We start from the raw sequence: 227063 nt of genomic DNA on the forward strand, positions 1-227063 counted from the left end.
GGCGGCGAAGTAGTTCGGCAGGTGCGGGTGCAGCAGGGACACGCCGCAGTCGTACAAGGAGATGTCCAGTGATTGCCCGAGGCCGCTGCGCTGGCGCTCGTTGAGGGCCAGGAGAATCCCCGCCAGGGCATTCAGGCCGGAGACCATATCGACAATCGGCAGGCCGATGCGCAACGGCCCGCCGTCGCCTTCGCCGTTGACGCTCATCAGCCCGGCCATGGCCTGGATCACCGCGTCGTAACCCGGTAGCCCGCCCAACGGGCCATCGGCGCCAAAGCCGGAAATCGCGCAGTGGATCAACGCCGGAAAACGCTGGCTCAGCACCTCCTGGTAACCGATGCCCCAACGCTGCAGGGTGCCCGGCTTGAAGTTCTCGATCAGTACGTCGGCGCCTTCCAGCAACCGCATCAGCAGTTCCAGGCCTTCGGGGCGCGACAGGTCGACGGCGATCCCCTGCTTGTTACGGTTGATGCCGCGAAAATACGCCGCGTCGTCACCTTCGAAAGGCGGCCCCCAGCCCCGGGTCTCATCACCGCTCAAAGGTTCCAGCTTGATCACCTCGGCGCCATGGTCGGCCAGGGCCTGGGAGCAGTAGGGGCCGCCCAGCACACGGCTGAGATCGATGATTTTCACGCCCGCCAGGGCGCCTTGGGCAAACGTCATGGATGTACTCCGGCAGATCGGACAAGGACGGCCATTCAGGCCGGCAGCAATTGCATGGCCTGGGCCTGGGACAGCGGGCTTTCATTGGCCAGGCGAGCCAGCAGCTCGGCATCGATCACCGGTTCCAGGCTCAACGGATCGCGCGGCAACACCTTGTGCGCCAGCACCAGATGAGCCAGGGCCAGGCGTCGATAATCCGCAGCCTGGCGCGTGGCCTCCCAGGCCATGAAGATGGCGCTGGCCAGGTGATAGAGCACACTGCCGGCCTGGCGCACCTGCTCATCCCGGCGCTGCTGCGCCACCGTGTGAAAGCTGGTCACGGTGCGCAGCAGCGCCGAGTCGAACAGCTTGCGGCTGGCTTCCGGCAAATCGGCCTCGGCCAGCAGCCCGGCCAGATAACCCTGCAACGGCTCCAGCGCCTGCTCCCGAGTCACCGCCCGGGCAATGTCCAGGGCAACGATGTTGCTGGTGCCCTCCCAGATCGACCCCAGGTGCGCATCGCGCACCAGCCGGGCATCGCTCCACTCCTCGATATAGCCAACCCCGCCGCGCACTTCCATGGCATCGCCGGTCACCCGGCGGGCATCACGGCAGGCGCGGAACTTGATCAGCGGCGTGAGGATCCGCACGCACTTACGCGCTGTCTCATCGCCGCCATCAGCCCGGGGCAGCAAGCTGGCGATCTGCATGAACATCGAGCGCGCCTGTTCGGTGGGCAGCATCATCTTCAGCAACTGGCGCTGCATCAGCGGCATTTCGATCAGGTGCTTGCCGAAGGCCCGGCGCTGGCGGGCGATGTACAACGCCTCGCTCAGCCCCCGGCGCATCAGCCCCGCCGCGCGCACGCCATTGGACAGGCGCGACATGTTGATCATGTCAGCCATCTGCTGAAAACCGCGGCCGACCTCACCGATCAGGTAGGCCGTGGCGCCTTCCAGGGTGATCTCGCCACTGGCCATGGAGCGGCTGCCCAGCTTGTCCTTCAGGCGCTGGATCCGGTAGTGGTTGCGCGAGCCGTCGGGCAGCACCTTGGGCAACAGGAACAGGGTCACCCCGGCCATGCCGGGCGGTGCGTCTTCCGGGCGCGCCAGGACCATGGCCAGGTCGGCATCCGGGTTGGAGCAGAACCACTTCTCACCGAACAGGCGCCATTGGCCATCTTCCAGCCGGGCCCGGGTTTCGGTACGCGAAACGTCGGAACCGGCGGCCTGTTCGGTCATGAACATCGCCCCCTGGAACAACGTCTCGAACTCCTGGGACTGCAACTGCGGCAGGTAGCGCGCCACCAGTTCCGGCGTACCGAACTTGCACAGGGTGCGGGTCAGGGAGTCGGTCATGCTCACCGGGCAGCACAGGCCGAACTCGGCCTGGACGAACAGGTAGGTCAGGGCGTACTTGATCAGCGGCGGCGGGCCACCGGGCTGGTGGCTCATGGCAGCCAGCCCCAGTTCGGCAAAGGCCACCCGTTCCAGGGTGACGTAGTCCGGATGCTTGGCAATGCTTTGCAGGTTCTCGCCGCGGCGGGTACGCGGTTGCAGCACCGGGGGATTCTTGTCGGCGCTCAGGGCCAGCACATCCAGCTCACCACCGGCCCGGGCGCCCAGGCGCTGCAAGGTGGGCAACCACTGCTGGTAGACCGCCGAGGGCAGGTAGACCTGGAGCAGCGCGGCCAGGCCGGCGTCGCACTCGAACAGGTTGATGCCGCGGCTGTCGGGGATGTTGAGGCTGTCTTCAATGGGGCGGGGCTCGGCGGTCATGGCGCGTCTCCTGTTTTTTGTAGGCCGAGACTAGAGCCGCCATCGATAAGTATCTAATACAAAATCAATCAACTACGATAAGAAATCCATATCGTAGAACCGGAGTCGCCATGGACCTCAAACAGTTGCGCTACTTCGTCGCGGTAGCCGAAGAACTGCATTTCGGGCGGGCCGCAAACCGTCTGTGCATTTCCCAGCCGGCCCTGAGTTTCGACATCAAGAAGCTTGAGGGGCAACTGGAAGTCCAACTGCTCAATCGCAACAACAAGTCGGTGAGCCTGACCAACGCCGGCCAGGTGCTGCTGGACGAGGCCCGCTACCTGTTGCTGCGTGCCGACCAGGCGCGGCACCTGACCCAGCGCTCGGCCGAGGGCTTTGCCGGGCGCCTGAGCCTGGGTTTCGTCAACTCGATCCTGCACCGCGGGCTGCCCGAGGCGGTCAAGGCCTTCGAACAGCAATACCCGGAAACCGAAGTGGTGCTGATGGAAATGAACAGCGCCGACCAGACCCAGGCCCTGCAACGCGGCCAGATCGACATCGGTTTCGTCCATGGCAACACCTTCGCCGCCGGCATCCACAGCGAACCGCTGCTGGCCGAGCCGTTCCTCTGCTGCCTGCCCCAGAGCCACTCGCTGGCCACCCAGGCGCGGATCGACCTGGCGCAACTGGCCCATGACGATTTCATCCTGTTTCCGCGGGCGGTCTCGCCGCACTACCACGACCTGATTATTTCCCGCTGCGTGGCGGCCGGGTTCAGCCCGCGCATACGCCACGAGACGCGGCTATGGCAAACGGTGGTGGCAATGGTGGCCCACGAGATGGGCGTGGCGCTGGTGCCCCAGACACTGGCCATGCTCGGCCAGCCGGGCGTGCATTACGGCGAGCTCGAAGGCACCGGCGCGCCTTCGCAGATCCAGGCGATCCGCCTGGAGGACAAGCCTTCGGCGGCGGCCGAAAGCTTTCTCGGGCTGCTCAAGTCCCTGATCAAACCGGCCGCTGGAGGGCGCTGAGCGTTGGGGCGCGATACGCATTCACGTATCAAACCATAAGATTTAATCATTATATTTTTCGATTCCTGCCTGTATAGGCTCCCAGCGGTCGGACCTTGCCAGAGGCCCATGCACCCGATCAGGGGCGCACATAACAATAAAAACGCAGGAATTGAACATGAACGCTGCCCAGGATGCCGCTGCCCACAAGAAAGCCCGCAAGGCGGGTATCGCCTCATTCATCGGCACCACCATCGAGTGGTATGACTTCTACGCCTACGGCATCGCCGCCGCCCTGGTGTTCGGCAAGGTGTTCTTTCCCGCCGACCTGCCCCCCGGCACGGCCACCCTGCTGTCCTTCCTGACCCTGTGGGCCGGGTTCATCGCCCGCCCCGTCGGCGGCATCATCTTCGGCCACATGGGCGACAAGATCGGCCGCAAGACCACCCTGGTGATCACCCTGATCATGATGGGCCTGGCCACCACCTGCATCGGCCTGCTGCCCAGCTACCTGCAGATCGGCGTCTGGGCCCCCATTGCCCTGGTGACCCTGCGCATCATCCAGGGCATCGCAGTGGGCGGCGAATGGGGCGGGGCGATCCTCATCGCCAGCGAAAGCGCGCCCAAGGGCAAGGGCATTCTCTATGCCGCCTTCGCCCAGCAGGGTTCGCCGGCCGGCAACCTGCTGGCAACCCTGGTGTTCTTCGGCCTCAGCGCCCTGCCGACTCCGGACTTTCTGCTCTGGGGCTGGCGCATTCCGTTCCTGCTGTCGGCGGTGCTGGTGATCATCGGCATGGTCATCCGCCTCAAGCTGGAAGAATCCGATGACATGAAGCGCCTGATGGAACAGAAAAAGACCGTCAAGCTGCCGATTCTCGAAGTCCTGCGCGACCACTGGCGCCTGGTGCTGCTGGGGGCCGGGGTGCTGCCGATCATCCACGTCACCTATTTCAAGAGCACCTTCGCCCTGTCCTGGGCCACCAAGGAGCTGGGCTACAGCCAGAGCAGCTTCCTCAGCGTGATCGTCATCGCCCTGGTGGTGCAGTTCATCACCCAGCCCCTGGGTGCGGTGCTGGTTTCACGCATGGACATGCGCAAGGCCATGGTGCTGATGGTGGTGCCCGAGTTGCTGCTGATGCCGGCGATGTTCTTCGCCGTGGAGACGGGGCACTACTGGATCGCGGTGCTGGGCATGTGCCTGGCCACGGTGCCGCACTCGATGTTCTATGGCGCGGTGGGCGGCATCCTGGCGCGGGCGTTTCCGACCCGGGTGCGCTACAGCGGGCTGTCGATCTCCTATCAGCTGTGTTCACTGCTGGTGGGCGGCGCCACGCCGGTGCTGGCCCAGAGCATCCTCAATGGCACCGGCAGCATCATCGGCGTGGCCATCGCCTCGGCCTGCTACGCCCTGGTCTCGCTGGCATGCATGCTGGCCCTGCTCAAGCGCATCGGCCATAACGCCGCCGAGCTGTCCACGGCAGAACAGGCGGATGCCGACGAATTGGCGCGCCAGACTGGCGCCCAGCCACCTGTGGATAAGGTTTCCCGGCCCGACCCGGCGCCCGGCAGCGAGCTACAGCCCGCTCGCTGATGCCCCCTGCAAGTGGTGCAGGCGCCGCTCATGCTCCAGCAACCAGCGCTTGCGCCACAGACCACCGCCATAGCCGGTCAGGGAGCCATCGGCGCCAATCACCCGGTGGCAGGCAATGACAATGGAAATCTGGTTGGCGGCATTGGCCCGGGCCACCGCGCGCACCGCTGAGGGCGAGCCGACCTGCCGCGCCACCTCGGCGTAGCTGCAGGTGGTACCCAGGGGAATGGCCCGCAGCGCCTGCCAGACGGTACGGGTAAAGGGCGAGGCGCTCATCGCCAGCGGTGTGGCGAAGTGCACCGCCTCGCCGGCGAAGTAACGCTGCAGTTCGGCCTCGATCTGGTCGATGGGGGCAAAACGCCCGAAACCTATGCTCGAACCGCTGCTCTTTTGCAGGTTCTGCAACTCATTGGCCAATGCCGGGCGGTCGAAGAATTCCAGCAAATGCAGGACCTGGGCGTCGGCCACCGCCAGCATCACGCCGATCGGGGTCTGCAACCAATCGACCTTGAGCAGTTCCCGCCCCCGCAGGTTGGACGGCGGCTGGCCCGCCAAGCGGCTGAAGGCGTGGCGAAAGCCGCTGTCGGAGTCGAAGCCGGCGCTGATCTGCGCCTCGATCACCGGCTCTCCCGAGGCCAGTTGCTGCATGCCCTGGCCCATGCGGCGCAGGCGCGCCATTTCCAGGAAGGTGACGCCGAAATAGCGCTTGAACGCACGGCGCACGGTGGATGGGTCCAGCCCCTGGGCGACCAGGTCGTCCTCGTACCACCGGCGTTCCGGGTCGCGGCCCAACTGCTCGAGCAAGGTCTGCACCCAGGGCTCCTGGACCCCGGCCCGCTCCAGCGGACGACAGCGCAGGCAGGCGCGGAACCCTGCTTCGACACACCCCTTGATGGAGCCGAAGAACACCGTGTTCTCGCGCTTGGGCTTGCGTGCAGCGCAGGTCAGGCGGCAGAACACGCCGGTACTCTTCACCCCGACAAAGGCAAAGCCTTCGTAGGCCGGGTCCCGGGCCAGCAGCGCCTGGTACAGGGTGTCGTCATCGGGAAGCTGGAACAGCAGAGGGGCATTTTCCATGGCCGCATCCTAAACCTTGAAGCATCGGGTTCGAGCACTCTAAACCCGCCCCTTGCCCCGCGCCGCTGAAAAACGGGCGTTGATTCTTCTATCAAGGCGCGCCCATCAAGCGCTGTTCAGATTCATGCACTATATTGGTGCAACGCCTTGCACTCAGGTGCCAATACCGGCCCATTTTGGTTCGAAAATACCCGCCAGAGCTGGCAAAACGCCACAGAACCAGGCTTCAAACGCCTGCTTCAGGGCATGCGCGCTTCTTTTCGGAGCCTTGGTTTGGTTTTTGCATTTTCTCCACCACCGCGCCTTAGCCGCGCGCGCACTTCGGGACCGGCCCCGGATTGTCTTGCTTCAAAAGAGGTCACCATCTACCCATGACCATCAGCGACCCACTGCACCGCCTGCTTCTGGACAACCTGACCACCGCCACCATCCTGCTCAATGCCGACCTGCGCCTTGAGTACATGAACCCGGCGGCGGAAATGCTCCTGGCCATCAGCGGCCAGCGCAGCCATGGGCAATTCATCAGCGAGCTGTTCACCGAATCCGCCGAGGCCCTGAGCTCCCTGCGCCAGGCAGTGGAGCAGGCGCACCCCTTCACCAAGCGCGAAGCCATGCTCACCGCACTGACCGGCCAGACCCTGACCGTCGACTACGCGGTAACGCCGATCCTCAGCAACGGCGACACCTTGCTGCTGCTGGAAGTCCACCCCCGGGACCGGCTGCTGCGGATCACCAAGGAAGAGGCCCAGTTGTCCAAGCAGGAAACCAGCAAGATGCTGGTGCGCGGCCTGGCCCATGAAATCAAGAACCCTTTGGGGGGCATTCGCGGCGCCGCACAGTTGCTGGCCCGGGAGCTGCCCGAGGAAAGCCTCAAGGACTACACCAACGTCATCATCGAAGAAGCCGACCGCCTGCGGAACCTGGTGGACCGCATGCTCGGCTCGAACAAGCTGCCATCCCTGGCCCTGACCAACATCCATGAAGTGCTGGAGCGGGTCAGCAGCCTGGTGGAAGCCGAAAGCCAGGGCTGCATCACCCTGGTGCGCGATTACGACCCGAGCATTCCCGACGTGCTGATCGACCGCGAACAGATGATCCAGGCGGTGCTCAACATCGTGCGCAACGCCATGCAGGCCATCAGCAGCCAGAATGAAATGCGCCTGGGGCGCATCACCCTGCGCAGCCGCACCATGCGCCAGTTCACCATCGGCCACGTGCGCCATCGCCTGGTGAGCAAGATCGAGATCATCGACAACGGGCCGGGCATCCCCGCGGAACTGCAGGACACCCTCTTCTTCCCCATGGTCAGCGGCCGCCCGGACGGTACCGGGCTGGGCCTGGCCATCACCCAGAACATCATTAGCCAGCACCAGGGTCTGATCGAATGTGACAGCCATCCTGGCCACACCACGTTCTCGATCTTTCTGCCACTGGAACAAGGAGCCCCATCGACATGAGCCGTAGTGAAACCGTGTGGATCGTCGATGACGACCGTTCTATCCGTTGGGTCCTGGAAAAAGCCTTGCAGCAGGAAGGGATGACCACCCAGAGCTTCGACAGCGCCGATGGGGTGATGAGCCGCCTGGCCCGCCAGGCCCCGGACGTGATCATTTCCGACATTCGCATGCCCGGCGCCAGTGGCCTGGACCTGCTGGCACGGATTCGCGAGCAGCACCCGCGCCTGCCGGTGATCATCATGACCGCCCACTCCGACCTGGACAGCGCTGTCGCCTCCTACCAGGGCGGTGCCTTCGAGTACCTGCCCAAGCCGTTCGATGTCGATGAAGCGGTGTCGCTGGTCAAGCGCGCCAATCAGCACGCCCAGGAACAGCAAGGCCTGGAAGTGCCGCCGACCCTGACTCGCACCCCGGAAATCATCGGTGAGGCGCCGGCCATGCAGGAGGTGTTCCGAGCCATCGGGCGCCTGAGCCATTCCAACATCACAGTGCTGATCAACGGCGAATCCGGTACCGGCAAGGAACTGGTAGCCCATGCCCTGCATCGCCACAGCCCGCGGGCGGCTTCGCCGTTCATCGCCCTGAACATGGCGGCGATCCCCAAGGACCTGATGGAGTCCGAGCTGTTCGGCCATGAAAAGGGCGCCTTCACCGGCGCGGCCAACCTGCGGCGCGGGCGCTTCGAGCAGGCCGACGGCGGCACCCTGTTCCTCGACGAGATCGGCGACATGCCAGCCGACACCCAGACCCGCCTGCTGAGGGTCCTGGCCGATGGCGAGTTCTATCGGGTCGGTGGCCATACCCCGGTCAAGGTCGATGTACGCATCATCGCCGCGACCCACCAGAACCTGGAAACCCTGGTGCACGCCGGCAAGTTCCGTGAGGACCTGTTCCACCGCCTCAACGTGATCCGCATCCATATCCCGCGCCTGTCGGACCGTCGCGAAGACATCCCGACCCTGGCCAGGCATTTCCTCAGCCGCGCCGCCCAGGAGCTGGCGGTGGAACCCAAGCTGCTGAAAAACGAAACCGAGGAATACCTGAAGAACCTGCCGTGGCCAGGCAACGTGCGCCAGCTGGAGAACACCTGCCGCTGGATCACGGTCATGGCCTCGGGCCGCGAGGTGCATATCAGCGACCTGCCACCGGAGTTGCTGAGCCTGCCCCAGGATTCGGCGCCGGTCACCAACTGGGAACAGGCCCTGCGCCAATGGGCCGACCAGGCCCTGGCCCGCGGGCAATCGAACCTGCTGGACAGCGCAGTACCGAGTTTCGAGCGGATCATGATCGAGACCGCCCTCAAGCACACCGCCGGCCGCCGCCGCGATGCCGCGGTCCTGTTGGGCTGGGGGCGCAATACCCTGACCCGCAAGATCAAGGAGCTGGGGATGAAGGTCGACGGTGGCGACGAGGATGAAGGCGAGGAAGGCTAAAGCCCCAGCCGCGGCATGTAGGAGCTGGCTTGCCAGCGAAGAGGCCCTTGAACCTTGCAGTGCGCCCACAGGCGCTTTCGCCGGCAAGCCGGCTCCTACGATGAGGATGAGCGTGCACCAGGATGGGGTGCATGCACTGCCCGAAGGCGCGCTGCAGCGCCATCCAGCCCGGGTACAACCCGGGCCTCAGCTCTGAAAAGCCCTCCGTCGAAAACGCAAAAGCCCCGGATTACGGGGCTTTCGGCTTTTTATCCCAGCAATCAACGCCTCTGCAGCCAAAACTGGCACGCCACCTGCAATAACCCAGTCACTACCCAGTTTCGGGGACCTTGGTACAGGCAGGCCGGGGATTCCCCTCTTTAACACCAGGCTCGGCACGCACATCGCGACAGCCAAAGGTTTCGGGAACCCCAGTACAGGCAGGCTGGGACTTCCCTCTTTAACACCAGGCCCACCCCGCTCACAGCGACGGGCCAGGCTTTCGGGAACCCCGGTACAGGCAGGCCGGGACTTCCCTCTTTAACACCAGGCCCACCCCGCTCACAGCGACGGGCCACGCTTTTGGGGACTCTGGTACAGGCAGGCCGGGACTTCCCTCTTTAATACCCGGCCCACCCCGCTCACAGCGACGGGCCACGCTTTTGGGGACCCTGGTACAGGCAGGCCGGGAATCCCCTTCTTTACACCGGGACTCATCGCCCTCGTGGCGCTCAGCCCCTCCCGCTTTTGGGGGCCTTGGTACAGGCAGGCCGGGGTTTCCCTCTTTTATTCCTCCCGCAGGTGGATCGCCAGGCGCCAGCGCCCCTGCACCTCGCTCCCGTCCCACTGCCCCCGCAGCGGCCGCGCGGCCACCAGGTTCAGCAGCAGGCCCTGGTCCGCCCGGCGCACCCGCCAGTTCACATTGCGCTGATTGACCTGCAACTGGCCCTTCTGTGCCTGCCCCTGGGCATCGAACAGCAGCGCCACGGTGCCATCGATGTGTTCCCCATGGAGCTTGGGCTCATGGTTGAACCACAGCACCAGCCCATCGGGCGCCACCTCGACCTGCTGCAACGCCACCGGATCAGGCTGGGTCAGGCGGCCGATCATCAGCCCTACCATCACCCCGACAATCGCCAGGGAGCCGAACACCCGCAGCATTAGCTTCGGTCGCGAGTACGCTTCAGGCGTAGAATGCAGCCTGTCTTTCTCTTCGGAGCCGTGCATGTTTCACGTCATCCTCTTTCAACCAGAAATTCCGCCGAATACCGGCAACGTTATCAGGCTGTGCGCCAACAGCGGCTGCCACCTGCATTTGATCGAGCCGCTGGGTTTCGAAATGGACGACAAGCGCCTGCGCCGTGCCGGCCTCGACTACCACGAATACGCCACCCTGCAACGCCATGCCGACCTTGCCAGTTGCCTGGAAAGCCTCGGCCAGCCGCGCCTGTTCGCCTTCACCACCAAGGGCTCGCGCCCCTTCCATGACGCCAGCTTCCAGGAGGGCGACGCCTTCCTGTTCGGCCCCGAGAGCCGAGGCCTGCCGGCGGACGTGCTGGATGCCCTGCCCGGCGAACAGCGCCTGCGCCTGCCCATGCGCGAAGGCTGCCGCAGCCTGAACCTGTCCAACACCGTGGCCGTGGCGGTCTATGAAGGCTGGAGACAGTTGGGGTTCAAGTAGGGCCTGGGGCTCGCGGGCAAGCCCGCTCCTACAGGTTTTGCCCGAGCATGAAAAAAGCGCCGTTACAGGCGCTTTTTTCGTACCGCAACCCGCACTTACTGAACGGTGTTTTCACCAGCGGACTGCAGGCGTTGCAGCTCTTGGGCGTACAGCGCATCGAAGTTCACCGGGGCCAGCATCAGCGCCGGGAACGAACCGCGGGTCACCAGGCTGTCCAGCGCTTCACGAGCGTAAGGGAACAGGATGTTCGGGCAGAAAGCACCCAGGGTGTGGCTCATGGAAGCCTCGTCCAGGTTCTTGATCAGGAAGATACCGGCCTGCTGGACTTCAGCGATGAAGGCCACTTCGTCGCCGTTCTTCACGGTCACGGACAGGGTCAGCACCACTTCGTGGAAGTCGGCTTCCAACGCTGTCTGACGGGTATTGAGGTCCAGGCCGACGCTAGGTTCCCACTGCTGACGGAAGATCGCCGGGCTTTTCGGCGCTTCGAAGGACAGGTCACGCACGTAGATACGCTGCAGGGAGAATTGCGGTGCGCTTTCGTCGTCGGCAACGGTGTTCTGTTGGTCAGTCATCTCAGAGTCCTTCTTGATCTTGGGTCTATAGGGTTGGGAATTTCAGGCCGCTAGCAGCGCGTCGAGCTTGCCGGCACGCTCCAGGGCGAACAAATCATCACAGCCACCTACGTGGGTGGCGCCGATCCAGATCTGCGGCACGGACGTACGCCCGGCCTTCTGGGCCATCTCGGCGCGTACCTGAGGCTTGCCATCGACCTTGATCTCTTCGAAGGCTACGCCTTTGCTCGCCAGCAGATGCTTGGCGCGTGAGCAGTAAGGGCAGTAATCACTGGAGTAGACGATGACCTTGGACATTACTTCACCAATGGCAGGTTATCGGCCTTCCAGCTGGCCACGCCGCCGGACAGCTTGGCCGCGGTGAAACCGGCCTTGAGCAGCTCGCGGGCGTGGGTGCCGGCGTGCTGGCCCTGGGCGTCCACCAGGATGATGGTCTTGGCCTTGTGCTTCTCCAGCTCGCCGACACGGGCGGCCAGCTTGTCCTGGGGAATGTTCAGTGCACCGACGATATGGCCGGCGGCATAGTCCTTGGATGGACGGATATCGATCACGACGCCCTGCTCGCTGTTGACCAGCGCGGTCAGTTCACGGGTGCTGAGGCTGCGGCCACCGCGGCTCAATTCATGAGCGATCAACAGAGCCAGCAGGATGGCGAAGGCGCCGACGAGCAAGTAGTGTTCAGTGGCGAATTGAATCAGGTGAGCAACCATCTAAGGAGGTTCCAGGGCGTTAAAATGTCGGCCAGTATACACAGCCCTCCGGGTCGACCAAACCCCGCCCGGCGGTGACTCCACCGGAACTTCGCTTTAAACTGCCACTCCCTTTTTCAACACCTCCCTTTCATCTCTATCCTATCCAGCCACGAGTGGACGCCATGACTACCACGCCTAAACCTTTGGTCCTGATGATTCTGGATGGCTTCGGTCACAGCGAAAGCCACGAATCCAACGCCGTCTATGCGGCCAAGAAGCCGGTCCTGGACCGCTTGTGCGCCAGCATGCCCAACGGCCTGATCTCGGGTTCGGGCATGGATGTCGGCCTGCCGGACGGGCAGATGGGCAACTCTGAAGTCGGCCACATGAACCTCGGCGCCGGCCGCGTGGTGTACCAGGACTTCACCCGGGTGACCAAGGCCATCCGTGACGGTGAGTTCTTCGAGAACCCGACCATTTGCGCGGCCGTGGACAAGGCCGTGGATGCCGGCAAGGCCGTGCACATCCTCGGCCTGCTGTCCGACGGCGGCGTGCACAGCCACCAGGACCACCTGGTCGCCATGGCCGAACTGGCCTTCAAGCGCGGCGCCGAGAAGATCTACCTGCATGCCTTCCTCGATGGCCGCGATACGCCGCCCAAAAGCGCCCAGTCGTCCATCGAACTGCTGGACGAAACCTTCAAGACCCTGGGCAAGGGCCGCATCGCCAGCCTGATCGGCCGTTACTTCGCCATGGACCGCGACAATCGCTGGGACCGCGTGGCCCAGGCCTACAACCTGATCGTCGACGGCCAGGGCCAGTTCAACGCCGCCACCGCCCAGGAAGGCCTGCAAGCCGCCTACGCCCGTGAAGAGAGCGACGAATTCGTCAAGGCCACCACCATCGGCGAACCGGTCAAGGTCGAGGACGGCGATGCCGTGGTGTTCATGAACTTCCGCGCCGACCGCGCACGGGAGCTGACCCGGGTCTTCGTCGAAGACGGCTTCAAGGACTTCGAACGCCCACGCCAGCCCAAGCTGGCCGGCTTCGTCATGCTCACCCAGTACGCCGCCAGCATCCCGGCGCCGGCGGCCTTTGCCCCGGGCAGCCTGGAGAACGTGCTGGGCGACTACCTGGCGAAAAACGGCAAGACCCAGCTGCGCATCGCCGAAACCGAGAAGTACGCCCACGTCACCTTCTTCTTCTCCGGTGGCCGCGAAGAGCCGTTCCCGGGCGAGGAGCGCATCCTGATCCCGTCGCCGAAAGTCGCCACCTACGACCTGCAGCCGGAAATGAGTGCCCCGGAAGTCACCGACAAGATCGTCGACGCCATCGAGCACCAGCGTTATGACGTGATCATCGTCAACTACGCCAACGGCGACATGGTCGGCCACAGCGGCGTGTTCGAGGCGGCGGTCAAAGCCGTGGAATGCCTGGACCTGTGCGTCGGACGTATCGTCGACGCCCTGGAAAAGGTCGGCGGCGAAGCCCTGATCACCGCCGACCACGGCAACGTCGAGCAGATGTCCGACGAATCCACCGGCCAGGCCCACACCGCCCACACTACCGAGCCGGTGCCATTCATCTATGTTGGCAAACGTGCGTTGAAAGTCCGTGAAGGCGGGGTTCTGGCGGACGTGGCGCCCACCATGCTCAAGCTGCTGGGCCTGCCCAAGCCCGCGGAAATGACCGGCACGTCGATCCTGGTGGACCCGGCGCACTGATCCCTCCAGCTCGCCATTGCAGTCAAAAACGCCCGATGCAACCATCGGGCGTTTTTCATGATGGCCTTGCACCGGGCGAGTCAGGGCCCTGGCAGTACAAGCAGACAAGCGCCGGGCACTTATTGAATAATGATTATCGTTATCAATAGCAGCAGAGAAAATCTCCATGAACAAGACGGCTACGCTGCTTCTGGCCTCCCTCCTGTCAGGCTGCGCAAGCCAGGTTCCGGCTCAACAGCCGGTAGATGCCAGTGCCCTCGCACAGCAACACAGCCCGGTGGAAATGGATGCGCAGACCTCCGATAAATTGAAAGCGCTGCTGAAGATCCAGCCACCCCGGGGCTCTACCGACATAGGCCAGATGAACGACCTGATTTCCCGGGAGTTCCTGCACACGCCTTACGCGGCGAACCGGCTGCAAGGCTCTGCAACCCTGGCCGAGAAGCTGGTGGTCGACTTCAGGGGCCTGGACTGCTTCACCTACCTGGATTACGTCGAGGCCTTGCGCCAGTCCAGCGACGAGGCCGGCTTCATCAACAACCTGGTGCAGATTCGCTACGTGAACGGCGATATCAACTTCCTCAACCGCCGCCACTTCTTCACCGACTGGGCTCACGCCGGGCACCCCATGGCCGATGATGTGACCGCCCAGCTGAGTGCGAACGCGGTGACCGTGGCCAAGCGCCTCAATCAAAAGGCCGATGGCGGCCGCTACCTGCCCGGCCTGCCCGTGGCCGCACGCGACATCACCTACATTCCCAGCGCATTGATTGACCAGCATCTGCTCAGCCACCTGCGAACCGGCGACTACATCGGCATCTACACCCCCCTCTCGGGCCTGGACGTCACCCATACCGGGTTGTTCATCCAGACGCCCCAGGGCCCGGTCCTGCGCAACGCCTCCTCGAAAAAAGACCAGGGCGCGGTGATCGACTCGCCGTTCATGGAGTACGTCCACAACGTCCCGGGAATCGTGGTCCTGCGGGCCCGCCAAGACAGCCAGGCCGGCCAGGATGCCTCGGCCGCGAAGGCCGGCACCCAAGCGCTGCAGCATCAGGCTCGCTCGCCCGCACAAGGTTGATCGGCGCCGCCGCCCCAGGCCACGGCGGCGGCACGCTGATAGCAAATGGCCCAATAACCGCCCGGAAACGGCTTTTTATGACGAACGCCTCAAAGCAGTTGGCTTTGAGGCGTTTTTTTTGCGGCGATGGGCGGGCATACTAGGCCGTCCCTTTCCCTGGTGTCGCCCGCCTCTATGCTTCGCGCCCTGATTGCCCTTGCTCTGATCTGCCTGCTCCAACCGGCTTTCGCCGACGAGCGCGCGCAAACCCAACAACAGTTGGACGCCACGCGTCAGGACATTGCCGAGCTGAAAAAGCTGCTGGGCAAGCTGCAGGAAGAGAAGTCCGGGGTGCAGAAAGAACTGCGCGGCACCGAAACCGAGATGGGCAAGCTGGAAAAGCAGGTCGAGGCCCTGCAGAAAGAGCTGAAGAAAAGCGAATCCGAGCTGCAGCGACTCGATGAGGAGAAAAAAAAACTCCAGAGCGCGCGCACTGAACAGCAGCGACTGATCGCCATCCAGGCCCGCGCGGCCTACCAGAACGGGCGTCAGGAGTACCTCAAGCTGCTGCTCAACCAGCAGAACCCGGAAAAATTCGCCCGCACCCTGACCTATTACGACTACCTGAGCCAGGCCCGCCTGGAGCAGTTGAAGAATTTCAACGAGACCCTGCGCCAGCTGGCCAATGTGGAAAAGGACATTTCCCTGCAGCAGGCCCAGTTGCTGGTACAGAAAAGCAGCCTCGACACCCAGCGCGAAGAACTCGACAAGGTGCGCAAGGAGCGCCAGCAGGCCCTGGCCAAGCTGAACAACGATGTGAAGGCCCGTGACGACAAGCTCAAGGCCCGCGAACAGGACCAGGCCGACCTGGCCAAGGTTCTGAAAACCATCGAGGAAACCCTGGCCCGCCAGGCTCGCGAGGCAGAGGAAGCGCGGCAGAAAGCGCTGATCGCCCAGCAGGAAGCCGAAAAAAAGCGCTTGCGTGAGGCTCAGGCCGACGCCAGCGATGCGCCGCGCAAACCCGCAAGATCAAGCCCTGGGGCCCTGGTTTCCAGCGCGGGCCCTTCCTATGGCGGGGCATTTGCTTCAGCCCGGGGAAAACTTCCATGGCCCGTTGATGGTCGACTACTGGCACGCTTTGGCGAAACCCGTGGCGACGACTCCCGCTCCAAGTGGGACGGCGTGATGATCAGCGCCGCCGCCGGCAGCCAGGTGCACGCCGTGCACGGTGGCCGGGTGGTGTTCGCCGACTGGCTGCGCGGCGCCGGCCTGCTGGTGATCCTCGATCACGGTAACGGTTACCTGAGCCTCTACGGGCACAACCAGACGCTGCTCAAAGAAGCCGGCGACGTGGTCAAGGCCGGAGAGTCCATCTCCACCGTCGGTAATAGTGGCGGACAGGACACTCCTGCGCTGTACTTTGCAATTCGTCAGCAGGGCCGCCCCAGCGACCCGGCACAGTGGTGCCACGCGCAAGGATAAGCGCTGCATCTAAATTAGGAGTTCGTTCGACATGCTGCATTTGTCCCGCCTTACCTCGCTGGCCCTGACGATCGCCCTGGTGATCGGAGCGCCTCAGGCGTTTGCCGCCGAAACCGCTCAAGCAGCAACCGCCGCGACCACCAAGGCGCCCTTGCCGCTGGAAGAGCTGCGCACCTTCGCCGAGGTCATGGACCGCATCAAGGCCGCTTATGTCGAACCCGTAGACGACAAGACCCTGCTGGAGAATGCCATCAAGGGCATGCTCAGCAACCTTGACCCGCACTCTGCCTACCTGGGCCCGGAAGACTTCGCCGAACTGCAGGAAAGCACCAGCGGTGAATTCGGCGGCCTGGGCATCGAAGTCGGCGCCGAAGACGGCTTCATCAAGGTGGTCTCGCCCATCGACGATACCCCGGCATCCAAGGCCGGGATCCAGGCCGGCGACCTGATCGTCAAGATCAACGGCCAGCCGACCCGTGGCCAGACCATGACCGAAGCCGTGGACAAGATGCGCGGCAAGATCGGCCAGAAGATCACCCTGACCCTGGTGCGCGACGGCGGCACGCCGTTCGACGTGACCCTGGCCCGCGCCACCATCCAGGTGAAAAGCGTGAAGAGCCAGCTGCTGGAGTCGGGCTACGGCTACATCCGCATCACCCAGTTCCAGGTCAAGACCGGCGAGGAAGTCTCCAAGGCCCTGGCCAAGCTGCGCAAGGACAACGGCAAGAAGCTCAACGGCATCATCCTCGACCTGCGCAACAACCCGGGCGGCGTGCTGCAAGCCGCGGTGGAAGTGGTCGACCACTTCATCACCAAGGGCCTGATCGTCTACACCAAGGGCCGCATCGCCAACTCCGAGCTGCGCTTCTCCGCCACCGGCAAGGACGAAAGCGAAGCCGTGCCGATGGTGGTGCTGATCAACGGCGGCAGCGCCTCGGCGTCGGAGATCGTCGCCGGTGCCCTGCAGGATCAGAAGCGCGCAGTACTGATGGGCACTACCAGCTTCGGCAAGGGCTCGGTGCAGACTGTGCTGCCGCTGAACAACGACCGGGCGCTGAAGATCACCACCGCGCTGTACTTCACCCCCAACGGGCGCTCGATCCAGGCCCAGGGCATCGTTCCGGACATCGAAGTGCGCCGCGCCAAGATCACCAGCGAGTCCCAGGACGGCGAATACTTCAAGGAAGCCGACCTGCAGGGTCACCTGGGCAATGGCAACGGCGGCGCCGACAAGCCGAGCGGCTCGGCCAGCAAGGCCAAGCCGATGCCACAGGACGACGACTACCAGTTGGCCCAGGCCCTGAGCCTGCTCAAGGGCCTGAGCATCACCCGCGGCAAATGATTGAACCCTTCGCCGGCAAGCCGGCTCCTACAGGAGCCGGCTTGCGTAGGAGCTGGCTCGCCAGCGAAGCGCCCGCCAGGGCGCCCATTCCCCTAAAGGCCTGATCCCGACCCCCATGATTTCCCGCTGCTCACTGCTGTTGCGCTCGCTCCAGGCCCCGCTGTTCACCCTGCTGTGCCTCTTGCCCCTCGCGACCCCAGCCGCCGAACCTACAGCCGTTGCGCCCAAGGCCTACCTGAGCCTGATCATCGACGACCTGGGCCAGAACCTGCCCCGTGACCGCCGCGTACTGGCCCTGCCCGGCCCGGTGACCACGGCGATCATGCCCGACACGCCCCATGCCGCCGAGTTCGCTCGTGAAGCTCATCGCGCCGGCAAGATCGTCATCCTGCACATGCCCATGGACCCGGCCACCGGCCCCTTCGCCTGGCACCCCGAGCTGCCCGTCGAAGAGCTGCAAAAACGCCTGGACGCCGCTTTCCAGGCGGTGCCCTACACCAGCGGCATCAACAACCACATGGGCAGCCGCATGACCGCCCAGCCCCAGGCCATGGCCTGGCTGATGGCCGACCTGCAGCGACGCCACAAATTCTTTGTCGACAGCCGCACCAGCGCCCAGACGGTGGCCGCCGCCGAAGCGCAAAAGATCGGGCTGGCCAGTGTTTCCCGGGATGTGTTCCTGGATGACGAACGTACGGAAGCGGCGATCAGCCAACAGTTGCAGACCGCGATCAAACTGGCGCGCAAACAGGGTTCGGCGGTGATGATCGGCCACCCTTATCCACAGACCCTGGCAGTGCTCGAACGTGAACTGCCCAGGCTCAAGGCCCAGGGCATCGAGTGGATCGATATCAAGTCGATGATCAGCCTGCGCAGCAACCAGGCGATGGCGGGGCATGGCAAGAACGGGGTTTATCGCTAGAGGCCTTCGCCACAGGAACTGGCTTGCCAGCGAAGCCCCTACAGGTAACGCCCCATGATCTCCTCCACCAGCCCCTCTTGGCGCATCGCGTCCAGGGCCGCCTGGAGCTTGGCCACCACCTCATCGGAGACGTCCTTGTTCAGGGCCAGGTACAGCTCGGCGCTGTTGAAGCGCAGCACGGTCTTGAGGCCGCTGATGCCCTCCTGCTTGGCCAGGTAGCGCCCGGCCGGGTCGCCCGTGGCCCAGAGGTCGATCTGCCCCGCCACCAGCTTCCTGGCGTTGTCCTGGTCGCGCAGTACCACTTGCGGCGCCAGGCCCTGCTTGGTCAGGGTCTCGGCAATGGCATCGCCCTTGTAGGCGCCGATCTTGTACTTGCGCGCCTGCTCCAGGGATTCGAGGCTGATGGTGCTGCCGGCCTTGGCCAGCATGATCCAGTCATCCGGGCCGATGGGGCCGACCCACTTGAACAGCGGCTCGCGGTCCGGCAGGCGCGCCATGACGAACACACCATAGCCCGGCTGCTCCAGCGCCATCTTGTAGATACGTTCCCAGGGGAAGCGCAGGGTCAGGCTGTAATTGATTCCGGCACGCTTGAACATTTCGCGGACGATATCCACGGCGATGCCGTCGATATTCTCGCCCTGGGCGAAGTTCTTGCCGTTCTTGGCCATGTTGTAGGGGGGGAAGTTTTCCGTCAGCAACACCAGGGAGGTGTCGGCGGGTTCATCAGCGCGGGCGAGGCCGCAAAGCACAAGCGAAGCGCTGGCGACAACCACTAGAAGACGTTTGAACATGACGGGTTACCGGAATCCATGGCGTGCTCAAGAGTGCCGTGAGCCCGCCATGCTGTCCAGTGGCTATCGCACAACAATCCCGCGCTGGGCCATGTAGGCCTTGGCCTCGGGAACCGTGTACTCGCCGAAGTGGAAAATGCTCGCCGCCAGTACCGCGCTGGCGTGGCCTTCGATGATGCCGTCGGCCAGATGCTGGAGGTTGCCGACACCGCCGGAGGCGATCACCGGAATCCCCAGGGCATCGCTGATGGCCCGGGTCACGCCCAGGTCGAAGCCGTTTTTCATGCCGTCCTGATCCATGCTGGTGAGCAGGATCTCGCCGGCACCCAGGCCTTCCATCTTCTTCGCCCACTCCACCGCGTCCAGCCCGGTGGGCTTGCGCCCGCCATGGGTGAAGATTTCCCAGCGCGGGGTTTCACCCGGGCCGGAGACCTTCTTGGCGTCGATGGCGACCACGATGCACTGGGAGCCGAAGTGCTGCGCGGCCTCGCCGACGAACTCCGGGTTGAACACCGCGGCGGTGTTGATCGAGACCTTGTCCGCGCCGGCATTGAGCAGGTTGCGGATGTCCTGCACGGTGCGTACGCCACCGCCCACGGTCAGCGGGATGAACACCTGGCTGGCCATGCGCTCGACGGTATGGAGGGTGGTATCACGCCCATCGACGCTGGCGGTGATGTCGAGGAACGTGATTTCGTCGGCACCCTGCTCATCGTAGCGACGGGCAATTTCCACCGGGTCACCGGCGTCGCGGATATTCTCGAACTTGACGCCCTTGACCACCCGGCCGTTGTCCACGTCCAGGCAAGGGATGATGCGTTTGGCCAGTGCCATGGCGAATCCTCAGCCTTGGTACGAATCGCAGAAAGCCTGGGCTTCTGCGACATCGAGGGTGCCTTCATAGATCGCGCGGCCAGTGATGGCGCCGATGATTCCTGGTGCCTTGGCGTCCAGCAGGGCCTTGATGTCGCCCAGGTTGTGGATGCCGCCGGAAGCGATCACCGGGATCCGGGTAGCGGCCGCCAGGGCTGCGGTGAAGGGAACGTTGCAGCCCTGCATCATGCCGTCTTTGGCGATGTCGGTATAAACGATGGCGGACACGCCGTCGGCCTCGAAGCGCTTGGCCAGGTCGATGACCTGCACGCTGCTGACTTCAGCCCAGCCGTCGGTGGCGACGAAACCGTCCTTGGCGTCCAGGCCGACAATCACCTTGCCGGGGAACGCACGACAGGCCTCGGCGACGAACTCCGGCTCCTTGACCGCCTTGGTGCCGATGATCACGTAGCTCACGCCAGCCTTGACGTAGTGCTCGATGGTTTCCAGGGAACGGATGCCGCCGCCGATCTGGATCGGCAGGTTCGGATAGCGCTTGGCGATTGCGGTGACCACCTCGCCGTTGACCGGCTGGCCTTCGAAGGCACCGTTGAGGTCCACCAGATGCAGGCGCCGGCAACCCCCTTCAACCCATTTGGCGGCCATGCTCACCGGGTCATCGGAGAACACCGTGGAGTCTTCCATGCGGCCTTGGCGCAGACGCACACAGGCGCCGTCCTTGAGATCGATAGCGGGAATAATCAGCATCTGGCAAACCTTCAAGTTCGATTGTTCAGCTTCACTCGGAAATCAGTTTTTCTCGAGCGCCCACAGGTCGCTTTCGATGCTTTCGAACCTCTCCTTGAGGTGCGCCTGCACATCGAAAATCGCCCGGTTGTAATAGTGCGGAGCAATTTCGCGGGTAAACAGTTCAAGAACCTCCGCCGCCTCGAACGAGCCCAGCTCGAGCTCGAACCGATCCTCCAGGAAACGCTTGATCTTGTGCGTCGCCTCGCTCTCCTGCTCGGCAGTGAGCCTCAGGATCGGCGGCTTGGGTTTCTTGATCGCCATTTACCAGCGACCGTCCCAGGCGGCGAAGTTCTGCAGCAGTTGCAGGCCGTGGGTGTGGCTTTTCTCCGGGTGGAACTGCACGGCGAAACGCGAGCCGTCGGCCAGCGCCGCGGCGAAGTCCACGCCATAGTGACCGCTGCCCACCACCTGCCGCGCGTTACCGGCATTGATGTAGTAGCTGTGCACGAAGTAGAAGCGCGCCAGGTCCGCAATGTTGTGCCACAGCGGGTGATCCACTGTCTGCCTCACTTCGTTCCAACCCATGTGCGGCACCTTCAGGTGCTCGCCATCCTCGACCAGGCCCTTGCCGAAGAACTTCACCTGGCCGGGAAACAGGCCGATGCAGTCCACGCCTTCGTTCTCTTCACTGTGGTCGAGCAGCGCCTGCATGCCCACGCAGATCCCGAGGAACGGACGGTCCTGGCTGACTTCGCGCACCAGGGCATCGAAGCCCAGGCGGCGGATCTCGGCCATGCAGTCACGGATTGCACCCACGCCGGGAAACACCACCCGGTCGGCTTCGCGAATCACGTTGGCATCGCTGGTGATCAGCACCTTGCCGGCGCCCACGTGCTCCAGGGCCTTGGCCACCGAGTGCAGGTTGCCCATGCCGTAGTCGATGACGGCGACGGTCTGCATTACAGCACGCCCTTGGTCGACGGCATCTGGCCGGCCATGCGCTCGTCCAGCTCCACCGCCATGCGCAGCGCGCGGCCGAAGGCCTTGAACACGGTCTCGATCTGGTGGTGAGTGTTGGTGCCGCGCAGGGTGTCGATGTGCAGGGTCACGTTGGCGTGGTTGACGAAGCCCTGGAAGAATTCCTGGAACAGGTCGACATCGAAACCACCGACGGTGGCGCGGGTGAACGGCACATGCATCTGCAGGCCGGGGCGGCCGGAGAAGTCGATCACCACGCGGGACAGGGCTTCATCCAGCGGCACATAGGCATGGCCGTAGCGACGGATGCCTTTCTTGTCGCCGATGGCCTTGCTGAAAGCCTGGCCGAGGGTGATACCGACATCCTCCACGGTGTGGTGGTCGTCGATATGCAGGTCGCCCTTGCTTTCGATATCCAGGTCGATCAGCCCGTGCCGGGCGATCTGGTCCAGCATGTGCTCAAGGAAGGGCACGCCGATATCGAATCGGGCCTTTCCGGTGCCATCCAGGTTGATCGAGGCTTTGATCTGGGTTTCCAGAGTGTCGCGCTCGACAGATGCCTTACGTTCGGCCATCACCAGCTCCGCAAAATCATTGGGCGAAAAAGGCGAATAGTATAGGCCCCACGGCGGCTAAACAGAAACATGAAGGACAATATCCTGACGGGCGCCAGCCAATGAATGCGGGGCTGTACCTGTCATGACAAGCAGCGAAGTGTTCGCCGGCAAGCCACCCCTACGCAGGGGCTGGCTGGCCGGCGAAGCCCTTAATGGAACAGCACCGCGGTCTTCTGCAGGGTGACCCACACGCCCCACGCCAGGGGAATGCCCACGGCCAGCCAGGCAGCGATCACCAGCGGCAGGCTGGCGGATGAGGCCTTCCATTCCAGCACGACGCTGTTGTCGGCGCCCTTGTCATGGCCCAGGGCCTGCTCGGCCGCCAGTTGCTCGTCGGTCATGAAGTACTTGTCGGCCACCGGGCGCACCAGCAGGTTGCACAAAAAGCCCAGCACCAGCAGGCCGGCGAGGATGTACAGGGTGATGTCGTAAGCCGCAGCGCGCTCGACGCCGATGCTCAGCTGGTACTCGCGCAGGTAGTTCACCAGCACCGGGCCCAGTACGCCCGCCGCGGCCCAGGCGGTCAGCAGGCGACCGTGGATAGCGCCCACCATCTGGGTGCCGAACAGGTCCGCCAGGTAGGCCGGCACCGTGGCGAAACCGCCGCCGTACATCGACAGGATGATGCAGAACGCCGCCACGAACAGGGCGATATTGCCCAGGTGACCGAGGTTCGGGATCAGCGCATACAGGGCAAAGCCCAGGGCGAAGAACACGAAATAGGTGTTCTTGCGGCCCAGATAGTCGGAGAACGACGCCCAGAAGAACCGCCCGCCGATGTTGAACAGGCTCAGCAAACCGGTAAAGCCGGCGGCAATCGCGGCAATCTGCGCCAGTTGCCCGGCATCCAGCTGGCTGAAGGTCAGGTCATTGCCCAGCAGCTTGCCGGCGAACACTTCCTGCAGCAGCGGCGACGCCATGCCGAGGATGCCGATCCCGGCCGAAACGTTGAGGCACAGCACCAGCCACACCAGGCGGAACTGCGGGGTCTTCCAGGCCACGTTCACGTGCACATGGCGGTGGGTGATCATCGCGTTGGCGGCTTTCTTCGCCGGTGCGGTCCAGCCCTCAGGCTTCCAGCCGGTAGGCGGAACCCGGTAGGCCAGGGCGCCACCGATCATGAACACGAAGTAGATGGCCGCCATCACCAGGAAGCTCTGCCACACGCCAACGCTGGTCGGCGTTGCAAAGTGGCCCATCAGGGCCGCCGCCAGGGGCGCACCGACCATGGCGCCGCCGCCAAAGCCCATGATCGCCATGCCGGTGGCCATGCCGCGCTTGTCCGGGAACCACTTGATCAGGGTCGACACCGGGGAGATATAGCCCAGGCCCAGGCCGATACCGCCGATGACCCCGGAGCCTATCCACATCAGCCAGATCTGGTGGGTGTAGATCCCCAGCGCAGAGATCAGCAGGCCGCCGCACCAGCACAGTGCCGAAACCACACCGGCCTTGCGCGGGCCGGCATGTTCCAGCCAGCCGCCCCAGATCGCCGCCGAGCAGCCCAGGAAGATGAAGAACAGGGTGTAGATCCAGCCGAGCATGGAGATCGGCCAGTCACACTGGGACGAAAAGATCTGCGCGATAAAACCCATGCCGGGCTCGCAAGCCACGGGCGCACTGACGCCCAGGGCCTTGGACAGCGGCAGCCAGAACACCGAAAAGCCATAGGCCATGCCAATGCACAGGTGGATGGCCAGAGCGGCCGGTGGAACCAGCCAGCGGTTGAAACCGGGCCTGGCGATGATGCGTTCTTTGGACAAGAACGCTGGCTGAGCGGACGGACTGGCCGCCGCGTTGCTAGTGCTCATGGATGTTTCCCCCAATTATTAGAATTGTTCATCGGCCACTCTTCTGCGACGACCTTGGCACATCGGCGTGGTCGTTTTATTGAGTAAAGCTCCATTTTTGCAGGCGCGACATTAAGTCGCACAAGGACGGACGAACCGCGAGAGGTTACCATTTGCGACAAACTAAAAAACCAAACTGACATCACCTTTTTTTCCTGCGGCTGCGTTGCCCCCAGGCCAGGCCGCTGGCAAAAAATGGTCGCTACTTAAGAAAAAACCTCTAACTGCAATGGAGGACCAGTCGTCAGGTTCAGAGCGCTATACTGCCCCGCTAAATTTTGAATTCGACATACAAGGACTCGCCCATGAAAGCGTTCGGCAAAATCCTGGGTCTGGTAATTCTCGGGCTGTTGCTGATCATCGTGGCTCTGGGCTTCGCCCTGACCCACCTGTTTGATCCCAACGACTACAAAGACGAGATTCGCCAGATTGCCCGCGACAAGGCCCACATCGAGCTGACGCTCAATGGCGACATCGGCTGGAGCCTGTTCCCCTGGCTGGGCCTGGAACTGCACGATGCCGGCGTCGCCACCCTGGCCAACCCGACCCAACCTTTCGCCGACCTGCAGATGCTTGGCCTGTCGGTCCGGGTGTTGCCGCTGCTGCGCCGCGAAGTACAGATGAGCGATGTGCGGGTCGAAGGCCTGAACCTGCGCCTGACCCGCAACAAGGACGGCCACGGCAACTGGCAGGACATTGGCAAGGCCGCACCGACCGACAAGCAGGCCGAGACTCCGGCCACCAGCACCGGCGAAGCCAGCCAACCAGCAGCCGGCGCGGACAAACCCGCGCAGCCGATCCGCCTGGACATCGACAGCCTGACCGTGAACAACGCCCGGGTTGAGTACAACGATGAACAGACCGACAAGCAGTTCACTGCCGAAAGCATCCAGCTGAGTACCGGGCCGATTCACGAAGCCACCAACACCCCGGTCAAGCTCACGGCCTTTCTCGCCAGCAGCCAACCCGCAGTGCGCGTACGCACCGAGCTCAATGGCGAACTGCGCTTCGACCGCGCCCTGCGGCGCTATCAGTTCGAAGACATGCGCCTGTCCGGCGAGGCCGCCGGCGACCCGTTGCAAGGCAAGACCCTGACCTTCGCAGCCCAGGGCCAGCTGCTGCTGGACCAGGCCGCCAATGTTGCCCAGTGGACCGGCCTGAAGGTCTCCCTCAATCAGTTGCGCGCCCTGGGTGAGCTCAAGGTCAACGACCTGGACAAGACCCCGCAGATCAGCGGCGGCATCTCCATTGCCCAGTTCGACCTGGCAAGATTCGTCGACAGCATCGGCCAGACCCTGCCCGCCATGGCCGAAGGCAGCCTGAGCAAGGTCGAGCTGGTCAGCCGCCTGCAAGGCACGCCCACCAGCCTGGCCCTGGAAGACCTGAACCTGAAGCTCGACGACAGCGCCTTCAGCGGCCGCCTGGCCATCGAGGACTTCGACAAGCAATCCCTGCGCGCCCAGCTCAAGGCCGACACCTTCAATGTCGACCGCTACCTGCCGCCCAAGTCCGCCGAAGCCAACAGCGCGGCATCGGCACGCAAGGCCGAAGTGCAGAGCAGCGAAGCCGATGCCATGGCCGGAGCCGGCAGCACCCCGTTGCCCAACGCACCGACCAAGGGCGCCTGGAGCACCGACCGCCTGCTGCCGGTGGAACGCCTGAGCAAACTCGACGTCGATGCCGACCTGAGCTTCGGCCAACTGACCCTGGACAAGCTGCCGATCCAGAATGCCGCACTCAAGGCCAGCGGCCAGGGCGGCCTGCTCAAGCTTTCCAGCCTGCGCGGCGAGCTGTACAACGGCAGCTTCGACGCCAGCGGCAACCTCGACGTGCGCCAGAGCACACCGCAGTTGAACCTGCAGACCAGGATCAACCGGGTGCCGGTGGAACGCATCCTCGAAAGCCAGGGCCAGAATCCTCCGGTCAAGGGCCTGGTGACCCTGAACAGTAACCTCAGCGGCAGCGGCAACAGCCAGAAGGCACTGGTCGACAGCCTCAACGGCACCGCCAGCTTCGTCATCAACAACGGCGTGCTGCTCAACGCCAACATCGAACAGCAGCTGTGCCAGGGCATCGCCGTGCTCAATCGCAAGAACCTCAGCAGCACGCCACGGGGCAAGGACACACCCTTCCAGGAGCTCAAGGGCAACCTGACGCTGCGCAATGGCGTGGCCAGCAACCCGGACCTGAAAGTGCGCATCCCCGGCATGACGCTGAACGGCAACGGCGACATCGACCTGCGAGTGCTGGGCATGGACTACCGGGTCGGCATCATTGTCGAAGGCGACCTGCGGGATAACCCGGACCCGGCCTGCCAGGTGGGCGAGCGCTTTACCGGCATCGAGCTGCCGCTGCGCTGCCGCGGCCCGCTGGAGCTGGGGGCCAAGGCCTGCCGCCTGGACAAGGACGGCCTGGGCCAGGTAGCGGCCAAGCTGGCCGGTGACCGCCTGCAGCAAAAGATCGACGAGAAACTGGGGGACAAGGTCAGCCCGGAACTGAAGAACGCACTCAAGGGGCTGTTCAAGCGATGAGAGCCGAGGCGTTTTCAACGGCGGTGCTGGACTGGTACGACCGCCATGGCCGCCATGACCTGCCCTGGCAGCAGGACATCAACCCGTATCGGGTGTGGGTCTCGGAGATCATGCTGCAACAGACCCAGGTCAGCACCGTGCTCAACTACTTCGACCGCTTCATGGCCTCGCTGCCCACGGTGCAGGCCCTGGCCGAAGCCCCGGAGGACGAAGTGCTGCACCTGTGGACCGGCCTGGGCTACTACACCCGGGCGCGCAACCTGCAGAAGACCGCGAAGATCGTCATGGCCGAGTACGGCGGAGAGTTCCCCCGGGACGTGGAAAAGCTCACCGAGCTGCCGGGCATCGGCCTGTCCACCGCCGGCGCCATCGCCAGCATCAGCATGGGCCTGCGGGCGCCGATCCTCGATGGCAACGTCAAGCGGGTGCTGGCACGCTTCACGGCCCAGGAGGGCTACCCCGGGGAACCCAAGGTGGCCAAGCAGTTGTGGGCCGCCGCCGAGCGCTTCACCCCCCACAGCCGGGTCAACCACTACACCCAGGCAATGATGGACCTGGGGGCGACCCTCTGTACCCGCAGCAAGCCCAGCTGCCTGCTGTGCCCCCTGGAGCGCGGCTGCGAAGCCCACATGCTCGGCCTGGAAACCCGCTACCCGATTCCCAAGCCGCGCAAGGAAGTGCCTCAGAAGCGCACCCTGATGCCGATGCTGGCCAATCGCGAAGGCGCCATCCTGCTTTACCGGCGGCCCTCCAGCGGCCTCTGGGGCGGCTTATGGAGCCTGCCGGAGCTGGAGGGCCTGGACGATATCCAGCACCTGGCCCTGCAGCACTCCCTGGAACTGGGCCAGCAACAGCAGATGCCCGGGCTGGTGCACACCTTCAGCCACTTCCAACTGGCCATCGAACCCTGGCTGATCCGGGTCGAAGAGTCGGCCCTGCACGTCGCCGAGGCCGATTGGCTCTGGTATAACCTCGCCACCCCGCCGCGCCTGGGCCTTGCCGCCCCGGTGAAAACACTGCTCAAACGCGCGGCCGAAGTCTTGAATGCAGGAGAGTCGTCATGACCCGCACCGTAATGTGCCGCAAGTACCAGGAAGAACTGCCGGGCCTGGAGCGCCCTCCCTACCCGGGGGCCAAGGGCCAGGATATTTTCGATCACGTCTCGGCCAAGGCCTGGGCCGACTGGCAGAAACACCAGACCCTGCTGATCAACGAAAAGCGCCTGAACATGATGAATGCCGAAGACCGCAAATATCTGCAGGGCGAGATGGACAAGTTTTTCTCCGGCGAGGAATACGCCAAGGCCGAAGGCTACGTGCCGCCGGCGGAGTAAACCCACGGAAAATCGGGGGCGGAACGTAAGCGGCGGTAATAATTAAACTTTTTTTCAAAACTTGCTTGACGCCCCCCTGAAAAACCCGTTTAATGCGCCCCGTTGCCCAGATAGCTCAGTCGGTAGAGCAGGGGATTGAAAATCCCCGTGTCGGCGGTTCGATTCCGTCTCTGGGCACCACCTTCAGCTTTCAGGTGGTGTATGCATCACGTGAAAGCAACCAAGAAACCCGCCTAGTGCGGGTTTTTTGTTGCCTGAAATTCAGCCACTCCCTCAGTTTGCCAATCCGTCAGGCTGCCCCCCCCCGTGGAGACTTAAGGGCTGTGTTAGGCCAGTTTGAAGGCAGGCGGAATCCTATCGATCCTGGCCGCCTTTACGCATTACCTGCATTCGCCAATCACAAGCCCTTATCCGTCCGCTCCCTCACCTGGTGACTGAAAGTAACCGGCCCACTCAGTGCCTGTGCCGATGATGCACATCGGGGAAGTGCGCATGGCTATGCCGGATCGGTGCGTGCTCGTGGGGGTGGCTGTGGGGCTCTGAACCGTCCCACTCAAAGCCGTGTTCATGCTGGTGGTGCTCGTCATGCCGGTGGCGATGGTTGTGCGCGAGGGGCTCATGCTGATGTTCGTGAGCGTGGTTTTCCATCAGGTGAATCCAGACGCCGATGGCCATCAGTGCCGCCGCCACCAGGAACCAAAGCGAAACAGACTCGCCCAGGATCAGAATCGAAATCAGCGCCCCCAGGAACGGGGCCGTGGAGAAGTACGCACCGGTTCGAGCGCTGCCCAACCCACGCAAGGCCAGGACGAACAGCACCAGGCTGACGCCGTAGCCTAGAAACCCCACCAGCAGTATCGGGCCCAGCGTGGTCGCCGCAGGCAGTTGTGCACCGATGGCCAAGGCCAGGCCGGTATTGACCACCCCCGCCGCCAAGCCTTTGCTGCCAGCAATGAACAAGGCATCGGAGGCGGAGACTTTCCGGGTCAGGTTGTTATCGATGGCCCAGCAAAGGCAGGCGAAAGCCACCGCCAGCGGCCCCACCCAGTCATGCGCGGCGGCGCTGTGTTGCGGCCACGACAGAACGATCCCGCCCAAAACGATGGCAATCATGCCGATCACTATCGGGCGATCAGCGTTCTCCTTGAACACCAGCCATGCCAGCAACGCCGTGAGCACCGACTCCAGGTTGAGCAGCAATGAAGCGGTGGCGCCCGCAGTTCGTGTCAGGCCGAACATCAGGGCGACCGGCGCCAGCACGCCACCAAACAAGATGGCTCCCATCAGCCACGGCCACTCGTGCGCCGCCAGCCCCGAACGTCGCCAACCTCGATCCCGCGCACAACGGACAATGGCCAGGCCGACGCCACTGCCCAGGTACAAAACCCCGGCCAGGAGCATCGGTGCAACATCCACCCCCAACAGCTTGGCCAGCGGCGTACTGGCGCCGAACAGGGCGGCGGCGGCCAATGCATAGAGAACACTCGTATTCATATTCGGATCGCCTTTGCAGCCCATTGCCCGCGGTTGTGCATGATGGCTCTGCCGGTGTGGAAATGATGTGAATCCCCCCGCAACAGACGGCCTTGGGCCCGCTCTGGCAGCAACCAGCAAAAACCCTGAATCTTCCGATTCAGGGTTTTTCATGCCTGCAATTGGCCGTTGCCCAGGCTCAGCACCGGGCAACATTCCAGCCATCACTCAGTAGCCGTTATTCCAGTGGATATTGAGATCCCGCATGGTCGCCACGCCCATGTCGACCATGCTGCGCTGCTCAAGCCCTTTGCGGGTGGTGATGACCTGGAATTTTCCGGCCGGCAACTGCACAAAGACGATCGGGCCCACTCCAGTCAAGCTCAACACCTGATGCCCTTGCGGGTTCTGGATCAGCACATCGACATCCGAAGTGTATTCATTGCCTGAGCCGACGGAAAAGGTCATGTGCAGGTTATAACCCTTGGCCTGCTGAATGGCCCGCGACTCGTCCAGGCCGATGCCGCCGGCAACATAGGAAATACCGTTCTGTTGCAGCGGCTCCAATTGCACGCCAGCCGGGTCGATCGGCTCATTGCTGGTGGAGGCGGAGCGCACGCTCACTGGTGCGGCCAACAGCAGCGCCGCGATAACACCTGACAGGACACTCATAGAAAAGGACTTCATGATGACCACTCCCGGGTTCGTCTCGAACCACTGAATGGGACGCCACCGTCAGGCCTCTGGCCCCGGGACGGCAGCGCCCGGGTCTCCCCTGCTTCATCTTGAACGGCCAGGCCATGTCTCAGGCCAAAAGCTCGAATGAAAACCCTCGCTCGCCTTATGCAGCCAGGCTCGCCCATAGCTCCTGCTATTGAGTGTAAAACCTGACACAGGGCGGTTTAGATCGATTCGGCGTGAGGCCTTTAACCAAAGGTACCTAGGCTAGGGGGCCAGCCCCTAGGCTCGGAGCCTGCGCCGCCTGCCAATGCTTCATCTCCTCGGCGATGAAGTGCTGCACCAGATCGCTGTACAGCTTCTCGATGGCATCCGGGTTCAGGCCTTCGGCCGCGGCCCAGTCGCGACGGGTGGCCAGCATGGCTTTGAAACGCTCCTCGGCGCGCACGGTAGCCGCCGAGGTCTTGAATTTCGATGCCGCCAGTACGTACTTGAAGCGCGCGCCGAGCAGGGCGATGACCGCTCGATCCAGGGCATCGATTTCCCGGCGGATATCATCCATGCCCTGGCATTGTTCCGGGCTCATCTGGTTCTTCACTTCCATGCTCAAGGCTCCATCGACGAATAGGGGTACCCGGGCTCGACCGGGCCCGGATTATTCCCATGGGCCCGCCTGGGAGTAAAGTTGCAGGCATCCGCCCATCCGGGCGCAAAGGAACTGCTCTCGTGAACCAGAAGCGAACCCGAGTCCGCCTGCCCCATCCCCAGCCCGGCAAGACCCGCAGCGGGGCCTGGTTTTTTTTGCTGATCGGCAGCGTGCTGCTGGCACTGACTGCGCTGCTGGGCTGGACCCTGGTAAGCGCGCTGCTGGACGGACAGATCGTCACCAGCAACCGTGCCGGGCCCAAGCTCGCCTACAGCCAGGCGTTGCAGCCCACCCAGTTCTATATCGAGCTGCTCTGGCAGGGCACCAGCACCCTGTTGCTGGGTGCCCTGGCAGTTGCCGCGCTGTGGATCGCCCGGGTATTAATGAGCGCACACAAAAATCGTCGCTGAACGCCTGGGGTCGCTCCGGCCCGTTACAGACGCCAAGGAACAACTGCCCATGTCCCTGCTGTCCTCGCCCGATCTGCCTGCCGCCCGCCCCGCCACTGCCGAGCCGGCGCCAGGCCCCAGTGAACGCTTCAGCGAAGTGGCGGCGGACGGTTTCCGCCTTGGCGGCTTCAGCTGGCGCCACACGCAAGCCGATCCGGCGCGCGCAGTGGTGATCATCAACGCCGCGACCTCGGTGCGCTGCCGCTATTACTTTCGCTTCGCCGACTACCTGTTCGCCAACGGCTTCGACGTGATGACCTACGACTACCGCGGCATCGGCGAGTCGCGCCCGGCCTCGCTCAAGGGGCTCAAGGCATCCTGGTCGGATTGGGGCGCGCTGGATTTCGAAGCCATGCTGCAACGCGCCCGGCGCGAGTTTCCCGGGCAACCGATCGACGTGGTGGGCCACAGCTTCGGCGGCTGCGCCCTGGGCCTGGCGGCCTCCGCCGGGGTGATCCGCCGCGTAGCCACCATGGGCGCGCAGTTCGCCTACTGGCGCGACTACGTGCCCGCCCAGCGCTGGCGCATGCTGGGCAAGTGGCATGTGCTGATGCCCCTGCTGACCCGCCTGTACGGCTACTTCCCCGGCAAGCGCCTGGGCTGGATGGAAGACACCCCCGCCGGGGTGGTCCGCGACTGGGCCACCCCGCACCCACGCTACGAAGGCCGCCCCAGCGGCCGCAGGCTGGCCGCAGAGCGCCGTGGGCAGCCCTTCGCCCAGGTCAGCGCCCCGATCCTCGCCATCAGCGTCAGCGACGACCCCTTTGGCACCGTGGCAGCCATCGAGCGGCTACTGGGCTACTTCGGCAACAGCACGCGCACCCATTGGCGCATTCGCCCCGAGGACATCGGTGAGATCGAGATCGGCCACTTCGCCTTCTTCCACAGCCGCTTCGAAAGCCGGCTCTGGCCGCTGCTGCTGCACTGGCTGCAGCACGCGAGCCCGGCCCCGAACAGCCCGGGGCAACAACTGACGCCGGGGTGCTGATCAGGCAAAGGCGTTGATGAACCAGGTGATCAGCGGGATCGCCACGATGTCGATCAATACCGCACCGCACAGCGGCACGATGATGAAGGCCTTGTAGGAAAAGACCTTGTAGTGATCACAGATCGCGCCCATGTTGGCCACCGCATTGGGCGTGGCCCCCAGGCCGTGGCCCATGAAGCCGGCACACAACACCGCCGCGTCATAGTTGCCGCCAAACAGGCGGAACAGCAGGAACACGCACAGCAGCAGCATCACCAGCACCTGCACCACCAGGATCACCAGCAGCGGCAGGCCGAGCTGTTCCAGTTCCCAGAACTTCAGGCTCATCATGGCCATGGTCAGGAACACCCCCAGGCATACGTCGCCCAGGGTGCTCACGGCGCTGTCGGGGATGTCGATGATCCGCGCCCGGTCATTGAGATTGCGCAGGATGATCGCCACGAACATCGCCCCCACGTAGCTTGGCAGGACGATGCCCAGATGCTCGTTCAGCGCGCTGCCAATCCAGAAACCCAGCACCATGATCAGCAGAATGCAGGTCAGCAGGCGCAACAGGGTCGGCGCATCCAAAGGCGCCACCGAACCCTGGGCAGCGCTTTCCAGGTGCTGCAGGGTACTGACCTGATCGGCCTGGATCTGCAGGCGGTTGCGCTCGATCAGCCAGCGCGCCAGCGGGCTGCCCAGCAAGCCGCCGGCAACCATGCCGAAGGTGGCCGAGGCCAGGGCCGCCGTGGTGGCCCCCACCGCCCCGAGGTTTTCCGCGATCGGGCCAAAGGCCGCCGCCGCACCAAAGCCCCCCTCCAGGGACACCGCACCGGCCATGATGCCCAGCAGCGGGTCGATGCCCAGCGCCTTGGCGGCACCGACCCCCACCAGGTTCTGCAGCAGCGCCAGGGACCAGCAGGCCCCCAGGTAGACGAACAGGATCTTGCCGCCACGACGCAGCAGGCCGAGGCTGCCACCCAGGCCCACGGTGGTGAAGAACGCCACCATCAAGGGCGTCTGGATCGCGGTGTCGAGCTTGATCGCCAGCAGTTGCTGATCGCGCAGCAGCCAGACGATCAGGGCAAAGCCGAAACCGCCGATCACCGGCGCCGGGACACAGAGCTGGGTCAGCCAGCGGCTGCGTTTCTTCAGCTGGGCCCCCACCCCCAGCAGGATCAGGGCCAGCGCCAGGGTGGTCAGCGCGTCCAATTCAAAAGTCGGCATGGCAAACATCTCTTCTTGTCATTGTGGTGTTGCGCGACGAGGGGCATGCCCCTCAGTGAATCAGGCTGGCCAGCAGACGCGCGGCCACGCGGGCGGTGCGCTGGTCCTGGTCGAGCCCGGGATTGAGTTCGGCAATGTCGGCCACACGCAATTTGCCGCTGGCCCGAGCACGGCGCACCAGGTGCTCGACCACCTGCACATCCACCCCGTGGGCCGAGGGCGCGCTGACGCCGGGAGCCTGGCTGGCCGGCAGCACATCCAGGCACAGGGTCAGGTAGAGCACGTCGATACCGTCGAGAAAAGCGTCGAGGCAGGCCTCGACTGCCGGCAGGTTCCAGCCCTGCATCTGCCGGTCCAGCAGGTAGCGCACATTGAGCTCCCGGGCTTGCTCGAACAGCGCCTGGGTGTTGCTCAACTCGCTGACCCCCAGACAGCAATACTCGAAAGGCATGCCGGCCTGCCGGCAGTACTCGGCGATCTGTCGGAACGGCGTACCGGAGCTGCTTTGCGGCGCATGGCGCAGATCGAAGTGGGCATCGAAATTGAGAATGCCGATGCGCGGGCAGGGCTGTTGGCGGCGCAGGTGATCGGCCAGGCCACTGAAACTGGCAAAGGCGATTTCATGACCACCGCCCAGCCCCAGGGCCAGGTGCCCCTGTTCGAGCAACAGGCCCAGGCGCTCGGCATAGCGCTGCTGGGCGCCTTCCAGGTGGTGGTCGGTGCAGGTCACGTCCCCTGCGTCATACAGCGGGCCGGTGCCGTGCCAGGCCAGGTTGGCCAGGGCCGCGCGCAAGGCTGCCGGGCCCTGGCTGGCACCGGTGCGCCCCTGGTTGCGCTTGACCCCTTCGTCACAGGCCAGCCCGAGCAAGGCGATACCCGCCGGCTGCTGTTCGGCCCAGGGTTGTACCCACTGATGCCAGCGCCGGGCGGCAAGGCCTTCGGCCAGGTCGATACGACCGTGCCACAGGTGCATGGGGGCGGTGCTGATCATGGTCTTGCTCCAGTCAATTCAATCCAGTCGGGCGCTCAGGCGCTGGGCCGCTTCGCGAGTCCAGCGGATCAGCCGCTCACTGCGCTGTTCGGCGCGGAACGCCGGGGCCATGAGGCTGATGGCGCCCTGCAAGCGGTCACGGCTGTCCAGCAAGGGCGCGCTGACGCCCCAGATGCCCAGATCGATCTCGCTCAGGCTCACCGCATGCCCGGCGGCGCGAATGGCCCCGTAGCTGTCCAGGTGCGCGGCGACATCCGCCTCCTCGACGCCCTGCTGGCGCAGGATCGACAAGCACAGCTCAGGCTCCATGTAGGCCAGCAACACCTTGGCCGAGGCGCCCAGCAGCAGCGGCTGCGCCAGGCCCTTCTGGTAGCAGCAGCGCAAGGGCTGCGGGCTGTCCACCAGCTCGATGCAGATCGCCTGCCCGTTGCTTGGCACCATCAGCGCGACGCTTTCCTGGCTGAGTTCGGCCAGACGGTTGAGCTCCGGCTTGGCCAGGGTCACCAGCAGGCCTTCGCGGTCGAACTTCTTCGCCAGTTGCAGGCAGGCAGGCCCGGGCAGGTAACGGCCCTGGCCATTGTCCTGGGCCAGCCCCCAGCGCAGCAGGGTCTTGAGGTGGCGATAGGTGCTGCTCAGGGGCTGCTGCAGGTTCAGCGACAGCTCCTTGGCAGACATGGCCTCCGGGGATTGCCCCAGGGCCACGAGTATTTGCAGCAGACGGTCAGTGGGCGTGTGGTAGTGCATAGCGGCCTCTTGCAGCCATGGTGCATGGAGTTTCCCGGCAAATGAAATCAGATTCCCAGGCAGTGGGAAAAGGCTGCAAAAAACCTTTGGCACAGGTACTGCGCCGCACTGGACCTCGGCCCATCCAGGATCGTCGGTACTCGCCTTGAGGCCATGGCGGGTGCCAGCGCAGCGATTTGCTGGCATCCTTTCCCGCCTGAACGGCCGTTCGCCCCGAATCCGCGAGCGCCGCCCCTTTGCGCAACAAGGTAAGACGCCCATGGCATCGATCGACAAACAACACAAACGTGCCGCCCGGGCAAAGGCCAAGGCCAAGCAGAACCGCGCCAAGCGCACTGCACCGACCTCGGAGCTGGAACTGGACCCCAACGACAGCCGCATCGACTTCGAATCGGTGGACCTGACCGAGCTGTTCGTGAAGATGCGCGACGCCGAGAAAACCAGCCAGCAGGCGCTGTGCACGGTCTTCCTCTCGGACCCGCTGCTGGAACTGGTCTATGAGCAGGAGGGCGAACAGGGCGCCACGGACTTCATCCTTGCGGCGCTGATCGAATACCGTAACTGGTCCACCGAGGCCGACGAGGCCACGGCCCTGGCCTGGATCGAATCCGAGGCCTTCCAGGCCGACTACATGGCCGCATCCCAGGCACTGTTCAGCGCCGAAGGCTGAGTTTCTTCCGGGCATGAAAAAGGGCGCATTCAGCAATGAATGCGCCCTTTTCCGTTTCAGCTAAACAGCCTGGCGTGATGCTCAGGCAGCTTCCAGCCGAGGGATTTCCATGCCGATGCGCGAGCTGGCGAAGTTCAGGTCGCCGCTGGCGATGGACTGGGCCTTGAAGCCTGCGCCGATCAGGTCGCGTACATACAGCTTGTTGTAGATGAACATGAACACCAGGTTGCTCAGGCCGAAGGTGAACATGGCCAGCAGGAACATGATGGCGGCCCATTTCCAGTCGGCGCGAAACAGTGCCGGGATGAAGCCGAAGAAGAACACGGTCCAGGAGAAACCAACTGGCGCTTCCTTGATGGCTCCGGTGTTCGGGTTTTTGAAGATGATTTTAGTGAACGCCATGCGCGTCTCCTTGCCGCCCTTTCTTTAAGGGACCAATGGCCGGGCGATCACCATTGAACCCTGAATGCTCGTTCTTCGAGCAGGGACTGTCAGGCAGGCGCTGACACTCAGGAGCCATGGCGGCTACGCAGGGAACAAGGGACAGAAGCAGAAGGCGGATTCAGGGCCCCGACAAGCATTCAATCCCTTGCAATACAGCGCTATTCCATAGCTCCTCTCACGCTGGCACGCAAGAGCTCTTATCGAAGAGCGCGCAGGCTACTATTTCGCCAGCGGGCTGTCCATGAAACGCCATGTAACAAGTCACAAATCCAGTAAAAAGGCCACCGTCAATGCTGACGGCAGCCTTTTTGCCTTTCAGAACGCCAAACTCTCAGAACCGGCATCCCCTGCCGGGGCCTTGGTCAGTGCCTGGTGGTACTGCTCGGCGCTGATTTCGCTGAGCGTCGCGTAACCGTCGTACTGGTAGAAACGCTGTTTGTCCCGGGCATAGTGCTGGGCAACAAACTCCAGGCTGGCCAGGTCGATGCGCTTGGCACTCACCGGCCGCCGGCCGCAGAACAGCTTGCGCGTGCCCAATTGCAGAAAGTCCGGATGTGGAACCATCACTTCCTCCGGGCTGAATTCCACCTCCAGCGGCTTGCCGGCAGCAAACATCAATGTCGCGGTGAAGGCGTAGCTGCCCATGAAGCGAGTGTGCGCCGGGTCCAGGGGCTTCTTTCTTGCGCCGTAGTAATACACCGCCCCCTTGTCCCGGGCCCAGCCATGCCCGCATGACTCGAAGCTGGCCAGATCCGCTTTGGCCATAGGCTCGGGCACCTGATAAAAGACACTGTGACAAAAAACCCTCTGGCCATCTGTCAGGTACGGGCCGCCCAGGGCACGGTAATGATCGGCGCAAGCCGAAGAGAATCGCTCCGGCACCCGGGTCTCGGCGCGATGAAAGGGGATCAGATACAAGCCGTTGGCATCGCCACACAGGTGTGTGTCCAGCAGCTTGAAACTGCCGGCATCCAGACCATTGATGGGGCGGCCATGGAAGTACACCTGGCTCCCCAGCTCGAACCCGGAGCCGATGGAACGCAAGGCCTGGGCTGTTGACGCCGATGGTGCCTGCAAGCGATGCCACCAATAACCTTGCAACTGCGGATGCGCCTCGAAGTACGCCGACCACTCTTGCAGCATGGTGTCATCGATCACCCCATCCGAACCGAGCGGGCCGTGCCTGTCACCCACCAGCAACGGCGAATAGTTGCCTTCGCCACGCTCCAGCTGGGCCACCACAAAACTCTCTACCTCCACGTCCAGCGGCTTGCTGCGCCGGTAGACGCGATGCCGGTCGGCGTAGTAGTCGAATCCCAGGTGGCGAAAGCTCGGGCCATCGGCACCACACAGGCGGACGCCATTGCAGTAGACGAACTGATCGTCCACGGCAAAGTACGGGTCCGCCGTTTCGCTCTGGCTCAATATCCGGCCACCGGCATCGAATACCGACTGCACACGGTTCAGCAGGCGCAAGTCACCGACATAGCGCAGGGTTTTTCCGGTCAGGTAATAAGCCCGCCGCGCGTCCTTGGCGTAGCGCTCGTTGAGCACGCTGAAAGTCGCCAGATCGACGTTGTCGATGCGGTAGAAATACTCGTAGGCAATGCTCGAACCCTGCTGCGCCTGGACGATCACCGAATGCCCATCCGTACCCCAACGCCGGGCCAGCATCTGGAAGCCATCCGGATTGGCAATGGGCAACGGCGAGCCGTCCTTTTGATGCAGCACAACGCCGCCCCGGCAGACCTGGCCGCTGATCACTTGATAAGCCGGATGGTTAGTAGCGCGTACCTGCTGCTCCGCGCTGGCGATCGCCCGGGCGCCGAGGAAGACCTTGTCCCCGTCACTGAACAGCACCGAGCCCGCGGGCCAGTTTTCCGGCACCGGGTGCACAAGCGCCAGGCGCTCAGGCTGCGCGCCCTCGATCACCTCCTGCCCGTAGTCGTGACAGAAGTAGGCACGGCACTGATCACGCCAATGGTCATGGCCCAGGCTCTGCAAGCCCCGACACACGCGCACCGGCAAGGCTTGCAACGGGTGGTAGCCATGACGCGCGAAGTAGCGGGGCAACGCATAATAATCGGCTCGCGCATCACGCAGCAGGTGCCGATGAACACGATGTCGCCAGAGCGGCTCGCCCTCTACCAGGGGGGAAGCCGGGAATTGCTCGGTCGCGGCCTGGCAAGCCAGCTCAGCTGGGGTCCTCCCTTCACGCTGCAGCATGAGGTATACGTCCCGGGCTCGCTCCTCCACCAACAGCGCGCCCTCCACGAAGGCGAACCCTTGATGCCATTCGAGGTCGAGCAGTTCCCATTCGGCATCATCCATATCCAGGTCTTTCATCGCTGCATCCCAAGCTAACCGAGTGGCGGATTATCAGCAGACGCCCCGGGTGGGTAAAGCGCTCCGTCGCCAGGCCGCGAGCGAGCCTCTGCCCGCCGCCAGCAGACACCCCAAGTTGCATTCGGGCATGAAAAAGGCCGCGGTCATTTCTGAGCGCGGCCTTTTCATAAAGAGCGGAGCAAACCGTCAGTTCAGTGCCAGGGCACCATTGCGCTCGGCCTTGCGCCGACGGGCCACCAACAGGCCGGCAGCGATGACGATGACACTCAGCAGGCCAGTGGCGAGGATCTCCACCCGGTGCTCTTCCTGGAACAGCATGATGCCCAGCACCGCGACGATGAACACGATCACAGCGTAAGTCAGGCCCGGGAACAGCCACATGCGGAAGGCGATCTTCTCGCCGGCAGCCATGCGCTTGTGGCGCATGCGCAGTTGCGAGACGGCAATCACCAGGTACACCAGCAAGGCAATGGCGCCGGAGCTGGCCAGGAGGAATTCGAACACCGCCGCCGGAGCGACATAGTTGGCGAACACCGCGAGGAAGGCCGCAGCGGTGGACAGGATCACCGCCCAGTAAGGCGTGCCGCTGGCGTTGGTGCGCTTGGCGGCGGCCGGGGCATCGCCACGCTTGCCCAGGGAGAACAGCATGCGCGAGGCCGTGTAGAGCGCCGAGTTCAGGCAACTGGTCACGGCCACCAGCACCACCAGGTCAACGATCAGCTTGGCATTGGGGATGCCCATGCGGTCGAGCACGGTCTGGTAGGAGCCGACCTGGGCCAGGCTCGGGTCGTTCCACGGCACCAGGGCCACAACGATAAAGATCGATACCAGGTAGAACAGGCCGATCCGCCAGATCACCGAATTGGTGGCCTTGGAGATCTGCTTGCCCGGGTTATGGGATTCCGCCGCGGCGATGGTGACGATCTCGGTGCCCATAAAGGAGAACATGGTGGTCAGCATGGCGGCCAGCACCGCGCCCATGCCGTTGGGCATGAAGCCCTGGGTGTCCACCAGATGCGATACGCCGCTGACCTGGCTATTGGGCAGCAGGCCACAGATGGCGGCGAGGCCGAGGATCACGAAGCCGATGATGGCCACCACCTTGATCAGGGCGAACCAGAACTCGAACTCACCGTAGTTCTTCACGCTGAACAGGTTGGTGGCGGTCAGCAGCAGGGTGATCACCAGAGTGAAGACCCAGATCGCCACATTGGGGAACCAGGCATGCAGGATGGTCGCGGCCGCGTTGGCTTCCAGAGGAATCACCAGCACCCAGAACCACCAGTACAGCCAACCGATGGTGAAACCGGCCCAGTGGCCGATGGCGCGGTCCGCATAGGTTGAGAACGATCCGGTGTCCGGCGAAGCCACGGCCATTTCCGCCAGCATGCGCATCACCAGCACCACCAGGGTGCCGGCGGCAGCATAGGCCAGCAGCACGGCGGGCCCGGCTTCGGCGATGGCGTGGCCGGAGCCGACGAAGAGACCTGCGCCGATCACGCCGGCAATCGACAGCATGGTCACATGCCGCGGTTTGAGCCCCTGTTCGAGGTCATTGGAGAGTTGCGTACCGCTCATGAAAAGCACCTTTGCAACGAAAAAAGAGTCACTCCACCCGGTCTGCATTCCTTCTCGTAAAAAGAATCCAACAGGGCGTTCTTTATATCGCACGCAAGAATTGCGCCAAAATGTTACAGAACCCCGGCCAACAAGGGTTGGCGAGCCGACCGATGGAAATCCCAAGTCATTGAGAACAATGGCATTTCGCCATTTCGTTACCGGCCGACTCACTTGCAGGACGAAATGGCGCACCAAAAACACACCCGAAAAGCAGGCGATGAGCGATTAGAGTGCAGATCCATGACCTTTGGCCCGTTAACCCTTCCAACACCCGGCCAAAGCTGGCACCATCGCGCCTTTTTTTACGCGACACCTACCGGATTTCAGGCGGATCCAGGGTTCAAACAGGCGTTCGGTTGTTGATGGGGCGACAGTCTTCTGTGCTGATGCGACAACCTGCCACACACCGTCTGTTTACCTCCGGTAGCGCTGTTGGCTGCGCTTGGAACCCTATGCTAGCTTGGCGCCTCGCCAGGAAGGCCGCCCAACAGCAGGAGCACAATGAACTCAATGAGGACCGCACATGGCTGAGGCCACGCCCGCGCTTGAAATCCGCAACTTGCACAAACGCTACGGCACTCAGGAGGTACTCAAGGGTATCTCGCTGACCGCACGCGACGGTGACGTGATATCGATCCTGGGTTCCTCCGGCTCCGGCAAGTCCACTTTCCTGCGCTGCATCAACCTGCTGGAAAACCCGCACCAGGGCCAGATCCTGGTAGCCGGCGAAGAACTCAAGCTCAAGGCCGCGAAAAACGGCGAGCTGGTAGCCGCCGACGGCAAGCAGATCAACCGCCTGCGCAGCGAAATCGGGTTCGTCTTCCAGAATTTCAATCTCTGGCCGCACATGAGCGTGCTCGACAACATCATCGAGGCACCCCGCCGGGTGCTGGGCCAGAGCAAGGCCGAGGCCATCGAAGTGGCCGAGGCGCTGCTGGCCAAGGTCGGCATCGCCGACAAGCGCCACGCCTACCCGGCCCAGCTGTCCGGCGGCCAGCAGCAGCGCGCCGCTATCGCCCGCACCCTGGCGATGCAACCCAAAGTCATCCTGTTCGACGAGCCGACCTCGGCCCTGGACCCGGAAATGGTCCAGGAAGTCCTCAATGTGATCCGCGCCCTGGCCGAAGAAGGCCGCACCATGCTGCTGGTCACCCACGAAATGAGCTTTGCCCGTCAGGTCTCCAGCGAAGTGGTGTTTCTGCACCAGGGTCTGGTAGAAGAGCAAGGATCGCCACAGCAGGTCTTCGAGAACCCGCTTTCGGCACGCTGCAAACAATTCATGTCCAGCAACCGCTAACGGAGCTACACGCATGCAGAGCTATAAGAAAATCCTCCTGGCCGCTGCCGTCACCCTGGCCTTCAGCGCCAGCGCTGCCGCCGAGACCCTGAAGATGGGCATCGAGGCAGCCTACCCACCGTTCAACAACAAGGACGCCAGCGGCCAGGTCGTGGGCTTCGACAAGGACATCGGCGACGCTCTGTGCGCCAAGATGAAAGTCGAGTGCACCGTGGTCACCTCCGACTGGGACGGCATCATCCCGGCCCTGAACGCGAAGAAGTTCGACTTCCTGATCTCCTCGCTGTCGATCACCGATGAGCGCAAGCAGGCGGTGGACTTCACCGACCCGTACTACTCCAACAAGCTGCAGTTCATCGCGCCCAAGGCCAACACCGACTTCAAGACCGACAAGGCCTCGCTCAAGGGCAAGATCATCGGTGCGCAACGGGCGACCCTGGCCGGTACCTGGCTGGAAGACAACCTGGGCGACGACATCACCATCAAGCTCTACGACACCCAGGAAAACGCCTACCTGGACCTGACCTCCGGCCGCCTGGACGCGATCCTGGCCGACAAGTACGTCAACTACGAGTGGCTCAAGAGCGACGCGGGCAAGCCTTATGAATTCAAGGGCGAGCCAATGGTGGAAAGCGACAAGATCGGGATTGCCGTGCGCAAGAAAGATCCACTGCGCGAGAGGCTGAACGCCGCCCTGAAGGAAATCGTGGCCGACGGCACCTACAAGAAGATCAACGACAAGTACTTCCCGTTCAGCATCTATTGATACTGACTTGCCTGACCGGCGCTCACCCCCTGGGCGCCGGTCCTTAGCAAAGCCATCCAGACCCCATGAATATCGATCTCTTCGGATTCGGCCCGGCGCTCGCCGCCGGCGCGCTGATGACCGTCAAGCTGGCCCTCTCGGCGTTATGCCTGGGGCTGGTGCTCGGTCTGCTCGGCGCCTTGGCCAAGACTTCCCCGTACAAGCCGCTGCGCTGGCTTGGCGAAACCTATTCGACCATCGTGCGCGGCGTCCCGGAACTGCTGTGGGTGCTGCTGATCTACCTGGGCACGGTGAATACGATGAACGCGCTGGGGGAGCATTTCGGCAACCCCGACCTGGCCCTCAGCCCGTTCCTTGCCGGGGTGATCGCCCTCGGGCTGTGCTTCGGCGCCTATGCCACGGAAGTGTTTCGCGGCGCGATCCTGGCCATCCCCAAGGGCCACCGCGAGGCCGGCACCGCGCTGGGCCTTTCCAAGTGGCGGATTTTCAGCCGCCTGATCCTGCCGCAGATGTGGCGCATCGCCCTGCCGGGCCTGGGCAACCTGTTCATGATCCTGATGAAGGACACCGCACTGGTGTCGGTGATCGGCCTTGAAGAAATCATGCGCAACGCGCAGAACGCCGTGACCTTCGCCAAGCACCCGTTCACCTTCTACATGGTCGCGGCTGTCATGTACCTGGGCCTGACCGTGCTGGCCATGATCGGCATGCACTTCCTGGAAAAACGCGCCGCCCGCGGCTTTGTGAGGACGACGTAATGGAATGGGAAGTCATCTACAAATGGCTGCCGAAGTTCATCCAGGGCGCGACACTGACCCTGGAACTGGTGGGCATCGCGGTGATTCTCGGCCTGCTGCTGGCCATCCCGCTGGGCATCGCCCGCTCGTCCAAGCTCTGGTACGTGCGCGCCCTGCCCTACGCCTACATCTTCTTCTTTCGCGGCACGCCGCTGCTGGTGCAGCTATTTCTGGTGTATTACGGCCTGGCGCAGTTCGATGCGGTGCGCGAGAGCTTCATGTGGCCCTACCTGCGCGACCCGTTCTGGTGTGCCACCGCCACCATGACCCTGCACACCGCGGCCTATATCGCCGAGATCCTGCGTGGCGCGATCCAGGCCATTCCGCCCGGTGAAATCGAAGCGGCGCGGGCCCTGGGCATGTCCAGGCCCAAGGCGCTGTTCTACATCGTCCTGCCACGGGCGGCGCGCATCGGCCTGCCGGCCTACAGCAACGAAGTGATCCTGATGCTCAAGGCCAGTTCCCTGGCCAGTACCGTGACCCTGCTGGAGCTAACCGGCATGGCGCGCACCATCATCGCCCGCAACTACCTGACGGTGGACATGTTCTTCACCGCCGGGGTGTTCTACCTGTTGATGTCGTTCATCCTGGTCCAGGCCTTCCGCCAACTGGAACGCTGGCTGCGGGTCGACGCCTGCCAGGGACGCTGACCTTCCCCCGCTCCCGCCAGGGAGCGGGCCTGCCCCGGACTCGACACCATGCCCGCCATCCTCCAAGGCCCCGCGCTGCTTGATCGCTTCCAGGCCCTGGACGGCTTCCTGCTTGAACACCAGGATCTCTGGCGGCCTCGTCCGTTCCAGTATCTGCACCTGCCCTGGGAAACCTCCTACCCGGACCTCGCCCAGTGGCTGCGCCAGCGCACCCTGGAAGATGCCGAAGCCGCCCACAACCACCCGGAACACCTCCAGGCACCCGCCCCCTTCGGCGAATTGGCCGCGCGCTCCCGGGCCCTGTGTGCAGTGGCCGAATGGCCCGGCCAGGAATTGCCGCCCCTGCGCCAGCGCCTCAACGTCGACGTCCCCGGGCGCAAATGGCAGCAGATCGAAGCCTTCGCCGGCCGCCTGCACTTCACCCGGGCAACCGAGCACTGGCTCGACTGGTGTTCGGGCAAGGGCCACCTGGGGCGGCGCCTGCTGCAGCCCGGGCAACAACTGACCTGCCTGGAATATGATCCGGCGCTGGTGACCAGCGGCGCACAGCTGAGCCAGCACCACGGCCTGCCTGCCCGGCACCTGCACCAGGATGTACTGGCCGCCGACGCCGCCCGCCACCTCGATGCCCGACACACCCCAGTGGCCCTGCACGCCTGCGGCGACCTGCATGTGCGCCTGATCCAACTGGCCAGCCAGAACGGCTGCCAGCAGCTGGCCATTGCCCCTTGCTGCTACAACCGCACCCGCGCCAACCACTATCAGGGGTTATCCACAGCGGCCCAGGCATCACACCTGCAACTGTCCCTGGAGGACCTGGCGCTGCCCATGAGCGAAACCGTCACCGCCGGCGCCCGGGTGCGGCGCCAGCGCGACAGCTCCATGGCCCGGCGCCTGGCTTTCGACCTGCTGCAGCGGCAAGTGCGCGGGGTCGATGAATACCTGCCCACCCCGTCGCTGCCCAGCCACTGGCTGGACAAGCCCTTCGCCGACTACTGCCTCGACCTTGCCGCGCTCAAGGAGTTATCCACAGTGGGCCAGCCAGACTGGCCGGCACTGGAAGCCGCCGGCTGGCAGCGCCTGGCCCAGGTGCGCAACCTGGAGCTGCTGCGCGGCCTGTTCCGCCGGCCATTGGAACTGTGGCTGGTGCTGGACCGGGCATTGTTTCTGCAACAGCAGGGCTACCAGGTACGCCTGGGCACCTTCTGCCCTGCACACCTGACCCCGCGCAATCTGCTGCTTCTGGCGGAGCGTTGAGAGCCTGCGACGGCCTGTCGCGACCTGTGGATAAGTCTGTTGATGGAATTCAATGAAAGCCCATGAAAGCCTGGCCTGGAGCCAAAAACATAGGCTGGTCATTTTTTGTTCACAAAATAAACCGTCGAAAAAACAGCCAGTTGCGCAGAAAATGAGAACAGGTCCACAAAACCGGCCCGTCCAGGCCCTGGCAACCCATCCGTTGTGCATAAAGCCTTGGGCAAAGGGCATAAACAATGCGCTGCTCAGCCTATGTCGCGCAGCTTATGCCCTCCCCCGCAGCCCTCAACTGTCCTTGATCAAGCCCTTGAACAACCCTCTGAGCAACTGGTTTCCGGAGTCGACCAAATGGTTGTCATCGAAGTACAGCGGCACACCATCCTGGGAGCCCATGCAACGGCCATGGGGACACAGATAAGGCGTGGGATCGAGGACCTGGGCGTTGCACGCTTGAGCGGCCACTTCAATGGCCTGGATCGCCAGGTGATTGCGGCGCTGATAGTCCTCAAGAGAGGTGCTGATGTCGGAGGTCCGCCCAAAGATACGCGTATGCAGATTCAGGCCTTTGTAGACGCTGAAAGGCATCTCGGGAATAGGCTTGACGATGTAGACAGGGTGATCCTTGGCAATCGAACACACGGTTCGTGAGTACTCGGCCATGTAATCGCGAGCAAAGGCTGCCTGGTCCTGACGCTCATTACCGTTGAAGAACGCTCGGTAGCTATTGTCCCGATTGGTATCGGAATACATCGCGGCGCGGCTGAAGAGAATGACCGGCACACCGTGATACTCCTCTTTCAGGCGTGTCAGGAACTCATTGTTAAACCCCAGGCACTGGCTCTGCTGCTTCTTGTCCCGCATCTCAAAGTGCTGAAGGGTCGGACAGCCGCCACGCGCCCAGGATATCGCCGCCTGCTTGTTCTCCAACTGCACCGCAGCACCGGTGGACTGAGCATGACTATCGCCAAAGAGAATGACCGAGACCCTGCCCGAGCCAAACTTGCAGGTGGCGGCACTGTAGTCATTGGGACTGCACTCTTGGGTATAAAGCTTGCTCGTATATTGCGGCTGGCCCAGATCGACAAATGCAAATCGGACTTGAGGATAATCTTTGACCACGGACGCGGTAATTGCCGAAACAGCAACTAACGCGACAGTAACACCGGCATATTTTAACAGTGTGCTTCGCGTTGAAGTGCTCTTTCTGATTTTCGACTCCACCAGATAATAAGAGAGCGCACCCAACACAAAAGAAAGAACAATGGCGAACACGACCGCTTCCCGCTGAATCAACAACCCGCAGGTGTAGAGGAATACCACAATCGGCCAGTGCCACAAGTAAGTTGAATAAGAAGTACTGCCAAAAAACTGCAAGAACTTATTATTACTGAATAGCGACTGGGTATTGCCGTAGATCACCAACACTGTCCCGAGCACAGGTACCAAGGCCAAGTAGCCTGGCCACAGATCGCCCTCGGAGAAACCCAGGACGCTGCCCAGTATCAACCCAAGACCCAGTAGCTCGAACACTTGCCCATGGCGTTTGCTCAGATGCAGCGGGAACAGGAATACCAGGCCGCCAGCGATCATTTCCCAGGCCCGGGTGGGCAGCATATAGAAGGCAAAGACTGGATGGGTCTGGGTAACGATGGCAGAGGCCACCAGCGAAGCTGCAGCGGTGAGCAGCAGCACCCACTTGGCTTTCTGCAAACTTAGGTACTTGCCGATAGCCATCAACAGCAACGGATAGATCAGATAGAACTGCCACTCCACAGACAACGACCAGGTATGCAGCAACCAGTTTTCGTGCAAGGGGGCATCAAAGTAGTTACCGCTCTTGGCGAAGTCGAAGTTGGAACTGAACAGCAAACTGCTCTTGATGGTTCTGATGGTGTCGCGATAGTCATCCAGAGGCAGAAATATAAAACCGAAGACCAACAGCGCCAGACACAGTATCGCCAGAGCAGGAATGATCCGACGCGCCCTGGCTGCATAGAATCCGATCAAAGAGAAACGCTGTTCCCGTAGCCCGGAAAAGATAATTCCAGTCATCAAGTAGCCGGAAATTACAAAAAAGATGTCGACCCCGGCAAAGCCTCCAGAAAACCCTGAAACTTTAAAGTGGAACAACACAACTGAAATAACGGCTATTGCCCGTAAGGCATTTATATTTTTTCTGAACTGCATCTGCCAATCCGTGATCAGGTCCTTCGTTCGCGGTCGGCATAGTATCCGAGAAGACACAATAGAACTACGAAAGATAAATAAATCGGCAGCTCATGTATGAGCTGCCTCGACCTTCATCCCGACGCAAACTGAAGCGCCTACTCATCCGCTCGCGCCGGGATCCACCATTCCTCGCCCCGGGGGGTACTGATGTACTCCGGCCAACGGAAATCGTGGGGCACCTTGAAGTCCTCGGGCAAAAGGGGCGCCTGCCAGCGAGTGCCGCCGATACCGCCACCGGTGCGCTCGACAAACTCGGCCTTGGCCGCACTCAACAGGGCTTCGTCGGTCAGCAGGTCCACCAAGGTCGCGGCAATGGTCTTGGCCGCCACTTCGATCATCGGGTCGATGGTCTGGCGGATGCCCCCCAGGGCGTTGGACACCCAGTCCGGGTAGACCGTGCCAGCTGGCGCGCTGAGCATCGGTCGGGCCACCAGCAGGCGCACGGTGGGGCAGTGCCAGGTGTATTCCGGGTAGTCATCGGAGGTCAGGTAGTTCTGCCAGGCGGGCATTTGCAGGCGCATCTGGCGCTCGCATTCCTGGGGTTCGATCAAGGCTTCGGTGGCCGGCAGAAATGGCCGCTCCATGGCTTCCAGGCCAAGGTTGCGCTGGATTTCCCGGGCAATTTCCCGGGCTTCTTCACCCCACTGTGGAGCGCCCACTGCCGCCAGGTTGTCGTAGGTGGCCTGGGCCATGACGTGGTTGGGCAGGCCGCCCCGGGACTTGCACACCCAGGTCTTTTTCCAGCGGCAGCCGGTGGCCATGGCCGCCGCTGCGGCGTTGTTGTCCATGACCTGGGAGATGGTCTCGGCCTGCTCGATGGAATCGCAGCGCAGCAGGTACTGGATCTGCGACAGGTGCGGCGGCAGGTTGTCCGCGGTGGCCTGGCCGGCGGTGAGGATCGCTTCGTTGTAGCTCCACAGGCCGGTGAACGGCAGGGTCGAACGGCGCAGGCTTTCGTTCAGGGTGTAGAAATGCACCAGGGCGTCGTTGGCTCCCGGCGCCCGGGCCGCCAGATGGTTCTGCGGGATCGGGCTGTAGCGATCGGCGGCGATCCAGTTCTGTGGATCCTCGCAGGTGAAGCTGTAGATGTAGGCGTAGGCGATGCCGCAGTGGGTGTCCCAGGTGGTGGTGTTGTTCAGCGGCAGCATGTAGGTGGGGTGAAAGCTGATGGCGGCGTCGAGGTCGTCGTAGTAGCCCTTGGCGGCGTGGACCGGCTTGGAGGCGCGGAGCTTTTCCGCCGGCTCGCCGAAGAACCTGATGCTGCCCTGCAGGCCGAATTCCACCATGGTCGCCTTGGCCGCCAGGGCCCCGCCGAGGGCGCTGATGCCGAGGGCCGAGTGCGGGTCGGTGTGCCCCGGAGCGAAGCGCGACAGGCCATCGCGCGGCTGCTTGCGGGTGGTGGCCGCCTGGCAGTTGCCGGGCACCGCATCGTATTCGCCGTAGGTGGCCAGCAGCGGTCCTTGGCCCTGGGTGAAGGTGGCGCAGAAGGCCGTGGGCATGCCGCCGCTGGCGCGCTCGACGGTGAAGCCCTCGGCTTCCAGCAGTTGCACGTACCAGGCGCTGGACTTGTATTCACGAAAGGCCGGCTCGGCGTAATGCCAGATGATCTGGTGCCAGTCCGACAGTTGCTGGCGGTGGCGTTCAACCCAATCCATGGCGAATTCTTTGTAACGGGACATCCGCGGCACTCCTGGTTATCCAGGTTCCGGCCGGCCGTGGCCAGGACGCCACAGCGCCCCCACTCGGCCTGCGGGACCTCTTGTTGTTATTAGGCTTGTCCGGTCGGCTAAAGGCCGGATCGAGGCTCAGTATTGGTGAAGCGCCGATTACATCAATCGAATTTTTTAGGCGGCAATGTCAAAGTAAATTGACCAGTTTGCCGAGAGGGCGGCCCATACTGCGCCGCACTATGTGCGAAATACGAACGCCGTCGAACACAGGTTCCCTTGACCCGGAGGTTGTATGCGCTACCCCTCGATCACCGCCCTGCGTGCCCTCGACGCGGTCGCCCGGCTGGGCAGCGTCACTGCCGCCGCCCAGCAACTGAGCCTGACCCGCAGCGCCATCAGCCACCAGATCATCAGCCTGGAACAGAGCCTGGGTTTTGCCCTCACCGAACGGGTCGGGCGCGGCATCGGCCTGACCTACCAGGGCCAGTGCTATGCCCGGGAAGTGCGGCGCATCCTGGCCGACATCCAGGATGCCGGACGGCGTTTCGACGGCCTGGCGGTGTCCGGAAAACTGCGCATCAGCTGCAACCCGGGGTTCGCCAGCTTCTGGCTGTGCAATCACATCAACGGTTTTCTGCGCCAGTACCCCCAGGTGCAGTTGCAAGTGGTCAGCCCGCGCTCCCAGGACGACACCAGCGACGCCGAAGCCGACCTGTTCATCGCCTATGGCATCGGCGACTGGCCGGGGCTGCTGGTGGAGCAGATCGTTACCCTGCGCTTCTCGCCGGTGTGCAGCCCGCGCCTGATCAATACCATCGGCGGCCTGAAGACCCCGCTGGACCTCAAGGACTTCCCGCTGATCCACATGAGCGACACCAGCGACTGGCGGGTCTGGCTGGCGGCCGCCGGTGCCAGCCAGGTCAACCCCGACCGTGGCATCACCTTCTCCGACGCCCATTGCGCCCAGTCCGCCTGCATTGCCGCCCAGGGCGTGGCCATTGGCGACAACCTGCTCAGCGGCGACGCCCTGGCCCGGGGGCTGCTGGTGCGCCCGTTCGACATCAGTATCAGCGCCTTGCGCGGCTACTTCCTGGTGATCGACCCGGCCAAGGCCGAGCGCTCGGCGGTCCAGGCCTTCAGCGACTGGTTGAAGAACCAGTTGCAGACCAGCGCCCAGCACATCTCGGACGCCCCCTGCGGCGAACCCTGAGGCGCTCGCGACTGGGAAATTTCACTCACCAATGAGACAAAAATTATTCCATTGATGTGGCGTTGCTTTTCACAATAATGAGCCGACCGCCTGCTGTTCCGACAATAAAAATTCCATAGCGCAGGCCGGCTTTGCGGGAGATCTCCGTAGTGTCCAGCAGTCCCTCGACTCAACTCAGCGCCCAAGGAATCAGCCAGTTCTACGGCAACTTCACTGCCCTGGACGGCATCGACCTCGACGTTCGCCAAGGCGAATTCCTCACCCTGCTCGGCCCTTCGGGCTCAGGCAAGACCACCCTGTTGATGATCCTCGCGGGCTTCCTCACCCCCAGCGCCGGCAAGCTGCTGGAGCGCGGTGTGGACATCAGCCGGCGGCCGGCGGAAAAACGCAACTACGGCATGGTGTTCCAGGGCTACGCGCTGTTTCCCCACATGAGCGTGGCCGACAACGTCGCCTACCCGCTGCGCATCCGAGGCGTAAAGGCCGAGGAGCGCCAGCGCCGGGTCAAGCACATCCTCGAAGTGGTGGGCCTGGGCGCCCACCTGAACAAGAAGCCGTCCGAACTTTCCGGAGGCCAGCAACAGCGCGTGGCCATTGCCCGGGCCCTGGTATTCGAGCCGGACATGCTGCTGCTCGACGAGCCGCTCTCGGCCCTGGACAAGAACCTGCGCGAGCAACTGCAGACCGAGTTGCAACGCATTCATCGCCAGGTCGGCACCAGCTTCGTCTTCGTCACCCATGACCAGGGTGAAGCCCTGGCGCTGTCGACCCGCATCGCCATCTTCAACCAGGGGCGGCTGGCACAGATCGACACCCCGGAAACCATCTACGACCGCCCGCGCAACCGCTTCGTCGCCGAGTTCCTGGGCAAGATGAACCTGTTCCCGCTGCAGGGCCTTTCCCGCAACGGCAGCCAGGCCAGCGGACGCTTCGGCGACAACCCGCTGCAGGCCACCACGTCCGGGGAAATCAGCAGCCAGCCGCAATTGCTGGCGGTACGCCCGGAACACATGACCCTGCACACCGAGCGCCCGCAAGCCGGCGAGCACAACGTGCTGCCCGCCTGCCTCGGCGAGCGGGTGTACCAGGGCTCCAGCACCCACCTGGCGCTGAACATCAGCCCGGAAGTGGCACCGGTGAACCTCTCGGTGCCCGGCGACCACCCCGGCGCCCGATTGCCCAGCGGCACCCCGGTGTGGCTGAGCTGGCCGGTACGCCACAGCTTCCTGCTGGAAGCCTGAGCCGGCCGCTCCCCATCGCGCACAGCTCTCCCATAACAATAATCGGCCGGCGCGCCCTGCACCGGCCTCGCGAGGACTTGCCCCATGAGCCAGCACCATCAACGCGACTGCATTGAAATCCTCATCGAAAAAGCCCGCGGCGGGCAGGTCAGCCGCCGCACCTTCCTCCAGGCCATGGGCCTGCTGGCGGCGGTGCCCCTGGCATTGCGCAGCGGTATCAGCTGGGCCGCCGACAAGCCCCTGGTGGTGGTCAACTGGGGCGGCGACGCACTCAATGCCTTTCGCAGCGCCTGGACCGACAGCTTCACCAAGAGCACCGGCATCCCGGTGCGCATCGACGGCGCAGGCCCCACCGAAGGGGCCATCCGTTCGCAGTTGGCCAGCGGCCGGCCGAGCTGGGACGTGGTGGACGTGGACAGCTACAGCGCCATGACCCTGGGCCGCGACAAGGTCCTGCAACCCCTGGACTACAGCGTGGTGCAGCGGGACCTGGTGGCGCCGTCGCTGTCCCACGAACACGGCATCGCCGGCTACCTGTTCAGCTACGTGATCGCCTGGGACAGCCAGAAGTTCGGCGACAACGGCCCCAAGGACTGGGCGGATTTCTGGAACGTGGAGAAATTCCCCGGCAAACGCACCCTCTACAAGTGGATGAACGGCATGCTCGAAGCCGCGCTGCTGGCCGATGGCGTGGCCGCCGAGCAGTTGTACCCGCTGGACGTGCCCCGGGCCTTGCGCAAGATCGATGAGCTCAAGCCCCATGTCCTGTCGTTCTGGGGTTCGGGTGCGGAAAGCCAGCAGTTGATGATCGAAGGCGAAGCCTCCATGGGCGCCATCTGGCACACCCGCGCCACCCTGCTCCACGAAGACAGCGGCGGCCGCATCAAGTGGGGCTTCGACCATGCCTTCCTCAACGCCAGCAGCTGGGGCGTGCTCAAGGACAACCCCGCAGGCACCGCACCGGCCATGCAGTTCATCCAGCACGCCTTGCAGCCGGCCGGGCAACTGAAGCTGTTCGAAGCCCTGGGCAACGGCCCGTCCAACGCCGCCACCCAGCAACTGATGAGCGCCGAACAGCGGGAGATCAACTGCGCCTCCGAAGCCAACATGAAGAAGCAGATCTTCCTCGACACCCAGTGGTACGCCGACCACTACTCCAGCACCCTGGAGCAGTACCTGACCCACCTGTCCAAATGAGCCGCCGACCATGAGTGCAACCCGAACCGCACGCCTGGAACGCAGCCTGCTGCTGTTCCCGCTGCCGCTGCTGCTGGTGGTGTTCTATCTGTTGCCGTTCTTCGGCGTGGTGAGCTGGAGCTTCACCCTGCCGGAGACGGGCTTGGGGCAGTACCAGCGCATCGCAACCGATCCGGCGATCCACGACATGCTCCTGCGCACCCTGCGCCTGTGCCTGACCGTGAGCCTCTTGGCCCTGGTGATCGGCTACCTGCTGGCCTACTGCTGGGTGTTCAGCCCGCCGTTCTGGCAACGCATGGTGGAGATCTGCGTGTTCATCCCGTTCTGGATCTCGGTGCTGGTGCGCGCCTTCGGCTGGCTGATCGCCCTGCGCAGCAACGGCGTGGTCAACGACAGCCTGCTGTCCCTGGGCTGGATCGATCACCCCTTGCAACTGACCCGCAACGAACTGGGGGTGGTGATCGGCATGCTGCACTTCATGATCCCCTATGCCCTGTTCCCGCTGCTGTCGAGCATGCGCCAGCTGGATCAACGGGTGCTGCTGGCTTCCCGCGGCCTGGGGGCCGGTACCCTGCGCACCTTCTGGCAGGTGCTGCTGCCGCAGACCCTGCCGGGGCTGCTGGGGGCCTTCATCATGGTCTTCGTGTTCTGCCTGGGCTTCTTCATCACCCCGGTGCTGCTGGGCGGCGGGCAGACGGTGATGATTGCCGAATACGTGTTCCTGCAGATGTTCCAGACCAGCAACTGGGGCCTGGGCGCGGCCCTGAGCCTGGTGCTGCTGACCCTGGTCAGCGCGCTGATCTGGCTGCTGATGCGCATCACCCGTGTCAACCGACTGGTGGGTTGAGGTCACTATGAATACACATCGCACTGCCCTGAGTACCCGCCTGATCGCCGTGGTCGCCATGGCCTTCATGCTGTTCCCGCTGCTGACGGTGATCCCGGTTTCCTTCACCGCCAAACGCTACCTGTCGATGCCCGACGGCAATTGGTCGCTGCGCCACTACGAGGCGCTGCTGAGCAACCCCGACTGGCTGTCGAGCATCGGCCAGAGCCTGGCCATCGCCAGCGCCACCAGCCTGATCGCCACCCTGCTGGCGGTGAGCTTCAGCCTCGGCATCTGGTACCTGCGCTCGCGCCTGGCGACCCTGCTGATCGGGCTGGTGCTGCTGCCCATGGCCATTCCGCCGGTGATCTCGGCGCTGGTGCTGTACTTCATGGAAACCAACCTCGGGCGCATCGCCCCGGGCTGGGGCTACGACACCCTGCCCGGGGTGGTGATCGCCCATGTGGTGATGGTGGTGCCCTACGGCGTGGTGACCATGCTGGTGGCGCTGAGCCAGGTGGACCGGCGCATCGAGCTGGCCTCGCGCAACCTGGGGGCGAGCCTGATGCAGACCACCTTCCTGGTGATGTTGCCGAACCTCAAGCTGGGGATCTTCTCCACCGCGCTGCTGAGCTTTGCCCTGTCCTGGGAAGAGGTGGCGGTGACCCTGTTCATCACCAGCGTCGACGTCAACACCCTGCCGCGGCGGATCTGGAGCGGCCTGCGCGATAACGTCGACCCCAGCGTGGCGGCGATCTCGGTGCTGCTGATCGGCCTGACCCTGCTGGTGCTCATGGGCCGCCTGGCCTTGCAGTACGCCGCCCAGCGCCGCGCCCGCCCCTAACTCCCTGTGGCGAGGGAGCTTGCTCCCGCTGGCTGGCGAAGCCGGCCCAAGGCCAGAGCCCCGGATCTTGCAGGCAGATCACGGACAAAGGCGTTGCGGCCGCTGCGCGCCCGCCCCTCGCCACAGCGCCCAGCCTCCTCCCTGGCTATTCGCTTGCGAGCTGACCGAAGTCATCTCCTTTCCCCCACGTTTTATCCGATAGTGCTGCGCTCACCCACCCGGTTGCCCGGGCTCTTCTAGACTCAAGGAGTGGTCGTATTCGGAACCGAACGGGTCGCTTTCATGCGGTTCAATCAGAGGCAGCGTGTCAAGCTGCCCTTTATGCCCTGAACAGGTGCGGCAACGACCGCGCCGGGTACAACAAGATGCCCATTCAGGGTGCATGGCCAACGGCCTGAAACGCCGCGCTACCGTGACGTGGCAACCAGCGCCGCAGCCGACACTTTCGGACAGCCGACAACCACCAGGTGTGTCCGTGACCGTGAGGAATTGCTGTATGCCTGATGAAACGCTGCATCTGCCGTTGATCCACACCCTGCTGGAACGCCACAGAGGCGTCCCGGGTGCACTGTTGCCCATTCTCCACCAGATCCAGGAAGAGCTCGGCTACATCCCCGATCTGGCCATCCCCGAGATCGCCCACGCGCTCAATCAGAGCCAGGCGGAAGTGCGCGGGGTGATCAGCTTCTACCATGACTTTCGTACCTCGCCGCCGGCGCGGCACATCCTGCGCCTATGTCGCGCCGAGTCCTGCCAGAGCCGCGGCGCCGAGCAACTGGCAGCGCAACTGCGCGAGCGTCTGCAGCTGGATGACCACGGCAGCAGCACCGACGGTTCCATCAGCCTGCGGCCGGTGTACTGCCTGGGGGCCTGTGCTTGTTCGCCGGCCCTGGAGCTGGATGGCCAGCTGCATGCACGCCTGAGCGCCGAGCGCCTGGACGCGCTGCTGGACAGTTGCCGGGAGGACGTGTGATGCCCAGCCTCTACCTGCCCTGTGATTCCCTGGCCCGGGCCGTGGGCGCCGACGCGGTGGCCGAGGCCATCGCCACCCAGGCCGAGCAGCGCCAGCTGCCACTGCAACTGCAACGCACCAGCTCCCGTGGCCTGTATTGGCTGGAGCCGCTTTTGGAAGTCGACACCCCGGACGGACGCCTGGGCTTCGGCCCGCTGAGCGTCGCCGAAGTGCCTTCGCTGCTGGACGCCCTGCAAGGCGACCCCGCCAGCCATCCCCTGGCCCTGGGCCGGGTCGAAGAATTGCCCTACCTGAAGAGCCAGCAACGCCTGCTGTTCGCCCGCGCCGGCATTACCCGGCCGTTGTCCCTGGCCGACTATCGGGCTCACGGCGGCTTCGAGGGCCTGAGCCTCGCCATCGCCCTGGGTGGTGAGCAGACCGTGGCCGCGGTGCTCGACTCCGGCCTGCGTGGCCGTGGCGGCGCGGCCTTCCCCGCCGGGATCAAATGGCGCACCGTGCGTGACACCCCGCCGCAGCAGAAGTACGTGGTGTGCAACGCCGACGAAGGCGACTCCGGCACCTTCGCCGACCGCATGCTGATGGAAGGCGATCCGTTCCTGCTGATCGAAGGCATGGCCATTGCCGGCCTCGCGGTCGGCGCCAGCCATGGCTACATCTATGTGCGCTCGGAATACCCCCAAGCGGTGGCCACCTTGCGCGAGGCCCTGGACATCGCCCGGGATGCCGGTTACCTGGGGGCCAATGTCGGCGGCAGTGGCCAGGCCTTCGACCTGGAAGTACGGGTCGGCGCCGGGGCCTATATCTGCGGCGAGGAAACCGCCCTGCTGGACTCCCTGGAAGGCAAGCGCGGCATCGTCCGCGCCAAGCCGCCGATCCCGGCGCTGCAAGGCCTGTTCGGCCAGCCGACCCTGGTGCACAACGTGCTGACCCTGGCCTCGGTACCGCTGATCCTGGAAAAGGGCGCGGCGTTCTATCGCGACTACGGCATGGGCCGTTCCCTGGGCACCATGCCCTTCCAGCTGGCGGGCAACGTGCGCCATGGCGGCCTGGTGGAGCGGGCCTTCGGCCTGACCCTGCGCGAGCTGGTGGAAGGCTATGGCGGCGGCACCGCCAGTGGCCGGCCGCTGAAGGCCGCGCAAGTGGGCGGCCCCCTGGGCGCCTGGGTGCCGCCGGCGCAGTTCGATACGCCCCTGGATTACGAAGCCTTCGCCGCCATGGGCGCGATGCTCGGCCACGGTGGCGTGGTGGTGGCCGATGACAGCCTGGACATGGCCCGCATGGCGCGCTTCGCCCTGCAGTTCTGCGCCGAGGAATCCTGCGGCAAATGCACCCCGTGCCGCATCGGCTCGACCCGCGGCGTGGAGGTCATCGACCGCCTGCTGGCCGCGCCACAGGCCGAGGAGCGCCAGACCCAGGCGATCATCCTCAAGGACCTGTGCGACACCCTGCAATACGGCTCGCTGTGCGCCCTGGGCGGGATGACCTCCTACCCGGTGGCCAGCGCCCTGAAGCACTTTCCCGCCGACTTCGGTCTGGCGTCCTCGGAGGCCGAGCAATGATCAGTATTTTCGACCCAGCCACAGATATCGACCTCAATGCCGTGGACTTCGGCACCCCGGCCCGCGACAGCCAGGTGCAGGTCAGCCTGAACATCGACGGGCGCAGCATCAGCGTGCCCCAGGGCACCTCGGTGATGCGCGCCGCGGCCCTGCTGGGCACCACCATTCCCAAACTCTGCGCCACCGACAGCCTGGAAGCCTTCGGCTCGTGCCGCATGTGCCTGGTGGAGATCGACGGCATGCGCGGCTACCCGGCTTCCTGCACCACCCCGGTCAGCGAAGGCATGGTGGTGCATACGCAAACGCCGAAACTGGCAACCCTGCGCCGCAACGTGATGGAGCTGTACATCTCCGACCACCCCCTGGACTGCCTGACCTGCTCGGCCAATGGCAACTGCGAACTGCAGACCGTGGCCGGCCAGGTGGGCCTGCGGGAAGTGCGCTACGGCTATGACGGCGCCAACCACCTGGACGATCAGAAAGACACCTCCAACCCCTACTTCGACTACGACCCGAGCAAGTGCATCGTCTGCAACCGCTGCGTGCGCGCCTGCGAGGAAACCCAGGGCACCTTCGCCCTGACCATCAGCGGCCGCGGCTTCGAATCCCGGGTCGCGGCGGCCGGTGGCGACAACTTCCTGGACTCCGAATGCGTGTCCTGCGGCGCCTGCGTGCAGGCCTGCCCCACCGCCACCCTGATGGAAAAGAGCGTGGTGCAAATGGGCCAGCCGGAGCGGGCGGTGATCACCACCTGCGCCTACTGCGGGGTGGGTTGCTCGTTCCGCGCCGAGATGAAGGGCGACCAGCTGGTGCGCATGGTTCCGGACAAGAACGGCCAGGCCAACCATGGCCACTCCTGCGTCAAGGGCCGCTTCGCCTGGGGCTACGCCACCCACCCGGACCGCATCACCAAGCCGATGATCCGCAAGCACATCAGCGACCCGTGGCAGGAAGTCAGCTGGGACGAAGCGGTGACCTACGCCGCCAGCGAACTGCGGCGCATCCAGCTCAAGTACGGCCGCGATTCCATCGGCGGCATCACCTCCAGCCGGTGCACCAACGAGGAAACCTACCTGGTGCAGAAGCTGGTGCGGGCGGCCTTCGGCAACAACAACGTCGACACCTGCGCCCGTGTCTGCCACTCGCCCACCGGCTACGGCCTCAAGCAGACCCTGGGGGAATCCGCCGGTACCCAGAGCTTCGACTCGGTGATGCAGGCCGACGTGATCCTGGTGATGGGCGCCAACCCCAGCGACGCCCACCCGGTGTTCGGCTCCCAGCTCAAGCGCCGCCTGCGTGAAGGGGCCAAGCTGATCGTCATCGATCCGCGGCGCATCGACCTGGTGGACTCGGTGCACGCCCGTGCCGAGCTGCACCTGGCCCTGCGCCCCGGCACCAACGTGGCCATGCTCAATGCCCTGGCGCATGTGATCGTCACTGAAGGGCTGGTCGACCAGGAGTTCGTCAGCGCCCGCTGCGAGCCCGAGGCCTTCGCCCTGTGGAGCGACTTCGTCAGCCGCGCGGACAACTCGCCGGAAGTGCTCGGCGCCATCTGCGGCGTGCCCGCCGTCGATATCCGTGCCGCCGCCCGCCTCTACGCCACCGGCGGCAACGCGGCGATCTACTACGGCCTGGGGGTCACCGAGCACAGCCAGGGCAGCACCTCGGTCATGGGCATCGCCAACCTGGCCATGGCCACCGGCAACATCGGCCGCGAAGGGGTGGGCGTGAACCCGCTGCGGGGGCAGAACAACGTCCAGGGTTCCTGCGACATGGGCTCCTTCCCCCACGAGCTGCCGGGCTATCGGCACATCTCCAACCAGGCGGTGCGCCAGCAGTTCGAGCAGGCCTGGAACGTCACCCTGCAGGCAGATCCCGGGCTGCGCATTCCCAACATGTTCGAAGCGGCCCTGGGCGGCAGCTTCAAGGGCCTGTACTGCCAGGGCGAGGACATCGCCCAGAGCGACCCCAACACCCAGCACGTGACCGCCGCCCTGTCGGCCATGGAATGCGTGGTGGTGCAGGATATCTTCCTCAACGAAACCGCCAAGTTCGCCCACGTGTTCCTGCCGGGCTCCTCGTTCCTGGAAAAGGACGGCACCTTCACCAACGCCGAGCGGCGCATCTCCCGGGTGCGCAAGGTCATGGAGCCCCTGGGCGGCAAGGCCGACTGGGAAGGCACCCTGGCCCTGGCCGCGGCCCTGGGCTACCCGATGCACTACAGCCATCCTTCGGAAATCATGGATGAGATCGCCCGCCTGACCCCGACCTTCACCGGCGTCAGCTACGCCAGCCTGGACCGCCACGGCAGCCTGCAATGGCCGTGCAACGACGCCGCGCCGGACGGCACGCCAACCATGCATATCGACGAGTTCGTGCGTGGCAAGGGGCGTTTCATGCTCACCGGCTACGTGCCCACCGACGAGAAGGTCAATGGCCGCTACCCGCTGCTGCTGACCACCGGCCGGATCCTCAGCCAGTACAACGTCGGCGCCCAGACCCGGCGCACCGACAACGTCGCCTGGCACGCCGAGGACCGCCTGGAAATCCACCCCACCGACGCCGAGAGCCGGGGCATCAACGAAGGCGATTGGGTGGGCATCGGCAGCCGCGCCGGGCAGACCGTGCTGCGGGCCCGGGTTACTGAGCGGGTGGCGCCGGGGGTGGTCTACACCACCTTCCACTTCCCCGAGTCGGGGGCCAACGTGATCACCACCGACAACTCCGACTGGGCCACCAACTGTCCGGAGTACAAGGTCACCGCGGTGGAGGTCAGCCGCGTCTACCACCCTTCCGAATGGCAGAAGCGCTACCAGGCATTCAGCGAAGAACAGCATCGCCTGCTGGACAAGCGTGGCCGCTCCCGGGGCGGCAAGGCGGAGGTGCGCCGATGAGCACCGCCAACCTGATCAAGATGGCCAACCAGATCGCCTCGTACTTCGCCAATGAGCCGGACCAGGTACAGGCCGTGCTCAGCGTGCGCAACCACATGCAGATGTTCTGGACCCCAGGCATGCGCAAGGAACTGCTGGCCTGGCAGACCGAGCAGCAAGGGGCCGAACTGCATCCACTCGTGCAGCAGGCGGTGCGCGACGCGGGTTGGGAGGCCTAGACCCACCCTCACCCCCGGCCTGCTACCCCAGGCCGGGGCTACCCTCCAACGGTTCAGCTACCCGGGCACTTGCTGTCCACCGGCGGCTTGGCCTGGACCGCCATCGGCATGACCGCTCCCGGCTTGCCCAGGGGCAACAACTGGTACACCGCAAAGGCACAGATGGCTGCGGTTTCGCCGTTCGCCTGGGGGATGTAGTTCAGGCCGACATAGGCCTCGTAGCTCTTGCCCGGCTCGAACAGCACCACCTTCTTCACCTCGGGGCAGGTGCTGTAGGTGCTGCCATAGCCACCTGCCGCCACGCCCCCGCCTTCCAGCAGGAAAGGCCGGCCCGCCGGTACCCGGTACTCGGTGGCGATCTCGTTGTAGGCACCCTCGCCCCGGCGGATAGCCCCTACGTAGGCCGGCAGTTTCGGCGCGAACCTGGGCAGCATGTCGATCTGTCGGGGCTGCACCGGGAACTGCGGGTAGTTGATGTTGGCCTTTTGATCGCTACCGAAACGCCCGGCCTTGGCCAGGCGCTTGCTGTCCCCCAGGCACCCGGCATAGGCATCCCCGCGCACCTCGCCGTTGGTGATCACCCGCAACTGTGCGGTCGGCACGCTCAGGGGCGGTTCCGAATAGGGCTGTACCGGTTTGACACTGCAAGCGCCGAGCAACGCCAACGCGGCCAGCAGGGTGGGAGTTGCGAGATTCATCACTGAAGTTTCCTTTGACTGAGGCGGCCACCGGGCCCGCACAGGCTATCGGCCGAGTGCCCGCAGCCTTCACTGCCACCCTGGCACTTTCCAAAAAACACAAGCCAGCTTGTGCCCGCCGGGATGTACCCGGCAACCCCTGCCACCTACGCTGCTCCGACCTGCCTTCAACAACAAAAACAAAAGGAAGCGACGGCTATGGCACTCGATTATCTGGTAATGGCGATCTACGTCCTGCTGATGGCTGGCCTCGGCTGGTGGGGCATGCGCAAAGTGAAAAGCCAGGATGACTTTCTGGTGGCCGGGCGCCGCCTGGGCCCGGCCCTGTACCTGGGCACGCTGTCGGCGGTGATGCTCGGCGGCGCTTCCACCATAGGCTCGGTGCGCCTGGGCTACAGCTACGGCATTTCCGGGCTGTGGCTGGTGTTCATGCTGGGCCTGGGGATCATCGTGCTGAGCCTGGTGTTCTCCCGGCAGATCGCCCAGTTGCGGGTCTTTACCGTGACCCAGATCCTGGAGCAGCGCTATCAGGCGTCCTCGCGGCTGATCGGTGGCTGCGTGATGGTGGCCTACGACCTGATGGTGGCGGTGACCGCCACCATCGCCATCGGCTCGATCACCGAAGTGGTGTTCGAGATCCCGCGGATCACCGCGATCCTCTGCGGAGGCGGCCTGGTGATCTTCTACTCGGTGATCGGCGGCATGTGGTCGCTGACCCTCACCGACATCATCCAGTTCGTGATCATGACCCTGGGGATCTTCGGCGTCCTGCTGCCCATGAGCCTGGGCCAGGCCGGCGGCCTGGAAGCCTTGCAGGCCAACCTGCCGGCGGGCTTCTTCGAGATGGGCAATATCGGCCTGGACACCATCCTCACCTACTTCCTGCTGTACTTCTTCGGCGCCCTGATCGGCCAGGACATCTGGCAGCGGCTGTTCACCGCCCGCAGTGAAAACGTGGTGCGCTACGCCGGGCTCGGCGCCGGGATCTACTGCATGTTCTATGGCGCCGCCTGCGCCCTGGTGGGGGCCGCCGCCAAGATGCTGTTGCCGGACCTGGCGGTGGCGGAAAACGCCTTCGCCGAAGTCACCCGCAGTGTGTTGCCCGCCGGCCTGCGCGGCTTGGTGGTGGCCGCGGCCCTGGCCGCCATCATGTCCACCGCCAGCGCCTGCCTGCTGGCTTCGGCCACGGTGCTCAAGGAAGACATCTACAGCCGCTTCCTTACCCGGGGCGGGGAAAACCACCTGGCCAGCAGCCGCTGGATCACCCTCGGGCTGGGTGCGGCGATGCTGTTGATGGCGTGCCTGGTGAATGACGTGATCGCCGGGCTGAGCATCGCCTACAACCTGCTGGTGGGCGGCCTGCTGGTGCCGATCATGGGCGCACTGCTGTGGCGCCGCGCCTCGGCCAGGGGCGCCATCGCCTGCATGCTCACCGGCAGCCTGACGGTGATCGCGTTCATGGTCCGCGACGGCATTCTCGCCAACACCCCGATCTACTACGGGCTCGGGGTCAGCCTGCTGACCTTTGTCGGCGTCAGCCTGACAAGCCGGGCAGCACCGGCACTGCGCAGCGCCGCCGAATAAACCCTTCACAGCGAACAAGGAACCCCGCCATGTCCAAGCCCTTTCCCCAGCCCGTGGATGCCGCCCTGGTACCACGCTTCGCCGGCATTCCAAGCTTCATGCGCCTGCCGCTGTTCGACGACCCGACCCAGGTGCAGATCGCCCTGGTGGGCGTGCCCTGGGACGGCGGCACCACCAACCGTGCCGGTGCCCGCCACGGCCCGCGGGAGGTGCGCAACCAGTCGAGCCTGATGCGCAAGGTGCACCATGTCAGCCGCATCGCCCCCTATGACCTGGTCCGGGTCGGTGACCTGGGTGATGCACCGGTGAACCCCATCGACCTGCTGGATTCGCTGAAACAGATCGAAGGTTTCTTCAGTCAATTGCACCAGGCCGGCGCCGTGCCCCTGGCGGTGGGTGGCGACCACCTGGTGACCCTGCCGATCTTCCGCGCCCTGGCCCGCCACCGGCCCATCGGCATGGTGCACTTCGATGCCCACTCCGACACCAACGACCGCTACTTCGGCGACAACCTCTACACCCATGGCACGCCCTTTCGCCGCGCCATCGAAGAAGGCCTGCTGGACCCCAAGCGCACGGTGCAGATCGGCATTCGCGGTTCGATCTACAGCGCCGACGACGAGGCTTTCGCCCGGGACTGCGGGATTCGCGTGATCCACATGGAAGAGTTCGCCGACATCGGCGTCGAAGCCACCCTGGCCGAAGCCCGGCGCGTGGTGGGCGACGGCCCGACCTACATCAGCTTCGATGTCGACGTGCTCGACCCGGCCTTCGCCCCCGGCACCGGCACCCCGGAGATCGGCGGCATGACCACCCTCCAGGCCCAGCAGATGATCCGTGGCTTGCGCGGCCTGAACCTGGTCGGCGCCGACGTGGTGGAAGTCTCGCCGCCCTTCGACGTCGGCGGCGCCACCGCCCTGGTGGGCGCGACCCTGATGTTCGAGTTGCTGTGCATCCTCGCCGAATCGATAGCGCAAGGCTCCTGAGGAGGGCCAGCCAATCGTTTGCCAGCGGACGCGGCCCTGAGCGCTTCGCAAAAATAGTCAGATTTCAGGGGTTTACAGAAGCCCGCCAATCGCTATAATCGTCGCCCTGACACGCCGGTATAGCTCAGTTGGTAGAGCAACTGACTTGTAATCAGTAGGTCCCGGGTTCGACTCCTGGTGCCGGCACCATACAAAACAAAGCCCTCGCAGCGATGCGAGGGCTTTGTTGTTTCCAGGGTCAAACAATCCTCTCCCGATGCCTTCAGCACCTTGCTGGACCCGGTATCGCCGCGCTTCAGCCCCCTTACCCTTCTTCGCAAGTCCCACAAGCACAATGTCCTTCGTGTTTAATGCACATCGCCAGCACGACTCCGGCAGGTGTTTTGCGCTAGTGTTTCCTGCGGACTCGGACGTTCTTCACGTGCACGGCCTTTGAATCAGGTGCAACCGCTCATGACCCATGCAACGCCCTCCATCAAACTCAGCACGCTTCAGCAAATAGCGCCCTACCTGAGCATGCGCGGGGTGTCGCCGCTGGAGTTCTTCCGGCGTTACGGGATTTCCCCGCAGGTTTTTCAATACCCGGATGCCTGGGTGCCACGAGCGACCTGTTTTCACATCGCCAATGAAATGGCCGCAGTCGCACAGGACCCCTTCGCGGGTGCAACGGTGGGGCATCTGATCGAAGTACGCTCACTCGGCGCCTGGGGCGGGTTGATCCTGGGTTCGACCAACCTTGCCCAGGCGTGCGCAGTGGCAGCGATCCATACGGACTTACTGCATCAAGGAAGTGACGTAAGAATCGTTACCGAAGGCCGTACGACGAAGCTGATCCAGCACTTCACCGGGCAGCACGGGGCTGATCCGAAACAGGTCATTCTCGGCACTCTGGCGCTGCTGAGGAAAGTGCCGCTCATGTCCGGCGAGCCTTGCGCCATACGGGTGCATCTGCAAAACCCGCGGGAGCGAGGAGATGAGGCGCTGGAGGAGTACCTGGGGCCGAATCTGCACATGAACGCGAAGCACAACATGATCGAATTCGATCGTGAGCTGCTCGACACCCCTTTGCAGCCTGTTCGGGATGACGCCTGGAAAGTCACCGAGGCCCTGAAGTCGACCACGCAAGCTGCCGGTGTGCTGATCGAACGGATCGCGGATCAGGATCAATCCAAACTTACCGCTATTTCAAGAAACATCGGCTTGTCTTCCCGAACGCTACAGCGTCGCCTCAAGTACTGCGGCATCGACTTCGAAGACCTGCGTGACGAGACCCGTCGCAGCGAAGCACTGCAATTGATTGCCAGCGGCAAATACACCGCGACCGAAATTGCCTACATGGTGGGCTACAGTGACCAGGCGCACTTTACCCGAGCCTTCAAGCGCTGGACCGGAAGTTCGCCGTCGCGCTACCGCTCGCTCTTGAAAGATGATCGTTAACCTCTTCGCCTGACCCTCCCGCCCCACTATCGGACGCCTTCAAATAACCCACTTCGCGGTACTTGCCTGGTGTGCTTTTGGCACCAAATGGCAAGTTTCCAGCGGGGTGTTCTTTTACAGTCTGAAAAGGTAATGCCCACTTAAAAGCGCTAGAGGTTTACATGCCCGATTCATCCACGGCCTGCATCGTCGCCCTGACGCTGGCCACTTTTGCCAGTGCACACGCTCAGTCATCCGCTGACGCGACGGTGCCGGTAAATGTCGATAACTTTGCTCGTGCCGAGTCCGACCTCTACATGGGCAAGAGTGTGAAGAGTGGAGGCTTGGGGCGGTTTGTTCACAGCCGCGAAGCAGTTGCCATCGACGCTCAGGATGTCATCCGCATGAACAGGGACACGCTTTACTCGTCAGCGGTGTTCGATCTCGATGCCGGCCCGGTGACTGTCACCTTGCCTGAAGCCGGTGAGAGGTTCATGTCGATGCAAGTGGTCAACGAAGATCACTATGTGCCGGCAGTCATTTATGGGCCCGGTCCCCATACGCTGGCGAAAGAGGACATCGGCACACGCTACGTATTTGTCGCTATCCGCCTGTTCTTCAACCCCACGGATCGCAAAGACCTCGAGCAGGTGCATGCGCTGCAGGACGCCATCCAGGTCAGCCAGGCCAGGCACGGGGAGTTCGTGGTTCCGAAATGGGATCAGGCGAGCCAGAAAAAAGTGCGTGATGCCCTGGCTGTTCTGGGTTCGACCCTTCCCGACTACAACCAGTCCTTTGGCCCGAAAGGCAGGGTCGATCCGGTGCGCCACCTGATCGGAACCGCTACGGGCTGGGGCGGCAACCCGAGCAGGGACGCCATCTACCTCGGAGCAGTATTGCCGCACAACGATGGAAAAACCGTCTACCGCCTCAAGGTCGAACAGGTACCGGTCAAGAGTTTCTGGTCGGTGAGTGTTTACAACGCCGACGGGTACTTTCAGAAAAACCCCTATGACGCCTATTCGCTGAACAACCTCACTGCCAAGAAAAGTGCCGATGGTTCAATTGTCATCCAGTTCGGGGGTTGCGAGGCCAAGGTCGTCAATTGCCTGGTTACGACACCCGGCTGGAACTACACCGTCAGGCTCTATCGACCGAGTAACGAAATACTCAGTGGCCAATGGCGTTTTCCAACGCCCGAGCCCGTCGATTTGTAAATTCGATTATTCGAGCAAGTGCAAGTTTGTCGAAACGACGGACTCCTGCCATCGGTACTTGTAAACGCACTGGGTCGATCCATGAGGCCAGCGCTTGCGCCGGGGGTTTACCGGCCTGCACGCGCCTCGGATACCAGCACCTGCACGTTGAATATTGGTGACCAACTCAGCAATGGCTCTGCACTACAGAGTTCACACCCAAGGAAATGAACAATGACACTCAAGGATCATTCACATTCTTTCAGGTCTCCCGTGGTGTTCTCCCTAAGTGCAGCCCTTGCATTGATGCTGGTGCCGCCTGCCCAGGCTGCCCAGGCTGCCCCGGCCGATTCAGCCGGCACGCCATCGGTGACGGTAGGCGGCGGCTTGGCTGTTGGCCCGTTGTACCAGGGCTCTTCCCACTACGCGGCCTTCCCGTCACTGAAGCTCAAGGCGGTCATGCCAACCCAGGACTGGGGCACCTTTACCGCGGCCTTTCCCGAAGGGCTGCGATGGGATCTGCCGGGGCTGGCGCCTTTTGGCGTGGCCCTGCTGGTGGGCTATGACCCGGGGCGCAAGGAACGCATTCACACCCTGGACGGCCGTGATGACTACCTGCGGGGCATGGGCAACCTGGACAGCACCGCCCTGGTGGGGGCGGAGGCGTACTGGGTCCTGCCCGCCGGCCGCTTGTTCGTACGCGGCCTGCAATCGAGCCAGAGGCGCAATTACGGTGGCGAAAGCCTGGGCCGTACGGCGTACCTGGAAGCCGGGGTCGCCACCACCTACCCACTGTCTTCGACCTTGACCCTGGACTCGACGCTGTACGGCACCTGGAGCAACGAGAACGACATGATGGCCCGCTTCGGCGTCACCGCCCAGCAAGCCGCACGCACCCGGTTCGATGAATACCACCCCGGTGGCGGGATGCGCGACGTGACCTTGAAGCTGGGCCTGACCTGGCAATGGCAGCCACAGCTGGCGCTGGAAGGTGGCGTCAAGACCTACGCCCTGGTCTCCGACGCCCGTGACAGCCCGCTGACGGGGGAAAAGGTCGGTGCCGGAGCCTATCTGGACGCCTTGTACCGGTTCTGATCAGCCGTGGTCATGGATAGAAAAGAGAACGCACGATGAAAAAAACACCTGAACCCTTCGCGGTGACGCTGTCCCTGGCCGGCCTTCTATGGTCGGCATGGGCGCTGGCCGAGGACGCCGCCACGAAGGTCACCGACCCGCACTTCAAGCTGGCACCAGGCTACCTTGAACCGGCTGACTTGCCTGTACGCCTGGCATTGCTCGGGGCGCCGCCAAAACCGGGCTCCGCAGCCCTCGCGCGGGATGAAGAAGCACGGCGTGCGGCGCTGGCGCTGCGTGGCTCGAGCCGGGAGAAACTCGCGGCAACCGATGCAGAACTGTCATTCCCCGGCCCGGCGAAAACCTTCTCTTGCGCGCTGGGCACGCAGATCAGCGAAAAGACCACCCCCCATCTCTATACCTTGATGCAGCGCACCCTGACGGATGCGGGGGGCTCCACCTACGCCGGAAAGAATGCCTACAACCGTACCCGCCCCTTCGTGGTGCACGACGAAGGCACGTGCCGCAAGGACATGGAGCCACTGCTGCGCACGGATGGCTCCTGGCCCTCCGGCCACTCCGCCGCGGGCTGGGCCTGGGGCCTGGTCCTGGCCGAGATCAACCCGGCCCGCGCCACCGAACTGATGACCCGTGGCCTGGCATACGGCCAGAGCCGGGTCATCTGCGACGCCCACTGGCAAAGCGACGTGGACGCTGGACGCATCATGGGGGCCGCGACGGTGGCCAGCCTGCATGGCAATAAGGCGTTCCTCGCCGATCTGGCGGCCGCGAAGGAGGAGGTCAAGGCGGCGCAGCAGGCCGGCCTGAAACCTGCGCAGGACTGCGCAGCCGAAGGCGTGGCTCTTGGGCTGACCCAGCACTGATCGGAGAAACAGCATGATCCACCGTGACCATCCGCACTCACCGGTGCTGCTTCGGCACACCCGCCTGGCGCTGCTGCTGGGCGCCTTGACGACCGCTGGAACCAGCCTGCCGCTGGTGGCCATGGCGGCAGACGACGATGGCTGGCGGTTCAACGGCGGCCCGTACGTCTGGGGCGCCGGGATCCGCGGGCACGTAGGCCACCGCAGCACAGGGACCCAGTTCATCAAGTCCGACTTCTCGGACATCGCGCGCAGTGTCGACATGTCGGTAATGCTGATGGGCGAAGCGCGGCGCGGCCCCTACAGCGTGCTCGCCGACCTGATGTACATCGACACCGACACCCGCAACCGGCTGCCAACCGGAGCGCTGGCGTCCAAACTTGAAGTGCAGAGCAAGACCGCCTCGGGTTTCCTGGGGGGCGGCTACCAGGTGCTGGGGGATGACGACCATCGCCTGGACATCGCCGGCGGCGTGCGCGTCTGGTACAGCAGCACCAGCATCACCCTGCACGGTGGGCCGGCCGGGGGCCTGTCGGGCTCGGACAAGGCCACCTGGGCCGACGCGATGGCGGGGGTGCGCGGGCACTACGCCGTGAATGAGCGGTTCTGGCTCTCCGCCTGGGGCATGGCGGGCGCCGGGCAGTCCCGGGAAGACTGGGACCTGGCCGCACTGGCGGGCTGGGAGTTCCTGCCGGGCTTTTCGGCGGTGGCCGGCTACCGGGCCATGGGGGTCGATTATCGCCATGACGGGTTTGTCTACGACATTGTCCAGAAGGGCCCGTTGCTGGGTATCAGTGGGCGCTTCTGAGCCTTGCATGGCAAGGCTCCCCCCAGGCATGCGCTTCATGCTCCAATAGCCGCCGATTCCAGCTGCACGCAGGCCGCCCATGAAGCCCATCGCCGTATCAATCCTGACCCTCTTGCTCCACTCCCTGCTATTCAGCGCCCCGGCCCTGGCCGGTGATGCCGAAGCCGGCGCCAAGCTGTTCAAGCGCCTGTGCAGCGGCTGCCATAACATCGGGCCTTCGGTGCGCAGCTCCTTCGGGCCGCAGCTCAATGGCATCATCGACCGCCCCGCCGGCAGCGCCGCGGACTACCAGTACTCGACGGCCATGAAGTCCTCGGGCATTGTCTGGAGCCGAGACAAGCTCATCCAGTACCTGGAAGATCCCAAGGCCGTGGTACCCGGCACCCGAATGATTTTCTGGGGGCTGAGCGATGAGGAAAAAATCGATAATCTGCTGGCCTATCTGCAGACGTTCCAGACCCCCTGACCCGTTTTCGACAAGGATGTGTTGATGAAGCTCCCTTTGCTCTCGCTGGCGGCCATGAGCCTCGCCCTGGGCGCGCTGGCGCCCGATCTGCAGGCCGCCGGCTTCGACTGCGCCAAGGCCTCGACCCAAGTGGAAAAGACCGTCTGCGCCACGCCGACGCTGTCCGCCAAGGACGAGGATATGACCCGCCGCTACCAGGCGCTGAAACACTTGCAGGTGTTCCGCCTGCTGCAAGGCCACTGGTTGAAGAACACCCGCAATACCTGTCCCGACACCGATTGCCTGGAGTCGGTCTACCGGGCCCAGGTGAAAATGCTCACGTCGCTGCCGATTCCTCCCGCGCCCGCCCCGGACGCACTGCGCCCACTGGCTCCCGGCGAGGCGTACCTGGTCTATGACCCGGACGACTGGCAGAACTTCACCCTGGCCACCTTCAACAGCACCCTGCCCCAGGGCGACCAGCAGATCGTCGATGCCCAGGTGATCGCCGGGGTGCTGCATGTGGTGCTGTTTGTCGGGCGCTATCAGCAGGGCAAGCCGGTGTATATCGGCACCCTGTATGAGTACGCCGATGACCAGCCGGGGCTGCATCCCATCGCCCAGGACATCGCCTTCGCCGGCTGGGCCAATCCCGGGGCCAACGACCAGGGGCCGCGCTACGCCGGGATAGTCGATGGCCAGTTCTACTACCGCGAGCAGCTGGCGGGCCAGTTGCAGCAAAGCATGGTCTACCGCCTGGGTTCGCGCAGCGCACCCTCCAGCACCCAGCAGGTGTTCCAGGTTGGCTCCAACACCTTCATGCACGCCCGGGCGCGGGTGGAGCAGGACCTCAACCGCGACAGCAGCCAGCTGTCCCTGAACTATGACCGCGCCAACGCTGGCAGCCATTCGGAGAACATCACCGAGCAGAAACAGCCCGATGCCGGATGGGCCATCGTCAACCCGACCTGGAGCACCACGCGCCCGGTGCTGTACTTCGATAACCAAGGGCCCCGGGCCTGTATCTGGCGGGTCGATATGCGGGGCAAGGAGTTGTCGAAGATAGTCACCGATCACGACGCAATGTCGGCCCGGCCGGTGGATATCCATGGCCGTGAAGCGGTGGTCTACCTGCAGGGCAACCAGCTGAAGTTCGCCATCAATCCGGACGACTGACGGGCAGCTCCCGCGGATAAAAAAGGCTCGCGATCAGGCGAGCCTTTTTTATTGCATCAACCACGCTGCATTCAAGGCAGCGTGATCTTGTACTCGGCCAGCTTGGCCTGGTGCTGCGGCTCGACGTACTTCTGGTTCACCAGCTTGGCGAACTGGGCAAAGTCAGCGCGGGCGTCGTCGGTCTGGCCCAGTTTGTCGTAGGCCAGGCCGCGGTGGTAGAAGGCCCAGGCATAGTCGGGCTGCTTCAACAGGCCGGTGCTGTAGGCTTCCGCGGCCTCGCGATAGCGGCCCAGGTCGTACAGCGTCTGGCCCAGGTGGTAGTAGGTCGGCATGTTGAAACCAGTGCCCTTGCCCGCCTCGCCCAGGTTGTTGTCAAGGTTGGACTGCACCAGCTCCAGGGCCTTTTGCGGGTTGCCCGCTTCGCGATAAAGACGGCTCAGGTCCAGCACCGCCCGAGCATCGGACTTGGGGCCCAGCTCGATGGATTTTTCCTTGGCGGCGATGGCTTCCGGGTAACGCTTGAAGCTGGCGTAGGCATCGGATTTGAGCCAGTACACCAGGCTCTGCATGGGCTGGCTCAGCTGGTTCTTCTCAAGGCACAGGTCGGCCTCTTGCAGCACCACGTCGAATTTTTCGGCCTTGGAAGCCTGGCCCACCATGCGGCAATGGGCGTAGTTGATCTGGTCTTGGCTCTGCAGGCTGGCGCAGCCAGTCACAGCAAGGGCACACACAAGCAGGAGCGACCCGCGTACAGACAATGAAGGCATGTTTTTCAATCCAGCAGATGGGCATTGAGGTCAGGACGATACACCTGCAGCAACGGCGCGGTGACCGTGCCCTGCAAGCTGCAGAAGATCGTGGTGCGGCCGGCAATCGGTGCGTTGGTGGTACCGATGTCGATGCTCAGGATGCGTTCGACATAACCGAATGGCGTAGCCACGCCACCGCCCGCCAGGCCTTCGGTGCGCCACTGGTCGATGGGGTCGCCGACCCGGCGGATCTCCACCCGACTCATGGCGCTGCGGTCTGCCTTCAGGCGGCTGTTGTCCACCAGCAGCGGCTTGAGCGCCGCGGCCACGTCCTTGGGCTGGCCCTCGGCGACAAAGCCCCAGAACAGCAGGTTGCCCACCGACTTCAGCGACTGGGCTTCGTTGTAGTAGCCCACCAGGCGCACGCCATTGACCAGCAGCGGCTGTTCGAAGGCCTGGTAGCGCCCGCCTTCCTGCAAAGGGTTCATGACCTTGGGCGCGCTTACCGCACCGTACCGGGCCAGGCTCAAGGTGCCGGTCGGCAGTCGGGCGGTATTCAGGTTCTGGAAGAACTGCGCATCGCAGCGGGAGAAGTCGCTCAGCAACTGCTCGGGCGCAGTCGCTTGCTGGCCGTGGGCGATGCTGGCGACGCTCAGCAGGCACAGGCCGGATAGCAGGGTACGGAACATCGAAATCATCCGTGACAAGACAGGGGGGTGGACTGTAACAAGATTGATATGCGCCAACCACTCGCCGAAAAAGGCACCCGGGCAAGAACAGTCACCCGCCATCCCGGGCATGTGCGCAACCCGGATGCCCAGGCACAAAAAAGCCCCGAACCAGTCGGGGCTTTCGTGTTGCCCCCCCTGATATCAGGGGGGTGATCAGGCGTTCATCAGAACACGTTGATCGGGTAGTCGACGAACACACGCAGTTCGTTGCCGCCCACGTTGTACTCGGAAGACTTCTGCGAAACCCGCAGTACCGAGCTGCGTACTTTCACGCTCAGGTCTTTGGCCGGACCGCTCTGTACTACGTACTTGAGCTGGTTGAAGATTTCCCGCTCGCTGCCGCCGGTGGAGGTCGAGGTGGTGATGTTGTCACCACGCACGTAGGCGACGTTGTAGGTCAGGCCCGGTACGCCGAAGGCGCCGAAGTCCAGACCGTAGCCCAGCTGCCAGCTGCGCTCGTCTTCGGCGTTGAAGTCGGACCAGTAGGAGTTGGCCAGGTAGATGGTGTTGCCGCCATCGCCCACGCGGTTCTGACCACGCTGGTAGCCGCCGTAGGCATAGCCCAGGTTGCTGTCACCGGTGCTGCGCTGGTGCGCCAGGGTGAAGGAGTGCGGGCCCATGGCGTAGGTGGCTGCCAGGCTCCAGATCTTGTTGTCTTCGCCGCCGGCTTTAGCCTTCTCGGCGTAGGACTTGTCCAGCTCGGTACGGTAGCCGTTGAAGTCCAGGGTCAGGGACTGATCAGTGGCCAGCGGGAATACGTAGTTCAGGTTGATGTACTGCTTCTTCAGCACGTCTTCGACGTCGGAAGCGTACAGCGCGCCCTTGAACTGCTCGGTGAACTGGTAGCTACCGCCTAATACGTTGATCGACTTCAGGCCACCACTGTCACGGCCTTCGGCGCTCTTGCGCGATTCGGCGGTGAAGTGACCTGCGTTCAGCTCCAGGCCCTTGATCTCCTTGGAGGTGATCAGGGTACCGGTGTAGCTTTCCGGCAGCAGGCGCGAGTTGTCGTAGTTCAGCACCGGCAGGGCCGGCATCTGGTCACCGTAGGTCAGCACGGTGTTGGAGAAACGGAACTTGACTGCAGCACCGGCCTTGGCCAGGTCGTCTGCAGCGCTACCGCTGTCACCCTGCTTGAAGAAGTCGATGCCACCGGCACCGCTGCGGCCCTTGCCGCCATCCAGGCGCAGTGCGTACAGGCCGAAGGCGTCAACGCCCACGCCCACGGTGCCTTGGGTGAAGCCCGAGGAGAAGGTACCGATGAAACCCTGGCCCCATTCAGCCTTGTCCGGGTTGCCATCTTTGTAGTCACGGTTGATGTAGGCGTTGCGCAACAGCACTTTCAGGCTGCTGTCTTCAACAAAACCCTTGGCGTCGGCCTGGCCGTCGGCCATGGCCTGTGTTGCGCTCAAAATCCCCAGTGCAACCAAGCAGATCCGCTGTTTAAACATTTTATTTTCCTTATTACGGTTTGGTGACGCGCTGTGAGCTCCGCGGCTATGGCGATTGAACGCTCTTCTACCGTTGAAACAAAAAAGCCCGACCGCGGGTGAGCGCGGCGGGCCTTTTATTATTCTGAAATATGGCTCCTGGCCACAGGCGTTGGGGCGAATCCTATCTGCGCCCTTAACAACGTGTCAATTTCGTGAATCGTCTTTGAATAGCTGAAAATATTCTAAGAACTGCGGGCTAGAGCATTGCCAGCTGCACAGTGTGACTGTCCACGAATTGCTCGAAGTGAGTGACCTTGCCATCTTTAAGGGTCCACAAGTGAGCCACCCGTACATCGATCGGCTTGCCCGAGGCCTTGTAGACGCCCTGGTAATTGCCATAGGCGAACACCTTGTCGCCCTGGGCCACATAGTTCTCGACCTTGAAGGTGAAGTCCTGCCACTCCGAGCCCAGGCGCTTGAAGACATGCTCCAGCACCGCCTCGAACCCTACATAGGTGCCGGCATAGGGAAAGCCCGCCGCCTCGGTCCAGCGCGCATCGGGGGCCAGGGCCGCTGCGGTGTTGCGCGCATTTTCCTGGGAGTTGGCACCTTCGTAGGTGCTCTTGATCAACGCTAGGTTATCCATGGGTGACTCCACGCAGGTCAGGTGAATTCAGGGTGTGCAACCGTCCAGGCCACAGGCCTGGACCGCGCCATCGTGAGGGCGGCTATCGGCGCCCAGGGAGGTCTTCAGCCAGTCGGCGAAGGCCTCGGGTTTGCCCAGCCATGGGCTGATATCGAGCAACTGGTAACGACCATCGCGCTCCAGCACCAGGGTCGGGAAGCCTTGCCCGCCGACCTTGGCCAACAGGGCCCGGCTGGCCTTTATATGGTTGTCCAGTTCATGGGCCACCACCTGGTCGAAGGCCGCCTCGAAGGCGGCCGGGGCAAACCCCTGGGCCTGCGCCAGCTCCAGCAGCACCTGCCGGTCGGCGATCCTGCGCCCTTCCAGATAATGCGCTGTCTGCAACCGGCCCAGAAACTCCAGGCCCCGCCCTTCCAAAGCCTGGGCCGCCAGTACGGCGGCAATCGGCGGCGCCGAATCGAAGGTGGCCGTCTCATCGCGCAGCAGGCCCTCGAAATAGGCCTGGCCGAAAGGCTGCCCGGTGTACTCGGCAATCCGCCGGTCATGGGGCATGACGTAATCGCGCAGTTGCGGCGAGACCGGCTGGCGGTTGCGCCCGGTCATCATGCCGCCGGCATGGGCCACTACCGGCACCACCGCCTGGGCGGCCTGCACCAGCGGCTTGGCCCCGTAGCACCAGCCGCACAGGGGGTCATAAATATAGTGAAGGGTGGCCAAGGGCATATCCGGGCTCCAGCAAGGTCTTGAAAATTCGATGTCACGCAGACTAGGCCGCGCGCGCCAAGGGAAAAACCTCGAATTGGCTTTTAGTCTGTTGCAGTAACCGGTCGAATCCGTCTGTTTGGCCTCAGTATGCGAACCGATGCCCGAAAGATACATTCAGAAACAAATAGCCAATAGAACTTATTAGGGAATATTTAACATACGCTAATGACAAGCATTACCATTCGCGCCCTCGAATTTCCCCTTCTCGGATGCGTTTCCGATGCCTGCCCATTTCCGCCTCATGCCCCTGTCCCTGGGTCTTTGCACCCTGCTGGCCAGCGGTTTTGCCTGCGCTGCCAGCACTACCCTGCCGTTGACCTCCATCAGCGCCGAGGCCGAAGCCGACCCCGATGACCCACGGGTCAAGGAAGTCAGCACTGCAACCCGTACCTCGACCCCGGCGCGCTACGTGCCCCAGGCCATCGACACAATCAAGACCGCCAATGTGCTGGACTACGGCGTCAACGACCTGGGCAGCGCCCTGAGTGGCATTCCCAACGTCAGCAGCGGCTCGGACACGCGCTTCGACAGCCTGCGGATCCGCGGCTTCGATGCCAGTAACGACTTCTACCTGGACGGCATCCGCGACGACAGCCAATACGTGCGCGACCTGCACAACATCGAACGCATCGAAGTGCTCAAGGGCCCGGCGGCGGTGCTCTACGGCCGTGGCAGCCAGGGCGGGATCATCAACCGGGTGAGCAAGCTGCCGGAATTCGGCCGCCGCTCCAGCGTCGAAGTCCAGGGCGGCAGCCAGGACCTGCGCAGCCTGTATGCCGACCTCAGCGCCGACCCGACAGAGAACATCAGCCTGCGCCTGAACCTGGGCAACGAGGACCGGAACAGTTTCCGCAAAGGCGTCAGCGGCAACCGCCAATTGTTCGCCCCCTCCTTGAGCTGGCAACTGACCCCGGACCTGAACTGGCTGGTGCAGTACGAATACAGCCGCTACAACCGCACCCCGGACCGCGGCATCCCCGGGGTCAACGGACGCCCGGCGGACGTCAGCCGCGACACCACCTACGGCGATCACCGCGACTACATCGACGACAAGTCCCAGTCCCTGCGCTCCAAGCTGAGCTACGAGCTCAGCGAGAACTGGCAACTGCGCCACACCCTGGGGGTATTCAAGCTCGACAGCGACTTCGACAACACCTACCAGACCGGCTACAACGCCACGACCGGCAAGGTCCAACGCCAACGCTGGCAGCAGGACCTGAAGACCCGCAACGTCCATAACAACACCGAACTGGAGGGCCGTTTCGACACCTTCGGCCTGGAACATCGCCTGCTCACCGGCTTGGAGCTCGGCAGCCAGCGCCGCGACCCGATCCTCTACAACGCCGCCACTTCCGGGCCGGGCAGCCAGGCGGTACCCGCCGTCGACCTGTACAACCCCAACCCGTACCAGAGCCACACCGGCCGCATGCAGGTCTGGAGCAACAACCACACCGAGGTCGAAAGCCGGGCCCTCTATGTGCAGGACCAGTTGCGCCTGAACGATCAATGGCAATGGCTCGCCGGCCTGCGCTACGACAACTTCGATGTGCAGACCAGCAACCGCAGGAACGGGCTCTCCGAAAGCCGCGAGAGCCACAGCGTCAGCCCGCGCCTGGGGGTGGTCTGGACGCCGCTGGAGCACCACTCGTTCTATGCCTCGTGGAGCAAGTCGTTCTCACCGGTGGGCGGCGGCCTGATCGGCATCACCCCGAACGCCGCCGGGAACGGCAACGACCTGAGCCCTGAGCTCACCCGGCAGAAGGAAGTCGGGGTCAAGAGCGACTGGCTGGGCGAACGCCTGAGCACCACCCTGGCGGTGTATGAGCTGGAGCTCTACAACCGTCGCACCTCCGATCCGCAGGACCGCAGCATCACCCTACTCACCGGGCTGCAACGCTCCCGCGGCATCGAGCTGACGGGCACCGGCAAGATCGTCGGCAACTGGTACCTGCGCGGCGGCATCGGCCTGCAGGACGCCGTGGTGGTCAAGGACAACAACGGCTTCGAAGACAAGCGCGTGAACAACGTCGCCAAGCGCAATGGCAGCCTGTTCATCACCTGGAAACCGGAACTGGGCTGGTACGCCGAGACCGGCCTGACCCTGGTCGGCGACCGCTTCGCCGATAGCAGCAACACCGTGGCGCTGCCCGGTTATGGCCGCTGGGACGCCCTGGCCGGATACCGGCACAAGGACTGGGACGTACGCGCTGCGCTGAACAATATCGCCGACCGCGAGTACTACAGTTCCGCCACCAGCGCCTTCCAGATCCAGCCGGGCGACCCTCGCAGCCTGGTGGTCACCGGCAACTATCGCTTCTGAAGCCCGGATGCCCGGCCTCTGAATGCCAGGCAAAAAAAAGCGCTGCCATCCCGGCAGCGCTTCGTACCATCCCTTGTCTGTCTATCCTTTCACCACATCCCACAACGCCTGCAGTTCCGCCTCGCTGAGCAATCCAGCGGGGTAACGCTCAATGATGATCCGGCGCGGATCAGGTTCCCTGATCTGACGCGTTCCATTGGACTTCAACCATTGGGCCAGCACCTGCAGCGACTCGTTATTCATTGCCAAGGGATGGGACGCCCGCTCGCTGACCATGTTCATTCCAGCGCTCTCCTGGTATCTGAGCGGCCTAACTTATCCAAGCTTTATGACAGAACAACACTGTTCTCCATGTCTCAGAATCACACCAGGGGAGATACAAGAGCTATGCCAATGTGCCATTTGTGCCGATATGCGGCCATGAAAAAGCCCGCGGCCTGTCTAGGCTGCGGGCTGGCTGGTGAAGCTCAGGCCACGGGCCGGGCCGGCACCGGCAAACAACCGACATCGGCTGTTACAACGGCACTCAAATCCGCTGTGGCGCGGGCTGTTGCTGGGTAAGGCAGTGGATATTGCCGCCCCCCAGTAACAGTTCACGGCCCGGCACCATCACCACTTCGTGCTCGGGAAACAGCTGCTGCAGGATGGCCTTGGCCTGGGCGTCCATCGGATCGTCAAAGCTGGGCGCGATGATCCCGCCGTTGACGATCAGGAAGTTCACGTAGGAACCCGCCAGGCGCACCGAAGGGTTGCGCTCCTGGCTGCCCTCCACCGCGTCGACCCCGGCGCATTCCTCTTCAGTGGCGTACAAGGGGCCGGGAATCGGCATCTTGTGCACCTTGAAGGTGCGGCCCTTGGCGTCACGGGTGTTTTCCAGCACCTGCAGGGCAGCCTGGCAACGCGGGTAGTTCGGATCCTGGGGATCGTCGGTCCAGGCCAGCAGCACTTCGCCCGGGCGCACATAGCAGCAGAAGTTATCCACATGGCCGTCGGTTTCGTCGTTGTACAGGCCGTCCGGCAGCCAGACGATCTGCTCCACCGCTAGATGCTCGCGCAGTACCGCCTCGATCTCTTCGCGGGACAGGTGCGGATTGCGGTTGTGGTTGAGCAGGCATTCCTCGGTGGTGATCAGGGTGCCTTCGCCATCGACGTGGATCGAGCCACCTTCAAGCACGAAGCCCTCGGTGCGGTACTCCTGGCAACGTTCGATTTCCAGGACCTTGCTGGCGACCTGCTCGTCACGGTTCCAGGGCGAATACAGGCCGCCCTCGAAACCACCCCAGGCGTTGAAGCCCCAGTGCACGCCGCGCACTTCGCCACTGGCGTTGATGACGAAAGTCGGGCCGGTGTCGCGGACCCAGGCGTCGTCGCTGGACATTTCCACCACACGGATATTGGGCACGTCCAGGCGCGCCCGGGCGTTTTCATACTGGGCCGCGGACACCGCCACGGTCACCGGCTCAAAGCGCGCGATGGCCTTGGCCACCGCGGCATGGGCGGCCTGCGCCGGCTTGCCGCCCAGGCGCCAGTTGTCCGGGCGTTCGGGCCAGATCATCCAGGCCTGGGTCTGGGTCGCCCATTCGGCGGGCATGTAGAAACCGTCGGCGCGCGGCGTGCTGTGCAAAGTGCTCATAGTGTTCAGGACTCCAGGGAACCGTCGAGGGTTTTCAGCGCGCCATAGAGGTTCGGACGACGGTCACGGAAACTGCCCCAGGCGCTGCGGATGTGCTCGAGCTCGTCGAGGTCGAAGCTGTGCACAAGGATACCTTCTTCAGTTTGGTTGAGCTCCTGAACCTTCTCGCCGAACTGATTGGCAATGAAGGACGAGCCGTAGAAGGTGATGTCGTAGCCGTCCTGCTCTTCGTTGCCGATGCGGTTGCTGGCGATCAGCGGCATCAGGTTGGCCCCGGCATGCCCCTGCTGCACCCGCTGCCAGTGGTCGCGGGAGGAAATTGTCTGGTCGTGGGGCTCGCTGCCGATGGCGGTGGGGTAGAAGAGAATTTCCGCGCCTTGCAGCGCCATGCTGCGGGCACACTCGGGAAACCACTGGTCCCAGCAGATGCCTACGCCGATCTTGGCGTAACGGGTGTTCCATACCTTGAAGCCGGTATCACCCGGGTTGAAGTAGTACTTCTCGTGGTAGCCAGGGCCATCCGGGATGTGGCTTTTCCGATAAATCCCGAGGTTGCTGCCGTCGGCATCGATGATCGCGATGCTGTTGAAACGCGCGCGCCCGGCCAGCTCGTAGAAGCTGATGGGCAGCACCACTTGCAACTCCCGGGCGACTTTCTGGAAGTGCGCGATGGCCACGTTGCTGTCCACCGTGGTGGCCAGTTGCAGGTAATCCGGGTTGGGCTTCTGGCAGAAGTAGGGCGCCTCGAACAGTTCCTGGATCAGGATGATCTGCGCGCCCTTGGAGGCGGCTTCACGGACCAGTTTTTCGGCGGTTTCCAGATTGGCCTCAAGGTCCCAGGAACAGGCCATCTGGGTAGCGGCGACGGTAACGGTACGGCTCATGGATCAACTCCTGGGCAAGGCGAAGCGGTCGATGACAACGGACACAAGGCACCAGGCACGGCGAGGCCGGGCCTGGATACGGCCACTTTATATCCGATAAATATCGACTTTAAAAGCTGAAAAACCATTAACGACGATAAATCATCGACAAAAAGCCGATAACAATCGAATTATCAAGAAGCGCATTCGCCAGCAAGCCGGCTCCTGCGAAGCGTGCAGGAGCCGGCTTGCCGGCGAATGGCGGTCAATGCAAAGCAGAGCCCTGCGCCTAGAGCTCTTCGCTCAACACCTTGGCCAGCATGTCGACGAAGAAATCCACGCTCTGGCGAGTCGTGACCATCGGCGGCTTGATCTTGAGGATGTTCAGGTGATCGCCGGTAGGTTGCATGAAAATCCCCAGCTCGCGCAGGCGTTCGCACAGCAGGGTGGTTTCTTCGGTGGCCGGTTCCAGGGTGGCGTGATCGCGGATCAAGTCCAGCCCCAGGTAGAAACCGGAACCATGCACCGCTCCCACCAGCGGGTGGTTTTCCTTGAGCGCCTCCAGGCGCTGCCGGAAGTGTTCACCGACCACCTGGGCGTTTTCCCAGAGCTTCTCCTCCTGCATCACGTCCAGCACCGCAATGCCGATGCGGCAACTGACCGGGCTGCCGCCGGACGAGGAGAAGAAATAGCCTTCGGCCTCCAGCGCCTCGGCGATTTCCCGACGGGTGATCACCGCGCCCAGGGGCTGGCCGTTGCCCATGCCCTTGGCCATGGTGATGATATCCGGGATCACGCCCTGCTCCTCGAAGCCCCAGAAGAACTGGCCCATGCGCCCGTAGCCCACCTGGATCTCGTCGGCGATACACACCCCGCCCCGGGCCCGCACCCGCTCGTAGACCTGCTGCAGGTAGCCCGGCGGTAGCGAAATCCCCCCGGCGTTGCCATACACGGGTTCGCAGATGAAACCGGCCAGTTGGCGCTGCTGCTCATCCAGCTTGTGCAGTTGCTGGTCGACGCTGCGCAGGTAGTACGGGGTGCTGTCCTGGCCGCGGAACTCGCCGCGATAGGTGTTGGGCGCGGTCACCGGGTGCACCCACTCCGGGCGGCTGGTGAGGGCCTGGGGATTGTCGGCGATGGAGGTGGACACTGCGTCAGCCGCCACCGACCAGCCGTGGTAGGCCTCCAGCACACTGAGCATGTCGCGGCCGCCGCTGTAGGCCCAGGCCAGGCGGATCGCCAGGTCATTGGCCTCGGTGCCGCTGTTGACTAGGAACACCCGGTCCATGGAGTCCGGTGCCAGGGCCAGCAGGCGCTCGGAGAACTCGGCGATCGCCGCATAGTGGAACCGCGAGTTGGTGTTGAGCAGCGACCATTGCCGCGCCGCTTCAGCGGCCATGCGCGGGTGACCGTGGCCCAGCACCGCGACGTTGTTGAGCATGTCCAGGTAGGAACGCCCCTGCATGTCGATCAAGTGGTTGCGCCAGCCGCGCTCGATCCGCGGCGGATCGACGTAATAGTGCTTCTGCGAGCGAGCAAAGCTGGCGTCACGCCGCTCCAGCAGGGTCTGCGGGTCCAGCTCCGGCTCGGCATCGCAGGCCAGCCCCAGCAGCGCCGCCGGCGAGGGGCACAGGGCTTGCCAGGCCGGGGCTCGGGACGGTGTACAGAACAGCGGTGGATCCAGTTCGGCAGCGCGACACAGCTGCACCTTGAGCCGACCATCCGCCGCCACGGCGCCCAGCACCTGGCCCTTGACCAGCGCCGCTCCCGGATGCAACGAAGGCTCGACGCCCCACAGGTGCACACTCAGGGTCGGACCATCGAGGCGCAACAGGCCTTGCTCGCCACGGTGCAGGAGCCCGGCGAACGGCGCTTCCACAGCGGTGCCGGGCGGCACTTGCAGTTGTACATGCAAGGGGCAGGTCGAGGGTTCCTCGGCGCTATCGGGACGGGTCTGCGACAGGCGGTACTGTCCATAGCGGCTGGCTGCCAGGCCATGGGCAGCGCCGGCTTCGGCCAACAGACGATCGTCGATCCCCGGCTGCTCCCAATTGCCCGCCTCGAAGTGCGGGCTGAGCACACCCAGGTCGATCAGGGCGAATTCGCGCCCCACCAGGCTCGGCAAGAGCGGGGCAAACCCCTCACCGCCGATGGCAGGCAGCGCGTGCCCGACAGCGGTGAGAATCGCCGCCTCCATGAACTCGAACGACACCGAGTTGGCGACCCGGAAAATCTCCCACTCATGGCTCAGGTTGGCACGGCTGTAGGCATTGCCCGGGTCGATGCTGACCTGCTGTTCGCCACTGAGCACCAGCACCGCCGCCCGGGCCACGATCAGGGGCCAGAGCGCCAGCAGCTCCGCACGTTGCAATGGATTGACCTGATGGTAGGCCTGGATCGCCGGGAGAATGCGCAGCGGGTCGCCCTCGGCGTGGTGCAGCAGCGCCGCGCAGGTCACCGACAGGTCGGTGATGCGCCAGGTGCGGATCAGGTCGCCGAAATCGATCACCCCCTGCACCTGCCAATGCCGTGCTTCATCCCGCTGCCAGACCACGTTGTCATCGGTGATGTCCATGTGGATGGCCTGCACCGGCAGTTGCTCCAGCAGCGGATGCAGGCGTTGCTCGGCGCGTTGCGCGGCGCTGGCGATCACCGCTCGTTGCTGCGGGTCGGCAATGATCGGCAGCAGATGCCCGATCAATGCCTGGGCATGCCGGGCGTCCCATTGCAGGGTGCGTTCCAGGCCCGGATGATCGAAATCCGCCAGGGCCAGGTCCATCTGCCCGCACAACCGGCCCAGGCCCGCCACCAACTCGGCGCCCAGGTGCGGCAGGTGGGTCAGGGAGCGGCCTTCTATATAGTCCAGCAGGCGCACGTGCAGCGCCTGCCCGGCGATCTCCAGGGACAGCAGGTCCGCGCCGTTTGTCGCCGGGATGACCCTGGGCACTCGCAGCTCCGGGTGCTGTTGCAGATGCTTGAGGCCGGCGTGCTGCGCCTGCAACTCCAGGACCGAGTAGTCACCACGGCAGATCTTCAGGACAAACCGCCCCTGGGGGCTGTCGACGCGGTAGTTGAGGTCTTGCTGGCTGCCCAGCGAGTGCAGGGTGCCGTGCAGGCCGTAGTGGCTTTCCAGCAACTCCAGCGCTTGCTGCGCTAAGACTTGCGGGCTGGGCAGACTGGCACGGTGGATCAAGGTGGCGAGCAACATACAACGATCCCTGGAATTGTTATTGGGCGCTTATCTCGCCACTGCGCAAGTTAATGTGCAACCCCAAAACGTACAGGCAAGACAAGAGCCTTGCCTGCTGTAAACTTCGGCCCGTGAAATTTCCAACGGTTCGCAGAGCAATCAAGCGGTTGTTGCTATTGCACCCTAGGCGTCCTATCGACAAGCTATGCTGCATTCGTCGCAGCAAATGACCGTTTTCAAGGATACAGGCCCCAAATATGCGCATTCTCGTTACCGGCGGAGCCGGTTTTATCGGCTCGGCTCTTGTCCGCCACCTGATTCAGCACACGGAACACGAAGTGCTGAACCTGGACAAACTGACCTACGCAGGCAACCTGGAATCGCTGCACAGCGTCGCCAGCAATAGCCGCTATGAGTTCGTCAAGGCCGATATCGTCGACCAGGCTACCGTCAGCGCCGTGCTGTCGCGCTTCCAGCCCCAGGCGATCATGCACCTGGCTGCCGAGTCCCATGTCGACCGCTCCATCGACGGGCCGTCCGACTTCATCCAGACCAATATCGTCGGCACCTACAGCCTGCTGGAAGCGACCCGCGCCTACTGGCACACATTGCCCGAGGCGGAAAAAGCCGCGTTCCGTTTCCACCATATTTCCACCGATGAGGTCTATGGCGACCTGCATGGCGTCGATGACCTGTTCACCGAAACCACGCCCTATGCCCCCAGCTCGCCCTACTCCGCCAGCAAAGCCGCATCCGACCACCTGGTCCGCGCCTGGCAGCGTACCTATGGGCTGCCGGTGCTGATCACCAACTGCTCCAACAACTACGGCCCGTTCCACTTCCCCGAAAAGCTGATTCCGCTGGTGATCCTCAATGCCCTGGCAGGCAAGCCGCTGCCGGTGTACGGCAACGGCCTGCAGGTGCGCGACTGGCTGTATGTCGAGGATCACGCCCGGGCCCTGTTCAAGGTGATGACCGAAGGCGCGGTCGGCGAGACCTACAACATCGGCGGCCACAATGAGCAGAAAAACATCGACGTGGTACGCGGCATCTGCAGCCTGCTGGAAGAGCTGGCCCCGCAGAAACCCCAGGGCGTGGTTCACTACGCCGACCTCATCACCTTCGTCCAGGACCGTCCCGGCCACGACCTGCGCTACGCCATCGACGCTGGCAAGATCGAGCGCGAGCTGGGCTGGGTTCCGGAAGAAACCTTCACCAGTGGCCTGCGCAAGACCGTGCAGTGGTATCTGGAAAACCTCGAGTGGTGCCGCCGGGTACAGGACGGCAGCTACCAGGGCCAACGCCTGGGTTCCACCAACATCAAGGATCTGATTGCATGATCAAAGGCATTGTTCTGGCGGGCGGCTCCGGCACCCGTCTGCACCCCATCACCCTAGGCGTGTCCAAGCAGCTGTTGCCGATCTACGACAAGCCGATGATCTACTACCCGATCTCGGTACTGATGCTGGCCGGCATCCAGGACATCCTGATCATCTCCACCCCTCAGGACCTGCCGCAATACCGCAACCTGCTGGGTGACGGCAGCCAGTTCGGCGTACGTTTCAGCTACGCCGAACAGCCTTCGCCGGATGGCCTGGCCCAGGCCTTCCTGATTGGCGAGGAATTCATCGGCAATGACCCGGTGTGCCTGATCCTGGGCGACAACATCTTCCACGGCCAATACTTCGGCGAACAGCTGCGCGACGCCGCCAAGCGCACCAGCGGCGCCACGGTGTTCGGCTACTGGGTCAAGGACCCGGAGCGTTTCGGCGTCATCGACTTCGACAGCGAAGGCCGCGCCCTATCCATCGAAGAGAAACCCAAGAAGCCGAAGTCCAGCTACGCGGTCACCGGCCTGTATTTCTACGACAACGAGGTGGTGCAGATCGCCAGGGACGTCAAGCCTTCGCCACGGGGCGAACTGGAGATCACCGACGTCAACAACGCCTACCTCCAGCGAGGCGACCTGCACGTGGAGCGTTTCGGCCGGGGCTTCGCCTGGCTCGACACCGGCACCCACGATAGCCTGCTGGAGGCCTCGCAGTACGTGCAGACCATCGAGCATCGCCAAGGCCTGAAAGTCGCCTGCCTCGAAGAAATTGCCTACGAGAACCACTGGATCAGCCGCGAGCACCTGCTGGAGCGCGCCGCTTACTTCGGCAAGACCGGCTATGGTCAGTACCTGTTCACTCTGGCGGGGGAGACCCAATGAACATCATTCAGACAGAGCTCACCGGTGTACTGATTATCGAGCCCAAGGTCTTTGGCGACGAGCGTGGCTTCTTCTACGAGAGCTTCAATGCCAAGGCCTTTGAAGAGGCCACTGGCCTGAAGAAGAGCTTTGTGCAGGACAATCACTCGCGATCCGTCAAGAACGTCCTGCGTGGTCTGCACTACCAGATTGAGCACCCGCAGGGAAAACTGGTCCGGGTGATTGCCGGCGAAGTTCTGGACGTAGCCGTCGACATCCGGCGCAGCTCCCCGAACTTCGGCCGTTGGGCAAGTGTTCGCCTGTCGGCACAAAACAATCGCCAACTATGGATTCCCGAAGGGTTCGCCCATGGTTTCGTGGTACTCAGCGACTCTGCCGAGTTTCTCTACAAGACCACCGATTACTACACGCCTTCTGCTGAGCGTTGCATCAGTTGGGACGACCCGACCCTGGCGATCAACTGGCAGTTGCAGGGTATGCCAACGCTCTCGGCCAAGGACCAGAAAGGTAAAAGCCTTGAAGAGGCCGATCTGTTCCCATGAACGCTCCTCTGAAAATCCTTATCAGCGGCCAGCACGGCCAGGTCTCCCGGGAGCTGCAGCAGCGCCTCGGCGACCTGGGCGAGCTGGTGGTCCTGGGTCGTGAGCAACTGGACCTGAGCCACCCGGAACAGATCCGCCAGCAGGTGCGCGCCATTCGCCCGGACCTGATCATCAATGCCGCCGCCCACACCGCCGTCGACCAGGCCCAGAGCGAGCCGGACCTGGCTTTTGCGATCAACGCCACGGCCCCCGGGATCTTCGCCCAGGAAGCCTTCGAACTGGGTGTACCGCTGATCCACTACTCCACCGACTACGTGTTCGATGGCAGTAAGGAAACGCCCTATGTGGAGGACGACGAGCCCAACCCGCTGAGTGTCTACGGCCAGAGCAAGCTGGCTGGCGAACGGGCGATCCGGCTGGTCCAGGGCCAGCATTTGATCCTGCGCACCAGCTGGGTCTACTCCAGCCATGGCAAGAACTTCCTGCTGACCATGCAGCGTCTGCTGCAGGAAAAACCCGAGCTGCGGGTGGTGGCCGACCAGATCGGCGCGCCCACCTGGGCCGGCACCATCGCCACCAGCACCCGGGCGCTGATCGAGCGCTGGCGGGCCGGGCAGCCCGGCGCCTGGGGCACCTACCACCTCACCGCCCACGGCGAGACTTCCTGGTTCGGCTTTGCCCAGGCCATCGGCGAGCAGTTGCTGGCCATGGACAAACCCTGCGCCGTCCTTGAAGCCATCCCTTCCAGCGCCTACCCGACACCGGCGCCGCGGCCGTTGAACTCGCGTCTGGACTGCAGCCGCCTGGCACGGGAGTGGGGCGTGGTCCAGCCGGACTGGCACACCGCATTGCGCGAGTGTCTTGCCGAGCAGGGCTAGGCATAATGCGCCTGTATCCACAGGCGCCTTTTCCATGACCCCACCCCTTCCCCGTCGCCCTCGCTGGCGCAGCCTGGCCTTGCTGGCACTGTGCCTGGCGCCGTTGCTGTGGCCGCTGGAGCATCTGGCGGAGCGCTACTACCGCAACGAGCTGACCAGCCAGAACCGCCAGACCCTCGACCTGTACGTGGCCAACCTGCTGGGCACCCTGCACCGCTACGAAGTGCTGCCGCAGATCCTCGGCGACCTGCCGGCACTGCGCGCGGTGCTCGGCGCCCCGGATGATGGCGTGACCCAGGGCAACGCCAACCGCCTGCTGAAGAACATCAGCGCCCAGACCGGTGCCGAAGTGATGTACCTGATGGACACCAGCGGCAAGACCCTGGCGGCCTCCAACTGGGACAAGCACGACAGCTTCGTGGGTCGCAATTTCGCCTTCCGCCCCTATTTCAGCGAGGCCATGGCCGGGCGCCTGGGGCGCTTCTTCGGCCTGGGCACCACCTCGGCCAAACGCGGCTACTTCTTCGCCGCTGCGGTACGCGACGGCGAGCGGATTCTGGGCGTGCTGGTGGTCAAGGTCGACCTGGACCACACCGAAAGCCTGTGGGGCAAGACCCCGGAACAATTGCTGCTGACCGACCACAATGGCGTGGTGATCATCACTTCGCGCCCCGAATGGCGCTTTCGCGCGACCCGGCCGCTGAGCGAGGAGGAACGCCAGGCCATCGTCGCCATCCAGCCCTATCCGACTCGCGACCCAAGGCCGCTGAACCTCAACCCCAATGCCTGGCTGACCCAGACCCAGCAGATCGACGAAACCCGCTGGGCCGTGAGCATCCTCGCGCCGCGCACTCTGATCGACCGGCCGGTGCGCACGGTAGTGGCCGTGGGCGCCGCCGCGCTGCTGGTGCTGATGCTGTTGCTCGGCCTGATGATGCAGCGCCGCCGCCACTACCTGGAGCGGATCGCCTTCGAAGCCAAGGCGCGGCGCGAGCTGGAGATGCGTGTGGCCGAGCGCACCAGCGACCTGGAAAGCCTCAACCGGCGCCTGAAGCAGGAAGTGCTGGAGCGCGAGACCGCCCAGCAGGAACTGGTGCGGGCCCAGGACAACCTGGTCCAGGCCGGCAAGCTCTCGGCTCTGGGCACCATGTCGGCCAGCATCAGCCATGAGCTCAACCAGCCCCTGGCGGCGATCCGCAGCTATGCCGAGAACGCCGAAGTGCTGCTGGACCACCAGCGCACCGACGACGCCCGAGGCAACCTCAAACTGATCAGCGAACTGACCGGGCGCATGGCCTCGATCATCGCCCACCTGCGGGCCTTCGCCCGGCGCGATCACCACGCCCCGGAAAGCGTGGCCCTGCAACCGGCCCTGGACGACGCCCTGGCGCTGCTGGCCAAGCGCCGCCGGGCCATGGAAGTGGAACTGATCCGCGACCTGCCGGCCGCCACCCTGTGGGTCGAAGCCGGGGAAACCCGCCTGCGCCAGGTACTGGGCAACCTGCTGGCCAATGCCCTGGATGCCCTGACCGAAAAGGGCCCGCCGCGCAAACTCTGGCTGAGTGCCGAATCCACCGCCACCGGCGTCAACCTGTACATTCGCGACAACGGTCCGGGCTTCTGCATGGAAGCGCTGGGGCGCGCCGGAGAACCGTTCTACACCACCAAGACCCGTACTCAGGGCCTGGGCCTGGGGCTGGCCATCTGCGACACCCTGATGCGCGCCTTCGGCGGTGAACTGTCATTCGCCAACCACCGCGAAGGCGGGGCCCTGATCACCCTGCGCCTGCGGGCCGGGGCTCCCGGAGTCAGCCTGCAACCCTCCGAGGACCGCGGGGTATGAAGCAGAGCGGCAACCCGATATCAACCCTGTCCGGCCCGGCGCTCCCGGCCCCGACACGATCTGGAAAGTGAGCGATGAGCCATCCCGAGAGCCTCGATCCTCAGTTGCAAGTGGTGCTGATCGACGACGACCCCCATCTGCGCCAGGCCCTGAGCCAGACCCTGGACCTGGCGGGGCTCAAGGTGCTGTCCCTGGCCGAAGCCCAGGGGCTGGCGCCGCGCCTGGAGCGGGATTGGCCGGGGGTGGTGGTCAGCGACATCCGCATGCCCGGCATGGACGGCCTGGAGCTGCTCAACCAGTTGCATGCCCAGGACCCGGAACTGCCGGTGCTGCTGATCACCGGCCACGGCGACGTGCCCCTGGCCGTGCAGGCCATGCGGGCCGGCGCCTATGACTTTCTGGAAAAGCCCTTCGCCAGCGATGCCCTGCTGGACAGCGTGCGCCGCGCCCTGGACTGGCGGCGCCTGGTGCTGGACAACCGCAGCCTGCGCCTGGCCCTCAGCGACCGTCAGGAGCTCAGTGCGCGGCTGGTGGGCCAATCGCCGCCGATGCTGCGCCTGCGTCAGCAGATCGGCGCCCTGGCGGCGACCCGGGCCGACGTGCTGATCCTCGGCGAGACCGGCGCCGGCAAGGAAGTGGTGGCCCGCGCCCTGCACGATCTCTCCGGACGGCGCAACGGGCCGTTCGTGGCGATCAACGCCGGGGCCCTGGCGGAATCGGTGGTGGAAAGCGAGCTGTTCGGCCACGAGCCGGGGGCCTTCACCGGCGCGCAGAAACGCCGCATCGGCAAGTTCGAATTTGCCAACGGCGGCACCCTGTTCCTCGATGAGATCGAAAGCATGAGCCTGGATGTCCAGGTCAAGCTGCTGCGCCTGCTGCAGGAGCGGGTGGTGGAACGCCTGGGGGGCAATCAATTGATCCCGCTGGATATCCGCATCATCGCCGCCACCAAGGAAGACCTGCGCCAGGCCGCGGACCAGGGACGCTTTCGCGCTGACCTCTACTACCGCCTGAACGTCGCGCCGCTACGCATTCCGCCGCTACGCGAGCGTGGCGAAGACGTGCTGATGCTGTTCCAGCACTTCGCCGACGAAGCCAGCACCCGCCACGGCCTGCCGCCCCAGGAACTGCAACCCGGACACCGTGCCTTGCTGCTGCGCCACAGCTGGCCGGGCAACGTGCGCGAGCTGCAGAACGCCGCCGAACGCTTCGCCCTGGGCCTGGAACTGGCCCTGGACAACAACGAGCCGGGTACGCCCGCGGCTGCGGCCCCGAGCCTGATCGAAGGAGGCTTGAGCGAGCAGGTGGAGCACTTCGAAAAGACCCTGATCGCCGCTGAAATGGCCCAGCCCCACAGCTCCATGCGCAGCCTCGCCGAAGCCCTGGGGATTCCGCGCAAGACCCTGCACGACAAGCTGCGCAAGCACGGTTTGAACTTCGCCGACGGCGGCGCCAACCAGCCCGGCGACGAATCAGAATGAAGCCTTCCGTTATTCCCTTGACCCCTGAGGCCCCGGCATGAATCGCGACAGTCGATACCTGGAATCCATCCTCCACCACGACATCCCCCTGACACGGGACATGGGTCTGCAGGTGCTCGACTGGCAGGGGCAAGAGTTGCGCCTGCACTTGCCCCTGGAGGCCAACGTCAACCACAAGAGCACCATGTTCGGCGGCAGCCTGTACTGCGGTGCGGTGCTCGCCGGCTGGGGCTGGCTGCACTTGCGGCTCAAGGAACAGGGTATCGATGACGGGCACATCGTCATCCAGGAAGGCCAGATCAGCTACCCGCTGCCGGTGACCGGCGATGCCGTGGCGATCTGCGCTGCGCCGGATGACAAGATCTGGAACAAATTCCTCGCCATGTATCAGCGCTACGGCCGTGCCCGGCTGACCTTGCACACCCGGGTCGTCAATGCCGGCAGCGCAGAAGACGCCGTGCGTTTTACCGGCCAGTACGTCCTGCACCGCTGACCCGTTTGCGACCCGGCTCAAATCGGTAGGAGCTGGCTTGCCAGCGAAGAGGCCGGAAATGCTTGCCCAGGGCCCAAGGGCCCCTTCGCCGGCAAGCCGGCGCCTGCACAAGGGTGGCAGAGGCAAGTCGCCGCGAGGTGATCAGGAGCGGGCCAGTTCCAGCAACTTGGCGCGCCAGGGCGCCTTGGCCGGCAGGGCCAGGAAGAAGCCGTTGAGCAACGACTCCCGAGGTGGATAGCAGAACGGCGCACCGCTGAGATCCAGCACCTCGCCGCCCGCGCCTTCGAGCACGCCCTGGGCCGCCGCGGTGTCCCACTGCGAGGTGGGTGCCAGGCGCGGATAGCAGTGCGCCGCGCCTTCGGCCAGCAGGCAGAACTTCAGCGAACTGCCGATATTGGCCAGTTGCAACTCACCCACGGCGGCGCTCAAACCACTGAGCAGACGTTCCTGCTCCGGGCTCGAATGCCGGCGGCTGGCCACCACGGTAAACGCCTCGCCGGCCTCCGGTTGCTCACGCACCTGGATCGCCTGCGGTGCCTGCCCGCGATCCACGCGCCAGGCACCAAGGCCGGCACCGCCCAGGTAGCAGCGGCCACTGGTGGGCATCGACACCACGCCGAACACCACCCGCCCCTGCTCGATCAGGGCGATATTGACGGTGAATTCTTCACTGCCGGAAATGAATTCCTTGGTGCCGTCCAGCGGGTCCACCAGCCACCAGCGCTGCCAGCTGGCGCGGGTGGCCTGGGGAATACCCGCATCCTCTTCGGACAGCACCGGGATGCTCGGGTCCAGGGCCGTGAGGCCGGCCACGATCAGGTGATGGGCGGCCAGGTCGGCAGCGGTCACCGGCGACTCGTCGGCCTTGTGATTGACCGCCACATCGGCGCGCCAGAACGGCAGGATCGCTTCACCGGCACGCAGGGCCAGCTCGGCAACCGGCGCCAGCAAGGGGTGGGGAAAATTCATTGACGTCTCGCTCATGCTTGAAAGACCCCGCGCTGGCTCAGCAGGTCGCGGGTCAGGTACAGCGCAGCCAGGGCCCGGCCTTCGCTGAACTGAGGGTTCTGCGCCAGGCTCGCCAGTTCGCGCAGGTTGACCTTGTCGACCCGCATCGGCTCCGGCTCGTCGCCTTCCAGGCGCTCTTCATACAGATCGGTGGCCAGCACTACCTGGATCTTCTGGCTCATGTAGCCCGGGGACAGCGACAGCTCGGTCAGGTGCTCCAGTTGCCGCGCGCCAAACCCGGCCTCTTCCTTGAGCTCGCGCTCGGCTGCTGCCAGCACATCTTCCCCCGGCTCGATCAGGCCCTTGGGCAACGACAGCTCATAGGCGTCGGTGCCGCCGCAGTACTCCTCCACCAGCACTGCATGCTCGGCGTCGAGCATTGCCACGATCATCACCGCGCCATAGCCGGCGCCCTTGCCCACCAGGCGCTCATAGGTGCGTTCGACACCATTGGAAAACCGCAACTGCACCTCTTCGACACAGAACAGACGACTGGTGGCGACGATCTCGCGGGCGAGTACGGTGGGTTTCTGGCGCATAGCGGGCTCCTTGGCGATAGCGGGTTACTATACAGCCTGTTTTAAAGTGACTGGGTTGCAGATTGCCGGTGCGCAGCACCACGGCGGAACCTATTGTTTACTGCGTGTGACCGTCCTCTTCGAGGCGGCTCTTTTCTATCCGTTCTAGTGACCGGGCCTCCCTGCCCCACTGGCCTTGTCGACCCCGCCGGTCGGCTGTTTTCTTACCACTGGAGAAGTGTTCGATGGCCCTACTGCCCTGGCACCAGATCGATACCGTGCTGCTGGACATGGACGGCACCTTGCTGGACCTGCACTACGACAACCATTTCTGGATGGAACACCTGCCCCAGCGCTACGCCGAGCTGCACGGGGTCAGCCGGGCCATGGCCGAGCTGGAGCTGCAGCCCCTGTTCGAACGCAACGCCGGCCAGTTGCAGTGGTATTGCCTGGACTTCTGGAGCGCCGAACTGCAACTGCCGGTGCGCGAGTTGAAGCTGGAAACCGCGCACCTGATCGCCCTGCGTCCGGACGCCGACACCTTTCTTGCAGCCATCAAGCAAGCCGGCAAGCGGGTGATCCTGATCACCAACGCCCATCGCGACTCCCTGTCATTGAAGCTGGAACGGATCGAACTGGCGCCATACTTCGAACGCCTGATCAGTTCCCACGACTACGGTTTCCCCAAGGAAAGCCCAGAGTTCTGGGACGCCTTGCAGGCCGATATCCGGTTCGACCCGGCCCGCAGCCTGTTCATCGACGACACCCTGCCCATCCTGCGCAGTGCGCGGGCCTTTGGGGTGGCGCAGTTGCTGGCGGTGAGCCAGCCGGACAGCCGCAGAGGGCCGAAAGACACCGCGGAGTTCGCGGCGGTGGGGGATTACCGGGCGCTGATCGAAGGCTTGTGAAGCCCTTCGCGGGCAAGCTCGCTCCTACCGAACCCTGTGGGAGCAGACTTGCCCGCGAAGAGAACCGATCATTCAGGAATACGCAGCACCTGGCCCGGGTAGATCTTGTCCGGGTGGGACAGCAGCGGCTTGTTGGCCTCGAAGATCTTGTTGTACTTGTTGGCATCGCCGTACTGCACCTTGGCGATGGCGCTCAGGGTGTCGCCTTTCTTCACGGTGACGAATACCGCAGAAACCACCGCCGGACCGGTCACGGTGATCTGGTCCTCGACACTGCCGACGCCGGAAATGTTGCCCAGGGCCAGCAGGATCTTTTCCTTCTCTTCCTGGCTCGCCACTTCACCGCTGACAATCACCTTGTCACCTTCCACCGTGGCATGAACATTGGGATTGCCCAGGCCAACCTTTTCGATGTGCTCCTTGAGTTGCTCACTGGCATTGGCGTTACCCGGGGTCAACAGGTCGATCAGTTTCTCACCGGCTTCCTTCACAAAGCTGAAAATGCTCATGTCGCACACTCCTTGGTTGATAGATCCAGACGCGAAAGACTAGACCAGCCTGACCGGATGAGGTTCCCGGGCGACCAGTGACCCAAGGTCACAGGCCCGCGGTAGAATCCCGGCCTTTTGCCGCTGCGGAGCGAAGATGGACCTCAAGCAACTGAAATTCCTCATCGCCCTCGACGAAACCCGCCATTTCGGCCAAGCCGCCGCGCGCTGCCACATCACCCAGCCGACCCTGTCCATGCGCCTGCGCAGCCTGGAAGAAGAGCTCGACTTGCCGCTGGTCAAGCGCGGCCAGCGTTTCGAAGGCTTCACCGCCCCTGGCGAGCGGGTGCTGGCGTGGGCCCGCACCGTGCTCACCGCCCATGACGGGCTGCTGGCCGAGGCCGCCGCCTGCCGCGGCAACCTGGTGGGCACCCTGCGCGTAGGGGTGGTGCCGCTGTCGAGTTTCAATCCCCAGCCACTGCTGCAGCGCCTGCATGCCGAGCACCCGAACCTGCGCTTCGAACTCTCGTCCCTGAGCTCGGAACAGATCCTCGAACAATTGGCCAGCAATCGCCTGGACCTCGGGGTTTCCTACCTGGAGCGCCTGGACAGCGAGAATTTCGACTCCCTGCCCCTGGAACCAACCCACATGGGCCTGCTCTACGACCACCGGCACTTCAGCTTCGGCGAGCAGCCCCTGAGCTGGGAGGCGCTGATCGAGCTGCCCCTAGGCCTGCTCACCAGCGGCATGCACTTTCGCCAGTCCATCGACCACAACTTCCACATCCGCGGCCTACAACCGCAGCCAGTGCTGCAGACCGACGCCGTCCATCAGCTGGTGCAGATGGTCCATGGCGGCCTGTGCTGCGCCGTGATGCCTCTGGACAGCGGCCTGGAAACCCTCACTGAGCACCTGCGCCTGCAACCCATCGCCGATGCCCAGACCCTGGCCCGCCTGGGCCTGATCATGCGCCGCAGCGCGCCGCGCTCGGCCCTGGCGCAAGCCTGCTTCGCCCTCTACCAGCAATCCTTCGGCGATTCTTGATCGACGCCATCTATCAATAGATCAGTACTAGCAATTAGACGCGACAGATTGCCGCGCTTAGTCTTGGGAGCCGTTACGCCGCTGGTCACCCCGGCGCGGCGCCAGCCCCGGCGAAACGGGCACCCGCACTCGCTGCCAGCCAGCCCCACAGCATCCCTCGAACGCTAGTACGCGAAGGCATTTGCCCGGCCAGACGCTGGCCGCGCGAGCAGCGTCTCAACCTTGTCCACCTGCCGCCGAGCGTGCGCTGCGGGTCAGCAGCCTGCGATGGAGAGTCGCCCGTGAGTACACATAACCAAGCCGATCAGAAACCCGTAGCCCGCTACAAGCCCTACAAGGGACCCGCCGGTGGCTGGGGCGCCCTGATCAGCGTGGCCCAGGCCTGGCTGACCAGCGACAACGCGCTGAAGAACATCCGCATGATGCTCAAGACCAACCAGAACGGCGGCTTCGACTGCCCGGGCTGCGCCTGGGGCGACTCGCCGGAAAGCGGCATGGTCAAGTTCTGCGAGAACGGCGCCAAGGCGGTGAACTGGGAAGCCACCAAGCGCCGGGTGGACGCGGCGTTCTTCGCCAAGCACAGCGTCACTTCGCTGCTGGAGCAGAGCGACTACTGGCTGGAGTACCAGGGCCGGCTGACCGAGCCGATGAGCTACAACGCCGAGACCGACCGCTACCAGCCCATCAGTTGGGAAAATGCCTTCAGCCTGATCGCCAGGCACCTGCACAACCTGCCCAGCCCGGACATGGCCGAGTTCTACACCTCGGGCCGGGCCAGCAACGAAGCAGCCTACCTGTACCAGCTGTTCGTGCGCGCCTACGGCACCAACAACTTCCCCGACTGCTCGAACATGTGCCACGAGGCCAGCGGCGTAGCCCTGGCGCAGAGTGTCGGGGTCGGCAAAGGCACCGTGACCTTCGACGACTTCGAACACGCGGACGCGATTTTCGTCTGGGGCCAGAACCCCGGCACCAACCACCCGCGCATGCTCGAACCGCTGCGTGAAGCAGTGAAGCGCGGCGCCCAGGTGGTGTGCATCAACCCGCTCAAGGAGCGCGGCCTGGAACGTTTCCAGCACCCGCAAAACCCGATCGAGATGCTCACCAACGGCAACCGCCCGACCAACACCGCCTACTTGCGCCCGGCCCTGGGCGGCGACATGGCGCTGCTGCGGGGCATGGCCAAGTTCCTCCTGCAGTGGGAGCGCGATGCGCAGAAAGCCGGCGCGGCATCGGTGTTCGACCACGACTTCCTCAACGCCCACACCGCCAACGTGCTCGACTACCTGGGCACCATCGACGACACCCCGTGGGAGCAGATCATCGAGCAGTCCGGCCTGGCCCTGGTGGAGATCGAGCAAGCGGCGCGCATGTACGCCAAGGGCAAGAACGTGATCATGTGCTGGGCCATGGGCATCACCCAGCACCGCCACTCGGTGCCGACCATCCAGGAAATCGCCAACCTGATGCTGCTTCGCGGCAACATCGGCAAGCCAGGCGCCGGGCTGTGCCCGGTGCGTGGCCACAGCAACGTGCAGGGCGACCGCACCATGGGCATCAACGAACGCCCGCCAGTGGCCTTCCTCGATTCCCTGGAGCGGCGCTTCCAGTTCAAGGTCCCCCGGGACAACGGCCACAACGTGGTCGAGGCGATCCACGCCATGCTCGAAGGCCGCTCCAAGGTATTCATCGGCCTGGGGGGCAACTTCGCCCAGGCAACCCCGGACAGCCCGCGCACCTTCCAGGCCCTGAGCAACTGCGACCTCACCGTGCAGATCAGCACCAAGCTCAACCGCAGCCACCTGGCCCACGGCAAGGACGCACTGATCCTGCCGTGCCTGGGGCGTACCGATATCGACCAGCAGGCGGGCGGCCCGCAAGCGGTGACCGTGGAAGACTCCTTCAGCATGGTCCACGCCTCCAACGGCCAGTTGCAGCCGCTGTCGTCGCAGATGCGTTCCGAGCCGTGGATCCTCGCCGGTATCGCCGCGGCAACCCTGGGTAGCCAGCCGGTGGACTGGAACTGGCTGGTGGCCGATTACGGACGCATCCGCGACCTGATCGCCGACACCATTCCCGGCTTCAAGGACTTCAACGAACGGCTCAAGCATCCTGGCGGTTTCTACCTGGGCAACAGCGCCGGCGCCCGCCAGTGGAACACCCCGTCGGGGCGCGCCAACTTCCGCGCCAACTCGCTGCCCAAGGACCTGATCCACGAGCGCACCCGGGCCACCGGCCAACTGCCGGACCTGATCCTGCAATCGATGCGTTCCCACGACCAGTACAACACCACCATCTATGGCCTGGACGACCGCTACCGCGGGGTCAAGGGCCAGCGTGACGTGCTGTTCGCCAACGAGGCGGACATCATCCGCCTGGGCTTCAAGCCGGGGCAAAAGGCCGATATCGTCTCGCTCTGGGACGACGGCCGCGAGCGCCGGGTCAAGGGCTTCACCCTGCTGGCCTTCGACATTCCGGCCGGCCAGGCCGCGGCCTACTACCCGGAGGTGAACCCCCTGGTGCCGCTGGAAAGCACCGGCGACGGCAGCCACACCCCGACTTCCAAGTTCATCGCCATTCGCCTGGAAGCGGCCAGCGACAGCGGCCTGATCATGGCTCGCTCGGCCTGATTCCTGGCTTGAGGGCCTCTTCGCTGGCAAGCCAGCGCCTACGGTGAGCGCGTGAATCCTGGGAGCCGGCTTGCCGGCGACAGCCGCTGCGCAGCCTTGAAACGCGGGCACAAAAAAGGCCGCTTTTGTATCAAAGCGGCCGTTCCGAAGTAGCTAAAGACCCGCAAAAATCACTTAAGTTCCGCATTAAAAACAATAAGTTACGAGATTGTGTACAATTCGTGCTATTCGTCGGATTTCGTTTGTAAGCGCCTCGATACAGCCTCAGGATCGCGCCGTCATCCCTTTGAGGCTCCTCTATGAAGTTCTCCTCGATTCTCTTGTTGTCCCTTGGCCTGGTCAGCGGCGTCGCCTCTGCCGGAGGCACCACTGAAGCAGGTGTGGGCGGCGCATTGGGCGGGGTTCTAGGCTCTGTGGTCGGTCAGCAGATCGGCGGCAATACCGGTTCCGCCATCGGTGCGGCCCTGGGCGGCGCCGGCGGTAGCGCAGTGGGTGCGGACAAACGCAGCCGTGGCCAGGCAGCCATTGGCGGCGCCCTGGGCGCAGCCGGCGGCAACGTGGTGGGCCGCAGCATGGGCGGCAACACCGGCAGCCTGATCGGCGCAGCGGCAGGCGGTGGCGCCGGTGGCGCGCTGGGCAACTACATGGGCAATGAAAGTGCCCGGGAAGATCGCGACTACCGCGGCCGCGACGACCGCCGCTACTACCGCGACGGCCACCGTGGCCGTGGCCATGCCTACGGTCATCGCAAGCACCGCCACTACCGCGACTGATCCCCTGTAGCCGCTGCCGCAGGACTCTCCAGAGCAGGCGCTGCGGTGTGTCAGGCGGCTCGTGGAGACAGGTTAGCGTCTCCTGCGGAGCCGATCGCAGCCTACGGCAGCGGCTACAGACTCCAGATCGATTATCGACGTTCACACCACCAGCAGTTGTTCCAACGCCGCCCGCAATGCGGGCGGAATCGGCACCGGCTGGTTCGATGCCCGATCCACGAACACATGGACAAAACGCCCCGCCGCGCAGGCATCCGCCTCTCCCGCCTTGAACACCCCCAATTCGTACTGCACTGAACTGTTGCCCAGCTTGCCTACCCGCAAACCGATCTCGATGCATTCAGGAAAGGCGATGGACGCAAAGTAATCGCAGGCCGAGCTGACCACGAATCCCACCACCTCGCCGTCATGGATATCCAGCCCGCCCCGTTCGATCAGGTAGGTGTTCACCGCCGTGTCGAAGAAGCTGTAGTAGGTGACATTGTTCACGTGGCCGTAGACATCGTTGTCATGCCAGCGGGTGATGATCGGCTGGAAATGGCGATAGTCACCGCGTTGCGGCATAGGCTCGGACATCAGGGCTCTCTCCCATCGATTGAAGGCCGGGCGATCGGTTGATCGCCCGGCATTTCACCCCAGGCAGCTAAGCCTGGGCAAACCCTTTTCCGGCCGCGGCCAGTTCCTCGATCAACTGCGCCGGGCGCCAATGCGCCCCGTGCCCGGCTTGCAGGTGCAGCAGACGCTGGCGAACCTGCTCCAGCCCCTGGGCATCCGCCCAGCTCATAGGCCCACCCTGCTCCTTGGGAAAACCGTAGCCATTGAGATAGACCCGGTCGATGTCGGCGGCCGACTGGGCGATGCCCTCCTGGAGAATCTTCGCCCCTTCGTTGACCAGCGCCAGCAGGCAGCGCTCGAGGATCTCCTCGGGGCCGATGTCCCGGCGCTGGTAACCCAGCTCCTCGCCGACCTGCAGCACCAGCGCATCCACCTGCAGGTCATGCTCGGCCTGGCGGCTGCCGGGTTCGTAGTGGTAGTAGCCGTCGCCACTCTTCTGGCCGAAACGACCCGACTCACACAGCCGGTTGTCGATCTGCACCTCGGGCGCATCCTGGCCCACACCGTCCAGTTGCCGGGCACGCCAGCCCAGGTCGATGCCCACCACGTCATACATGCGGAACGGGCCCATGGCGAAACCGAACCCCTGCAAGGCGCCATCCACCTGATAGGGAAACGCCCCTTCCAGCAGCATCTTGCGCGCCTCGAGCACATAGGTGTTGAGCATGCGATTGCCGATGAAGCCGAAACAGTTGCCCGCCACCACACTGACCTTGCCCATGCGCTGCCCCAGGGCCAGGGCAGCGTCGAGCACCGCAGGAGCGGTCTTGGCCGCGCGCACCACCTCCAGCAGTTTCATGATGTGGGCCGGGCTGAAGAAGTGCAGGCCCAGCACCTGTGGCGCCCGCTGGGTGACTGCGGCAATCGCGTCGATATCCAGGGCCGAGGTGTTGCTGGCAAGGATCGCCTCGGGCTTGAGGGTCGCGTCCAGCTGGCGAAAGATCTGCTGCTTGAGTTCGAGGTTTTCGTAGACCGCCTCGATCACCAGGTCCACGTCGGCGAGCTGTGGATAATCCGCCGCCGGCTTGATCCGCGCCACCCGAGCATCGGCCTCGGCCTGATCGATGCGCCCCTGGCGCACGTTGTGGGCGTAGGTGTCCGCCACCGCCGCCAGGGCCTGCTGGAGCATCTGCGGGTTGTTGTCCAGCCACAGTACCGGCAGGCCGGCATTGGCCAGGCACATGACAATGCCACGGCCCATGGTGCCGGCACCGATCACGGCGGCGCGCTGAATATCGAAAGCTGTCTGGCTCATGTTGGCTCTCTTGTGGGCGATCCAAAGACAGCCCCCACCATAGTCAGGCCCTCATCATTTTTGAAATTTATTCCTGTGATGAGCAGCATTCAGCAGATGGATTTTCAGCCTGGCAAATGGGCCTCGCACCACGCCCGCACCGCGGCATAAGGGTAATCTTCCAGTGCCGCGAACCCGGGGATGCTCCGGGCCTTGAGCCGGGTGAACAACGGCACGCTGATACCACAGAGAAAACGGGTCAGGCGTTCCGCCCCGGGTACATCACCAGTGTGCTGCTGGTGCCTGTGGATAAAGTGGCCACACAGCCCGTCGAAACTTTTATCCACAAGCGCGGGCAGAGCCGGCGGCTCCGGTAGCCGCGCCACCTGGCCATGGCACACCGAACAATGCCCGCAACGCTGGGGTGCCTGCCGGTCGCCGAAATACCCCGCCAGGCGGTAACCCAGGCACTGCTCAGTGGCGAACAGGTCGAGCATGGCGTGGATCCGCGCAATCTCACTGCCCTCGTGGCGGGTGAAATAACCATGCAGGTCGGCACTCAGTGCCGCCAGGTCAAAGTCCGTCTGCAACAGGCTGTAGACCTCGGTCATCTGCTTGCTTTCCAGCTCCACCCAGCCTTTTTCCTGGAAGTAATCCAGGGCCTTGACCACCCGGTTGCGCGGCGCCTGGTACTGCTCGTAGAGCGCGTCGAAATTCACCGTGGCCCAGGTCCTGGCGCGGCTTGAAGTATTGATCACGGCCTCGACGAAGTCCCTACGCTCGCCTTCGAAACGCGCCAGCAGGGCCTCGGTTTCCAGCAGCAGCTTGAAGCGGTATTCCGCGAAATAGGCATAGCGCGGCGCGATCAGGCCCCGCAGTTCCAACTGCACCAGCAAGGTCTTGAGTGGCAGCTGGCGAATGTTGCTCTGGTCCGCCAGGGGGCCGAGCAGGAACTCCCATTGCCCGTCCGCCGCCGATGCCTGCAACTCCTCCAGCACACAACGGATGCCGCTCAATTCCGGGGTGTCGCCGTAGACGAAGTTTTCCAGCACGTTGAGGCTGTCGCGGTTGGCCAGCACCAGGCAATCCGAAGGCTGGCCATCGCGCCCGGCACGGCCGATTTCCTGGCTGTAGTTCTCGATGGACTTGGGCAGATCGAAGTGCACCACGTTACGGATGTCGCTCTTGTCGATGCCCATGCCGAAGGCGATGGTGGCGACGATGCAGTGGCTGCGGCCCTCCATGAAGCGACGCTGGATCGACTCGCGCTGCTCGTGGGGCAGGCCGGCGTGGTAGGCCTCGGCGGCGATGCCCTGCTGGCTCAGGTGCTCGGCGATCTGCTCGGCGGTTTTCTGCAGGGTCACGTAGACAATGCTCGGCTGCCCGGCCCGGGCGCCCATCCACTGCACCAGCCGCCGACGCTTGTCGGCGCCGCGTACCGGCTCCACCAGCAGGTTGAGGTTGGGCCGGTAGAAACCGGTGGTCACCACGTCCTGCTGGGCGATGGCGAACTTGGCCTGCATGTCGGCGATCACTTTGGGGGTCGCCGTGGCCGTCAGTAGCAGGGCCTGGGGGATGTTGAACTGGCGCTGGTAGTCCGGCAGCTTCAGGTAGTCGGGGCGGAAGTTGTGGCCCCATTCCGAGATGCAGTGCGCCTCGTCCACCACCAGCAGGGAGATGGGCACCTGCTGCAGAAAATTGCGAAAGCGTTCGTTCTTCAGCCGCTCCACCGAGATCATCAAGATCTTCAGCTCCCCGGAACGAGCCCGGGCCATGACCTCATTGGCTTCATCCCGGCCCTGGGCCGAGTCGATGCTGGCAGCGGCAATGCCGTGGCGCTGGAGGAAGGCCAACTGGTCCTGCATCAACGCCAGCAGTGGCGAGACCACCAGGGTCAGGTGCGGCAGCAGCAGGGCCGGCAACTGATAGCACAGGGACTTGCCCGAGCCGGTGGGAAAGATCGCTGCCGCCGAGCGCCCGGCGAGCACCGCGCTGACCGCAGCCTCCTGGCCCGGACGAAACTGTGGATAACCGAAGACCTGTTCCAGGGTGCTGTGCATAAGGGTCACTCCTTGGACCGCTGACCTGTCTTGAAGACTAGCGGGACAGGTCGGCGGGGCCAGAAAAGGTCGAAGGAAAAGCGCTACCGGATGATACCGGGCACAAGAAGCTTCATCGGCAAGCCAGCCCCAGCGCAGGAGCCGGCTTGCCGGCAAAGGATGCCACCGCTAGCGCAAGGTCCGGCAATCGAGCCACTGCACGCCGTTGTGCTGATTGGCCTTGAGCAAGGCCGGCACCGCTTGAGCGGCCTTGGCATGAGTGTCATGGAACAGAATGATGCCCCGGCGCCAGAGCAGCATCAGTGTCTGCACCCGCTGCGCGGCCGCCTCGGCACCGACCTTCTTGCTCCAGTCCTGGGAGTCGATGTTCCACAGCACCACTTGCACCCCCTGGGCCTTGAAGAACCCGGCGCTGTCACTGCGACGCTGCCCGTAGGGCGGCCGGAACAGCGGCAGGTACTCGTTGGTCAACGTGCGGTTGGCCAAGTTGGCGCTGCGAATCACCGAGCTTTGCCATTCGTTCCAGGAGGAGTGGGACTTGTGCTCCCAACCATGTACGCCCACACACTGACCGTCGTACAACTCGCGCATTTTCCCTGCCGAAGACTGGCTCAGGCGCGCCTGAAACGAGTCCCCCAGGACAAAGAAAAGGCTATGCAGATCGTAGGCCCGCAGCACCTCGATCAACTGATCCGTAGGCCCGTCTCTCAGGCTCGGCCCGTCGTCGAAGGTCAGCAGAAACTGCCGGTCCGCCAGTTCGTCGCCCAGGCGCTCTGCCGGGTCCATGCGCTGGATCTCACTGCTGACGGTGGGAAACAAGGCGGCCAGGCGCAGCTGTTCATTGAGGTACTGCTGATGAAACGGCCCACTGGCCTCACCCCAGGCGCCGTAGGCCGCCTTGCTGGCGCCGGTGAAACTGGCCGCCAGTTGCCGCAGCTCCCCAAGGTTGCGGACCTGCAAACAGAAAGGCTCGCCATCACAGTCCTGGCTGGCCTGCCGGTAGTTGACCAGCAATTGCTCCCAAAAACGCTGACGCAGTTGATCCACCGACTTGCGATCAAGCTGCCGTACTCCAAGCCGCTGCTTGAGGGCCTTGTCATCCAGGGCCTCGGTGGCCAGCAGGGCTTTGCTGAACATCAGAATCTCGGCCCGCGAGGCGGTATCGAAATCTGCGGCGCTGGTCAGCGGATTCGGCCAGCCACTGCGGTCGATGGTGGCGAACACCAGCGGCCCGGCCGCCTGAGCCACCCCTATGGTCAGACACAGCGCCAGCAACCAGGGGAAAACACGAACTCGCATACCAACCTCCATAAATGCACAACGCGCCACTGCCGGCGCGTTGTGGAGATAACTTCTGCCTGTGTGATCAGCGGTTCTGCAACCGCTCTATAGCTTTGTCGTACACCGGGTTGGCCTTCTGCTCCCGGGCCTTGCGATAGTGCTCCAGCGCCGTGGCCAACTGCCCGGCATCCTCGTAGATGCGCCCCATGTCGTAGTAGGCGCTGGCGCGTATGGTGGGCGCCGATGGGCCGCTGGCCAGGGCGATTGCCTGGAGATCGGCGGCCACGGCCTCGTCGGGGCGACTGTTCTTGCGGTTGGACAGGGCCAGGTTGCTGTAGGCCTGGGCAAAGCCTGGGTCCAGCTCGATGGCTTCGCGGTAGTAGATACCCGCACTGCCGAAGTCGCCCTTGCGGTAGGAAGCCTCGCCTTTCTGGTTGAGGCTCTTGGCATCCACCGGCCCCTCGTCCTTGGCCAGCACTTCATCGATGGGCTTGCCATTGGCCAGTAGCAGCGGGTCGAGGTTGCTCATCCGCAACTCCACTTCCTCGTTGCCTTGCAGCACCCGATCGATGTCCTGCAGTTGGCCATTGGCCGTCAGGCGAAACACTACCCAGAGGTTGCCCTGGCGGTTCTGTGGCACCCGGTAGCTGCGCATCAGCGTCGGGCCCTTATAGACAAAGACCTGGGCCTGGCTGCGGCCCAGGCGCAAGGATTCGGGATTATTGCCGTTGGTAAAATCGTGCACGGCATACACGTAGGCATCGCCCGGCACAGGCTGTTCGATGGTGAGGGTCTCCGGCCCGCGGCTGTCGGTGCTGTCCACATTCATCCGCGCCCCCGGCCCGGTGCCGGTGGCGTAATACAGCAACCGGTGGGGATAGCTCAAATGCGCATCCAGGTCTTCCCCCGGCGCACTCCAGCTCAGCACCACGCGCAGGCTTTGCGGATCCTTGAGCACCGGGCTCATGGCGTAGCTCAGCCCCTGGCACGGGCACTTGGCTCGCAGGTCGGCATAACCGAGCTTGCGGATCAGCAGCTCACTGCCCGGTGAATCGGCGACCTGCAGCGTCACTCGCCCTTGGGCGTCGGTCCGCCCGGAGGCCTGCCCCAACTGCACTTCGGCGTCGGTCAGCACGGCGTCCTTGACCACCGCGTCCAGCACCTGGAGCGACAATGACTGAGCCTGCACCGAGCTCATCAGCATCCCTAGCCACAACAACGCCGCCAGGCGGAAAAAAGCCATAACAAAATCCCTGTAGACAAAGAGCGCAGGACCTCTGCCCCACCCCAACAATCAGCGGCGAACCATACACAGTTTTAACCGCCAATGCTCGACCCGAGTCCGTGAATGCAGCCCCCGGTGACCGCCTCAACACCTTGCCACGACGCTCCCGCGCGTCCCCGCGGGTACTTGCAAGCCGAGCCTCGAATCGGCTTACACTGCCCCCCCTAGAAACGCCAAGTGAACCCCCGACCATGCAACTGGCCCCCGGCTTTCCCGACGACGCCATCATGCGCCAGCTGATGCAACTGCTGCATGAGGAAATCGGCTTGCCCGAACGCAAGACTCTTCGCCTGAACACCGCGATCAATCTCGACCTGGGTTGCGATGGCGCCGACGCTCGGCATCTATTCAGCACGCTGGAAGAGCAGTTCGGTATCGATTTTGTCGATTTCGACAGCTATCGCTACTTCCAGCCCGAAGGCTACGATGTGTCCCTCAAGCGTCGCGCCAAGGGTCGGGGAGACAAGCTCCCGCTGACCATCGGCATGCTGTACCGGGCGCTCAAGGAGCAACGCTGGGACACTCAGGAGCTGGAGAACCTCTAAGGTTCACGGCCGTAAATAAGGAAATGCCGTGGACGTACTGATGGGCTTGCTCGCGGCCCTGCTCTGGGGTGGCACCGATTTTCTCGTGGGGCTCAACGTGCGCGCCGTGGGCGTGAAACGTGCGGTGTTCTTCAGCCAGAGTCTAGGGTTCACCCTGATGAGCCTGCTGCTGGTGATCTTTCCCGCTTTGCTGCTCAAGGCCATGGCCGCGCCCCTGGAGGTCTGGCTGATGGGCGTGGTCGCCGCGGCCTTCACCGTCTCCGGCGCCCTGGCCCTGGGCAAGGCCTTCGCCTTGGGCAAAGCCTCCATCGTCGCGCCATTGGTGACCTCCTATGGTGTGGTCACCACCTTGCTGGCCTGGGCCAGCGGCGAGCAGATCAGCCTGCTGCAGCTCATGTGCATCCTCGTGTGCGTGATCGGCGTCATCCTCTCCAGCCTGCACTCGGACTCCAAGCTGCCCCACAGCACCGCCGCCGGCCGCTCGATCTTCTTCGCCCTGCTCTCGGCCGTTCTGTACGGCACCAGCTTCTGGCTGCAGGGCCGCTACACCCTGCCGCAACTGGGGCCGATCAGCATGCTCTGGCTGGGTTATGCGGTGGGCAGCGGTGTGATGCTGCTGATGGTGCTCAAAGTCGTGGACGGGCTGAAAATTCCGCCACTGAAAAACTGCGGCCTGCTGGCCTCCACCAGCCTGATGAACCTGGGTGCGTTCTTCGCCTTTTCCTGGGGCGCCATGAGCGGCTCGGTGTCGGTGGTGACGGTGATCAGCACCCTGTCCGGCGGTATTGCCGCGGTGCTGGGCTACGTGTTCTTCAAGGAGCGGCTGACGGCGGTGCAAGTGACGGGCGTGGTGCTGGTGTTGCTGGGGGCGCTGGTGTTGCACTTGAAGACTTGAGGGTGTCTGGCTGGGCCAGGGGATGCCGCGCCTGCGGCTACAGCGGCGCACAAAAAAGCCGCCCCGAAGGGCGGCTTTTTCATGGCAGGTCGAGGCTTACAGCTTTGGACCGGCTGCCTTGATCGCGTCGCTCACGTCGAACTTCTTGAAGTTCTCGATGAACAGGCCGGCCAGGGCCTTGGCGGCTTCGTCGTAGGCGGCTTTGTCAGCCCAGGTGTTGCGTGGGTTGAGCAGGCCGGTTTCAACGCCCGGTACGGCTTTTGGCACGTCCAGGTTGACGATGTCCAGGTGCTCGGTCTCGGCACCGATCAGCGCGCCGCTCTGGATCGCTGCAATCACGCCACGGGTGGTGGGGATGTTGAAGCGTTTGCCCACGCCGTAGCCACCGCCGGTCCAGCCGGTGTTGACCAGGTAGACCTTGGAGCCGAAGCCACGGATGCGCTTGATCAGCAGCTCGGCGTATTCGCCGGCCGGACGCGGGAAGAACGGTGCGCCGAAGCAGGTGGAGAAGGTCGACTTGATGCCCGAGCCCGAACCCATTTCAGTCGAGCCCACCAGCGCGGTGTAGCCGGACAGGAAGTGGTAGGCGGCTTGTTCTTCGCTGAGGATCGACACGGGCGGCAGTACGCCGGTCAGGTCGCAGGTCAGGAAGATCACGGCGTTAGGCTCGCCACCGAGGTTCTTCGGTGCGCGTTTTTCGATCAGCTCGCGCGGGTAAGCGGCGCGGCTGTTCTGGGTCAGGCTGTCGTCGGAGTAGTCGGCCTTCTTGGTAATCGGGTCGATCACCACGTTTTCCAGAACGGCACCGTGCTGGATGGCTTTCCAGATCACCGGCTCGTTCTTTTCCGACAGGTCGATGCACTTGGCATAGCAACCGCCTTCGATGTTGAACACCACGCCCACGCCCCAGCCGTGTTCGTCGTCACCGATCAGGTAACGGCTTTCGTCGGCGGACAGGGTGGTCTTGCCGGTGCCCGACAGGCCGAAGAACAGGGTCACGTCGCCGTCTTCGCCCATGTTGGCGGCGCAGTGCATCGGCAGTACGTCGGCAGCCGGCAGCAGGAAGTTCTGCACGGAGAACAGGGCTTTCTTCATCTCACCGGCGTAGCGCATGCCGGCGATCAGCACTTTCTTGGCTGCGAAGTTGAGGATCACGGTGCCATCGGAGTTGGTGCCGTCGCGCTCTGGCTCGCAGACGAAGTTCGGCGCGTTGAGGATCTGCCACTCATCCTTGCCACCGGCGTTGTACTGCTCGGGGTTGATGAACAGGCAGCGGCCGAACAGGTTGTGCCAGGCGGTCTCGGTGGTCATTTTCACCGGCAGGTAGTGCGCCGGATCGGAACCTACATGCACATGGGAAACAAAACGCTCGCGCTCGCCCAGGTAGGCTTCAACGCGGTCCCACAGGGCGTCGAACTTGGCCGCCGGGAACTTGCGGTTGATCGGGCCCCAGGCGATAGCGTCCTGGGTGCTGGGCTCTTCTACGATGAAACGATCCACTGGCGAACGGCCGGTACGATGACCGGTGCGAACCACCAGAGCGCCGGTATCGGCAAGCTCGCCCTCACCGCGGTTCAGGGCTTCTTTGACCAGATCATCCACACTCAGATCGGTGTACACGGCGTTATTGGCTTGCGTCATGAGGTTCCCCGTCGGCCATTGGCCGAGTGCTCCAAACGTTTTGTAGTAGAAACTCGCGCACTACTACCGCGAAAAAAGTGCGCCGGATTATGCCAGAAAAGCCCCAAAATAGTAGGGCCCTCCCGTCAGCACGGCGTAATTCCGGCGTTTGCCAGGTGATTTACCTGCGCTGAATCGTTTTAGTGACGAGTATCTGACGGCGTGTCCACGCCCGCCCCCGCGAACAATTGCGCGATATCAGCGGCATCGAACAGGTAGCGTTCGTTGCAGAACTGGCAATCGATCTCGATGCTGCCGCCATGTTCGACCACCAGTTGCTGGGCATCTTCCAGACCCAGGCTGACCAGCGCATTGCCCGAGCGTTCCCGCGAGCAACTGCAGCGAAAACGCAGCGGCTGCACGTCGAACAGGCGCACGGCTTCTTCGTGGTACAGGCGGTGGAGCACGGTTTCGTTGTCCAGGCTCAGCAGTTCATCGGCGGTCAGGGTGCTGGCCAGTGCGGTGAGGTGCTGCCAGCTGGCGTCGCGCTCTTCCTGATCGCGCAGGCGGTCGGCGGGCAGTTGTTGCAGGAGCAGGCCTCGGGCGCTGCGGCCGTCGGCATAGAGCCAGAAACGGGTACCAGTCTGTTGCGACATGACGAAGTAGTTGGTGAAGCATTCCGCCAGGTTGGTGCCGTCCAGGTCGACGATGCCCTGGTAGCGCTGGCCATTGGTCGGGTCCACGGTCAAGGCCAGGACGCCATTGGGCATCAGGTCGGCGAGGGTGGCATCAGGGGCGATCTGCTCCGCGTCGTAACGGGCCAGGCCACGGATCTCGCGCTCGCTGGAGCACTCGATCATCAGCAGCGGCACCGGGCCTTCGGAGCGGGCCTGGAGAATCAGCAAGCCATCGAATTTCAGGGTGCCGACCAGCAACGATGCCGCCGCCATCAGTTCGCCGAGCAGCTGCGCCACCGGCTCGGGATAGGGGTGTTTGGCGAGGACTTCCGCGTAACTGCGCTCCAGCGCCACCAGCTCGCCGCGGGTGTCGCTCTCATCGAAGATGAAGCGTTGAGTGAAGTCGGTATCCGGCAAATCAGTCATAGGTCTGGGTATCTGAATGATGACAAAAAGGTGACAAGCACCGAAAATTACGGCCTTGCACCATAAGGGTGCAGTTTTTGCGGTGATTGGAGATATTTTATGAACAATCCGGGTTTGTTCCAAGCAAGGTGGAACCTCGGCAAGCTGGTTCTGTGCAATTTACTCCCTTTGGCCCTGCTGGGTTTCTGGTTGTGGCCGACCGGCCAGGCGCTCTGCACGGTCTTCGACGAATGGCTGTTCCGCCACCTCAATACCCCCCTGGCGAGCAACTCCACCTGGCTGCACATCTGGGCCGTGGCCAGCCTGCGGCCGTTCGATATCGTGGTGGGGCTGATCATGCTCGGCCTGCTGATTCGCGGTGACTGGGTGTTCAAGGCGGTGGATGTACGCCGCGCCTTCTTCGGCTTTCTGTCGATCCTGATTCTGATGGTGGTGATTCGCGCGCTGTTTTCCAAGCTGGTGGCCGTCATGAACTGGCAGCACAACAGCCCGTCCATGGTGCTGGAGGGCGCCGTGCACATGAGCGACTACTTCCCGGGCCTGGAAAAGACCTGGGAACTCAAGGACCGCTCCAGCCAGAGCTTCCCGGGCGACCATGCTTCGGTGCTACTGATCTGGGGCCTATTCATGGGGATCTTCAGCCGCAGCGTCGGCCAGTTCCTGATCGTCTGGGGCCTGACCCTGCTGTTCATGATGCCGCGTCTGGTGGCGGGCGCCCACTGGGGCCAGGACGACTACATCGGCGGGGTGCTGCTGGCGGTGCTGGCCCTGGGCTGGGGCTACTACACCCCGTACGCGGCGCGGATGTCGAACTTCCTGCTGCGCCTGACCCATCCGCTGTTCAACCTGATGAGCCGGATGCCCGTGCTCTCGCGCATGAGCGTAGTGCGCGCCAGCAGCCTGCTGCGCTAAGCAGCCCTGTAGGAGCCGGCTTGCCGGCGAAGGCGTCCTCAAGGGCCCATTCGCCGGCAAGCCGGCTCCTACGCTTTCACTCGTGATTGCTGCCGTGGAACTTGAACAGGTCCCGGCGCTGTTTCTTGCTCGGCTTACCGTCGGTGCTCACCCCAAGGGCACCAGCCTTGCGCTGGGCTGCGGCGGCTTCGCGCTTGGCGATGCTGGCCTCGGTTTCCGCGTACAGCGCCTGCGCTTCGGGCGCACCACGGCGGACGATGGACAGGGCCTGGACCACCACGGTGCGTTCGTCGAAACCGGTACGGATCTGGTACTCGTCCCCGACCCGTGGCTCCTTGCCCGGTTTACAACGCTCGCCCCGGTGATGCACCTTGCCGCTTTCAATCGCTGTCTTGGCCAGGGCCCGGGTCTTGTAGAAGCGCGCCGCCCACAGCCATTTATCCAGACGGACCTTGTCCTCTTCTTCCTGCTTGTGCGCCACTGGAATTCCCCTAACTGAAAAATGTCGCAACCTTACCGCCTGCAAGCGGGCTCTCATAAACCCTGCCGCTCACCTAAAATAACCCAGGTTGCGCCCTGATACGCGAGGAGTCCCTGTGACTGACTTCCCTACTTCCCTGACCTCGCCCGGCAACCGTTGCGAAGGTTGCCAACAAAGCCAACCACTGGGCTTCGATTTTTCCTTCGCCTACCAGCCCATCGTCGATCTGCGAAACCGCTCGATCTTTGCCCATGAAGCGCTAGTGCGCGGGGTCAATGGCGAAGGGGCGGGCACGGTGCTGGACCAGGTCAACGACAGCAATCGCTACCGCTTCGACCAGCGCTGCCGGACCCAGGCGATCACCCTCGCCGCGCAACTGGGAATGCAAAGCCACCTGTCGATAAACTTCATGCCCAACGCCGTGTACCGGCCGGAACTGTGCATCCGCAGCACTCTGGAAGCGGCCCGTACCCAGCGTTTTCCCCTGGACCGTCTGATTTTCGAAACACTGGAAAGCCAGCACGTAGATAACAGTCGCCATTTGACCAATATTCTGCGTGAATACCGCGAATTCGGCTTCAAGACCGCCATCGATGACTTCGGCTCGGGGTACTCGGGGCTGAACCTGCTGGCGGATTTCCAACCCGACCTGATCAAGCTCGACATGGCGCTGGTGCGCAATGTCGACCAGGATCGCGTACGCCAGGCCATCATCCGCGCGACTGTCACAATGTGTGCGGAGTTGGGGGTTACAGTCATCGCCGAAGGTATTGAAAGCGCCGGTGAACGGGACTTTCTCAGCGACTGTGGAATTTATCTGATGCAGGGCTACTGGTTCGCCAAACCTGCATTCAAAGCCCTGGCCGAGGTTCAGGCCGCGGCCTGGAACAGCTAATTGCGGATTGTCCTTATTGAAGACTTTTGACCATTTGACCGTTGTCGGTCTGCGCGAGTGGGTGGCGCTCCCGGATCTGGGGGTGGCTGGCCTGCGCGCCAAGATCGACACCGGGGCCAGCACCTCAAGCCTGCATGCCACCGAGATCGAGCCCTTCGAGCGCGACGGTGAGCAGTGGGTGCGCTTCAATGCCCACCTGGGCAGTGTGGTGCAGTTGCGTCACCGGCGCTGCGAAGCACCGCTGGTGGCGATGAAAACCATTAAAAGCTCCAACGGCCAGGCCCAGGTGCGCTACGTGATCAGCACCACCCTGGCCCTGGGCGATCGGGTGTGGCGGGTGGAGTTCACCCTCGCCTGCCGCAAGGCCATGCGCTATCGCCTGCTGCTGGGTTCCAAGGCTCTGATCGACGGCCAACTGGTGGTCAATCCGGGCATCAAGTACGTACAAGACAAACCGGTGTTCCCGGTATCCACTACCTCTGCCACAGGTGTTGCATGAAGATCGCTGTGCTGTCGCGTAACCCGCGTCTGTATTCCACTCGTCGTCTGGTCGAGGCCGGCACCGAGCGTGGCCATGAAATGGTAGTGGTCGATACCCTGCGGGCCTACATGAACATCGCCAGTCACAAGCCGCAGATCCACTACCGCGGCAAGCCCCTGGAAGGCTTCGATGCGGTGATCCCGCGGATCGGTGCCTCGGTGACCTTCTATGGCTGCGCGGTGCTGCGCCAGTTCGAGATGATGGGGGTGTTCCCCCTCAATGAGTCGGTGGCCATCGCCCGCTCCCGGGACAAGCTGCGCTCGCTGCAGTTGCTGTCGCGGCGTGGCATCGGCCTGCCGGTGACCGGCTTCGCCCATTCCCCGGACGACATTCCCGACCTGATCGAGATGGTCAACGGCGCGCCATTGGTGATCAAGGTGCTGGAAGGCACCCAGGGCATCGGCGTGGTGCTGTGCGAAACCGCCACGGCAGCGGAATCGGTGATCGAGGCCTTCATGGGCCTGAAGCAGAACATCATGGTCCAGGAGTACATCAAGGAAGCCGGGGGCGCCGACATCCGTTGCTTCGTGGTGGGGGACAAGGTGATCGCGGCGATGAAACGCCAGGCCAAGCCGGGGGAGTTTCGCTCCAACCTGCATCGCGGCGGCAGCGCCAGCCTGATCAAGATCACTCCGGAAGAACGCATGACTGCGCTGCGGGCGGCCAAGGTCATGGGCCTGAGCGTGGCGGGGGTGGATATCCTGCGGTCCAATCACGGGCCGCTGGTGATGGAAGTCAATTCCTCGCCGGGCCTGGAGGGCATCGAGACCACCACCGGCAAGAACGTGGCGGGAATCATCATCGAGCACATCGAGAAAAATGGCGGGCCGAACATGACCCGGACCAAGGGCAAGGGCTAGGGATCGCGTGGCCGGCCTTTCGCTGGCAAGCCAGCTCCTACGGGCTATGTGCTACCTGTAGGAGCGAAGCCCTGATCAATCCGCATCACGAGGCAGCAGCAAGCCCAGCGGCAGGCGTACCCGCGCTTCCAGGCCACCATCAGGGCGGTTGCGCAGTTCGACGTTGCCACCGTGCATGGCGGCAATCCGCTTGACGATGGCCAGCCCCAGCCCGGTGCCCTTGCCGCCCCGGGCACGGTCGCCCCGGGTGAAGGGGTTGAAGATCGCTTCCAGTTCCGAGGGATCGATCCCCGCGCCACGGTCCATCACGCTGAGCACCACATAGGGCGCATTGGTGTCACCGGACACATAGGCCGCCACTTCCACTTCCGTGCCCGCATGATTCAGGGCGTTACCGATCAGGTTGTTGAGCAGGCGTTTCATCGATACCCGGCGCAGCGGGAACGGCTGGATCGGCTCCAGGCGCATGTGCACCCGTTCTTCGTTCTGGTTGTAGGGCGCCACCACTTCCTGAACCAGATCGCCCAGGTCCACCTCTTCCACCGACTCGTCGCGCCCATCGCGAATGAAGGCCAGGAACTGGTCGAGAATGGCGTCCATGTCCTCGATATCCCGCACCATGTCATCGGTCAGGTCAGTGTGATCGCCCATCAACTCCAGGGACAGGCGCAGCCGGGTCAGCGGCGTGCGCAGGTCGTGGGACACCCCCGCCAGCATCAACTCCCGTTCTCGCCCCGCCTGTTCCACGTCCTCGGCCATCTGGTTGAACGCGCGGTAGACCTCGGTCATCTCGCTGGGCGTATCGCTGATGGGCAGGCGCACGCTGCGCCCCTGGCCCAGTTGCCGGGCGGCATACACCAGGCGCTTGAGGGGCTGGTTGAGCTGGCTGACGAAGATCCACGCCGAGGCGGTGGACAAGAGGCCAATGGCCAGGAACCAGCCCAGCACGCTCCAGATCTTCTGCCCCCGCAGCGGATGCGGATACAGCGGCACCTTGAGCCAGCCATCCCCCAGGCTCGGCGCCCGCACCCACAGCGCCGGCGGCGCATGCATGCGCAGGCGCACTTCGGTGTCGGCGCCCAGTTCGGCCTGCATCTGCCGCTGGTAGATCTCGCTGTAGGGCCAATGCTGCTCGCCGGCCGGTACGCCGCTGCCCACCACCTTGATCAGGCCTGCGGCCTCGGCGATCTGGTCGCGGTTGGATTCATCGGCGGCCCAGTAGGCGCGCAGGGTCAGGGCCACACCGTGGCTGTACTGCCGGTCCACCAGCACGTCCTCGTTCATCAACAGATAAACCAGGGTCAATGCCTTGGAAAACAGCACCACGATCAGCACCAGCCACAGGGTGCGGGAGAAGAAACTCTGGGGGAACCACAGCGGGGTTTTCATAACAGCCACTACACATTTTGCAGGAGCGACTCGCGCTCGCACTGTTGCGGAATGCGAACGCCCGGGTCGTTACCGGCCCGGGCGTTGGCTCCTACAAATCACTGATCACTTGGTCGCAGTGCCATCCGGCACGAAGACATAACCTACGCCCCAGACGGTCTGGATGTAGCGCGGCTTGGAAGGATCGGGCTCGATCATCCGACGCAGGCGGGAGATCTGTACGTCAATGGAGCGCTCCAGGGCGTCCCATTCGCGACCACGGGCCAGGTTCATCAACTTGTCTCGGGTCAGCGGCTGGCGGGCATTCATCACCAGCGCCTTGAGCACCGCGAATTCACCGGTGGTGAGCATGTGCACTTCATTGCCGCGCTTGAGCTCGCGGGTGGCCAGGGACAACTCGTAGTCACCGAAGGTCACGCTTTCGTCTTCGCTGCCCGGCGCACCCGGCACCGGGGCGGACTGGCGACGCAATACGGCCTTGACCCGCGCCATCAGCTCGTCGGGGTTGAACGGCTTGGCCAGGTAATCGTCGGCGCCCAGTTCCAGGCCCTTGATGCGGCTCAGCTCGTCGCCCTTGGCGGTGAGCATGATGATCGGAATCTGGTTGTTCGCGCTGCGCAGGCGGCGGCATGCGGTCAAGCCGTCTTCGCCGGGCAGCATCAGGTCGAGTACCACCAGGTTGAACACTTCGCGACCCAGCAGGCGGTCCATTTGCTCGGTGTTCGGAACTGCGCGGGCACGGTAGCCCTTGCTGACGAAGAAACGCTCCAGCAGGCTGCTCAGCCCCGGGTCGTCGTCAACAATAAGAATTTTTTCGCCTTCAGCAGTTTGTGCAGTGCTGCTCATTGGATGCTCCTCTAATCTCGGTGCGCATTATGGCGTAGCTGCCGTTATACGCACCGTGTGCATTGTTAGCAGATTTTTCCTCTATCGCCAGCAAACCCGCTGTCGGCCTGAGGCTGGCGATCACCCCGCAACGGCTAACGCTGGGTATAATGCGCCGCCTTTTGTGTTGGGCAATATCTGATCAGTACGCCTGCGGCCGGTTTATTTTTTTTACCGGGCCGGCAGTATTTTTTCGATTTCACGGGTCAACAGGCAGCCTTTTGATCCAGGTGGCGGCGCGTGCCAGGCCGCTCAACCAGACTCGCAGGGCCTTATTTTCGTGCCCGCGGGCCTGCTTTCACAATTTGTCAGGTGGTTTTATGGACAGCATCAACAGCCGCATTGCCGAGGAACTCGGTGTACGCCCACAACAGGTCGAAGCGGCCGTCGCTCTATTGGATGAAGGCTCCACCGTGCCCTTCATCGCCCGTTACCGGAAAGAGGTCACCGGCAGCCTCGATGACACCCAGCTGCGTCATCTGGAAGAGCGCCTGCGCTACCTGCGAGAACTCGACGAACGGCGGATCAGCATCCTGGCCAGCATCGAAGAGCAAGGCAAGCTGACCCCGGAGCTGGCCCGTGACATCAAGCTGGCCGACACCAAGACCCGCCTCGAAGACCTGTACCTGCCTTATAAGCAGAAGCGCCGCACCAAGGGCCAGATCGCCCTGGAAGCCGGCCTCGGCGAACTGGCCGACGGCCTGTTCAACGACCCAAGCCTGGCTCCGGAAACCGAAGCCGCTCGCTTCGTCGACGCCGACAAAGGCGTGGCCGACGTCAAGGCCGCCCTGGAAGGCGCCAAGTACATCCTCATGGAGCGCTTCGCCGAAGACGCCAGCCTGCTGGAAAAGCTGCGCAACTTCCTCAAGCAGGAAGCCACCCTCAGCGCCCGCGTGGTGGCGGGCAAGGAAGAGGAAGGCGCCAAGTTCCGCGACTACTTCGAACACGATGAACCCCTCAAAAGCATGCCGTCGCACCGCGCCCTGGCTATTTTCCGTGGCCGCAACGAAGGCATTCTCAGCTCCGCGCTGAAAGTCGGTGACGAGCTGCCGGGCACCATGCACCCCTGCGAAGGCATGATCGGCCAGCATGTGGGCATCCAGAACCAGAACCGTGCCGCCGACAAATGGCTAGGCGAAGTGGTGCGCTGGACCTGGAAGGTCAAGCTCTACACCCACCTGGAAACCGACCTGCTGGGCGAGTTGCGCGACAACGCGGAAACCGAGGCGATCAACGTCTTCGCCCACAACCTGCACGACCTGCTGCTGGCCGCTCCGGCCGGCCCGCGCGCCACCCTGGGCCTGGACCCGGGCCTGCGCACCGGCTGCAAGGTGGCGGTGGTGGATGCCACCGGCAAGCTGCTGGATCACGCCACCGTCTACCCCCATGTGCCGCACAACAAGTGGGACCAGACCCTGGGCATCCTGGCGGCCCTGTGCGCCAAGCACTCGGTGGACCTGATCGCCATCGGCAACGGCACCGCCAGCCGCGAGACCGACAAGCTGGCGGCCGAGCTGATCAAGAAATACCCGGCCATGAAGATGACCAAGGTCATGGTCTCCGAAGCCGGCGCATCGGTGTACTCGGCCTCGGAACTGGCGGCCAAGGAATTCCCGGACCTGGACGTATCGATCCGTGGCGCGGTGTCCATCGCCCGCCGCCTGCAGGATCCACTGGCCGAGCTGGTGAAGATCGACCCGAAATCCATCGGTGTCGGCCAGTACCAGCACGATGTCTCGCAACTGAAACTGGCCCGTGGCCTGGACGCGGTGGTGGAAGACTGCGTGAACGCCGTGGGCGTCGACGTCAACACCGCCTCCGTGGCCCTGCTGGCGCGAATCTCCGGCCTCAACGCGACCCTGGCGCAGAACATCGTCAGCCACCGCGACGAACACGGTGCCTTCAAGACCCGCGCCGCACTGAAAAAAGTCGCCCGCCTGGGTGAAAAGACCTTCGAACAGGCCGCCGGCTTCCTGCGTGTGATGAACGGCGACAACCCGCTGGACGCTTCCGCAGTGCACCCGGAAGCCTACCCGCTGGTACAACGCATCGCCGCCGATACCGGCCGCGACATTCGCTCGCTGATCGGCGACAGCGGCTTCCTCAAGCGCCTGGACCCGAAGAAATTCACCGATGAAACCTTCGGCCTGCCCACCGTCACCGACATCCTCCAGGAACTGGACAAACCCGGCCGCGACCCGCGCCCGGAGTTCAAGACCGCCGAGTTCCAGGACGGCGTGGAAGACCTCAAGGACCTGCAGCTGGGGATGATCCTCGAAGGCGTGGTGACCAACGTCACCAATTTCGGGGCCTTCGTCGACATCGGCGTGCACCAGGATGGCCTGGTGCACATTTCCGCGCTGTCGGAGAAGTTCATCAAGGACCCACGCGAAGCGGTGAAGGCCGGTGACGTGGTGAAAGTGAAGGTCATGGAAGTCGACATTCCGCGCAAGCGCGTGGGCCTGTCGATGCGCATGGGCGACACCCCGGGCGAGAAGATCGACGGCGCCCGCGGCTCCCGCCCCGGCTCGGCGCCACGCTCGTCCCAGGGCAGCGCACCGCGCAAGGAAACCGCCGCGCCCGCCCCGAGCAACAACGCCATGGCCTCGCTGTTCGCCAACGCCAAGCAGTTGAAGAAACGCTGATGCAAATCCCTGCAGGCCTGACCGAAAGCGCCTTCAGCCAATTGCTCGGCTGCCGTCTGCAACGCCTGGAAACGGGCGAAGCGGACGTCGCCCTGGAGCTGACCCCACAACTGCGCAATCGCGGGCAGAAGCTGCACGGCGGGGCGATCTTCAGCCTGGTGGACATTGCCATGGGGCTGGCCTGTTCCAGCACCCACGGCTTCGACCAGCAGAGCGCCACCATCGAGTGCAAGATCAACTACATCCGCGCCGTGGCCGAGGGCCAGGTGCTGTGCCGGGCCAAGGTAATCCACCCCGGCCGCCGCACCCTGGTGGTGGAAGCGGACGTGATCCAGGGCGACAAACTGGTCGCAAAAGCACAAGGCACCTTCGCGGTCCTATAGCTCCCCGTCATGAATTTGGGTTAATTTCGGCGCTGCGAAAGCGGCGTCGGAGTTTTTTGCCCGCGCTAAAGCCAGATTCAGGGATGAAGGATTGGCGTTTTCAAGCGAGTCGGCTTGACTCAAAAACCAGGCGAAAACGCCAGTTTTAACTTCACCCTTGTAGACCGTCCTGCCCACCCCCATATTGGGGCGACTGACGCGTGAAGGAATCCAACTTGAGCGAACTTCTCAACCGCCGCCTGGCCCTGCTCGGCGAGCGCGCTAACCTCTCTCTGCTCGAGCAGTGCCTGCACGGTATCGAACGTGAATGCCTGCGTGTCACCGGCGAAGGCCGCCTGGCACAGACCCCGCACCCGGAAGAACTGGGTTCCGCGCTGACCAACGAACAGATCACCACCGACTACTCCGAGTCGCTGCTGGAGTTCATCACCCCGGCCCTCAAGGACCCGGCGGACACCCTGGCCAGCCTCGACAAGATTCATCGCTTCGCCTACAGCAAGCTCGGCAACGAGTACCTGTGGAGTCCATCGATGCCGTGCCCGTTGCCGGCCGAGGAAGATATCCCCATCGCCTACTACGGCACCTCCAACATCGGTCAGCTCAAGTATGTGTACCGCAAGGGCCTGGCCCTGCGCTACGGCAAGACCATGCAGTGCATTGCCGGGATCCACTACAACTTTTCCCTGCCGGAACAGCTATGGCCGCTGCTCAAGCAGGCCGAGGGCTTTGTCGGTACCGACCGTGACTACCAGTCCTCGGCCTATATCGCGCTGATCCGCAATTTCCGTCGCTACAGCTGGCTGCTGATGTACCTGTTCGGTGCCTCGCCGGCCCTGGACGCGGGCTTCCTGCGCGGCCGCTCGCACCAGCTGGAGCAGTTGGACGCCGAGACCCTGTACCTGCCCTACGCCACCAGCCTGCGCATGAGCGACCTGGGCTACCAGAGCAAGGCCCAGGCCGGCCTGACCCCTTGCTACAACGACCTGAACAGCTACACCGACAGCCTGCGCAAGGCCGTGGCCACGCCCTACGCGCCCTATGTGGAAGTCGGCACCCACAAGGATGGCGAATGGGTGCAACTGAACACCAACATCCTGCAGATCGAAAACGAGTACTACTCCAACATCCGCCCCAAGCGCGTGACCTACACCGGCGAGCGGCCGATCCAGGCGCTGATGGCCCGGGGTATCCAGTACGTCGAAGTACGCTGCCTGGACATCAACCCGTTCCTGCCACTGGGCATCGACATCCAGGAAGCCCGCTTCCTCGACGCCTTCCTGCTGTATTGCGCACTCAACGACAGCCCGCTGTTCGAGAACAACGAGTGCGGCAATGCCACCTCGAACTTCCTCGCCGTGGTCAAGGAAGGCCGGCGCCCGGGCCTGCAGCTGCAACGCCAGGGCCAGCCGGTGGAAATGAAGGAGTGGGCCGCCCAACTGCTGGAGCAGATCGCCCCTCTGGCCGCCCTGCTCGACCAGAGCCATGGCAGCGACGTGCACAGCAAGGCCCTGGACGCCCAATTGGCCAAGGTCAAGGATTCGTCCCTGACCCCTTCGGCCCAGGTGCTGGCGGCCATGAGCGAGCACAAGGAGAGCTTCACCCAGTTCTCCCTGCGCCAGAGCCAGGCCCATGCCGAGTACTTCCGCAGCCAGGCCCTGAGCAAGGAAGAGCAAGCCGCGTTCGAAGAAGCGGCGCGCAAATCCCTGGAACAGCAGACCGAGCTTGAACAGAACGAGGTGGGTGATTTCGACGTGTTCGTGGGTGCCTACCAGGCCAGCATCCTGGCCATCAGCAACTGACGCTTCGCCGGCCAGCCGGCTCCTACACCCCTCCCGTAGGAGCCGGCTTGCCGGCGAACAGCACGCTGCATATTCCCCTCATAAGCTAATGCAAATAAGTTATTTATTTCTGCATTCTTAGATCATTTAGTCTCCTCCCACGCCGATCACCGGCCGCCTATGAGGAGCCTCCCATGAAATTGCATTTCCCCCTTCGCCTCCTGGCGGCCGCGTCCCTGGCCGCAGCGAGTTTCTTCGCCCAGGCGGCCGACGTCACCGTCGCCTACCAGACCACCGTCGACCCGGCCAAGGTGGCCCAAGCCGATGGCAGCTACGAAAAAGCCACCCAGGCCAAGATCAACTGGCGCAAATTCGATAACGGCGCCGACGTCATCGCCGCCATTGCTTCCGGCGATGTACAGATCGGCTACCTGGGCTCCAGCCCACTGACCGCCGCCATCACCCGCAAGGTGCCGGTGCAGACCTTCCTCATCGCCACCCAGATCGGCGCCGCCGAAGCCCTGGTGGCCCGGGACGGTTCCGGGATCACCTCGCCACAGGACCTGGTAGGCAAGAAAGTCGCCGTGCCCTTCGTTTCCACCGGCCACTACAGCCTGCTGGCAGCCCTGAAGCACTGGAATATCGACCCCTCGAAAGTGCAGATCCTCAACCTGGCGCCGCCGGCAATCATTGCAGCCTGGAAGCGCGGCGATATCGACGCCACCTACGTCTGGGACCCGGCCCTGGGCGTGGCCAAGGAAAACGGCAAGGTGCTGATCACCTCCGGTGAACTGGCCAAGTTCGGCGCACCGACTTTCGACGCCTGGATCGTGCGCAAGGATTTCGCCGAGAAGCACCCAGAGATCGTCAGCGCCTTCGCCAAGGTGACCCTGGATGCCTACGCCCAATACCGCAAGGACCCACAAGCCTGGCTGGCCAACCAGGGCAACGTCGACAAGCTGGTGAAGCTCTCCGGGGCCAAGGCCAGCGATATCCCGTTGCTGCTGCAAGGCAACGTCTACCCGCTGGCCGCCGACCAGGTGGTCAGCCTCGGCGCCCCGACCACCAAGGCCATCACCGACACCGCCGTGTTCCTCAAGGAACAAGGCAAAGTCGAAGCGGTGCTGCCGGACTACGCCCCCTACGTCAGCGCCAAGTTCATCCCTGAATAACCCGCGTCAGGACAGGAGATAGCCGTCATGGCCTTGCTACAACTGGAGCGCATCAGCGCACAGTACCCCGGCGCCGCCGAACCGGTGCTGGCGGATATTTCCCTGACCCTGGGGCCACAGCAACTGCTGGTCGCCCTGGGCCCTTCCGGCAGCGGCAAGACCTCGCTGCTGAACCTGATTGCCGGCTTCGTCGACCCCAGCGCCGGGCGCATCAGCCTCGACGGCGTGCCGGTCAAGGGCCCCAGCGCCGAGCGTGGCGTGGTGTTCCAGGACGATGCCCTGCTGCCCTGGCAGGACGTGCTGGGCAACGTCGCCTTCGGCCTGGAACTGGCCGGCGTGGCCCGCGACAAGCGCGAAGCCCGGGCTCGGGAAATGCTTGCCCTGGTGGACCTGGCCGGCTTCGACAAGCGCCGCATCTGGCAGCTCTCCGGTGGCCAGAAGCAGCGCGTGGGCCTGGCCCGCGCCCTGGCGGCCGACCCGCGGGTGCTGCTGATGGACGAACCCTTCGGTGCCCTGGATGCCTTTACCCGTGAGCAGATGCAGGAGCTATTGCTGCAAGTCTGGCGGCGCACCGCCAAGCCGGTGTTCCTGATTACCCACGACATCGAAGAAGCGGTATTCCTGGCCACCGACCTGATTCTCCTGGCGCCCAACCCGGGGCAGATCGTCGAGCGCCTGAACCTGGACTTCGGCCAGCGCTACGCCGCCGGCGAATCGGCGCGGGCGATCAAGTCCGACCCGCGGTTCATCGAAACCCGCGAACACGTGCTGGCCCGGGTGTTCTCCCAGCGCAGCGCCACCCCGCAACAGGAGCGCCCATGAGCAGCTACGAGATTCCCGCCACCGCCACCGGCGATACCAACCCCAAAGCACCACACATCGCGCGCCGCAGCCTGAGCACCCGCTGGATCAGTGTGCTGACTCTGATCACCCTGCTGGCCCTGTGGTGGGCCGTCACCGCCAGTGGCCTGATCGAACCACTGTTCCTGCCGCCACCTGCCGCCGTGCTGCAAAAAGGCTGGTTGCTGGCCACCAGCGGCTACATGGATTCCACCCTCTGGCAGCACCTGGCGGCGAGCCTGCAACGCATCGGCCTGGCCCTGGGCTGTGCCGTGCTGACGGCGATTCCGGTGGGCATCGCCATTGGCGCCAACCGCATCGCCCGTGGTGTGCTCGACCCTTTGATCGAGTTCTACCGGCCGATTCCGCCCCTGGCCTACCTGCCGCTGATCGTCATCTGGTGCGGCATTGGCGAGCTGTCCAAGGTGCTGCTGATCTACCTGGCCATCTTCGCCCCGATTGCCATCGCCACCGCCACCGGCGTGCGCACCGTGGACCCGGCGAAGCTGCGGGCCGCCCAGTCCCTGGGGGCTACCCGGGCCCAGCTGATTCGCCATGTGATCCTGCCCAGCGCCCTGCCGGACATCCTCACCGGCGTGCGCATCGGCCTGGGCGTAGGCTGGTCGACCCTGGTGGCGGCGGAGCTGATTGCCGCCACCAGCGGCCTGGGTTTCATGGTGCAGTCCGCCGCGCAATTTCTGGTCACCGATGTGGTGGTGCTGGGGATCCTGGTGATTGCCCTGATCGCCTTTGCCATGGAGATGGGCCTGCGCGCCCTGCAGCGCAAGCTGGTGCCCTGGCATGGCCAGAGCCACTGACCTGTTTGCGTCGCCTGCCCCGCGCGCGGTTCACCTGTAGCCGCTGCCGAGCCCCAGCGAGGCTGCGACCGAGCGCGCAGCGCTCGCAGCGATCGACCCGGACGACCGCGCTGCAAGGATTTGCGTCTGCTGCGCAGACGTTCGCAGCCTCGCCAAGGCTCGGCAGCGGCTACAAGAGCCGTGCATGACAGCGATTTCAAGATTGACGCAGATAAACCGAATCCGACCACGCCGACGTCCGGCGCCGTACAAGAGAACGACCATGAGCCTGACCATCACTCCTCTAAGCTTCGCCCTCGGCGCCCAGATCACTGGCATCGATATCAGCCAGCCCTTGAGCATCGAACATCGTGACGCCATCGAGCAGGCGCTGCTCAAGCACCAGGTGCTGTTCTTTCGCAACCAGCCGGTCACCCCGCAGCAGCAGGCGCGTTTCGCCGCCTGCTTCGGCGACCTGCACATCCACCCGATCTACCCCAATGTGCCGGAACAGCCAGAGATCCTGATCCTCGACACCGCCGAAACCGACGTGCGCGACAACGCCATCTGGCACACCGACGTAACCTTCCTGCCGACCCCGGCCCTGGGCGCGGTGCTCAGCGCCAAGCTGTTGCCGGAGTTCGGCGGCGATACCCTGTGGGCCAGCGGCATCGCCGCCTACGAGGCGCTGTCAGAGCCCATGAAGAATCTGCTGCAGGGCCTGACCGCGACCCACGACTTCACCAAGTCCTTCCCTCTGGAGCGCTTCGGCAACACCCCCGAGGACCTGGCGCGCTGGGAAGAAACCCGGCGCAAGAACCCGCCGCTGTCGCACCCGGTGATCCGCACGCACCCGGTGAGCGGGCGCAAGTCGCTGTTCGTCAACGACGGCTTCACCACCCGGATCAACGAGCTGTCGGAAAGCGAAAGCGCAGCCATCCTGCAACTGCTGTTCGCCCACGCCACCCGCCCGGAATTCACCATTCGCTGGCGCTGGCAGGAGAACGACATTGCCTTCTGGGACAACCGCGTGACCCAGCACTATGCGGTGGACGACTACCGTCCACAGCGCCGGGTGATGCAGCGCGCGACCATTCTTGGGGATGTGCCGTTCTTGCGCTGAAACGCGGGGATGCAGCAAACCCCGGCCGCGCTGCATGAGCGGGGCCGGGGCCACTGGCTATTTGACGCCGGCGGGGGCTTTCTTCTTGCGATTGCCGATATGGATCGCCTGGCCATTCACGGCCAGCGCGGCTTCATGCAGGGCTTCGGACAGGGTCGGATGGGAGAACACCATCATCCCCAGGTCCTCGGCACTGGTGCCGAACTCCATGCCGATGGCCCCTTCCTGAACCAGCTCCGCCGCGCCCGGCCCGATCACATGCACGCCCAGCACGCGGTCGGTGCCTGCATCGGCAATCACCTTGACCAGCCCGGCGGTGTCGTTGGCCGCCATGGCCCGGCTGCTGGCAGCGAACGGGAAGGTACCGATGTTCAACTCGACGCCCTCGGCCTTGAGGGCCTGCTCGGTCTGGCCGACCCAGGCGATTTCCGGGTGGGTGTAGATTACCGAGGGGATCAGGTCGTAGTTCAACGGGTGCCGATGCCCGGCAATCCCCTCGGCCACCATCACCCCCTCTTCAGAAGCCTTGTGCGCCAGCATCGGGCCGCGTACCACGTCGCCAATGGCGAACACCCCGGGGACGCTGGTGCAGCACTGGCCATCGACGTGGATAAAACCGCGTTCGTCCAGGTGCACGCCGCTGTCGGCGGCCAGCAGATCGGTGGTCAGGGGGCGGCGACCGACGGCGACGATCAGCCGGTCGAACACCTGCTGCTTGTCCTCGCCGGCCTCACTGAGGCTGACCTTGACGCTGTCGCCCTGCACTTCGCAGGCCGTCACCCGGGCGCCCAGGCGGATATCCAGGCCCTGCTTGCCGAGGATCTTCTGCGCCTCCTTGGCGATCTGCGCATCCACCGCCGGGAGGAAGCTGTCAAGGGCTTCCAGCACTGTGACTTCAGCCCCCAGGCGTGCCCAGACCGACCCCAGTTCCAGGCCGATGACGCCAGCACCGATCACCCCGAGGCGCTTGGGCACCTGGGTGAATTCCAGGGCGCCGGTGGAGTCCACTATCACCTCGCCGGCCAGGGGCGCCGCGGGAATGTCGATCGGCCGCGAGCCGGGAGCCAGGATGATATTGCCGGCGCTGATGCGTTGCGTGCTGCCATCGGCGGCGGTGACTTCCACTTCCTTGTTGGCCAGCAGCTTGCCGTGACCTTCCAGCAGGGCCACGCCATTGGCCTTGAACAGCGAGGCAATGCCGCCGTTGAAATTGCGCACCACGTTGTCCTTGCGCGCCAGCATGGCTGGCACATCCATCTGCGGATTGCTGATGCCGATGCCGTGCACTTCGAATCCGTTGCGCGCTTCGTAGTAGTGGTGGGAACTGTCCAGCAGTGCCTTGGAGGGAATGCAGCCAACGTTCAGGCACGTCCCGCCCAGGGCGGTCTTGCCATCCTTGCCCTTGTAGCGCTCGATGCAGACTGTCTTGAGCCCCAGTTGCGCAGCCCGGATGGCGGCGACATAGCCGCCGGGACCCGCACCAATAACGATCACATCGTAACTTTCACTCATAGGTTGCCGTCCTTTGCACAGACAAACTCGACCACGGCCTCCATGGTCGCGCTGTCCTTGAGAATTTTCAGATGGCCCAACCCGCGAGTCTGCAAGACCCGCCGGTGTCGCAAGCCTTCGGCGAAGGATTGCAGGTCATCTGCCGGGACTTCCTGATCCTGCTGGTCATGCACCAGCAGCACCGGGACCTCCACCTGGCGCCCATAACGGCTGACCGCCAGGCTGGCCATGTCCTTCTGATAGCGTTGCTCAACCAGAAGTTGCATGCGTTGCCTGACGTCATCGTTGATCCACAAAAATGCGGCAAAGCGCCGGACCACGTTTTCGATATCGGCCGGCGCGGCCACCAGGACCGCCCGCTGGAAACCCTTGCCGACCGGAGTGCTCAAGGCATACCCAGCGGCAGCGCCGCCCAGGGAGTGACCAATCACGGTGTCGAAGGGCCCCAGTTGCTTTTGCACCTGGTCGAGCATGCTGACGAAGGTCGGCAGCGAGGCCTGCCGACCGCCGCTGCCACCATGGCCGATGCAGTCGAAGGAGAGGACCTCGCAGCCCTCCTCCAGCAACAGCGGGATCAGGTATTGCCACTGGGTGCTGGCGCCACTCCAACCGTGCACCAGTACCACCCGGCGCCGGACCTGCGGTGGAGTCCAGCGAAAGCAGCGCAGGCGCCCCTGGTCGGTTTCCAGGTCCTGCACCGTGGCGCTGGGCAAGGTCTGCGGAAAATGCTGGCGCAGCCGTTGTGGCGTCGTGAACATCTTCAGCGCCCGTGCTGCAGCGCGCTGGGGAAAAAGCCGCGACTCGATCCAGAAGCTGCAGCGAAGCAGCCCCAGAATCGCGTTGTAAATGCCCTTGAAGAGCATCTTCCTGAAGCTGTTGCGCCGGCCCCTGGCAGGTGCCGGCCTTGGCTCTTGGGTCGCCATCTTCCTTCCTCATCGACTACAGAATTCAAGCGCTGGGCTACAGCTTCACCATGTTGAAGTCCAGCTTGCTCACGCCGCATTCCGGGCAGGTCCAATCCTCGGCAATGTCGTCCCAGGCGGTGCCCGGAGGCACCCCCGAATCCGGATCGCCAAGGCGTTGATCGTAGATCCAGCCACAGATCAGGCACATCCACAGGCCGGACTCGGCCACAGCGTTTTCAGCGTAGGTGCTCATGGGTGGTCAACCATCATCAAAGGGTTATGCGTTGTTCTCATGCGCTGGCCTGGGCCACTTCGGCCACCTTGACGTTCTCCACGAGGAACTGCGCCACCTGCTCCAGTACCGCGGCATCGGAGAGGATCCGCACATGCCCGAGCCCGGACACCGGCTCCAGCTTGGCCCATGGCATCAGCGTGGTGATCTGCTGCGCTTCGCAGAACGGCACGATCGGGTCGTTGAGGTCATGCAGCACCAGGGTTGGCAGTTGCAGGGCGTTGCCCAGCGCCGGGATATCCCAGTGCTCCACCGGCACGCCGTTGCGCTTCCACAGTTCCCGGTGCATGGCCTGGACCACCGCCGGCTTGAGCTTCAGGTAGCCGTTGGCCCAGCGCTGGATCACCACCGGCAGGTTGGCCGGCGAGCCCAGCAGGCACAGGGCCTTGATCCGATGAGTCTCGGCCAGTTCGGCCAGGGCTCCGGTGGCAGCGATCCCGCCCAGGGAATGGGCAACGATACCCACCACGTCGCCGAGGGCGACAATCGCCGCTTTCACCGCGTCCTTGAACTCGGTCATGGTGCTCAGCGAGCCCGGCGAGATGCCGTGGGCCGGCGCATCGAAGGTCGCGACCTTGAAGCCCTGGCGCTGCAGAACCCGGGTGAAGGAATACAGGCTGCGGCTGTCCGCACCCCAGCCATGAACCAGCAGGATGGTCTGGTTGCCCGTGCCCCACTGATAGCCATGGGGAACGCCGGGGATACCCTTGATATGGAAACGCTGGGCGCCCAGGGGGCTCATTTCCTTGTCCGGTTGCTTGATGTATTCCCGGGTGTAGCCGAACAGGTCGGTGGCCTTGGCCCCGGCGGTCTCCAGCGACACCGATCCCAGCACGCCCATGTAGCTGCGCAGCATCTGCTGCTTCATGGTCAACGGGCCGGTGGCCGCCCTGGCTCCGGGGGTGCTCGGGTCACCGGCCGCCTGGGCCGGCTGGTCGAAGGACTCATAGAAGCCGTTCACCGGGTCGTACAGGTGGCAGCTACGCGCCACGTGCCATACGTCCTGCACGGTCATGGGCTTTTCCCGGACCATGCCGGGGAAGGCCGTCTTCAAGGCGGCCTGGGCTTCGGGCAGGTTGTAGTGGGGAATGATCGGCGCCACATGGTGCGCGGTGTGCACCGAAATGTAGTGGGTCAGGAACAGCAGCCACTTGGGGTACATGTAGTCGGTGGTCAGCAGCAGGCGGCTGCTGTTGAAGCTCCAGTGTTCCTTGGTGAGGAACGGGGTCTCGTCGCTGATGTGGTGCATCATGGTGGTCAGGCTGAACCAGGCATGGGTCGCCAGCCACGGGGCGATGAAGTACAGGAACAGACCGGTGAAGCCGGTGAAGTAGACTAGGGTCGGCAGGTAGATCAGTGCAGCCACCACCATGAACAGGATCGAGCGACGCACTTCGTTGCGCGCTTCGAGCTTGTGGAACATCGACGGACGGAAGCCCGAGTGACGCTGGTAGTTGACCGTGCCCAGCCAGAACAGCCAGGTGCGGGTGCTGCTGTAGACCAGCTTGTCCCACCAGGGCATGGCGTCATATTGCACGCGCAGCACCGGGCGCCAGTCGACGTCCATTTCCAGGTTGTTGGTGTTGGCGTGGTGCATGTTGTGCATGTGGCGCCAGCCGTGGAACGGGTACAGCAACGGCAGCAGCGCGATGTGCCCGAGGATGTGGTTGAAGCTGCGGTTGCGCGAGAACGAGTTGTGCCCGCAATCGTGAGCGACACAGAACAGGCCCCAGCCGCCCAGGCCCGCCACCAGCCACAGCGGCAGGTAGAACATCCAGTGCACGTGGGCGACCGCCACGATGGCACCGATGTAGAGCATGTAGCTGACGACGAAGCTGAGCATCCCGCGCCATACCCGCGGCTGATACAGGTGCTTGGGGATTGCGTCGGTCAGACGCAGCCCCTCGATCTCCTGAGAGCGTCGGAGCAGGTCATTGAATTTATCGTTTTTTTGCGAGGGCATCTGTGCAATGGCCATGGCCAAACTCCTGCGAAGTCAAACTTCGGATGTGGTCAGTTCATTGGCCAGGTATTTGGACAGGTCATCGATGCTGGAGTATTCGAACAGCAGGGCCGGCGACAGGCGCTGCTCCATGAACTTCTCCAGGTCACCGGCCACCTTCACCGCTACCAGCGAATCGAGGCCATAGGACTCGAAGCTGCGGGCGGTATCGACCTGGGAAGGGTCGATCTTCAAGAGCGCGCCCATCTTCTGCACCAGCCAATGCTTGATGCTGTCCTCGTTGAGTTCGACCGCCGCCTGTTTTTTCTCTGAGAAGCTCAGAGTGCTCAGCAAATTGGAGATGAAATTGGACATAGGATCTTCCTTGATGAGTGAGGTGGTTAATACGATCAGCCGATTGGGCGTTTCAGGACGAGGCCTGGCGCTTGCGGACTTTGTCGATCATTGCCTGGGACGGGGAACGCAGGTCTGAGACCAGTCTCAGCTTGCCCATTAACGCCAGTGTCCAGCCCGACAGGTCGGGCTCCCACCAGTGCACGCCATGCCGATACCAGGCAGGGAATGCGTGGTGATTGTTTTGCAGCCCCTCGCCAAAGGTGAGGAAGGCCACGATCCAGTTGTTGGTGCTCTGGTCGTGGGTCACGAACGGGCGAGCGCCGTAGCGGTGGCAGATGGAGCCCACACACCAGGCCGCCTGGTTGGCGACGAAGATCCGCGCCAGGCCGCCGAAGATCAGGCCGCTCCAGGCACCGGACCAGCTCTGGCTGACCAGCCCGCCGATCACCCCTGGCAGGATTACCCCCAGGGCCACCCAGAACAGGTAGGTCTGGTTGTAGAAGAACAGCCGGCGGTCGCGCAGGATGTCCGGGGCGAAGAAGTTCCAGCTCGACATGTCCGGGGCCAGCATCCACGGCATGTGTGCATGCCACAGCCCCTTGGCCCGTTGCCAGCGGCTCTGGCCCATGAGGTTGGGGGAATGCGGGTCACCGTGCTGGTCGCTGTAGGTGTGGTGCCGGCGATGGGTGGTGACCCAGAACAGGATCGGCCCCTGGGCCGCCATGCAACCGGCGATCAGCATCAGGCTGCTCATCAGCCGCGAGGTCTTGAACGCACGATGGGCCAGGTAACGGTGGTAGCCCATGGAAACCCCGAACATCTGCACTGCGTAGAACACCGCGAAGAGGATGAAATCCAGGGCATGGACCTGGCCGGTGAACCAAAGCCGGATGGCCTCGAAGGTCCCGAACAGGGGCACCAGCATGACTGCCAGCGCGATCCGCGCCTTGGTCCTGGCCGCACCCGGGCTCAGCTGAGCAACCCCGCCGACCTCTGGTGTCGCTGTGTTGGTGAGTATCTCGTCCATGAATAGCTTCCTGTGAGGTAAGGACCGGCAATCAGCTTTCTGAAGGTTCTGCAGCCACGGCCGGGCCGGGCCGTTTGACATCCCAGGCCAGGCCGCAGAGGGCGAGCAGTTCGATGAACAGACCGCCTATATCCAACTGCCAGGGTTTCAGGCCGGCATGGGCCAGCGCCGGGAAGGCGTGGTGGTTGTTGTGCCAACCGCCCCCTACCGTCGGAATCGCCAGCCAGAACACGTTGCGGCTGGTGTCCCGGGTCTTGTGGTCGCGGCCGCCCACCCGGTGGGCAAAGGAGTTGATGCACCAGGTGGCGTGGTCCACCAGGAAGATCCGCACGAAGCCGCCCCACAGCAGGCCGCTGAGCGCGCCCTCCCAGCTGCGGGTTATCAGCCCGCATGCCAGGCTGGGCAGCAGCAGGCCGAGGATGATCCACAGGTAGTAGCGCTGGTTGATCTGCATGATCAGTCGATCGCGCAGCAGGTCCGGCACGAACTGGCTCCAGTTCTGCTTGCGCAGGCTGAACAGCCAGCCCAGGTGAGCGTGCCACCAGCCCTGGATATTGCCGATAAAACCCGCCTTGAGCGGGCGCGGCGAATGCGGGTCGCCTTCCTTGTCGGTGAAGGCGTGGTGCTGGCGATGGGTCGCCGCCCAGAACAGGATCGGGCCCTGGGCCGCCATCGAACCGGCGATGCCGAAGAATGCGGTGATCACCGGGCCGGCCTTGAACGCATGGTGGGAAAAGAACCGGTGCATGCCCACTTCCACTCCCAGGGCGGTCAGCAGGTACATGCTGGCCAGCGCGCCGATTTCCAGCCAGCCGATGCCCTGATGCCAGGCCAGCACCAGGGCCACCACAGTGCCCACTGCCGGAGTTGCGACCGTCAGCCAGGCCAATTGCCGCTCGCGCTGGCCGGTGCGGTCGATATGAGGATTCATGGCCGTCATGACAGGGCATCCGTAGCAGTTTTAAGGGTAGGTGCCGCAGCCGCGCGACTGGCGCCATAGCGCGCCAGCGTGTCGTTGAGCAGGGCCTTGCGGGTGGCCTGGCGCTGGACCTTGCCACTGGTGGTCAGTGGAATGCCGCCCATGGGCGCCAGGTGGATGCGCGCCGGGGCCACGCCGAACTGGCTGACCAGCGCACTGGTGATCACCTGGCGCAGCTGTTCCTGCTGGGCTTCATCGAGTTTCTCGCTGCGCTTGACCTCGGCCACGATCGCCAGTTGTTCCTGCTGGCCGTTATCGATGCCCACCGCCACGCAGCCGTTGCTGCGGATGCGCGGGTCGGCGCTTTCCACCGCCAGCTCCAGGTCCTGGGGATACAGGTTGCGCCCGGCAATGATGATCAGGTCCTTGAGGCGCCCGGTGACGAAAAGTTCATCGCGGTGCAGCGCACCAAGATCGCCGGTGCGCATGAAACGTCCATGGATGCCCGGCAGGCTGGCGCGAAACACCTGCTGGCTCAGCGCTTCCTTGCCCCAGTAGCCGGCGCCCACGTTGTCGCCCTGGACCCAGATCTCGCCGATCTGGCCGTCGGCCACCGGTTGCAGGCTGACAGGGTCGACAATCGTCACACGCAGCCCCGGGGCGACCCTGCCGCTACTGACCAGCGGCAGGGCCCGGGCATCCTCGGCATCGACGATGGCCAGGGTGCCACTGGCCAGTTGCTCCCGATCCACCTGGGTAGCGAACGCCGGCTCATCGTGGCGCTTGCCCGAGACCAGTACGGTGGCCTCGGCCAACCCGTAGCAGGGGCCCAGGGCCGCCGGGTTGAAGCCGGCGGCGGCAAAACGTTCGGAGAAGCGCGCCAGGGTGCTCTGGCGCACCGGCTCGGCCCCGCAATAGATAGCCTTGAGCTTGCTCAGGTCGAGTTCTGCCAGTTCCTCGTCGGTGATGTTTTCAACGCACAGATCGAAGGCGAAGTTGGGGGCGATGGTGACGTCGGCGCCGTACCTGGACACCGCATCCAGCCAGCGCAGCGGCCGCTGGACAAAGTGCCCGGGGCTGATGAGCACGGTAGGGAAGGCATCGAAGATCGGCTGCAGTATTGCGCCCATCAGGCCCATGTCGTGATAGGGCGGCAGCCAGCTGCAACCCACGCGATTCCTGGCCGGGCCCATCCACTGGCTGGCACTGCGGCAATTACTGTAGAGGTTGTCGTGGGTCAGCATCACGCCCTTGGGCGCCGAGGTGGAGCCCGAGGTGTATTGCAGCAGGGCCAGTTGGCCGTGGGCGAGCGCCTGCCCGCGCCAGGCTGAATCCGCCTCGGCCAGCTGCTGCGGGTCAACCCACTGGGGCGCGGGCACGTCACCCTGGAGCAGGGCGTTGACCCGCTCCTGGGACCGCATGAAGCGCGAGCTGGTGAGCACCAGTTGCGGATGAGCATCAGCGCAGATCAGTGCCAGCCGCTCCAGCCCCCGGGTCCCCACTGGGGGAAAGGCCGGGATCGCCACGGCACCCGCCAGCAGCAGGCCGAACAGTGAAACGATGTAGTCGATACCGGTCTCGAACAGCATCAGCACCCGCTTTTCACGGGGCTCGAAGATCTGCAGCGCGGCGGCCAATCGTTGACTACGCTTCCACAGTTCGGCGTAGCTGATCGCCTCCTCCTCCCGCTCGCCATCGAGCAGATGGATGAAGGCAATGGCATCAGGTTGCCGCCATGCGCGATAGGCCAGCACTTCGGTAACCGAACTTAAACATTCGATGCCCGGTACTTCGGCCAACGGCAGATCATCAACTGCTACATGCGCTGAGATGGCTGGATTGACATCATTAAGATAATCACGAGGCACGGCGTAGTTCATTCAAAATCCTTTTTAAATGGAGAGCCATATATAGACCTAAAGGTCGTTTATTATTTTCAGCGCTAAGGAACCGAACAAACGCCCCTAAGGAAGGGGAGCTCTTACTAGGCAGTAGACAAAGATGTCATTTTATTGACAGAACAACGCATTCACTTGATGAATGCATATTTTTTTATGTCCCACAGGGAATAGCGTGGGCAAGAAAGTGAAATCTGGATGCGTTGAGAAGTCTGCCACCAGCTTGTATATTTTGCTAATGCACAAATGGACACTTACAGGGAGAAAATGGACATGGATGTGCTCACGCTTATTGCGCTGGAAGGTGCCATGGGATCGAGTGTCGCGATCACCCTGGATGTGCTGCGAACAGCGAACCAGGTCGCCGAAGTCATGGGCCGGCCAACCATCACCTGGAAGATCATCGGCAGCAGCGAATCGGTTCGCATGCGCAACGGCATGCGCCTGGATGCCCAGCCACTGGACAAGGTCCAGGCCATCGAAGGCAGCATGCTGGTGATCCCGGGACTGGGGCTGGAAAACACCCAGGAGCTGGATTTCTTTGGCTGCCGCCGGGAAAAAAGGCAGCCGGGGCTCAGCCTGTCCAGCGAACTGATCACCCGGCTCGGGCATGCCGATATCCGCAAGCTCAGCCAGCTGGTGCATGACCATCACCGCCGCGGGCAGCAGACGGCGGCGTCCTGTTCAGCGGTTTTCGTCCTGGGTGAGGCGGGGGTTCTGGAGGGGCATACGGTCACCACTCACTGGCAACTGTATGAAACTTTCAAAGCGCGTTATCCCGAAGCGATACTCGACACAAAACGCATGCTTATTCATGACGGAAATATGATTACAGCAGGCGCCGGCATGTCGCAAATGGATCTAATGCTCTACATATTGCGTAATAAGATGGGCAATCAGATTGCTGAATTGACCATGCGTTATCTATTGATAGATGGTCGACCGGCGCAATATCACTACATGGCCCTTTCCAACTTGCAAACGGAAAACCGTGAAGTTTTGTTAATGGAAAAGTTCATCGAGGATTGCCTGCCCAACGTCCCGCCACTGAGCAGCATTGCCGAACATTTGCGTATAACCGAGAAGACCTTATCCCGCAGAATTCGTAGCGCCACGGGAAAACCGCCCATGGCCTTCATCCAGAAAGTTCGCCTGCAACATGTGCAAAGCTTATTGGAGACCACCAATATGAGCATTGAAGAAGTTGCCTTCAAAGTGGGCTATGCCGATTCCACCGCTCTACGCCGCCTGATGTGGAAAAACATGGGCTGCACCCCCAGCCAGTTGCGCAAGACCCGCTCCGGGCCGCCGATCATGTAGGCACCGGCTGCTTATCACTTCTCCTCCTCGGCTGCGCCTGGCGCGGCCGGGGGTACCTTGCACAACGGCACCAGCAACAACGCCACCACGAACATCATCGCCATCAGGCGGAACACATCGCCAAAAGCCAGGGTCAGCGCTTCACGCCCCACCAGGCGGCCGAGAATGCCCTGAGCCATCAGGAAAGCGTGGCTGGCATCCGGTGTATCGGCGGCAATCCTCAACGCCAGTTGGCCCATGAGTTCCTGGGCGGCGACCGCCTTGCTCCCCAGCGACTCGGACAGGCGCAGGACCTGAGTCCGGGCATCGTCCTGCAGCCAGGTGTTGACCGTAGCAATACCAATGGCGCCACCCAGGTTGCGCATCAGGTTGAACAACCCGGAGGCCTGGCGCAGTTCAACCCCCTGGAACGAGCTCAAGGCCATGTTCACGCTCGGCACGATGCACAGCATCAGGAACAGCCCACGCGCTACCTGCGGCACCAGCAACTCATCGAACCCCCAGTTGGAGGTGACCCGGGAAGTCAGCCACAGGCTCAGCGCCAGGCCGAGGAAACCCACTGAGATGATCAGGCGCCGATCAACTTTTTCCGAGGCCCGGGCAGCAATAATCGTACTGACCAACTGCCCGATGCCCACGACAAAAACCGTGGTGCCGATTTCCAGGCTATCGAAGCCACGCACCCGGCCAAGAAACACCGGCACCAGGTAGGTCGACGAATAAAGGCCAAAACCGATCACCAGGTTCAACAGGCAGGCAATGGAAAAGGTGCGGTCGCGAAACGGCACCAGGGACACGATCGGGTTGTTCGAATACAACGAGCGCTCGATGAACAAACCAAAGGACACAAGGGACACCCAGGCCGCAATGACGATCCCGGTATCGCTGAACCAGTCCTTGCGCGGCCCCTCCTCCAGCACGTATTCAAAACACCCCAGGGCCAGGGCCATGGCGACGAAATGCAGCCAGTCGATACGCCGCAGCATGGACAGGTCCGGGCGATCCACATCGATCAGCAACGCCGCGCCGATGCAGATCACCAGCCCCGGCAGCACGTTGATGAAGAAGATCCAGCGCCAGTCCAGGTAGAAGGTCACCAGGCCGCCCACCGTGGGGCCCAGGGTCGGCGCCAGCACCGCGGTCATGCCAAGGATTGCCGGGACCATCGCCCGCTGCTTGCCTTCGAACAACACGAACCCCACGGCGAATACCGTGGGCACCATCGCCCCGCCGGCAAAGCCTTGCAGGGCCCGCAGCACGATCATCGACTCGATGTTCCAGGCCATGCCGCAACCCACGCTGAACAGGGTGAAGAACGCCGCGCTGGCAGCGAACAGCCAGCGGGTCGAAATCGCCTGGGCGAGAAACGCCGAGAAGGGAATCATGATCAGTTCGGCAATCAGATAGGCGGTCTGCACCCAGCTCACTTCATCAGGGCCGGCGCTGAGACCGGCCTGCACGTCGTTGAGCGAGGCCGCCACGATCTGGATGTCGATCAGCGCCATGAACATGCCGAACGCCATGATCGTGAAGACCAAAAACTTGCGCTTGGTGGACTGTTGGCCGGGCTGAGCACCCGCTTCGGAGAGGTCAGTTGCGCTTGTCGTCACGGTAGGTACTTCCCTGTAGTATTGCGACCGACATGTGAATATTATGATCGTAATTCAAAACAGCATGGAGCTTCAACATGGAGCAGAGCACCCAGACTCAGAACGCCATCCTGCAAGCCGCCCAAGAGTCCGAGAAGCCGCGCAAGCGTTCCAAGCGCCCACTGATCGCCGGCGCTATCGCCCTGACATTGGTGGCGGTCGGGGTTGGCTGGGTGCTGATGGCGCCGTCGACGCAGGCCACGGATGATGCCTACATCGCCGCCGATGCGACCTCCGTCGCGCCGCGGGTCCATGGCCTGGTGACCGAGGTGCTGGTCAAGGATCACCAGAACGTCACCGCCGGGCAGCCCCTGGTGCGCATCAACAGCGAAGAGTTCGACAGCCGGGTATCCCTGGCCGAAGGCGATCTGGCGGACAACCAGGCCCAGGTCGCCCTGGCCGAGGCCGCGCTGACCATCCAGGACGCCGAGCAGCGCCTGGCCAGTGCCCGCGTGCAGGCGGCGCGCACCTCGATCCGCACCAACCAGGCCGAATCCAAGCGTGCCGGTGCGGAGCGCAATCGCTTCGATACCCTGGTCACCACCGGCGCCGTGGCACGCAATGAGGTGGAGAAATACAGCACCCAGGCCATCTCCGCCGAACAAGGCCTGGCCTATGCCCAGGCCATGTTGCAAGTGGCGGAGAACGACCTTGCGGTCACCACCGCGCAACGGGAACGCCTGCAGGCGCAATTGCAGATGGCCAAGGCCAAGGTGGTAACCGCCAAGGCGCGGCTGGAACTGGCCCAGCAGGACCTGCGCCACACCACCATCTATGCACCGATGGACGGCACCGTCGGCAATCGGCAGATCCAGGTCGGCGATTACGTGCAACCGGGTTCGCGCCTGCTGACCCTGGTACCGCTGCATGACCTCTATGTACTGGCCAACTTCAAGGAGACCCAGACCCAGCACATGTACCCGGGGCAATCGACGCAGATCAAGATCGATGCCCTGCCGGGCGTCAGCATCACCGGCACCGTGGAAAGCCTGGCACCGGGTTCAGGCTCGACCTTTGCCCTGCTGCCCTTCGAACCGGGCACCGGCAACTTCACCAAGATCGTCCAGCGGGTGCCGGTGCGCATTCGCTTCGACGCCAACCAACCCGGCCTCGAACGCCTGCGGCCAGGCCTGTCGGTGACCGCCAAGGTCGACCTCGATGATCCCCAGGACCGCACCGTGGCCGGCAATCCGTCTTCCTTGAAAGTCAGCAGCACGACCAGGTAACGACGCCTGCCGCCCCGCTCCAGGCGGCAAAGCCAACAGCCCCCGGCAGATCGCTCTGCCGGGAGCTGTTTTATCGGTGCAAGGGCAGACTTACCTCACTCTGCCGTCGAAGGTTTTTCCCACAGGTTGATGCGCCCTTCTTTGGCGAAATGATCGATTTCCGCCAGTTCCTCGACACTGAAGCTCAGGTTCTGCAACGCCCCGACGTTCTCGATGATCTGCTCCGGCCGGCTGGCACCGATCAGCGCCGAGGTCACCCGCGGGTCGCGCAGGGTCCAGGCCAGGGCCAGTTGCGCCAGGCTCTGGCCGCGGTTCTTGGCGATCTCGTTGAGCGCGCGGACATGGGCGATATTGGCCTCCGACAAGTGCGAAGCCTGCAACGAACCGCCCCCCGGACGATTGACCCGCGCATCCTCGGGAATGCCATTGAGGTACTTGTCGGTCAGCAGGCCCTGGGCCAGCGGCGTAAAGGCGATGACCCCGGCGCCGAGCTCCTCGGTGGTGTCCAGCAGGTCCTTCTCGACCCAGCGGTTGAGCATGTTGTAGGCCGGTTGATGGATCAGCAGCGGCACCTTCCACTCCTTGAGCAACGCGGCGATTTCCCGGGTCTTGGCCCCCGAATAGGAAGAAATACCGATATACAGCGCCTTGCCCTGCTGCACGGCGGTGGCCAGGGCGCTGGCGGTTTCCTCCAGCGGTGTATCCGGGTCGAAGCGGTGGGAATAGAAGATATCCACATAGTCCAGGCCCAGGCGCTGCAGGCTCTGGTCGAGGCTGGCCAGCACGTACTTGCGCGAACCGCCGCCCTGGCCGTAAGGCCCGGGCCACATGTCCCAACCGGCCTTGCTGGAGATGATCAACTCATCGCGATAGGCCTTGAAGTCTTCACGCAGCAGGCGGCCGAAGTTGATTTCGGCGCTGCCGTAGGGCGGGCCGTAGTTGTTGGCCAGGTCGAAGTGGTTGATCCCCAGGTCGAAGGCGGTGCGCAGCAAGGCACGCTGGGTGTCGATCGGCGTGCTGTCGCCAAAGTTGTGCCACAGCCCCAGGGACAGCGCCGGCAGTACCAGGCCACTGCGGCCGACACGGCGATAGGGGATGGAGTCGTAGCGGTTTTCAGCAGCTATGTAAGTCATCGAATCCTCTCTGAGTCAGGTCTTTCCAAAACGACTAACGTCGATCAAGGCGCTTCACGGTAGGAGCCCCGTTGTCACACAAACTGATTCTTCGGTCGCGCCAACCCCAGGTTCTCCCGCAGGGTCCGGCCCTCGTATTCAGTTCTGAACAGCCCGCGCCGCTGCAGTTCCGGAATCACCCCACCGGCAAAGTCCCGTAGCCCACCAGGTAGATGCGGCACCAGCACATTGAAACCATCGGCCGCGCCCTCCTCGAACCAGGCTTGCAGTTCATCGGCTATCTGCCCGGGCGTACCGACCAGGCTGTAGTGCCCACGCCCGCCGGCAATCTTGCGCCCCAACTGGGCCAGGGTCAGGTTGTCCTTGCCGGCCAGCTCGGTGAGCAATTGCTGGCGGCTCCGCTGGCCGCTCTCGGTCAGTGGCAGCAACGGTAAAGGTCCATCCAGCGGATAATCGGACAAATCGAAGTTGCCCAGCATTCGCCCGAGCAGGGCCACCCCCACTTCGGGCTCCACCAGGTCCTGGAAGGCTTCGAACTTTTCCCGGGCCTGACTTTCGCTGTCCCCCACCACCACGAATACCCCAGGCATGATCTTCAGGGATTTCGTACTACGATCGTACTGTTTCAGGCGCCCTTTCAGGTCGGCATAAAAGGCCTGCGCGGCAGCCAGGGAGGGCTGGGCGGTGAATACCACCTCGGCGGTCTGGGCCGCCAGCTCACGACCGCTCTCGGAAGAACCGGCCTGGACGATCACCGGGTATCCCTGGGGTGGGCGCGGCACATTCAATGGCCCTTTGACCTGAAAGAATTCACCGCGATGGTCCAGTAAATGCTGCTTGTCCGGGTCGTAATACTCGCCACTGGCCTTGTTCCGGACAAAGGCGTCGTCCTCCCAGCTGTCCCAGAGCCCGGTGACCACCCGATGGAACTCCCGGGCCCTGCGATAACGTTCCGCGTGCCCAAAATGTTCCTCCCGACCGAAATTCAGCGCTTCGGCGGCATTGTCGGAAGTCACCAGGTTCCACCCCGCCCGACCACCTGAAAGATGGTCCAGCGACGCGAATTTACGTGCTACGTGGTACGGTACGTTATAGCTCGTAGTGCTAGTGGCAATTAGCCCTATCCGCTCGGTCACGGCCGCCAGGGCCGCCAGGGCCGCCAGTAACGTCAAGGGTTCGAAGCAATCGGAGCGGGCCATGCGACTGGCGATGGGGCCGGTAGGGGCTGCCAGGCTGTCGGCGACGAACAGCGCATCGAAGCGTGCGGCTTCGGCGATCTGCGCCAGTTCTTTATAGACGGCAAAATCCAGCCCTGCCTGGGCCGGAACATCCGGATGACGCCAGGCGGCAACGTGGTGACCGGTGGCCATGAGAAAGGCGCCGAGCTTGAGCTGGCGAGTGGAACGGGACATGGATCACTCCTTGTTTCATGCTGCAAAAGGGACACCGCCAAAGCCCGCTGCAGGAGCTGGCTTGCCAGCGAAAGCGCCCTCAAGACTGCTCCCAGCTCGCCGACCCTTTGGCCGGCAAGCCGGCTCCTACAACGGCAGGGCATCAGAAGTCCTTGCGCAACTGCACGCCGAAATAACGTTCGTCATCCCGGGGCACGGCGCGGTAGATGTAGTTGCCGCCACTGGCCAGCAAGGGCGAATAGGACTTGTCGGCGAGGTTCTTGCCCAGCAACGCCACGCGCCAGCCATCGTTGTAGTCGGCCAGGGCAATGCTGGCGTTCCAGATGCCGTAGGCGCCCTGCCGGGTGTCGAGGTTCTGGCTGATGTCGTACTGCACTTCGCTTTGCCAGCTGTAGTCGGTGCCCAACTCGATATCCAGGCCGTTATCCAGGGGAATGCTGTAGTCGGCGCGCACGTAGCTCTTCCAGTCCGGGCTGAAGGGCAGCGGCTTGCCATTGACGTTGCACGAAGCCGCCGCGCCCGCCGGGCAGGCGAATTCGTCGATGCGCGCCCGGGTGTAGGCCAGGGCCCCGGAGAACTTCAGTTGCGGGGTGGCCTGCAGGGCGTAATCCAGTTCCACGCCCTCGCTGCTGACGCTCCCGGCGTTGATCAGGCGGGTCACTACCTGCCCGGCCACGGTGTCGAAGAAGTTGGCCTGGTAGTTGTCGTATTCGCTGTGGAACACCGCCAGGTTGGTGGTCAGCCGGTTGTTCCAGCTGCTGGCCTTGATCCCCGCCTCCCAGGTGTTTGAAGTCTCGGGCTTGAGCGCATTGGTGTCCCGCGGCTGCATATTGAAGAACACGTTGTAGGCCGGGCCCTTGTAGCCCCGGGAATAGGTCAGGTAGCTGGTGACCGTGGCGCTGAGGTCATATTGCAGGCCCAGGCGCCCGGACCAGCCATCCTCGTCCACCGAGCCGGAACTCTGGGTGCCCGGCTGGATGCCGCTGACCGTGGTCGCCGAAGTCGAGACCCGACGGTGATCGTATTTCAGGTCATCGTGGGTCCAGCGCAGGCCGGCGATGCCACGAAAGTCCTCGGTGAAATTCAGGGTGCTCTCGCCAAATACCGCGTAGCTGTCGTTGGTGGTGCTGTAGTCGGCGATCCCGCGGTTGACGCCGGTGGTCGTGGTCAGGGTGCGCTGGTAGGTTTCTTCATCCTTGCCGTGCATGTAGAACAGGCCGCCGACGTACTCCAGGAACTGCCCCTTGGGCGATGCCAGGCGCAGCTCCTGCGAGTACTGGTTGTAGTCCAGGTCACCCTTGTCGGCGGTCCCGGGGAAAGCCGCGGTGACCGTGCCAAGCCGGTCGCCGTCCTGGTACTGGGTGTTGTTCCAGCCGCGCCAGGCGGTGATCGAGGTCAGGGTGTAGTCGCCCAGGCTCCAGTCCAGCTGGCCGGAAAGGCCCTTGTTGATATCGTCCACATGGGTGCGGGTGTCGGTGTTGATATCACGGTTGTCGCTGCTGGCCCGGGCCGGGTTCAAGGCATTGGCGAACGCCGGGGTCAGCGCCTTGCTGACCACGCCATTGGGCGCGTCGTCATGGGACTGCATGTAGTCCGCCGCCAGGGTGAACTTGAGGTCGGCGCTGGGGGTGAATTCCAGCTTGCCGCGCACGCCCTTGCGGTTGTAGCCGTTGACCTCCTGGCCGTTATGGCGGTTGTCCACGTTGCCGTCGTAACTGCCGAACAAGGTGGTGAGCGAGCCCTTGAGGGTGTCGGGAATCAGGCTGCCGCCAATGCCGAAACGGGTGCGGCTTTCGTTGCCGCTGTAATAGGCCTGATCGATGTAACCGTGAGTCTCGGCCGTAGGCGCCTTGGTCACGATATTCAGCACCCCGGCCGAAGCGTTCTTGCCGAACAGGGTGCCCTGGGGACCGCGCAGCACCTCGATCCGCTCAAGGTCCAGCAGATCCAGGGTGGCCTGCCCGGGACGCCCGTAGACCACGCCGTCGATCACCGTCGCCACCGTGGGCTCCACCCCCGGCGAGGTGGAAATGGTGCCCACGCCGCGGATGAACAGCGAGGTGTCCTTGTTCGAGGCCCCGGTGCGGAAATTCAGCGACGGCACCTGCTGCACGATGCTTGCAACGCCATTGCGGTTGTCCCGCTCCAACTGCTCGCCATCCACCACGGACACCGCCACCGGCACTTTCTGCAGCGACTCCTCGCGGCGCGTGGCGGTGACGGTCACCGACTTCAGGGTCGGTTCCTGATCCTGTGCGCTGGCGCCGCTGTCAGCGGCATAAGCCCCCGGCAGCGGCAAGGCGGCCAGCCCCGCCAGCAACCAGCCCAGATGAGATCGCAATGGCGTGGCACCACGGCCCGCCTGCGTGAGCCTGTGCCGTTCCCCAAGAAAGTTCTGCATGCTGCACCTGCTGAAAAATGCCCCGAACCGCTGCCGATCTGTGCCGGCAGCGCCTGAAATCTGTCTTGGGCATTCGCTCGAGCGAGTAGCAGACATGGCGCCTTGTTAGCGCTAACATCGCCAGTATCGACAAGCTCTGCATAGAGCGTCCAATACTGAAAAATTACTTTTATATGCCTTTTTGTTCAGCCAAAGGAATGCGCCCATGACCTCTGAGCAAGCGCCTGGCCGCAAGCGCCGCGGCGCCGGCCGCGTCACCCTGAACACTGTGGCGCGCCAGGCCGGGGTCTCGGCGATCACCGTTTCGCGCTATTTCAACCAGCCCGACAGTGTTTCCCCCGAGCGCCGGGAACGCATCGCCGCGGTGGTCGCCGAACTCGGCTATGTACCGAACCTGGTGGCCGGGGGACTGGCCTCGGCCCGGGGCAGGATCGTCGCCATGGTCATCCCGAACATTTCCGGGCCGATTTTCGCCCAGACCATCCAGGGCTTCAGCGACACCCTCAGCCGCCATGGCTACCAGCTGCTGCTGGCCTCCAGCTACTTCGACGAGAAACAGGAAGAGAGCGCGGTACGGGCCTTTCTCGGCTGGTCGCCGGCAGCCCTGGTGCTGACCAGCCACTTCCACAGCGCGGGTACGGAAAAGATGCTCGCCGACACCGAGATCCCGGTGATCGAAACCTGGGATTACCAGCCACAGCGCCAGCCCATGCAGATCGGTTTTTCCCACTTTCAAGTGGGGGTCAGCGCTGCTCGCTACCTGCACGCCAAGGGCTACCGACGCATCGCCTTCGTGCAGAACAGCGCACCCGGAGACTTCAGTGCCCTGGAGCGGCGCGACGGCTATCTGGCGACACTGGCCGAGCTGGAGCTGGCGCCCCGGGTGTTTGCCCCGGATGCCGACCGCGCACCCTTCGAGGCCGGCAAACAGGCCATGGAAGCGCTGATGGGCAGCCCGGAGCGCCCCGACGCCATCATCTTCGCCAACGACAACCTGGCGGCCGGCGGCCTGCTGGCGGGGCAACGCGCCGGGCTGAAGATCCCCGAGGACTGTGCGGTGCTGGGCTTTGGCGACTACCCCTTCGCCCAGATGCTGCTGCCGAGCCTGAGCACCATCCAGCCACCGGCGCTTCAGATCGGCGTACTGGCAGCGACCCGAGTCCTGGAAAGCCTCGGGGTGCTACCCACCGAAGCCCAGGTGCAGCGCCTGAACCTGCTGCAATGCCAGGTGATCGAACGCGAAAGCACCTAGCCTCGGGCCGACAGTTCGCGCAGCGCTGCGGCGGCCAGGAACCCGGAACGCGAGTTGTAGCGCTGGTCACGCTTGACCGTCTGATCGATGCGCTCCAGCAGGTGCTCGGGCAGGGTGGCATTACCATCAGGCACCTTATCCAACCAGGCGAGTAGCGATACACACTTGGTTAATCAATACACCGAGAGTCCATTGCCCCTTGGCGGAGCCGGCTTGCGGGCAAAGAAATCTTCAGCCTTGGATCAATCTCAGCTGGCGAGTTTGCCGCCTATGCTCCGTGGACAGGCCGGCAAGCTCGCTGTGCCGACCCGCGCAACGCCGTCCGACCGCTCCTAGAGGAGACGCTTTCCATGCACACCACCATCATCATCACCTTCGGCCTGATTCTGCTGGCGCTGCTGCTGTATATCGGCGAACGGCTGGGCTTTGCCCGAGAGACATTGAGCTATGGATTCATCGGGTTGTGGCTGGCATTGACGGTCATCAACGGCGCAGTGGGGATGGTCACCGCCCACCAGCCCCTGCGATCGGAGCTGATGGTCGGCAGCCTGGTGTTTGCCGTGCCGGTGCTGGCCCTGGTGCTCTACCTGCTGTTCACCAGGGCCTGAGCGCCCGGCTCAGCGCACCAGATGCAGGAACTGCATGTGGCGTTCGTACTGGTCGAGGATGTCGTTGATGATCTGCTCCTTGGTGTAGCCCATCAGGTCGTAATCCTGACTGCCCTCGGCCAGGTGCACCTCGGCCCGGTAGTAACGGCGGTTGCGCAGTTCCTTGGGGCCCATGCCACCACGGGCAAAGGACGGGGTGAAGTAACCGCGCATCTGCACCTGGTAGATGAACGGGTGCTGGTCGCCATGGCCGATTTCCAGGCTCACGCTGTCGTTGGCCGGGTCGGGCTGGGTCACCACGTTCAAGCCCTTCTCGACGAACACCGCGGTCACCTCTTCGATGGCCGGGCGCACCGTCTGGTCGAGGAAGCGATACACCTCATCCCGTGACGGGAAGTGCACCGCCTGGCTCAGGCGCTGGCGCCAGCCGCCCTTGCCGCGCCGCGAAGGCGCTACCGGGGCCAGGGAGTGCAGTTGGGCGATGCGCTTTTGCGACTCCAGGTAGAACGCCTTGTGCAGCCCCCACATCATCAACAGCAGGATCAGCGAGAACGGCAGCGAGGTCAGCACCACCGCCGACTTCAGCGAGTCGATGCTGCCGGCGAACAACAGCGCACTGGTGACCAGCGCCGTCATCGCCCCCCAGAACACCCGTAGCCACTTCGGCCCGTCTTCATCGGCGTTGCCGCCCTTGGCCGACAGGGTCGAGAGCACCACGGTGCCGGAATCCGCAGAGGTAACGAAGAACACGAAGCTGATGAACACCGTGACCGCAATCACGGTCTTGCTCCAGGGGTAGGTTTCCAGCAGCAGGTAGAGGGTCATCGACGGGTTGTCGATAGCCGACATGCCCAGGGCGCTCATGCCGTGGTTGAGCACCTGGTCGATGGCGCTGTTACCGAAGATCGACATCCACGCCAGGGTGAAGCCCAGGGGAATCAGCAGCACGCCGAAAACGAACTCGCGGATGGTCCGGCCCCGGGAAATCCGCGCGATGAACAGGCCCACGAAGGGCGACCATGCAATCCACCAGGCCCAGTAGAACACCGTCCAGCCGCCCAGCCAGTCGCTGGGCTTGTTGTAGGCGTAGACGTCGAAGCTCTTGGTGGGCAAGGCGCCCAGGTAGTCGCCCAGATTCTGGATCAGGGTGTTGAGCAGGTGCTGGGTGGGCCCGGCGAACAGCACGAACAGCAACAGCGCCACCGCCAGCAGCATGTTGATGTCGGACATCACCCGCACGCCCTTGTCGACCCCGGACACCGCGACAACGATCGCCGCGCCCATCATCAGGGTGATCAGGCCAACCTGGATCCACTGGGTGTGGGCGATGCCGAACAGGTAGTCGAGGCCGGAGTTCAGGTGCAGTACGCCAAAGCCCATGTCAGCGCCCAGGCCGAACACCGTGGCGATGATGCCGAAGCCATCCACCGCGTAGCCGATAGGGCCGTTGATGCGCTTGCCGATCAGCGGGTACAGCGCCGAACGCAGGGCCAGCGGCAGGTTGTGCCGATAGGCGAAGTAAGCCAGGGCCATGCCGACGAAGGCGAACACGCCCCAGCCGTGCAGGCCCCAGTGCAGGAACAGCAGCTGCATGCCCTGGCGCGCCGCCTCGGCGGTGCCGGCCTCGCCCTGGGGCGGTTGCAGCATGTGGGTCAGGGGCTCGGAAACGCAGAAGAAGAACAGCGTGATGCTGATCCCGGCGGCGAACAGCATGCCGGCCCAGGACAGGTAACTGAACTCGGGTTCGTCGTGGTCGGCACCGAGCTTGATCTTGCCGTAGCCGGACAAGGCGGTGACCACCACGAAGACCAGGTACAGGGTCATCGCCAGCATGTAGTACCAGCCGACCGTATTGGCCGCCCAGTTTTGCGCCGCCAGCAGCCAGGCGCCGGCCTGTTCCGGCATGGAAATGACCACCACGCCGAAGACCAGGATAAAGCTCGCGGCGAAGTAGAACACCGGAGGGTTCATGCGAATCAGAGCATTCGCGGAGGTGGATGGTGCACTCATGAACGGTGCACCTCGAAGGGATGAAACATGGCTGAAATAGACGGACTCAGCAAAGGCAAGCCTCCTGTTGTGAGCGGGCAGCGAACCACCGGTTTAACTTGAACAAGCGTTCAAGTTAAACATGGATAGGGGGCTCAGGACTAATCGCAGGGCTCAGCGGTACTGTCAGTACGCTAGCTCAGGGAAGGGTATGACGTGTGTCGAACGCAATCGTTCAGCAGAAAAAGCCCCTTGCCGGGCCGGCCTCTCTCCCGTAGGAACCGGCTTGCCGGCGAATAGGCCGGCAAGTCCTGCATCGCTCTCAGAGAGGCCTTCGCTGGCAAGCCAGCGCCTACACAAGCCAGCGCCTACTTCTGCGAGCCGTCGTCGTGCTGCAGGTTGGCCTGGGTCAGGTTGCAGCCGGCCGGCACGCTGCGGGTCAGCCAGACGTTGCCGCCAATGGTCGAGCCCTTGCCGATGGTGATGCGCCCCAGAATGGTCGCGCCGGCGTAGATCACCACGTCGTCCTCGACGATCGGGTGGCGCGGGTGGCCCTTCTGCAACTGGCCGTCTTCGTCCGCCGGGAAGCGCTTGGCGCCCAGGGTCACCGCCTGGTAGATGCGCACCCGCTCGCCGATGATCGCGGTCTCGCCGATCACCACGCCGGTACCGTGGTCGATGAAGAAGCTGCGGCCGATCTGCGCCCCCGGGTGGATGTCGATGCCGGTGGCCGAGTGGGCGATTTCCGAGCTGATCCGCGCCAGCAGCGGCAGGCCGGCGCGATACAGATGGTGTGCCAGGCGGTGGTGGATCACCGCCAGGATGCCGGGGTAGCACAGCAGCACCTCATCCACACTGCGGGCCGCCGGGTCGCCGTGGTAGGCGGCCAGCACGTCGGTGTCCAGCAGCACCCGCAGGCCGGGCAGGGCCAGGGCGAAATCCTGGATCAGGCGGATCGCCCGGGCGTTGACTTCGGCATCGGCCTCGCCGTTCTGTCGGGCCACATAGCGCAGCTCCAGGCGCGCCTGGGCCAGCAACGCATTGAGCGCTGCGTCCAGGGTATGGCCCACGTAGAAATCCTCGCTCTCTTCGCGCAGGTCCACCGGCCCCAGGCGCATGGGGAACAGGGCGCCGCACAGGGCTTCGAGAATCTCCGCCATGGCCGCCCGCGACGGCAGTTCACGACCGCCCTGCTCGCCGCTGACCCGACCGTTGCGGGTACGCCACTGGTCACGGGCATCGCGCAGTTGGCCAACGATGGTCTGCAATTGCCAATGGCTGGAACGCTCGCTCACGATAAGACTCCTTACTCGGGCGGCCGGACAGTCGGGCCGCGCAAACGGCGATCACTTTACGCCCGGTGACGGCGGCGCTTAAGAACTAATTGTCTGGCTTCAAGCACTTTTTCGCATAAGCGATTGGCGGTTGCCCGGGTAAAAAGGGCTGCCTATAGTCCTTGCACCTTCCCTGTTCCGTGCGGCCCCATGATCAAACAACAGCTCGCCCGCTTTAATCGTCTCGACCTGCTCAGGTCTACCACCGCCCTGGAAAAACTCGAACGCCTGTCGGCCTGGATTGGCCGCGATGTCTACGTCAAGCGTGACGACAGCACGCCCCTGGCCATGGGCGGCAACAAGCTGCGCAAGCTCGAATACCTGGCCGCCGATGCCCTGGCCCAGGGCGCCGACACCCTGATCACCGCCGGTGCCATCCAGTCCAACCACGTGCGCCAGACCGCGGCCCTGGCCGCCAAGTTGGGGCTGGGCTGCGTGGCCCTGCTGGAAAACCCCACCGGCACCCAAGACCCCGACTACCTGGGCAATGGCAACCGCCTGCTGCTGGACCTGTTCGACGCCAAGGTGGAGCTGGTGGAAAACCTCGACCAGGCCGATGAGCAACTGCACGCCCTGGCCGCGCGCCTGCGCAGCAACGGCAAGAAACCCTACCTGGTGCCCATCGGCGGCTCCAACGCCCTGGGGGCCCTGGGCTACGTGCGCGCAGGCCTGGAACTGGCGCAGCAGATCGAAGACAGCGGCCTGGAATTTGCCGCCGTGGTCCTGGCCTCCGGCAGCGCCGGCACCCACAGCGGCCTGGCCCTGGCCTTGAGCGAAGTGCTGCCGCAGCTGCCGGTGATCGGGGTCACCGTATCGCGCAGCGAAGAAGACCAGCGGCCCAAGGTCCAGGGCCTGGCCGAGCGCACCGCCGAGTTGCTGGAAGTGAAGTTGCCCGACGCTTTCAACGTGCAGTTGTGGGACGAGTACTTCGCCCCGCGCTACGGTGAACCCAATGCCGGGACGCTGGCGGCGGTCAAGCTGCTGGCCAGCCAGGAAGGCCTGCTGCTGGACCCGGTATACACCGGCAAGGCCATGGCCGGCCTGCTGGACGGGGTCGGCCGCCAGCGCTTCGACGATGGCCCGCTGATTTTCCTGCACACCGGCGGCGCCCCGGCCCTGTTCGCCTACGCCGGCGCCTTCTCGTAGCAGCGCAAGCCTTGAGCCTTGCATCGCCCGCGATGCCGCCTTCGCTGGCAAGCCAGCTCCTACAGGGTCAGGGCAATGGAGCTCTTTGTAGGAGCCGGCTTGCCGGCGAAGAGGCCCACGAGCCTTGCATCGCCCTCGACGCCGCCTACGCTGGCAAGCCAGCTTCTACGGGAGAATGGCGCGAGCAAAACCAAACAAAAAGGAATAACAAAGTAAATTTATATTATTTTTAAACCTATAAATGCCGACTTATAGTCGCGCCGCAGGCCCAATTGCCACGAGACGCGCCGCGCGCATTTAAGGCAGGATAAAGCACAGTTCGCGCCTCACCGATTGACCTGCAACTCCACCCGCATCGTGCATAAGAAAACACACAGGGGCTTGTCATGAATTTTTCCGTACTGCGTCGCAATCTGCTGATTGGCACACTGGGCCTGGCCTTGGGTGCCGGACTGATGGGGCAAGCGGTTGCCGGCGAGCAACTGCAGAAAATCAAGGATGCCGGAGTCATCAACGTCGGCCTGGAAGGCACCTACCCACCGTTCAGCTATGTGGACGAAAACGGCAAGCTGACCGGCTTCGAGGTGGAATTCTCCGAAGCCCTGGCGAACAAGCTCGGGGTCAAGGTCAAGCTGCAGCCGACCAAGTGGGACGGCATTCTCGCCGCCCTGGAGTCCAAGCGCCTGGACGCCGTGGTGAACCAGGTGACCATCTCTGAAGAGCGCAAGAAAAAGTACGATTTCTCCATCCCCTATACCGTCTCCGGCATCCAGGCCCTGACCCAGAAAAAGGACGAAGGCAAGTTCAAGACCGCCGCCGACCTGGGTGGGCACAAGGTCGGCGTGGGCCTGGGCACCAACTACGAGCAGTGGCTCAAGGACAACGTGCCCACCGCCATCATCAAGACCTACGACGACGATCCGACCAAGTACCAGGACCTGCGCGTAGGCCGTATCGAAGCCATCCTGGTGGACCGCCTGGCGGCCTTCGAGCTGATCAAGAAAACCAAGGACACCCTGGTGGTATCCGGCGAACCCTTCTCCCGCCAGGAAGCCGGCGTGGCCCTGCGCAAAGGCGAACCTGAGCTGCTGGCGGCGGTGAACAAGGCCATCGAGGAACTGCGGGCCGACGGCACGTTGAAAAAACTCTCGGAAAAATACTTCAACGCTGACGTCACCCAATAATGGAAGCAGGCCTGCAACTGGCGCTGGAATCAGCGCCATTTCTTCTCAAAGGCGCGTACTACACGGTCATCCTGAGCCTGGGCGGCATGTTCTTCGGGCTGCTGCTGGGCTTTGGCCTGGCCTTGATGCGCCTGTCGCGCCTGGCCCTGGTGAGCTGGATCGCCCGCATCTACGTGTCGTTCTTTCGCGGCACGCCGCTCTTGGTGCAGCTCTTCGTGATCTATTACGGCCTGCCGCAACTGGGGCTGGAACTGGACCCGCTGCCCGCGGCACTGATCGGTTTCTCCCTGAACATGGCGGCCTATGCCTGTGAAATCCTCAGGGCTGCCATCGGCTCCATCGAGCGTGGCCAATGGGAAGCCGCCGCCAGCATCGGCATGACCCGCGCGCAGACCCTGCGCCGGGCGATCCTGCCCCAAGCCATGCGCACGGCCCTGCCGCCGCTGGGCAACAGCTTCATTTCCCTGGTCAAGGACACGGCCCTGGCCGCCACCATCCAGGTGCCTGAACTGTTCCGCCAGGCGCAGCTGATCACCGCCCGCACCTTCGAAATCTTCACCATGTATCTTGCCGCCGCCCTGATCTACTGGATTCTCGCCAGCGTGCTCGCGCACCTGCAGAACCGGCTTGAAGAGCGGGTCAATCGGCACGACCAGGAGTCCTGAAGCCATGATCGTGGTGGAAAAACTGACCAAGCAGTTCAAGGGCCAGACGGTGCTCAATGGCATCGACCTGCAGGTCAAGGAAGGCGAAGTGGTCGCCATCATCGGCCCCAGCGGCTCGGGCAAGACCACATTCCTGCGCTGCCTGAATTTTCTCGAAGAACCCACCAGCGGCCGCATCCGCATCGGTGACATCAGCATCGACAGCAGCATCCCCCTGAGCCATCAGCAGGGCCGGATCCGCCAGTTGCGCCAGCAAGTGGGCTTCGTGTTCCAGAACTTCAACCTGTTCCCCCACCGTACCGCCCTGGAGAACGTCATCGAAGGCCCGCTGGTGGTGAAGAAAACCCCGCGAGAACAAGCCGTCGCCCTCGGTCGCGCGCTGCTGGCCAAGGTCGGGCTGGCGGGCAAGGAAGATGCCTACCCCAGGCGCCTGTCCGGTGGTCAGCAGCAACGGGTAGCCATTGCCCGGGCCCTGGCCATGGAACCCCGGGTGATCCTGTTCGACGAACCCACCTCGGCCCTGGACCCGGAGCTGGTGGGCGAAGTACTGGCCACCATCCGCAGCCTGGCCGAAGAGAAACGCACCATGGTCATCGTCACCCACGAGATGGGCTTTGCCCGGGACGTGGCCAACCGGGTGATCTTCTTCGACAAGGGGGTGATCGTCGAGCAAGGCGAAGCCAAGGCGCTGTTCGCCAACCCCCAGCACGAACGCACCCGACAGTTTCTCAGCAAGTTCCTCGGCGCAAGCCACGCCCCCTTGTAGGAGCCGGCTTGCCGGCGAAAGGGCCCTCGAGCCTTGCACCGCCCTCGCGGACGCCTTCGCTGGCAAGCCAGCTCCTACAGCAGACCACGCCCCCTCCCCCGTAGGAGCCGGCTTGCCGGCGAAAGGGCCCTCAAGCCCTGCACCACCCTCAAGGACGCCTTCGCTGGCAAGCCAGCTCCTACACCAGACCACACCCCCTCCCCCGTAGGAGCCGGCTTGCCGCCGAAAGGGCCCTCGAGCCTTGCACCACCCTTGCGGACGCATTCGCTGGCAAGCCAGCTCCTACAGCAGACCACGCCCCCTCCCCCGTAGGAGCCGGCTTGCCGGCGAAGAAGCCCTCAAGCCCTGCACCACCCTTGCGGACGCATTCGCTGGCAAGCCAGCTCCTACGTGCAGGTACGGGGTGGTTTTGGGGGACGTTCGTCGCTAAAACCACAGCCGTAGAAGCACGCTAAGGCCTTGATCCACAACGCCTGCGGGCTTCGATTCAACCCTTCTATTCATATTCCTAAAAGTTAGTTTATTTAATTTTTATACGCGCTTAGGGTATATGAACCGGACCACCGGACATTCTTTATTCTGATTTCGCCGCATGACGCGGCCTATCCAAAAGATGTGAGGTAGGTATGGTCCGGAACACAATCACCCCAGTGCAGATCGCCAGGGCATTGCGTGCAGCCAAGGAGTGGCGCTGATGTCCAGTCTGATCGAAGCCCAGGTCCAGAGTGACCTGGATATCGCTCCACTTTTGCTGCCCGCTCGGGTGCTGCGCAACGACGCCGAAGCCCTTCAGGCTGCCCATGAACTGGCCGACGCGGCCCGCCAGCAGGCCGCCCAGCGCGACCGCCAGCGCAAGCTGCCCTGGGCGCAGATCGAACAATTCACCCGCAGCGGCCTGGGCAGTATTTCCGTGCCCCGGGCCTACGGCGGGCCACAGGTTTCCTTCGTCACCCTGGCCGAAGTCTTCGCCATCATTTCCGCGGCCGACCCGGCCCTGGGGCAGATCCCGCAGAACCAGTTCGGCCTCCTCGGCCTGATTCTCGGCTGCGGCACCGAGCGGCAGAAGAAACAGCTGCTGCAGAGCGTCCTGGAAGGCTGGCGCATCGGCAATGCCGGCCCGGAACGCGGCACCAAGAACACCCTGGAACTCAAGGCGCGGATCACCGCCGACGCCGACGGCCACGTGATCAATGGCCAGAAGTTCTACTCCACCGGCGCCCTGTTCGCCCACTGGGTGGCGGTCAAGGCTCTCAACGAGGAAGGCCGCCAGGTGCTGGCCTTCGTCCGCCGTGGCACCCCGGGCTTGCGCATCGTCGACGACTGGTCGGGCTTCGGCCAGCGCACCACCGCCAGCGGCACCGTCCTGCTCAACGATGTGCGGGTGGACGCCGAGCTGGTGCTGGACAACTGGCGGATCAACGAAACACCGAATATCCAGGGCGCGGTATCCCAGCTGATCCAGGCCGCCATTGACGCCGGCATCGCCCGGGAAGCCGTGGCCGACGCCATCCGCTTCGTTCGTGAACGAGCACGCCCGTGGGTCGATGCCAACGTCGAGCGGGCCAGCGATGACCTGTATGTGATCGCCGACATCGGCAAGCTGCAGATCGAACTGCACGCCGCCGAAGCCCTGCTGCGCAAGGCCGGCCAGGTGCTGGACCAGGTCAGCGCGGCGCCGATCACCGCCGAGTCCGCGGCCCGCGCCTCCATCGCCGTGGCCGAAGCCAAGGTGCTGACCACCGAGATCTCGCTGCTGGCCAGTGAAAAGCTCTTCGAGCTGGCCGGCAGCCGCGCCACCCTCGCCGAATTCAACCTCGACCGTCACTGGCGCAATGCCCGGGTGCACACCCTGCACGACCCGGTGCGCTGGAAGTACCACGCCGTGGGCGCCTATCACCTGAACGGCACGCTGCCGGCTCGTCACTCCTGGATTTAACCGCCCAGAACGCTTTTGACCAGATCTCTGGAGAAACACATGTCTCTTTCCCAACACGTCGCGGTCATTTCCAGCGATGAGCAAGCCCTGATTGTCGCCAGCGACCTGGCGGAAGATTTCAAGCGCGACAGCGCCCTGCGCGACCGCGAGCGGCGCTTGCCGCACCCCGAGCTGGAAGCCTTTTCCCGCTCTGGCCTGTGGGGCATCAGCGTGCCCAAGGAATACGGCGGCGCCGGGGTTTCCAACGTCACCCTGGCCAAGGTCATCGCCCTGATCGCCGAGGCCGACGCCTCCCTGGGGCAGATCCCGCAGAACCATTTCTACGCCCTGGAAGTGCTGCGGGTGAACGGCAGCCATCAGCAGAAACAACGGCTGTACGCCGAAGTCCTGGCCGGCCGGCGTTTCGGCAACGCCCTGGCCGAGCTGGGCACCAAGACCGCCCACGACCGCACCACCCGCCTGAGCCGCGACAGCAACGGCCCGGGGTACCGCATCGACGGGCGCAAGTTCTACGCCACCGGCGCCCTCTACGCCCAGCGCATCCCCACCTCGGTGGTGGATGAGCACGGCGTGCAGCAACTGGCCTTCGTCCCCGCCGACGCCCAGGGCCTGAACGTGATCGACGACTGGAGCGGCTTCGGCCAGCGCACCACCGGCAGCGGCTCGGTGCAATTCGACAACGTGTGGGTGGACGAAGCCGACGTGGTGCCGTTCCAGAGTGCCTTCGAGCGCCCGACCCCAGTCGGCCCGCTGGCGCAGATTCTCCACGCCGCCATCGACACCGGCATCGCCCGCGCCGCCTATGAAGACGCCCTGCGCTTTGTGCGCACCAAGACCCGGCCCTGGATCGACTCCGGCAACGACAAGGCCACCGACGACCCGCTGACCATCAAGAGCTTCGGCCACCTGAGCATCCGCCTGCACGCCACCGAGGCCCTGCTGGAACGCGCCGGGGAGTTCCTCGACCGGGCCCAGGCCGAGACCAACGCCGACACCGTGGCCGCCGCGTCCATCGCCGTGGCCGAGGTCCGCGCCCTGAGCACGGAAATCTCCCTGGCCGCCGGCAGCACCCTGTTCGAACTGGCGGGCAGCCAGGCGACCCTGGCCGAGCACGGCCTGGACCGCCACTGGCGCAATGCCCGGGTACACACCCTGCACGACCCGGTGCGCTGGAAGTACCACGCCGTGGGCAACTACTACCTGAACCAGCAGAATCCGCCGCTGCGGGGGACCATCTGATGGCCGCGCCCCAAACCACCAAGAAGAAGATCCTGCTCAACGCCTTCAACATGAACTGCGTCGGGCACATCAACCACGGCCTGTGGACCCACCCGCGGGACAACTCGACCCAGTACAAGACCCTCGAGTACTGGACCGAGCTGGCCCAGTTGCTGGAGCGTGGGCTGTTCGACGGGCTGTTCATCGCCGACATTGTCGGGGTCTACGACGTCTACCAGAACTCGGTGGACGTGCCCCTCAAAGAGTCGATCCAGCTGCCGGTGAACGACCCGCTGCTACTGGTCTCGGCCATGGCCGCTGTCACCAAGAACCTGGGGTTCGGCCTCACCGCCAACCTCACCTACGAGGCGCCCTACCTGTTCGCCCGGCGCCTTTCCACCCTCGATCACCTGAGCCATGGCCGGGTTGGCTGGAACATCGTCACCGGCTACCTGGACAGCGCCGCCCAGGCCATGGGGCTCAAGGAGCAGATCGAGCACGACCGCCGCTACGACCAGGCCGACGAGTACCTGGAGGTGCTGTACAAACTCTGGGAAGGCAGCTGGGAGGACGACGCGGTCCTTAACGACCGCGAACAGCGCATCTACGCCCAGCCGGGCAAGGTGCACAAGGTCGAGCACCAGGGCGAGTTCTATCAGGTCAGCGGTTATCACCTGTGCGAACCGTCGCCGCAGCGCACCCCGGTGCTGTTCCAGGCCGGCAGCTCGGACCGCGGCCTGCTGTTCGCCGGGCGCCACGCCGAGTGCGTGTTCATCAGCGGCCAGAACAAGGCCGCGACCAAGGCCCAGGTGGACAAGGTCCGCGCCAGCGCCGTGGCCGCCGGGCGCAACCCCGGAGACATCAAGGTGTTCATGGGCCTCAACGTGATCGTCGGCGAGACCGAGGAACTGGCCTGGAAGAAACACGCCGAATACCGCAGCCATGCCAGCGCCGAAGCCGGGGTGGCGCATTTTTCCGCGTCCACCGGGATCGATTTTTCCCAGTACGAGATCGACGAGCCGATCCAGTACGTGAAGAGCAATGCCATCCAGTCGGCCACCAAGAACCTGCAGAACAACGACTGGACCCGACGCAAGCTGCTGGACCAGCACGCCCTGGGCGGCCGCTACTTCACCGTGGTCGGTTCGCCGCAGCAGGTGGCCGACGACCTGGAATCCTGGATCGCCGAAACCGGCCTGGACGGCTTCAACCTGACCCGCATCGTCACCCCGGAAAGCTACGTCGACTTCATCGACCTGGTCATCCCCGAACTGCAGCGCCGCGGCTCCTACAAGACCGCCTACGACGACGGCACCCTGCGGGAAAAGCTCTTCCGCCGGGGCCGCAAGCTGCCCGAACAACACACCGGCGCGGCCTACCGCCGCTAAACGCTTCGCCGGCAAGCCGGCTCCTGCACACCTCACTGTAGGCGCTGGCTAGCCAGCGAAGAGGCCCGCAACCACACCCCATTCCCTGGCCCCGACTCGGACCCTGACCCCTATGAAAACCACACGCCTGCGCCACCCGCTCAAAGCCCTGGCCCTTGCCATCGGCCTGTTCAGCAGCGCCGTCTTCGCCGCCGACGCGCCGCTCAAGGTCGGCACCACCGCCGCCTTCGCCATTCCCCTGGAGGCCGCCGTGGAAGAGGCCGGCAAACAGGGCCTGAAGGTGGAGCTGGTGGAGTTCACCGACTGGATCGCGCCCAACGTCAGCCTGGCCGCCGGTGACATCGACGTGAACTACTTCCAGCACATCCCCTTCCTGGAAAACGCCAAGGCCGCCGCCGGTTTCGATCTGGTGCCCTTCGCCCCGGGCATCATCAACAACGTCGGCCTGTACTCGAAGAAATACAAAAGCTTCGACGAACTGCCACAAGGCGCCAGCGTGGCCATCGCCAACGACCCGATCAACAGCGGGCGCGGCCTGCAACTGCTGGCCAAGGCCGGGCTGATCACCCTCAAGCCGGGCGTGGGCTACAAGGCCACCGAAGAAGACATCGTCAGCAACCCGAAGAAGATCAAGATCCTCCAGGTCGAAGCCGTGCAACTGGTGCGCGCCTATGACGACGCCGACCTGGTCCAGGGCTACCCGGCCTACATCCGCCTGGCCAAGACCTTCGATGCCGGCTCGGCGCTGCTGTTCGACGGCCTGGACCACAAGGAATACGTGATCCAGTTCGTGATCCAGCCCAAGAGCAAGAACGACCCGCGGCTGATCAAGTTCGTCGATATCTACCAGCACTCGCCTGCCGTTCGCGCCGCTCTGGACAAAGCCCACGGCAAGCTCTACCAAGCCGGTTGGGAAGGTTGAGATGAGTGTCGCGACGCTACAGCGCAAGCTGCCGGAAGCGGCGCCCCGGCGCGCCGAGCAGACCGAGCTGCACCCCGAACTCAATCGCGCCCAGGTGCGCTTTATCGGCCTGGGCAAGACCTACCAGGGCCAGCAGGGTCCGGTGCAGGCCTTGCACGATATCGACCTCTCGATCCAGCGCGGCGAGGTGTTCGGCATCATCGGCCGCAGCGGCGCCGGCAAGTCGTCGCTGATCCGCACCATCAACCGCCTGGAGCAACCCAGCAGCGGCCGGGTGCTGATCGACCAGGTGGACATCGGCGACTTCGACGAAGACCGCCTGGTGGCCCTGCGCCGACGCATCGGCATGATCTTCCAGCACTTCAACCTGATGTCGGCCAAGACCGTGTGGCACAACGTCGAGCTGCCGCTGAAGGTGGCCGGGGTGCCCAAGGCCGAGCGCGAGCGCAAGGTCCGCGAGCTGCTGGAGCTGGTGGGCCTCAAGGACAAGCACCGGGCCTACCCGGCGCAGTTGTCCGGCGGCCAGAAGCAGCGGGTGGGGATCGCCCGGGCCCTGGTCCACGATCCCGAGATCCTGCTGTGCGACGAGGCCACTTCGGCCCTGGACCCGGAAACCACCCAATCGATCCTCGGCCTGCTGAAAGAGATCAACCAGCGCCTGGGCCTGACCATCATCCTGATCACCCACGAGATGGCGGTGATCCGCGATATCTGCGACCGGGTGGTGGTACTGGAGCACGGACGCATCGTCGAGCAGGGGCCGGTCTGGGAAGTCTTCGGCAACCCGCAGCACGAGGTCAGCAAGACCCTGCTGGCGCCCTTGCAGCACGGCCTGCCGGACGAATTGCAGAAGCGCCTGCACAGCCATCCGACGTCTTCCGATGCGGCGCTGGTGCTGAGCCTGCGCTTCACCGGCAGCAGCCATGAGGAACCGGACCTGGCGGCGCTGTTCGGCGCCTTGGGCGGCCGCGTGCGCCTGCTGCAAGGCGGCGTGGAACGCATCCAGGGCCACGCCCTGGGGCAACTGCTGCTGGCGGTCCAGGGCTCATCCCTGGAGGCTACGCAACTGCGCCAGCGTGCCGGGCAATGGGCACAACAGGTGGAGGTACTGGGCTATGTGGTTTGATCGCTTGTTGCAGGGCATTCTCGACACCCTGCTGATGGTCGGCGTGTCCTCGCTGATTGCCCTGCTGGCGGGGATTCCCCTGGCGGTGATCCTGGTCACCAGCGGCAAGGGCGGGATCTACGAGGCGCCGAACCTGAACCGGGCGCTGGGGGCCTTTGTGAACCTGTTCCGCTCGATCCCGTTCCTGATCCTGATGGTGGCGCTGATCCCCTTCACCCGGCTGATCGTCGGCACCACCTACGGCGTGTGGGCCGCCGTGGTGCCACTGACCATCGCCGCCACGCCGTTCTTTGCGCGGATCGCCGAAGTCAGCCTGCGCGAGGTCGACCACGGCCTGATCGAGGCCGCACAGGCCATGGGTTGCCGGCGCTGGCATATCGTCTGGCACGTGCTGCTGCCCGAAGCGCTGCCAGGCATCGTCGGCGGCTTCACCATCACCCTGGTGACCATGATCAACTCCTCGGCCATGGCCGGGGCGATTGGCGCGGGCGGCCTGGGGGACATTGCCTACCGCTACGGTTATCAGCGTTTCGACAGCCAGATCATGCTCACGGTGATCGTGCTGCTGGTGATTCTGGTGGCCGCGATCCAACTGGGTGGCGACCGCCTGGCGCGGGTGCTGAACAAGCGTTGAGGGCTGTGGTGTGGGTTCGGACGCCTTCGCGAGCAAGCTCGCTCCTACCAGGAACTGCACACAACCTGTAGGAGCGAGCTTGCTCGCGAAAAGGCCACCAGGTCGTCATTGGAGGTATATTTGCTGCCTACCTTCTACCCACGCAGCCCGCCATGAAACTCGCCCCCGACGATCTCGACACCATCACCGCCACCACCCTCGGCCACTACCAGCAAGTGGCCGAGGACTTTCGCGAAGGCACCCGCGACCACGATGTGAGCCAGAACATCGACGCGCTGCTGCGGCACATTCAGGGCCCGGCGCCATTTACCGTGCTGGATTTTGGCTGCGGCCCCGGCCGCGACCTGCAGGCCTTTACCCGCCTGGGCCATGTCGCCGTCGGCCTCGACGGCTGCGAGCGCTTTGCCCAGATGGCCCGGGAAGACAGCGGCTGCGAGGTCTGGCAGCAGGACTTCCTCAAGCTCGACCTGCCGGCTGAGCGCTTCGATGGGATCTTCGCCAACGCGGTGCTGTTCCACATTCCCCGCCAGGAACTGCCGCGGGTGCTCAAGCAACTGCATGCCAGCCTCAAGGACGGTGGCGTACTGTTCAGCTCCAACCCGCGCGGCGACAACCAGGAAGGCTGGAACGGCCCGCGCTATGGTGCCTACCACGACCTGGCGGCCTGGCAGGCATTGCTGACGGATGCCGGGTTTGTCGAGCTGGAACACTACTACCGCCCCGCCGGCCTGCCCCGGGAACAGCAACCGTGGCTGGCCAGCGTCTGGCGCAAGGCCTGATCCCCCTGCGAGGAACCGGCTTGCCGGCGAAGGCGCTTGCAGATCAGGCGCCCGCCTCTCGGGCCTCTTCGCTGGCAAGCCAGCTCCTACGAGGGCGTGAGGGGCCTACGCCCTCTGCAACGCCGCATACCCCGTAGGAGCCGGCTTGCCGGAGAAGGCGCTTGCGGATCAGGCGCCCGTCTCTCGGGCCTCTTCGCTGGCAAGCCAGCTCCTACGAGACCGTGGGCCGTGTGCGCTCGGTGTCCTTGCTCGGTTCCTTGATCTTGTACCAGGCCACGTACAGCGCCGGGAGGAACAGCAGGGTGAGCAAGGTGGCAACGATGATGCCGCCGATCATGGCGTAGGCCATTGGCCCCCAGAACACTTCCCGGGCAATCGGGATCATCCCCAGGCTGGCCGCCGCCGCGGTCAGCAGGATCGGCCGCCGTCGATGGTGGGTGGCTTCCAGCACTGCGTCCCAGGGGTGATAGCCCTCGCGCTCGTATTCGTCGATCTGGGTCACCAGGATCACCGAGTTGCGGATGATGATGCCGATCAGCGCCAGGATCCCGAGGATCGCCACAAAGCCCATGGGCGTGCCCGTGGGCACCAGGGCCAGGACCACGCCGATCAGCCCCAGGGGCGCCACGCTGGCCACCAGGAACAGCTTCTGCACGCTGTGCAGCTGGATCATCAGGAAGGTCGCCATGAGGAACAGCATCAGCGGCACCACCTTGGCGATAGGCCCCTGGGCCTTGCCGCTTTCCTCCACGGTGCCACCGGTGGCCACCGAATAGCCGGCCGGCAACTGCGCGGCAAACTTATCGATGTCCGGCTTCAGTTGCTTGACCAGGTCGGTGGGCTGGATCGCATCGCGCACCGCGGCCTTGATGGTGATGGTGGGCTTGCGATCGCGACGCCACACCAGCGGCTGCTCCAGCTCGTAGCGCACGCTGGCGAACGCCAGCAGCGGGATCGAAGTACCGTTGGGGGTGACGATCTGCAGGTTCTGCAGGGTTTCCGGGGAGCCGCGCTCGTTGTCGTCGGCGCGGCCGACCACGTTGATCAGGTAGATGTCGTCATGCACCTGGGTCACGGTGGAGCCGCTGACGATGCTGTTCATCAACTGCGCCACGTCTTCGGAGGACAGCCCCAGTTGCCGCGCCTTGTCCTGGGCGATGTCGATGCGCAGCACTTTGCCGGGCTCGTTCCAGTCGTAGATGATCTCGCCGATGTGCGGGTTCTTGTCCAGCTCGGTGGCCAGTTCGATGGCGTGCTTGCGCACCTGGTCGATGTCCTTGCCACTGACCCGGTACTGAATCGGCCGCCCCACCGGCGGGCCCATTTCCAGAGCCTGCACATAGCTGCCGATGCCGACGAAATCTTCCCGCAGGCGTTTCTGCAAGCGCTGGGTCAGGGCCGTGCGCTGCTCCAGGCCCTTGCTGACGATCACCAGCTGGGCGTAGTACGGGTTCTGCAATTGCTGGTCCAGGGGCAGGTAGAAACGGATCGCGCCCTCGCCGATGTAGGTGCTCCAGCGTTCGATGTCCGGGTCGTCCTTGAGGGTCGCTTCCAGGCGGTCCACGGCCTGGCGGGTCTCGTTGATCGAAGCGTTCTGCGGCAGGTTGAGGTCAACGAGGATCTCCGGCCGGTCCGATGACGGGAAGAACTGGTTCTGCACGAAACGCATGCAGAACACCGAAGCCACGAACAGCAGCACGGTGATGCCAATGGCCCACCAGCGGTTGCGCATGGCCCACAGCAGGCCGCCGTTGAAGGCGCGTCCGATACGCCCCGGCTCCTCGGAATGGGGTTTGACGTTGGTGCTCAGGATGTGGATGCCGATCACCGGGGCGAACAGCACCGCGACGATCCAGGACACCAGCATGGCCACCGCGATCACCGCGAACAGGGTAAAGGTGTACTCACCGGCAGAACTGGCGTTGAGGCCGATGGGCACGAAGCCGGCCACGGTCACCAGGGTCCCGGTGAGCATGGGAAAGGCGGTGGAGGTGTAGGCGAAGGTCGCGGCCTGCTCCTTGCTCTCGCCCTTCTCCAGCCGCGTGACCATCATTTCCACGGTGATCATCGCGTCATCCACCAGCAGCCCCAGGGCGATGATCAGCGCCCCCAGGGAGATCCGCTGCATGGTGATGCCGCTGTACTCCATGAACACGAAGACCATGGCCAGCACCAGCGGAATCGAGCAGGCCACCACCAGCCCGGCGCGGACCCCGAGGCTGATGAAACTCACCACCAGCACGATGATCACCGCCTCGAACAGGGCACTGGTGAAACCGCCCACTGCCTCTTCCACCACCTCGGCCTGGTCGGACACCTTGTGCACCCCGACGCCCACCGGCAGGTCGGCGGTGAGCTGGTCCATGCGGGCGTGCAAGGCCTTGCCGAAGTCCTGGATGTTGCCGCCCTTCTTCATGGCGATCGCCAGGCCGATGGCCGGCTTGCCATTGAAGCGGAACAGCGGCGTGGAAGGGTCGACATAGCCGCGGCTGATCTCGGCGACGTCCGCCAGCCGGTAGAAGCGGTCGTTGAGCCGCAGGTTGACCGTGGCCAGGTCCTTCTCCGAGGCGAACTGCCCGGACGTGCGCACCGAGATGCGCTCCGGCCCGGCCTCGATCACCCCGGCCGGGGTCACTGCGTTCTGCGATTGCAGGCTCTGCAGGACCTGGCGCTGGTCGATGCCCAGGGCCGCCAGCTTGCGGGTGGAGAAGTTCAGGTAGATGACTTCGTCCTGCTCGCCGACCATCTCCACCTTGCCCAGGTTCGGCACCTCGCGGATCTGCGCCCGTACCTGCTCCACGTAGTCGCGCAGCTGGCGCATGCTCAGGCCATCGGCGGTGAAGGCGTAGATCGAGCCGAACACATCGCCGAACTCATCGTTGAACCCCGGGCCCTGCAGGCCCTGGGGAAAGTCGCCGCGGATGTCGTTGATCTTCTTGCGCACCTGGTACCAGATCTCGGGAATGTCCTTGGCACTGGTGGTGTCGCGCAGGTAGACGAACACCGTCGATTCGCCGGGGCGGGTGTAGCTTTTCACGTAGTCCAGCGAATCCAGCTCTTCGAGTTTCTTCTCGATTCGGTCGGTGACCTGCTTCAGGGTTTCTTCCTGGGTCGCGCCGGGCCAGCGGGTCTGGATGACCATGGTCTTGATGGTGAAGGACGGGTCTTCCTCGCGCCCCAAATTCAGGTAGGAAAACACGCCCATCAGCAGCGCGACGAACATCAGGTACCAGACGAAGGACTGATGCTTGATCGCCCACTCGGACAGGTTGAAGCTCCCTTTACTGTCGGGCGTCATTGTGCGCGGTCCTCATCGATTTTGACTTTCTGCCCCGGCTTGAGGCTGTTGACCCCGGCACTGACCACCCGCTCGCCGGGCTTGACGCCCTGGCTGATCAACGCCGAAGCGCTGTCGCGGCTGAGCACCGTGACCTCACGCGGAGCCACCGTCTGGCTCTGGGGGTCGACGATCCAGATCCGGGTCTTGCCCTCCACCTCTTGCAGGGCGGTCAACGGCACCTCGGTGCGCGGCTCGATGGCCGAGCTCAGGGTCACGCTGATGGCGGTGCCCAGGCGAAAGGCCTCGGGCGTGTCCTTGAGGGTCAGGCGGGCGCGGCGGGTACGGGTTGCACTCTGGGCCTGGGGTTCGATCTCACGCACCGTGGCGGTGGTGCTGATGCTCGGATCCAGCTGTGCCGCGACCTTGAATTCCACCCCGGCCGGCAACTGGTCCACCAGGCTGGCCGGCAGGTCGATTACCGCTTCCTTGATCTCCGGCCGGGCCAGGGTCACCACTTGCTGGCCGGCGGTCACCACCTGCCCGGCCTCGGCGTTCCAGGCGGTGATCACGCCGCCGTGATCGCTGCGCAGTTCGCTGTAGTTGAGCTGGTCCCGGGCCTGGCGCACCGAGGCCTTGGCCTGGTCCAGGGAGGCACCGGTGGTCTTCAGGTCGGTCTGGGCGATGTCCAGTTGCGCCTGGGCGCCCACGCCGCGATCGAACAGCTCCTGCTGGCGCCGGGCATTGGCCTGGGCGTTGATCCACTGCGCCTCGACCTTGGCCAGGTCGCCCTGGGCGGCCCGCAGCTGGTTCTGCTGGTCGGTGGGGTCCAGAGTCGCCAGCAGGTCCCCGGGGCCCACTTCGGTACCGACATCGACATTGCGGTTGGCAATGCGCCCCGGCACCCGGAAGCCCAGGTTGGTCTCGTAGCGGGCCTGGATGGTGCCGGCAAAACGCCCCAGGCTTTCCTCGGCCTGGGGCGCCACCCGGAACGACAGCACCGGGCGCACCGGCTCCGGCGCCGGCTCTTCCCTGGAGCAGCCCAGCAACAAGGCGCTGGCACACAACAACGGCAGCAGGCGCTTCATGGCTGTGCTCCCTGATCGCTCGTTTGCGAGGCGATCTCCACGAACATCCCCGGGTGCAGCAACTGCCCACCCGCCACCACCACTTTCTCGCCGCCCTTGAGGCCGTCGCTGATGATCACCTTGCCGGTGAGGTAGCGCCCGACCTTCACCGTGTGCAGGGCCGTCTTGCCGTCCTCGCCCACCAGCCACACGGCCGGCTCGCTGAGGTTCTTGGTCAGGGCCGACCAGGGCAGCACCACACTGGCCTTGCCATGGGCCCGGGCGGTGGCGCTGACCACCGAGCCCAGGTCCATGCCCGCCGGCAACGAATCGAGCACCACCTTGACCTGCACCGTGCCGCTCTGGGCCGAGACCACCGGCGTCACCTCGCGGACCTTGCCGGTGGTGGTCACCTTGGGATTGTCCAGCAGGCTGATGTGGATGGTTTCCTGGCCCGGTGGCTGCATCAGCAGCGACTCGTAGACGTTGAACACCGCATCGCGCTCGCCATCCCGGGCCAGGCTGAAGATCGGCACCGTGGCCTGTACCACCTGGCCGACCTCGGCCTGGCGCGCGGTGATCACCCCAGGAGCCTCGGCCACCAGCTCGGTGTAGCTCAGTTGCTCGCGGGCGTTGGCCAGTTGCGCCTGGGCCGCGCTCAAGGCGCTCTGGCTGCTGCGCAGGGCGGCCTGGGCCGAATCGTATTCACTCTGGCTGGTGTAGCCCTTGGGCAAGAGCTTCTGCTGGCGGACAAACGCCGCGCCGGCCTGCTTGACCCGGGCCTGCTCGGCGAACACCGAGGCCGCGGCAGAATCGACATTGGTCTGCAGGTCCTTGGGATCGAGCTTGGCCAGCACCTGTTGCGCGGTAACCCGATCGCCGACATCGACCATGCGCTGGATGATCTTGCCGCCGACGCGGAACGACAGTTCGGTCTGCACCCGGGCCTGGACGTCACCGGTCAGGGTCACCGAAGGGGCGAAGTCACTGCTCTGCACCTCCAGGATGCGCACCCGCGGGCGCTCCTTTTCCCCGGGCTTTTCCGCCCCGCAGCCGCCAAGCAGCAGCAACAGGGTCAATCCCACTATCCACTTCGAATTGAACGCAGCCATGCAGGCTCCTTTTGCGTGATGCTGTCTCGCCAGTGACGTTACGACTGTGAGCTTAGAACAGGGTTCAACCGCTGCACGCCAGTCTCATCAGTGAGGGTTTCGGTGGCGCGAACTTGCTCCCGTTCGGCCGGCCGGCGCCCCGGGGCGCAGCAACCGCAACGGCCCTCGACGCGCTCTGCCCTGGCAAGCACAACGGCGGTTTCAAGGGCAGCCGCAAGCAAGCTCCCGCTCTACAAATGAGGCACACTGCGCGCCACGCAACAGGAGATCCGGCATGCTCAAGACCCTGGCGGTGGCCAACTACCGCTCCATCAACAAACTGGTGATTCCCCTGGGTCGGCTGAACCTGGTCACCGGCGCCAACGGCAGCGGCAAGTCCAACCTGTACCGCGCCCTGCGCCTGCTGGCGGAGACCGCCCAGGGCGGCGTGGTCAACGCCCTGGCCAAGGAAGGCGGGCTGGAATCGACGTATTGGGCCGGGCCGGAACAGATCAGCCGACGCATGAGCCAGGGCGAGGTGCCGATCCAGGGCGGGCCGCGCAAGGCCGCCAGACGCCTGCAACTGGGCTTTGCCGGTGAGGACTTCGGGTACGCGATCAGCCTGGGGCTGCCGGATTCCAGCGGCCATTTCATGTTGCCCGGGCACAGCTCGCCGATTGCCTCGCGCTTCACTCTCGACCCGTGGATCAAGCGCGAGAGCATCTGGGCCGGGCCCCTGTACCGCTCGGCCAGTGCCCTGGTGGACCGCCAGGGCCCGATGATACGAGCCCGTGCGGGCCGACAATGGGAGGTGCTGGCGCAGCACACAAGCAGCGGCGACAGCCTGTTCGACGGGGTGGGCAACCTGAGTTCATCGCCCGAGGTCCTGCATCTGCGTGAGCAGATCCGTGGCTGGCGTTTTTATGACCACTTGCGCACCGACAGCCAGGCACCCGCGCGCCGACCACAACTGGGCACCCGCACCCCGGTGCTGCACCACGATGGCCGGGACCTGGCCGCCGCGTTGCAGACCATCATCGAAGTGGGCGATCAGCAGGCATTGCACGAAACCATCAGCGATGCCTTCCCCGAGTCGCGGCTGGAGATCGATGCCGTTCCGGGAGGGCTGTTCGGGGTGCAGTTCTATCAGGAAGGCTTGTTGCGACCGTTGTCGGCCGCGGAACTGTCCGACGGCACCTTGCGCTACCTATTGCTGGTAGCGGCCCTGCTGACCCCACGGCCACCGACCCTGATGGTGCTCAACGAACCGGAGACCAGCCTGCACCCGGACCTGTTGCCGGCCCTGGCGCGCCTGATCATTCGCGCCTCGCAGCAGTGCCAGGTGTGGGTGGTGTCCCACGCCCGGCGGCTGATCGCGGCCCTGCAGCAAGACCCCGAATGCAACTGCATCGTGCTGGAGAAAGAACTGGGCCAGACCGGCATCGTCGGCCAGCGCATGCTGGACGAACCGGCGTGGCACTGGCCCGATTGAACCCTCCCCGCCGGCCCCGACTGCCAGGCCCCCCGTAGGAGCCAGCTTGCTGGCGAAGAGGCCCTCAAGCCCTGCACCGCTCTCGCGGACGCCTTCGCTGGCAAGCCAGCTCCTACAGGTCGGGCAGGATCAACCCTGCCACTTGCCGCCTTCGACAATCACGCTCTCAGGCTTGGTGTCGTCGCTCAGTTCCTTGCGCACGTACTGGTCATACAGCTTGAGCAGGTACTTCTCCTCGCCCAGCTTGGCCAGTTCGGCATTCACCCAATCCCGCAATTCGATGTTGCCCTTCTTCACCGCCGGGGCGATCGGTGCCTGTTCGCCCAGGGTCTGCGGCAATACACGGTAGCCCGGGTTCTGCTTGGACCAGCTGAACAGGATCAGGTTGTCCTGGGCATAGGCGTCACCGCGACCGTTGGCCAGGGCCTGCAGGGATTCGGTGTTCTTCTCGAACTTGAGCAGCTTCCAGTCCGGGTGGTTCTGGGTCAGCCACAGGTCGGCGGTGGTGCCGGTGGTGACGATGGTGGTGCGGCTCGCCAGGTCATCCAGGCTCTTCACTTCACTGCCTTCAGGCACCAGGGCCTGGACCGCCACCTTGAGGTTGGGGTTGGTGAATTCCACCGCTTCCTTGCGCTCCGGGGTCACGGTCATGTTGGCCAGGATCAGGTCGACCTTGTCGCTCTGCAGGAAGGGAATGCGGCTGGCCGGTTCCACGGCGACGAATTCAACCTTGTTCTCGTCCCCCAACAGGTCCTTGGCGAATCGCCGGCCGATGTCGGTATCGAAACCCACATAGCGCCCGGCTTCATCGACGAAACCGAACGGCGGCTTGTCGGTGAACACGCCAACGATCAGCTTGTCCCGGGCCTTGATCTTGTCCAGGTAGCCGGCCGCCGGAGCGGCACTGGCGGCCGTGGCCGCAGGCTTGGGTGCATCATTGGATTTATCGCAGCCGGCCAGCAGGGCCAGACCGAACAGCGGCAGTAACAACAGCGAAGACTTGGCAGTTTTCATAAGAGCTCCAGTTCCTTTTTAGGGGCTTTCTTGGGCAGTGCTTCAACGAAGGAGAACTTCTCCAGGAACTGCTGCGCGCGTGCGCTCTGCGGGTTCGTGAAGAAAGCCTCGGGGGTGTTCTGTTCCACGATGCGCCCACCGTCCATGAACACGACACGGTCGGCCACGGCCCGGGCGAAGGCCATTTCATGGGTGACGATCAACAGGGTCATGCCGTCGCGGGCCAGGCCCTGGATCACTTGCAGCACTTCCTTGACCATCTCCGGGTCCAGTGCCGCGGTGACCTCGTCGAACAGCATCACCTGGGGGTTCATGCACAACGAACGGACGATGGCGATGCGTTGCTGCTGGCCGCCGGAAAGCTGCCGGGGAAAGGCCTCGCGCTTGTCCAGCAGGCCCACCCGTTCCAGCAGCGCCTCGGCCTGGGCCCGGGCTTCCCGGGGCTCGCGCTTCTGCACCTTGAGCGGCCCCAGGAGGATGTTGTCCAGCACGTTCATGTGGGGAAACAGGTGATAGCTCTGGAACACCATGCCGATCTGCTGGCGCACCTGGCGCCAGTCGGTGGCGGGGCTCAGCAGCTCGCGCCCGGCAAAACGCAGGTGGCCGCTGTGGGCACTTTCCAGGCCGTTGAGGCAGCGCAGCAAGGTGCTCTTGCCGCAGCCGCTGGGGCCGAGGATGACGATCACCTCACCTGCCGCCACGCAGAGGTCCACTTCCTTGAGCACCTGCTGCGGGCCGAAGAACTTGTTGAAACCCTGGAACTCGATCAATGCGCTCATGCTTGCGTCCAGCGCCGTTCCAGCACGCGGGAGGCGGCCGACAACGGGTAGCAGATAAAGAAGAAAAACAGAAACAGCACGCCGTAGATCAGCACCGACTCGTAGGTGCGCTCGATGATCTGCTGGCCGACCTTGATCACGTCCACCACGCCGATCAGCACTGCCAGGGAACTGGTCTTGATGATTCGCGTGTAGACGTTGATGGTCGGTGGCGTCATGCGTTTCAACGCCTGGGGCAGCAACACGTAGCCGTACAACTGGGCACCGGAAAGGCCGATGGACAGCCCTGCCTCACGCTGGCCCCGGGGCAGGGACTGCAGCGCCCCGCGCACCACCTCGCCGACCTCGCTGGCGCCCCACAGCGACAGCACCAGCACCGCGCAGGTGAAGCTGGGAATGCTGAGGCCGAAGAAGATCGGAAAACCGAAGAACAGCAGGTACAGCCAGACCAGCACCGGAATGGCCCGGAACAGCTCCAGGTAGATCCGCAGCGGCACGTCCAGCACCTTGCGCTGCAGGCTGCGCAGCACGCCATAGAGCACGCCGCCCAGGGTGCTGAAGGCAATGCTCAGCAAGGAAATCGACAAGGTCTGCGCAGCGCCCCTGGCCAGTTGCGGCAGGGACACCAGCAACAGCTCAAGACCCGAACTGGCCATGCTGCAACCTCCTTTCCAGACGGCTGAGCAACAGCGACAGGGGCAGGAACAAGAGCACGCAGATCAGCGTCAGCACCGCGAGCATTTCGTAGGTCTTGTAGTACAGGGCGATGTAGCTCTTGGTGGTGTAGAGAATTTCCGGCACCGCCACCGCCGAGACCACGGTGGTTTCCTTGAGCAGGAAAATGAAATTGGCGAACAGCGATGGCAGGCTGAGGATCCCGGCCTGGGGCAGGATCACGTAGCGCAGCAACTGCCACTGCGACAGGCCGATGGAGCGCCCCGACTCCAGCTGCGCCTGGGGCACGGCTTCCACGCCGGCCCGCAGCACCTCGGTGAGGTAGGCGCCGCCAAGAAAAGTCATGGTGATGATCGCCGCGGTGAAGCCGGAGACCTTGATCCCCAGGGCCGGCAAGGCGAAGTAGACGAAGAACAGCTGGATCAGCAGCGGTGTGTTGCGCGCCAGTTCCACGTACAGGCCGATCAGCCGGTGCAGGTAAGGGGTGCGAAATACCAGGAGCGTGGCGTTGATCAGGGCCACCAGCAGGGAAGTGCCGATGGCGATCAGGCCGACCTGCAGGGTTACCCCAACGGCTTTGACAAAGGCCGGCAGGGTGCTGAGGATAAAGGCGTAGTCGAGGGTCATTGAAAGTCCTGGACGCCGCTGGGGTACAGCGGCGGTGGTGCAGTCCATGGGGCGATGGGTAACCGCCCGGCTGCCGCGACTTTATAGCTATAAAAAGCAGAATTTAAATACCGTTAAGGCATATTGATATCACCCAAAAACCTAACCCGCGGATTTGCCGGGCTGGCGCGCAGCTACTACCTTCTCTGCCGGGCCTGCCGGGTTCTTTCGCGCTCGAACAGCCCCACTGGACGCTGCACTTCTCAAGGACGACCACCATGGCCGATGCAAAGACCCCGCAACCCCTGGACCCCCATGAACTGATGAAATGGCTGGCAGCCCTGCGCCGGGCCACCCAGCCCACCGCCAAAAACGCCCCTGTGTAGACGCTGGCTTGTGTAGGAGCTGGCTTGCCAGCGAAAGCGCCCGTAAGGGCGATGCAAGGCTCAAGGGCCTCTGCGCCGGCAAGCAGGACGCCGCCCGGCCGGCTCCTAAGGTTTTTGCGGGCGCAATAAAAAACGCCGACGCTGTGCTAGCCGTCGGCGTTTAAACCTTGAAGGGGTCTGTCGCGTCTGTAGCCTAGTTCATCAGAACGCCGGCAATACCGCGCCGCTGTATTTTTTCTCGATGAAGGCTTTGACTTCCGGGCTGGTCAGGGCCTTGGCCAGCTTCTGGATGGCCGGGCTGTCCTTGTTGTCCGGGCGGGCCACCAGGTAGTTCACGTAAGGCGAATCGGAACCTTCGATGATCAGCGCATCCTTCGCCGGGTTCAGGCCGGCTTCCAGGGCGTAGTTGGTGTTGATCATGTCCAGGTCAACCTGGTCCAGGACCCGCGGCAGCATGGCCGATTCAAGTTCCTTGAACTTGAAGTTGTGCGGGTTCTTGGCGATGTCCTTGGGCGTGGCCACGGCGTTCTTCGGGTCCTTGAGCTCGATCAGGCCGGCCTTCTGCAGCAGGATCAGGGCACGGCCGCTGTTGCTGCCTTCGTTGGGGATGGCGATGGTTGCGCCATCTTTCAGCTCGGCCAGGGTCTTGACCTTCTTCGAGTAGCCGCCGAAAGGTTCGACGTGCACGCCGATCACGGTTTCCAGGTGGGTGCCTTTGCCTTCGTTGAAGCTTTTCAGGTAGGGCAGGGTCTGGAAGTAGTTGGCGTCCAGGCGCTTCTGGTCGACCTGCACGTTGGGCTGCACGTAGTCGGTGAAGACCTTGATTTCCAGGTCCACGCCTTCCTTGGCCAGGGTCGGCTTGATCAGCTCGAGGATCTCGGCGTGGGGCACCGGGGTTGCAGCGACCACCAGCTTCTCGCCAGCCTGGGCGATACCTGCGCTCAGGGCTGCCGCCAGTGCGGTGAACAACAGAACTTTTTTCATGCAAGGTCCTTAGGTGTCGAGGTCGACGACGGCTTCAAATAGGGAACTGATTGAGGTGCCAGTGAAGTGCCACTGCTGGCGTGAAGCGGACAATACCGAGATTTTTTATTCCCGAACAATATCTTTTATTCACGTTCATATTCCATTTTGTTCATACAGCCTCCCAGCGCTCTAGCCTGCGATTTCCCACCTGCCGGGCCAGCCTTGCCGGCGAAGAGGCCCTGAAGCCTTGCATCGCCCTGGCGAACGCCTTCGCTGGCAAGCCAGCTCCTACGGATCGGATCTGAAGTCGTCTTGGTAGGAGCCGGCTTGCCGGCGAAGAGGCCCTGAGGCCTTGCATCGCCCTAGCGAACGCCTTCGCTGGCAAGCCAGCTCCTACGGATCGGATCTGAAGTCGTCTTGGTAGGAGCCGGCTTGCCGGCGAAGAGGCCCCCAGGCCCTGCATCGCCCTTGTGTACGCCTTCGCTGGCAAGCCAGCTCCTACGGGTCGGATTTGAAGTCGTCTTGGTAGGAGCCGGCTTGCCGGCGAAGAGGCCCTGAGGCCCTGCATCGCCCTGGCGAACGCCTTCGCTGGCAAGCCAGCTCCTACGATGGCTGGGGGTTCAGGACAGGTTGGCGCGTTGCAGCAGCTGGTGCAGCGCCTGGCGCTCGGCAGCGGATCCGGTCTCGGCGATCTGCTGTAACAACGGCTGGATCTGCTCCAGCGGCGAGGGCGTCGGTGGCAGGTTGAGGTGCTCGGGAAGAATTTCCTCGCCGCTGCTCACCAGCAGCGCAAAGTGGATGACGTTCTCCAGCTCCCGGGTGTTGCCCGGCCAGCTGTGGCGCTCCAGCACCTGCTGCGCGGCTTCGCTGATCAGCGGCACCGGCAGGTCCAGGCGCTGGCTGTAGATGCCGAGGAAGTATTCGGCCAGGGACTCGATGTCTCCCACCCGTTCCCGCAGCGCCGGCAGTTCCAGCTGGCCTTCGCTGAGGTAGCGATACAGGCGCTCGTGAAACTTGCCCGCCGCCACCGCCTGGGCCAGGTCGATGCTGGTGGCCGCCACCAAGCGCACATCCACCGGGCTTGGCTGTTGGGCGCCGACCCGGGTCACTTCGTGGTTCTCCAGGGCGGCCAGCAGCTTGGTCTGGATTGGCAGCGGCAGGTCACCGATTTCATCCAGGTACAGGGTCCCGCCGTTGGCCGAACCGAACCAGCCGGCGCGGCTGCTGGCCGACCCGCTGAAACTGCCGGCGGCATAACCGAACAGTTCGGCGTCGGCGTAGGTCGGGCTGATGGCGCCGCAGTTCACCGAGACGAACAAGCCACTGCGATCGCTGGCACGGTGGATGTGCCGGGCCAGCAGTTCCTTGCCGGTGCCGGTTTCGCCACGGATCAGCACCGAAACCGAACGCGGCGCCAGCTGCTCCAGCTCCGCGCGCAACTGCCGCGAGCGCGGGTCGACGAACACCAGCGCCTTGGCGCGGATGCTCAGGGGGCTTTTCTCGGCATCGGGGAAGGTCAGCAACGGCTGACCGAATGGGGTATGGGCACTCATGGCAGGCTCCCGCCCCGGACCGCCGGGGGACGGGGCGTTTAAACGAAAAAAGGACGATCAGGCACGACGCAGGGCGTGTTGTTCCATGCGGTTCTGCAAGCGGTACAGATAGGCGAAACCCTGCTCCCAGCGATGGTGGCCGGACTTGACGTTGATATGACCGGCGCCGGCCAGGATCCCGGCTTCGGCGCCCCAGTCACGGGCCAGTTCCAGGGCCCGCGGCGCGCTCACGGCACTGTCGTTATCCGAGCTGATCACTTGGCTGGGGAACGGCAGCAGGTGCCGGGGGATCGGCGCGAAATTGCGCAGCGCCGGGGCACAGGCCGGACGCTCGACGTCCGCCGGGGCCACCAGCAACGCACCGCGCACCTGGCGCAGGGCCGCTACGGGCGCACGCGCGGCCCAATGAGCCACGGTAATGCAACCCAGGCTGTGGGCAATCAGGATCACCGGAGTGTCGTCGGCGGCAATGGCCTCGGCCAGGGCCGCCACCCAATCTTCGCGGCGCGGCGTCAGCCAGTCGGCCTGCTCCACCCGCGCGCTGTTGGGCAGGCTGTTCTGCCAGTGGGTTTGCCAATGATCTTCTGGCGATCCTTGCCAGCCCGGCACAATCAAGTAGCGAATGGATTCGTTGCGCATGGGGAACTCTCCTGCTGCGTGTCTGTTCCCGAACGAGTATAGGGAGGGGATTTATATTCGTTAAGGAATAAGAAGCTATTTATTAATACCTTAAATGAATATAAAAAGTCCCCCGGCCTCCGTGGGAGCCGGCTTGCCGGCGAAAGGGCCCGCAAGCCTTGCGTCGCACTCAAGGACGTCTTCGCTGGCAAGCCAGCTCCTACATCTGGCGCGATTACGGCGGTGTTCTTGTAGGAGCCGGCTTGCCGGCGAAGGGGCCCGCAAGCCTTGCGTCGCACTCAAGGACGTCTTCGCTGGCAAGCCAGCTCCTACAGCTGGCGTGATTTCGGTGGTGTTCTTGTAGGCGCCGGCTTGCCGGCGAAAGGGCCCGCAAGCCTTGCGTCGCGCTCAAGGACGCCTTCGCTGGCAAGCCAGCTCCTACAGCTGGCGTGATTTCGGTGGGGGCCTTGCGGGGGCTTTTCGCCAGGCAAAAAAAAGGCCGCACCCTGCCAAGGAGACGGCCTGAAAAGTCGTGGCGTTGTTGCTCGGTCTCAGCGCGCGGTAATCACCGACAGTTTGGTGATGCCCGCACGCTCGATGGACGCCATGGCCCGGGCCACTTCGCCGTAGTTGACGCCATCGTCGGCCTGCAGCTGGACCCGCACTTGCGGGTCCTTGGCCTTGGCCGCTTGCAAGTTGGTTTCCAGCAGGTCCGGCTGGATCTCGTCCTTGTTGATAAAGAGTTTGCCGGCACCGTCGATGCTCACCACCAGTGGGTCTTTCTGCTCCACCGGGGCCACGGCCTCGGTCTTGGGCAGGTTGATCGGAATGGCGTTGGTCAGCAGCGGCGCGGTGACGATGAACACCACCAGCAGCACCAGCATCACGTCCACCAATGGCGTGACGTTGATCTCACTCAGCACTTCATCGCTGTCTTGGGTGGAAAAGGCCATGTCAGGACGCCTCCTTCACTTTTTGCGGGCTGCCCTGGGCCGCGGCCTTGTGCACGCTCGGGTGGATCAGCACGCGGAAGGAGTTCTTCTGCGCCAGGCTGTAGAAGTCGTGGGCGAAGTCGTCCAGGTCCGCGGCCGTGAGCTTCAGGCGCCGCAGGAAGTAGTTGTAGACCAGCACCGCCGGCACTGCGACGGCGATCCCCACCCCCGTCGCCACCAGGGCTGCGCCAATGGGGCCGGCCACGGTTTCCAGGCTCGCCGAACCGGCGGCGCTGATGCCTTTCAAGGCTTCCATGATCCCCCACACGGTGCCGAACAGGCCGATGAAGGGCGAGGTACTGCCGATACTGGCAACCACCGCCAGGCCGGTTTCCAGGGAACGACGCTCACGCACGATCTGCTGGCGCAGGGCACGTTCGAGACGGTCCTGGTGGTTGATTGCCTGGCTCAGGTCCGCCGCGTGGGGCGCTTCGCCAACCTGGATCGCCGCATAGCCGGCCTGGGCCACCCGGGCCGCCGCGCCGGGCTGGGTTTCACTCAACGAGGCAGCGGAGTCGAGGCTGGACGCTGCCCAGAACTGATTGTGGAACTTGCGATCCTGGGACTTGAGGCGGGCGAACTGCACGCCCTTGACCAGGGCCAGGCCCCAAGTGGCGACGGAGAAGACCACCAACAGCCAGATCACCGCGCTTTCGATGGATTCCAGTGGAGATGCCAGTAACGTCATGATGTGTTCCCTCTGTGTAAGCGTTTAGCGCGTGTTGGTTGATCGGCCTTGCGGCTCAATGAATCTTGAAATCTATGGGTACGCTGACCCAGCCGTCCTGGGCCACGTCGCCTTGCTTGGCAGGGACGAAACTCCAGCGCTTGACCGCAGCCAGGGCCGCGTCATCGAGTTGCTGGCGACCACTGCTCTTCTGGATCTGGATCTCGCCCGGCTTGCCGCTGGCCAGTACATGCACCCGCAGCAGCACCGTGCCTTCCCAACCGCGACGCTGGGCCAGCGACGGATATTCCGGCGCCGGGTTCTTCAGGTACGCGGCGCTGGCCGAAGCCGGGGTCACGGGGGCCGGGGCCGGTGGCGCGGGCGGAGCCGGAGCGGCTACCGGGGCTGCGGGCTGTGGCGGCGCCGGAGTCTGCTGCACCGGTTTGGGCGCAGGTTTCGGCTCGGGCTTGGGCACCGGCTTGGGTTTGGGTTTGGGCACCGGCTTGGGCGGTGGCGGCTTCACGGCCAGCTCGTCCTCCACTGGCGGTGGCGGCTCCACCACCGGCTGTACCGGCTGTGGCGGTGGGGGCTCGACCACCGGTGGCGCCGGGCGCGAGAACTCGATGGTCATGGGCGGGATTTCCGGCGGCACGATCGGCAGCACAGGGGTCGGCTTCTGGCTCAGCCAATAGATCACCGCCGCGTGCAGTACCAGGGCCGCAGCGCCGAGGATGATGGCCTCACGGCGACGCAATATCCCCTTGGGCGTGCGTTGCAGACGCAATTGGCCCAGCGGCAAGCGGTGAGGCCGGCCGAGGTCGACCAACTCGCCGCTCGGTGCCTGGCGCCACAGCACCTCGTGTGCACTGGCGGCGGTCTGGACATTGCCCATGGATTCACTCCCTACGATCTTTTGAAAAACCCGGCACCGGCGTTTGAACTGCCCCCACGCCACGGTGCCGCGGGGCCAATGATCAGTGCCTCGCGCTTATCTCTTAAAGTAATCTTTCAAGTTATAGATAGATCGAAATCGAATATTTGAATTCGCGAAAAAGCCCCAGGCCCCGTGATTCAAGGGCTGCAGCCAGGAGAGAAAAACACCATGCCTTGCGGGCATCGAAAATATTCCCGCAAAGCATCGAAACAAGCCGCTTGGCGGGGGGAAGGGAACAGCTCTCCAAACAGCAGCGCCCCCTCAGGATCAGCCCTTGCGCTGCTTGAACAATCTTCTGAAGGAGCATCCCAGGGGTGCTGGGGCACTGTGCTCCGGCATCAGGCGACGAGATCCCGGGGGCCGCCTGTTATCAAACGCGCGAGGGCTAGACGAACCTGTTCTGGAACTCGCCCCCCGGATGATCGGCCGGTACAGCCCTGGCGCAGACGAACCTGGCCAACCAGCAGACAGTCATCGCCTGGCCACTTGCGGCTTGACGCTTGCCACTGCCCGCAACTGTTCCTGTAACGCCTTGCCGGCCCGGCTCAGGCCACTGCCGGCGTACAGCGCCAGGCGCACGCCCTGGATGTCCGGCAAGCCGCTGGCGGCGTCGAGCACGCGATGCCCCTTGCCCAGCACCCGTATCGGCAGCAGGCTGATGCCCAGGCCCGCCGCCACCGCCGAACAGACGCTGGCCAGGCTGGCGCTGGAATAGGCGATGCGCCACGGCCAGCCACCGACCTCCAGGTGATGGAGCATTTCCTGGCGATACAACCCGCCCACCGGGAAAGCCACCAACGGCAGCGGATCGCGACCGAAGGCCGGGTGGTGCAGGCTGTCGACCCAGCACAAAGGCTCGGGCCAGGACTCCACGCAGTCGTCGCTGTGGCCCATCTGCTTGACCAGCAGCAGGTCGAACTCACCCCGCCGGTATTGGCGCAACAGCTCCGGGCCCAGGCCGCTGCTGACCTCCAGGCGCACTGCCGGGTAGTCCAGGCCAAAGCGCGAGAGCATGGGCATCAGGCGCTCGGCGGCGAAATCTTCCGGCACCCCGAGGCGCAGGACTTCTTCGCCGCGCTGGTTGACCAGCATATCGCTGGCCTCTTCATGCAGCGCCAGGATGCGCCGGGCGTAGGCCAGCAGCCGCTCGCCCTCCACCGTGGCCACCACCCGGCGCTGGTCACGGTCCAGCAACTGGCAGCCCAGGCTCTCTTCCAGGCGCCGCACCTGCTGGCTCACAGTGGACTGGGTGAGGTGCAGGCGCTCGGCGGCGCGGGTGAAGTTCTGGCTGTCGGCGACCGCGACAAAACTGCGTAACAACACCGGATCCAACATGTTGACCTACCATCCTGACTGCCACTGGTTGGCATGATTATATTTAATTTCAGAATACCCAGGGCCGTCACCATACTTCCCTTTCATCAGCCGGAACGGGAGGTTCTCATGCAACTCCAGCGTTTTCTCAAACGCGGCCTGATCGCCGCCGGCCTGTTCACTGCGGGGGTGGTCATGGCCAGCGATGGCGCGTTGCTGGAAGCGGTACGCAAGGGGCAACTGCAGCAGGTGCAACAGTTGCTTGAGCAAGGCGCGGCGCTCGATGGCCGTGGCCTGGATGGCAGCAGCCCGCTGCTGGTGGCCACCCGGGACAATCGCATCGACATCGCCCGGGCGCTGATCGAGGCCGGGGCCGACGTCAACCGCAAGAACCTGATCCAGGACAGCCCCTACCTGCTGGCCGGCGCCAGCGGTCACAACGAAATCCTCAAGCTGACCCTGGCCCACGGCGCCGACCTCAAGAGCACCAACCGCTACGGCGGCACCGCGCTGATCCCGGCCTGCGAACGCGGCCACGTGGAAACCGTACGCCTGCTGATCGAGGCCGGCGTCGAGCTGGACCACGTCAACCACCTGGGCTGGACCTGCCTGATGGAAGCCATCGTGCTGTCCGACGGCGGCCCGGCGCACCAACAGATCGTCGCCCAACTGATTGCCGCCGGCGCCGACCTGAACCTGCCGGACCGCGCCGGCCTCAGCCCGCTGCAACAGGCCGAGCGCCGTGGCCAGAGCGCCATCGCCAAGCTGCTGCGCGATGCCGGCGCTGCCTGAGCCCGCCCCCCTTTGAAGGAACCTTGCATGCACGACGATCAACACTACCTGCAACAGGCCGTGGCACTGGCCCGGCGCAATGTCGAACAGGGCGGCCGCCCGTTCGGCGCATTGCTGGTGCGCAACGGCCGGGTACTGGCCGAGGCGGTGAATGAAATCCACCTCAGCCAGGACCCCACCGCCCACGCCGAGATGCTGGCCATCCGCGCCGCCAGCAGGCAATTGGGCCCGCGCCTGGATGATTGCGTGATCTACGCCAGCGGCCAGCCCTGCCCCATGTGCCTGGCCGCCATGTACCTGTGCGGCGTGTCCCGCGCGGTATTCGCTGCCAGCAATGAGCAAGCGGAGCCGTTCGGCCTGTCCACCGCGGCCATCTACCAACAACTGAGCAAGCCCCTGGAAGCCCAGCGCCTGCCGGTGCTGCACCTGCCCCAGGCAGCGATGAGCGCCCTCTACCAGGATTGGCAGGAGCGTCATGCAGCGAACTGAATCCACCTTCCAGCGCTGGGCCGGCTGGGCCCTGCTGGTGTGCCTGGGGCTGAACCTGCGGCCGATCCTCAGCTCGGTCAGCCCGCTGCTCAACGAGATCCGCGGCGCCACCGGCATGAGCTTCCAGAGCAGCGCCTGGCTCACCAGCCTGCCGGTGATCTGCATGGGCCTGGTGGCCTTGCTCGGTGTACGCATCGAAGCCCGCCTGGGCGAGCGCCGGGGCGTTTCCCTGGGCTTGCTGCTGGTGCTGCTGGCCTGCGGGGTGCGGCTGTTCTTCGGCCAGGCCGCGGCCTTGCTCGCCACCGCCCTGCTCGGCGGCGCCGGGGTGGCCTTGATCCAGGCCCTGGTGCCGGCGTTGATCAAGCGCCAGTTCCAGCACCGGGTGGCCCTGGCCATGGGCGTCTACTCGGCCTCGCTGATGGGCGGTGGCGGCATTGCCGCCCTGCTCAGCCCGCAGGTGGCCAGCCACTTCGCCCACTGGCAAGTGGGGCTGGGCATCTGGGTGCTGCCAGCCATGGCCGCCCTGCTGCTGTGGCTGTGCCTGCCCCTGGGCGCCGGCCGCCGCAACGCCAGCCCGGCGCCCCTGGCCGGGCTCTGGAACAACCGCCGCGCCTGGCTGCTGGCGTTGTATTTCGGCCTGGTGAACTGCGGCTATATGAGCATGGTGGCCTGGTTGCCGGCCTACTACCTGCAGATGGGCTGGAGCGCCAGCCAGAGCGGTTCGCTGCTGGCCTTCATGACCATTTTCCAAGTGACCGCCGCCCTGCTGATGCCGGCCCTGGCCCAGCGCAGCAGGGACCGCCGCCCGCTGCTGGGCATCAGCCTCGCGGCCCAGGCCGCGGGTTTTCTCGGGCTGGTGCTGTGGCCCTTGCAGAGCCCGCACCTGTGGGTGGCGCTGATCGGCTTCGGCCTAGGAGCGTGCTTTGCCCTGAGCCTGATCCTCACCCTGGATCACCGGCGCGACCCTCGGGAAGCCGGGCAACTGGCGGCTTTTGTCCAGGGCGTGGGCTTTCTGATCAACGCCGTCTCGCCATGGCTCAGCGGCTGGCTGCGGCAAGTCACCGGCAGCTTTGTCAGCGCCTGGTGGGTGCTGATCGTGGGTGTCCTGGCGATGCTGCTTCTGACCCGGATCTTCAGCCCCGCCAGCTATCAGGCCCGGGCCCAGCTCGATACCGCGCCCCAACCGGCCTGACACCGGCCCTTGAACCCACCGCCTGCCAGCACGGCAGGCGGCGTTCTTCATGTCGCCACAGCACCACTATCCTTCTCGACCGGCTAAGATCGGCCGCCGACGCCACTCGCGACAACGGGCACACACTCAATTCAGGACACAGGAATAGCGATGGACGCTGCAACGATCGGCCGCTGGGTAAGCAGCCTGGGGCTCAGCCATGAAGAACTGATCGCCCGGGGAGAACGCATCGAGACCCCGACGGACAAGATCTACGATGAATTCGAATGGCTGACCGTGATCGTCGAGCCCGGCCTGATGCTGGACTTCTGGGAAGACAGCCTGGCCCTGGAAAAGGTATTGATCGAACTCATGCCCCTTGAACAGGGGCGCTCGTTCTACAGGGGCGAACTGCCCGCCCCGTTCTCGCGCAGCATGACCCGCGCCGACATCCGCAACCTGCTGGGTACGCCTCTGCGATCGGGGGAGCGCAGGCCATCAGCCGATGGGCAATACACGCTCAACGCCTGGGAGAGCTACCGCCTGCCGGAGCACCTGCATCCCGGTGCGCGGGTTGGGTTCGTCTATAGCGCCGACCTGCAGATCAAGGTCCTGTCGTTCGACTTGCTGGAGCCGCAGCGCGACTGATTCGGCCACACAGCGTGGCTCGTGGAGACTCGCGGCGATCCGCCAGGCATCAGAGGACCGGCGCGAGATCGCCAAGCAAGGCCCTGCGGTCCTTTTCGCAGCCTCCCAGGCTCGGCAGCGGCTACAGGGTACGTGGTGGCCGGTAGGCCGCCGTAACGCACGGCCCGGCGACAAAGGCATTAGCCAAAGGTTTTCATGAAGGGCTCGGCACAGTGCCGGATCGCCGCGACGACATGCGGTGCACGTTCGCCCCATTCGGCCGATCGGCTCAACACCCGCTCCAGCGCGTCCAACTGCCCGCGAATGACCTCTTGCGGACGAGCCACATCACAGACCTTGGCAAACTCCAGCAACCCCTGCCGCGAAGCAAACAGGGACTTGTTGCCCAGCAGATCCAGGGCCAGCACGTCCTGCGGGATGTAGGCCGTGGTGTTGACGATGTCATAGGCCGGCGCCAGCCGCGCATCGCGCTGGCCAGGATCGGAATACAACAGCCCGAAGTTCTTCAGGTGAGCATCGCCATTTCCCACAATGCAGCTCAGGCTGACCATGGCAAACAACTGCGCCAGTGAACCTTGCACCTGCTCAGGCGGGCAGAACAGGCGGACGGCCTTGGCAATGGCCGAATAGCTCTTGCTGTATTTCTGCTGCGCCCCCAGCCCCATCAACGCCGCCATGTCTTCAAACCCCAGGCAACCGAGCTGCTCATCCCGATCGAAGCGGCGCATGACGAACAGTTTGGCGTTATCGGAGAGGTAGAACTCGGGCACCGCCATCCCCGCCTCCCTGGCCACCGACATGCACAGGAATTCATTGATCGCCAACCCCGGAAACTCATCCCGACCGCTCTTGATGATCAGTTCGCAGGTGTTCGAGGTAAAACGCGGCGCCCCAGCATCAGGCCGTTCCGGCACCATGACCTTGGGCTGCACGCCGGATATCCCGGCACGCAGGATGTAGCGGTCCACCAGGTCGGCAAAGATATCCTCGGTGCCATCCCACGCGAGGATTTCTTGCAGTTTTTCCCCGGGAAACTGCTGTCGCTGCAACAGCTCATCGACTTCGGGCGAGCTCACCGCGACCCGCCCGATCGGCGCGCTGCTGCCGGGTAGCGCCAGCAGCAACATCGGGTCGACCTTCACCACCTTGGCCAGGCGGTTGCGCAATTGTTCCAGCACATAGCCTTCGGGCAGGTTCATCTGGAAGATCGGGTGCAACTCCCGATAACGGTAGTCATCCAGACGCACAGGCATCAACAGGCTGATCGCCGCCTGTGCCCGGGCATCATCGTGATAGCGAAACAGATAATCGCCAGCGCCACGGCGGATTTTCCCGCTCTCACCGGCCGGGGTAGCTACCTGCAGCACCGTGGCCATCAGTCGAACACTCCCTGGATCTCGTCCAATGTGGGCATCGCGGCAGGCACCAGGGTGAATTCACAGTCCAGGGCTCCCAGCACCCGCGCATAGGCCGCCATGCCCACCGACAAGTCGCCCCGCTCGATGGCGATGACCTTCTGCCGGGTCACGCCCGCCAAGGCGGCCAGGCCGGCTTGGGTCAGGCCACGGTGCAGACGATGCTGGCGAACCTGCTCGCCAAGGCGCGCGGTGATAAGAAAGTAGTCCATGTTCTATATGCGTAACAAAATTGAATGCATGTAACGTATACCTAACATAGCAGAAAATCAAAGCACCACTGAGCGCCGGGACGCCGGCCACCCGAGCGGGAACAAGCTCCCTCGCCACCGCATGATTCCTGGCCTGAAGTGGCGACGACTATTGAAAATAAATTATTGTAATTCGATAATTTTTTATCAATAATTCGCCACCCCCAACGTTTTGCAAGGAATAACGCATGCACTCCCAAATCAACGGCTCGGCCCAATACCGCTTACGACGGGTCGGCCTGCTGGCCGCGATCCTGGCCTGGGTCATGGGTGTAGTCGAGGTCGGTGGCAACGCCGGAATGTGGATCTACAACAAGGACCAGGTCCTGGGCGCCTTGCTCAGCGTCTTCGCCGACCACTCGCCGCGCCTGCTGGAAGCCGACTTCAAACTCTCGTCCGCAAGCTTCACCCTGCTGGTGATTCTCGACTTCCTGCCGTTGCTGCTGTCGAGCTTCGCCCTGTACCTGACCGGGGTGTTCTTCCTGCGCTTGTCGCGCGGCGAAACCTGGAGCGATCGCAACATCCGCATCCTCTGGCGCGTGGGCATGCTGTGGATCGTCGCCCCGGCCACGTTCCCGATGATGGAAACCCTGCAAGGCCTGGCCCTGTCCATCGACCTGCCGCCCGGCCAGCGCATCCTGCAGATCTCCGCGGGCTTCTCGTCTTACGCCGCCTATGAGGTGGTCAAAGGAATCTTGCTCTGCTCGTTTTCCATTATCATGCGCGACGCCAAAGTCCTCAGTGATGAGCACAGTCACTACATATAGAACAATGAGATGACCATTATCGTTCGGCTTGACGTTGTCATGGCTAAAAACAAGATTCGCTCCAAAGAGCTGGCCGCCATCCTGGGCATTACCGAGGCGAATCTGTCGTTGCTGAAAAATGGCAAGGTCAAGGGGATGAAAATCGAGACCCTGGACAAACTCTGCGCTGCACTCGACTGCCAACCCGGCGACCTGCTGGAGTATCAGGCCAACGAGCCTGCGTAACCCCCCGCGTTTGTTCGAACCGAGTCTCGATCGTTAAAGCCTTATCCATTCCTCACGTTGCACATTGGCTTATTCATGACTCGCTACCTGCTCTGCCCGCTGCTTTTGCTCGCCTGTCTTTTGACCGGCTGCGCCAACAAACTCGAAGTGGCGATTGCCGCCACTCCGGCCCCGGACTACTACTTCGACCCTCAGGCCCCGGTGCTGGTAAGCATCAACGGAGCCAACGATGCCCACGGCCTCAACGCCAGCTACTACCTGCGCGACATGGTCGCCGCCCTGCATGGCATGGGTTTCAAGCAGGTCTACACCGATACGTCGCTGCCCAAGAACCCTCCGCCGTTCCGAATGAACTTCACCCTCGACGTGGGCAGTGAAAAGGTCAGCTACCGCTACACCGCCACCGACTACGGCCAGGTGCCCAGCAGCACCAAGACGGTGTGCAAGCAGAGCACCCATAAAGACAAGAACCTGGTGTGCAACAGCACCCCGACCACCACCTGGGGCCCGGTGGGTTCCTCGGAGCGCACCGGCTACACCACCCTGTCGACCTTCAACATCAAGGCCAAGGACGAGCAGAGCCGGCGCACGGTATTCCTGCTGCGGGCCTCGTCCTATAACGAGGACTGCCAGGACGCCAAGGTCGAGGATTTCCTGGTACAGGAGAGCCTGGACAACCTGGACTTCCGCAACCGGGTGCAGCGCAAATACACCGTCACCCTGCCCGAAGGCCATAGCTGCAAATAAGCGCCTACCGCGCACCGGCCAGCACGCCTACAATCGCCCCTCGCCGCCCGCCCGATCCCCCTCGCGCGGGCGCAGCCCCCTCAACGACAAAGCACAGGTCGAACATGCCCCTGGATTGGACTGCCTGGGAAATAGAACCCGGATCGGCGGTGGACGAACAGTTGATCGCCCAGGTGCAACAACGCCTCGGCGTCGAGTTTCCATCGCTGTACCTGGAGCTGGTGCAATACGCCGAGGCCGCCACGCCGGGGATCGGCGGCTTCGCCTATGAAGGTGGCTACACCTGTATCAGCGAGTTCTTCGAATTCGGCCTGAGCAGCCAACCCTGGACCCTGCTCTGGTACGCCAGCCCTGGCCGTGTGCCGGGGCTCGCCGCCGGTTGCCTGCCGATTGCCCGGGATGCCGGTGGCCTGCTGATCTGCCTGGACTTCAACAGCCCGGCCGTGGCGGTGGAAATTTTCGACCCCGAGAGCACCAGCCGTTACCCGGTGGCCGGCGATTTCAAGGCCTTTGTCGAGCTGTGGCAGCCATGAAGTGGATAGTCGTGCCTACCAGCAAAGAGGCCCAGCAACGCCTGGACCTGGACCAGTGCCTGCCAGGCGACCTGGAGGAACTGGCGCTGTCCCCGGAGCAGTGGGCAGCCCTGTCCCGCAGCGACCTGCTACCGAGCCTGAACCGCGCCCTGGGCACCCTGATCGATGACTACGAAGACGCCTCGATCCAGGGCCAGGCCGCCCTGGTCACGGCCCTGTCGATCCTGATGCGGGCCGCGACGCCCGGGGACGAACTTATCCACACGCTGATCGCCCTGAATCGACTGGCCCTGGAACGCGACACCGGCCTGTACTTCTACTTCTGAGGCTCTGCCCAGGTCTGCTCCCGCACCTCATTGTGTGGCGAGGGCGCTTGCTCCCGTCAGGGCGTCATCCCGACCTAACGGGCGCCACGGCACGGCCTCACGCTCAGATCCCCGCGCTGGTACTGGCCTGTTTCAACCCCGACTCCGGCACGCTCACTGCCGTTTCCGAACGGGGCGTGCCCTGGGGCACCCAGTCGTAACTCACCGGCAAGGCGCGGTACACCCAGTTGCTGATGGCCTCGCTGCCCGGGGCCTTGCCCAGATAGGGGCTGACGTATTCCCAGACGATTTCACCGCCGGCCGTCACCTGGAAGAAGCGCCCGTTCATGCCTTCATCGATCAGGGTATTGCCGTTGGGCAGGCGCCGCGCACTGCTGATGAACGAGCTGTAGAAAGCCCAGCCCGGCTGCCGGGAACTGGCGGCGCTGTACTGCCAGACGATCTGGTTCTTGATCGGGTCGATCTCCAGCACCCGGGAGCCGGCGATCAGCCCCAACGGCACCGAGGGGTAACCGGCGGTGCCCTGGTTGTCGAACACCAGCAGGTGCCCGGCCCCCGGCAAGCCGGCGGGAATGATGTGGGCGTCATGCTGGCCGACGAACTGGTCCACCGGGCGCGGCACCGTGGCGGCGGTCTTGGGGTTGATCGGCAACAGGTTCGGCCCCAGGCGCCAGACCACCTTGCCGCTGTGCTTGTCGAGGATGGCGATGAAGTTGGCGTTGCGCGAATCGATCAGCAGGTTGTCCGGGGCGAAGCGTTTATCCCCGGCGTCGAACCACGGGTTGGGGCCCACCACGCTGAGGTTGTTGATGTGCAGGTAGTCCGGGTTGTCGGTGCCGTACACCAGCTTCAGTTGCGCCGGGGTAAAGCCGAATTCCTTGAGGTGTTCGGAGGCCAGCCACTGCCATTTGACCTGGCCCTCGGGGCTGACTTCATAGATCGCGTCGTCGATCACCTGGGGCACCTTGAACCCCGCCACCTTGTGCACCTTGTTGGCCAGTACCAGGGTGTTGCCGTTGCTCAGCCGGCGCTGGTCATGATGCTGCTGGGCCGCACCGCCCGGGGCCTGGTCGCCCCACTGCCATACCAGCTTGCCGTTCCAGTCCAGCTCGCCGACGCTCTGGTTGCCCAGGCCGTTGCCCGCCGAACCCAGGGGCCCGGGCTCCTTGTCCTTGAGCTGCAACAGCACCCGGCCACGCTCGCCGCCCACCAGCTGCGGGTCGATGATGGCCGAGGGGAAACCGGCCTGGGGCCAGTGCTTCACTTCGTTGCCGTTCATGTCGATCAGGTGGGTCTGCCTATCGGCCCCACTGAAGATCACGTACTGGTTATAGGCCCTGGCCGGGTCGTAGCGAGTGACGCCGGTGGGGTAGACGCTGGGCGCGGCCTGCACCGCCGAGGCCAGCAGGGCGGTGGACAGCAGCAGGGGCAAAGCGGTGGTGAGGCGCAACATGACAAGCACTCCTGTTCAAGTCGAAAGGCGCCGGAGAACCCGGCGCAAGGTGCGAAAAGCCGGGTATCAGAAATCGTAGCGACCGGTCACCCCCAAGGTCCGCGGGGTGCCCAGCAGGCCTTCGTAACCGCCGTTGCCGCCGGTCCAGAGGGTGGTGTAGTAGGTCTTGTCGAAGGCGTTCTTCAGCCACAGCGAAACGTCCCACTGGCCCTGCTCGTAGTTGCCGCGCAAGCCGGTGGACAGGTTGACCACGGCGTAGCTGGGGATCTGCCCGTACTCGGAGTCCTCCACGGTGCCCACCGCCTTGGAACGGAATGCATAGCTGGCGGTGACGTACTCTTCCAGGCCGTTGTCCAGGTTCCACTTGTATTCGCCGTTGGCGTTGCCGATCCATTTCGAGGCGCCCACCACTTGGTGGCCGCTGAGATCGCACGAGGCCGGGGCACCGGGGCGCAGGCTGACTTCCGGCGGGCACGGCGCATCCTTGTAGGAGAGGTAGCGCACGTCGTTGTAGGAACCGTTGAGGTTCAGGGTCAGGCCACGGATCGGCACCAGGGTGCTTTCCACTTCCACCCCGCGCGAGCGCACCGAACCGGCGTTGGTCAGGTACTGCACGCGGTTGACGTCGTCGTAGGCGTTGGTCTGGTAGCCGTTGACCTGGGTCCAGAACAGGTTGGCGTTGAGTTGCAAGCGGCGGTCCCACAGGGTGCTCTTGAAACCCAGCTCGGCGTTGTTGGCACGCTCGGTGCCGATCAGCAGCGAATCGGCCCCGGCGGTCGGCGCCGACCCCACCGTCAGGTTGACCCCACCGGACTTCTCGCCGTGGGACAGGGTGGCGTAGCCCAGCAGGTCGTCGGTGATGCGGTAGCTGAGGTTGAGCAGACCCGAGGGGCTGGTGCTGTACTGGTTGAGGTCGCCGGAGTCATAGGCCCCGGTGCGCCCGCGCCGCGCGTTGGCGGCGGCGCCGGCCACCGCCACGCCGCCCACCGGGGCGTTGCGGGTCACCCAGGCGCTTTTTTCCTCGTAGGTGCCGCGCAGGCCGGCGGTGAAATCCAGGCGCTCGGTGAGGTGCCAGGTGCCCTGGGCGAACAGGGCGAAACTGTTGGTCTGGATATGCCCGTTGCCGATGCTGGTGACGTTGCTCAGGGCGCCGGCCGGGGTGCCGTTCCAGATGTCCGCCTTGGGCCCGTAATAGGCGAAGGACTTGTTGTCCAGGTCGGAGCCGAAGTAGTAGGCGCCCAGCACGTAGTCGAAGAAGCCGCCGGTGGGCGAGGCCAGGCGAAATTCCTGGGACCACTGCTTGTCTTCCACCGAAACCCCAGCGTTGTAGCTGGCCGGAACGTTGAGGCCGTCGTCGTTGCGCGGGGTGAAATTCCACCAGCGGTAGGAGCTGACCGAGGTCAGGGTGAAGTCGCTGGGCAGGGTCCAGTTGGCCTCAAGCGAAGTGCCGCCCTGGAACACCGTCACATGCTGGTCGTTGTCCAGGTTGACCTTGCGGTGCGAACCGTTGACCAGGGTCGCGCCGGCCGCCGCCGCGCGCGACTCGTAGACATTGGTGCCGTTGATGGTCGGCCCGGTGCTGTACAGCACCCGGGTGCCGGCGCTGGAATCCTCTTCGTTGTAGTCGCCGATCCAGCGCAGGTTGAAGCTTTCATTGGGCTTGTACAGCAACTGGCCGCGAAAGCCCTGGCGTGAGCCGCCATTGAGGTCGTGGCCGTCGAATTCGTTCTTGATGTCGCCGTCGCTGCGGGTGCGGTAGGCGGAAAAACGCCCCGCCAGCTCATCGGTCAGCGGCCCGGAAATCGTGCCCTTGGTCTGGAAGTAGCCATCCTCGCCGAGGGAGGTTTCGATGCTGCGCTCCGGGGTGAAGCTCGGCGCCCGGGTGTTGATGTTGATCACCCCGGCGGTGGTGTTCTTGCCGAACAGGGTGCCCTGGGGGCCGCGCAGCACTTCCAGCTGCTCGATGTCCATCAGGTCGAACACCGCCATCCCCGGCCTTCCGAGGTAGACGTTGTCGATATACAGCCCGACGCTGCCTTCCAGGCCGTCGCTGGCCGGGTTGTTGCCCAGGCCACGGATCGACACGCTGGACTGGCGCGCATGCATGTAGGCGACGTTGACGCTGGGCACCAGCTGCTGCAGGTCCTGGATGCGGTACACCCGCTGGCTCTCCAGGGCCTGGCCGCTGACCACGCTCATGGGGGTGGGCACGCTCTGGGAGCTTTCCTCGCGGCGGCGGGCGGTCACGGTCACCGTCTGCAACTGGCCATCATCGGCCTTGGCCTTGTTGGCACTGCTCTTGGCCGGGGTGGCTTGGGGCGCCGGGGTATCTTCGGCCCAGGTCGGCGTCCAGCTCGCGCTGCCGGCCAGCAACAGCGCCAGGGGCAGGCGCTTGAGCCGCCGGGGCGAGAGGGGTGAAGCGAGGGACAACGGGCTCATGGGCGGCTCCTGGTCAGAAAATATACAGCCTTGTATATTCCTTAAAGTTATTTATTTATGTTTTTACAAAGATTTACTGCATAAGAGATTGCCTTTATAAGGAGTCGACCTAATGCATAGCCAATGCATTTCCCCGATATTTTTTATGTGAAAAATGCATATCGACTTGCGCCAGCTCCGCCACTTCATCGCCCTCGCCGAACAGCGCAGCTTTGTCGCGGCCGCAGCGGCGGTGAACCTTTCGCAATCGGCCTTCAGCCGCAGCATCCAGGCCCTGGAACACAGCGTCGGCTGCCAGCTGGTGGATCGCGGGCGCAAGGACCTGGCGCCGACCAAGCAGGGCCAGTTGCTGCTGGAGCACGCGCGCCGCCTGGTCAGCGGCGCCCAGCAGATGGCCAACGAGATCAGCCAGTTCAATGGCCTGGAGGCGGGGGAGTTGCGCTTCGGCTGTGGCCCGGCGCCGGCCGCCGGGCTGATCCCCCGGGCCATCGGCAGCTTTATCGGGCGCTACCCCAAGGCCCGGGTGCAGTTCCAGGTGGATGACTGGCAAAGCCTGAGCAAGCGCCTGCTCAGCGAAGAGTTCGAATTCTTCGTTGCCGACACCCGTCACTTCGAGGCCGACCCGGATTACCTGACCCAGCGCCTGCGCCCGCGCAAATGGCATTTCTGCTGCCGCGCCGGGCACCCCCTGGCCCAGCGCGAAAGTGTCAGCGCCAGCGAACTGATGAGCTACCCCCTGGCGGTGACCATCCGCCCGCCCAACCTGCGCAAGGTCATCGTCGACCTGAGCGGCAAGCCGGACTTCACGCCCAATGTGGAATGCGAAAACAGCTACAGCCTGCTGGGGGTGGTCATGCGCTCGGACGCCATCGGCATCGTCGGCTCCTACAGCGATGCGTTGCACAACGCCAAGGGCGAGCTGGTGTGCCTGAAGATCGACGGCCTGGCCGACGACCTGGAAGAGCTCTACACCCGCTACGGCATCGTCAGCCGCGCCGGCTACCGCCTGTCGCCTTTGGCCGCGGCAATGATCGACGAGATCAAGGGCATCGACGAACAGGACGAAGAGGTATGCAACCTGGACAACCTCGCCGTGTGAACTGCCCCCACCCGTAGGAGCCGGCTTGCCGGCGAAAGAGCCCCCAAGCCCTGCACGGCCCACACGGCCGCCTCCCACCGTAGGAGCCGGCTTGCCGGCGAAGAGGCCCTCAAGCCCTGCACCCCCAGCGTGGCCGCCTTCGCTGGCAAGCCAGCTCCTACAGGCACCACAGACCCGCGGGCGCGCGCCGGCATTGCATGAAACGCATCGAAACTATTCGGCAAATGCGCTTGCCGGAAGCCCCCGCCGGAGGCGAAAAACCTCGCCTGTCTTCCCCTCGGTGAACCCCATGTCCAATACCCATCCGCCCGTGCGCAACGTGCTCTACATCATGTGCGACCAACTGCGCCGGGATTACCTCTCGTGCTACGGCCACCCGCACCTGCAGACCCCGAACATCGACCGCCTGGCCGCCGCCGGGGTGCGCTTCAGCCGCGCCTACACCCAGGGCACCATCTGCGGCCCGTCGCGCATGTCGGCCTACACAGGGCGCTACGTCAGCAGCCACCAGGTGACCTGGAACGCCGTGCCCCTGCCCCTTGAAGAACTGACCCTGGGGGACTACCTGCGGCCCCACGGCATCCGCACCGCGCTGGTGGGCAAGACCCACGCCACGCCCAACCTCGACGCCCTGCAACGCCTGGCCATCGACCCCGACAGCCCCCAGGCTGAAGCGCTCAACGAAGTCGGCTTCGAGCCCTACTTGCGTCACGACGGCATCTACCCCGACGACCCAATCTTCGACGACAAGCGCGAGGCCGCGCCCTACACCCACTACCTGCGCAACCTCGGCTACGACGGCCTCAACCCCTGGCACGACTGGGCCAACGCCGGGGCCGGCGAGCAGGGGGAAATCCGCAGCGGCTGGAAAATGCGCAACGCCCACCTGCCGGCCCGGGTCGCGCAAGAGCACTCGGAAACCGTCTACACCACCGACCGCGCCATCGACTTCATCAGCGAACAAGGCGAGCAGCCCTGGTGCCTGCACCTGTCCTACATCAAACCGCACTGGCCCTATATCGCGCCTGCCCCGTACCACGCCCTGTATGGCCCCGAGCAGGTGATCCCGGCGGTGCGCGCCGAGCCCGGGCAGCTCAGCGACCACCCGGTCTACGCCGCCTTCCGCCAGCATGAAGAGAGCCTGAATTTTTCCCGGGACGAAGTACGCCTGAACGTGGTGCCCACCTACATGGGCCTGATCAAGCAGGTGGATGACCAGCTCGGCCGGCTGTTTGACTTCCTGCAGAGCAACGGCCGCTGGGACGACACCCTGATCGTCTTCACCAGCGACCACGGCGATTTCCTTGGCGACCACTACCTGGGGGAAAAGGAATTTCTGCTGGAACCGGCGGTGGGCGTGCCGCTGATCGTCCGCGACCCGCGCACGGCGGCAGACAGCCGCCGCGGCACGGTGGATGAACGCCTGGTGGAAACCATCGACGCCCTGCCGACCTTTCTCGAAGCCCTGGGCCTGCCGGGGGCCGAGCATCGCCTGGAAGGCCGCTCGCTGATCCCCCTGCTGCACGGCGCCGAACCGGCCTGGCGCCGCTACGCCATCAGCGAATACGACTACGCCTTCCAGGCTCCGGCGCGGGAGCGCCTGGGCCAGCCCATCGACCGCTGCCGCATGACCATGGTGCGCAGCGAGCGCTGGAAGTACCTGGCCTACGATGGCTTGCGCCCGCAGTTGTTCGACCTGCACAACGACCCCCAGGAGTTGCACGACCTGGGGGCCGATCCGGCCTATGCCGCGGTGCGCGAAGAACACCTGGGATATGTGCTGGAATGGCTGCGCGGCCTGAAACGCCGTACCACCATCAGCCATCAAGAAATCGACCTGCGCGGCCAGCGTTTTCGCTACGGCGAGCCGGAAAGCGAAAAGCTGGTACAGATCGGCGTGTGGTAACCCCCACCCGTACCTGCACCTTCCCCCGTAGGAGCCGGCTTGCCGGCGAAGAGGCCCTTGGGCATTGCAGCACTCTCGAGGGCGCCTTCGCTGGCAAGCCAGCTCCTACAGTGGGCAGGTTCATCGGGTAAATGCCCGTAGGGGCTTGAGGGGGCGGGTCAGAGACCTTTGGTGGTCTGGCTGCGCTGGCCGTGGACGCCCACCGGGACGTCGCCCTTGAGGGTCACACGGCGCACGATGCGGTCCTGGGTGCCGTAGTCGTCCAGGGCATAGTGCTGGGTCGAGCGGTTGTCCCAGATCGCCACGTCCCCTGCGTTCCAGCGCCAGCGCACGGTGTTTTCCAGACGGGTGACGTGGCTTTGCAGCAAGTTGAACAGGTGCGCCGAATCGGCCTGGGAATAGCCCTTGATGCGCTTCACGAAGTGCCCCAGCACCAGGCTCTTTTCACCGCTCTCGGGGTGCACGCGAACAATCGGGTGCTCGGTCTCGAACACCGTGGAGGTGAACACTTTGCGGTAACGCTCCAGCTTCTCCGCCGAAACGTCCGGCTTGACCCCGGCGTAGTCGTATTCATTGCTGTGCACCGCCCAGAGCTTGTCCGCCAGCTCCCGCAGTTCCGCCGACAGTTCGTTGTAGGCCGTGGCGGTGTTGGCCCAGACGGTGTCGCCACCGTAGGCCGGGGCCACCACCGAGCGCAGGATCGAAGCCTTGGGGTAGGCGTCGACAAAGGTCACGTCGGTGTGCCAGGAGTTGGCCCGCTGGCCCTGGGCGCCATCCAGCTCCATCAGGTAGCGGGTGCCGTCGCGTACCGGCACGGTGGGGTGGGCCACCGGTTCGCCCAGCAGGTGCGAGAAGGCTTCCTGGCTCTGGTCGTCGAGGTGGGTCTGGCCACGGAAGAAAATCACCTTGTACTGCACCAGCGCTTGCCGGATCGCTTCCACGGTGGCGGCGTCGAGATCGCCGGACAGTTGCACGCCACGGATCTCGGCGCCGATACGGCCGGCCACCGGGTGAATATCAAGGGCATGAACATCAGGTTGAACGGCTAAGGCGGCATTGCTCATCAGGTACACCCTCATCGGACTGCTTACGGTGGAACCGCCGCGAAACAACGCTCTATCTATATTCAATTTAGATCTAATAGATAACTACATGCTTCGTTGACGGAATAAGAGCTTGCATTTAAAACCTCATTCCTCAATCGTCGCAAATGCCTTCGAGCTATTTTTCGGATGCCGGGAAAGCATATGGATCTTCGCCAATTGCGTTACTTCATCGCCCTCAATGAACACCGCAGTTTTGTCCGCGCCGCCGACGCCATGGGCATCACCCAGCCGGCCTTCAGCCGCAGTATCCAGGGCCTGGAACAGGAGTTCGGCTGCGTGCTGGTGGACCGTGGCAACAAGGACCTGCGCCCCACCCCGGAAGGCCAGGTGGTGCTGCAGCACGCCTTGAGCCTGGTGCAGGGCGCGGCCTTGCTCAGCAGCGAAGTGACCCAGATGACCAAGCTCGACGCCGGCGAGGTGCGCTTCGGCTGCGGCCCGGCCCCGGCGGTGAAGTTGGTGCCCGACGCGGTGGCGCAATTCACCAGTGCCCACCCGAAGGTGCGCACCTGCTTTGCCGTGGACAACTGGGAAAAACTCAGCCGCAGCCTGAACCGCGAAGAGATCGAATTCTTTATCGCCGACATCCGCCATTTCGAAGCCGACCCGAACTACCAGACCCAGCCCCTGACGCCCAAGCGCGGCGTGTTCTTCTGCCGCCCCGGGCACCCGCTGCTGGCCAAGGAGAGCCTGTCCACCAACGACATGTTCGACTACCCCCTGGCCACCACCTTGATCCCCCCGGGGATCCGCAAGTTGCTGGCCAACCTCAGCGGGCGCATCGACTTTTCACCGACCATTGAGACCGAGCACTTTCCGGCCCTGGTGAAGATCGTCCGCCAGTCCAATGCCATCGGCGTGGGCACTGCCGAGGCCTTTGCCGAAGACATCGCCCAGGGTTCGCTGGCGCTGCTGCACTGGCGCAACCTGCCGCAGAACATCGACAGCCTGAATGCCCGTTGCGGCATCGTCAGCCGCAGCGGTTTTCGCCTGTCGCCGGCGGCGCGCAAGATGATCGAAGTGCTGGTGGCGGTAGATCGGCAGGGGCACGCCGTCGCCGTGTAGAACAGCTTCGCCGGCGAATGGTGCCGACCTCAAAGACCGGCAGCGGCCAACTGCGGGGCGACCCAGGCATCCACCTTGAACGGCTTGCGGATCAACCGCTCCTTGGCCGCCAGGTCTACCGAATCCTGCAGTTTGCCGAGGAACACCGGGTCCAGGGTCGAGGGGAAGATCTCGCTCAGGCGCTGGTCCTTGAGGTCATCCTGCAAGATCACCGGCGGGTAGCTGGCCAGCCCCGACACCAGCTGGATGTAGGCTTCCTTGTTGCTGTCCTGGGTCAGCCACGCTACGGCCTGCTGTTGGGCCTTGAGCAGTTTTTCCACGGCCTCGGGATGTTCGTCGACAAACTTGCCGGCGCCCACCAGCACGCTCTGCACGCTGCCGGCGCCCCCCAGGTCCTTGGTGCTCAGCGGCAGTTCGGCCAGGCCCTTGCTGCGCAGGGCCGAGAGCCCGGTGCTGCCCCAGGAGGCGTCGATCTGCTTGGCCGCCAATGCTGCCACCGCCGCGTTGAAGTCAAGGTTGACCACCTTCAGGTCCTTCTCGCTCAGGCCCCGGCTGGCCAGGGCCGCGTCGAACGACAGCTGGGTGGCGGTGCCACGGAACACCGCCACGCGCTTGCCCTTGAGGTCTTCCAGGGTCTTGATCCCGGAACCCGGCACCACCCCCAGGTAGTGCTTGACCCCACGGGCCGAGGCGCTGAGCAGGCGGGTATCCAGGCCGTTGGACTTGCCGATGATGGCGGCCAGGTCCCCCAGGTACGCCAGGTCCACCTGGCCGTTGGCGAAGGCCTCGTTGATCACCGGGCCTGCGCCCTTGAAGAAATTCCACTGGATCTTGATGCCCTGGTCGGCGAAGGCCTTTTCAAAGATCTGTTGCTGGCGCAGCACATCCACCACCCCACCGCCGCTGTGCTGGGTGCCGGCACTGAGGTCGGGCACGGCAATGCGGATTTCCTTGAGTTGGTCGGCCTGGGCCAGCAGCGGCAGGCAGCCCAGGAGCCCCGCCAGGGCCGGGGCGGCGAACAGGCTGATGGCGCGTTTGAAGGGAAGGTTCATAGGTGCGGCTCCTGGTGGCAAAGGCTCAGAGGAGCAAAAGGTAGGCACGGAATCGATCAACATTTAAATACTATAAATTCACATTTTAATAACCATATCGAATAAATCAGTGACTACGGGCGTCCCCGGGGATATGCATGAAATGCATGAAAAATATTCTTCAAATGCATTGGATGCGTGTCGGCGAGAAGCCTTAAATGGCCTTTCTTATCTCCTAATAGCATCGATAAGAATCTTGATAGATCACAAATGCATAACACGTAGGGGCCGGCTTTCCGGCGAAGAGGCCCTCCAGCGCTGATTCGCCGACAAACCAGCCCCTACGGCATCGACCCACGCCATGCAGAACCCGACGACGGAGGTCATCCATGGCCCGTGTTTCCCTGCTTAGCCTGCCTCTGGCGGCGCCGCCCAACGGACGCCCCGGCTGGCCCCTGATCAGCCAGCGACTGCTGCCCTGGCTGTTACCCATCAGCCTGTTCGCCCTGTGGTGGCTGGCCAGCCGCAATCAATGGATGAGCGAACAGATCCTGCCGGCCCCGGCCCTGGTCTGGAGCAGTGCCCTGGAGCTGGCCCATGGCGAGCTGTGGAGCCATCTGGCGATCAGCCTGCAACGGCTGTTCTGGGGCCTGCTGGCGGGTATCGCCGCCGGTGCCCTGCTGGGGGGTGCCCTGGGCTTCAGCCGACGCCTGGAGCGCCTGGTGTTTCCCACCTTCGGCGCCCTGTCGCAGATCCCCACCCTGGCCTGGATCCCGTTGTTCATGGTGTTTTTCGGCATCGGCGAAATGCTCAAGCTGGTGGTGCTGATCAAGGCGGTGGTGGTGCCCGTGACCCTGCACACCCTGGTGGGCGTGCGCGATGCCCAGCCCCGGCTGCGGGAAGCCGCCGCGGTGCTGCGCCTGCCGCCGGCGCTGCTGGTGCGCCGCCTGGTGCTACCCGCCGCGCTGCCGGCCTTCATGGCCGGGGTGCGCCTGGCGCTGGCCACCGGCTGGACCTCGCTGCTGGCAGTGGAACTGCTGGCCTCCAGCGAAGGCATCGGCTACCTGATGGTCTGGGCGCGCCAACTGTTCATGCTGGACATCGTCTTCGTGTGCATCCTGGTGATCGGCCTGCTGGGGGTGTGCATGGACCGCGGCATCGGCTGGCTCGACCGCCGGCTGGTGCACTGGCCGCACCCGGCCACCGCCGAATTCCGTCGCGGCCCGCGCTACCAGGGCTGGCAGCGCCTGCAACCCTGGCTGCTGCCCCTGGCGCTGCTGGCCCTGTGGCAAGTGGCGAGCGACCAGCAGTGGGTCGACCCGAACATCCTGCCCAGCCCCCTGGCGGTGCTCGCCACCACCAGCAACGGCCTGCTCGATGGCAGCCTGCTGGGGGGCATGGGCCTGAGCCTGGGCCGCACCCTCGGTGGCCTGCTGCTGGGCGGCGGCCTGGGCTTTGCCCTTGGCCTGCTGCTGGGCCTGTCCCGGTTCAGTGAACGCCTGCTGGGCCCGACCCTGGCCGCCATTCGCCAGATCGCCATCTTCGCCTGGGTGCCGCTGCTCACCGCCTGGTTCGGCCTGGGGGAACTGGCCAAGTGGGTGTTCGTCGCCCTGGCCGCATTCTTCCCGCTGTTCATCGCCACCCAGCGCAGCGTCGCCCAGCTCTCGCCGCAACTGGCGGAAGCCGCCCAGGTACTGCGCCTGAACCTCTGGCAACGGTTGCGCCGGCTGGTGCTGCCCGGCGCCGCGCCGGGGATTTTCGCCGGCCTGCGCATCAGCCTGATCTACGCCTGGCTGGGCACCATCGGCGCGGAATACTTCATGCCGTCCAACGGCGGCATCGGCAGCCAGATGATCAGCGCCCAGCAACTGCTGCGCATGGACCTGATCATGGCCGGCATGCTCCTGGTAGGCCTTACCGGGGCCCTGCTCAACCTGATCGGGCAACAACTCGAACTTCGCGCCACCCGCTGGAGACACGCATGAACGCACCCCTGGTCAGTTTCACTCACGTGGGCAAGACCTTCGCCGTCGCCGGTGGCGAGGTGGAGGCGATCCGCGAATTCAACCTGGACATCGCCGAAGGCGAGTTCGTCGCCATCGTCGGTTCCAGCGGTTGCGGCAAGTCCACCCTGCTGCGCCTGCTGATCGGCCTGGACACCGAGTTTCGTGGCCAGATCCAGGTCGATGGCAAGGCCGTCAGCGGCATCGGCGGCGAGCGCGGCATCGTGTTCCAGGAACACCGCCTGTTCCCCTGGCTGACGGTGGCCGAGAACATCGGCCTGGGCCTGGTCAACGAGCCCCTGAGCGCCGCCGAGCGCCAGCAGCGGGTCGGCGAGTTCATCGAACTGGTGGGCCTCAAGGATTTCACCCGGGCCTATCCCCACCAACTGTCCGGTGGCATGGCGCAACGAGTGGCCATTGCCCGGGGGCTGGTAGCCAGCCCGCGGATCCTGCTGCTGGACGAGCCCTTCGGCGCCCTCGACGCCCTGACCCGCCAGCAGATGCAGGACGAACTGCTGGCGATCCGCGAACGGGCAAAAATCACCACGGTGCTGGTAACCCATGATGTCGAGGAAGCGATTTTCCTCGCCGACCGGGTGGTGGTGATGGAGCCGCGCCCGGGACGGATCAAGCGCGTGGTCGAAGTGGCCCTGCCCCACCCGCGCCAGCGCAGCAGTTTCGACTTCCACCAACTGCGGGAGGAGCTGCTTCACGAACTGACCCGCGACGAGCGCTACCAGGCGCCTTCGCCGGTACAAATCCGCGACCTGCCCCTGACCTTCATTGCTTGCTGAACAGGAGTGACTCGATGCCGCAACGTCCCAACTTCCTGGTGATCCTGGCCGACGACCTGGGCTTCTCCGACCTCGGCGCCTTCGGCGGTGAGATCGCCACGCCGAACCTCGACGCCCTGGCCGCAGGTGGCCTGCGCCTGACCGATTTCCACACCGCCCCCACCTGCTCGCCGACCCGCTCCATGCTGCTCACCGGCACCGACCACCACATTGCCGGGATCGGCACCATGGCCGAGGCCCTGACCCCCGAGCTGATCGGCAAGCCGGGCTACGAGGGTTACCTCAACGACCGCGTGGTGGCCCTGCCGGAACTGCTGCGCGAAGCCGGCTACCAGACCCTGATGAGCGGCAAATGGCACCTGGGGCTGACTGCCGAACGCGCGCCCCATGCCCGGGGCTTCGAGCGCTCGTTCTCGCTGTTGCCGGGGGCGGCCAACCACTACGGTTTCGAGCCGACCTACGACGAGCACACCCCCGGGCTGCTCAAATCCACGCCGGCGCTGTACATCGAGGACGACCGCTTCATCGATGAACTGCCAGCGGATTTCTATTCCTCCGATGCCTTCGGCGACAAGCTCTTGCAGTACCTGAAAGAGCGCGACCAGAGCCGGCCGTTCTTCGCCTACCTGCCGTTCTCGGCGCCCCACTGGCCGTTGCAGGCCCCCGAGGAGATCGTCGCCAAGTACCGTGGCCGCTATGACGCCGGCCCCGAGGTGCTGCGCCTGGAACGCCTGGAAAAACTCAAGGCCCTGGGCCTGATCGAGGCCGAGATCGAGCCCCATCCACTGATCAACCTCAACGCCGAGTGGGACGCCCTCAGCGAAGAACAGCGCCAGGTGTCGGCACGGGCCATGGAGGTGTATGCGGCGATGGTCGAGCGCATGGATTGGAACATCGGCCGGGTGGTGGACTACCTGCGCCAGCAAGGCCAGCTGGACAACACCCTGATCCTGTTCATGTCCGACAACGGTGCCGAGGGCGCGCTGCTGGAAGCCTTCCCCAAGTTCGGCCCGGAGCTTTTGACCTACCTCAACCAGCACTACGACAACCGCCTGGAGAACATCGGCCGGGCCAACTCCTACGTCTGGTACGGCCCGGCCTGGGCCCAGGCGGCCACCGCGCCGTCGCGGCTGTTCAAGGCCTTCACCACCCAGGGCGGAATTCGCGTGCCGGCGCTGCTGCACTACCCGCAACTGCCGCTCAAGGGGCAGATCAGCCACGGTTTCGGCACGGTAATGGACATTACTCCGACCCTGCTGGACCTGGCCGGCGTGCGCCACCCGGGCAAGCGCTGGCGCGGGCGCGATGTAGCGCCGCTGCGGGGCAAGTCGTGGCTGGGCTTTCTCTCCGGCGAAACCGCCCAGGTGCATGACCAGCACACGGTTACCGGCTGGGAGCTGTTCGGCCGCCGGGCGATCCGCCAGGGCCAGTGGAAGGCGGTGTACATCCCCGGCCCCGTGGGCCCGGCGACCTGGCAGCTGTACGACCTGGGCCAGGACCCGGGGGAGATTCACGACCTGGCCCAGAGCCAGCCGGAAAAACTGCGCACGCTGCTGGAGGAATGGCAGCGTTATGTGGATGAAACCGGGGTGATCCTCAGCGAATCGCCGTTCCAGCCGGATTGAGCTTGTAGGCGCTGGCTATCGGACCGTGTAAAAGCCGGCTCCTACGCTCGCACAACCTCCCCCGCATCCCCCTGCGCCTGTTCCACAGGATGAAAACGGTTGGCCCGGGCAAAGGTACCGAAATCGTTGAAGCGCACGCCCATCTCGGCCATCACTTTATGCGCCACCGGCGCCGTCAGCTGGCGGATGTAGAACGGTTCCTTGACCACGAAATGATGGATGCCGTGGGTGCTACCGAAGTTGCAGCAGAAGGCCTGCAGCGGCCACATCCACCAGGGGTTGAGCACCTGGGTCTGCTGGATCACGTTGCCCGGTTCGATGTCGCCGTAGTAGTGCATGTTGGAACTGACAAAGTGCAGGCAGAAGGTACGCAGCACGTTGGGACCGATGATCACCACCACGGCGATATCGATGTAGTGCATCAGCGCCAAGGTGTCCTGCGACCACTGGACCGGGCTGCCCAGCAACGCGGCCACGCCATTGGCCCCATGAAAGCCCAGGAACACGTACCAGGCGCCCCAGTGCAGCAGGGCCAGCGGTGCGTACACCGCCAAGGTGCGAACGAGGATGCCCAGCTTGCGCCTGGCCCCCGGCGCCCGCAGCAGTCGGATGAAGGCCGCCATCATGTTGTCGCCGACCATCAGCAGGCGGGCGATGCCCCAGGGCTCGCCGTTGGTGATGGCGCGCTCCTCGATGTCGCTCTCGCTGCCGGACACCTTGTGATGATTCAGGTGCAGGTGGCGGCGCACCCAGGGGTTGATGGTGCTCGGCCGCGCCAGCCACACCAGCCCCAGCATCAGGTTGTGGGGCAGGCGCTGCTTGCGAAAGTACATGCTGTGGATCAGGTCGTGTTCCAGCTCGTGGGTCAGCGAGGCGAAAAAGGCATTGAGCAGCAAGCACGCCCACCAGGCCAGGTGACCCGTGACATAGAGCAGCGCTGACCCCAGCATCCCGGACAGGGCAAATAGCAGAATCCCCGCGCCCAGGGCGTCCTGGTGCCGCAGCAAGGGAAAGCGTCGGCGCAGTTCATCGCCCCGGGCCAGGACCACCTGGCGAATGTGCGCCGCCCGCTGTTGCGCGTTCATCCGCTCGGGGCTTGCAGAAATACCCTGCATGATTCCATCCTCTGGTCAGTGATGTGTGCATCCTGCCCCGAGCCCCGGCTCCGGGCGCTAGCCGTAAACGCCAACCTGTTGACCGGACGCGCCAATCGCATGACCGAAGCCACTTCCCTTGCCAGCTGGACCCGCGCCTTGCGCAAGCAACTGGACGCTCTGGACCTCGACAGCGCCGCACTGTGCCGCGAAGCCGGGCTCGACCCGCAATTGATGGACGACCCCAACGCCCGCTACCCGCTGTCGGCCACCACCCGCCTGTGGCATCTCGCCGTGCAGGCCAGCGGCGACCCGGCCATCGGCCTGCGGGTGTCGCGCTTTGTCAGCCCCACCACCTTTCATGCCCTGGGCTACGCCCTGGTGGCCAGCGGCAGCCTGCGGGAAGTCTTCGAACGCATCGTGCGGTATCACCAGGTGGTCAGCGATGCCCTGGAACTGGCCCTGACCCGGGAAGCGGACCGCTACCGGTTCTTCCTCAAGGTGCCCGAAGGCTCGCCGCAGCCGGCCTTCGAAGCCATCGACGCCTTTGCCGCGATCTACGTGCGCACCTGCCGCAACCGACTGGGCCGTGACTACGCGCCGCTGGCCGTGCAATTGCGGCGCCCGGCCCCGGCGGACCCGAGCCAGTGGCACAAGGTATTCCGCTGCCCGGTGCAGTTCGCCGCCGTGGACGACTGCCTGGAGTTCGGCCTGCACGATTTCGACAGCCACCTGGACGACGCCAACCCGGAGCTGGCCGAACACAACGAAGCGGTGCTCAAGCGCACCCTGCTGCAACTGCGGCCCCTGACCTGGGAGCGCAAGGTACGCGGGGTGATCGAAGCCCAATTGCCCGAAGGCGAACCTTCGGCCGAGCGAGTGGCCCAGGCTCTGCACCTGAGTTTGCGCAGCCTGCAACGGCACCTGGCGGATGAAGGCACGCGCTTTGACACCCTGCTCAACGAATGCCGGGAAAACCTCGCCCTGCTGCACCTGCGGGACCTGGAATGCTCCCTGAGCGAGATCAGCTACCTGTTGGGCTTTGCCGATGCCAGCAGCTTCAGCCGGGCATTCAAGCGCTGGACCGGGATTACCCCGGGGCAGTTTCGCGACGGCCTGCGCTAAGCCCCAGCGGCTACAGGAGGGGGAAGCCCAGTTCGAATACCGTGGCCTGCTCATCGCTCGTGACCCGCACCTGGCCGCCATGCAGCAGCATGATCGAGTGCACGATGGCCAGCCCCAAGCCCCCGGAGTCCCCCGGCTCGGCCCGGGACGGGTCGACCCGGTAGAAACGGTCGAACAGCCGGGGCAGGTGCTCGGGGGCGATCGCCGGGCCCTGGTTATGCACCTGCAACCAGCACCAGCCCGCTTCATCGTGGCGCCCCAGGCGGATCAGCGACCCTGCATCGGCATGGCGCACGGCATTGGCCAGAAGGTTGCCCAGGGCCCGTTGCAGCAATTGCTGGTCGGCCCGCAGCTCGCCAGAAAAACCGTTCTCCAGGCGCAGCTGGCGGTCGTCCGCCAAGGCTTCGAAGTAGTCGCACAATTGTGCCCCGACACCGGCCAGTGACAGTACCTGCAGGTCCAGCACCGCATCGGCCTGCTCGGCCCGGGCCAGGAACAGCAGGTTCTCGGCCATGCGCCCCAGGCGCTCGAACTCTTCCATGTTGGAGGCCAGCACTTCCTGGTACTCCGCCGCACTGCGCGGCTGGTTCAAGGCCAGGCCATTGCTGCCCAGAAGGTTGTGCAACGGCGTGCGGATCTCGTGGGCCAGGTCGGCGGAAAATTGCGACAGGCGCTCAAAGCTTTCTTCCAGGCGTGCCAGCATGGCGTTCAGGGCCTGCACCGGCTCGTGGAATTCCGCCGGAATGCCGTCGGTGTGAAGGCGCCGGTCGAGGCTGCGCAGGTCGATCTGGCGGGCCGCTTCGCTGAGCTGGCGCAAGGGCTGCAAGCCCCGGCGCAACAGCAGCAGGCCCAGGGCGAAGGCCAGCAAGGCCCCAAGCCCCACCGCCAGGTACAGGCGCAGGCGGTAACTGGCGAGCATCTGCTCGCGCTCGCTGAGAACCTTGCCGGCGACCACGATCAGGGCTTCGCCCTTGGGCCCCCGGGCCTGGCCCGCCAGCAGGGCCACCGGCACATCGCCCGCTCCCGGCCAGAGGCGGACATCGGTGCGTTGCGGCACCTGTTGCAGCGCGATGGGGTCGAGCGTGGGCAGGCGCTGCTGGCGCGGGTTGATGTCGATCACCGTCGAGCCATCGGCCCGCCGCACCAGCAGCAGGCTTTCCTGGTTGCCCAGCATGTTCTGGTACAGCCGGGGCCGGGCTTGCAGGGCATCCAGGCTGTCGCTGTCCTGCAGCAGGGCCCGCACCTGTTCCAGGCGGCCGAGCAGGGCCAGGTCGTCGCGGTAGGCGATTTCCCCGGCCAGGGAACGGTAGAGGAACACCCCGATCACGCTGAGCACCAGGGCGCAGACCGCGGCAAAGGCCAGGGCCAGCCGCCAGGCGATGGAACTAGAGCGCTTCATCCGGGGCTTCCAGCTGGTAGCCGACGCCACGCACGGTGTGGATCAGCTTGGGCATGTAGGGGTCGTCGACCTTGGCCCGCAACCTTCGTACCGCCACTTCCACCATATTGGTGTCGCTGTCGAAATTCAGGTTCCACACCTGGGAGGCGATGAGGGTCCGCGACAGCACTTCGCCCTGGCGGCTGGCCAACAGGTGCAGCAGGGCGAACTCCTTGTTGGTCAGGGCGATGCGCTGGCCGCCACGGCTGACGCGACGGCGCAGCACGTCGATCTCCAGGTCGGCGATGCTGAAGGACTCGGCCTCGCGCAGCGGTCCGCGGCGCAGCAGGGTGCGCACCCGGGCCAGTAGCTCGGCAAAGGCGAAGGGCTTGAGCAGGTAGTCGTCGGCGCCCAGTTCCAGGCCGCGGACCCGGTCTTCGATGGCGTCGCGGGCGGTGAGGAACAGCACCGGGGTGGCGCCGCGCTGGCGGATCAACTGCAGCAACTGCCAGCCGTTGAGGCCGGGGAGCATGACGTCGAGGATGATCAGGTCGTATTCCTGCTGCTCGATGAAATAGCGCCCGTCCAGGCCGTTCAGGGCCACGTCCACGGCAAAGCCGGACTCTCCCAGGCCCTTGGCAAGGAAATGGGCGGTCTTGGCTTCGTCTTCAACTACCAGCAAACGCATGGCGCACCTCGGAAATGATCGGCACAGGCTAGGCGCCCGGCGCACGCTTGCCCATTACAAACTTGTAATCAAGACGACGGAGTTCTGACGAAGATCGCTGGCTAAGGTGGCGGCCTGACTTTCTGGAGCCTCCTTGATGATCGCTAAATCTCTTGTTCTGGGCCTGGGCCTGGGCCTCGCCGGCACGGCCCTGGCGGCGCTCGAACTGCCGCGCCATGCCGAGCTGGACCTGGCCGCCGCCCGTCAGTTGGCCGATGCCAGCCTGGCCCACTGCACCGCGGCGGTATCGGTGCTGGACCGTGGCGGCAACCTGCTGGTGGCGATGCGTGGCGACGGCGTGGGCCCGCACAACGGCCCGGCCAGCCAGCGCAAGGCGTATACCGCGCTGTCGACCAAGACTTCGAGCCGGTTGTTCGCCGAACGGGCGCGCAACAACCCCGAGGCGGCCAATCTCAATACCGTGCCGGAGCTGCTGTTGCTCGGTGGCGGCCTTGCGTTGTTTGCCGGCAACCAACTGGTGGGGGCCATCGGGATTGCCGGGGCCGGTGGCGCGGCGCAGGACGAGGCGTGTGCGGTTCAGGCCGCGCAGCGGGTGGGGTTGGCTACCGAGGCCGGGCGTGAGTGATCGTGAAAGCCTGCGCCCGCGTTGCGGTCGTTCGCAGCCTCGCGGGCTCGGCAGCGGCTACAGGTTGTGTTGTTTGTTCAATCGAGGAAGGAGTGGGGCATGAATGTTTTGCGTAACAGTCTGGCGGCCATCGGCCTGTGTGGTTTGTCGAGCCTGGCCCTGGCGGCAGGCAACCCGTTGAGCGTGCACGTACTGAATCTGGAGAACGGCCTGCCATCGCCGGGGGTCAAGGTGACCCTGGAGCAGCAGGTGGGCCAGGACTGGAAGCCCTTGTCCGAAGGGGTGACCAATGAGCAGGGGCGGATTGCCGAGCTGTTTCCGGCGAACCGGGCGTTGACGGCTGGCGAGTATCGGGTGGTGTTCAAGACCGGCGAGTACTTCAGGCAAGCCAAGCGCGAGACCTTCTTTCCCGAGATCCCGGTGATCTTCGAGGTCAGGCAGACCGAGCAGCATTACCACATTCCGTTGCTGCTCAGCCCTTATGGGTTCTCGACCTATCGTGGCTCGTAGGAGCCGGCTGCTGGCGAGGGCGGTCTGGCGGGCCTTTTCGCTGGCAAGCCAGCTCCTACGGGAGGCAGGGATATCGCGGGGGCTTCTGTAGGAGCCGGCTTGCCGGCGAAGGCGATCTCGCGGGCCCCTTCGCTGGCAAGCCAGCTCCTACGGGAGGCGGGGACATCGCGGGGGCTTCTGTAGGAGCCGGCTTGCCGGCGAAGGCGATCTTGCGGGCCCCTTCGCTGGCAAGCCAGCTCCTACGGGAGGCGGGGATATCGCGGGGGCTTCTGTAGGAGCCGGCTTGCCGGCGAAGGCGGTCTTGCGGGCCTCTTCGCTGGCAAGCCAGTTCCTACGGGAGGCAGGGACATCGCGGGGGCTTCTGTAGGAGCCGGCTGCCGGCGAAGGCGATCTTGCGGGCCCCTTCGCTGGCAAGCCAGCTCCTACGGGAGGCAGGGACATCGCGGGGGCTTCTGTAGGAGCCGGCTTGCCGGCGAAGGCGATCTTGCGGGCCCCTTCGCTGGCAAGCCAGTTTCCGCGGGAGGCAGGGACATCGCGGGGGCTTCTATGGCGAGGTCAGGGCGTGCAGGCGCTCGGTGTCGAGGATTTCGATCTCGCCGTAGCTCAAGCGCAGGATGCCCTGGTGCTGCAGGTCCTTGAGGATCTGGTTGGTGGTCTGGCGCGATAGCGAGAGCATCAGCGCCAGTTGTTCCTGGGGCAGTTGCAGCACGCGGCGGGCCTGGGCTACTTCACCGTAGCCGGCGGCCATCGCCAGCAGGCGGCTGGCCACCCGCGCCGGGGCCGGCATCAGGCTTAACTGCTCCAGGTTGATAAAGGCCAGGCGCAGTTTGTGGCTCATCAGCAAGGCAAACTGGCGCCAGTATTGCGGCTGCTGCTCCAGCAGTTGCAGCAGGTTCGCCTGCGGCACCTGGAGCAGGGTGCAGGCGCCCTCGGCGTAGGCATCGTGGGTACGGGGCTGGCCGTCGAACAGGCAGATCTCGCCGAACCAGTGCGGCGCCTGCATCAGGCTCAACAACGCCTCCTTGCCCTGTTCGCTGACCGCGCCCACCCGCACCGTGCCCTCCAGCACCGCGTACAGCCCGCAGGGCGGATCGCCGCGCCGGAACAGGCACTGCCCCGCCGTCAGCCGGCGCAGGCGCGCGTTGTCGAGCAGACTATTCTGTAAGGACGCCGGCAGGTGGCGGTACCACTGGCCGGTCATCAGGCATTCACGCCACTGCTGCAGGTCCATGAACAGGTCTTCTCCTCAAGGCATCGGCGTGATTGTCGCCTAGCTGACAGTGCCGTGATCGGTGGCCGGGCATGATCGGGCCACCCTTACGGAGGAACAACAATGAAAAGCCTCGTTGATCATCTCAGTCAATACGCTGCCTACCACCGCGACCCACGCAATATCGCCAGCCACTTTATCGGCATTCCGATGATCGTGGTGGCGGTGGCCGTGCTCTTGTCCCGTCCCGCCTGGCCACTGGCGGGGATCCTGGTGTCGCCGGCCGTGCTGCTGGCCCTGGCCTCGTGCGTGTTCTACCTGCGCCTGGAGTTGCGCCTGGGCGTGTTGATGAGTGGGCTGATGGGCCTGTCGGTCTGGGCCGGGCAAGCGCTGGCAGCGCAAAGCACCGGGCTGTGGTTGAGCAGCGGCCTGGGCCTGTTCGTGATCGGTTGGGTGATCCAGTTCATCGGCCATTACTACGAAGGCCGCAAACCGGCCTTTGTCGATGATCTGTCGGGTTTGATCGTCGGTCCGCTGTTCGTGGTGGCCGAACTGGCGTTCCTGCTGGGGCTGCGCCATGACTTGAAACAGGCCATCGAGCAGCGCTCGGGCCCGGTGGCCCTGCGGCACAAGAAAGCCATGATCTGAAACCCGGGCCGGGGGTGCCGAACGCCCCCCCCCGGCCAGGTTCTTTCACAGGGTGCCGAACTCCACCCGCACCGTCAGTTCACCCTGGTTGTCCTGCAGGCCGACACCGTAACGCCCGTCCAGGTCGTCATTGATGCACAGTTGCAGTTCCCCTTGGCGGCCCGCCGGTATCTCGGCCAGATCACCGATCAGGAAGGGTTCGCCATCCGCACCGACCCGGCCGATCAATGCCCCTTCACTGGCTCCCGGCAAGGTGTAGCCGGGCTTGGCGAGGTAGAGCGGATTGCCCCGGCCATCCACCATGCCTCCCGCAGGGCTGGCGGACCAGTGCCCGCCGGCATAGCGCACCAGCCGCGGACTCACGCCATTGAGATGCACCCCGGTGCCTTGCCACGGCCTGTTGGCCTGAACCGTGACCGTGGCGGCCTTGAGCTCGTTGGCCAGCACATCAGCAGCCTGAAACGACAGCGCGGCGATGGTCAGGCTGGGGTTGGCAGTCCCGCTGCTGGGGAATACCCCGTCTCCCACCAGGAACAGATTGGGGTGGTCCCAGCTGCGCTGGTGCTTATCCACTACCGAGGTCTTGCGGTCGTCACCCATGCGATAGGTGCCCATCAGGTGCCCGGCCCCCTGGAAGCTGTAGGGCTCGTCATCGTAGATGAAGAATCCGGGGTTCTTATCCGGTGTCGGTTTGAGATTGGTGAGTTCGGTAGCCCCCAACAGCTTGGTGATGATGTAGGTGGCCGCCTGCCGGGCCTGCTTGAAGCCCTCCTTGGTGTAGTCCGACAGCTTGTAGTGAATCTCTGGGCGAGGGATGCCCAGGCGGTCCTTGTACTCGCCGGAAGGCACGATGTAGCAGTCGGCGTGGTCCGGGTCCTTCTCCACCTGCTCCACCAGGAAGGCAATGCGGAATTGACGGGTCAGACGATCATTGAGGGTACGAATCAGATCCTCTCCAAACAACGCCAGGGACGTTGGGTTGGTGTTGCTGTCTTTCTTGCCGTCGATCAGGTCGCACACCGTGGCGTAGGGATCGCCGATCGGCCAGTTCAGGCCCTCGTTGCCGATCTCGATGCGCCACGCCGCACGGTGATGGCGAAAGGCTCCGTCGCGCAGGCTTTCGATGCCCGCCGTGGACACCGGCCCACGATAAGGGAACACCTTCTGCCCCGGCGGCATCAGCCCCCAGGCCAGGTAGATCGGGTGGTCCGCCAGGCTGCGCCCGACCTGGAGACTGCTGTTGGCCACGCCATTGGGTGCCTCGGGACAGGCTGAGTTGAGCAACAGCTTGGGGGTCTCGATGGCATGGGCGGCGATCACATAGCGCTGCCCGAGGGCCACGCCATTGGCGGTGGGCGGGCCGTCCCCCAGCTGGTACTGGATGAACTCGATACCGCTGATGCTGGACTTGCCATCGACCCGGACCTTGCTCGCCACGGTCTGGTACAGCACCCGCACGTTGCCGGTTTCCAGGGCCTTGTTGAGGGTCACCGTGGCGTCGTACTTGGCCTGGATCGGGCAGATCGGCGTGCAGTTGGTATTGCCCGCGCAGACCCGGCGCCCGGCGTAGGGCTCGGAGTTGCGCCCGGCCGGGGTCGGGCTCACCAGCAGCGGCAGGTCGGCGAACGAATGGCCCTGCACCGCCTTGACGAAACTGGCGTCCACCAGGGACAGCGGGATGCTGTGCATGGGGAATTGATAGCCCTCGGGAAAAGTCATGCCCAGGTAACCCTGGTCAGCCACGTCCGCCGCGACGCCAATCTCCGCCTCGGCGCGGCAATAGGCGCTTTGCAGATCCTGGTAGCCGATGGGCCAGTCGACCCCGACGCCGTACAGCGACTTGAGGCGAAAGTCGTTGGGCAGCATGCGCAGGCAGGTGGCCACCCAGTGCCAGGTGGTGCCGCCGCCGACCCGCTCATAGGTGCTGGTGAACGCCTCCGGGCCTTTCTGCACCAGGTAGCTGGTCGCGGGCTCTTTCCAGCCGTTGAGCAGGTCGGCAATGGTCGGCCGTGGCGCGTTCTGCTGGTCCGGCTGCAATTGCGGATACAGCTGCGGCTGCAGGTTGCTGGCCGGAGGATAGGGCGACTCCGGGGTCTTCAGGGTGGCGTTGTAGAAGCGCTCCATGTATTGCGTGCGATTGGCCGGAATGCTCGGCCCGGACTCCAGCACCAGGACCTTGATCCCGGCCAGACCCAATTGATAGGCGATGATGCTACCGGCCAGGCCGGCGCCGACTATCACCACATCCGCTTGTTCTGTGCTCATGACGAAGCTCCTTGCTGCCCCTTGGCGGGCACACCGGTAAAGGCCTCCAGGCTCGGCGGCGTCTCGTTCCAGTAGCCGAAATGAAACTGGCTGTAGCCCATGGGATGGGCCTGGGCGACCTTCCAGGCCCAGCTTTGCTGGTACGCCAGGTCGGACACGACCCACTGCTGCCCGGCCTTGAAGCTGCTGGCGTCATAAGGCTGGTACCAGACCCCCAGCAGCCACATTTTCATGATCGAACGACAGGCCTTGGCCGCAGGTGTGACCGCCGGCTGGCCGTTGCTCATCAGCAACGCCCGGGCGATCTGTTGCGGGCTCTGCTGGTCGGCCACCAGGCTGGCGTACTGGCTCAGCAGGTCATTGAGTTGGGCCTCGGTCAGCTTCGGGCGGATATAGGCCAGAAACTGGCTGGGCAGGTCGATGGGGTCGATCTGCGGCGCCAGCAAGGCCTTGCCGATCCCCAGCAACGCCGAGGACAGGCCGACAAAGTTCTCACGCTCGGTGCTCATGGTTTGCTCCCTGCGGCGCCAGTGGATTGGGCACGCTCCAGCAGATAGGTGAAGTCGGCGAAGGTGGTGCGGGGGTTCTGGGTGACCCGGGTCGTCGCGTTGTTGTGGCAGTCCATGCAACTGGAGGACGCCTGGGGCACCGTGCCCTGGATAAAGGTTTCCAGGGTGGCGTTGGCGAGGAAGGTCGGGGCCGGGCTGCCCAGGGGATTGGTCGGCGACGGCGTCTCGCAGTCGGGGGCCGGATCGGCGGGCCATTGGGTGTCGATCATCTGGTAGTTGGCCCAGACACTCTGCGGGTTGGCCGTGCGCAGCAGCGCCTGGTAGGTGCTGTTCAGTGCCTTGGCGGCCTCGGTCAGCGGGATCTCGCGGACGATCTGCGACGGCGTGGCCTTGACCGCCGGGTTCCAGGGCCGGGGCGGTGGTTCGTTGACCTTGGCCGAGCTGGCAGCGTTGTAGAACAGGTACGGACCTTTGCGCTGCTCCGGTGGGGTGGTTTTTTCCGGCACGTTGTCCACGTGTTCGAAGGTCGACCAGACCCACTGCGGCGCCAGCGCGGTCTTGTGCACGATGTGCAGGCCCACCAGGCCTACCGCCTCGGCCTTGCACGACTCTTCCACGATGGGCCCATGGGTCGGATCGCTGTTGCCGGGGGTGTAGACCAGGGCGTCCACCGTATGGAAGCGGCTGCGCTGGTCGTTGCCGTCCAGCACCTTCCACGAGGCCTTGACCATGATTGCGCCGGGCTGCTGGTGGGGATTGGAGCCGCAGCTGAAGGCCACGCGGTTGTTCGGGTTGGCGGCGAAATACGCCTGCTGGCCCTGGACGCTGTACAGGCCCTTGTCGACGATATCGTTGAACATCGGCCGGTTGACCACGATTTCGTTGCGGGTGTAGGTGCCGCTCTGGTCCACCAGCGGGCCGCTCTGGAACGGCTGGATGAACTCGTCGAGGACACCCGCGACCTTGCCCATCTGTTGCAGCAGGCGCCCGGACTTGAGCCCTTCACAGGGCTTGGGAAGGATCGCCGGGGCATCCCAGGCCAAGGGCTTCTCGCCCTTGGCCCGGAAGATCTGATAGCTCTCTTTCCAGCTTTCCCAGACGGTGGGGCCGTCCTCCTTGCCGATGGGGCCGGCGCCGGGGCTGCCGTCGTCCTGGGCCGGCCAATTGAGGGCGATGAAGGTCTGCCAGGACAGCACGTCGAAATCCCGCTGCAGGCTTTCCAGGGTCGGTGCAGGAGGGGCGGTCACTGCGACGTCGTAGGGTATGTGCGAGGACAGGTCGGGTGGCGCAAGCGCCAGGGCCAAAGGGCTGAGCAGTGCACCGCAGAGTGCACAACCGAACCTCGGACCGGGCCGATAGACTTCCTTTTTCATGCTTGTCTCCTTGGCATCAGGCTGGCCAGGAGACAGAACGCCGGTCCGTCATGGACTCTTCAATTGCGCCCTCCTGGCACAATTTCCAGCGTAGATAAGGAATGTTGCGGCCAGGGGACGGGCCATAGATCGAATCGAGCTAGCAGCAATAGCCGAACGCCATCACCCACCCTCAATACTCGACACAATCCTCGCAGGAGCCGGCTTGCCGGCGAAGAGGCCTTCGAGCCAGGTGCAAGCCTGAAGGACGCTTTCGCTGGCAAGCCAGCTCCTACAGCGGGCGTGATGTCGGCGGGGTCAGAGGCTGGCGTGTTTCTGCCAGACCTTGGGCTTGAAGAACAGGGTTTCGCCACGGGCCAGGCCGATCAGGCTGTCGTGATCCTTCACCACTTCGGCTTCGATCAGTTCGCTCTGCCCTTCCACCTTCAGGGTCACCCGGGTGGTGGCCCCCAGCGGACGGATATCCCGCACTTCGGCGGCGTGGTGGTCTTCCAGTTCGGAACGCGACAGCGACACTTCGTGAGGCCGGAACAGCACGTGGTTGTCCTCCCCCAGGTGCAGGCGGTTGGAGTCGCCGAGGAAGTGGTAGACGAAGTCGCTGGCCGGGTTCTCGTAGACTTCGCCCGGGGAGCCGATCTGCTCGATCACGCCCTTGTTCATCACCACAATGCGGTCGGCCACTTCCATGGCTTCTTCCTGGTCGTGGGTAACGAATACCGAAGTCAGGTTGATGTCTTCGTGCAGCCGCGCCAGCCAGCGCCGCAGCTCCTTGCGCACCTTGGCGTCGAGGGCGCCGAAGGGTTCGTCCAGCAGCAGCACCTTGGGCTCCACCGCCAGGGCGCGGGCCAGGGCGATACGCTGGCGCTGGCCGCCGGAGAGCTGTTCCGGGTAGCGGTCGGAGAGCCAGTCCAGCTGAACCATGTTCAGCAGCTCGTGGACCTTCTCGGCGATCCTGCTCTCGCTGGGGCGCTGGTTCTTCGGCTTCATGCGCAGGCCGAAGGCAACGTTGTCGAACACGCTCATGTGGCGGAACAAGGCGTAGTGCTGGAACACGAAACCGACGTTGCGATCACGCACGTCGTGGCCCGAGACATCCTCGCCGTGGAACACGATGCTGCCTTGGTCCGGGGTTTCCAGCCCGGCGATGATCCGCAGCAGGGTGGTCTTGCCGCAGCCGGACGGGCCCAGCAGGGCCACCAGCTCGCCGCTCTGGATGTCCAGGTTGATGCTGTTCAGGGCCTTGAAGGCGTTGAAGTTCTTGCTGACGTTACGGACTTCGATCGACATGACTTATTCCTCCGCGGCGCTGGCGCGCAGGCGGTTGATTCGGGATTCGCTCCACTGCTTGAGCAGCAGGATGAACAACGCAAGGATCAGCAACAGGCTGGCCACGGCAAAGGCGGCGACGTGGTTGTACTCGTTGTAGAGGATTTCCACGTGCAGCGGCAGGGTGTTGGTGACCCCGCGAATGTGCCCGGAAACCACCGACACCGCGCCGAACTCACCCATGGCCCGGGCGGTACACAGCACCACGCCGTAGATCAGGCCCCACTTGATGTTGGGCACGGTGACGTGCCAGAACATCTGCCAGCCGTTGGCCCCCAGCAACCTGGCGGCCTCCTCTTCCTGGGTACCCTGCTCCTGCATCAGCGGGATCAGTTCCCGGGCGACGAAGGGCACGGTGACGAAGATGGTGGCCAGGACGATGCCCGGCAAGGCGAAGACGATCTGGATGTCGTGGTCCGAAAGCCACGGGCCGAACAGGCCCTGGGCACCGAACATCAGCACATAGACCAGGCCGGCGATCACCGGTGACACCGAGAACGGCAGGTCGATCAGGGTCACCAGGATGCTCTTGCCGCGGAACGAGTACTTGCTCACGCACCAGGCCGCGCTGACCCCGAACACCAGGTTCAGGGGCACCGAGATCAGCACCGCGATCACCGTGAGTTTCAGCGCCGACAGGGCGTCGGGCTCGAAGATCGCATCGAAGAACGCCCCCAGGCCGAGCTTCAGGCCCTGGGACACCACGATGAACAGCGGCAGCAGCAGGAACAGGGCGAAGATCAGCCAGCCGAGGCCGATCAGCAGGCGCCGCGAGGTGGCGCTGCCACGGCGGGCGGCGTTGGCGGAGGACGCGGCGGAAATGGACGATTGGGACATGGTCGCGCCTCCTTAAGGTCGTTCGATGCGCCGCTGCAGCAGGTTGATCAGCAGCAGCAGAATGAAGGAAACCACCAGCATCAGCACGCCGATGGCGGTGGCGCCGGTGTAGTCGTATTGATCGAGCTTGACCATGATCAGCAAGGGCAGGATCTCGGTCTTCATGGGCATGTTGCCGGCGATGAAGATCACCGAACCGTACTCGCCCACCCCCCGGGCAAAGGCCAGGGCAAAGCCGGTGAGCCAGGCCGGCAGCAAGGCCGGTACCAGGATATGGCGGAACACCTGCCACGGCTTGGCCCCCAGGCAGGCGGCGGCTTCTTCCACTTCACGGGGGATATCCGCCAGCACTGGCTGCACCGTGCGCACCACGAACGGCAGGGTGACGAAGGTCAGCGCCAGGGTGATGCCCAGGGGGGTGTAGGCGATCTTGAAACCCAGGTCGGTGGCGAACTGGCCCACCAGGCCGGTGGGCGCATAGAGCGCGGTCAGGGCGATGCCCGCCACGGCGGTGGGCAGGGCGAATGGCAGGTCGATCATCGCATCGATGATCTTGCGCCCGGGGAAGCTGTAGCGCACCAGGACCCAGGCCAGCAGGGTGCCGATCAGGCCGTTGATGATGGCCGCACACAAGGCGGTGCCGAAGCTCAGTTGCAACGCCGCCAGCACCCGGGGTGCGGTGACGATGGCCCAGAATTGTTCCCAGGTGAGTTGCGCGGCATGCACGAACATCGCCGCCAGGGGGATGAGCACAATCAGGCTGAGGTACACCAAGGTGTAGCCCAGCGTCAGCCCGAAGCCGGGTATGACGGGGGAGATACGACGCGACATAAGAGTCCTTGGTTAACGGAACGGATACGCAAAACCCGCAACTCAATGCGGGCTCTGCCTGGTAGGAGCCGGCTTGCCGGCCAAAGGGCCCGTAAGCTTTGCCCTCAGGGGCGCCTTCGCTGGCAAGCCAGCCCCTACAACAGGGTTATTGCGCCGTGTAGATCTGGTCGAACACGCCACCGTCATTGAAGAATTTCGGTTGGGCAGTTTTCCAGCCGCCGAAGTCCTTGTCGATAGTTACCAGGTCCAGTTTCGGGAACTGCTGGGCATATTTGGCGGCGATGTCCTTGTCCCGTGGGCGGTAGAAGTTCTTCGCGGCAATTTCCTGGCCGGCCGGGCTGTACAGGTGCTTGAGGTAGGCCTCGGCGATCTGGGTGTTGCCTTTCTTCTCGGCGTTCTTGTCCACCACCGCCACCGGTGGCTCGGCGAGGATCGACAGCGAAGGCACGACGATATCGAACTTGTCGGCGCCGCCGTCTTCCTTGAGGGCCAGGAAGGCTTCGTTTTCCCAGGCCAGCAGCACGTCGCCCTGGCCGTTGTTGACGAAGGTGATGGTCGAGCCGCGGGCCCCGGTGTCCAGCACCGGTACGTGCTTGAACAGCTCCTTGACGTATTCCTGAGCTTTGGCCTCACTGCCACCGGCCTTCAGGCCGTAGGCCCAGGCGGCGAGGAAATTCCAGCGTGCACCACCGGAGGTTTTCGGGTTCGGGGTGATCACCGAGACGTCTTTCTTGATCAGGTCGCCCCAGTCCTTGATGCCCTTGGGGTTGCCCTTGCGCACCAGGAACACGATGGTCGAGGTGTAGGGCGTGCTGGCGTCGGGCAGGCGCTTCTGCCAGTCCGCCGGCAGGGTCTTGCCGAGCTTGGCGATTTCGTCGATGTCACCGGCCAGGGCCAGGGTCACCACGTCGGCGCGCAGGCCGTCGATCACTGCCCGGCCCTGCTTGCCCGAGCCACCGTGGGATTGCTGGATCTTCACGTTGTCGCCCGGGTGTTCCTTCTTCCAGAAGTTCACGAACTCGGCGTTGTAATCCTGGTACAGCTCACGGGTCGGGTCATAGGACACATTGAGCAGCTCATAGTCCTTGGCAACGGCGGAACCGGCGAAAACGGCGCTGGCGAGGGCGGCCAGGGCATAACGGCGAATCGACGACATGGTGAAGCTCCTGAAATTTTTAAGGTGCTGGCATTTTTCTTATGGCGATTTCAGCCCGCATTCGAAAAGGAACGCTGGGATTGGTGCAGGGGGTCATGGATGACGCCCTCCGGTTGACCAGTCGGGCCTCTCATTCGCGAGAGGGTGACGCGATGTTCAGCGAGGTACTTTCAACTCGGTTTGTGGCCGGGCTGCTGCAGACGGAATTTTTCCTTGCGTTCGATCTGCACGACCTGGGCGTTGTGCACGGTGATTTCCACCGCACCGAAGCGCAGGTCGCGCAGTGCGCTTTGAATTTCCCGCAAGATGGTTGCTTCGTCCTGGCCGTCAACGCTACGTAGAGATGCGCTCATGGTGTTGCTCCTGAGTGGGATGTGCCTGGCAGTGGCGGCACTGCTTGCGGCGTGGGAGCAATACTAGATAGGGCCGGATATTCTTAAAAATACTATTTAAGAATGTTTATATAACCAGAAGAAATTATTCGATCTGACAGCAGCTTAGCCCTCTGTAGCCGCTGCCGAGCCTGCGAGGCTGCGACAAGGCCGTCAGGCCTTCAGCGGTCTACAACATTTGCGCCCGCGTTGCGGTCGTTCGCAGCTTCGCAGGCTCAGCAGCGGCTACAAAGGCATCAGCGGATGACTGGGGCGTTGCTCCAGTCGATCTGCTGCGCTGGCATCGGCCGGCCGAACCAGTAGCCCTGGCCCAGGTCGCAGGCGTGCTCCAGAAGGAAACGCGCCTGTTCCACCTGCTCGATACCCTCGGCATGCACCTGCATGCCCATGCTCTGGGCCAGGGCAATGATGACCCGGGATATCGCTGCATCGTCCTCGTCGAACGGCAGGCCGGCGACAAAACCCTGGTCGATCTTGAGCTTCTGCACCGGCAGGCGCTTGAGCCGCAGCAGGGAGGAGTAGCCCGTGCCGAAGTCGTCGATGGCCAGGCGAATGCCCAGCTCGCGCAAACGGTGCATTTGCTCCAGGGCCACTTCGGGGTCATCCATCACCGCGCTTTCGGTGACTTCCAGCTCCAGGTAGGCCGGGTCCAGCCCGGTCTCGTGCAGCACCTGGGCCACCTGCTGGTACAGCTCGCTGCGGGCGAACAGGCGGGTCGAGACATTCACCGCGATAAACGACAGCACCACGCCATCGGCCTGCCACTGGCACATCTGCCGGCAAGCCTGCTGCATGACCCAGGCATCGATCTCGGCAATCATCCCGGTGCGCTCGGCAATCGGTATGAACTCCGCCGGCGACACCAGCCCGCGCTCGGGATGCTCCCAGCGCACGAGGGCCTCGACGCCTACCAGGCGGCTGGTCTTGAGGTCGTGCACGGGCTGGTAGTAGACCCGCAGTTCCTGCTGGTCCAGGGCGCGGCGCAACTCAAAGGCGATTTCCACCCGCTGCTGGGCATGGGCGGTGAGCTCCTCGGTGTACAGGGCATAGCCGTTGCGCCCGGCGCTCTTGGCCTTGAACAGCGCCGCATCGGCGTTGCGCAGCAGTTGGCTGGCGCTCAGCGCATCGCTGGGAAACAGGCTGATACCGATACTGGCGTTGATCACCACCTGCTGCTCACCAAGCTGGAAGGGCTCCTTGAGGCCATCGATGATGCGCTGGGCCAGGGCTGCCGCCTGCACCAACTGCGGGCAGCTTTCTGCTAGCACCGCAAACTCATCGCCGCCCAGGCGCGCCAGGGTGATGCCCGGGCCGAACATCCCGCCCAGGCGATCGGCTACCGCCTTGAGCAGTTGGTCGCCGACGTTGTGTCCCAGGCTGTCGTTGATCATCTTGAAGTGGTCCAGATCGATCATCAACAAGGCGCAACCGCGCTTGTGGATCTGCGCCGAAGCCAGGGCCTGTTCGGCACGGTCGGTGAACAGCAGGCGGTTGGGCAGATCGGTCAGCGGATCGTGATGGGCCAGGTGAGCCAGCTCGTGCTCGGAATCCTTGATCGCGCTGATGTCGGAAAATACCGCAACGTAATGAGTCAGCTCGCCCTGCTCATCGCGGATCGCGCGGATGGTCTGCCATTGCGGGTAGATCTCGCCGCTCTTGCGCCGATTCCAGATTTCGCCGCTCCACTCATCGGTCTTCTGCAACGAGTCGAACATCGATTGATAGAACTGCGCCGAATGATGCCCGGACTTGAACAGGCTCGGCTGGCGGCCCAGCACCTCTTCGCGCTGGTAGCCGGTGATTTCGATGAAGGCGCGGTTGACGTGGACGATCTGCCCCTGGGTATCGCTCACCAGCACCCCTTCGCGGGTGCAGTCGAATACCGCCGCCGCCTGGCGCAGGCGCTCGCGGTCCTTCTGCTGGTGGCGCAACCAGCGATCAGCCCCCAATACCCGCAGCAGACGGGCCCGGGCAAAGAAGATCAGCACCGCGCTGACCACCGCCCAGGCATAGCCGCCAACCAGTTGCCAATGGGCCCGATCGGAAAACTCATCGAAGAAACTGCTCAATAAATAACCACTGAACTGCAACCAGACCAGCGACAACAACAGGTAGAGCAGCGCGGCACGCAAACCATTGCGATAAGAAACCGACATAAGTCCGTCTATTTCCACACGAAAAGTTTGGGATTATAGAGGAAGAAACATTCCGCCACTCTTATCTGAAAGGGCGACTGGTTTTCTCAGTGGGCTTAGTGATAATGCCTGGGCTGTTTTTTTCTTTATCGAGGGCCTTATCGCCTATGTGGTATGAAGGTTTACTTGGCTTGTCCGCCTGGCAACTGGTGGCAGTCACCCTGTTGATGACCCACGTGACCATTGTCGCGGTCACGGTCTATCTGCATCGCTATTCCGCGCACCGTTCCCTGGAACTCAATGCCGGCCTGAAACATTTCTTCCGCTTCTGGCTGTGGCTGACCACGGCCCAGAACACCCGCGAGTGGACCGCCATCCACCGCAAGCACCACGCCAAGTGCGAAACCGCCGACGACCCCCACAGCCCGGTGGTCAAGGGCCTCTCCACCGTGCTGCGCAAGGGCGCAGAGCTGTATCGCGAAGAGGCGAAGAACCCGGAGACCCTGCGCATCTACGGCAAGAACTGCCCGGAAGACTGGATCGAACGCAACCTCTACAGCCGCTACAAGCTGGGCGGCGTGGCGCTGATGGCAGCCATCGACCTGCTGCTGTTCGGCACCATCGGCATCACCATCTGGGCCATCCAGATGATGTGGATTCCGTTCTGGGCCGCCGGGGTCATCAATGGCCTGGGGCATGCGGTGGGCTACCGCAACTTCGAATGCCGCGACGCCGCCACCAACCTGGTGCCCTGGGGCATCATCGTCGGCGGTGAAGAGCTGCACAACAACCACCACACCTACCCCAACTCGGCCAAGCTCTCGGTCAAGAAGTGGGAGTTCGACCTGGGCTGGGCCTGGATCAAGGTCTTCAGCTTCCTGCGTCTGGCCAGGGTCCAGCGCGTGGCGCCCATCGCCCACCGGGTCGAAGGCAAGGGCCACCTGGACATGGACACCGCCATGGCCATCCTCAACAACCGGTTCCAGATCATGGCCCAGTACCGCAAGCTGGTGATCGGCCCGCTGGTGAAACAGGAACTGGCCAAGGTCGATCATTCGGTGCGCCACCAGTTCCACCGTGCCAAGCGCCTGCTGTCCCGGGAAACCAGCCTGCTGGAGGACCGCCACCACCTGCGCATCCAGAGCATGCTGGAGCACAGCCAGGCCTTGAAGGTGATCTACGAGAAGCGTCTGGCCCTGCAGCAGATCTGGGTCAAGACCAGCTCCAACGGCCACGACATGCTCGCGGCCATCAAGGATTGGGTGCACGAGGCCGAGGCCAGCGGCATCCAGTCCCTGCGTGATTTCGCCCATCAGTTGAAGACCTATTCCCTGCGGCCCACCACCGCCTGACCCCAGCCCCTCGCCACTCCGGTGGCGAGGGCTGCCCTTCTGAAATCAAGCCTTGCAGGCCCCTCTCGACCGTCCGGCGGGCGCTTGCGCTATCGCTGTAACGGCTGGGAACTTAGCGCCCGATCCCCTATCTCAAACAACACTTCGCCACCCAGGCGGGCTTGGTTGTAGCCGCTGCCTAACGACGCGCGGCACGCCCTTTGAGAACTGTGCCGATGGTCAACAAGAACCCACACACTCCCTCTGCGCTTCCCCAGTGGCCCGAAGCCGCGCAAACCCTGATGGCCCTGATGCATGCACAGGGCGAAGTGGCCCGCCTGACCGAACGCGAGCAGCTGTTCAGCTCGCTGCTGGTCAGCGTCAACGCGGTGCTCTGGGCCTATGACTGGGACAGCCGCCAGGTGCTGTACGTCAGCCCGGCTTATGAACGGATCTTCGGTCGCCCCGCAGGCCTGCTCCTGGCGGACTGCAATCAATGGCGCGACAGCATCTACCCCGATGACCTGGAGTACGCCGAGCGCAGCCTGGCCCTGGTCCTGGAAAAGGGCGCGGTGGAAGATCGCGAGTACCGCATCATCGATGCCCAGGGCCAGGTGCGCTGGCTCAGCGACAAATGCTTCATCAACCGCAATGCCGAGCCCGGGCAACGCCTGATCGTGGTCGGCATCGCCGAAGACATCACCGAAAAGAAGCAGCTGGAAACCGAATTGCAACGCCTGGCCACCACCGACGTGCTGACCCAGAGCAGCAATCGCCGGCACTTCTTCGAATGCGCCAACCGCGAGTTCGAACAGGCGCGCCTGCAAGGTTCGCCCCTGGCCTTCCTGCTGCTGGATATCGATGACTTCAAGGTGATCAACGACACTTACGGCCACCCCGAAGGCGACATTGTCCTGCAGCGCATCGCCGAAAGCGGGCGCGCTGCCCTGCGTCGCGGCGACCTGTTCGGGCGGATCGGCGGCGAAGAGTTCGCTGCGGTTTTTCCCGGCTGCACCGCGGACATGGCGCGCCAGGTGGCCGAGCGCCTGCAACGGGAGATCCAGCGGCAGCATTTCAGCCACCAGGGCCAGACGTTCACCATCACCGTGAGCCAGGGCCTGACCGGCCTGCTGGCGGAAGACGAAAGCCTGGACAACCTGTTCGCCCGCGCCGACAGCGCCATGTACGAAGCCAAGCGCCAGGGCAAGAACCGCATCATCAGCGGATAAACCCGCGATCACCCGCCCATAGGAGCTGGCTGACCGGCGAAGGCGCCCGCAAGGCTTGCACAAGACTCGAAGGCCGCTTCGCCGGCAAGCCGGCTCCTGCAGTGGTTCAGCCCTTGCGCAGGCGGGTCAGTTCCGGCAGCCCGACTTTCAGCAGCCGTGCGGTCTTGCAGCGCGCAATCTCCTCCACCCCTTCGTGCTTGGTCAACCGCGCCAGTTGCGCTGCCAGGTTCATCACCAACGCCTCGCGGGAGTACACCCCGCCGCCCAGCTGATAGCTCGAGGCAATCAGCTCCCGAAGTTCCAGGGGCATGCGCCAGCGGGTCCGCAGCGCCGAACCGTAGGCCGCGCCAAAGCGCTCCAGGGCATCGCCGATCTCTTCCTGATCGTCGAGTTCGCCCCCGGCCTGTTTCCACTCCTGCAGACAGCGCAGCAGCGCCAGATCACCCAGGCGATGCAGCAGCCCGGCGCAGTAGCAGCGCTCCTGGTCCAGGTCCAGCAGGCGCGCCAGGGTCCGGCCGTATTCCGCGGTATGCAGGGACAGCTCCCAATAGCGCTCGGCATAGTCGGCCAGGGCCGGATCGCTCAGGCGCGCGCTGCGCTTGAGGGTCAGGCCGAGGATCAGGTTCATGCTCTGCCCGGTGCCCAGCCGGTGCAGGGCCTGGGACAGGGTCTGCACACCGTCGCCGTGGTGCTGCGCGGCGCTGTTGGCGGCCGAGATCAGCACCGCGGTGACCTGAGGGTCGGTGCGGATCTCTTCCTCCAGTACCTTGAGGTCCAGGCCTTCGGGGTTGAGGCTGCGCTTGACCGCCAGTTGCACATCGGTCAGCAACGGCGCGCCATCGGCGACCTCGCGACGGCGTTCGAGAAAGGTCCACAGGCTCATGCCCGGGGCAAGGACCGGTGCCTCGCAAGAGACTTCCTGGCCGGCGTCCAGCAGCAACCCCTGCAGGCGATGGGTCAGGCCTTCCATGTTCAAGGGTTTGGTCAGGTAGGCGGTGGGCGCCAGGGGCAAGGCCTCGCGCACGCTGGCGCTGTCGTTGCGAGCACTGAGCAGAATGAACGGCTGCAGCGGGTTGCGCTTGCGTTGGCGCACGGAGCGCAGCAAGGCAAGACCATCCACCCCGGGCAGTTCCCAGTCGGCGATGATCAGGTCATAAGGTTTGTCGCTCAACCGTTCCAGGGCTTCCTGACCGTCGGCACACAGGTCCACACGCGCATCGCAGCGCACACTGAGCAGCACTTGCTTGAGCAAATCGCGGGACCAGGGGTCGGCCTCGGCAATCAGCACGCGAGGTACAGCGGGTAGATCAACAGCGGTCATGCAGCACGCTCCCTAGGCAATCCCTTGCACCTTAGTCAATGCGCGGGCTTCCATACAGCGCAAATCCCCCTGGAGCCGCCTGAGGGCGAAAAAAAACCCGCCGAAGCGGGTTTTTCTGTCGATCAGGTCACAGCAGCAACCACTCAGAGTTCAGCGAAGCACTCTTCCATGATGGCCAGGCCTTTATCCAGCTGCTCGTCCGGCGAGGTCAGCGGCACCAGCACCCGCAGAACGTTGCCGTAGGTACCGCAGGACAGCAGGATCAGACCCTTGTCGCGGGCCTTGGCCACGACCTGGGCCACGGCGGCGGCGTTCGGCTTGTGGCTGTCGCCGTTTTCGAACAGTTCCACCGCGATCATCGCGCCCAGGGCACGCACTTCGCCGATCACCGGGTACTTGGCCTGGATGGCCTTGAGGCCGGTCACCAGACGCTCGCCAACCGCCTTGCAGCGATCCAGCAGGTGCTCTTCCTCGAACACTTCCATTACCGCCAGAGCGGCTGCACAGGCGATCGGGCTACCGGCGTAGGTGCCGCCCAGGCCGCCTGGAGCGATGGCGTCCATGTATTCGGCCTTGCCGCAGACACCGGCCAGCGGGAAGCCGCCAGCGATGGATTTGGCGAAGGTGGTCAGGTCGGCGGCAACGCCCATCTGTTCCATGGCGAAGAAGGTGCCGGTACGGCCAGCGCCGGTCTGCACTTCGTCGGCGATCAGCAGGATGCCGTGCTGGTCGCACAGGGCGCGCAGGCGCTTCATGAACTCTTTGGGCGCGACGTAGAAACCGCCTTCGCCCTGCACTGGCTCGATGATGATCGCGGCGATATCACGAGGCTCGGCGTCGTTCTTGAAGATGCGCTCGATGCTGGCGATGGAGTCGTCGATGCTCACGCCGTGCAGTTCATTCGGGTACAGCGCGCGGAAGATGCCGCCTGGCATCAGGCCCATGCCGGCCGAGTAAGGCACGACCTTGCCGGTCAGGCCCAGGGTCATCATGGTGCGGCCGTGGTAGGCGCCGGTGAAGGCGATCACGCCGGCGCGGCCAGTGGCGGCACGGGCGATCTTCACGGCGTTCTCGACGGCTTCGGAACCGGTGGTCACCAGCAGGGTTTTCTTGGCGAAGTCGCCCGGAACCTTGGCGTTGATCTTCTCGCACAGTTCCACGTAAGGCTCGTAGGCCAGGACCTGGAAGCAGGTGTGGGTCAGCTTGTTCAGCTGCTCGGTCACTGCGGCGATGACCTTCGGGTGCACGTGACCGGTGTTCAGTACCGCGATGCCGCCGGCGAAGTCGATGAACTCGCGGCCTTCAACGTCGGTGACGGTGGCGTTCTTCGCGCTGTCGGCGAAGATCGGGTGAATCTGGCCAACACCGCGCGGTACAGCGGCTTCACGGCGTTTCATCAAGGATGCGTTGGTCTTGCTCATAGTGTCCTCATTCACCGCTGCGGCAGCGGTGTGATTCAAGGGTTGCGGGGCGGGGAAGCGCCTGCGACAGCATGCGATGATCGACTGTCGGAGCGGTCCCGGGCCACCTTGAAAAGTGCGTTTTTTAAAGCTGCGCAGGGGGACAGCGCTCTCGTGCCCCCGGCGCTTGAAACCGGATCAGATACCCAGGCAGAGGTATTTGATTTCCAGGTAATCCTCGATCCCGTACTTGGAACCTTCACGGCCCAGGCCCGAGGCCTTGATGCCGCCGAACGGCGCCACTTCGTTGGAGATCAGGCCGGTGTTGACCCCGACCATGCCGTATTCCAGGGCCTCGGCCACACGGAACACACGGCCCAGGTCACGGGCATAGAAGTACGAGGCCAGGCCGAACTCGGTGTCGTTGGACATGGCGATGACTTCGGCTTCGTCTTTGAAGCGGAACAGCGGCGCCAGCGGGCCAAAGGTTTCTTCCTTGGCCACGGCTGCGTCTTTGGGCACGTTGACCAGGATGGTCGGCTCGAAGAAGTTGCCTTCCATGGACTTGCCACCGGCCAGCAGGGTCGCGCCTTTTTTCAGGGCGTCGGCGATGTGTTCCTGGACCTTGGCCACGGCTTTTTCGTCGATCAGCGGGCCAGTGGTGGTGCCTTCTTCCAGGCCGTTGCCGATCTTCAGCTTGGCCACTGCTGCCTTCAATTTCTCGGCGAAGGCGTCGTAGACCGAATCCTGGATGTACAGGCGGTTGGCGCAGACGCAGGTCTGGCCGTTGTTGCGGTACTTGGAAATGATCGCGCCTTCGACGGCCTTATCCAGGTCCGCGTCGTCGAACACGATGAACGGCGCGTTGCCGCCCAGCTCCAGGGAGACTTTCTTGATGTCCTTGGCGCATTCGGCCATCAGCTGGCGACCGATCTCGGTGGAGCCGGTGAACGACAGCTTGCGCACGATCGGGTTGCTGGTGAGCTCGCCGCCGATGTCGCCGGCGCTGCCGGTGACCACGCTCAGCACGCCTTTCGGGATGCCGGCACGGTGCGCCAGTTCCACCAGGGCCAGGGCCGAGAACGGGGTTTGCGAAGCGGGCTTGATGACCATGGTGCAACCGGCGGCCAGGGCCGGGCCGGCTTTACGGGTGATCATGGCCGCCGGGAAGTTCCACGGGGTGATGGCCGCGGTCACGCCGATCGGCTGCTTGATCACGATCAGGCGCTTGTCGGGCTGGTGGCCGGGGATCACGTCACCGTAGATGCGCTTGGCTTCTTCGGCGAACCATTCGATGAAGGAGGCGGCGTAGGCGATTTCGCCCTTGGCTTCGGCCAGCGGCTTGCCCTGCTCCAGGGTCATCAGGCGACCCAGGTCGTCCTGGTTCTCGATCAGCAATTCATACCAGCGGCGCAGCTTGGTGGCGCGCTCCTTGGCGGTCAGGGCACGCCAGGCCGGCAGGGCCTTGTCGGCGGCCTCGATGGCGCGGCGGGTTTCGGCAGCGCCCATCTTTGGCACGGTACCGAGGATTTCACCGGTAGCGGGGTTGTTGACCTTGATCGTCTGGCCGTTGTCCGCGTCGACCCAAGCTCCATCGATGAAGGCTTGTTGGCGGAACAACTGGGCGTCTTTGAGCTGCATGTCGGCTTCCTTAACAGCACCGCGCATACGCGGGGCGAATTGTGATTGTAGAAAGGCGCCAGGTCAGGAGGAGAGCGCCGGGGCGCTGTCACCAGCCCGTGGCCAGGCTGCCGTCAGGAAAATCGTTCACTGGGTAAAAGCACGAAAAAGTCGCACACAAGAATAGACGTGCGTTTGGGCACCCAGGCAAGAGCGTTTGAAATCTCAAACGAATCCTAGGGTCAACGGGGGTAAAGGACAATAGGCTGTTCGAAAAAAAGAACGTAAAGGCGCCTAGCGGTAAAAAATCCGCTTCAACCTCCCATGCCGCCGGGCAAAAGACAACGCCCCCGCAGCCTATGGCAGGCGGCGGGGGCGCTGGCATGGCGCCTGTGGAACGGTCAGCTACTGAACGACTTGAGCACCGTCAACAGACTGGTGAGGTTGTCGGCCACACCGCCCTGGGCGACTTTCTCGGTGGCCGACGCACCGGCGGTGGTGTCGACGCTGTAGATCTGCATCACGCCCTGGTTGGTGGCCGCCTGGGCCAGGGTGTTTTGCTGCTGCTGCGCCGAAACCGAGTTCTGGAACAGGATGGCCACGGACTGGCCCATGGACTGGTAGATGGTGCCCATCGACATGGCTGGCGCTTCGGCGACGACCTTGACGTTGGTCTGGGTGACGGCATCGGTGATTTGCGGACTGACTGTGCTCATAAAAACTCCATTTTTTCAGCAGGTAGGTTCAACGGAAAATCAGGCTTTCAGCCATCAGCTCTGAAAGGACTTGAGCACCGTCAACAGGCTGGTGAGGTTGTCGGAGACCCCGCCCTGGGCGACTTTTTCGGTGGCCGCCGCCCCGGCGGTGGTGTCGACGCTGTAGATCTGCATCACGCCCTGGTTGGTGGCCGCCTGGGCCAGGGTGTTTTGCTGCTGCTGCGCCGAGACCGAGTTCTGGAACAGGATCGCGGTGGCCTGGGCCATGGATTGGTAGATGGTGCCCATCGCCATGGCCGGCGCTTCGGCGACGACCTTGACGTTGGTCTGGGTGACGGCATCGGTGATTTGTTCGTTTACAAGTGGCATGGCTCAACTTCCTTTGTTAGGCACACGGAGCATTCCGTGTCTTTGAGTGAACGTGGCAGCCGTTTTGCTGTGAACCGCGAGGCCTGGAACCACAGGCTTATTTCAGGAGGGGTTCATTGCCCGGCAGCGGCGAGCACCTGCTTGAGGGTGTCCTCGACTTTCTGCGACAGCTCGGCCATGCGCGCCTCGACGGCGGCTTTTACCTCCTGCTGCACCAGGGCGCTGATCATCGCCTTGAGGGCGGGATCGTCGGCAGGGGCTGGGGCGGGAGTGGCTGTCGCGGCCGCGGCGTTGTCCGCATTCGGCGTCGCTGCCGGTTCCGCTGCGCCCGTCGGCGCGGCAGTAGCGGCAGCGGCCTGGCTCTCGGCCGCCGCCAGCAGCTGACGCAGCACCAGCTCGCGCACCTGGGAATCAGCCTTGCCGGCACCGGCCCCCGACAACTGCTCGATGATCTTGCGAGCGTGCTGTTGATCGGCCTCTATCAACTCGGTGGCCCGCCTCCGCGCCAGATCAACGCTCTGTTGCGCGGACTTGGACATGTCCAGCGGCTTGTCCTGGGCAAACGCCTGCAGTAACTGGCGCTCATGCTGGTTCAATGGGCGATTCAGATACTTCTCGGCAAAGAGAAGTATCGTCGCCATCGGGGTTTGCTCTTCATTCGCCATTGCTTGCTCCTTTATTGATGAATGGCGTCGAAGGGCTGGGCACCGGGTCCGTCGAACTTCAACGCCTGGGGTGAACAGAGCGGCCGGCGAACGCCGGCGCCTCTTGCACGACGGCCCCGGGCGCCTTGCGCGCCCGAGGGTCAGGTTCAGGAAGACGAGGATCGATTGGCCAGAACGTCGCTGTACTTGGCGATGCTGGCGTCGATCTTGTCGATGGCCATGCCCGCCGCATCGGCTTCCATGGCACCGGCCGCCGCCGCGACGGCCGCGGCGGCACCCACCAGCAGATCCGTGACCAGGGCGCCCAGGGCATCCTCGGCGGCGCCTTTCACGTTCTCTTTGACGATGTTCTCGGTCATCTGCTTGAGCAGCACCGACTGCGCCGCCAGGGCCAGCTTGCTGACCCCGTCGAAATACCCCGCCGCCGACTGCGCCACCAGGCCGGCGGCCTGGCTGATCATCATGTCCGGCGCTGCGGCGATCTGCGCCGGGGCATAGCTGAAGGTCTGGGCATTGGTGAACTGCACCGCCTGGACGATCTGGCTGTTGAGCGCATCGGTGCTGTCGGTGCTGGGGGTGCCGGCCTGCTTGAGCAACTGCGCGTTCATCGTCTGCATCACCGAAGGTTGCGCGGCGGCGGGCGGCGCTGAAGGCGCAGGGTCGGCCGCCCCATTGGTGCCGGTCGACCCGGCCTCACGAGGCTTGGCCGCTTCCGTCTCCGGACCGGAGCCGGCCGCCGCGCTCGCGGTGTCATCCGCCGCAGCCGCGGGTGGGGTTTTCTTCTTGAACCATGCCATGACGATTCTCCCGGGCGGTCAGCCCTACTCGCCGATCGCCATGATCAGCGCCACGGCCTTGGACACCACCGCATTGGAGATCTGGTTGAGCGCCTGCTGGCTGTTGACCGCGTTCTGCAAAGACAAGCCGGCCGAGTGGCTGGCCACCTGGTACAGCGAGGCGATGGCCTGGGCCGGAGCCTCGGCCACGACCTTGACGTTGGTCTGGGTGACGGCATCGGTGATCTGCGAGTTGACCATTGGATCGGGCATACATCTCTCCTTAGATGGAATGGCCCACCGCAGAAGGCGGCGGCACCGGCTACAGCATCGAAAACAGGCTCACTGAACAGGAACGCCCGAGCGAGCCGGCTGTGAAACCTGAGGCCACATCAACGCAACTGCGCCCGCAACAGCTGCACATACTTGCGCGCCAAGGGCTGGTTCATGCCCAGCTCGGCGGCGATGTGGGGATAGGGCAGGTCGTCGACAAACTTTAGTTCAAACAGGCGGCGCTTCTTCGGCGGCAGTTGCGCCACCCGTCGACTGAGCAGGGCCAGGGTCTCCAGCAATTCCACTTGGTCGAGCACCGACATCTGCGGGGCCTCCAGTTGCTGCAGCGGGTCATCCTCGAGCCCGGCGAAATCCACAAACAGGCGCTGCTCCCGGGCCTGCCGGCGGCAGCTGTCGACAAACACATGATCAAGCACCAGGAACAGAAAGCCCTGGGGGTCGCGAATCCGCTCCGGCGAGCGGCGAAAGAACAGCAGCGCCTTGATCGCCGTGGCCGCCAGCCACTCTTGGGCGCCATCGGCGTTGCCCCGCGCCAACTGTCGGGCGCGGCGCTGCAAACTGGGCAATACCGCCCTCCAGCTGGCCTCGAACAGTTGGTCCGACAGGCCCGCTTGCAGGCCGCCCGGCATGGAACAGTTCATCTCCTGCACCTCCCTGTGCCCCGTGATTGCACGGTTCTGGCTGCAGGTTGCGCGCAGGTACGAATAAGCTTCAGCAGGAAAAACTGCCACTACGGCCCGGGTTTCCGGGGGTTGCGACGGACAACCACCAGCCGATGAAAACCGGCGTGGACGCCCCGAGTCGACATAGGTATGATGTCGCCCGCACTGCACTCGTAGCTCAGCTGGATAGAGTACTGCCCTCCGAAGGCAGGGGTCGTGGGTTCGAATCCCGCCGAGTGCGCCATCTTCAGCAAAAAAGCCCCAGGTCTTACGGCCTGGGGCTTTTTTGTTGATCCGCGATGCAAAACGGCGCAATGCCCGGCCGGCACCCCGCACACATGACGGCCCCGGGCTGTCCTGGCGAGGCGCAACTTGCTACATTCGCCGCCCCCGGACAGGAGGTCCCGATGCTGCGCCATCCCCTGCACAATCAACCCTTCGAGCCCCAGATACGCGACTGGGTCACCTGGTTCATGGGCTATGACATGCCCCCGGCCCTGGATGCCGAACTGAACCGCTACAACCCCAATGACCCGGACGACCGCGAATACCTGGTCCGCCACTACGGCCTGATGCGCCACGGTTCCCGGGAGAATTTCCGGCATCGACAGCGGTTGGTGGAGGTGCTGCAAGCGGCCCTGGATGACCCGGACTATGACTTCGAACAGATCTGGGAGCCCATCGAGGACGACTACGAATACGATCAGTGGCCCAGCAACTGGCCAGGGGTGATCGACAACAGCCGGGACCTTTTCCAGCGCCTGCTGAACGCGGCACGGGAGCGCTGGCAGGAAGACCTGGTCCGCGCGCAATTGCCTTCGCTGGCAGAGTGCCGGGCAATCCCGCACCGTGAGCGTTTCGGCAAGGACTGGCTGTTCGGCATCGACAACCCTGAAGCCTGGCGGGCCGAGTTCGATGTGACCGCCACGCCCTATGACCTGGAGACCTCGGGCCCGCAGTTCCAGGGCGAGCAACTGAGCCTGCACCTGAGCGGTGAACTGCCGCGCTTGTCTGTGCCTGCCAGCTGGCCGGTGATCGAGGCGGCGACCCACTGCAGTTTCGTGCTCAAGGTCCAGGGCATCAGCGAACTGGCAGTCAGCGGCACGCGCTTCGACGGGCGCATGCGCACCCAGCTCACTCGCCTGGACCCCGGTTATCACCTACGCCTGGAAATCGGCTTCGATTGCGTGATCGAATGCGTGGCGTTATCTGTGAGCATCGCCGACGTCAAGGGAACACCCGATGAAAAGCAACTTTGAAGTGGCTCTGGAGCGCGAGGAAGTGCTGCAGTTCTTTCGCGGCCAGGGCCAGTACCTGACCCGGGACGGCGATTGGGACGAGCACCTGTACTGCATCAATTGGCCAGGGATCTTCGCCTACCTGCGGGACAACGCCGAAGGCGCACAGCAACTGAGCGCCAGCTTCGAGCGCTACGCATACAGCGTCGAGGAAAGCATTGAGGACTGTTTCGGCCTGCGGGAAAACCTGTTCTGCTACTACTCGACCCGAGCCCGCTGGGCGCCCGAGAGTGTCGACCTGCTGGGGCAATTGCCGGAGCCCTGCCGGCGGCGGATCGTGCAGCGCCTGAGCTGGT

Annotated in this window: 208 protein-coding genes and 3 tRNA genes (2 of these 211 cut by a window edge); 106 read left to right on the forward strand and 105 right to left on the reverse strand. The window is 64.1% G+C overall.

Annotation, left to right across the window (positions count from 1 at the left end):
• Both KCG88_RS21865 and KCG88_RS21870 read right to left on the reverse strand, forming a co-directional pair.
• On the reverse strand, positions 1–663 hold the 5' portion of the coding sequence (locus KCG88_RS21865) for a CaiB/BaiF CoA-transferase family protein (RefSeq protein ID WP_210713068.1). Its footprint begins 525 nt before the window's first position; 663 of the gene's 1188 nt are visible here — the first part of the coding sequence; it begins with the start codon at positions 661–663; its stop codon lies off the left edge, out of view.
• Between the two features lie 35 nt (positions 664–698).
• Positions 699–2420 (reverse strand): acyl-CoA dehydrogenase family protein, encoded by a 1722-nt coding sequence (locus tag KCG88_RS21870; protein ID WP_210713069.1) that lies wholly within the window; start codon positions 2418–2420, stop codon positions 699–701.
• A 110-nt stretch (positions 2421–2530) separates the two neighbouring features.
• On the opposite strand from KCG88_RS21870, the gene KCG88_RS21875 reads away from it, so the two are divergent.
• Positions 2531–3430, forward strand: a complete 900-nt coding sequence (locus tag KCG88_RS21875; RefSeq protein ID WP_210713070.1) for a LysR family transcriptional regulator — start codon at positions 2531–2533, stop codon at positions 3428–3430.
• Between the two features lie 157 nt (positions 3431–3587).
• Positions 3588–5000 (forward strand): MFS transporter, encoded by a 1413-nt coding sequence (locus KCG88_RS21880; RefSeq protein ID WP_047283562.1) that lies wholly within the window; start codon positions 3588–3590, stop codon positions 4998–5000.
• On the opposite strand, the gene KCG88_RS21885 is transcribed toward KCG88_RS21880, so the two are convergent.
• Positions 4983–6077, reverse strand: coding sequence for a trifunctional transcriptional activator/DNA repair protein Ada/methylated-DNA--[protein]-cysteine S-methyltransferase (locus KCG88_RS21885; protein WP_011058754.1), 1095 nt, complete (start codon positions 6075–6077; stop codon positions 4983–4985). The genes KCG88_RS21880 and KCG88_RS21885 overlap by 18 nt on opposite strands.
• 371 nt (positions 6078–6448) lie before the next feature.
• Here KCG88_RS21885 and glnL point away from each other — a divergent pair, with 371 nt between their 5' ends.
• Together glnL and ntrC are read left to right on the forward strand one after the other, a co-directional pair.
• Positions 6449–7534: a nitrogen regulation protein NR(II) gene (glnL, locus tag KCG88_RS21890; protein WP_011058753.1), complete on the forward strand. Its 1086-nt coding sequence runs from the start codon at positions 6449–6451 to the stop codon at positions 7532–7534.
• Positions 7531–8967: a nitrogen regulation protein NR(I) gene (gene ntrC, locus KCG88_RS21895; protein ID WP_047283560.1), complete on the forward strand. Its 1437-nt coding sequence runs from the start codon at positions 7531–7533 to the stop codon at positions 8965–8967. Before glnL ends, ntrC begins: the two co-directional genes overlap by 4 nt.
• 765 nt (positions 8968–9732) lie before the next feature.
• Here ntrC and KCG88_RS21900 read toward each other — a convergent pair.
• Complete coding sequence (locus KCG88_RS21900; RefSeq protein ID WP_047283559.1) at positions 9733–10173, reverse strand: hypothetical protein; 441 nt, start codon at positions 10171–10173, stop codon at positions 9733–9735.
• Between KCG88_RS21900 and trmL the strand changes: the two genes are divergently transcribed.
• Positions 10172–10627, forward strand: a complete 456-nt coding sequence (trmL, locus tag KCG88_RS21905; protein ID WP_047283558.1) for a tRNA (uridine(34)/cytosine(34)/5-carboxymethylaminomethyluridine(34)-2'-O)-methyltransferase TrmL — start codon at positions 10172–10174, stop codon at positions 10625–10627. The genes KCG88_RS21900 and trmL overlap by 2 nt on opposite strands.
• A 95-nt stretch (positions 10628–10722) precedes the next feature.
• Here trmL and secB read toward each other — a convergent pair whose 3' ends face one another.
• The 3 genes from secB to KCG88_RS21920 are packed head-to-tail and all read right to left on the reverse strand — an operon-like array spanning position 10723 to position 11912.
• Positions 10723–11202 carry a protein-export chaperone SecB gene (gene secB, locus KCG88_RS21910; RefSeq protein ID WP_011058749.1) on the reverse strand — a complete coding sequence of 160 codons (480 nt, stop codon included), beginning with the start codon at positions 11200–11202 and terminating at the stop codon, positions 10723–10725.
• Between the two features lie 42 nt (positions 11203–11244).
• The gene (grxC, locus tag KCG88_RS21915) at positions 11245–11499 is read right to left on the reverse strand and encodes a glutaredoxin 3 (protein WP_011058748.1); all 255 of its coding nucleotides are present in this window, start codon (positions 11497–11499) and stop codon (positions 11245–11247) included.
• The gene (locus KCG88_RS21920; RefSeq protein ID WP_210713071.1) at positions 11499–11912 is read right to left on the reverse strand and encodes a rhodanese-like domain-containing protein; all 414 of its coding nucleotides are present in this window, start codon (positions 11910–11912) and stop codon (positions 11499–11501) included. The genes grxC and KCG88_RS21920 overlap by 1 nt, the downstream gene beginning before the upstream one ends.
• A 164-nt stretch (positions 11913–12076) precedes the next feature.
• On the opposite strand from KCG88_RS21920, the gene gpmI reads away from it, so the two are divergent.
• The 5 genes from gpmI (at position 12077) to KCG88_RS21945 (ending at position 18424) form a co-directional block, all read left to right on the forward strand.
• Positions 12077–13618 (forward strand): 2,3-bisphosphoglycerate-independent phosphoglycerate mutase, encoded by a 1542-nt coding sequence (gene gpmI, locus KCG88_RS21925; RefSeq protein ID WP_047335459.1) that lies wholly within the window; start codon positions 12077–12079, stop codon positions 13616–13618.
• 166 nt (positions 13619–13784) lie between these two features.
• Complete coding sequence (locus KCG88_RS21930; protein ID WP_210713072.1) at positions 13785–14699, forward strand: DUF1460 domain-containing protein; 915 nt, start codon at positions 13785–13787, stop codon at positions 14697–14699.
• A gap of 174 nt (positions 14700–14873) precedes the next feature.
• Positions 14874–16160 (forward strand): murein hydrolase activator EnvC, encoded by a 1287-nt coding sequence (locus KCG88_RS21935; protein ID WP_210713073.1) that lies wholly within the window; start codon positions 14874–14876, stop codon positions 16158–16160.
• Between the two features lie 31 nt (positions 16161–16191).
• Complete coding sequence (locus KCG88_RS21940; protein WP_047283552.1) at positions 16192–17502, forward strand: S41 family peptidase; 1311 nt, start codon at positions 16192–16194, stop codon at positions 17500–17502.
• Positions 17503–17617: 115 nt separating this feature from the next.
• The gene (locus KCG88_RS21945; protein WP_210713074.1) at positions 17618–18424 is read left to right on the forward strand and encodes a divergent polysaccharide deacetylase family protein; all 807 of its coding nucleotides are present in this window, start codon (positions 17618–17620) and stop codon (positions 18422–18424) included.
• A 38-nt stretch (positions 18425–18462) separates the two neighbouring features.
• Here KCG88_RS21945 and KCG88_RS21950 read toward each other — a convergent pair whose 3' ends face one another.
• From KCG88_RS21950 to KCG88_RS21980, 7 genes are all read right to left on the reverse strand, one after another.
• Positions 18463–19218, reverse strand: coding sequence for an ABC transporter substrate-binding protein (locus KCG88_RS21950; RefSeq protein ID WP_210713075.1), 756 nt, complete (start codon positions 19216–19218; stop codon positions 18463–18465).
• A 63-nt stretch (positions 19219–19281) separates the two neighbouring features.
• Positions 19282–20052, reverse strand: coding sequence for an imidazole glycerol phosphate synthase subunit HisF (gene hisF, locus KCG88_RS21955; protein WP_015633827.1), 771 nt, complete (start codon positions 20050–20052; stop codon positions 19282–19284).
• A gap of 9 nt (positions 20053–20061) precedes the next feature.
• Positions 20062–20799 (reverse strand): 1-(5-phosphoribosyl)-5-[(5-phosphoribosylamino)methylideneamino]imidazole-4-carboxamide isomerase, encoded by a 738-nt coding sequence (gene hisA, locus KCG88_RS21960; protein WP_011058739.1) that lies wholly within the window; start codon positions 20797–20799, stop codon positions 20062–20064.
• A 42-nt stretch (positions 20800–20841) separates the two neighbouring features.
• A complete protein-coding gene (locus KCG88_RS21965) occupies positions 20842–21102 on the reverse strand; it encodes a DUF2164 domain-containing protein (RefSeq protein ID WP_047283548.1) in 261 nt (86 codons plus the stop codon).
• Complete coding sequence (gene hisH, locus KCG88_RS21970) at positions 21103–21741, reverse strand: imidazole glycerol phosphate synthase subunit HisH (protein ID WP_047283547.1); 639 nt, start codon at positions 21739–21741, stop codon at positions 21103–21105.
• Positions 21741–22334, reverse strand: a complete 594-nt coding sequence (gene hisB, locus KCG88_RS21975) for an imidazoleglycerol-phosphate dehydratase HisB (protein ID WP_011058736.1) — start codon at positions 22332–22334, stop codon at positions 21741–21743. The genes hisH and hisB overlap by 1 nt, the downstream gene beginning before the upstream one ends.
• Positions 22335–22525: 191 nt before the next feature.
• Positions 22526–24187, reverse strand: a complete 1662-nt coding sequence (locus KCG88_RS21980) for an OFA family MFS transporter (protein WP_210713076.1) — start codon at positions 24185–24187, stop codon at positions 22526–22528.
• Between the two features lie 344 nt (positions 24188–24531).
• Between KCG88_RS21980 and KCG88_RS21985 the strand changes: the two genes are divergently transcribed.
• From KCG88_RS21985 to KCG88_RS22000, 4 genes are all read left to right on the forward strand, one after another.
• Positions 24532–26757 carry an AsmA family protein gene (locus tag KCG88_RS21985; protein WP_210713077.1) on the forward strand — a complete coding sequence of 742 codons (2226 nt, stop codon included), beginning with the start codon at positions 24532–24534 and terminating at the stop codon, positions 26755–26757.
• Positions 26754–27821, forward strand: a complete 1068-nt coding sequence (gene mutY / locus KCG88_RS21990; RefSeq protein WP_210713078.1) for an A/G-specific adenine glycosylase — start codon at positions 26754–26756, stop codon at positions 27819–27821. Before KCG88_RS21985 ends, mutY begins: the two co-directional genes overlap by 4 nt.
• Complete coding sequence (locus tag KCG88_RS21995; protein ID WP_047283543.1) at positions 27818–28090, forward strand: oxidative damage protection protein; 273 nt, start codon at positions 27818–27820, stop codon at positions 28088–28090. Before mutY ends, KCG88_RS21995 begins: the two co-directional genes overlap by 4 nt.
• Before the next feature lie 104 nt (positions 28091–28194).
• A tRNA-Phe gene (locus tag KCG88_RS22000) sits at positions 28195–28270 on the forward strand.
• A gap of 273 nt (positions 28271–28543) precedes the next feature.
• Here the strand turns inward: KCG88_RS22000 and KCG88_RS22005 are convergent.
• The 3 genes from KCG88_RS22005 to KCG88_RS22015 all read right to left on the reverse strand — a co-directional run bounded on the left by KCG88_RS22005 (position 28544) and on the right by KCG88_RS22015 (position 30845).
• Positions 28544–29584, reverse strand: coding sequence for a DMT family transporter (locus KCG88_RS22005; RefSeq protein WP_210713079.1), 1041 nt, complete (start codon positions 29582–29584; stop codon positions 28544–28546).
• A gap of 207 nt (positions 29585–29791) precedes the next feature.
• Positions 29792–30250, reverse strand: a complete 459-nt coding sequence (locus KCG88_RS22010; RefSeq protein WP_047335498.1) for a hypothetical protein — start codon at positions 30248–30250, stop codon at positions 29792–29794.
• Positions 30251–30503: 253 nt separating this feature from the next.
• Positions 30504–30845, reverse strand: coding sequence for an isochorismate lyase (locus KCG88_RS22015; protein WP_047283540.1), 342 nt, complete (start codon positions 30843–30845; stop codon positions 30504–30506).
• A 122-nt stretch (positions 30846–30967) separates the two neighbouring features.
• Between KCG88_RS22015 and KCG88_RS22020 the strand changes: the two genes are divergently transcribed.
• Both KCG88_RS22020 and KCG88_RS22025 read left to right on the forward strand, forming a co-directional pair.
• The gene (locus KCG88_RS22020) at positions 30968–31297 is read left to right on the forward strand and encodes a hypothetical protein (protein ID WP_047335451.1); all 330 of its coding nucleotides are present in this window, start codon (positions 30968–30970) and stop codon (positions 31295–31297) included.
• Positions 31298–31346: 49 nt separating this feature from the next.
• Positions 31347–32324 carry an alpha/beta fold hydrolase gene (locus tag KCG88_RS22025; RefSeq protein WP_210713080.1) on the forward strand — a complete coding sequence of 326 codons (978 nt, stop codon included), beginning with the start codon at positions 31347–31349 and terminating at the stop codon, positions 32322–32324.
• Here KCG88_RS22025 and gltS read toward each other — a convergent pair whose 3' ends face one another.
• From gltS to KCG88_RS22040, 3 genes are read right to left on the reverse strand one after another with little or no spacing between them, the layout of a single operon-like run.
• Entirely contained in the window at positions 32325–33533 is a 1209-nt protein-coding gene (gltS, locus tag KCG88_RS22030) for a sodium/glutamate symporter (RefSeq protein ID WP_210713081.1), read from the reverse strand.
• Between the two features lie 52 nt (positions 33534–33585).
• Positions 33586–34524 (reverse strand): formimidoylglutamase, encoded by a 939-nt coding sequence (gene hutG, locus KCG88_RS22035; protein ID WP_047283537.1) that lies wholly within the window; start codon positions 34522–34524, stop codon positions 33586–33588.
• An 18-nt stretch (positions 34525–34542) separates the two neighbouring features.
• Complete coding sequence (locus tag KCG88_RS22040; protein ID WP_210713082.1) at positions 34543–35268, reverse strand: IclR family transcriptional regulator; 726 nt, start codon at positions 35266–35268, stop codon at positions 34543–34545.
• Between the two features lie 259 nt (positions 35269–35527).
• Here KCG88_RS22040 and KCG88_RS22045 point away from each other — a divergent pair, with 259 nt between their 5' ends.
• Positions 35528–35938 carry a hypothetical protein gene (locus KCG88_RS22045; RefSeq protein WP_011058723.1) on the forward strand — a complete coding sequence of 137 codons (411 nt, stop codon included), beginning with the start codon at positions 35528–35530 and terminating at the stop codon, positions 35936–35938.
• Between the two features lie 81 nt (positions 35939–36019).
• Here KCG88_RS22045 and KCG88_RS22050 read toward each other — a convergent pair whose 3' ends face one another.
• From KCG88_RS22050 to gabP, 3 genes are all read right to left on the reverse strand, one after another.
• Positions 36020–36340 carry a hypothetical protein gene (locus tag KCG88_RS22050; protein WP_011058722.1) on the reverse strand — a complete coding sequence of 107 codons (321 nt, stop codon included), beginning with the start codon at positions 36338–36340 and terminating at the stop codon, positions 36020–36022.
• A gap of 357 nt (positions 36341–36697) precedes the next feature.
• The gene (locus KCG88_RS22055; RefSeq protein ID WP_210713083.1) at positions 36698–38728 is read right to left on the reverse strand and encodes a DKNYY domain-containing protein; all 2031 of its coding nucleotides are present in this window, start codon (positions 38726–38728) and stop codon (positions 36698–36700) included.
• Between the two features lie 186 nt (positions 38729–38914).
• Entirely contained in the window at positions 38915–40306 is a 1392-nt protein-coding gene (gabP, locus tag KCG88_RS22060) for a GABA permease (RefSeq protein WP_015633814.1), read from the reverse strand.
• Positions 40307–40871: 565 nt separating this feature from the next.
• Between gabP and KCG88_RS22065 the strand changes: the two genes are divergently transcribed.
• The 5 genes from KCG88_RS22065 to KCG88_RS22085 all read left to right on the forward strand — a co-directional run bounded on the left by KCG88_RS22065 (position 40872) and on the right by KCG88_RS22085 (position 45115).
• On the forward strand, positions 40872–41645 hold the full coding sequence (locus KCG88_RS22065) for an ABC transporter ATP-binding protein (RefSeq protein WP_011058719.1): 774 nt from the start codon (positions 40872–40874) through the stop codon (positions 41643–41645).
• Between the two features lie 13 nt (positions 41646–41658).
• Positions 41659–42411, forward strand: coding sequence for an ABC transporter substrate-binding protein (locus tag KCG88_RS22070; RefSeq protein ID WP_047283533.1), 753 nt, complete (start codon positions 41659–41661; stop codon positions 42409–42411).
• A 65-nt stretch (positions 42412–42476) separates the two neighbouring features.
• Positions 42477–43169: an ABC transporter permease gene (locus KCG88_RS22075; RefSeq protein ID WP_047283532.1), complete on the forward strand. Its 693-nt coding sequence runs from the start codon at positions 42477–42479 to the stop codon at positions 43167–43169.
• Entirely contained in the window at positions 43169–43858 is a 690-nt protein-coding gene (locus tag KCG88_RS22080) for an ABC transporter permease (protein ID WP_047283531.1), read from the forward strand. The genes KCG88_RS22075 and KCG88_RS22080 overlap by 1 nt, the downstream gene beginning before the upstream one ends.
• A gap of 48 nt (positions 43859–43906) precedes the next feature.
• Positions 43907–45115: a methyltransferase gene (locus KCG88_RS22085; RefSeq protein WP_210713084.1), complete on the forward strand. Its 1209-nt coding sequence runs from the start codon at positions 43907–43909 to the stop codon at positions 45113–45115.
• A gap of 285 nt (positions 45116–45400) precedes the next feature.
• Here KCG88_RS22085 and KCG88_RS22090 read toward each other — a convergent pair whose 3' ends face one another.
• Positions 45401–47302, reverse strand: coding sequence for an acyltransferase family protein (locus KCG88_RS22090; RefSeq protein WP_047283529.1), 1902 nt, complete (start codon positions 47300–47302; stop codon positions 45401–45403).
• Positions 47303–47439: 137 nt separating this feature from the next.
• The gene (locus KCG88_RS22095; RefSeq protein WP_210713085.1) at positions 47440–49023 is read right to left on the reverse strand and encodes an amidohydrolase; all 1584 of its coding nucleotides are present in this window, start codon (positions 49021–49023) and stop codon (positions 47440–47442) included.
• Between the two features lie 283 nt (positions 49024–49306).
• Between KCG88_RS22095 and KCG88_RS22100 the strand changes: the two genes are divergently transcribed.
• From KCG88_RS22100 to KCG88_RS22140, 9 genes are all read left to right on the forward strand, one after another.
• Positions 49307–50224 carry a LysR substrate-binding domain-containing protein gene (locus tag KCG88_RS22100; protein ID WP_047283527.1) on the forward strand — a complete coding sequence of 306 codons (918 nt, stop codon included), beginning with the start codon at positions 49307–49309 and terminating at the stop codon, positions 50222–50224.
• A gap of 149 nt (positions 50225–50373) precedes the next feature.
• Positions 50374–51465 (forward strand): ABC transporter ATP-binding protein, encoded by a 1092-nt coding sequence (locus KCG88_RS22105; protein ID WP_210713086.1) that lies wholly within the window; start codon positions 50374–50376, stop codon positions 51463–51465.
• 84 nt (positions 51466–51549) lie between these two features.
• Complete coding sequence (locus tag KCG88_RS22110) at positions 51550–52662, forward strand: ABC transporter substrate-binding protein (protein ID WP_015633809.1); 1113 nt, start codon at positions 51550–51552, stop codon at positions 52660–52662.
• A gap of 10 nt (positions 52663–52672) precedes the next feature.
• The gene (locus KCG88_RS22115; RefSeq protein ID WP_210713087.1) at positions 52673–53509 is read left to right on the forward strand and encodes an ABC transporter permease; all 837 of its coding nucleotides are present in this window, start codon (positions 52673–52675) and stop codon (positions 53507–53509) included.
• 7 nt (positions 53510–53516) lie between these two features.
• Positions 53517–54332 (forward strand): ABC transporter permease, encoded by an 816-nt coding sequence (locus KCG88_RS22120; RefSeq protein ID WP_047335440.1) that lies wholly within the window; start codon positions 53517–53519, stop codon positions 54330–54332.
• Between the two features lie 496 nt (positions 54333–54828).
• Positions 54829–55305, forward strand: coding sequence for a formate dehydrogenase subunit gamma (locus KCG88_RS22125; protein WP_047283523.1), 477 nt, complete (start codon positions 54829–54831; stop codon positions 55303–55305).
• A complete protein-coding gene (locus tag KCG88_RS22130) occupies positions 55305–56864 on the forward strand; it encodes a formate dehydrogenase beta subunit (RefSeq protein WP_210713088.1) in 1560 nt (519 codons plus the stop codon). Before KCG88_RS22125 ends, KCG88_RS22130 begins: the two co-directional genes overlap by 1 nt.
• Positions 56861–59758 carry a formate dehydrogenase subunit alpha gene (fdhF, locus tag KCG88_RS22135; RefSeq protein ID WP_210713089.1) on the forward strand — a complete coding sequence of 966 codons (2898 nt, stop codon included), beginning with the start codon at positions 56861–56863 and terminating at the stop codon, positions 59756–59758. Before KCG88_RS22130 ends, fdhF begins: the two co-directional genes overlap by 4 nt.
• Positions 59755–59976, forward strand: a complete 222-nt coding sequence (locus KCG88_RS22140) for a formate dehydrogenase subunit delta (protein WP_011058705.1) — start codon at positions 59755–59757, stop codon at positions 59974–59976. The genes fdhF and KCG88_RS22140 overlap by 4 nt, the downstream gene beginning before the upstream one ends.
• 53 nt (positions 59977–60029) lie before the next feature.
• Here the strand turns inward: KCG88_RS22140 and KCG88_RS22145 are convergent, their stop codons facing one another.
• The gene (locus KCG88_RS22145) at positions 60030–60674 is read right to left on the reverse strand and encodes a hypothetical protein (protein ID WP_047283520.1); all 645 of its coding nucleotides are present in this window, start codon (positions 60672–60674) and stop codon (positions 60030–60032) included.
• A gap of 198 nt (positions 60675–60872) precedes the next feature.
• On the opposite strand from KCG88_RS22145, the gene KCG88_RS22150 reads away from it, so the two are divergent.
• The 10 genes from KCG88_RS22150 to KCG88_RS22195 all read left to right on the forward strand — a co-directional run bounded on the left by KCG88_RS22150 (position 60873) and on the right by KCG88_RS22195 (position 70243).
• The gene (locus KCG88_RS22150) at positions 60873–62258 is read left to right on the forward strand and encodes a sodium:solute symporter (RefSeq protein ID WP_210713090.1); all 1386 of its coding nucleotides are present in this window, start codon (positions 60873–60875) and stop codon (positions 62256–62258) included.
• A gap of 29 nt (positions 62259–62287) precedes the next feature.
• Positions 62288–63244, forward strand: a complete 957-nt coding sequence (gene speB / locus KCG88_RS22155) for an agmatinase (RefSeq protein WP_047283518.1) — start codon at positions 62288–62290, stop codon at positions 63242–63244.
• A gap of 113 nt (positions 63245–63357) precedes the next feature.
• A tRNA-Thr gene (locus KCG88_RS22160) sits at positions 63358–63433 on the forward strand.
• A gap of 264 nt (positions 63434–63697) precedes the next feature.
• A complete protein-coding gene (locus KCG88_RS22165) occupies positions 63698–64681 on the forward strand; it encodes an AraC family transcriptional regulator (RefSeq protein WP_210713091.1) in 984 nt (327 codons plus the stop codon).
• Between the two features lie 161 nt (positions 64682–64842).
• The gene (locus tag KCG88_RS22170) at positions 64843–65877 is read left to right on the forward strand and encodes a DUF1254 domain-containing protein (RefSeq protein ID WP_210713092.1); all 1035 of its coding nucleotides are present in this window, start codon (positions 64843–64845) and stop codon (positions 65875–65877) included.
• A 213-nt stretch (positions 65878–66090) separates the two neighbouring features.
• Positions 66091–66951: a MipA/OmpV family protein gene (locus tag KCG88_RS22175; RefSeq protein WP_210713093.1), complete on the forward strand. Its 861-nt coding sequence runs from the start codon at positions 66091–66093 to the stop codon at positions 66949–66951.
• Positions 66952–66986: 35 nt separating this feature from the next.
• A complete protein-coding gene (locus tag KCG88_RS22180) occupies positions 66987–67814 on the forward strand; it encodes a phosphatase PAP2 family protein (RefSeq protein WP_210713094.1) in 828 nt (275 codons plus the stop codon).
• A 13-nt stretch (positions 67815–67827) separates the two neighbouring features.
• Positions 67828–68622 carry a hypothetical protein gene (locus tag KCG88_RS22185; protein ID WP_210713095.1) on the forward strand — a complete coding sequence of 265 codons (795 nt, stop codon included), beginning with the start codon at positions 67828–67830 and terminating at the stop codon, positions 68620–68622.
• A 79-nt stretch (positions 68623–68701) separates the two neighbouring features.
• Complete coding sequence (locus KCG88_RS22190; RefSeq protein ID WP_011058696.1) at positions 68702–69088, forward strand: cytochrome c family protein; 387 nt, start codon at positions 68702–68704, stop codon at positions 69086–69088.
• Between the two features lie 24 nt (positions 69089–69112).
• Entirely contained in the window at positions 69113–70243 is a 1131-nt protein-coding gene (locus KCG88_RS22195; protein ID WP_210713096.1) for a hypothetical protein, read from the forward strand.
• A 71-nt stretch (positions 70244–70314) separates the two neighbouring features.
• Here KCG88_RS22195 and KCG88_RS22200 read toward each other — a convergent pair whose 3' ends face one another.
• The 5 genes from KCG88_RS22200 to KCG88_RS22220 all read right to left on the reverse strand — a co-directional run bounded on the left by KCG88_RS22200 (position 70315) and on the right by KCG88_RS22220 (position 74525).
• Complete coding sequence (locus KCG88_RS22200; RefSeq protein ID WP_210713097.1) at positions 70315–71010, reverse strand: tetratricopeptide repeat protein; 696 nt, start codon at positions 71008–71010, stop codon at positions 70315–70317.
• Positions 71011–71015: 5 nt separating this feature from the next.
• Entirely contained in the window at positions 71016–71681 is a 666-nt protein-coding gene (locus KCG88_RS22205; protein ID WP_230493583.1) for a hypothetical protein, read from the reverse strand.
• Between the two features lie 206 nt (positions 71682–71887).
• Positions 71888–73174: an OprD family porin gene (locus KCG88_RS22210; RefSeq protein WP_047283509.1), complete on the reverse strand. Its 1287-nt coding sequence runs from the start codon at positions 73172–73174 to the stop codon at positions 71888–71890.
• 238 nt (positions 73175–73412) lie between these two features.
• Positions 73413–73802, reverse strand: a complete 390-nt coding sequence (locus tag KCG88_RS22215) for a nuclear transport factor 2 family protein (RefSeq protein ID WP_047283508.1) — start codon at positions 73800–73802, stop codon at positions 73413–73415.
• Positions 73803–73829: 27 nt separating this feature from the next.
• The gene (locus tag KCG88_RS22220) at positions 73830–74525 is read right to left on the reverse strand and encodes a DsbA family protein (protein WP_047335428.1); all 696 of its coding nucleotides are present in this window, start codon (positions 74523–74525) and stop codon (positions 73830–73832) included.
• Between the two features lie 262 nt (positions 74526–74787).
• Between KCG88_RS22220 and KCG88_RS22225 the strand changes: the two genes are divergently transcribed.
• A complete protein-coding gene (locus tag KCG88_RS22225) occupies positions 74788–76887 on the forward strand; it encodes a TonB-dependent siderophore receptor (protein ID WP_210713098.1) in 2100 nt (699 codons plus the stop codon).
• Positions 76888–76968: 81 nt separating this feature from the next.
• On the opposite strand, the gene KCG88_RS22230 is transcribed toward KCG88_RS22225, so the two are convergent.
• The 4 genes from KCG88_RS22230 to KCG88_RS22245 form a co-directional block, all read right to left on the reverse strand.
• Positions 76969–77169, reverse strand: coding sequence for a hypothetical protein (locus KCG88_RS22230; protein ID WP_011058687.1), 201 nt, complete (start codon positions 77167–77169; stop codon positions 76969–76971).
• Between the two features lie 244 nt (positions 77170–77413).
• Positions 77414–78520 (reverse strand): agmatine deiminase, encoded by a 1107-nt coding sequence (aguA, locus tag KCG88_RS22235; protein WP_011058686.1) that lies wholly within the window; start codon positions 78518–78520, stop codon positions 77414–77416.
• 5 nt (positions 78521–78525) lie between these two features.
• Positions 78526–79404 (reverse strand): N-carbamoylputrescine amidase, encoded by an 879-nt coding sequence (gene aguB / locus KCG88_RS22240; protein WP_210713099.1) that lies wholly within the window; start codon positions 79402–79404, stop codon positions 78526–78528.
• Positions 79405–79672: 268 nt separating this feature from the next.
• Entirely contained in the window at positions 79673–82591 is a 2919-nt protein-coding gene (locus KCG88_RS22245; protein ID WP_210713100.1) for an aminotransferase, read from the reverse strand.
• Positions 82592–82830: 239 nt separating this feature from the next.
• Between KCG88_RS22245 and rfbB the strand changes: the two genes are divergently transcribed.
• From rfbB to KCG88_RS22280, 7 genes are all read left to right on the forward strand, one after another.
• Positions 82831–83913, forward strand: coding sequence for a dTDP-glucose 4,6-dehydratase (gene rfbB / locus KCG88_RS22250; RefSeq protein ID WP_047283503.1), 1083 nt, complete (start codon positions 82831–82833; stop codon positions 83911–83913).
• On the forward strand, positions 83910–84785 hold the full coding sequence (gene rfbA, locus KCG88_RS22255; RefSeq protein WP_210713101.1) for a glucose-1-phosphate thymidylyltransferase RfbA: 876 nt from the start codon (positions 83910–83912) through the stop codon (positions 84783–84785). The genes rfbB and rfbA overlap by 4 nt, the downstream gene beginning before the upstream one ends.
• Positions 84782–85327, forward strand: coding sequence for a dTDP-4-dehydrorhamnose 3,5-epimerase (gene rfbC / locus KCG88_RS22260; protein WP_210713102.1), 546 nt, complete (start codon positions 84782–84784; stop codon positions 85325–85327). The genes rfbA and rfbC overlap by 4 nt, the downstream gene beginning before the upstream one ends.
• Positions 85324–86205, forward strand: a complete 882-nt coding sequence (rfbD, locus tag KCG88_RS22265; protein WP_047283500.1) for a dTDP-4-dehydrorhamnose reductase — start codon at positions 85324–85326, stop codon at positions 86203–86205. The genes rfbC and rfbD overlap by 4 nt, the downstream gene beginning before the upstream one ends.
• Positions 86206–86239: 34 nt before the next feature.
• Positions 86240–88048, forward strand: coding sequence for an ATP-binding protein (locus KCG88_RS22270; RefSeq protein WP_210713103.1), 1809 nt, complete (start codon positions 86240–86242; stop codon positions 88046–88048).
• Between the two features lie 74 nt (positions 88049–88122).
• Complete coding sequence (locus tag KCG88_RS22275) at positions 88123–89529, forward strand: sigma-54 dependent transcriptional regulator (protein ID WP_047283498.1); 1407 nt, start codon at positions 88123–88125, stop codon at positions 89527–89529.
• Positions 89530–89566: 37 nt separating this feature from the next.
• Positions 89567–90022, forward strand: a complete 456-nt coding sequence (locus KCG88_RS22280) for a thioesterase domain-containing protein (protein WP_210713104.1) — start codon at positions 89567–89569, stop codon at positions 90020–90022.
• 141 nt (positions 90023–90163) lie between these two features.
• On the opposite strand, the gene cysQ is transcribed toward KCG88_RS22280, so the two are convergent.
• Together cysQ and nudE are read right to left on the reverse strand one after the other, a co-directional pair.
• Positions 90164–90991 carry a 3'(2'),5'-bisphosphate nucleotidase CysQ gene (cysQ, locus tag KCG88_RS22285; protein ID WP_047283497.1) on the reverse strand — a complete coding sequence of 276 codons (828 nt, stop codon included), beginning with the start codon at positions 90989–90991 and terminating at the stop codon, positions 90164–90166.
• Positions 90992–91002: 11 nt separating this feature from the next.
• Entirely contained in the window at positions 91003–91569 is a 567-nt protein-coding gene (gene nudE / locus KCG88_RS22290) for an ADP compounds hydrolase NudE (protein ID WP_011058675.1), read from the reverse strand.
• A gap of 224 nt (positions 91570–91793) precedes the next feature.
• Between nudE and yrfG the strand changes: the two genes are divergently transcribed.
• A complete protein-coding gene (gene yrfG / locus KCG88_RS22295; protein WP_047283496.1) occupies positions 91794–92456 on the forward strand; it encodes a GMP/IMP nucleotidase in 663 nt (220 codons plus the stop codon).
• Positions 92457–92524: 68 nt separating this feature from the next.
• Here the strand turns inward: yrfG and lysM are convergent, their stop codons facing one another.
• Complete coding sequence (gene lysM, locus KCG88_RS22300; RefSeq protein ID WP_011058673.1) at positions 92525–92965, reverse strand: peptidoglycan-binding protein LysM; 441 nt, start codon at positions 92963–92965, stop codon at positions 92525–92527.
• Positions 92966–93101: 136 nt separating this feature from the next.
• Here lysM and KCG88_RS22305 point away from each other — a divergent pair, with 136 nt between their 5' ends.
• From KCG88_RS22305 to KCG88_RS22315, 3 genes are all read left to right on the forward strand, one after another.
• Entirely contained in the window at positions 93102–93989 is an 888-nt protein-coding gene (locus KCG88_RS22305; protein ID WP_011058672.1) for a LysR family transcriptional regulator, read from the forward strand.
• Positions 93990–94270: 281 nt separating this feature from the next.
• Complete coding sequence (locus KCG88_RS22310) at positions 94271–96619, forward strand: FdhF/YdeP family oxidoreductase (RefSeq protein WP_047283494.1); 2349 nt, start codon at positions 94271–94273, stop codon at positions 96617–96619.
• Positions 96620–96918: 299 nt separating this feature from the next.
• On the forward strand, positions 96919–97392 hold the full coding sequence (locus tag KCG88_RS22315) for a YMGG-like glycine zipper-containing protein (RefSeq protein WP_011058670.1): 474 nt from the start codon (positions 96919–96921) through the stop codon (positions 97390–97392).
• A 141-nt stretch (positions 97393–97533) separates the two neighbouring features.
• Here the strand turns inward: KCG88_RS22315 and KCG88_RS22320 are convergent, their stop codons facing one another.
• The 5 genes from KCG88_RS22320 to KCG88_RS22340 all read right to left on the reverse strand — a co-directional run bounded on the left by KCG88_RS22320 (position 97534) and on the right by KCG88_RS22340 (position 103825).
• Entirely contained in the window at positions 97534–97968 is a 435-nt protein-coding gene (locus KCG88_RS22320; RefSeq protein ID WP_210713105.1) for a thioesterase family protein, read from the reverse strand.
• A gap of 67 nt (positions 97969–98035) precedes the next feature.
• Positions 98036–99262 (reverse strand): 3-hydroxyacyl-CoA dehydrogenase, encoded by a 1227-nt coding sequence (locus KCG88_RS22325; RefSeq protein WP_210713106.1) that lies wholly within the window; start codon positions 99260–99262, stop codon positions 98036–98038.
• Positions 99263–99366: 104 nt separating this feature from the next.
• Positions 99367–101301 (reverse strand): ATP-dependent DNA helicase RecQ, encoded by a 1935-nt coding sequence (locus KCG88_RS22330; protein WP_210713107.1) that lies wholly within the window; start codon positions 101299–101301, stop codon positions 99367–99369.
• A 168-nt stretch (positions 101302–101469) separates the two neighbouring features.
• Positions 101470–102600, reverse strand: a complete 1131-nt coding sequence (locus KCG88_RS22335; RefSeq protein WP_210713108.1) for a polysaccharide deacetylase family protein — start codon at positions 102598–102600, stop codon at positions 101470–101472.
• A 67-nt stretch (positions 102601–102667) separates the two neighbouring features.
• A complete protein-coding gene (locus tag KCG88_RS22340) occupies positions 102668–103825 on the reverse strand; it encodes a tetratricopeptide repeat protein (RefSeq protein WP_210713109.1) in 1158 nt (385 codons plus the stop codon).
• Between the two features lie 233 nt (positions 103826–104058).
• Here KCG88_RS22340 and KCG88_RS22345 point away from each other — a divergent pair, with 233 nt between their 5' ends.
• Both KCG88_RS22345 and KCG88_RS22350 read left to right on the forward strand, forming a co-directional pair.
• Positions 104059–104412 (forward strand): DUF1493 family protein, encoded by a 354-nt coding sequence (locus tag KCG88_RS22345; RefSeq protein ID WP_047283488.1) that lies wholly within the window; start codon positions 104059–104061, stop codon positions 104410–104412.
• A 40-nt stretch (positions 104413–104452) separates the two neighbouring features.
• Positions 104453–105307 (forward strand): DMT family transporter, encoded by an 855-nt coding sequence (locus KCG88_RS22350; RefSeq protein WP_210713153.1) that lies wholly within the window; start codon positions 104453–104455, stop codon positions 105305–105307.
• A gap of 96 nt (positions 105308–105403) precedes the next feature.
• Here the strand turns inward: KCG88_RS22350 and KCG88_RS22355 are convergent, their stop codons facing one another.
• Both KCG88_RS22355 and hslO read right to left on the reverse strand, forming a co-directional pair.
• Positions 105404–106948 (reverse strand): phosphoenolpyruvate carboxykinase, encoded by a 1545-nt coding sequence (locus KCG88_RS22355; RefSeq protein ID WP_210713110.1) that lies wholly within the window; start codon positions 106946–106948, stop codon positions 105404–105406.
• A gap of 179 nt (positions 106949–107127) precedes the next feature.
• A complete protein-coding gene (hslO, locus tag KCG88_RS22360; RefSeq protein WP_011058661.1) occupies positions 107128–108030 on the reverse strand; it encodes an Hsp33 family molecular chaperone HslO in 903 nt (300 codons plus the stop codon).
• A gap of 99 nt (positions 108031–108129) precedes the next feature.
• On the opposite strand from hslO, the gene KCG88_RS22365 reads away from it, so the two are divergent.
• Positions 108130–108942, forward strand: coding sequence for a phosphatase PAP2 family protein (locus KCG88_RS22365; protein ID WP_047283485.1), 813 nt, complete (start codon positions 108130–108132; stop codon positions 108940–108942).
• Between the two features lie 76 nt (positions 108943–109018).
• On the opposite strand, the gene KCG88_RS22370 is transcribed toward KCG88_RS22365, so the two are convergent.
• A complete protein-coding gene (locus tag KCG88_RS22370) occupies positions 109019–109423 on the reverse strand; it encodes a S4 domain-containing protein (RefSeq protein ID WP_041115208.1) in 405 nt (134 codons plus the stop codon).
• Positions 109424–109538: 115 nt separating this feature from the next.
• Between KCG88_RS22370 and KCG88_RS22375 the strand changes: the two genes are divergently transcribed.
• From KCG88_RS22375 to rimK, 3 genes are read left to right on the forward strand one after another with little or no spacing between them, the layout of a single operon-like run.
• On the forward strand, positions 109539–110318 hold the full coding sequence (locus KCG88_RS22375; protein WP_047283484.1) for an EAL domain-containing protein: 780 nt from the start codon (positions 109539–109541) through the stop codon (positions 110316–110318).
• 16 nt (positions 110319–110334) lie between these two features.
• A complete protein-coding gene (locus KCG88_RS22380; protein WP_007931742.1) occupies positions 110335–110817 on the forward strand; it encodes an ATP-dependent zinc protease in 483 nt (160 codons plus the stop codon).
• Positions 110814–111719, forward strand: a complete 906-nt coding sequence (gene rimK, locus KCG88_RS22385) for a 30S ribosomal protein S6--L-glutamate ligase (RefSeq protein ID WP_007931744.1) — start codon at positions 110814–110816, stop codon at positions 111717–111719. The genes KCG88_RS22380 and rimK overlap by 4 nt, the downstream gene beginning before the upstream one ends.
• A 75-nt stretch (positions 111720–111794) precedes the next feature.
• On the opposite strand, the gene KCG88_RS22390 is transcribed toward rimK, so the two are convergent.
• Together KCG88_RS22390 and ompR are read right to left on the reverse strand one after the other, a co-directional pair.
• Positions 111795–113108, reverse strand: a complete 1314-nt coding sequence (locus KCG88_RS22390) for an ATP-binding protein (RefSeq protein WP_047283483.1) — start codon at positions 113106–113108, stop codon at positions 111795–111797.
• 105 nt (positions 113109–113213) lie between these two features.
• The gene (gene ompR, locus KCG88_RS22395) at positions 113214–113954 is read right to left on the reverse strand and encodes a two-component system response regulator OmpR (protein WP_047283482.1); all 741 of its coding nucleotides are present in this window, start codon (positions 113952–113954) and stop codon (positions 113214–113216) included.
• 359 nt (positions 113955–114313) lie between these two features.
• On the opposite strand from ompR, the gene KCG88_RS22400 reads away from it, so the two are divergent.
• The 7 genes from KCG88_RS22400 to tauD all read left to right on the forward strand — a co-directional run bounded on the left by KCG88_RS22400 (position 114314) and on the right by tauD (position 122731).
• Positions 114314–116638, forward strand: coding sequence for a Tex family protein (locus KCG88_RS22400; RefSeq protein ID WP_047283481.1), 2325 nt, complete (start codon positions 114314–114316; stop codon positions 116636–116638).
• Positions 116638–117021, forward strand: coding sequence for a PaaI family thioesterase (locus KCG88_RS22405; protein ID WP_052914276.1), 384 nt, complete (start codon positions 116638–116640; stop codon positions 117019–117021). The genes KCG88_RS22400 and KCG88_RS22405 overlap by 1 nt, the downstream gene beginning before the upstream one ends.
• Before the next feature lie 215 nt (positions 117022–117236).
• Entirely contained in the window at positions 117237–118820 is a 1584-nt protein-coding gene (gene gshA / locus KCG88_RS22410; RefSeq protein WP_026020196.1) for a glutamate--cysteine ligase, read from the forward strand.
• Between the two features lie 173 nt (positions 118821–118993).
• Positions 118994–119971, forward strand: a complete 978-nt coding sequence (gene tauA / locus KCG88_RS22415) for a taurine ABC transporter substrate-binding protein (RefSeq protein ID WP_047283480.1) — start codon at positions 118994–118996, stop codon at positions 119969–119971.
• Positions 119972–119998: 27 nt separating this feature from the next.
• Positions 119999–120793: a taurine ABC transporter ATP-binding subunit gene (tauB, locus tag KCG88_RS22420; RefSeq protein ID WP_047283479.1), complete on the forward strand. Its 795-nt coding sequence runs from the start codon at positions 119999–120001 to the stop codon at positions 120791–120793.
• Positions 120790–121629: a taurine ABC transporter permease TauC gene (gene tauC / locus KCG88_RS22425; RefSeq protein ID WP_047283478.1), complete on the forward strand. Its 840-nt coding sequence runs from the start codon at positions 120790–120792 to the stop codon at positions 121627–121629. Before tauB ends, tauC begins: the two co-directional genes overlap by 4 nt.
• 262 nt (positions 121630–121891) lie before the next feature.
• On the forward strand, positions 121892–122731 hold the full coding sequence (gene tauD / locus KCG88_RS22430) for a taurine dioxygenase (protein WP_210713111.1): 840 nt from the start codon (positions 121892–121894) through the stop codon (positions 122729–122731).
• A gap of 57 nt (positions 122732–122788) precedes the next feature.
• Here the strand turns inward: tauD and lpdA are convergent, their stop codons facing one another.
• Genes lpdA through KCG88_RS22470 form a run of 8 tightly spaced genes read right to left on the reverse strand, consistent with a single transcriptional unit; the run spans position 122789 to position 131484 of the window.
• The gene (lpdA, locus tag KCG88_RS22435; protein ID WP_123431243.1) at positions 122789–124243 is read right to left on the reverse strand and encodes a dihydrolipoyl dehydrogenase; all 1455 of its coding nucleotides are present in this window, start codon (positions 124241–124243) and stop codon (positions 122789–122791) included.
• Complete coding sequence (locus KCG88_RS22440) at positions 124240–125166, reverse strand: alpha/beta fold hydrolase (protein ID WP_199521921.1); 927 nt, start codon at positions 125164–125166, stop codon at positions 124240–124242. Before KCG88_RS22440 ends, lpdA begins: the two co-directional genes overlap by 4 nt.
• Positions 125167–125203: 37 nt before the next feature.
• Positions 125204–125401 (reverse strand): rubredoxin, encoded by a 198-nt coding sequence (locus KCG88_RS22445; RefSeq protein ID WP_011058646.1) that lies wholly within the window; start codon positions 125399–125401, stop codon positions 125204–125206.
• A gap of 37 nt (positions 125402–125438) precedes the next feature.
• Positions 125439–127418 carry an alpha/beta fold hydrolase gene (locus KCG88_RS22450; protein WP_210713112.1) on the reverse strand — a complete coding sequence of 660 codons (1980 nt, stop codon included), beginning with the start codon at positions 127416–127418 and terminating at the stop codon, positions 125439–125441.
• 18 nt (positions 127419–127436) lie between these two features.
• Complete coding sequence (locus KCG88_RS22455; RefSeq protein WP_011058644.1) at positions 127437–127757, reverse strand: acyl carrier protein; 321 nt, start codon at positions 127755–127757, stop codon at positions 127437–127439.
• 52 nt (positions 127758–127809) lie between these two features.
• The gene (locus KCG88_RS22460; protein WP_047283473.1) at positions 127810–128766 is read right to left on the reverse strand and encodes an acyl-CoA desaturase; all 957 of its coding nucleotides are present in this window, start codon (positions 128764–128766) and stop codon (positions 127810–127812) included.
• A gap of 31 nt (positions 128767–128797) precedes the next feature.
• On the reverse strand, positions 128798–129706 hold the full coding sequence (locus KCG88_RS22465) for an acyl-CoA desaturase (RefSeq protein WP_047283472.1): 909 nt from the start codon (positions 129704–129706) through the stop codon (positions 128798–128800).
• A complete protein-coding gene (locus KCG88_RS22470; RefSeq protein ID WP_246882781.1) occupies positions 129703–131484 on the reverse strand; it encodes a fatty acyl-AMP ligase in 1782 nt (593 codons plus the stop codon). The genes KCG88_RS22465 and KCG88_RS22470 overlap by 4 nt, the downstream gene beginning before the upstream one ends.
• 372 nt (positions 131485–131856) lie before the next feature.
• Here KCG88_RS22470 and KCG88_RS22475 point away from each other — a divergent pair, with 372 nt between their 5' ends.
• Entirely contained in the window at positions 131857–132903 is a 1047-nt protein-coding gene (locus KCG88_RS22475) for a helix-turn-helix domain-containing protein (RefSeq protein ID WP_241774683.1), read from the forward strand.
• 14 nt (positions 132904–132917) lie between these two features.
• Here the strand turns inward: KCG88_RS22475 and KCG88_RS22480 are convergent, their stop codons facing one another.
• Positions 132918–134513: a DHA2 family efflux MFS transporter permease subunit gene (locus KCG88_RS22480; protein WP_047283469.1), complete on the reverse strand. Its 1596-nt coding sequence runs from the start codon at positions 134511–134513 to the stop codon at positions 132918–132920.
• 77 nt (positions 134514–134590) lie between these two features.
• Here KCG88_RS22480 and KCG88_RS22485 point away from each other — a divergent pair, with 77 nt between their 5' ends.
• The gene (locus tag KCG88_RS22485) at positions 134591–135778 is read left to right on the forward strand and encodes an HlyD family secretion protein (RefSeq protein WP_047283468.1); all 1188 of its coding nucleotides are present in this window, start codon (positions 134591–134593) and stop codon (positions 135776–135778) included.
• A 95-nt stretch (positions 135779–135873) separates the two neighbouring features.
• On the opposite strand, the gene mgrA is transcribed toward KCG88_RS22485, so the two are convergent.
• The 3 genes from mgrA to KCG88_RS22500 form a co-directional block, all read right to left on the reverse strand.
• Positions 135874–136911 (reverse strand): L-glyceraldehyde 3-phosphate reductase, encoded by a 1038-nt coding sequence (gene mgrA / locus KCG88_RS22490; RefSeq protein ID WP_019094917.1) that lies wholly within the window; start codon positions 136909–136911, stop codon positions 135874–135876.
• Between the two features lie 74 nt (positions 136912–136985).
• Complete coding sequence (locus KCG88_RS22495) at positions 136986–138323, reverse strand: LLM class flavin-dependent oxidoreductase (protein WP_210713114.1); 1338 nt, start codon at positions 138321–138323, stop codon at positions 136986–136988.
• Positions 138324–138465: 142 nt separating this feature from the next.
• Positions 138466–140724 (reverse strand): TonB-dependent receptor, encoded by a 2259-nt coding sequence (locus tag KCG88_RS22500; RefSeq protein ID WP_210713115.1) that lies wholly within the window; start codon positions 140722–140724, stop codon positions 138466–138468.
• 205 nt (positions 140725–140929) lie between these two features.
• Here KCG88_RS22500 and KCG88_RS22505 point away from each other — a divergent pair, with 205 nt between their 5' ends.
• Complete coding sequence (locus KCG88_RS22505; protein ID WP_210713116.1) at positions 140930–141976, forward strand: LacI family DNA-binding transcriptional regulator; 1047 nt, start codon at positions 140930–140932, stop codon at positions 141974–141976.
• Here the strand turns inward: KCG88_RS22505 and KCG88_RS22510 are convergent.
• Positions 141973–142119 carry a type II toxin-antitoxin system HicB family antitoxin gene (locus tag KCG88_RS22510; protein WP_263860785.1) on the reverse strand — a complete coding sequence of 49 codons (147 nt, stop codon included), beginning with the start codon at positions 142117–142119 and terminating at the stop codon, positions 141973–141975. The genes KCG88_RS22505 and KCG88_RS22510 overlap by 4 nt on opposite strands.
• 207 nt (positions 142120–142326) lie before the next feature.
• On the opposite strand from KCG88_RS22510, the gene KCG88_RS22515 reads away from it, so the two are divergent.
• Positions 142327–142584, forward strand: coding sequence for a hypothetical protein (locus KCG88_RS22515; protein WP_047283463.1), 258 nt, complete (start codon positions 142327–142329; stop codon positions 142582–142584).
• A 9-nt stretch (positions 142585–142593) separates the two neighbouring features.
• Here KCG88_RS22515 and betT read toward each other — a convergent pair whose 3' ends face one another.
• Together betT and epsC are read right to left on the reverse strand one after the other, a co-directional pair.
• The gene (gene betT / locus KCG88_RS22520; protein WP_199521929.1) at positions 142594–144555 is read right to left on the reverse strand and encodes a choline transporter BetT; all 1962 of its coding nucleotides are present in this window, start codon (positions 144553–144555) and stop codon (positions 142594–142596) included.
• Between the two features lie 386 nt (positions 144556–144941).
• Positions 144942–145868, reverse strand: a complete 927-nt coding sequence (gene epsC, locus KCG88_RS22525) for a serine O-acetyltransferase EpsC (protein ID WP_041115170.1) — start codon at positions 145866–145868, stop codon at positions 144942–144944.
• A 189-nt stretch (positions 145869–146057) separates the two neighbouring features.
• Here epsC and KCG88_RS22530 point away from each other — a divergent pair, with 189 nt between their 5' ends.
• The 11 genes from KCG88_RS22530 to KCG88_RS22580 all read left to right on the forward strand — a co-directional run bounded on the left by KCG88_RS22530 (position 146058) and on the right by KCG88_RS22580 (position 157671).
• Entirely contained in the window at positions 146058–147053 is a 996-nt protein-coding gene (locus KCG88_RS22530; protein ID WP_047283461.1) for a D-cysteine desulfhydrase, read from the forward strand.
• Positions 147054–147439: 386 nt separating this feature from the next.
• Positions 147440–148237, forward strand: coding sequence for a cystine ABC transporter substrate-binding protein (gene tcyJ, locus KCG88_RS22535; protein ID WP_011058628.1), 798 nt, complete (start codon positions 147440–147442; stop codon positions 148235–148237).
• Entirely contained in the window at positions 148237–148902 is a 666-nt protein-coding gene (gene tcyL / locus KCG88_RS22540; RefSeq protein WP_015633746.1) for a cystine ABC transporter permease, read from the forward strand. Before tcyJ ends, tcyL begins: the two co-directional genes overlap by 1 nt.
• A gap of 4 nt (positions 148903–148906) precedes the next feature.
• A complete protein-coding gene (tcyN, locus tag KCG88_RS22545) occupies positions 148907–149668 on the forward strand; it encodes an L-cystine ABC transporter ATP-binding protein TcyN (protein ID WP_210713117.1) in 762 nt (253 codons plus the stop codon).
• Between the two features lie 694 nt (positions 149669–150362).
• On the forward strand, positions 150363–151604 hold the full coding sequence (locus tag KCG88_RS22550) for an SfnB family sulfur acquisition oxidoreductase (protein ID WP_047283459.1): 1242 nt from the start codon (positions 150363–150365) through the stop codon (positions 151602–151604).
• Positions 151605–151643: 39 nt separating this feature from the next.
• Complete coding sequence (locus KCG88_RS22555) at positions 151644–152843, forward strand: SfnB family sulfur acquisition oxidoreductase (protein ID WP_210713118.1); 1200 nt, start codon at positions 151644–151646, stop codon at positions 152841–152843.
• Positions 152843–154210 (forward strand): LLM class flavin-dependent oxidoreductase, encoded by a 1368-nt coding sequence (locus KCG88_RS22560; protein ID WP_210713119.1) that lies wholly within the window; start codon positions 152843–152845, stop codon positions 154208–154210. The genes KCG88_RS22555 and KCG88_RS22560 overlap by 1 nt, the downstream gene beginning before the upstream one ends.
• 112 nt (positions 154211–154322) lie before the next feature.
• Positions 154323–155132 (forward strand): MetQ/NlpA family ABC transporter substrate-binding protein, encoded by an 810-nt coding sequence (locus tag KCG88_RS22565; RefSeq protein WP_210713120.1) that lies wholly within the window; start codon positions 154323–154325, stop codon positions 155130–155132.
• 1 nt (position 155133) lies between these two features.
• Positions 155134–156258 carry an ATP-binding cassette domain-containing protein gene (locus KCG88_RS22570; protein ID WP_210713121.1) on the forward strand — a complete coding sequence of 375 codons (1125 nt, stop codon included), beginning with the start codon at positions 155134–155136 and terminating at the stop codon, positions 156256–156258.
• Positions 156248–156892 (forward strand): methionine ABC transporter permease, encoded by a 645-nt coding sequence (locus tag KCG88_RS22575; protein WP_011058620.1) that lies wholly within the window; start codon positions 156248–156250, stop codon positions 156890–156892. The genes KCG88_RS22570 and KCG88_RS22575 overlap by 11 nt, the downstream gene beginning before the upstream one ends.
• A 152-nt stretch (positions 156893–157044) precedes the next feature.
• Positions 157045–157671 carry a class I SAM-dependent methyltransferase gene (locus KCG88_RS22580; protein WP_210713122.1) on the forward strand — a complete coding sequence of 209 codons (627 nt, stop codon included), beginning with the start codon at positions 157045–157047 and terminating at the stop codon, positions 157669–157671.
• Between the two features lie 211 nt (positions 157672–157882).
• Here the strand turns inward: KCG88_RS22580 and KCG88_RS22585 are convergent, their stop codons facing one another.
• Genes KCG88_RS22585 through KCG88_RS22595 form a run of 3 tightly spaced genes read right to left on the reverse strand, consistent with a single transcriptional unit; the run spans position 157883 to position 163127 of the window.
• Complete coding sequence (locus tag KCG88_RS22585) at positions 157883–160969, reverse strand: efflux RND transporter permease subunit (RefSeq protein ID WP_210713123.1); 3087 nt, start codon at positions 160967–160969, stop codon at positions 157883–157885.
• Positions 160966–162036, reverse strand: coding sequence for an efflux RND transporter periplasmic adaptor subunit (locus KCG88_RS22590; RefSeq protein ID WP_047283452.1), 1071 nt, complete (start codon positions 162034–162036; stop codon positions 160966–160968). Before KCG88_RS22590 ends, KCG88_RS22585 begins: the two co-directional genes overlap by 4 nt.
• Complete coding sequence (locus tag KCG88_RS22595; RefSeq protein ID WP_011058616.1) at positions 162033–163127, reverse strand: efflux RND transporter periplasmic adaptor subunit; 1095 nt, start codon at positions 163125–163127, stop codon at positions 162033–162035. Before KCG88_RS22595 ends, KCG88_RS22590 begins: the two co-directional genes overlap by 4 nt.
• Positions 163128–163401: 274 nt before the next feature.
• Here KCG88_RS22595 and KCG88_RS22600 point away from each other — a divergent pair, with 274 nt between their 5' ends.
• Complete coding sequence (locus tag KCG88_RS22600) at positions 163402–164598, forward strand: AAA family ATPase (protein WP_047335395.1); 1197 nt, start codon at positions 163402–163404, stop codon at positions 164596–164598.
• Positions 164599–164727: 129 nt separating this feature from the next.
• Here the strand turns inward: KCG88_RS22600 and KCG88_RS22605 are convergent, their stop codons facing one another.
• The 11 genes from KCG88_RS22605 to KCG88_RS22655 all read right to left on the reverse strand — a co-directional run bounded on the left by KCG88_RS22605 (position 164728) and on the right by KCG88_RS22655 (position 175123).
• Positions 164728–165612, reverse strand: coding sequence for a transporter substrate-binding domain-containing protein (locus KCG88_RS22605; RefSeq protein ID WP_047283450.1), 885 nt, complete (start codon positions 165610–165612; stop codon positions 164728–164730).
• Entirely contained in the window at positions 165609–166391 is a 783-nt protein-coding gene (locus KCG88_RS22610; protein ID WP_047335393.1) for an amino acid ABC transporter ATP-binding protein, read from the reverse strand. Before KCG88_RS22610 ends, KCG88_RS22605 begins: the two co-directional genes overlap by 4 nt.
• Positions 166388–167047 carry an amino acid ABC transporter permease gene (locus KCG88_RS22615; protein ID WP_011058612.1) on the reverse strand — a complete coding sequence of 220 codons (660 nt, stop codon included), beginning with the start codon at positions 167045–167047 and terminating at the stop codon, positions 166388–166390. Before KCG88_RS22615 ends, KCG88_RS22610 begins: the two co-directional genes overlap by 4 nt.
• Positions 167028–167693 carry an amino acid ABC transporter permease gene (locus KCG88_RS22620; protein ID WP_210713124.1) on the reverse strand — a complete coding sequence of 222 codons (666 nt, stop codon included), beginning with the start codon at positions 167691–167693 and terminating at the stop codon, positions 167028–167030. Before KCG88_RS22620 ends, KCG88_RS22615 begins: the two co-directional genes overlap by 20 nt.
• Before the next feature lie 566 nt (positions 167694–168259).
• Positions 168260–169042 carry a MetQ/NlpA family ABC transporter substrate-binding protein gene (locus KCG88_RS22625; RefSeq protein ID WP_011058610.1) on the reverse strand — a complete coding sequence of 261 codons (783 nt, stop codon included), beginning with the start codon at positions 169040–169042 and terminating at the stop codon, positions 168260–168262.
• 602 nt (positions 169043–169644) lie between these two features.
• Positions 169645–170577 (reverse strand): sigma 54-interacting transcriptional regulator, encoded by a 933-nt coding sequence (locus KCG88_RS22630; RefSeq protein ID WP_210713125.1) that lies wholly within the window; start codon positions 170575–170577, stop codon positions 169645–169647.
• A gap of 57 nt (positions 170578–170634) precedes the next feature.
• Positions 170635–171216, reverse strand: coding sequence for an alpha/beta hydrolase (locus tag KCG88_RS22635; RefSeq protein WP_047283446.1), 582 nt, complete (start codon positions 171214–171216; stop codon positions 170635–170637).
• Between the two features lie 530 nt (positions 171217–171746).
• A complete protein-coding gene (locus KCG88_RS22640; RefSeq protein ID WP_011058607.1) occupies positions 171747–172148 on the reverse strand; it encodes a biopolymer transporter ExbD in 402 nt (133 codons plus the stop codon).
• Position 172149: 1 nt separating this feature from the next.
• Positions 172150–172875: a MotA/TolQ/ExbB proton channel family protein gene (locus tag KCG88_RS22645; RefSeq protein WP_011058606.1), complete on the reverse strand. Its 726-nt coding sequence runs from the start codon at positions 172873–172875 to the stop codon at positions 172150–172152.
• 55 nt (positions 172876–172930) lie between these two features.
• Positions 172931–173746, reverse strand: coding sequence for an energy transducer TonB (locus tag KCG88_RS22650; RefSeq protein WP_210713126.1), 816 nt, complete (start codon positions 173744–173746; stop codon positions 172931–172933).
• 513 nt (positions 173747–174259) lie between these two features.
• On the reverse strand, positions 174260–175123 hold the full coding sequence (locus KCG88_RS22655) for a LysR substrate-binding domain-containing protein (RefSeq protein ID WP_210713127.1): 864 nt from the start codon (positions 175121–175123) through the stop codon (positions 174260–174262).
• Between the two features lie 108 nt (positions 175124–175231).
• Here KCG88_RS22655 and KCG88_RS22660 point away from each other — a divergent pair, with 108 nt between their 5' ends.
• From KCG88_RS22660 to KCG88_RS22675, 4 genes are all read left to right on the forward strand, one after another.
• Positions 175232–175894: an ankyrin repeat domain-containing protein gene (locus KCG88_RS22660; protein ID WP_047335387.1), complete on the forward strand. Its 663-nt coding sequence runs from the start codon at positions 175232–175234 to the stop codon at positions 175892–175894.
• Between the two features lie 27 nt (positions 175895–175921).
• Entirely contained in the window at positions 175922–176383 is a 462-nt protein-coding gene (locus KCG88_RS22665; protein ID WP_011058602.1) for a nucleoside deaminase, read from the forward strand.
• Positions 176370–177575 carry a CynX/NimT family MFS transporter gene (locus tag KCG88_RS22670; RefSeq protein ID WP_210713128.1) on the forward strand — a complete coding sequence of 402 codons (1206 nt, stop codon included), beginning with the start codon at positions 176370–176372 and terminating at the stop codon, positions 177573–177575. Before KCG88_RS22665 ends, KCG88_RS22670 begins: the two co-directional genes overlap by 14 nt.
• A gap of 150 nt (positions 177576–177725) precedes the next feature.
• Complete coding sequence (locus KCG88_RS22675; protein WP_041115141.1) at positions 177726–178202, forward strand: DUF6392 family protein; 477 nt, start codon at positions 177726–177728, stop codon at positions 178200–178202.
• Between the two features lie 179 nt (positions 178203–178381).
• Here KCG88_RS22675 and KCG88_RS22680 read toward each other — a convergent pair whose 3' ends face one another.
• Both KCG88_RS22680 and KCG88_RS22685 read right to left on the reverse strand, forming a co-directional pair.
• Positions 178382–179578: a type II toxin-antitoxin system HipA family toxin gene (locus KCG88_RS22680; RefSeq protein WP_210713129.1), complete on the reverse strand. Its 1197-nt coding sequence runs from the start codon at positions 179576–179578 to the stop codon at positions 178382–178384.
• Positions 179578–179829 carry a helix-turn-helix transcriptional regulator gene (locus KCG88_RS22685; protein WP_047283438.1) on the reverse strand — a complete coding sequence of 84 codons (252 nt, stop codon included), beginning with the start codon at positions 179827–179829 and terminating at the stop codon, positions 179578–179580. The genes KCG88_RS22680 and KCG88_RS22685 overlap by 1 nt, the downstream gene beginning before the upstream one ends.
• A 227-nt stretch (positions 179830–180056) precedes the next feature.
• Here KCG88_RS22685 and KCG88_RS22690 point away from each other — a divergent pair, with 227 nt between their 5' ends.
• From KCG88_RS22690 to KCG88_RS22710, 5 genes are all read left to right on the forward strand, one after another.
• Positions 180057–180635: a hypothetical protein gene (locus KCG88_RS22690; RefSeq protein WP_047283437.1), complete on the forward strand. Its 579-nt coding sequence runs from the start codon at positions 180057–180059 to the stop codon at positions 180633–180635.
• 9 nt (positions 180636–180644) lie between these two features.
• Positions 180645–180860 (forward strand): helix-turn-helix transcriptional regulator, encoded by a 216-nt coding sequence (locus KCG88_RS22695; RefSeq protein ID WP_047283436.1) that lies wholly within the window; start codon positions 180645–180647, stop codon positions 180858–180860.
• A 75-nt stretch (positions 180861–180935) separates the two neighbouring features.
• Positions 180936–181607 carry a hypothetical protein gene (locus KCG88_RS22700; RefSeq protein ID WP_210713130.1) on the forward strand — a complete coding sequence of 224 codons (672 nt, stop codon included), beginning with the start codon at positions 180936–180938 and terminating at the stop codon, positions 181605–181607.
• Between the two features lie 104 nt (positions 181608–181711).
• Entirely contained in the window at positions 181712–182140 is a 429-nt protein-coding gene (locus tag KCG88_RS22705; RefSeq protein ID WP_246882782.1) for an SMI1/KNR4 family protein, read from the forward strand.
• A gap of 11 nt (positions 182141–182151) precedes the next feature.
• Positions 182152–182466 (forward strand): hypothetical protein, encoded by a 315-nt coding sequence (locus tag KCG88_RS22710; protein ID WP_047283434.1) that lies wholly within the window; start codon positions 182152–182154, stop codon positions 182464–182466.
• Between the two features lie 103 nt (positions 182467–182569).
• Here the strand turns inward: KCG88_RS22710 and KCG88_RS22715 are convergent, their stop codons facing one another.
• Positions 182570–183919, reverse strand: coding sequence for an aryl-sulfate sulfotransferase (locus tag KCG88_RS22715; protein ID WP_047283433.1), 1350 nt, complete (start codon positions 183917–183919; stop codon positions 182570–182572).
• Positions 183920–183985: 66 nt separating this feature from the next.
• The gene (locus tag KCG88_RS22720) at positions 183986–186358 is read right to left on the reverse strand and encodes a TonB-dependent receptor (protein ID WP_210713131.1); all 2373 of its coding nucleotides are present in this window, start codon (positions 186356–186358) and stop codon (positions 183986–183988) included.
• A 154-nt stretch (positions 186359–186512) separates the two neighbouring features.
• Between KCG88_RS22720 and KCG88_RS22725 the strand changes: the two genes are divergently transcribed.
• The gene (locus KCG88_RS22725) at positions 186513–187457 is read left to right on the forward strand and encodes a LysR family transcriptional regulator (protein WP_210713132.1); all 945 of its coding nucleotides are present in this window, start codon (positions 186513–186515) and stop codon (positions 187455–187457) included.
• A gap of 289 nt (positions 187458–187746) precedes the next feature.
• Positions 187747–189363 (forward strand): alkaline phosphatase family protein, encoded by a 1617-nt coding sequence (locus KCG88_RS22730; RefSeq protein ID WP_210713133.1) that lies wholly within the window; start codon positions 187747–187749, stop codon positions 189361–189363.
• A gap of 158 nt (positions 189364–189521) precedes the next feature.
• Here the strand turns inward: KCG88_RS22730 and KCG88_RS22735 are convergent, their stop codons facing one another.
• A complete protein-coding gene (locus tag KCG88_RS22735) occupies positions 189522–190427 on the reverse strand; it encodes a TauD/TfdA family dioxygenase (protein WP_210713134.1) in 906 nt (301 codons plus the stop codon).
• A gap of 183 nt (positions 190428–190610) precedes the next feature.
• On the opposite strand from KCG88_RS22735, the gene KCG88_RS22740 reads away from it, so the two are divergent.
• Positions 190611–191531, forward strand: coding sequence for a LysR family transcriptional regulator (locus KCG88_RS22740; RefSeq protein ID WP_047283428.1), 921 nt, complete (start codon positions 190611–190613; stop codon positions 191529–191531).
• 29 nt (positions 191532–191560) lie between these two features.
• Here the strand turns inward: KCG88_RS22740 and KCG88_RS22745 are convergent, their stop codons facing one another.
• The gene (locus tag KCG88_RS22745; RefSeq protein WP_047283427.1) at positions 191561–192583 is read right to left on the reverse strand and encodes an ABC transporter substrate-binding protein; all 1023 of its coding nucleotides are present in this window, start codon (positions 192581–192583) and stop codon (positions 191561–191563) included.
• Positions 192584–192951: 368 nt separating this feature from the next.
• On the opposite strand from KCG88_RS22745, the gene KCG88_RS22750 reads away from it, so the two are divergent.
• The 3 genes from KCG88_RS22750 to KCG88_RS22760 are packed head-to-tail and all read left to right on the forward strand — an operon-like array spanning position 192952 to position 196984.
• A complete protein-coding gene (locus KCG88_RS22750; RefSeq protein WP_047335377.1) occupies positions 192952–194547 on the forward strand; it encodes an ABC transporter permease subunit in 1596 nt (531 codons plus the stop codon).
• Complete coding sequence (locus KCG88_RS22755) at positions 194544–195359, forward strand: ABC transporter ATP-binding protein (RefSeq protein ID WP_210713135.1); 816 nt, start codon at positions 194544–194546, stop codon at positions 195357–195359. Before KCG88_RS22750 ends, KCG88_RS22755 begins: the two co-directional genes overlap by 4 nt.
• A 14-nt stretch (positions 195360–195373) precedes the next feature.
• The gene (locus KCG88_RS22760; RefSeq protein WP_210713136.1) at positions 195374–196984 is read left to right on the forward strand and encodes an arylsulfatase; all 1611 of its coding nucleotides are present in this window, start codon (positions 195374–195376) and stop codon (positions 196982–196984) included.
• Between the two features lie 41 nt (positions 196985–197025).
• Here the strand turns inward: KCG88_RS22760 and KCG88_RS22765 are convergent, their stop codons facing one another.
• Positions 197026–198099, reverse strand: coding sequence for a fatty acid desaturase (locus tag KCG88_RS22765; RefSeq protein WP_210713137.1), 1074 nt, complete (start codon positions 198097–198099; stop codon positions 197026–197028).
• Between the two features lie 99 nt (positions 198100–198198).
• Between KCG88_RS22765 and KCG88_RS22770 the strand changes: the two genes are divergently transcribed.
• Positions 198199–199203, forward strand: coding sequence for an AraC family transcriptional regulator (locus KCG88_RS22770; protein ID WP_210713138.1), 1005 nt, complete (start codon positions 198199–198201; stop codon positions 199201–199203).
• Positions 199204–199213: 10 nt separating this feature from the next.
• On the opposite strand, the gene KCG88_RS22775 is transcribed toward KCG88_RS22770, so the two are convergent.
• Both KCG88_RS22775 and KCG88_RS22780 read right to left on the reverse strand, forming a co-directional pair.
• Positions 199214–200602: a heavy metal sensor histidine kinase gene (locus tag KCG88_RS22775; protein WP_210713139.1), complete on the reverse strand. Its 1389-nt coding sequence runs from the start codon at positions 200600–200602 to the stop codon at positions 199214–199216.
• Positions 200589–201269, reverse strand: coding sequence for a heavy metal response regulator transcription factor (locus tag KCG88_RS22780; protein ID WP_047283421.1), 681 nt, complete (start codon positions 201267–201269; stop codon positions 200589–200591). Before KCG88_RS22780 ends, KCG88_RS22775 begins: the two co-directional genes overlap by 14 nt.
• A gap of 136 nt (positions 201270–201405) precedes the next feature.
• On the opposite strand from KCG88_RS22780, the gene KCG88_RS22785 reads away from it, so the two are divergent.
• Together KCG88_RS22785 and uraH are read left to right on the forward strand one after the other, a co-directional pair.
• Entirely contained in the window at positions 201406–201894 is a 489-nt protein-coding gene (locus KCG88_RS22785) for a heme-binding protein (protein ID WP_047283420.1), read from the forward strand.
• A 99-nt stretch (positions 201895–201993) separates the two neighbouring features.
• Positions 201994–202404 carry a hydroxyisourate hydrolase gene (uraH, locus tag KCG88_RS22790; protein ID WP_210713140.1) on the forward strand — a complete coding sequence of 137 codons (411 nt, stop codon included), beginning with the start codon at positions 201994–201996 and terminating at the stop codon, positions 202402–202404.
• Positions 202405–202948: 544 nt separating this feature from the next.
• On the opposite strand, the gene KCG88_RS22795 is transcribed toward uraH, so the two are convergent.
• Positions 202949–203635: a Crp/Fnr family transcriptional regulator gene (locus KCG88_RS22795; protein WP_047283418.1), complete on the reverse strand. Its 687-nt coding sequence runs from the start codon at positions 203633–203635 to the stop codon at positions 202949–202951.
• A gap of 102 nt (positions 203636–203737) precedes the next feature.
• On the opposite strand from KCG88_RS22795, the gene KCG88_RS22800 reads away from it, so the two are divergent.
• Entirely contained in the window at positions 203738–204262 is a 525-nt protein-coding gene (locus KCG88_RS22800; protein ID WP_047335370.1) for an Mpo1-like protein, read from the forward strand.
• Positions 204263–204307: 45 nt separating this feature from the next.
• Here the strand turns inward: KCG88_RS22800 and KCG88_RS22805 are convergent, their stop codons facing one another.
• The 9 genes from KCG88_RS22805 to dibA form a co-directional block, all read right to left on the reverse strand.
• A complete protein-coding gene (locus KCG88_RS22805) occupies positions 204308–206527 on the reverse strand; it encodes a GMC family oxidoreductase (RefSeq protein ID WP_210713141.1) in 2220 nt (739 codons plus the stop codon).
• Positions 206524–207036 carry a sorbitol dehydrogenase gene (locus KCG88_RS22810; protein WP_210713142.1) on the reverse strand — a complete coding sequence of 171 codons (513 nt, stop codon included), beginning with the start codon at positions 207034–207036 and terminating at the stop codon, positions 206524–206526. Before KCG88_RS22810 ends, KCG88_RS22805 begins: the two co-directional genes overlap by 4 nt.
• On the reverse strand, positions 207033–208409 hold the full coding sequence (locus KCG88_RS22815; RefSeq protein ID WP_246882783.1) for a cytochrome C: 1377 nt from the start codon (positions 208407–208409) through the stop codon (positions 207033–207035). Before KCG88_RS22815 ends, KCG88_RS22810 begins: the two co-directional genes overlap by 4 nt.
• Positions 208410–208706: 297 nt before the next feature.
• On the reverse strand, positions 208707–209696 hold the full coding sequence (locus KCG88_RS22820) for a sulfate ABC transporter ATP-binding protein (RefSeq protein WP_047283413.1): 990 nt from the start codon (positions 209694–209696) through the stop codon (positions 208707–208709).
• A gap of 3 nt (positions 209697–209699) precedes the next feature.
• Entirely contained in the window at positions 209700–210572 is an 873-nt protein-coding gene (gene cysW, locus KCG88_RS22825) for a sulfate ABC transporter permease subunit CysW (protein ID WP_011058574.1), read from the reverse strand.
• A 12-nt stretch (positions 210573–210584) separates the two neighbouring features.
• Positions 210585–211403 (reverse strand): sulfate ABC transporter permease subunit CysT, encoded by an 819-nt coding sequence (cysT, locus tag KCG88_RS22830; protein ID WP_047283412.1) that lies wholly within the window; start codon positions 211401–211403, stop codon positions 210585–210587.
• Between the two features lie 145 nt (positions 211404–211548).
• On the reverse strand, positions 211549–212559 hold the full coding sequence (locus KCG88_RS22835) for a sulfate ABC transporter substrate-binding protein (RefSeq protein ID WP_047335368.1): 1011 nt from the start codon (positions 212557–212559) through the stop codon (positions 211549–211551).
• Positions 212560–212729: 170 nt separating this feature from the next.
• A complete protein-coding gene (gene oscA, locus KCG88_RS22840; RefSeq protein ID WP_011058571.1) occupies positions 212730–212912 on the reverse strand; it encodes a sulfur starvation response protein OscA in 183 nt (60 codons plus the stop codon).
• Positions 212913–213187: 275 nt separating this feature from the next.
• A complete protein-coding gene (gene dibA / locus KCG88_RS22845; RefSeq protein WP_047335367.1) occupies positions 213188–215107 on the reverse strand; it encodes a phosphodiesterase DibA in 1920 nt (639 codons plus the stop codon).
• Between the two features lie 146 nt (positions 215108–215253).
• Here dibA and desA point away from each other — a divergent pair, with 146 nt between their 5' ends.
• Together desA and KCG88_RS22855 are read left to right on the forward strand one after the other, a co-directional pair.
• Entirely contained in the window at positions 215254–216438 is a 1185-nt protein-coding gene (gene desA, locus KCG88_RS22850) for a delta-9 fatty acid desaturase DesA (protein ID WP_011058569.1), read from the forward strand.
• 215 nt (positions 216439–216653) lie between these two features.
• Positions 216654–217646, forward strand: coding sequence for a sensor domain-containing diguanylate cyclase (locus KCG88_RS22855; RefSeq protein ID WP_047283410.1), 993 nt, complete (start codon positions 216654–216656; stop codon positions 217644–217646).
• A gap of 106 nt (positions 217647–217752) precedes the next feature.
• Here KCG88_RS22855 and KCG88_RS22860 read toward each other — a convergent pair whose 3' ends face one another.
• The 9 genes from KCG88_RS22860 to KCG88_RS22900 all read right to left on the reverse strand — a co-directional run bounded on the left by KCG88_RS22860 (position 217753) and on the right by KCG88_RS22900 (position 225448).
• Positions 217753–218967 (reverse strand): response regulator, encoded by a 1215-nt coding sequence (locus KCG88_RS22860; protein WP_047283409.1) that lies wholly within the window; start codon positions 218965–218967, stop codon positions 217753–217755.
• Positions 218968–219110: 143 nt separating this feature from the next.
• Positions 219111–220388 carry a 4-aminobutyrate--2-oxoglutarate transaminase gene (gene gabT, locus KCG88_RS22865; RefSeq protein ID WP_047283408.1) on the reverse strand — a complete coding sequence of 426 codons (1278 nt, stop codon included), beginning with the start codon at positions 220386–220388 and terminating at the stop codon, positions 219111–219113.
• 177 nt (positions 220389–220565) lie between these two features.
• Positions 220566–222008, reverse strand: a complete 1443-nt coding sequence (gene gabD / locus KCG88_RS22870; RefSeq protein WP_011058565.1) for an NADP-dependent succinate-semialdehyde dehydrogenase — start codon at positions 222006–222008, stop codon at positions 220566–220568.
• A 380-nt stretch (positions 222009–222388) separates the two neighbouring features.
• Positions 222389–222703 carry a RebB family R body protein gene (locus KCG88_RS22875; protein ID WP_011058564.1) on the reverse strand — a complete coding sequence of 105 codons (315 nt, stop codon included), beginning with the start codon at positions 222701–222703 and terminating at the stop codon, positions 222389–222391.
• 54 nt (positions 222704–222757) lie between these two features.
• On the reverse strand, positions 222758–223072 hold the full coding sequence (locus KCG88_RS22880) for a RebB family R body protein (protein WP_011058563.1): 315 nt from the start codon (positions 223070–223072) through the stop codon (positions 222758–222760).
• A 113-nt stretch (positions 223073–223185) separates the two neighbouring features.
• Entirely contained in the window at positions 223186–223713 is a 528-nt protein-coding gene (locus KCG88_RS22885) for a hypothetical protein (protein ID WP_241774794.1), read from the reverse strand.
• Positions 223714–223883: 170 nt separating this feature from the next.
• A complete protein-coding gene (locus tag KCG88_RS22890; RefSeq protein WP_210713143.1) occupies positions 223884–224534 on the reverse strand; it encodes a hypothetical protein in 651 nt (216 codons plus the stop codon).
• A 24-nt stretch (positions 224535–224558) separates the two neighbouring features.
• Positions 224559–224786, reverse strand: coding sequence for a RebB family R body protein (locus KCG88_RS22895; RefSeq protein WP_011058560.1), 228 nt, complete (start codon positions 224784–224786; stop codon positions 224559–224561).
• A 119-nt stretch (positions 224787–224905) separates the two neighbouring features.
• Positions 224906–225448, reverse strand: a complete 543-nt coding sequence (locus tag KCG88_RS22900; RefSeq protein ID WP_210713144.1) for a sigma-70 family RNA polymerase sigma factor — start codon at positions 225446–225448, stop codon at positions 224906–224908.
• 188 nt (positions 225449–225636) lie between these two features.
• Here KCG88_RS22900 and KCG88_RS22905 point away from each other — a divergent pair.
• From KCG88_RS22905 to KCG88_RS22915, 3 genes are all read left to right on the forward strand, one after another.
• Positions 225637–225713, forward strand: a tRNA-Arg gene (locus tag KCG88_RS22905).
• A gap of 163 nt (positions 225714–225876) precedes the next feature.
• Complete coding sequence (locus KCG88_RS22910; protein WP_210713145.1) at positions 225877–226728, forward strand: hypothetical protein; 852 nt, start codon at positions 225877–225879, stop codon at positions 226726–226728.
• Positions 226712–227063 carry the 5' portion of a hypothetical protein gene (locus KCG88_RS22915; protein ID WP_210713146.1) on the forward strand. It continues 113 nt past the right edge of the window, so only the first 352 of its 465 coding nucleotides appear in the window; it begins with the start codon at positions 226712–226714; the stop codon falls past the right edge of the window. The genes KCG88_RS22910 and KCG88_RS22915 overlap by 17 nt, the downstream gene beginning before the upstream one ends.

The organism is Pseudomonas sp. MWU349 (assembly GCF_017947325.1).
GTDB lineage: Bacteria > Pseudomonadota > Gammaproteobacteria > Pseudomonadales > Pseudomonadaceae > Aquipseudomonas > Aquipseudomonas protegens.

Bases quoted from the DNA above. Each gene is read 5' to 3' on its own strand.
- KCG88_RS21870 (WP_210713069.1), bottom strand. From the start codon at position 2,420: ATGACCGCCGAGCCCCGCCCCATTGAAGACAGCCTCAACATCCCCGAC.
- KCG88_RS21875 (WP_210713070.1), top strand. From the start codon at position 2,531: ATGGACCTCAAACAGTTGCGCTACTTCGTCGCGGTAGCCGAAGAACTG.
- KCG88_RS21880 (WP_047283562.1), top strand. From the start codon at position 3,588: ATGAACGCTGCCCAGGATGCCGCTGCCCACAAGAAAGCCCGCAAGGCG.
- KCG88_RS21885 (WP_011058754.1), bottom strand. From the start codon at position 6,077: ATGGAAAATGCCCCTCTGCTGTTCCAGCTTCCCGATGACGACACCCTG.
- glnL (WP_011058753.1), top strand. From the start codon at position 6,449: ATGACCATCAGCGACCCACTGCACCGCCTGCTTCTGGACAACCTGACC.
- ntrC (WP_047283560.1), top strand. From the start codon at position 7,531: ATGAGCCGTAGTGAAACCGTGTGGATCGTCGATGACGACCGTTCTATC.
- trmL (WP_047283558.1), top strand. From the start codon at position 10,172: ATGTTTCACGTCATCCTCTTTCAACCAGAAATTCCGCCGAATACCGGC.
- KCG88_RS21900 (WP_047283559.1), bottom strand. From the start codon at position 10,173: ATGCACGGCTCCGAAGAGAAAGACAGGCTGCATTCTACGCCTGAAGCG.
- secB (WP_011058749.1), bottom strand. From the start codon at position 11,202: ATGACTGACCAACAGAACACCGTTGCCGACGACGAAAGCGCACCGCAA.
- grxC (WP_011058748.1), bottom strand. From the start codon at position 11,499: ATGTCCAAGGTCATCGTCTACTCCAGTGATTACTGCCCTTACTGCTCA.
- KCG88_RS21920 (WP_210713071.1), bottom strand. From the start codon at position 11,912: ATGGTTGCTCACCTGATTCAATTCGCCACTGAACACTACTTGCTCGTC.
- gpmI (WP_047335459.1), top strand. From the start codon at position 12,077: ATGACTACCACGCCTAAACCTTTGGTCCTGATGATTCTGGATGGCTTC.
- KCG88_RS21930 (WP_210713072.1), top strand. From the start codon at position 13,785: ATGAACAAGACGGCTACGCTGCTTCTGGCCTCCCTCCTGTCAGGCTGC.
- KCG88_RS21935 (WP_210713073.1), top strand. From the start codon at position 14,874: ATGCTTCGCGCCCTGATTGCCCTTGCTCTGATCTGCCTGCTCCAACCG.
- KCG88_RS21940 (WP_047283552.1), top strand. From the start codon at position 16,192: ATGCTGCATTTGTCCCGCCTTACCTCGCTGGCCCTGACGATCGCCCTG.
- KCG88_RS21945 (WP_210713074.1), top strand. From the start codon at position 17,618: ATGATTTCCCGCTGCTCACTGCTGTTGCGCTCGCTCCAGGCCCCGCTG.
- KCG88_RS21950 (WP_210713075.1), bottom strand. From the start codon at position 19,218: ATGTTCAAACGTCTTCTAGTGGTTGTCGCCAGCGCTTCGCTTGTGCTT.
- hisF (WP_015633827.1), bottom strand. From the start codon at position 20,052: ATGGCACTGGCCAAACGCATCATCCCTTGCCTGGACGTGGACAACGGC.
- hisA (WP_011058739.1), bottom strand. From the start codon at position 20,799: ATGCTGATTATTCCCGCTATCGATCTCAAGGACGGCGCCTGTGTGCGT.
- KCG88_RS21965 (WP_047283548.1), bottom strand. From the start codon at position 21,102: ATGGCGATCAAGAAACCCAAGCCGCCGATCCTGAGGCTCACTGCCGAG.
- hisH (WP_047283547.1), bottom strand. From the start codon at position 21,741: ATGCAGACCGTCGCCGTCATCGACTACGGCATGGGCAACCTGCACTCG.
- hisB (WP_011058736.1), bottom strand. From the start codon at position 22,334: ATGGCCGAACGTAAGGCATCTGTCGAGCGCGACACTCTGGAAACCCAG.
- KCG88_RS21980 (WP_210713076.1), bottom strand. From the start codon at position 24,187: ATGAGCACTAGCAACGCGGCGGCCAGTCCGTCCGCTCAGCCAGCGTTC.
- KCG88_RS21985 (WP_210713077.1), top strand. From the start codon at position 24,532: ATGAAAGCGTTCGGCAAAATCCTGGGTCTGGTAATTCTCGGGCTGTTG.
- mutY (WP_210713078.1), top strand. From the start codon at position 26,754: ATGAGAGCCGAGGCGTTTTCAACGGCGGTGCTGGACTGGTACGACCGC.
- KCG88_RS21995 (WP_047283543.1), top strand. From the start codon at position 27,818: ATGACCCGCACCGTAATGTGCCGCAAGTACCAGGAAGAACTGCCGGGC.
- KCG88_RS22005 (WP_210713079.1), bottom strand. From the start codon at position 29,584: ATGAATACGAGTGTTCTCTATGCATTGGCCGCCGCCGCCCTGTTCGGC.
- KCG88_RS22010 (WP_047335498.1), bottom strand. From the start codon at position 30,250: ATGAAGTCCTTTTCTATGAGTGTCCTGTCAGGTGTTATCGCGGCGCTG.
- KCG88_RS22015 (WP_047283540.1), bottom strand. From the start codon at position 30,845: ATGGAAGTGAAGAACCAGATGAGCCCGGAACAATGCCAGGGCATGGAT.
- KCG88_RS22025 (WP_210713080.1), top strand. From the start codon at position 31,347: ATGTCCCTGCTGTCCTCGCCCGATCTGCCTGCCGCCCGCCCCGCCACT.
- gltS (WP_210713081.1), bottom strand. From the start codon at position 33,533: ATGCCGACTTTTGAATTGGACGCGCTGACCACCCTGGCGCTGGCCCTG.
- hutG (WP_047283537.1), bottom strand. From the start codon at position 34,524: ATGATCAGCACCGCCCCCATGCACCTGTGGCACGGTCGTATCGACCTG.
- KCG88_RS22040 (WP_210713082.1), bottom strand. From the start codon at position 35,268: ATGCACTACCACACGCCCACTGACCGTCTGCTGCAAATACTCGTGGCC.
- KCG88_RS22045 (WP_011058723.1), top strand. From the start codon at position 35,528: ATGGCATCGATCGACAAACAACACAAACGTGCCGCCCGGGCAAAGGCC.
- KCG88_RS22050 (WP_011058722.1), bottom strand. From the start codon at position 36,340: ATGGCGTTCACTAAAATCATCTTCAAAAACCCGAACACCGGAGCCATC.
- KCG88_RS22055 (WP_210713083.1), bottom strand. From the start codon at position 38,728: ATGAAAGACCTGGATATGGATGATGCCGAATGGGAACTGCTCGACCTC.
- gabP (WP_015633814.1), bottom strand. From the start codon at position 40,306: ATGAGCGGTACGCAACTCTCCAATGACCTCGAACAGGGGCTCAAACCG.
- KCG88_RS22065 (WP_011058719.1), top strand. From the start codon at position 40,872: ATGGCTGAGGCCACGCCCGCGCTTGAAATCCGCAACTTGCACAAACGC.
- KCG88_RS22070 (WP_047283533.1), top strand. From the start codon at position 41,659: ATGCAGAGCTATAAGAAAATCCTCCTGGCCGCTGCCGTCACCCTGGCC.
- KCG88_RS22075 (WP_047283532.1), top strand. From the start codon at position 42,477: ATGAATATCGATCTCTTCGGATTCGGCCCGGCGCTCGCCGCCGGCGCG.
- KCG88_RS22080 (WP_047283531.1), top strand. From the start codon at position 43,169: ATGGAATGGGAAGTCATCTACAAATGGCTGCCGAAGTTCATCCAGGGC.
- KCG88_RS22085 (WP_210713084.1), top strand. From the start codon at position 43,907: ATGCCCGCCATCCTCCAAGGCCCCGCGCTGCTTGATCGCTTCCAGGCC.
- KCG88_RS22090 (WP_047283529.1), bottom strand. From the start codon at position 47,302: ATGCAGTTCAGAAAAAATATAAATGCCTTACGGGCAATAGCCGTTATT.
- KCG88_RS22095 (WP_210713085.1), bottom strand. From the start codon at position 49,023: ATGTCCCGTTACAAAGAATTCGCCATGGATTGGGTTGAACGCCACCGC.
- KCG88_RS22100 (WP_047283527.1), top strand. From the start codon at position 49,307: ATGCGCTACCCCTCGATCACCGCCCTGCGTGCCCTCGACGCGGTCGCC.
- KCG88_RS22110 (WP_015633809.1), top strand. From the start codon at position 51,550: ATGAGCCAGCACCATCAACGCGACTGCATTGAAATCCTCATCGAAAAA.
- KCG88_RS22115 (WP_210713087.1), top strand. From the start codon at position 52,673: ATGAGTGCAACCCGAACCGCACGCCTGGAACGCAGCCTGCTGCTGTTC.
- KCG88_RS22120 (WP_047335440.1), top strand. From the start codon at position 53,517: ATGAATACACATCGCACTGCCCTGAGTACCCGCCTGATCGCCGTGGTC.
- KCG88_RS22125 (WP_047283523.1), top strand. From the start codon at position 54,829: ATGCCTGATGAAACGCTGCATCTGCCGTTGATCCACACCCTGCTGGAA.
- KCG88_RS22130 (WP_210713088.1), top strand. From the start codon at position 55,305: ATGCCCAGCCTCTACCTGCCCTGTGATTCCCTGGCCCGGGCCGTGGGC.
- fdhF (WP_210713089.1), top strand. From the start codon at position 56,861: ATGATCAGTATTTTCGACCCAGCCACAGATATCGACCTCAATGCCGTG.
- KCG88_RS22140 (WP_011058705.1), top strand. From the start codon at position 59,755: ATGAGCACCGCCAACCTGATCAAGATGGCCAACCAGATCGCCTCGTAC.
- KCG88_RS22145 (WP_047283520.1), bottom strand. From the start codon at position 60,674: ATGAATCTCGCAACTCCCACCCTGCTGGCCGCGTTGGCGTTGCTCGGC.
- KCG88_RS22150 (WP_210713090.1), top strand. From the start codon at position 60,873: ATGGCACTCGATTATCTGGTAATGGCGATCTACGTCCTGCTGATGGCT.
- speB (WP_047283518.1), top strand. From the start codon at position 62,288: ATGTCCAAGCCCTTTCCCCAGCCCGTGGATGCCGCCCTGGTACCACGC.
- KCG88_RS22165 (WP_210713091.1), top strand. From the start codon at position 63,698: ATGACCCATGCAACGCCCTCCATCAAACTCAGCACGCTTCAGCAAATA.
- KCG88_RS22170 (WP_210713092.1), top strand. From the start codon at position 64,843: ATGCCCGATTCATCCACGGCCTGCATCGTCGCCCTGACGCTGGCCACT.
- KCG88_RS22175 (WP_210713093.1), top strand. From the start codon at position 66,091: ATGACACTCAAGGATCATTCACATTCTTTCAGGTCTCCCGTGGTGTTC.
- KCG88_RS22180 (WP_210713094.1), top strand. From the start codon at position 66,987: ATGAAAAAAACACCTGAACCCTTCGCGGTGACGCTGTCCCTGGCCGGC.
- KCG88_RS22185 (WP_210713095.1), top strand. From the start codon at position 67,828: ATGATCCACCGTGACCATCCGCACTCACCGGTGCTGCTTCGGCACACC.
- KCG88_RS22190 (WP_011058696.1), top strand. From the start codon at position 68,702: ATGAAGCCCATCGCCGTATCAATCCTGACCCTCTTGCTCCACTCCCTG.
- KCG88_RS22195 (WP_210713096.1), top strand. From the start codon at position 69,113: ATGAAGCTCCCTTTGCTCTCGCTGGCGGCCATGAGCCTCGCCCTGGGC.
- KCG88_RS22200 (WP_210713097.1), bottom strand. From the start codon at position 71,010: ATGCCTTCATTGTCTGTACGCGGGTCGCTCCTGCTTGTGTGTGCCCTT.
- KCG88_RS22205 (WP_230493583.1), bottom strand. From the start codon at position 71,681: ATGTTCCGTACCCTGCTATCCGGCCTGTGCCTGCTGAGCGTCGCCAGC.
- KCG88_RS22210 (WP_047283509.1), bottom strand. From the start codon at position 73,174: ATGTTTAAACAGCGGATCTGCTTGGTTGCACTGGGGATTTTGAGCGCA.
- KCG88_RS22215 (WP_047283508.1), bottom strand. From the start codon at position 73,802: ATGGATAACCTAGCGTTGATCAAGAGCACCTACGAAGGTGCCAACTCC.
- KCG88_RS22220 (WP_047335428.1), bottom strand. From the start codon at position 74,525: ATGCCCTTGGCCACCCTTCACTATATTTATGACCCCCTGTGCGGCTGG.
- KCG88_RS22225 (WP_210713098.1), top strand. From the start codon at position 74,788: ATGCCTGCCCATTTCCGCCTCATGCCCCTGTCCCTGGGTCTTTGCACC.
- KCG88_RS22230 (WP_011058687.1), bottom strand. From the start codon at position 77,169: ATGAACATGGTCAGCGAGCGGGCGTCCCATCCCTTGGCAATGAATAAC.
- aguA (WP_011058686.1), bottom strand. From the start codon at position 78,520: ATGAGCACTTTGCACAGCACGCCGCGCGCCGACGGTTTCTACATGCCC.
- aguB (WP_210713099.1), bottom strand. From the start codon at position 79,404: ATGAGCCGTACCGTTACCGTCGCCGCTACCCAGATGGCCTGTTCCTGG.
- KCG88_RS22245 (WP_210713100.1), bottom strand. From the start codon at position 82,591: ATGTTGCTCGCCACCTTGATCCACCGTGCCAGTCTGCCCAGCCCGCAA.
- rfbB (WP_047283503.1), top strand. From the start codon at position 82,831: ATGCGCATTCTCGTTACCGGCGGAGCCGGTTTTATCGGCTCGGCTCTT.
- rfbA (WP_210713101.1), top strand. From the start codon at position 83,910: ATGATCAAAGGCATTGTTCTGGCGGGCGGCTCCGGCACCCGTCTGCAC.
- rfbC (WP_210713102.1), top strand. From the start codon at position 84,782: ATGAACATCATTCAGACAGAGCTCACCGGTGTACTGATTATCGAGCCC.
- rfbD (WP_047283500.1), top strand. From the start codon at position 85,324: ATGAACGCTCCTCTGAAAATCCTTATCAGCGGCCAGCACGGCCAGGTC.
- KCG88_RS22270 (WP_210713103.1), top strand. From the start codon at position 86,240: ATGACCCCACCCCTTCCCCGTCGCCCTCGCTGGCGCAGCCTGGCCTTG.
- KCG88_RS22275 (WP_047283498.1), top strand. From the start codon at position 88,123: ATGAGCCATCCCGAGAGCCTCGATCCTCAGTTGCAAGTGGTGCTGATC.
- KCG88_RS22280 (WP_210713104.1), top strand. From the start codon at position 89,567: ATGAATCGCGACAGTCGATACCTGGAATCCATCCTCCACCACGACATC.
- cysQ (WP_047283497.1), bottom strand. From the start codon at position 90,991: ATGAATTTTCCCCACCCCTTGCTGGCGCCGGTTGCCGAGCTGGCCCTG.
- nudE (WP_011058675.1), bottom strand. From the start codon at position 91,569: ATGCGCCAGAAACCCACCGTACTCGCCCGCGAGATCGTCGCCACCAGT.
- yrfG (WP_047283496.1), top strand. From the start codon at position 91,794: ATGGCCCTACTGCCCTGGCACCAGATCGATACCGTGCTGCTGGACATG.
- lysM (WP_011058673.1), bottom strand. From the start codon at position 92,965: ATGAGCATTTTCAGCTTTGTGAAGGAAGCCGGTGAGAAACTGATCGAC.
- KCG88_RS22305 (WP_011058672.1), top strand. From the start codon at position 93,102: ATGGACCTCAAGCAACTGAAATTCCTCATCGCCCTCGACGAAACCCGC.
- KCG88_RS22315 (WP_011058670.1), top strand. From the start codon at position 96,919: ATGAAGTTCTCCTCGATTCTCTTGTTGTCCCTTGGCCTGGTCAGCGGC.
- KCG88_RS22320 (WP_210713105.1), bottom strand. From the start codon at position 97,968: ATGTCCGAGCCTATGCCGCAACGCGGTGACTATCGCCATTTCCAGCCG.
- KCG88_RS22325 (WP_210713106.1), bottom strand. From the start codon at position 99,262: ATGAGCCAGACAGCTTTCGATATTCAGCGCGCCGCCGTGATCGGTGCC.
- KCG88_RS22330 (WP_210713107.1), bottom strand. From the start codon at position 101,301: ATGCACAGCACCCTGGAACAGGTCTTCGGTTATCCACAGTTTCGTCCG.
- KCG88_RS22335 (WP_210713108.1), bottom strand. From the start codon at position 102,600: ATGCGAGTTCGTGTTTTCCCCTGGTTGCTGGCGCTGTGTCTGACCATA.
- KCG88_RS22340 (WP_210713109.1), bottom strand. From the start codon at position 103,825: ATGGCTTTTTTCCGCCTGGCGGCGTTGTTGTGGCTAGGGATGCTGATG.
- KCG88_RS22345 (WP_047283488.1), top strand. From the start codon at position 104,059: ATGCAACTGGCCCCCGGCTTTCCCGACGACGCCATCATGCGCCAGCTG.
- KCG88_RS22350 (WP_210713153.1), top strand. From the start codon at position 104,453: ATGGGCTTGCTCGCGGCCCTGCTCTGGGGTGGCACCGATTTTCTCGTG.
- KCG88_RS22355 (WP_210713110.1), bottom strand. From the start codon at position 106,948: ATGACGCAAGCCAATAACGCCGTGTACACCGATCTGAGTGTGGATGAT.
- hslO (WP_011058661.1), bottom strand. From the start codon at position 108,030: ATGACTGATTTGCCGGATACCGACTTCACTCAACGCTTCATCTTCGAT.
- KCG88_RS22365 (WP_047283485.1), top strand. From the start codon at position 108,130: ATGAACAATCCGGGTTTGTTCCAAGCAAGGTGGAACCTCGGCAAGCTG.
- rimK (WP_007931744.1), top strand. From the start codon at position 110,814: ATGAAGATCGCTGTGCTGTCGCGTAACCCGCGTCTGTATTCCACTCGT.
- KCG88_RS22390 (WP_047283483.1), bottom strand. From the start codon at position 113,108: ATGAAAACCCCGCTGTGGTTCCCCCAGAGTTTCTTCTCCCGCACCCTG.
- ompR (WP_047283482.1), bottom strand. From the start codon at position 113,954: ATGAGCAGCACTGCACAAACTGCTGAAGGCGAAAAAATTCTTATTGTT.
- KCG88_RS22400 (WP_047283481.1), top strand. From the start codon at position 114,314: ATGGACAGCATCAACAGCCGCATTGCCGAGGAACTCGGTGTACGCCCA.
- KCG88_RS22405 (WP_052914276.1), top strand. From the start codon at position 116,638: ATGCAAATCCCTGCAGGCCTGACCGAAAGCGCCTTCAGCCAATTGCTC.
- tauA (WP_047283480.1), top strand. From the start codon at position 118,994: ATGAAATTGCATTTCCCCCTTCGCCTCCTGGCGGCCGCGTCCCTGGCC.
- tauB (WP_047283479.1), top strand. From the start codon at position 119,999: ATGGCCTTGCTACAACTGGAGCGCATCAGCGCACAGTACCCCGGCGCC.
- tauC (WP_047283478.1), top strand. From the start codon at position 120,790: ATGAGCAGCTACGAGATTCCCGCCACCGCCACCGGCGATACCAACCCC.
- tauD (WP_210713111.1), top strand. From the start codon at position 121,892: ATGAGCCTGACCATCACTCCTCTAAGCTTCGCCCTCGGCGCCCAGATC.
- lpdA (WP_123431243.1), bottom strand. From the start codon at position 124,243: ATGAGTGAAAGTTACGATGTGATCGTTATTGGTGCGGGTCCCGGCGGC.
- KCG88_RS22440 (WP_199521921.1), bottom strand. From the start codon at position 125,166: ATGGCGACCCAAGAGCCAAGGCCGGCACCTGCCAGGGGCCGGCGCAAC.
- KCG88_RS22445 (WP_011058646.1), bottom strand. From the start codon at position 125,401: ATGAGCACCTACGCTGAAAACGCTGTGGCCGAGTCCGGCCTGTGGATG.
- KCG88_RS22450 (WP_210713112.1), bottom strand. From the start codon at position 127,418: ATGGCCATTGCACAGATGCCCTCGCAAAAAAACGATAAATTCAATGAC.
- KCG88_RS22455 (WP_011058644.1), bottom strand. From the start codon at position 127,757: ATGTCCAATTTCATCTCCAATTTGCTGAGCACTCTGAGCTTCTCAGAG.
- KCG88_RS22460 (WP_047283473.1), bottom strand. From the start codon at position 128,766: ATGGACGAGATACTCACCAACACAGCGACACCAGAGGTCGGCGGGGTT.
- KCG88_RS22465 (WP_047283472.1), bottom strand. From the start codon at position 129,706: ATGACGGCCATGAATCCTCATATCGACCGCACCGGCCAGCGCGAGCGG.
- KCG88_RS22475 (WP_241774683.1), top strand. From the start codon at position 131,857: ATGGATGTGCTCACGCTTATTGCGCTGGAAGGTGCCATGGGATCGAGT.
- KCG88_RS22485 (WP_047283468.1), top strand. From the start codon at position 134,591: ATGGAGCAGAGCACCCAGACTCAGAACGCCATCCTGCAAGCCGCCCAA.
- mgrA (WP_019094917.1), bottom strand. From the start codon at position 136,911: ATGACTTACATAGCTGCTGAAAACCGCTACGACTCCATCCCCTATCGC.
- KCG88_RS22495 (WP_210713114.1), bottom strand. From the start codon at position 138,323: ATGTCCCGTTCCACTCGCCAGCTCAAGCTCGGCGCCTTTCTCATGGCC.
- KCG88_RS22500 (WP_210713115.1), bottom strand. From the start codon at position 140,724: ATGCAGAACTTTCTTGGGGAACGGCACAGGCTCACGCAGGCGGGCCGT.
- KCG88_RS22505 (WP_210713116.1), top strand. From the start codon at position 140,930: ATGACCTCTGAGCAAGCGCCTGGCCGCAAGCGCCGCGGCGCCGGCCGC.
- KCG88_RS22515 (WP_047283463.1), top strand. From the start codon at position 142,327: ATGCACACCACCATCATCATCACCTTCGGCCTGATTCTGCTGGCGCTG.
- betT (WP_199521929.1), bottom strand. From the start codon at position 144,555: ATGAACCCTCCGGTGTTCTACTTCGCCGCGAGCTTTATCCTGGTCTTC.
- KCG88_RS22530 (WP_047283461.1), top strand. From the start codon at position 146,058: ATGATCAAACAACAGCTCGCCCGCTTTAATCGTCTCGACCTGCTCAGG.
- tcyJ (WP_011058628.1), top strand. From the start codon at position 147,440: ATGAATTTTTCCGTACTGCGTCGCAATCTGCTGATTGGCACACTGGGC.
- tcyL (WP_015633746.1), top strand. From the start codon at position 148,237: ATGGAAGCAGGCCTGCAACTGGCGCTGGAATCAGCGCCATTTCTTCTC.
- tcyN (WP_210713117.1), top strand. From the start codon at position 148,907: ATGATCGTGGTGGAAAAACTGACCAAGCAGTTCAAGGGCCAGACGGTG.
- KCG88_RS22550 (WP_047283459.1), top strand. From the start codon at position 150,363: ATGTCCAGTCTGATCGAAGCCCAGGTCCAGAGTGACCTGGATATCGCT.
- KCG88_RS22555 (WP_210713118.1), top strand. From the start codon at position 151,644: ATGTCTCTTTCCCAACACGTCGCGGTCATTTCCAGCGATGAGCAAGCC.
- KCG88_RS22560 (WP_210713119.1), top strand. From the start codon at position 152,843: ATGGCCGCGCCCCAAACCACCAAGAAGAAGATCCTGCTCAACGCCTTC.
- KCG88_RS22565 (WP_210713120.1), top strand. From the start codon at position 154,323: ATGAAAACCACACGCCTGCGCCACCCGCTCAAAGCCCTGGCCCTTGCC.
- KCG88_RS22570 (WP_210713121.1), top strand. From the start codon at position 155,134: ATGAGTGTCGCGACGCTACAGCGCAAGCTGCCGGAAGCGGCGCCCCGG.
- KCG88_RS22575 (WP_011058620.1), top strand. From the start codon at position 156,248: ATGTGGTTTGATCGCTTGTTGCAGGGCATTCTCGACACCCTGCTGATG.
- KCG88_RS22580 (WP_210713122.1), top strand. From the start codon at position 157,045: ATGAAACTCGCCCCCGACGATCTCGACACCATCACCGCCACCACCCTC.
- KCG88_RS22585 (WP_210713123.1), bottom strand. From the start codon at position 160,969: ATGACGCCCGACAGTAAAGGGAGCTTCAACCTGTCCGAGTGGGCGATC.
- KCG88_RS22590 (WP_047283452.1), bottom strand. From the start codon at position 162,036: ATGAAGCGCCTGCTGCCGTTGTTGTGTGCCAGCGCCTTGTTGCTGGGC.
- KCG88_RS22595 (WP_011058616.1), bottom strand. From the start codon at position 163,127: ATGGCTGCGTTCAATTCGAAGTGGATAGTGGGATTGACCCTGTTGCTG.
- KCG88_RS22600 (WP_047335395.1), top strand. From the start codon at position 163,402: ATGCTCAAGACCCTGGCGGTGGCCAACTACCGCTCCATCAACAAACTG.
- KCG88_RS22605 (WP_047283450.1), bottom strand. From the start codon at position 165,612: ATGAAAACTGCCAAGTCTTCGCTGTTGTTACTGCCGCTGTTCGGTCTG.
- KCG88_RS22610 (WP_047335393.1), bottom strand. From the start codon at position 166,391: ATGAGCGCATTGATCGAGTTCCAGGGTTTCAACAAGTTCTTCGGCCCG.
- KCG88_RS22615 (WP_011058612.1), bottom strand. From the start codon at position 167,047: ATGGCCAGTTCGGGTCTTGAGCTGTTGCTGGTGTCCCTGCCGCAACTG.
- KCG88_RS22620 (WP_210713124.1), bottom strand. From the start codon at position 167,693: ATGACCCTCGACTACGCCTTTATCCTCAGCACCCTGCCGGCCTTTGTC.
- KCG88_RS22625 (WP_011058610.1), bottom strand. From the start codon at position 169,042: ATGAAAAAAGTTCTGTTGTTCACCGCACTGGCGGCAGCCCTGAGCGCA.
- KCG88_RS22630 (WP_210713125.1), bottom strand. From the start codon at position 170,577: ATGAGTGCCCATACCCCATTCGGTCAGCCGTTGCTGACCTTCCCCGAT.
- KCG88_RS22635 (WP_047283446.1), bottom strand. From the start codon at position 171,216: ATGCGCAACGAATCCATTCGCTACTTGATTGTGCCGGGCTGGCAAGGA.
- KCG88_RS22640 (WP_011058607.1), bottom strand. From the start codon at position 172,148: ATGGCCTTTTCCACCCAAGACAGCGATGAAGTGCTGAGTGAGATCAAC.
- KCG88_RS22645 (WP_011058606.1), bottom strand. From the start codon at position 172,875: ATGACGTTACTGGCATCTCCACTGGAATCCATCGAAAGCGCGGTGATC.
- KCG88_RS22650 (WP_210713126.1), bottom strand. From the start codon at position 173,746: ATGGGCAATGTCCAGACCGCCGCCAGTGCACACGAGGTGCTGTGGCGC.
- KCG88_RS22655 (WP_210713127.1), bottom strand. From the start codon at position 175,123: ATGTTGGATCCGGTGTTGTTACGCAGTTTTGTCGCGGTCGCCGACAGC.
- KCG88_RS22660 (WP_047335387.1), top strand. From the start codon at position 175,232: ATGCAACTCCAGCGTTTTCTCAAACGCGGCCTGATCGCCGCCGGCCTG.
- KCG88_RS22665 (WP_011058602.1), top strand. From the start codon at position 175,922: ATGCACGACGATCAACACTACCTGCAACAGGCCGTGGCACTGGCCCGG.
- KCG88_RS22670 (WP_210713128.1), top strand. From the start codon at position 176,370: ATGCAGCGAACTGAATCCACCTTCCAGCGCTGGGCCGGCTGGGCCCTG.
- KCG88_RS22675 (WP_041115141.1), top strand. From the start codon at position 177,726: ATGGACGCTGCAACGATCGGCCGCTGGGTAAGCAGCCTGGGGCTCAGC.
- KCG88_RS22680 (WP_210713129.1), bottom strand. From the start codon at position 179,578: ATGGCCACGGTGCTGCAGGTAGCTACCCCGGCCGGTGAGAGCGGGAAA.
- KCG88_RS22685 (WP_047283438.1), bottom strand. From the start codon at position 179,829: ATGGACTACTTTCTTATCACCGCGCGCCTTGGCGAGCAGGTTCGCCAG.
- KCG88_RS22690 (WP_047283437.1), top strand. From the start codon at position 180,057: ATGCACTCCCAAATCAACGGCTCGGCCCAATACCGCTTACGACGGGTC.
- KCG88_RS22695 (WP_047283436.1), top strand. From the start codon at position 180,645: ATGACCATTATCGTTCGGCTTGACGTTGTCATGGCTAAAAACAAGATT.
- KCG88_RS22700 (WP_210713130.1), top strand. From the start codon at position 180,936: ATGACTCGCTACCTGCTCTGCCCGCTGCTTTTGCTCGCCTGTCTTTTG.
- KCG88_RS22705 (WP_246882782.1), top strand. From the start codon at position 181,712: ATGCCCCTGGATTGGACTGCCTGGGAAATAGAACCCGGATCGGCGGTG.
- KCG88_RS22715 (WP_047283433.1), bottom strand. From the start codon at position 183,919: ATGTTGCGCCTCACCACCGCTTTGCCCCTGCTGCTGTCCACCGCCCTG.
- KCG88_RS22720 (WP_210713131.1), bottom strand. From the start codon at position 186,358: ATGAGCCCGTTGTCCCTCGCTTCACCCCTCTCGCCCCGGCGGCTCAAG.
- KCG88_RS22725 (WP_210713132.1), top strand. From the start codon at position 186,513: ATGCATATCGACTTGCGCCAGCTCCGCCACTTCATCGCCCTCGCCGAA.
- KCG88_RS22730 (WP_210713133.1), top strand. From the start codon at position 187,747: ATGTCCAATACCCATCCGCCCGTGCGCAACGTGCTCTACATCATGTGC.
- KCG88_RS22735 (WP_210713134.1), bottom strand. From the start codon at position 190,427: ATGAGCAATGCCGCCTTAGCCGTTCAACCTGATGTTCATGCCCTTGAT.
- KCG88_RS22740 (WP_047283428.1), top strand. From the start codon at position 190,611: ATGGATCTTCGCCAATTGCGTTACTTCATCGCCCTCAATGAACACCGC.
- KCG88_RS22745 (WP_047283427.1), bottom strand. From the start codon at position 192,583: ATGAACCTTCCCTTCAAACGCGCCATCAGCCTGTTCGCCGCCCCGGCC.
- KCG88_RS22750 (WP_047335377.1), top strand. From the start codon at position 192,952: ATGGCCCGTGTTTCCCTGCTTAGCCTGCCTCTGGCGGCGCCGCCCAAC.
- KCG88_RS22755 (WP_210713135.1), top strand. From the start codon at position 194,544: ATGAACGCACCCCTGGTCAGTTTCACTCACGTGGGCAAGACCTTCGCC.
- KCG88_RS22760 (WP_210713136.1), top strand. From the start codon at position 195,374: ATGCCGCAACGTCCCAACTTCCTGGTGATCCTGGCCGACGACCTGGGC.
- KCG88_RS22765 (WP_210713137.1), bottom strand. From the start codon at position 198,099: ATGCAGGGTATTTCTGCAAGCCCCGAGCGGATGAACGCGCAACAGCGG.
- KCG88_RS22770 (WP_210713138.1), top strand. From the start codon at position 198,199: ATGACCGAAGCCACTTCCCTTGCCAGCTGGACCCGCGCCTTGCGCAAG.
- KCG88_RS22775 (WP_210713139.1), bottom strand. From the start codon at position 200,602: ATGAAGCGCTCTAGTTCCATCGCCTGGCGGCTGGCCCTGGCCTTTGCC.
- KCG88_RS22780 (WP_047283421.1), bottom strand. From the start codon at position 201,269: ATGCGTTTGCTGGTAGTTGAAGACGAAGCCAAGACCGCCCATTTCCTT.
- KCG88_RS22785 (WP_047283420.1), top strand. From the start codon at position 201,406: ATGATCGCTAAATCTCTTGTTCTGGGCCTGGGCCTGGGCCTCGCCGGC.
- uraH (WP_210713140.1), top strand. From the start codon at position 201,994: ATGAATGTTTTGCGTAACAGTCTGGCGGCCATCGGCCTGTGTGGTTTG.
- KCG88_RS22795 (WP_047283418.1), bottom strand. From the start codon at position 203,635: ATGGACCTGCAGCAGTGGCGTGAATGCCTGATGACCGGCCAGTGGTAC.
- KCG88_RS22800 (WP_047335370.1), top strand. From the start codon at position 203,738: ATGAAAAGCCTCGTTGATCATCTCAGTCAATACGCTGCCTACCACCGC.
- KCG88_RS22805 (WP_210713141.1), bottom strand. From the start codon at position 206,527: ATGAGCACAGAACAAGCGGATGTGGTGATAGTCGGCGCCGGCCTGGCC.
- KCG88_RS22810 (WP_210713142.1), bottom strand. From the start codon at position 207,036: ATGAGCACCGAGCGTGAGAACTTTGTCGGCCTGTCCTCGGCGTTGCTG.
- KCG88_RS22815 (WP_246882783.1), bottom strand. From the start codon at position 208,409: ATGAAAAAGGAAGTCTATCGGCCCGGTCCGAGGTTCGGTTGTGCACTC.
- KCG88_RS22820 (WP_047283413.1), bottom strand. From the start codon at position 209,696: ATGTCGATCGAAGTCCGTAACGTCAGCAAGAACTTCAACGCCTTCAAG.
- cysW (WP_011058574.1), bottom strand. From the start codon at position 210,572: ATGTCCCAATCGTCCATTTCCGCCGCGTCCTCCGCCAACGCCGCCCGC.
- cysT (WP_047283412.1), bottom strand. From the start codon at position 211,403: ATGTCGCGTCGTATCTCCCCCGTCATACCCGGCTTCGGGCTGACGCTG.
- KCG88_RS22835 (WP_047335368.1), bottom strand. From the start codon at position 212,559: ATGTCGTCGATTCGCCGTTATGCCCTGGCCGCCCTCGCCAGCGCCGTT.
- oscA (WP_011058571.1), bottom strand. From the start codon at position 212,912: ATGAGCGCATCTCTACGTAGCGTTGACGGCCAGGACGAAGCAACCATC.
- dibA (WP_047335367.1), bottom strand. From the start codon at position 215,107: ATGTCGGTTTCTTATCGCAATGGTTTGCGTGCCGCGCTGCTCTACCTG.
- desA (WP_011058569.1), top strand. From the start codon at position 215,254: ATGTGGTATGAAGGTTTACTTGGCTTGTCCGCCTGGCAACTGGTGGCA.
- KCG88_RS22855 (WP_047283410.1), top strand. From the start codon at position 216,654: ATGGTCAACAAGAACCCACACACTCCCTCTGCGCTTCCCCAGTGGCCC.
- KCG88_RS22860 (WP_047283409.1), bottom strand. From the start codon at position 218,967: ATGACCGCTGTTGATCTACCCGCTGTACCTCGCGTGCTGATTGCCGAG.
- gabT (WP_047283408.1), bottom strand. From the start codon at position 220,388: ATGAGCAAGACCAACGCATCCTTGATGAAACGCCGTGAAGCCGCTGTA.
- gabD (WP_011058565.1), bottom strand. From the start codon at position 222,008: ATGCAGCTCAAAGACGCCCAGTTGTTCCGCCAACAAGCCTTCATCGAT.
- KCG88_RS22875 (WP_011058564.1), bottom strand. From the start codon at position 222,703: ATGAGCACAGTCAGTCCGCAAATCACCGATGCCGTCACCCAGACCAAC.
- KCG88_RS22880 (WP_011058563.1), bottom strand. From the start codon at position 223,072: ATGCCACTTGTAAACGAACAAATCACCGATGCCGTCACCCAGACCAAC.
- KCG88_RS22885 (WP_241774794.1), bottom strand. From the start codon at position 223,713: ATGGCGACGATACTTCTCTTTGCCGAGAAGTATCTGAATCGCCCATTG.
- KCG88_RS22890 (WP_210713143.1), bottom strand. From the start codon at position 224,534: ATGGCATGGTTCAAGAAGAAAACCCCACCCGCGGCTGCGGCGGATGAC.
- KCG88_RS22895 (WP_011058560.1), bottom strand. From the start codon at position 224,786: ATGCCCGATCCAATGGTCAACTCGCAGATCACCGATGCCGTCACCCAG.
- KCG88_RS22900 (WP_210713144.1), bottom strand. From the start codon at position 225,448: ATGAACTGTTCCATGCCGGGCGGCCTGCAAGCGGGCCTGTCGGACCAA.
- KCG88_RS22910 (WP_210713145.1), top strand. From the start codon at position 225,877: ATGCTGCGCCATCCCCTGCACAATCAACCCTTCGAGCCCCAGATACGC.